The 216,297-nt window shown below is 72.3% G+C and carries 206 protein-coding genes, 1 tRNA gene, 5 pseudogenes and 1 riboswitch; of the genes and pseudogenes, 101 read left to right on the top strand and 111 right to left on the bottom strand.

Annotated features, from left to right (window positions below):
• Positions 1-10: 10 nt before the first annotated feature.
• The 11 genes from MXD57_RS03315 to MXD57_RS03260 all read right to left on the bottom strand — a co-directional run bounded on the left by MXD57_RS03315 (position 11) and on the right by MXD57_RS03260 (position 15,911).
• Positions 11-1,042: an isopenicillin N synthase family dioxygenase gene (locus MXD57_RS03315; protein WP_250399731.1), complete on the bottom strand. Its 1,032-nt coding sequence runs from the start codon at positions 1,040-1,042 to the stop codon at positions 11-13.
• Between the two features lie 533 nt (positions 1,043-1,575).
• The gene (locus tag MXD57_RS03310; RefSeq protein ID WP_250399730.1) at positions 1,576-2,181 is read right to left on the bottom strand and encodes a TetR/AcrR family transcriptional regulator; all 606 of its coding nucleotides are present in this window, start codon (positions 2,179-2,181) and stop codon (positions 1,576-1,578) included.
• Entirely contained in the window at positions 2,169-2,906 is a 738-nt protein-coding gene (locus MXD57_RS03305) for an enoyl-CoA hydratase family protein (RefSeq protein ID WP_250399729.1), read from the bottom strand. Before MXD57_RS03305 ends, MXD57_RS03310 begins: the two co-directional genes overlap by 13 nt.
• The gene (locus MXD57_RS03300; protein ID WP_250399728.1) at positions 2,903-4,471 is read right to left on the bottom strand and encodes a 4-coumarate--CoA ligase family protein; all 1,569 of its coding nucleotides are present in this window, start codon (positions 4,469-4,471) and stop codon (positions 2,903-2,905) included. Before MXD57_RS03300 ends, MXD57_RS03305 begins: the two co-directional genes overlap by 4 nt.
• Positions 4,472-4,499: 28 nt before the next feature.
• Positions 4,500-5,660 (bottom strand): acyl-CoA dehydrogenase family protein, encoded by a 1,161-nt coding sequence (locus MXD57_RS03295; protein WP_250399727.1) that lies wholly within the window; start codon positions 5,658-5,660, stop codon positions 4,500-4,502.
• Complete coding sequence (locus tag MXD57_RS03290) at positions 5,657-7,513, bottom strand: acetyl/propionyl/methylcrotonyl-CoA carboxylase subunit alpha (protein ID WP_250399726.1); 1,857 nt, start codon at positions 7,511-7,513, stop codon at positions 5,657-5,659. Before MXD57_RS03290 ends, MXD57_RS03295 begins: the two co-directional genes overlap by 4 nt.
• A gap of 5 nt (positions 7,514-7,518) precedes the next feature.
• Entirely contained in the window at positions 7,519-9,117 is a 1,599-nt protein-coding gene (locus tag MXD57_RS03285; protein ID WP_250399725.1) for an acyl-CoA carboxylase subunit beta, read from the bottom strand.
• Positions 9,114-10,790, bottom strand: a complete 1,677-nt coding sequence (locus MXD57_RS03280) for an acyclic terpene utilization AtuA family protein (RefSeq protein ID WP_250399724.1) — start codon at positions 10,788-10,790, stop codon at positions 9,114-9,116. The genes MXD57_RS03285 and MXD57_RS03280 overlap by 4 nt, the downstream gene beginning before the upstream one ends.
• Positions 10,787-11,581: a TIGR03084 family metal-binding protein gene (locus MXD57_RS03275; protein WP_250399723.1), complete on the bottom strand. Its 795-nt coding sequence runs from the start codon at positions 11,579-11,581 to the stop codon at positions 10,787-10,789. Before MXD57_RS03275 ends, MXD57_RS03280 begins: the two co-directional genes overlap by 4 nt.
• Positions 11,582-11,973: 392 nt before the next feature.
• On the bottom strand, positions 11,974-12,921 hold the full coding sequence (locus MXD57_RS03265) for an EamA family transporter (protein ID WP_250399722.1): 948 nt from the start codon (positions 12,919-12,921) through the stop codon (positions 11,974-11,976).
• 149 nt (positions 12,922-13,070) lie between these two features.
• On the bottom strand, positions 13,071-15,911 hold the full coding sequence (locus MXD57_RS03260) for an FAD-binding and (Fe-S)-binding domain-containing protein (protein WP_250399721.1): 2,841 nt from the start codon (positions 15,909-15,911) through the stop codon (positions 13,071-13,073).
• Between the two features lie 156 nt (positions 15,912-16,067).
• Between MXD57_RS03260 and serC the strand changes: the two genes are divergently transcribed.
• Positions 16,068-17,186: a phosphoserine transaminase gene (gene serC / locus MXD57_RS03255; protein ID WP_250399720.1), complete on the top strand. Its 1,119-nt coding sequence runs from the start codon at positions 16,068-16,070 to the stop codon at positions 17,184-17,186.
• Positions 17,187-17,363: 177 nt separating this feature from the next.
• Here serC and MXD57_RS03250 read toward each other — a convergent pair whose 3' ends face one another.
• Entirely contained in the window at positions 17,364-18,329 is a 966-nt protein-coding gene (locus MXD57_RS03250) for a WD40 repeat domain-containing protein (protein WP_250399719.1), read from the bottom strand.
• An 88-nt stretch (positions 18,330-18,417) separates the two neighbouring features.
• On the opposite strand from MXD57_RS03250, the gene MXD57_RS03245 reads away from it, so the two are divergent.
• From MXD57_RS03245 to MXD57_RS03235, 3 genes are all read left to right on the top strand, one after another.
• Positions 18,418-19,101 carry a GDSL-type esterase/lipase family protein gene (locus tag MXD57_RS03245; protein WP_250399718.1) on the top strand — a complete coding sequence of 228 codons (684 nt, stop codon included), beginning with the start codon at positions 18,418-18,420 and terminating at the stop codon, positions 19,099-19,101.
• An 88-nt stretch (positions 19,102-19,189) separates the two neighbouring features.
• Positions 19,190-19,780: a Uma2 family endonuclease gene (locus tag MXD57_RS03240; protein ID WP_250399717.1), complete on the top strand. Its 591-nt coding sequence runs from the start codon at positions 19,190-19,192 to the stop codon at positions 19,778-19,780.
• A 268-nt stretch (positions 19,781-20,048) separates the two neighbouring features.
• A complete protein-coding gene (locus tag MXD57_RS03235; protein WP_250399716.1) occupies positions 20,049-21,041 on the top strand; it encodes an aldo/keto reductase in 993 nt (330 codons plus the stop codon).
• 150 nt (positions 21,042-21,191) lie between these two features.
• Here MXD57_RS03235 and thpR read toward each other — a convergent pair whose 3' ends face one another.
• The 3 genes from thpR to MXD57_RS03220 all read right to left on the bottom strand — a co-directional run bounded on the left by thpR (position 21,192) and on the right by MXD57_RS03220 (position 23,922).
• Entirely contained in the window at positions 21,192-21,764 is a 573-nt protein-coding gene (thpR, locus tag MXD57_RS03230) for an RNA 2',3'-cyclic phosphodiesterase (protein WP_250399715.1), read from the bottom strand.
• Positions 21,765-22,119: 355 nt separating this feature from the next.
• Complete coding sequence (locus MXD57_RS03225; RefSeq protein ID WP_250399714.1) at positions 22,120-23,457, bottom strand: MFS transporter; 1,338 nt, start codon at positions 23,455-23,457, stop codon at positions 22,120-22,122.
• A 27-nt stretch (positions 23,458-23,484) separates the two neighbouring features.
• Positions 23,485-23,922 carry a MarR family winged helix-turn-helix transcriptional regulator gene (locus MXD57_RS03220; RefSeq protein ID WP_250399713.1) on the bottom strand — a complete coding sequence of 146 codons (438 nt, stop codon included), beginning with the start codon at positions 23,920-23,922 and terminating at the stop codon, positions 23,485-23,487.
• A gap of 156 nt (positions 23,923-24,078) precedes the next feature.
• Between MXD57_RS03220 and MXD57_RS03215 the strand changes: the two genes are divergently transcribed.
• On the top strand, positions 24,079-24,261 hold the full coding sequence (locus tag MXD57_RS03215; RefSeq protein WP_250399712.1) for a BrnA antitoxin family protein: 183 nt from the start codon (positions 24,079-24,081) through the stop codon (positions 24,259-24,261).
• Between the two features lie 10 nt (positions 24,262-24,271).
• Here the strand turns inward: MXD57_RS03215 and MXD57_RS03210 are convergent, their stop codons facing one another.
• Positions 24,272-25,723 (bottom strand): NCS2 family permease, encoded by a 1,452-nt coding sequence (locus tag MXD57_RS03210; RefSeq protein ID WP_250399711.1) that lies wholly within the window; start codon positions 25,721-25,723, stop codon positions 24,272-24,274.
• Between the two features lie 149 nt (positions 25,724-25,872).
• On the opposite strand from MXD57_RS03210, the gene MXD57_RS03205 reads away from it, so the two are divergent.
• Positions 25,873-26,142: a DUF2530 domain-containing protein gene (locus MXD57_RS03205; protein WP_199210977.1), complete on the top strand. Its 270-nt coding sequence runs from the start codon at positions 25,873-25,875 to the stop codon at positions 26,140-26,142.
• A gap of 101 nt (positions 26,143-26,243) precedes the next feature.
• Entirely contained in the window at positions 26,244-28,640 is a 2,397-nt protein-coding gene (locus MXD57_RS03200; protein ID WP_250399710.1) for an HAD-IC family P-type ATPase, read from the top strand.
• Positions 28,641-28,697: 57 nt separating this feature from the next.
• Here MXD57_RS03200 and MXD57_RS03195 read toward each other — a convergent pair.
• The 5 genes and pseudogenes from MXD57_RS03195 to MXD57_RS03175 all read right to left on the bottom strand — a co-directional run.
• A pseudogene (locus MXD57_RS03195) lies at positions 28,698-28,970 on the bottom strand (hypothetical protein); the annotation flags it as partial.
• A gap of 138 nt (positions 28,971-29,108) precedes the next feature.
• On the bottom strand, positions 29,109-29,978 hold the full coding sequence (locus MXD57_RS03190) for a hypothetical protein (RefSeq protein WP_250399709.1): 870 nt from the start codon (positions 29,976-29,978) through the stop codon (positions 29,109-29,111).
• A gap of 145 nt (positions 29,979-30,123) precedes the next feature.
• Positions 30,124-33,252, bottom strand: coding sequence for a sacsin N-terminal ATP-binding-like domain-containing protein (locus tag MXD57_RS03185; RefSeq protein ID WP_250399708.1), 3,129 nt, complete (start codon positions 33,250-33,252; stop codon positions 30,124-30,126).
• A gap of 69 nt (positions 33,253-33,321) precedes the next feature.
• Entirely contained in the window at positions 33,322-33,570 is a 249-nt protein-coding gene (locus MXD57_RS03180) for a DUF397 domain-containing protein (RefSeq protein ID WP_250399707.1), read from the bottom strand.
• Positions 33,567-34,412: a helix-turn-helix domain-containing protein gene (locus MXD57_RS03175; RefSeq protein WP_250399706.1), complete on the bottom strand. Its 846-nt coding sequence runs from the start codon at positions 34,410-34,412 to the stop codon at positions 33,567-33,569. Before MXD57_RS03175 ends, MXD57_RS03180 begins: the two co-directional genes overlap by 4 nt.
• 126 nt (positions 34,413-34,538) lie before the next feature.
• Between MXD57_RS03175 and MXD57_RS03170 the strand changes: the two genes are divergently transcribed.
• The gene (locus MXD57_RS03170) at positions 34,539-35,066 is read left to right on the top strand and encodes an ATP-binding protein (RefSeq protein ID WP_250399705.1); all 528 of its coding nucleotides are present in this window, start codon (positions 34,539-34,541) and stop codon (positions 35,064-35,066) included.
• 155 nt (positions 35,067-35,221) lie between these two features.
• Positions 35,222-36,121 (top strand): helix-turn-helix domain-containing protein, encoded by a 900-nt coding sequence (locus tag MXD57_RS03165; RefSeq protein WP_250399704.1) that lies wholly within the window; start codon positions 35,222-35,224, stop codon positions 36,119-36,121.
• A 25-nt stretch (positions 36,122-36,146) separates the two neighbouring features.
• Here the strand turns inward: MXD57_RS03165 and MXD57_RS03160 are convergent, their stop codons facing one another.
• Together MXD57_RS03160 and MXD57_RS03155 are read right to left on the bottom strand one after the other, a co-directional pair.
• Complete coding sequence (locus tag MXD57_RS03160) at positions 36,147-36,617, bottom strand: DUF3592 domain-containing protein (protein WP_250399703.1); 471 nt, start codon at positions 36,615-36,617, stop codon at positions 36,147-36,149.
• An 11-nt stretch (positions 36,618-36,628) separates the two neighbouring features.
• Positions 36,629-37,555: a DUF3027 domain-containing protein gene (locus MXD57_RS03155; protein WP_250399702.1), complete on the bottom strand. Its 927-nt coding sequence runs from the start codon at positions 37,553-37,555 to the stop codon at positions 36,629-36,631.
• Positions 37,556-37,960: 405 nt separating this feature from the next.
• Here MXD57_RS03155 and MXD57_RS03150 point away from each other — a divergent pair, with 405 nt between their 5' ends.
• The 4 genes from MXD57_RS03150 (at position 37,961) to MXD57_RS03135 (ending at position 41,511) form a co-directional block, all read left to right on the top strand.
• The gene (locus tag MXD57_RS03150) at positions 37,961-39,364 is read left to right on the top strand and encodes an MFS transporter (RefSeq protein ID WP_250399701.1); all 1,404 of its coding nucleotides are present in this window, start codon (positions 37,961-37,963) and stop codon (positions 39,362-39,364) included.
• A 62-nt stretch (positions 39,365-39,426) separates the two neighbouring features.
• Positions 39,427-39,927, top strand: a complete 501-nt coding sequence (locus MXD57_RS03145; protein ID WP_250399700.1) for a DUF2771 domain-containing protein — start codon at positions 39,427-39,429, stop codon at positions 39,925-39,927.
• Complete coding sequence (locus MXD57_RS03140; protein ID WP_250399699.1) at positions 39,897-40,646, top strand: futalosine hydrolase; 750 nt, start codon at positions 39,897-39,899, stop codon at positions 40,644-40,646. The genes MXD57_RS03145 and MXD57_RS03140 overlap by 31 nt, the downstream gene beginning before the upstream one ends.
• A complete protein-coding gene (locus tag MXD57_RS03135) occupies positions 40,636-41,511 on the top strand; it encodes a 1,4-dihydroxy-6-naphthoate synthase (RefSeq protein ID WP_250399698.1) in 876 nt (291 codons plus the stop codon). Before MXD57_RS03140 ends, MXD57_RS03135 begins: the two co-directional genes overlap by 11 nt.
• 59 nt (positions 41,512-41,570) lie before the next feature.
• Here MXD57_RS03135 and MXD57_RS31450 read toward each other — a convergent pair whose 3' ends face one another.
• Positions 41,571-41,954 (bottom strand): cold-shock protein, encoded by a 384-nt coding sequence (locus MXD57_RS31450; protein ID WP_284505005.1) that lies wholly within the window; start codon positions 41,952-41,954, stop codon positions 41,571-41,573.
• A 762-nt stretch (positions 41,955-42,716) separates the two neighbouring features.
• Between MXD57_RS31450 and MXD57_RS03125 the strand changes: the two genes are divergently transcribed.
• Positions 42,717-42,980, top strand: coding sequence for a hypothetical protein (locus tag MXD57_RS03125; RefSeq protein WP_250399697.1), 264 nt, complete (start codon positions 42,717-42,719; stop codon positions 42,978-42,980).
• Here the strand turns inward: MXD57_RS03125 and MXD57_RS03120 are convergent.
• Together MXD57_RS03120 and MXD57_RS03115 are read right to left on the bottom strand one after the other, a co-directional pair.
• A complete protein-coding gene (locus MXD57_RS03120) occupies positions 42,944-43,582 on the bottom strand; it encodes an HAD family hydrolase (protein ID WP_250399696.1) in 639 nt (212 codons plus the stop codon). The genes MXD57_RS03125 and MXD57_RS03120 overlap by 37 nt on opposite strands.
• 193 nt (positions 43,583-43,775) lie before the next feature.
• Positions 43,776-44,759: a hypothetical protein gene (locus tag MXD57_RS03115; protein ID WP_250399695.1), complete on the bottom strand. Its 984-nt coding sequence runs from the start codon at positions 44,757-44,759 to the stop codon at positions 43,776-43,778.
• Positions 44,760-44,882: 123 nt separating this feature from the next.
• On the opposite strand from MXD57_RS03115, the gene MXD57_RS03110 reads away from it, so the two are divergent.
• A complete protein-coding gene (locus MXD57_RS03110; RefSeq protein ID WP_250399694.1) occupies positions 44,883-47,414 on the top strand; it encodes a helicase C-terminal domain-containing protein in 2,532 nt (843 codons plus the stop codon).
• A 61-nt stretch (positions 47,415-47,475) separates the two neighbouring features.
• On the opposite strand, the gene MXD57_RS03105 is transcribed toward MXD57_RS03110, so the two are convergent.
• Positions 47,476-48,045 (bottom strand): hypothetical protein, encoded by a 570-nt coding sequence (locus tag MXD57_RS03105; RefSeq protein WP_250399693.1) that lies wholly within the window; start codon positions 48,043-48,045, stop codon positions 47,476-47,478.
• 149 nt (positions 48,046-48,194) lie between these two features.
• On the opposite strand from MXD57_RS03105, the gene MXD57_RS03100 reads away from it, so the two are divergent.
• Positions 48,195-49,844, top strand: a complete 1,650-nt coding sequence (locus tag MXD57_RS03100; RefSeq protein ID WP_250399692.1) for a DNA repair helicase XPB — start codon at positions 48,195-48,197, stop codon at positions 49,842-49,844.
• On the opposite strand, the gene MXD57_RS03095 is transcribed toward MXD57_RS03100, so the two are convergent.
• The gene (locus tag MXD57_RS03095; RefSeq protein ID WP_250399739.1) at positions 49,796-50,920 is read right to left on the bottom strand and encodes a glycosyltransferase 87 family protein; all 1,125 of its coding nucleotides are present in this window, start codon (positions 50,918-50,920) and stop codon (positions 49,796-49,798) included. The two genes, MXD57_RS03100 and MXD57_RS03095, sit on opposite strands and share 49 nt — an antisense overlap.
• 147 nt (positions 50,921-51,067) lie before the next feature.
• Complete coding sequence (locus tag MXD57_RS03090) at positions 51,068-51,250, bottom strand: hypothetical protein (protein ID WP_250399691.1); 183 nt, start codon at positions 51,248-51,250, stop codon at positions 51,068-51,070.
• Positions 51,251-51,556: 306 nt separating this feature from the next.
• Between MXD57_RS03090 and MXD57_RS03085 the strand changes: the two genes are divergently transcribed.
• A complete protein-coding gene (locus tag MXD57_RS03085; RefSeq protein ID WP_374114645.1) occupies positions 51,557-53,641 on the top strand; it encodes a HelD family protein in 2,085 nt (694 codons plus the stop codon).
• 236 nt (positions 53,642-53,877) lie between these two features.
• Here MXD57_RS03085 and MXD57_RS03080 read toward each other — a convergent pair whose 3' ends face one another.
• Complete coding sequence (locus tag MXD57_RS03080; RefSeq protein ID WP_250399690.1) at positions 53,878-54,588, bottom strand: copper homeostasis protein CutC; 711 nt, start codon at positions 54,586-54,588, stop codon at positions 53,878-53,880.
• Between the two features lie 91 nt (positions 54,589-54,679).
• Complete coding sequence (locus tag MXD57_RS03075; protein ID WP_250399689.1) at positions 54,680-55,357, bottom strand: maleylpyruvate isomerase family mycothiol-dependent enzyme; 678 nt, start codon at positions 55,355-55,357, stop codon at positions 54,680-54,682.
• A 253-nt stretch (positions 55,358-55,610) separates the two neighbouring features.
• Between MXD57_RS03075 and MXD57_RS03070 the strand changes: the two genes are divergently transcribed.
• Together MXD57_RS03070 and MXD57_RS03065 are read left to right on the top strand one after the other, a co-directional pair.
• Positions 55,611-56,255: an HD domain-containing protein gene (locus MXD57_RS03070; RefSeq protein WP_250399688.1), complete on the top strand. Its 645-nt coding sequence runs from the start codon at positions 55,611-55,613 to the stop codon at positions 56,253-56,255.
• A gap of 74 nt (positions 56,256-56,329) precedes the next feature.
• On the top strand, positions 56,330-57,406 hold the full coding sequence (locus MXD57_RS03065) for a GNAT family N-acetyltransferase (RefSeq protein ID WP_250399687.1): 1,077 nt from the start codon (positions 56,330-56,332) through the stop codon (positions 57,404-57,406).
• Here the strand turns inward: MXD57_RS03065 and MXD57_RS03060 are convergent.
• Both MXD57_RS03060 and MXD57_RS03055 read right to left on the bottom strand, forming a co-directional pair.
• Positions 57,388-57,666 carry a DUF4031 domain-containing protein gene (locus MXD57_RS03060; RefSeq protein ID WP_250399686.1) on the bottom strand — a complete coding sequence of 93 codons (279 nt, stop codon included), beginning with the start codon at positions 57,664-57,666 and terminating at the stop codon, positions 57,388-57,390. The two genes, MXD57_RS03065 and MXD57_RS03060, sit on opposite strands and share 19 nt — an antisense overlap.
• A gap of 7 nt (positions 57,667-57,673) precedes the next feature.
• Positions 57,674-58,057 (bottom strand): hypothetical protein, encoded by a 384-nt coding sequence (locus MXD57_RS03055; protein ID WP_250399685.1) that lies wholly within the window; start codon positions 58,055-58,057, stop codon positions 57,674-57,676.
• Positions 58,058-58,113: 56 nt separating this feature from the next.
• On the opposite strand from MXD57_RS03055, the gene MXD57_RS03050 reads away from it, so the two are divergent.
• From MXD57_RS03050 to MXD57_RS03040, 3 genes are all read left to right on the top strand, one after another.
• Positions 58,114-59,019: a MurR/RpiR family transcriptional regulator gene (locus MXD57_RS03050; RefSeq protein WP_250399684.1), complete on the top strand. Its 906-nt coding sequence runs from the start codon at positions 58,114-58,116 to the stop codon at positions 59,017-59,019.
• Positions 59,020-59,053: 34 nt separating this feature from the next.
• A complete protein-coding gene (gene murQ / locus MXD57_RS03045; protein WP_250399683.1) occupies positions 59,054-59,977 on the top strand; it encodes an N-acetylmuramic acid 6-phosphate etherase in 924 nt (307 codons plus the stop codon).
• A 112-nt stretch (positions 59,978-60,089) separates the two neighbouring features.
• Complete coding sequence (locus MXD57_RS03040) at positions 60,090-60,665, top strand: hypothetical protein (RefSeq protein ID WP_250399682.1); 576 nt, start codon at positions 60,090-60,092, stop codon at positions 60,663-60,665.
• Positions 60,666-60,888: 223 nt separating this feature from the next.
• On the opposite strand, the gene MXD57_RS03035 is transcribed toward MXD57_RS03040, so the two are convergent.
• From MXD57_RS03035 to thrC, 5 genes are all read right to left on the bottom strand, one after another.
• The gene (locus tag MXD57_RS03035) at positions 60,889-62,013 is read right to left on the bottom strand and encodes an NADH:flavin oxidoreductase (protein WP_250399681.1); all 1,125 of its coding nucleotides are present in this window, start codon (positions 62,011-62,013) and stop codon (positions 60,889-60,891) included.
• Between the two features lie 203 nt (positions 62,014-62,216).
• Positions 62,217-63,839 (bottom strand): chaperonin GroEL, encoded by a 1,623-nt coding sequence (gene groL, locus MXD57_RS03030; protein WP_250399680.1) that lies wholly within the window; start codon positions 63,837-63,839, stop codon positions 62,217-62,219.
• 346 nt (positions 63,840-64,185) lie between these two features.
• Positions 64,186-64,389 (bottom strand): cold-shock protein, encoded by a 204-nt coding sequence (locus tag MXD57_RS03025; protein ID WP_004929928.1) that lies wholly within the window; start codon positions 64,387-64,389, stop codon positions 64,186-64,188.
• A gap of 443 nt (positions 64,390-64,832) precedes the next feature.
• Positions 64,833-65,108, bottom strand: coding sequence for a MoaD/ThiS family protein (locus MXD57_RS03020; RefSeq protein WP_250399679.1), 276 nt, complete (start codon positions 65,106-65,108; stop codon positions 64,833-64,835).
• Positions 65,105-66,388 (bottom strand): threonine synthase, encoded by a 1,284-nt coding sequence (thrC, locus tag MXD57_RS03015; protein ID WP_250399678.1) that lies wholly within the window; start codon positions 66,386-66,388, stop codon positions 65,105-65,107. The genes MXD57_RS03020 and thrC overlap by 4 nt, the downstream gene beginning before the upstream one ends.
• 17 nt (positions 66,389-66,405) lie before the next feature.
• Positions 66,406-66,547: riboswitch (SAM riboswitch) on the bottom strand.
• Between the two features lie 160 nt (positions 66,548-66,707).
• Between thrC and MXD57_RS03010 the strand changes: the two genes are divergently transcribed.
• Positions 66,708-67,679, top strand: coding sequence for a glucosyl-3-phosphoglycerate synthase (locus MXD57_RS03010; protein ID WP_250399677.1), 972 nt, complete (start codon positions 66,708-66,710; stop codon positions 67,677-67,679).
• Between the two features lie 108 nt (positions 67,680-67,787).
• The gene (locus MXD57_RS03005) at positions 67,788-69,206 is read left to right on the top strand and encodes an alpha,alpha-trehalose-phosphate synthase (UDP-forming) (protein WP_250399676.1); all 1,419 of its coding nucleotides are present in this window, start codon (positions 67,788-67,790) and stop codon (positions 69,204-69,206) included.
• Between the two features lie 79 nt (positions 69,207-69,285).
• On the opposite strand, the gene otsB is transcribed toward MXD57_RS03005, so the two are convergent.
• The 3 genes from otsB to MXD57_RS02990 form a co-directional block, all read right to left on the bottom strand.
• Positions 69,286-70,128, bottom strand: coding sequence for a trehalose-phosphatase (otsB, locus tag MXD57_RS03000; RefSeq protein WP_250399675.1), 843 nt, complete (start codon positions 70,126-70,128; stop codon positions 69,286-69,288).
• Positions 70,129-70,216: 88 nt separating this feature from the next.
• Positions 70,217-70,444: a DUF3263 domain-containing protein gene (locus MXD57_RS02995; RefSeq protein WP_250399674.1), complete on the bottom strand. Its 228-nt coding sequence runs from the start codon at positions 70,442-70,444 to the stop codon at positions 70,217-70,219.
• A gap of 499 nt (positions 70,445-70,943) precedes the next feature.
• Entirely contained in the window at positions 70,944-72,248 is a 1,305-nt protein-coding gene (locus tag MXD57_RS02990; protein WP_441350700.1) for an extracellular solute-binding protein, read from the bottom strand.
• A 73-nt stretch (positions 72,249-72,321) separates the two neighbouring features.
• Between MXD57_RS02990 and MXD57_RS02985 the strand changes: the two genes are divergently transcribed.
• From MXD57_RS02985 to MXD57_RS02975, 3 genes are all read left to right on the top strand, one after another.
• On the top strand, positions 72,322-73,275 hold the full coding sequence (locus MXD57_RS02985; RefSeq protein WP_250399672.1) for an ROK family protein: 954 nt from the start codon (positions 72,322-72,324) through the stop codon (positions 73,273-73,275).
• Positions 73,275-74,444 (top strand): N-acetylglucosamine-6-phosphate deacetylase, encoded by a 1,170-nt coding sequence (gene nagA, locus MXD57_RS02980; protein ID WP_250399671.1) that lies wholly within the window; start codon positions 73,275-73,277, stop codon positions 74,442-74,444. Before MXD57_RS02985 ends, nagA begins: the two co-directional genes overlap by 1 nt.
• A gap of 119 nt (positions 74,445-74,563) precedes the next feature.
• Positions 74,564-75,493, top strand: coding sequence for a 1-phosphofructokinase family hexose kinase (locus tag MXD57_RS02975; RefSeq protein WP_250399670.1), 930 nt, complete (start codon positions 74,564-74,566; stop codon positions 75,491-75,493).
• 4 nt (positions 75,494-75,497) lie between these two features.
• Here the strand turns inward: MXD57_RS02975 and MXD57_RS02970 are convergent, their stop codons facing one another.
• Positions 75,498-76,415 carry a carbohydrate-binding protein gene (locus MXD57_RS02970; protein ID WP_250399669.1) on the bottom strand — a complete coding sequence of 306 codons (918 nt, stop codon included), beginning with the start codon at positions 76,413-76,415 and terminating at the stop codon, positions 75,498-75,500.
• Positions 76,416-76,533: 118 nt separating this feature from the next.
• Positions 76,534-78,192 carry a diguanylate cyclase CdgB gene (cdgB, locus tag MXD57_RS02965; RefSeq protein ID WP_250399668.1) on the bottom strand — a complete coding sequence of 553 codons (1,659 nt, stop codon included), beginning with the start codon at positions 78,190-78,192 and terminating at the stop codon, positions 76,534-76,536.
• A 397-nt stretch (positions 78,193-78,589) separates the two neighbouring features.
• Here cdgB and MXD57_RS02960 point away from each other — a divergent pair, with 397 nt between their 5' ends.
• Positions 78,590-79,108: a flavin reductase family protein gene (locus tag MXD57_RS02960; RefSeq protein ID WP_308290645.1), complete on the top strand. Its 519-nt coding sequence runs from the start codon at positions 78,590-78,592 to the stop codon at positions 79,106-79,108.
• Here MXD57_RS02960 and MXD57_RS31730 read toward each other — a convergent pair.
• A complete protein-coding gene (locus MXD57_RS31730; protein ID WP_308290644.1) occupies positions 79,020-79,370 on the bottom strand; it encodes a transposase in 351 nt (116 codons plus the stop codon). The two genes, MXD57_RS02960 and MXD57_RS31730, sit on opposite strands and share 89 nt — an antisense overlap.
• A gap of 147 nt (positions 79,371-79,517) precedes the next feature.
• Between MXD57_RS31730 and MXD57_RS02950 the strand changes: the two genes are divergently transcribed.
• A complete protein-coding gene (locus MXD57_RS02950) occupies positions 79,518-80,606 on the top strand; it encodes an RCC1 domain-containing protein (RefSeq protein ID WP_441350699.1) in 1,089 nt (362 codons plus the stop codon).
• Positions 80,607-80,908: 302 nt separating this feature from the next.
• Here MXD57_RS02950 and arfB read toward each other — a convergent pair whose 3' ends face one another.
• Entirely contained in the window at positions 80,909-81,346 is a 438-nt protein-coding gene (arfB, locus tag MXD57_RS02945) for an alternative ribosome rescue aminoacyl-tRNA hydrolase ArfB (RefSeq protein WP_250399664.1), read from the bottom strand.
• Between the two features lie 172 nt (positions 81,347-81,518).
• On the opposite strand from arfB, the gene MXD57_RS02940 reads away from it, so the two are divergent.
• The 3 genes from MXD57_RS02940 to MXD57_RS02930 all read left to right on the top strand — a co-directional run bounded on the left by MXD57_RS02940 (position 81,519) and on the right by MXD57_RS02930 (position 85,044).
• Positions 81,519-82,094, top strand: a complete 576-nt coding sequence (locus MXD57_RS02940) for a TerD family protein (RefSeq protein ID WP_250399663.1) — start codon at positions 81,519-81,521, stop codon at positions 82,092-82,094.
• Between the two features lie 115 nt (positions 82,095-82,209).
• The gene (locus MXD57_RS02935; protein WP_250399662.1) at positions 82,210-83,220 is read left to right on the top strand and encodes a GNAT family N-acetyltransferase; all 1,011 of its coding nucleotides are present in this window, start codon (positions 82,210-82,212) and stop codon (positions 83,218-83,220) included.
• Between the two features lie 234 nt (positions 83,221-83,454).
• Positions 83,455-85,044, top strand: coding sequence for a M4 family metallopeptidase (locus MXD57_RS02930; protein WP_250399737.1), 1,590 nt, complete (start codon positions 83,455-83,457; stop codon positions 85,042-85,044).
• A 33-nt stretch (positions 85,045-85,077) separates the two neighbouring features.
• Here MXD57_RS02930 and MXD57_RS02925 read toward each other — a convergent pair whose 3' ends face one another.
• Positions 85,078-86,463: a M1 family metallopeptidase gene (locus tag MXD57_RS02925; RefSeq protein WP_250399661.1), complete on the bottom strand. Its 1,386-nt coding sequence runs from the start codon at positions 86,461-86,463 to the stop codon at positions 85,078-85,080.
• A gap of 71 nt (positions 86,464-86,534) precedes the next feature.
• On the opposite strand from MXD57_RS02925, the gene MXD57_RS02920 reads away from it, so the two are divergent.
• A complete protein-coding gene (locus MXD57_RS02920; protein WP_250399660.1) occupies positions 86,535-87,035 on the top strand; it encodes a hypothetical protein in 501 nt (166 codons plus the stop codon).
• A 4-nt stretch (positions 87,036-87,039) separates the two neighbouring features.
• On the opposite strand, the gene MXD57_RS02915 is transcribed toward MXD57_RS02920, so the two are convergent.
• The gene (locus tag MXD57_RS02915; protein WP_250399659.1) at positions 87,040-87,723 is read right to left on the bottom strand and encodes a pentapeptide repeat-containing protein; all 684 of its coding nucleotides are present in this window, start codon (positions 87,721-87,723) and stop codon (positions 87,040-87,042) included.
• A 114-nt stretch (positions 87,724-87,837) separates the two neighbouring features.
• Here MXD57_RS02915 and MXD57_RS02910 point away from each other — a divergent pair, with 114 nt between their 5' ends.
• Positions 87,838-89,349: an MFS transporter gene (locus tag MXD57_RS02910; RefSeq protein ID WP_250399658.1), complete on the top strand. Its 1,512-nt coding sequence runs from the start codon at positions 87,838-87,840 to the stop codon at positions 89,347-89,349.
• A 67-nt stretch (positions 89,350-89,416) separates the two neighbouring features.
• On the opposite strand, the gene MXD57_RS02905 is transcribed toward MXD57_RS02910, so the two are convergent.
• Both MXD57_RS02905 and MXD57_RS02900 read right to left on the bottom strand, forming a co-directional pair.
• Positions 89,417-90,823: an NAD(P)/FAD-dependent oxidoreductase gene (locus MXD57_RS02905; protein WP_250399657.1), complete on the bottom strand. Its 1,407-nt coding sequence runs from the start codon at positions 90,821-90,823 to the stop codon at positions 89,417-89,419.
• 10 nt (positions 90,824-90,833) lie between these two features.
• Positions 90,834-91,487: a rhomboid-like protein gene (locus MXD57_RS02900; protein WP_250399656.1), complete on the bottom strand. Its 654-nt coding sequence runs from the start codon at positions 91,485-91,487 to the stop codon at positions 90,834-90,836.
• 289 nt (positions 91,488-91,776) lie between these two features.
• Between MXD57_RS02900 and MXD57_RS02895 the strand changes: the two genes are divergently transcribed.
• Together MXD57_RS02895 and MXD57_RS02890 are read left to right on the top strand one after the other, a co-directional pair.
• Positions 91,777-92,859: a right-handed parallel beta-helix repeat-containing protein gene (locus MXD57_RS02895; protein ID WP_250399655.1), complete on the top strand. Its 1,083-nt coding sequence runs from the start codon at positions 91,777-91,779 to the stop codon at positions 92,857-92,859.
• 59 nt (positions 92,860-92,918) lie between these two features.
• A complete protein-coding gene (locus MXD57_RS02890) occupies positions 92,919-93,947 on the top strand; it encodes a methyltransferase (protein WP_250399654.1) in 1,029 nt (342 codons plus the stop codon).
• An 88-nt stretch (positions 93,948-94,035) separates the two neighbouring features.
• On the opposite strand, the gene MXD57_RS02885 is transcribed toward MXD57_RS02890, so the two are convergent.
• The 7 genes from MXD57_RS02885 to MXD57_RS02855 form a co-directional block, all read right to left on the bottom strand.
• The gene (locus MXD57_RS02885) at positions 94,036-94,359 is read right to left on the bottom strand and encodes a TcmI family type II polyketide cyclase (protein WP_250399653.1); all 324 of its coding nucleotides are present in this window, start codon (positions 94,357-94,359) and stop codon (positions 94,036-94,038) included.
• A gap of 20 nt (positions 94,360-94,379) precedes the next feature.
• Entirely contained in the window at positions 94,380-94,859 is a 480-nt protein-coding gene (locus MXD57_RS02880) for an SRPBCC family protein (RefSeq protein WP_250399652.1), read from the bottom strand.
• 1 nt (position 94,860) lies between these two features.
• Entirely contained in the window at positions 94,861-95,115 is a 255-nt protein-coding gene (locus MXD57_RS02875) for an acyl carrier protein (RefSeq protein ID WP_250399651.1), read from the bottom strand.
• A 21-nt stretch (positions 95,116-95,136) separates the two neighbouring features.
• Positions 95,137-96,381 (bottom strand): ketosynthase chain-length factor, encoded by a 1,245-nt coding sequence (locus MXD57_RS02870; RefSeq protein WP_250399650.1) that lies wholly within the window; start codon positions 96,379-96,381, stop codon positions 95,137-95,139.
• 7 nt (positions 96,382-96,388) lie between these two features.
• Positions 96,389-97,648, bottom strand: a complete 1,260-nt coding sequence (locus MXD57_RS02865; protein ID WP_250399649.1) for a beta-ketoacyl-[acyl-carrier-protein] synthase family protein — start codon at positions 97,646-97,648, stop codon at positions 96,389-96,391.
• Positions 97,645-98,085 (bottom strand): cupin domain-containing protein, encoded by a 441-nt coding sequence (locus MXD57_RS02860; protein ID WP_250399736.1) that lies wholly within the window; start codon positions 98,083-98,085, stop codon positions 97,645-97,647. The genes MXD57_RS02865 and MXD57_RS02860 overlap by 4 nt, the downstream gene beginning before the upstream one ends.
• Positions 98,086-98,174: 89 nt before the next feature.
• Positions 98,175-99,257, bottom strand: a complete 1,083-nt coding sequence (locus tag MXD57_RS02855; protein ID WP_250399648.1) for a SchA/CurD-like domain-containing protein — start codon at positions 99,255-99,257, stop codon at positions 98,175-98,177.
• 200 nt (positions 99,258-99,457) lie between these two features.
• On the opposite strand from MXD57_RS02855, the gene MXD57_RS02850 reads away from it, so the two are divergent.
• Positions 99,458-101,098 (top strand): FAD-dependent oxidoreductase, encoded by a 1,641-nt coding sequence (locus MXD57_RS02850; RefSeq protein WP_250399647.1) that lies wholly within the window; start codon positions 99,458-99,460, stop codon positions 101,096-101,098.
• A gap of 216 nt (positions 101,099-101,314) precedes the next feature.
• On the opposite strand, the gene MXD57_RS02845 is transcribed toward MXD57_RS02850, so the two are convergent.
• Positions 101,315-102,187, bottom strand: coding sequence for an SDR family oxidoreductase (locus tag MXD57_RS02845; protein WP_250399646.1), 873 nt, complete (start codon positions 102,185-102,187; stop codon positions 101,315-101,317).
• A gap of 344 nt (positions 102,188-102,531) precedes the next feature.
• Here MXD57_RS02845 and MXD57_RS02840 point away from each other — a divergent pair, with 344 nt between their 5' ends.
• The 7 genes from MXD57_RS02840 to MXD57_RS02815 all read left to right on the top strand — a co-directional run bounded on the left by MXD57_RS02840 (position 102,532) and on the right by MXD57_RS02815 (position 116,502).
• Positions 102,532-103,083: an EF-hand domain-containing protein gene (locus tag MXD57_RS02840; protein WP_250399645.1), complete on the top strand. Its 552-nt coding sequence runs from the start codon at positions 102,532-102,534 to the stop codon at positions 103,081-103,083.
• A gap of 354 nt (positions 103,084-103,437) precedes the next feature.
• Positions 103,438-104,262, top strand: coding sequence for a methyltransferase domain-containing protein (locus MXD57_RS02835; protein ID WP_250399644.1), 825 nt, complete (start codon positions 103,438-103,440; stop codon positions 104,260-104,262).
• An 85-nt stretch (positions 104,263-104,347) separates the two neighbouring features.
• Positions 104,348-105,610, top strand: coding sequence for a cytochrome P450 family protein (locus tag MXD57_RS02830; protein WP_250399643.1), 1,263 nt, complete (start codon positions 104,348-104,350; stop codon positions 105,608-105,610).
• Positions 105,607-106,506, top strand: coding sequence for a condensation domain-containing protein (locus MXD57_RS31725; RefSeq protein WP_308290643.1), 900 nt, complete (start codon positions 105,607-105,609; stop codon positions 106,504-106,506). Before MXD57_RS02830 ends, MXD57_RS31725 begins: the two co-directional genes overlap by 4 nt.
• A gap of 2 nt (positions 106,507-106,508) precedes the next feature.
• Positions 106,509-112,862 (top strand): non-ribosomal peptide synthetase, encoded by a 6,354-nt coding sequence (locus MXD57_RS02825; RefSeq protein WP_308290642.1) that lies wholly within the window; start codon positions 106,509-106,511, stop codon positions 112,860-112,862.
• 22 nt (positions 112,863-112,884) lie between these two features.
• Positions 112,885-115,461 (top strand): FAD-dependent monooxygenase, encoded by a 2,577-nt coding sequence (locus MXD57_RS02820; RefSeq protein ID WP_250399642.1) that lies wholly within the window; start codon positions 112,885-112,887, stop codon positions 115,459-115,461.
• Between the two features lie 207 nt (positions 115,462-115,668).
• Complete coding sequence (locus MXD57_RS02815) at positions 115,669-116,502, top strand: methyltransferase (protein ID WP_250399641.1); 834 nt, start codon at positions 115,669-115,671, stop codon at positions 116,500-116,502.
• Between the two features lie 28 nt (positions 116,503-116,530).
• Here MXD57_RS02815 and MXD57_RS02810 read toward each other — a convergent pair whose 3' ends face one another.
• From MXD57_RS02810 to MXD57_RS02800, 3 genes are all read right to left on the bottom strand, one after another.
• Complete coding sequence (locus MXD57_RS02810; protein ID WP_250399640.1) at positions 116,531-116,773, bottom strand: acyl carrier protein; 243 nt, start codon at positions 116,771-116,773, stop codon at positions 116,531-116,533.
• A gap of 19 nt (positions 116,774-116,792) precedes the next feature.
• Positions 116,793-117,803 carry a beta-ketoacyl-ACP synthase 3 gene (locus MXD57_RS02805; protein ID WP_250399639.1) on the bottom strand — a complete coding sequence of 337 codons (1,011 nt, stop codon included), beginning with the start codon at positions 117,801-117,803 and terminating at the stop codon, positions 116,793-116,795.
• A gap of 755 nt (positions 117,804-118,558) precedes the next feature.
• Positions 118,559-118,804 carry a hypothetical protein gene (locus MXD57_RS02800; RefSeq protein ID WP_250399638.1) on the bottom strand — a complete coding sequence of 82 codons (246 nt, stop codon included), beginning with the start codon at positions 118,802-118,804 and terminating at the stop codon, positions 118,559-118,561.
• A gap of 477 nt (positions 118,805-119,281) precedes the next feature.
• Between MXD57_RS02800 and MXD57_RS02795 the strand changes: the two genes are divergently transcribed.
• Positions 119,282-120,613 carry an AAA family ATPase gene (locus MXD57_RS02795; RefSeq protein ID WP_250399637.1) on the top strand — a complete coding sequence of 444 codons (1,332 nt, stop codon included), beginning with the start codon at positions 119,282-119,284 and terminating at the stop codon, positions 120,611-120,613.
• Positions 120,610-121,233 (top strand): RloB family protein, encoded by a 624-nt coding sequence (locus MXD57_RS31960; RefSeq protein ID WP_374114643.1) that lies wholly within the window; start codon positions 120,610-120,612, stop codon positions 121,231-121,233. Before MXD57_RS02795 ends, MXD57_RS31960 begins: the two co-directional genes overlap by 4 nt.
• Positions 121,234-121,585: 352 nt before the next feature.
• On the opposite strand, the gene MXD57_RS02790 is transcribed toward MXD57_RS31960, so the two are convergent.
• The gene (locus tag MXD57_RS02790) at positions 121,586-122,053 is read right to left on the bottom strand and encodes an NUDIX hydrolase (protein ID WP_250399636.1); all 468 of its coding nucleotides are present in this window, start codon (positions 122,051-122,053) and stop codon (positions 121,586-121,588) included.
• A gap of 18 nt (positions 122,054-122,071) precedes the next feature.
• On the opposite strand from MXD57_RS02790, the gene MXD57_RS02785 reads away from it, so the two are divergent.
• The 13 genes and pseudogenes from MXD57_RS02785 (at position 122,072) to MXD57_RS02725 (ending at position 129,923) form a co-directional block, all read left to right on the top strand.
• Positions 122,072-122,851, top strand: a complete 780-nt coding sequence (locus tag MXD57_RS02785) for a GntR family transcriptional regulator (RefSeq protein ID WP_250399635.1) — start codon at positions 122,072-122,074, stop codon at positions 122,849-122,851.
• Positions 122,852-122,989: 138 nt separating this feature from the next.
• Entirely contained in the window at positions 122,990-123,346 is a 357-nt protein-coding gene (locus tag MXD57_RS02780) for an SCO3933 family regulatory protein (protein WP_250399634.1), read from the top strand.
• A 1-nt stretch (position 123,347) separates the two neighbouring features.
• A complete protein-coding gene (locus tag MXD57_RS02775) occupies positions 123,348-124,703 on the top strand; it encodes an FtsK/SpoIIIE domain-containing protein (RefSeq protein ID WP_250399633.1) in 1,356 nt (451 codons plus the stop codon).
• A gap of 55 nt (positions 124,704-124,758) precedes the next feature.
• The gene (locus MXD57_RS02770) at positions 124,759-124,950 is read left to right on the top strand and encodes a hypothetical protein (protein WP_250399632.1); all 192 of its coding nucleotides are present in this window, start codon (positions 124,759-124,761) and stop codon (positions 124,948-124,950) included.
• Positions 124,950-125,618: a DUF2637 domain-containing protein gene (locus MXD57_RS02765; protein ID WP_250399631.1), complete on the top strand. Its 669-nt coding sequence runs from the start codon at positions 124,950-124,952 to the stop codon at positions 125,616-125,618. The genes MXD57_RS02770 and MXD57_RS02765 overlap by 1 nt, the downstream gene beginning before the upstream one ends.
• A gap of 16 nt (positions 125,619-125,634) precedes the next feature.
• Complete coding sequence (locus tag MXD57_RS02760; RefSeq protein ID WP_250399630.1) at positions 125,635-125,826, top strand: mobile element transfer protein; 192 nt, start codon at positions 125,635-125,637, stop codon at positions 125,824-125,826.
• A gap of 10 nt (positions 125,827-125,836) precedes the next feature.
• Positions 125,837-125,992, top strand: coding sequence for a hypothetical protein (locus tag MXD57_RS02755; protein WP_250399629.1), 156 nt, complete (start codon positions 125,837-125,839; stop codon positions 125,990-125,992).
• A 23-nt stretch (positions 125,993-126,015) separates the two neighbouring features.
• Complete coding sequence (locus tag MXD57_RS02750; RefSeq protein ID WP_250399628.1) at positions 126,016-126,330, top strand: SpdD-like protein; 315 nt, start codon at positions 126,016-126,018, stop codon at positions 126,328-126,330.
• 80 nt (positions 126,331-126,410) lie between these two features.
• A pseudogene (locus tag MXD57_RS02745) lies at positions 126,411-126,961 on the top strand (GGDEF domain-containing protein).
• A gap of 85 nt (positions 126,962-127,046) precedes the next feature.
• A complete protein-coding gene (locus MXD57_RS02740) occupies positions 127,047-127,235 on the top strand; it encodes a hypothetical protein (protein ID WP_250399627.1) in 189 nt (62 codons plus the stop codon).
• Positions 127,228-128,607 carry a replication initiator protein RepSA gene (gene repSA, locus MXD57_RS02735; protein ID WP_250399626.1) on the top strand — a complete coding sequence of 460 codons (1,380 nt, stop codon included), beginning with the start codon at positions 127,228-127,230 and terminating at the stop codon, positions 128,605-128,607. Before MXD57_RS02740 ends, repSA begins: the two co-directional genes overlap by 8 nt.
• Complete coding sequence (locus tag MXD57_RS02730) at positions 128,604-128,792, top strand: helix-turn-helix domain-containing protein (RefSeq protein ID WP_250399625.1); 189 nt, start codon at positions 128,604-128,606, stop codon at positions 128,790-128,792. Before repSA ends, MXD57_RS02730 begins: the two co-directional genes overlap by 4 nt.
• Positions 128,792-129,923: pseudogene (locus MXD57_RS02725) on the top strand (tyrosine-type recombinase/integrase). The gene MXD57_RS02730 and the pseudogene MXD57_RS02725 overlap by 1 nt, the downstream one beginning before the upstream one ends.
• Before the next feature lie 81 nt (positions 129,924-130,004).
• Here MXD57_RS02725 and MXD57_RS02720 read toward each other — a convergent pair.
• A tRNA-Thr gene (locus MXD57_RS02720) sits at positions 130,005-130,078 on the bottom strand.
• A gap of 220 nt (positions 130,079-130,298) precedes the next feature.
• Between MXD57_RS02720 and msiK the strand changes: the two genes are divergently transcribed.
• The 3 genes from msiK (at position 130,299) to MXD57_RS02705 (ending at position 132,886) form a co-directional block, all read left to right on the top strand.
• On the top strand, positions 130,299-131,432 hold the full coding sequence (msiK, locus tag MXD57_RS02715) for a diacetylchitobiose ABC transporter ATP-binding protein MsiK (protein ID WP_250399624.1): 1,134 nt from the start codon (positions 130,299-130,301) through the stop codon (positions 131,430-131,432).
• A gap of 230 nt (positions 131,433-131,662) precedes the next feature.
• Entirely contained in the window at positions 131,663-132,124 is a 462-nt protein-coding gene (locus tag MXD57_RS02710) for a hypothetical protein (RefSeq protein ID WP_250399623.1), read from the top strand.
• Between the two features lie 30 nt (positions 132,125-132,154).
• Positions 132,155-132,886, top strand: a complete 732-nt coding sequence (locus MXD57_RS02705) for a nucleotidyltransferase family protein (protein WP_250399622.1) — start codon at positions 132,155-132,157, stop codon at positions 132,884-132,886.
• Positions 132,887-132,961: 75 nt separating this feature from the next.
• Here MXD57_RS02705 and MXD57_RS02700 read toward each other — a convergent pair whose 3' ends face one another.
• The 7 genes from MXD57_RS02700 to MXD57_RS02670 form a co-directional block, all read right to left on the bottom strand.
• Positions 132,962-134,650 carry a DoxX family protein gene (locus MXD57_RS02700; protein ID WP_250399621.1) on the bottom strand — a complete coding sequence of 563 codons (1,689 nt, stop codon included), beginning with the start codon at positions 134,648-134,650 and terminating at the stop codon, positions 132,962-132,964.
• A 153-nt stretch (positions 134,651-134,803) separates the two neighbouring features.
• Entirely contained in the window at positions 134,804-135,745 is a 942-nt protein-coding gene (rlmB, locus tag MXD57_RS02695; RefSeq protein ID WP_250399620.1) for a 23S rRNA (guanosine(2251)-2'-O)-methyltransferase RlmB, read from the bottom strand.
• Between the two features lie 96 nt (positions 135,746-135,841).
• Positions 135,842-137,242 carry a cysteine--tRNA ligase gene (gene cysS, locus MXD57_RS02690; protein ID WP_250399619.1) on the bottom strand — a complete coding sequence of 467 codons (1,401 nt, stop codon included), beginning with the start codon at positions 137,240-137,242 and terminating at the stop codon, positions 135,842-135,844.
• Between the two features lie 44 nt (positions 137,243-137,286).
• Positions 137,287-137,691 carry a PPOX class F420-dependent oxidoreductase gene (locus tag MXD57_RS02685; protein WP_250399618.1) on the bottom strand — a complete coding sequence of 135 codons (405 nt, stop codon included), beginning with the start codon at positions 137,689-137,691 and terminating at the stop codon, positions 137,287-137,289.
• A 55-nt stretch (positions 137,692-137,746) separates the two neighbouring features.
• The gene (gene ispF / locus MXD57_RS02680) at positions 137,747-138,241 is read right to left on the bottom strand and encodes a 2-C-methyl-D-erythritol 2,4-cyclodiphosphate synthase (protein WP_250399617.1); all 495 of its coding nucleotides are present in this window, start codon (positions 138,239-138,241) and stop codon (positions 137,747-137,749) included.
• Complete coding sequence (ispD, locus tag MXD57_RS02675) at positions 138,231-138,983, bottom strand: 2-C-methyl-D-erythritol 4-phosphate cytidylyltransferase (RefSeq protein ID WP_250399616.1); 753 nt, start codon at positions 138,981-138,983, stop codon at positions 138,231-138,233. The genes ispF and ispD overlap by 11 nt, the downstream gene beginning before the upstream one ends.
• Positions 138,984-139,285: 302 nt before the next feature.
• Positions 139,286-139,768, bottom strand: coding sequence for a CarD family transcriptional regulator (locus MXD57_RS02670; protein ID WP_003953493.1), 483 nt, complete (start codon positions 139,766-139,768; stop codon positions 139,286-139,288).
• A gap of 637 nt (positions 139,769-140,405) precedes the next feature.
• Between MXD57_RS02670 and MXD57_RS02665 the strand changes: the two genes are divergently transcribed.
• Positions 140,406-141,095, top strand: coding sequence for a DUF461 domain-containing protein (locus MXD57_RS02665; RefSeq protein WP_250399615.1), 690 nt, complete (start codon positions 140,406-140,408; stop codon positions 141,093-141,095).
• A 63-nt stretch (positions 141,096-141,158) separates the two neighbouring features.
• On the opposite strand, the gene MXD57_RS02660 is transcribed toward MXD57_RS02665, so the two are convergent.
• Entirely contained in the window at positions 141,159-141,839 is a 681-nt protein-coding gene (locus MXD57_RS02660) for a response regulator transcription factor (protein ID WP_010358452.1), read from the bottom strand.
• The gene (locus MXD57_RS02655) at positions 141,836-143,089 is read right to left on the bottom strand and encodes a sensor histidine kinase (protein ID WP_250399614.1); all 1,254 of its coding nucleotides are present in this window, start codon (positions 143,087-143,089) and stop codon (positions 141,836-141,838) included. The genes MXD57_RS02660 and MXD57_RS02655 overlap by 4 nt, the downstream gene beginning before the upstream one ends.
• Positions 143,090-143,323: 234 nt before the next feature.
• Between MXD57_RS02655 and phoU the strand changes: the two genes are divergently transcribed.
• Complete coding sequence (gene phoU / locus MXD57_RS02650) at positions 143,324-144,013, top strand: phosphate signaling complex protein PhoU (protein ID WP_250399613.1); 690 nt, start codon at positions 143,324-143,326, stop codon at positions 144,011-144,013.
• Between the two features lie 669 nt (positions 144,014-144,682).
• On the opposite strand, the gene MXD57_RS02645 is transcribed toward phoU, so the two are convergent.
• The 3 genes from MXD57_RS02645 to MXD57_RS02635 form a co-directional block, all read right to left on the bottom strand.
• Positions 144,683-145,279: a hypothetical protein gene (locus tag MXD57_RS02645; protein ID WP_250399612.1), complete on the bottom strand. Its 597-nt coding sequence runs from the start codon at positions 145,277-145,279 to the stop codon at positions 144,683-144,685.
• A gap of 537 nt (positions 145,280-145,816) precedes the next feature.
• Positions 145,817-145,999 (bottom strand): hypothetical protein, encoded by a 183-nt coding sequence (locus MXD57_RS02640; protein WP_250399611.1) that lies wholly within the window; start codon positions 145,997-145,999, stop codon positions 145,817-145,819.
• Positions 146,000-146,072: 73 nt separating this feature from the next.
• Complete coding sequence (locus tag MXD57_RS02635) at positions 146,073-146,294, bottom strand: CarD family transcriptional regulator (protein ID WP_250399610.1); 222 nt, start codon at positions 146,292-146,294, stop codon at positions 146,073-146,075.
• 814 nt (positions 146,295-147,108) lie between these two features.
• On the opposite strand from MXD57_RS02635, the gene MXD57_RS02630 reads away from it, so the two are divergent.
• Positions 147,109-148,056, top strand: a complete 948-nt coding sequence (locus MXD57_RS02630; RefSeq protein WP_250399609.1) for a hypothetical protein — start codon at positions 147,109-147,111, stop codon at positions 148,054-148,056.
• 520 nt (positions 148,057-148,576) lie between these two features.
• Entirely contained in the window at positions 148,577-149,350 is a 774-nt protein-coding gene (locus MXD57_RS02625) for a hypothetical protein (protein WP_250399608.1), read from the top strand.
• A gap of 62 nt (positions 149,351-149,412) precedes the next feature.
• Here MXD57_RS02625 and MXD57_RS31445 read toward each other — a convergent pair whose 3' ends face one another.
• Positions 149,413-150,597: a calcium-binding protein gene (locus tag MXD57_RS31445; RefSeq protein WP_308290641.1), complete on the bottom strand. Its 1,185-nt coding sequence runs from the start codon at positions 150,595-150,597 to the stop codon at positions 149,413-149,415.
• A 337-nt stretch (positions 150,598-150,934) separates the two neighbouring features.
• On the opposite strand from MXD57_RS31445, the pseudogene MXD57_RS02615 reads away from it, so the two are divergent.
• A pseudogene (locus MXD57_RS02615) lies at positions 150,935-151,168 on the top strand (site-specific integrase); the annotation flags it as partial.
• Positions 151,169-151,569: 401 nt separating this feature from the next.
• Complete coding sequence (locus MXD57_RS02610; protein WP_250399607.1) at positions 151,570-151,896, top strand: carboxymuconolactone decarboxylase family protein; 327 nt, start codon at positions 151,570-151,572, stop codon at positions 151,894-151,896.
• 786 nt (positions 151,897-152,682) lie between these two features.
• On the opposite strand, the gene MXD57_RS02605 is transcribed toward MXD57_RS02610, so the two are convergent.
• Positions 152,683-153,009 carry a hypothetical protein gene (locus tag MXD57_RS02605; protein WP_250399606.1) on the bottom strand — a complete coding sequence of 109 codons (327 nt, stop codon included), beginning with the start codon at positions 153,007-153,009 and terminating at the stop codon, positions 152,683-152,685.
• 271 nt (positions 153,010-153,280) lie between these two features.
• Here MXD57_RS02605 and MXD57_RS02600 point away from each other — a divergent pair, with 271 nt between their 5' ends.
• Both MXD57_RS02600 and MXD57_RS02595 read left to right on the top strand, forming a co-directional pair.
• Complete coding sequence (locus tag MXD57_RS02600; protein WP_250399605.1) at positions 153,281-153,538, top strand: helix-turn-helix domain-containing protein; 258 nt, start codon at positions 153,281-153,283, stop codon at positions 153,536-153,538.
• A 163-nt stretch (positions 153,539-153,701) separates the two neighbouring features.
• Positions 153,702-153,978 (top strand): annotated as a pseudogene (locus MXD57_RS02595) (ribosomal protein L7/L12).
• A gap of 92 nt (positions 153,979-154,070) precedes the next feature.
• On the opposite strand, the gene MXD57_RS02590 reads toward MXD57_RS02595, so the two are convergent.
• Positions 154,071-154,832 carry a phosphoglyceromutase gene (locus MXD57_RS02590; RefSeq protein ID WP_250399604.1) on the bottom strand — a complete coding sequence of 254 codons (762 nt, stop codon included), beginning with the start codon at positions 154,830-154,832 and terminating at the stop codon, positions 154,071-154,073.
• A 473-nt stretch (positions 154,833-155,305) separates the two neighbouring features.
• Between MXD57_RS02590 and MXD57_RS02585 the strand changes: the two genes are divergently transcribed.
• On the top strand, positions 155,306-156,583 hold the full coding sequence (locus MXD57_RS02585; protein ID WP_250399603.1) for an MDR family MFS transporter: 1,278 nt from the start codon (positions 155,306-155,308) through the stop codon (positions 156,581-156,583).
• 93 nt (positions 156,584-156,676) lie between these two features.
• Here the strand turns inward: MXD57_RS02585 and MXD57_RS02580 are convergent, their stop codons facing one another.
• Together MXD57_RS02580 and MXD57_RS02575 are read right to left on the bottom strand one after the other, a co-directional pair.
• Positions 156,677-156,907 carry a hypothetical protein gene (locus tag MXD57_RS02580; RefSeq protein WP_250399602.1) on the bottom strand — a complete coding sequence of 77 codons (231 nt, stop codon included), beginning with the start codon at positions 156,905-156,907 and terminating at the stop codon, positions 156,677-156,679.
• 359 nt (positions 156,908-157,266) lie between these two features.
• Positions 157,267-157,716, bottom strand: a complete 450-nt coding sequence (locus MXD57_RS02575; RefSeq protein ID WP_250399601.1) for a DUF2000 domain-containing protein — start codon at positions 157,714-157,716, stop codon at positions 157,267-157,269.
• On the opposite strand from MXD57_RS02575, the gene MXD57_RS02570 reads away from it, so the two are divergent.
• The gene (locus MXD57_RS02570) at positions 157,715-158,569 is read left to right on the top strand and encodes a helix-turn-helix transcriptional regulator (RefSeq protein ID WP_250399600.1); all 855 of its coding nucleotides are present in this window, start codon (positions 157,715-157,717) and stop codon (positions 158,567-158,569) included. The two genes, MXD57_RS02575 and MXD57_RS02570, sit on opposite strands and share 2 nt — an antisense overlap.
• A gap of 57 nt (positions 158,570-158,626) precedes the next feature.
• On the opposite strand, the gene MXD57_RS02565 is transcribed toward MXD57_RS02570, so the two are convergent.
• The 3 genes from MXD57_RS02565 to mshA all read right to left on the bottom strand — a co-directional run bounded on the left by MXD57_RS02565 (position 158,627) and on the right by mshA (position 161,372).
• A complete protein-coding gene (locus tag MXD57_RS02565) occupies positions 158,627-159,430 on the bottom strand; it encodes a hypothetical protein (RefSeq protein WP_250399599.1) in 804 nt (267 codons plus the stop codon).
• A 111-nt stretch (positions 159,431-159,541) separates the two neighbouring features.
• On the bottom strand, positions 159,542-160,042 hold the full coding sequence (locus MXD57_RS02560; protein ID WP_250399598.1) for a YbjN domain-containing protein: 501 nt from the start codon (positions 160,040-160,042) through the stop codon (positions 159,542-159,544).
• A complete protein-coding gene (mshA, locus tag MXD57_RS02555) occupies positions 160,035-161,372 on the bottom strand; it encodes a D-inositol-3-phosphate glycosyltransferase (protein ID WP_250399597.1) in 1,338 nt (445 codons plus the stop codon). The genes MXD57_RS02560 and mshA overlap by 8 nt, the downstream gene beginning before the upstream one ends.
• Positions 161,373-161,661: 289 nt before the next feature.
• Here mshA and MXD57_RS02550 point away from each other — a divergent pair, with 289 nt between their 5' ends.
• The 3 genes from MXD57_RS02550 (at position 161,662) to MXD57_RS02540 (ending at position 165,498) form a co-directional block, all read left to right on the top strand.
• Positions 161,662-162,513, top strand: coding sequence for a class I SAM-dependent methyltransferase (locus MXD57_RS02550; protein ID WP_374114640.1), 852 nt, complete (start codon positions 161,662-161,664; stop codon positions 162,511-162,513).
• 270 nt (positions 162,514-162,783) lie between these two features.
• The gene (locus MXD57_RS02545) at positions 162,784-163,875 is read left to right on the top strand and encodes a C40 family peptidase (RefSeq protein ID WP_250399596.1); all 1,092 of its coding nucleotides are present in this window, start codon (positions 162,784-162,786) and stop codon (positions 163,873-163,875) included.
• Between the two features lie 321 nt (positions 163,876-164,196).
• A complete protein-coding gene (locus tag MXD57_RS02540) occupies positions 164,197-165,498 on the top strand; it encodes a PP2C family protein-serine/threonine phosphatase (RefSeq protein ID WP_250399595.1) in 1,302 nt (433 codons plus the stop codon).
• A gap of 17 nt (positions 165,499-165,515) precedes the next feature.
• On the opposite strand, the gene MXD57_RS02535 is transcribed toward MXD57_RS02540, so the two are convergent.
• From MXD57_RS02535 to MXD57_RS02525, 3 genes are all read right to left on the bottom strand, one after another.
• On the bottom strand, positions 165,516-165,866 hold the full coding sequence (locus MXD57_RS02535) for a DUF2516 family protein (RefSeq protein ID WP_250399733.1): 351 nt from the start codon (positions 165,864-165,866) through the stop codon (positions 165,516-165,518).
• 106 nt (positions 165,867-165,972) lie between these two features.
• On the bottom strand, positions 165,973-166,635 hold the full coding sequence (locus MXD57_RS02530; RefSeq protein WP_250399594.1) for a hypothetical protein: 663 nt from the start codon (positions 166,633-166,635) through the stop codon (positions 165,973-165,975).
• A gap of 75 nt (positions 166,636-166,710) precedes the next feature.
• Positions 166,711-167,196: a helix-turn-helix domain-containing protein gene (locus tag MXD57_RS02525; RefSeq protein WP_250399593.1), complete on the bottom strand. Its 486-nt coding sequence runs from the start codon at positions 167,194-167,196 to the stop codon at positions 166,711-166,713.
• A 236-nt stretch (positions 167,197-167,432) separates the two neighbouring features.
• Here MXD57_RS02525 and MXD57_RS02520 point away from each other — a divergent pair, with 236 nt between their 5' ends.
• Positions 167,433-167,975 carry a GNAT family N-acetyltransferase gene (locus MXD57_RS02520; RefSeq protein ID WP_250399592.1) on the top strand — a complete coding sequence of 181 codons (543 nt, stop codon included), beginning with the start codon at positions 167,433-167,435 and terminating at the stop codon, positions 167,973-167,975.
• A 319-nt stretch (positions 167,976-168,294) separates the two neighbouring features.
• Here the strand turns inward: MXD57_RS02520 and MXD57_RS02515 are convergent, their stop codons facing one another.
• Positions 168,295-169,413: an FAD-dependent oxidoreductase gene (locus MXD57_RS02515; RefSeq protein WP_250399591.1), complete on the bottom strand. Its 1,119-nt coding sequence runs from the start codon at positions 169,411-169,413 to the stop codon at positions 168,295-168,297.
• A gap of 53 nt (positions 169,414-169,466) precedes the next feature.
• On the opposite strand from MXD57_RS02515, the gene MXD57_RS02510 reads away from it, so the two are divergent.
• Positions 169,467-170,159 carry a TetR/AcrR family transcriptional regulator gene (locus MXD57_RS02510; protein ID WP_250399590.1) on the top strand — a complete coding sequence of 231 codons (693 nt, stop codon included), beginning with the start codon at positions 169,467-169,469 and terminating at the stop codon, positions 170,157-170,159.
• A gap of 75 nt (positions 170,160-170,234) precedes the next feature.
• Positions 170,235-171,140 carry an aminoglycoside phosphotransferase family protein gene (locus tag MXD57_RS02505; RefSeq protein WP_250399589.1) on the top strand — a complete coding sequence of 302 codons (906 nt, stop codon included), beginning with the start codon at positions 170,235-170,237 and terminating at the stop codon, positions 171,138-171,140.
• Here the strand turns inward: MXD57_RS02505 and MXD57_RS02500 are convergent.
• The 5 genes from MXD57_RS02500 to MXD57_RS02480 all read right to left on the bottom strand — a co-directional run bounded on the left by MXD57_RS02500 (position 171,118) and on the right by MXD57_RS02480 (position 177,916).
• Positions 171,118-171,630 (bottom strand): HAD domain-containing protein, encoded by a 513-nt coding sequence (locus MXD57_RS02500; RefSeq protein ID WP_250399588.1) that lies wholly within the window; start codon positions 171,628-171,630, stop codon positions 171,118-171,120. The two genes, MXD57_RS02505 and MXD57_RS02500, sit on opposite strands and share 23 nt — an antisense overlap.
• A gap of 110 nt (positions 171,631-171,740) precedes the next feature.
• On the bottom strand, positions 171,741-173,771 hold the full coding sequence (locus MXD57_RS02495) for a HelD family protein (RefSeq protein WP_250399587.1): 2,031 nt from the start codon (positions 173,769-173,771) through the stop codon (positions 171,741-171,743).
• A gap of 40 nt (positions 173,772-173,811) precedes the next feature.
• Positions 173,812-174,432 (bottom strand): TetR/AcrR family transcriptional regulator, encoded by a 621-nt coding sequence (locus tag MXD57_RS02490; RefSeq protein ID WP_250399586.1) that lies wholly within the window; start codon positions 174,430-174,432, stop codon positions 173,812-173,814.
• Positions 174,433-174,629: 197 nt separating this feature from the next.
• Entirely contained in the window at positions 174,630-176,807 is a 2,178-nt protein-coding gene (locus tag MXD57_RS02485; RefSeq protein WP_250399585.1) for a phosphotransferase, read from the bottom strand.
• Positions 176,808-177,040: 233 nt separating this feature from the next.
• A complete protein-coding gene (locus MXD57_RS02480) occupies positions 177,041-177,916 on the bottom strand; it encodes a winged helix-turn-helix domain-containing protein (RefSeq protein WP_250399584.1) in 876 nt (291 codons plus the stop codon).
• Between the two features lie 173 nt (positions 177,917-178,089).
• Here MXD57_RS02480 and MXD57_RS02475 point away from each other — a divergent pair, with 173 nt between their 5' ends.
• A complete protein-coding gene (locus MXD57_RS02475) occupies positions 178,090-178,272 on the top strand; it encodes a hypothetical protein (RefSeq protein ID WP_250399583.1) in 183 nt (60 codons plus the stop codon).
• On the opposite strand, the gene MXD57_RS02470 is transcribed toward MXD57_RS02475, so the two are convergent.
• Both MXD57_RS02470 and MXD57_RS02465 read right to left on the bottom strand, forming a co-directional pair.
• Positions 178,263-179,012 (bottom strand): HAD family hydrolase, encoded by a 750-nt coding sequence (locus MXD57_RS02470; RefSeq protein ID WP_250399582.1) that lies wholly within the window; start codon positions 179,010-179,012, stop codon positions 178,263-178,265. The genes MXD57_RS02475 and MXD57_RS02470 overlap by 10 nt on opposite strands.
• Positions 179,012-179,890, bottom strand: a complete 879-nt coding sequence (locus tag MXD57_RS02465; protein ID WP_250399581.1) for a winged helix-turn-helix domain-containing protein — start codon at positions 179,888-179,890, stop codon at positions 179,012-179,014. Before MXD57_RS02465 ends, MXD57_RS02470 begins: the two co-directional genes overlap by 1 nt.
• 132 nt (positions 179,891-180,022) lie before the next feature.
• Here MXD57_RS02465 and MXD57_RS02460 point away from each other — a divergent pair, with 132 nt between their 5' ends.
• A complete protein-coding gene (locus MXD57_RS02460; RefSeq protein ID WP_250399580.1) occupies positions 180,023-180,211 on the top strand; it encodes a hypothetical protein in 189 nt (62 codons plus the stop codon).
• Here MXD57_RS02460 and MXD57_RS02455 read toward each other — a convergent pair.
• From MXD57_RS02455 to MXD57_RS02445, 3 genes are all read right to left on the bottom strand, one after another.
• A complete protein-coding gene (locus MXD57_RS02455; protein ID WP_250399579.1) occupies positions 180,156-181,139 on the bottom strand; it encodes a winged helix-turn-helix domain-containing protein in 984 nt (327 codons plus the stop codon). The genes MXD57_RS02460 and MXD57_RS02455 overlap by 56 nt on opposite strands.
• A 347-nt stretch (positions 181,140-181,486) precedes the next feature.
• The gene (locus MXD57_RS02450; RefSeq protein WP_250399578.1) at positions 181,487-182,728 is read right to left on the bottom strand and encodes a GNAT family N-acetyltransferase; all 1,242 of its coding nucleotides are present in this window, start codon (positions 182,726-182,728) and stop codon (positions 181,487-181,489) included.
• Between the two features lie 70 nt (positions 182,729-182,798).
• Positions 182,799-183,389, bottom strand: coding sequence for an RsiG family protein (locus MXD57_RS02445; protein ID WP_250399577.1), 591 nt, complete (start codon positions 183,387-183,389; stop codon positions 182,799-182,801).
• A gap of 158 nt (positions 183,390-183,547) precedes the next feature.
• Here MXD57_RS02445 and dtd point away from each other — a divergent pair, with 158 nt between their 5' ends.
• Entirely contained in the window at positions 183,548-183,973 is a 426-nt protein-coding gene (gene dtd, locus MXD57_RS02440; protein ID WP_250399576.1) for a D-aminoacyl-tRNA deacylase, read from the top strand.
• Between the two features lie 45 nt (positions 183,974-184,018).
• Here the strand turns inward: dtd and ygfZ are convergent, their stop codons facing one another.
• The 3 genes from ygfZ to MXD57_RS02425 all read right to left on the bottom strand — a co-directional run bounded on the left by ygfZ (position 184,019) and on the right by MXD57_RS02425 (position 186,108).
• Entirely contained in the window at positions 184,019-184,984 is a 966-nt protein-coding gene (ygfZ, locus tag MXD57_RS02435) for a CAF17-like 4Fe-4S cluster assembly/insertion protein YgfZ (RefSeq protein WP_250399575.1), read from the bottom strand.
• A 10-nt stretch (positions 184,985-184,994) separates the two neighbouring features.
• Positions 184,995-185,432 carry a Fur family transcriptional regulator gene (locus MXD57_RS02430; protein WP_250399574.1) on the bottom strand — a complete coding sequence of 146 codons (438 nt, stop codon included), beginning with the start codon at positions 185,430-185,432 and terminating at the stop codon, positions 184,995-184,997.
• Positions 185,433-185,532: 100 nt separating this feature from the next.
• Positions 185,533-186,108, bottom strand: a complete 576-nt coding sequence (locus MXD57_RS02425) for an FABP family protein (RefSeq protein WP_250399573.1) — start codon at positions 186,106-186,108, stop codon at positions 185,533-185,535.
• A 425-nt stretch (positions 186,109-186,533) separates the two neighbouring features.
• Here MXD57_RS02425 and MXD57_RS02420 point away from each other — a divergent pair, with 425 nt between their 5' ends.
• A complete protein-coding gene (locus tag MXD57_RS02420) occupies positions 186,534-186,896 on the top strand; it encodes a DsrE family protein (RefSeq protein ID WP_250399572.1) in 363 nt (120 codons plus the stop codon).
• Positions 186,897-186,916: 20 nt separating this feature from the next.
• Here MXD57_RS02420 and MXD57_RS02415 read toward each other — a convergent pair whose 3' ends face one another.
• Both MXD57_RS02415 and MXD57_RS02410 read right to left on the bottom strand, forming a co-directional pair.
• On the bottom strand, positions 186,917-187,297 hold the full coding sequence (locus tag MXD57_RS02415; RefSeq protein ID WP_250399571.1) for a VOC family protein: 381 nt from the start codon (positions 187,295-187,297) through the stop codon (positions 186,917-186,919).
• A gap of 23 nt (positions 187,298-187,320) precedes the next feature.
• Positions 187,321-187,581, bottom strand: a complete 261-nt coding sequence (locus tag MXD57_RS02410; RefSeq protein ID WP_250399570.1) for a DUF3099 domain-containing protein — start codon at positions 187,579-187,581, stop codon at positions 187,321-187,323.
• Positions 187,582-187,707: 126 nt separating this feature from the next.
• On the opposite strand from MXD57_RS02410, the gene MXD57_RS02405 reads away from it, so the two are divergent.
• The 4 genes from MXD57_RS02405 (at position 187,708) to MXD57_RS02395 (ending at position 190,031) form a co-directional block, all read left to right on the top strand.
• Positions 187,708-188,430, top strand: coding sequence for an LmeA family phospholipid-binding protein (locus MXD57_RS02405; protein ID WP_250399732.1), 723 nt, complete (start codon positions 187,708-187,710; stop codon positions 188,428-188,430).
• A 199-nt stretch (positions 188,431-188,629) separates the two neighbouring features.
• On the top strand, positions 188,630-188,710 hold the full coding sequence (locus tag MXD57_RS31955) for an Ms5788A family Cys-rich leader peptide (protein ID WP_351055874.1): 81 nt from the start codon (positions 188,630-188,632) through the stop codon (positions 188,708-188,710).
• Between the two features lie 133 nt (positions 188,711-188,843).
• Positions 188,844-189,689 (top strand): sulfurtransferase, encoded by an 846-nt coding sequence (locus tag MXD57_RS02400; protein ID WP_250399569.1) that lies wholly within the window; start codon positions 188,844-188,846, stop codon positions 189,687-189,689.
• Positions 189,690-189,743: 54 nt separating this feature from the next.
• Entirely contained in the window at positions 189,744-190,031 is a 288-nt protein-coding gene (locus MXD57_RS02395) for a DUF1416 domain-containing protein (protein WP_004986406.1), read from the top strand.
• Between the two features lie 188 nt (positions 190,032-190,219).
• Here the strand turns inward: MXD57_RS02395 and MXD57_RS02390 are convergent, their stop codons facing one another.
• From MXD57_RS02390 to MXD57_RS02380, 3 genes are all read right to left on the bottom strand, one after another.
• A complete protein-coding gene (locus MXD57_RS02390) occupies positions 190,220-191,467 on the bottom strand; it encodes a hypothetical protein (protein WP_250399568.1) in 1,248 nt (415 codons plus the stop codon).
• Between the two features lie 4 nt (positions 191,468-191,471).
• Complete coding sequence (locus tag MXD57_RS02385; protein ID WP_250399567.1) at positions 191,472-191,726, bottom strand: MoaD/ThiS family protein; 255 nt, start codon at positions 191,724-191,726, stop codon at positions 191,472-191,474.
• Between the two features lie 64 nt (positions 191,727-191,790).
• A complete protein-coding gene (locus tag MXD57_RS02380; protein WP_250399566.1) occupies positions 191,791-192,675 on the bottom strand; it encodes an alpha/beta hydrolase in 885 nt (294 codons plus the stop codon).
• A 171-nt stretch (positions 192,676-192,846) separates the two neighbouring features.
• On the opposite strand from MXD57_RS02380, the gene MXD57_RS02375 reads away from it, so the two are divergent.
• The 6 genes from MXD57_RS02375 to MXD57_RS02350 all read left to right on the top strand — a co-directional run bounded on the left by MXD57_RS02375 (position 192,847) and on the right by MXD57_RS02350 (position 198,611).
• Positions 192,847-193,626: a winged helix-turn-helix transcriptional regulator gene (locus MXD57_RS02375; RefSeq protein WP_250399565.1), complete on the top strand. Its 780-nt coding sequence runs from the start codon at positions 192,847-192,849 to the stop codon at positions 193,624-193,626.
• Positions 193,627-193,745: 119 nt separating this feature from the next.
• Positions 193,746-194,771 carry a LacI family DNA-binding transcriptional regulator gene (locus MXD57_RS02370; protein WP_250399564.1) on the top strand — a complete coding sequence of 342 codons (1,026 nt, stop codon included), beginning with the start codon at positions 193,746-193,748 and terminating at the stop codon, positions 194,769-194,771.
• Between the two features lie 177 nt (positions 194,772-194,948).
• Positions 194,949-196,007 carry a S1C family serine protease gene (locus MXD57_RS02365; RefSeq protein ID WP_250399563.1) on the top strand — a complete coding sequence of 353 codons (1,059 nt, stop codon included), beginning with the start codon at positions 194,949-194,951 and terminating at the stop codon, positions 196,005-196,007.
• A 31-nt stretch (positions 196,008-196,038) separates the two neighbouring features.
• Positions 196,039-196,293 carry a hypothetical protein gene (locus MXD57_RS02360; RefSeq protein ID WP_250399562.1) on the top strand — a complete coding sequence of 85 codons (255 nt, stop codon included), beginning with the start codon at positions 196,039-196,041 and terminating at the stop codon, positions 196,291-196,293.
• Positions 196,294-196,380: 87 nt separating this feature from the next.
• A complete protein-coding gene (locus tag MXD57_RS02355; protein WP_250399561.1) occupies positions 196,381-197,115 on the top strand; it encodes a response regulator transcription factor in 735 nt (244 codons plus the stop codon).
• Complete coding sequence (locus tag MXD57_RS02350; protein ID WP_250399560.1) at positions 197,112-198,611, top strand: sensor histidine kinase; 1,500 nt, start codon at positions 197,112-197,114, stop codon at positions 198,609-198,611. The genes MXD57_RS02355 and MXD57_RS02350 overlap by 4 nt, the downstream gene beginning before the upstream one ends.
• 249 nt (positions 198,612-198,860) lie before the next feature.
• On the opposite strand, the gene MXD57_RS02345 is transcribed toward MXD57_RS02350, so the two are convergent.
• Complete coding sequence (locus MXD57_RS02345; protein WP_250399559.1) at positions 198,861-200,660, bottom strand: bifunctional metallophosphatase/5'-nucleotidase; 1,800 nt, start codon at positions 200,658-200,660, stop codon at positions 198,861-198,863.
• 289 nt (positions 200,661-200,949) lie between these two features.
• Between MXD57_RS02345 and mshD the strand changes: the two genes are divergently transcribed.
• From mshD to MXD57_RS02325, 4 genes are all read left to right on the top strand, one after another.
• Positions 200,950-201,876, top strand: a complete 927-nt coding sequence (gene mshD / locus MXD57_RS02340) for a mycothiol synthase (protein ID WP_250399558.1) — start codon at positions 200,950-200,952, stop codon at positions 201,874-201,876.
• 723 nt (positions 201,877-202,599) lie between these two features.
• The gene (locus MXD57_RS02335) at positions 202,600-204,954 is read left to right on the top strand and encodes an RNA degradosome polyphosphate kinase (protein ID WP_374114639.1); all 2,355 of its coding nucleotides are present in this window, start codon (positions 202,600-202,602) and stop codon (positions 204,952-204,954) included.
• A complete protein-coding gene (locus MXD57_RS02330) occupies positions 204,935-206,077 on the top strand; it encodes a CHAD domain-containing protein (protein WP_250399556.1) in 1,143 nt (380 codons plus the stop codon). Before MXD57_RS02335 ends, MXD57_RS02330 begins: the two co-directional genes overlap by 20 nt.
• Positions 206,078-206,097: 20 nt before the next feature.
• A complete protein-coding gene (locus tag MXD57_RS02325; protein ID WP_250399555.1) occupies positions 206,098-206,511 on the top strand; it encodes an NUDIX hydrolase in 414 nt (137 codons plus the stop codon).
• Between the two features lie 18 nt (positions 206,512-206,529).
• Here the strand turns inward: MXD57_RS02325 and MXD57_RS02320 are convergent, their stop codons facing one another.
• Entirely contained in the window at positions 206,530-206,703 is a 174-nt protein-coding gene (locus MXD57_RS02320; RefSeq protein ID WP_250399554.1) for a hypothetical protein, read from the bottom strand.
• A gap of 100 nt (positions 206,704-206,803) precedes the next feature.
• Here MXD57_RS02320 and MXD57_RS02315 point away from each other — a divergent pair, with 100 nt between their 5' ends.
• Both MXD57_RS02315 and MXD57_RS02310 read left to right on the top strand, forming a co-directional pair.
• The gene (locus MXD57_RS02315) at positions 206,804-207,703 is read left to right on the top strand and encodes a hypothetical protein (protein ID WP_250399553.1); all 900 of its coding nucleotides are present in this window, start codon (positions 206,804-206,806) and stop codon (positions 207,701-207,703) included.
• Positions 207,704-207,788: 85 nt separating this feature from the next.
• A complete protein-coding gene (locus tag MXD57_RS02310; RefSeq protein WP_250399552.1) occupies positions 207,789-207,986 on the top strand; it encodes a hypothetical protein in 198 nt (65 codons plus the stop codon).
• Positions 207,987-208,005: 19 nt separating this feature from the next.
• Here MXD57_RS02310 and MXD57_RS02305 read toward each other — a convergent pair whose 3' ends face one another.
• Positions 208,006-208,311: a metal-sensitive transcriptional regulator gene (locus MXD57_RS02305; RefSeq protein ID WP_250399551.1), complete on the bottom strand. Its 306-nt coding sequence runs from the start codon at positions 208,309-208,311 to the stop codon at positions 208,006-208,008.
• A gap of 206 nt (positions 208,312-208,517) precedes the next feature.
• Between MXD57_RS02305 and MXD57_RS02300 the strand changes: the two genes are divergently transcribed.
• Complete coding sequence (locus MXD57_RS02300) at positions 208,518-209,138, top strand: DUF47 domain-containing protein (RefSeq protein ID WP_015493282.1); 621 nt, start codon at positions 208,518-208,520, stop codon at positions 209,136-209,138.
• A 7-nt stretch (positions 209,139-209,145) separates the two neighbouring features.
• Positions 209,146-210,144: an inorganic phosphate transporter gene (locus tag MXD57_RS02295; protein ID WP_250399550.1), complete on the top strand. Its 999-nt coding sequence runs from the start codon at positions 209,146-209,148 to the stop codon at positions 210,142-210,144.
• 167 nt (positions 210,145-210,311) lie between these two features.
• Here the strand turns inward: MXD57_RS02295 and pstB are convergent, their stop codons facing one another.
• The 4 genes from pstB to pstS all read right to left on the bottom strand — a co-directional run bounded on the left by pstB (position 210,312) and on the right by pstS (position 214,482).
• Positions 210,312-211,088 carry a phosphate ABC transporter ATP-binding protein PstB gene (pstB, locus tag MXD57_RS02290; protein WP_199213570.1) on the bottom strand — a complete coding sequence of 259 codons (777 nt, stop codon included), beginning with the start codon at positions 211,086-211,088 and terminating at the stop codon, positions 210,312-210,314.
• Positions 211,089-211,153: 65 nt separating this feature from the next.
• Positions 211,154-212,215: a phosphate ABC transporter permease PstA gene (pstA, locus tag MXD57_RS02285; protein ID WP_250399549.1), complete on the bottom strand. Its 1,062-nt coding sequence runs from the start codon at positions 212,213-212,215 to the stop codon at positions 211,154-211,156.
• Positions 212,212-213,219, bottom strand: coding sequence for a phosphate ABC transporter permease subunit PstC (gene pstC, locus MXD57_RS02280; protein WP_250399548.1), 1,008 nt, complete (start codon positions 213,217-213,219; stop codon positions 212,212-212,214). Before pstC ends, pstA begins: the two co-directional genes overlap by 4 nt.
• A 135-nt stretch (positions 213,220-213,354) precedes the next feature.
• A complete protein-coding gene (gene pstS / locus MXD57_RS02275) occupies positions 213,355-214,482 on the bottom strand; it encodes a phosphate ABC transporter substrate-binding protein PstS (RefSeq protein ID WP_250399547.1) in 1,128 nt (375 codons plus the stop codon).
• A gap of 323 nt (positions 214,483-214,805) precedes the next feature.
• Here pstS and MXD57_RS02270 point away from each other — a divergent pair.
• On the top strand, positions 214,806-216,297 hold a 1,492-nt coding region (locus MXD57_RS02270), incomplete at its 3' end, for an FAD-binding oxidoreductase (RefSeq protein ID WP_250399546.1).

The raw sequence follows: 216,297 nt of genomic DNA, 5'->3' as shown, positions 1-216,297 counted from the left end.
CGCGACGCGGTCACGCCGGGGTCAGCAGGTCCCCGTGGTGCCGCCGGGCCGCCAGCGGGTGGGCCCTGAGCTTGCCCTTGAGTTCGTTGTAGCCGTACTCGGCGTACAGGGGGTTGGCCGGGTCGGTGGTGATGCCGGGGGCCGCGGAGGCGTGCGGGAAGGGCAGCGGCTCGACCCGGGCGTCCAGGCGGGGGTTGTAGAAGAACGGGACGGAGAAGCGTTCCGTCGCTCCGGGCGGGCTGACCACGCGGTGGTTGGTGGCGCGCAGGTAGCCGTCGGTCGCGACTTCGAGGAGTTCGCCCAGGTTGACGACGAAGGCACCCTCGATCGGCGGCACGTCGTGGAAGCGGCCGTCCGCGCGCTCGACCTGGAGGCCGCCGACGGTGTCCTGCAGCAGCAGGGTGAGGAAGCCGTAGTCCTTGTGGGCGCCGACGCCCTGGCCGATGCCGTCGCCGGCGCTGCCGGGGTAGCGGACGAGCTTGAGGTGCGGGTGGGCGTGCTCGCCGAGGAGGGGGTCGTAGAAGTCGGCGGGTGCGCCGACGGCGGCCAGCAGTTCGCGCAGCAGGCGCTGGGCGACGGCGCTCAGCCGGTCGATCCAGGCGAGGGCGGCGGTGCGCAGTTCGGGGAGGGCGGCGGGCCACTGGTTGGGGCCCTGCAGCCACCAGTAGGGCGGTTCGCCGGGACCGGGGACGTGGGCGGGGCGTTCGGCGCCTATGTCGAGCTGGTCGCGCCAGTCGCGGGCACCGGCGGTGCGTTCGTCGCCGGTGCGGGTGTAGCCGCGGAAGTGCGGGGAGCCGGTGTTGTCGAGGGCGAGCCGGTCGGCCTCGGGGAGGTCGAAGAAGGCGCGCATGGTGGTGAGCAGCGCGCCGGTCTCGGCCGGGGTCACGCCGTGTCCGACGAGCTGGAAGAAGCCGACGTCGTGGGCGGCGCCGTGCAGCCGGGCGTGGAGCAGGGCCCGGTCCCGGGGGCCGCGCCGGGCGGCCGAGAGGTCGATGATGGGGAGCTGGGCGTACGACGGGTTCGTCGCGGTGTGCGTCGTCATGGGGTGCGTCCGCTGGGTGTACGGGGCACGGGCGGCCGCCGGGGGTGTGGCGGCCCCAGGGTGCCGGACGAGGAGGAAGCTCGGAGGGGCTGGATCAGGCGGAGAAGCGCCGACAGCCCGTGCTCGTGACGCGCACGTAGTCCACGTGGCGGCGTCGGACGAGCATCGGAAGCATGGGGCAAGGGTACTGCGGCCCGCGGGATGCGCCTGTGGCCCGCGTCACATGACCCGTGGCCTGGCGGACAGGGCCGGCGGCCCGCCGTCGACGGCGCGGCCGGAGGGTTCCCACGCCTCGTCGATCCGGTCCGACGCGTCGGTGCGGACCGACAGCCGCCGGAGGCGGGCGGTGGTGGGGCGGCGGGGGGGTGGCGGGGCCGTTCGGCGTCTCCGCGGCCGCCGGTGAGGGCGGTGCGTCCGGTGTGCACGGCCGTGCCGTCGCACGGCCCGTCGCACGGCTCACCGGTGCGCCCGCACGGTGCCGGTCGGGGCCGGGCGGCTGTCCCGGCACCGTGGCTTCGGCCTCCGACAGCGGGTCAGTCCAGGGCCGTGTCCACGAGTGCCGCCCACTGGGCGACCACGCGCTCGCGGCGGGCGGTGTCGTCGGTGAGGAGGTTGGCGAGGCCGAGGCCGCGGGCCATGTCGAGCAGGCCCTGGACGGTTTCCCGCACCCCGGGACGGGACTCGTCGGCGCCCAGGAGTTCGACGGCGATGCGGTGCGACTCGCGGCCCACCCGGGCCTCCAGTTCGGTCACGCGCGCGTGGAGCTGTTCCTCGTCGCCGGCGGCCACCCACAGGTGCAGCGCGGCACGGAAGAGGGGGCCGGTGTAGAGGCCGACGACGGCGGAGACGACGGCGCGCCGGTCGGCGGGGCCGTCCGGGAAGAGTTCGCGCAGGGCGGTGGAGCGCTGCTCGGCGACGTACTCGACGGCCGCCGTGAACAGGTCCTCGCGGGTGGGGAAGTGGTGCTGGGCGGCGCCCCGGGAGACGCCGGCGCGTTCGGCGACGACGGCGACCGTGGAGCCCGCCCAGCCGTGTTCGGCGAGGCAGGCCACGGCGGCCTCCAGGAGCCGCTGCCGGGTGGCCCGGCTGCGGTCCTGCTTGGGTACGCGGTCGCGTTCCGCCGTACTCACACCACCCATGCCGCATCCCGTCTTTCCAGGAAGGCCGTCATCCCCTCCCGGGCGTCGGGCGAGGAGAACAGCCGGGCCGAGAGCGCGGTCAGGGCGGCCGCGTCCCGGTCGAAGGTCTCCAGAACCCTAGCCGTGAGCAGTCGTTTCGTCTCGGCCAGGGCTCGGGGCGAGGAGCGGCGCAGGCCGTCCAGGACGGGGGTGAGGGCTTCGTCGACGTCGTCGGCGGCCACGGTGAGCAGGCCGAGGCGTACGGCTTCGGCGGGGTCGAAGCGTTCGCCGGTGAGGTAGTGGCGGGCCAGGGCGCGCGGGTCGGCGCGGGGCATCACGGGCAGGGAGATCACCGCCGGGGCGACGCCGATGCGGACCTCGGTGAAGGCGAAGGTGGCGGTGGTGGCGGCGGCGGTGATGTCGCAGGCGGCGAGCAGACCGAGGCCGCCGGCCCGGACGTGCCCGGTGACCCGGGCGACGACGGGTCTGGGCAGCTCCACGATCTGCCGCAGCAGGCCCACCAGGGCGTCGGGGTGCGGCGGGTCGCGCAGATCGGCGCCGGCGCTGAAGGTGGTGCCGGTGTGGGTGAGGACCACGGCGCGTACGTCGGGGTCCTCGGCGCACTCGGCGAGCGCGCCGGAGAGGGCGTCCACCAGGGCGGCGGAGAGCGCGTTGCGGGTGTCGGTGGCGTCGAGGCTGAGGGTTTCGACGGCACGCGCGCGTGTGCGTGAGACGAGGGTGCTCAAGGGTGCTCCCGGAGCTGTCGGCGGAGGATCTTCCCGGAGGCGGCGCGGGGCACGCTGTCGATGAAGGTGACGCGGCGGACGCGCTTGTAGGGCGCGACCCGTTCGGCGACGTGCAGCATGACCTCGTTCTCGCTCAGCTCCGCGGCGGCGGGCTGGCGGACGACGAAGGCCTGCGGGATCTCGTTGCCGTCGTCGTCGCGGGCACCGACGACGGCGGCGTCGGCGATGCCGGGATGGGTGAGCAGCAGGGCCTCCAGTTCGGCCGGGGCCACCTGGAAGCCCTTGTACTTGATGAGTTCCTTCACCCGGTCGACGACGAAGAGCCAGCCGTCGTCGTCGACGTGCCCGACGTCGCCGGTGTGCAGCCAGCCATCGGTGTCGATCATGGCGGCGGTGGCGTCGGGGCGGCCGAGGTAGCCCTTCATCACCTGCGGGCCGCGGATGAGGACCTCGCCGGGCTCGCCGGCGCCGAGGTCCTTGCCGGGGTCGTCGAGGGAGACGATGCGCATCTCGGTGCCGGCGATGAGCCGGCCGACGGTGCCGGCGGGGGCGTGCCGCAGGGCGTCGAGCGGGACGACGTGGGTGCCGGGCGACAGTTCGGTCATGCCGTAGGCCTGGCCGATCGGCGGCAGGCCGAGGCGTTCGGCGCAGGCGGCGGCGAGTCGCGCGTCGAGGGGGGCGGCGGCGCTGATGACGTACCGGAGGGAGGAGAGGTCGTAGCGGGCGACCGCCGGGTGCTTGGCGAGGGCGAGGACGATCGGCGGGGCGACGTACAGGCCGGTGATGCGGTGGGTCTCGATGGCGGCGAGGAAGGTCTCGAGGTCGAAGCGGGGCAGGACGACGACGGTGGCGCCCTTGCGCAGGGGGGCGTTCATCAAAGCGGTGAGGCCGTAGATGTGGAAGAACGGCAGCACGGCGAGGATGCGGTCGCCCGGTCCGGCCGGGACGGGGGCTTCGAGCTGGGCGAGGTTGGTGGCGATCTGCCGGTGGGTGAGCATCACGCCCTTGGGGACGCCGGTGGTGCCGGAGGAGTACGGCAGGGCGGCAACGTCCTCGGCCGGGTCGAAGCCGATCTCCGGTTCGGGAGCGGTGGTGGCGAGCAGGTCGGTGAGCGAGCGGTGCCCGGGCGCGCTGTCGCAGACGAGTATCTCCCGTACGCCGCCCGCGAGTTCGGCGGCGCGGCGGGCGGTCCCCAGCAGTGGGGAGATGGTGATGATCCAGCGGGCGGCGCAGTCGGCGAGCTGTTTGGCGAACTCCTCGGGGGTGGCGAGCGGGTGCACCGTGGTGACGGAGGCGCCCGCTCGCGTGGCCGCGTAGAAGGCGATCGGGAAGGCGACGGTGTTGGGGCTGTGCAGGGCGAGGACGTCGCCCTTGCGGAGGCCGGCCTCGGCGAGGGCTGCGGCGAGCCGCCGGTGGGACCGGTCCACCTGCTCGTACGTGAGGGTGGTGCCGTCCGTGCCGTCGACGAGGGCGGGATGGTCGCCGTAGCCGGCGGCCGGGCCCAGCACGACGTCGTGGATCGGGAGTTCTACGGGCGGGACGTCTGCGTACGCGCTGCGGAACACGGTTCCTCCAAGCGGCCGCCGCTGCGGCCTAGTACGACTTGGGCAGGCCCAGGCTCTGGTGGGAGACGTAGTTGAGAATCATCTCCCGGCTCACCGGTGCGATACGAGACACGCGCGAGGCCGTTATCAGCGAGGCGAGGCCGAACTCGCGTGTGAGGCCGTTGCCGCCGAGGGTGTGCACGGACTGGTCGACGGCCTTCACGCAGGCCTCGGCGGCCGCGTACTTGGCCATGTTGGCGGCCTCGCCCGCGCCGGTGTCGTCGCCGGCGTCGTAGAGGTGGGCCGCCTTCTGCATCATGAGCCGGGCCAGTTCCAGGTCGATGTGCGCCTGGGCGAGGGGGTGGGCGATGGCCTGGTGGGCGCCGATGGGGGCCTTCCAGACGGTGCGCTCGCGGGCGTACTCGACCGCCCTGGCGAGCGCGTACCGGCCCATGCCGATCGCGAACGCGGCCGTCATGATGCGCTCGGGGTTGAGCCCGGCGAAGAGCTGGAGCAGGCCGGCGTCCTCGTCGCCCACGAGCGCGTCGGCGGGCAGCCGTACGTCGTCCAGCACGAGTTCGAACTGCTTCTCCGCGGCGTTGAGTTCCATGTCGATGGGGTGCCGCTGGAAGCCCTCGGCGTCCCTGGGCACGATGAACAGGCAGGGCTTGAGGCGTCCGGTGCGGGCGTCCTCGGTGCGGCCGACGATCAGCACGGCGTCGGCCATGTCGACACCGGAGACGAAGACCTTGCGGCCGGTGAGGAGCCAGTCGGCGCCGTCCTTGCGGGCCGTGGTGGTGATGCGGTGCGAGTTGGAGCCGGCGTCGGGCTCGGTGATGCCGAAGGCCATGAGGCGGGTGCCGTCGGCGAGTCCGGGGAGCCAGGTCCGCTTCTGCTCCTGTGTGCCGAAGCGGGAGATCACCGTGCCGCAGATGGCCGGGGAGACGACGAGCATGAGGAGCGGGGAGCCGGCCGCGCCCAGTTCCTCCAGGACGATGGAGAGTTCGGTGATGCCGCCGCCTCCGCCCCCGTGCTCCTCGGGGAGGTTGACGCCGAGGTAGCCGAGCTTCCCGGCCTCCGACCAGAGTTCGGTGGGGTGGCGGCCCTCGGCGAGGGTCCGGGCGACGTAGTCGCGGCCGTAGCGTTTGCCGAGGGCGGCCACCGCGGCGCGCAGTGCCGTGTGCTCTTCGGACTCGATGAGAGTGCTCATGGTGTCTCCTGGAGTTCGTGTACGACCGCCAGCAGCGTTCCTGGTTCCACCTGCCGGCCCGTGGTGGCGTGCAGGGCGGTGAGCGTGCCCGTGACGGGCGCCGAGATCTGGTGCTGCATCTTCATCGCCTCCAGCCAGATCAGCGGCTGGCCGGCCCGCACCGTCGCGCCCTCGGTCAGCCCGTCGGCGACGCGGACGACCGTGCCGGGCATCGGCGCGAGCAGGGAGCCCGGGGCGATCTGGGCCGCCGGGTCAGGGAAGCGGGGCAGGGCGGTGAGCGCCGTGGAGTTCACGTACACCTGGTCCGTGCCGTACCGCGACACCTCGAACCGGCGCTGGACGCCGTCCACGTCGAGCACGACCAGACGCGCGTCGGCGTGCACCACCCGGACCCCGTCGGCGGTGGGGCCCCGCCGGGTGTGCCGGTAGTGGACCTCGTGCTCCTCGCCGGCCATCCCGTACCGCTTGGCCTGCGGCTGCGAGGACACGTTGCGCCAGCCGCCGAAGCGGGAGCGGCCGTGGGCGTCGGCCAGGGCCGCGGCGAGCGGGGCGTGCGGGTCGGGGGCCGGGGCGGTGAGGGCGGTGAGGTGGCGGTCGTAGAAGCCCGTGTCCATGCGGCCGGCGGTGAACTCGGGGTGGCGCAGGGAGTTCAGCAGCAGGTCCCGGTTGGTGACCGGGCCGTGCAGCGTGGCGCGGTCCAGGGCGCCCGCGAGCCTGCGGATCGCCTCCGCGCGGGTGGGGGCGTGGGCGACGACCTTGGCGAGCATCGGATCGTAGTGGACGCCGATGGTGTCGCCGTCGGTGTAGCCGGTGTCGAGGCGGACCCCGGCGGGTACGGCGAGGCGGTGCAGGGTGCCGGTCTGGGGGGCCCAGTCGCGGGCGGGGTCCTCGGCGTACAGGCGCACCTCGACGGCGTGGCCGCTCGCCGGTGGCGGCTCGCTCGCCAGCGGGCGGCCCTCGGCGACGCGGATCTGCTCCGCGACCAGGTCGACGCCGAACACCGCCTCGGTGACGGGGTGTTCGACCTGGAGGCGGGTGTTCATCTCCAGGAAGTGCGCGCGGCCGTCGGCGACCAGGAACTCCACGGTGCCGGCGCCGACGTAGGACACCGCGCGCGCGGCGCGTACGGCGAGCGTGCGCAGCTCGTCCTGGAGTCCCGCGGTCAGTCCGGGCGCCGGGGCCTCCTCGACCACCTTCTGGTGGCGGCGCTGGAGGGAGCAGTCGCGGGTGCCCAGCGTCCACACCGTGCCGTGGGTGTCGGCGAGGATCTGCACCTCGACGTGGCGGCCCCGTTCGAGGTAGGGCTCGGCGAAGACCTCGCCGTCGCCGAAGGCGCTCGCGGCCTCGGCGCGGGCGCCCTCCAGGGCGGCCGGCAGGTCCTCCAGGCGGCGCACGATCCGCATCCCGCGCCCGCCGCCGCCCGCGGCGGCCTTCACCAGCACCGGCAGGTCCGCCGCGGTGACCTCGCCGAGGGGTGCGATGCCCATCAGCTCCTTGGCGCGTGTCTTGGACGCCATCGCCTCGATCGCCTCAGCGGGCGGGCCGATCCAGACGAGTCCGGCGTCGAGGACGGCCCTGGCGAACGCGGGGTTCTCGGAGAGGAAGCCGTAGCCGGGGTGGACGGCGTCGGCTCCGGCCGCCAGGGCGGCCTTGACGATCAGGTCGCCGCGCAGATAGGTCTCGGCGGGCGTCGCGCCCGGCAGCCGTACGGCGGTGTCGGCCACGCGCGCGTGCAGCGCGTTCTCGTCCGCGTCGGAGTGCACCGCGACCGTGCGGATGCCCAGTTCGGCACAGGTGCGGAAGATCCGGCAGGCGATCTCGCCGCGGTTGGCGACCAGCAGGGTCGAAATCATGAGCCTCACATCCGGAAGACGCCGAAGCCGCCGCGCGCGCCTTCGAACGGGGCGGTGTGGATGGCGGACAGGCACAGGCCGAGAACGGTGCGGGTGTCGCGCGGGTCGATGACGCCGTCGTCGTAGAGCCGCCCGGAGAGGAACATCGGCAGCGACTCGGACTCGATCTGCTGCTCCACCATGGCGCGCAGGGCGGCGTCCGCGTCGTCGTCGTACGGCCGGCCCTTCGCCGCCGCCGACTGCCGGGCGACGATAGAGAGCACGCCCGCGAGCTGCTGGGGACCCATCACGGCCGACTTGGCGCTGGGCCAGGCGAACAGGAAGCGGGGGTCGTAGGCGCGGCCGCACATGCCGTAGTGCCCGGCGCCGTACGACGCGCCCATGAGGACGGACAGATGGGGCACGCGGCTGTTGCTGACCGCGTTGATCATCATGGCGCCGTGCTTGATGATGCCGCCCTGCTCGTACTCCCTGCCGACCATGTAGCCGGTGGTGTTGTGCAGGAAGAGCAGCGGGATGTCGCGCTGGTTGGCGAGCTGGATGAACTGGGCGGCCTTCTGCGACTCCGCGCTGAACAGCACGCCCTGGGCGTTGGCCAGGATGCCGACCGGGTAGCCGTGCAGCGCGGCCCAGCCGGTCGTCAGGCTCGTCCCGTACAGCGGCTTGAACTCGTCGAAGTCGGAGCCGTCGACGAGCCGGGCGATGACCTCGCGGGGGTCGAAGGGGATCTTCAGGTCCCCGGGAACGATGCCGAGGAGTTCCTCGTCGTCGTACGCGGGCGGTTGTGCGCGGGGAGGGTCCGGGTGGGCCTTGCGGTGGTTGAGGCGGGCGACGACCCGGCGGGCCTGCCGGAGCGCGTCCCGCTCGTCGACGGCGAAGTGGTCGGCGAGGCCCGACACGCGCGCGTGCATCTCGGCGCCGCCGAGGGACTCGTCGTCGCTCTCCTCGCCGGTAGCCATCTTCACCAGCGGGGGACCGCCGAGGAACACCTTGGCACGTTCCTTGACCATGATCACGTGGTCGGACATCCCGGGGACGTAGGCGCCGCCGGCGGTGGAGTTGCCGAAGACGACGGCGACGGTCGGGATGCCGGCCGCCGAGAGCCTGGTGAGATCGCGGAAGACGGCGCCCCCGGGGATGAAGATCTCCTTCTGGGACGGCAGGTCGGCTCCGCCGGACTCCACCAGGCTGACGCAGGGCAGCCGGTTGGCCAGCGCGATGTCGTTGGCGCGCAGCGCCTTCCTCAGACTCCAGGGATTGCTGGCGCCGCCGCGCACGGTCGGGTCGTTGGCGGTGATCACGCACTCCACGCCCTCGACGACGCCGATGCCGGTGACCAGCGAGGCACCCACCGCGTAGTCGCTGCCCCAGGCGGCGAGCGGGGACAGTTCGAGGAACGGGGTGTCCGGGTCGAGGAGCAGCTCGATGCGCTCGCGGGCGAGCAGTTTGCCGCGCTCGCGGTGCCGCTCGACGTATTTCGCTCCGCCGCCCGCGAGCGCCTTGGCGTGCTCGGTCTCCAGGTCGGCGAGTCTGGCGAGCATGGCCTCGCGGTTGGCGAGGTAGTCGGGGCCGCCGGTGTCGAGGGCGGAGGGCAGGACGGTCACAGCAGGGCCTCCGGGATGTCCAGGTGGCGGGAGCGCAGCCATTCGCCGAGGGCCTTGGCCTGCGGGTCGAAGCGGGCCTGCGCGGCGACACCGGCGCCGAGGATGCCGGTCACGACGAAGTTGAGGGCTCGCAGGTTGGGCAGCACGTGGCGGGTGACGGGCAGCGTCCGGCTCTCGGGGATCAGTTCCCGGAACCGGTCGGCGGTCAGCTCGTGGGCGAGCCACCGCCAGGCCTCGTCCGACCGCGCCCACACGCCCACGTTGGCGTTTCCGCCCTTGTCGCCGCTGCGGGCTCCGGCCACCAGGCCGAGGGGCGCCCGGCGGACCGGCCCGGACGGCGGGGGTTCGGGCAGCGGCGGCTCCGGTACGGGGTGCAGCGCGGCCGTGTCCGCGGCCGGTGCCACTGGTACACGGCTGCCGTCGTGGAGGACGGCCACATGGTCGACGGCGCCATGGGGCACGTACACGTCCTCGAAGACACCGTAGGGTGCGCCCTTCCCCGGTGGGGCGAGCACATGGAATCCGGGGTAGCTGGCCAGTGCCAGCTCCACGGCGGCCCCGCTCAGCGCCCGTCCCACGAGCCGCTGGTCCGGGTCACGGACGACCAGGCGCAGCAGGGCGCTCGCGGTCTCCTCGGTGTCGGCGTCGGCTCGGTCGGTGCGCACGAGGTCCCAGCGGATCTCCTGGGGCGGCGACGAGGCGAGCGCGGCCTCGAGCTGCTCGCGCACGAGGGCGGCCTTGGCCTCGATGTCGAGGCCGGTGAGGACGAAGACGACCTCGTTGCGGAAGCCGCCGAGCCGGTTGAGCCCGACCTTGAGCGTCGGCGGCGGAGCCTCCCCGCGCACCCCCTCGATCCGCACCCGGTCCGGCCCGTCCTGGCTCAGCCGTACGGTGTCCAGCCGGGCGGTGACGTCCGGCCCGGCGTACCGGCCGCCGGCCGTCTCGTAGAGCAGTTGGGCGGTGACCGTGCCGACGTCGACGAGACCGCCGGTGCCGGGGTGCTTGCCGATGACGCTGGTGCCGTCGGCGTGGATCTCGGCCAGCGGGAAGCCGGGACGGCGCACGTCCCCCTGCCCGAAGAACGCGTAGTTGCCGCCGGTGGCCTGGGTCCCGCACTCCAGGACATGACCGGCGACGACGGCGCCGGCGAGCCGGTCGTACTCCCCCGGCTGCCAGCCGAAGTGGGCGGCGGCGGGTCCGGTGACCAGCGCCGCATCCGTCACCCGTCCGGTCACCACGACGTCCGCGCCCGCCCGCAGGCACTCGGCGATCCCGAAACCGCCCAGGTAGGCGTGGGCGGCCAGGGTGCCGGGGTGGGCGGCGCCGAGGTCGTCGCCCGCCACCTGGGCGACCCGCACCGGTGTGCCGAGCCGTTCGCCCAACTCCCGTATCCGCTCGGCGAGTCCGGCCGGGTTCAGGCCGCCGGCGTTGGTGACGATCCGCACCCCGCGCTCCCGGGCGAGGCCGAGGCACTCCTCCAACTGGCGCAGGAAGGTGCGGGCGTACCCGGCGGAGGGGTCCTTCAGGCGGTCGCGGCCGAGGATGAGCATGGTGAGTTCGGCGAGGTAGTCACCGGTGAGGACGTCGACCTCGCCGCCGGTGAGCATCTCGCGCAGCGCGTCGAAGCGGTCGCCGTAGAAGCCGGAGAAGTTGCCGATGCGCAACGGGTTCACCGGGTGTCCTCCCGCGGCGGGCGGCCGGTGCCGGGCGGGCCCGCGAAGGCCTGGGCGATGCCGAGCCAGCGGTCGGCGTCCGGTCCTTCGGCGCGCAGCGCGAGATCGGCGCGGTGGGCGCGCTGGGTGACGAGCAGGCAGAAGTCCAGTGCGGGCCCGGTGACGCGCTGGGAGGCGTCCTCCGGCCCGTACACCCACAGGTCACCGGAGGGCGCCCGCAGCTCGACCCGGAACTCCTCGGCGGGCGGGGTGAGTCCGTGGGCCAGGTGGGCGAAGTCGCGGGTGCGCACGCCGAGTCGTGCCACATGCCTGAGCCGGTCGGTGGGCGGGCGGTCCACTCCGAGGGCGTCGGCGATGTCCAGCCCGTGCGCCCAGCTCTCCATGAGGCGGGCGGTGGCCATGGAGGCGGCCGACATGGGCGGCCCGTACCAGGGGAACCGGCTGCCGGCCGGTGCGGCGCGCAGGGCCCGCCGCAGGGCGTCCCGTCCGGCGCGCCAGCCGGCCAGCAGTTCGGCGGGCGGCAGGCGCGCGCCTTCCTCCGCGCCCTCGTCCACGAACGAGCCGGGGGCGGCCAGCGCCTTCTCGACCAGCGCCTGGAAGGCCCCGGTGTCGGTGACGGACAGCAGGGCCGAGCGGTCGGTCCAGGCGAGGTGGGCGATCTGGTGGGCGACGGTCCAGCCGGGCGCGGGAGTGGGCCGGGCCCACTGCTCGGGTCTCAAGTCCGCGACCAACAGGTCGAGTTCGTCGCTTTCGGCACGCAGGTCGTCGATGACGGGCGTCGGGTCGGCCATGAGGGGGAGCATGGCAGCGGGCCCAGAAACAATCAAGCATGCTTGCATGAATTTCTGCGGGACATGGCCGCGAAGGGGCCGCGCGGCGCCCGGCGGCCCGCCCCCACCGTCGGGGAGGAAGGGGGGCTGGACTCCGCCAGGTACGACGGGGCGACGCGGTCGCCCGGCGCGCGCCGGGCGCGGGTGGGAGGGGCGGCCGGGCGACGTGCCGCTCGATCCAGCTCCGTCACTCGCGGCCCGCGGAGCCGGACCCGATGGCCCGCCTCGCGGGGCCGCGGTCGCGCTCGCGGTGGGACGGCTGGACGCGGGAGCCCTTCACGAGCGGCAGCCGGCGGCACGTGACGGTGCGGGAGAGGCCGGCCGGACTCCGGGCCGCGGCGGGCGCGCGACGGTCAGGCCTCGGGGGCCGGGGCCGGTACCTTGCCGCGCCCGGACTGGGACCGCACCGCGCCGATGGTCGCCGCGATCACCAGGGCGATGGCGGCGGCCTCCGTCACGGACAGAGCCTGGCCGAGCACCAGGAAGCCCGCGGTGGCCGCGATGGCCGGCTCCAGACTCATGAGGATGGCGAAGGTGTGCGCGGGCAGGCGGCGCAGCGCCAGGAGTTCGAGGGTGTAGGGCAGCACCGAGGAGAGCACCGCCACCGCCGAGCCGAGGGCGACGGTGGTCGGGTTCAGCAGACGGCTGCCGGCCTCCGCGAGGCCGAGCGGGAGGAAGAGCAGGGCGGCCACCGCCATCGCCAGCGCCAGACCGTCCGCCTGCGGGAAGCGGCGGCCCGTGCGGGCACTGAAGACTATGTAGGTCGCCCACATGGCTCCGGCACCGAGGGCGAAGGCGACACCTGCGGGGTCCAGGCCGCTGAAGCCTCCGCCGCCCAGGAGGAAGACCCCCGCCAGGGCGAGCGCCGCCCACAGCGCGTTGATCGCCCGGCGGGACGCCAGCACGGACAGCGCCAGCGGGCCGAGCACCTCCAGGGTGACCGCGGGACCCAGCGGGATACGGGCCACGGCCTGGTAGAACAGGCCGTTCATCCCGCCCATGGCGACACCGAAGACGATCACGGTGCCCCAGTCGGTCCTCGAGTGGCCGCGCAGCCGGGGCCGGCAGAGCGCCAGCAGGACCACGGCCGCCGCGAGGAGCCGCAGGGTGACGACGCCCAGCGCGCCGGTCCGCGGCATCAGGGTCACCGCGAGCGCCGCGCCGAACTGCACCGAGATCCCGCCGGCCAGCACCAGACCGACCGGCCCGAGCGAGCCGAGCGGACCGGACCGGCGGGGCGCGCCCTTCGGGAGGACCGGCGTGTGCCGCGTCGCGGGGGCGGTGTGGCTGGAGGTGCTCACGGGCGGTCCTGGGGCTGGCTGGGAACAGGGGGTCGGAGTCGAGGATCAGATCATGTTCATCTCGATGTACTTCCAAGTCCAGGGTAATGGACTCCGTCAGGAGTGTGAACTCGATATGCAACTGTTCCGCATGCTGGGACGCCCGAGGTTCAGATACCGGAGTTCCGCCCGTCCACCGCCCCGGAGTCCAGCCCGTCCAGCGCGTCCGCCAGCACCTCCGCCAGATGCCGCCCGCGCACCCCGGCCAACTGCTCGAGCTGGGTGCGGCAGGAGAAGCCGTCCGCCAGGATCACCGCCTCCTCGGCCGCCGCCCGCACCGAGGGCAGCAGTTGTTCCTCCGCGCAGGCCCGGGAGATCTCGAAGTGCCCCTTCGTGAAGCCGAAGTCGCCCGCGAGGCCGCAGCAGCCGCCGCTCAGCTCGCCGGTCAGGCCCGCGGACTCGCGCAGCGCGCGGTCGGCGGCGTCACCGAGGACCGCGTGCTGATGGCAGTGGGTCTGACCGGCGACCGGGCGGCCGACGTCGGGCGGGGTCCAGCCGGGGGCGTGCCGCCGCAGCGCCTCGGCGAAGGTGAGGACCGCCGCCGACAGCCGGGCCGCGCGCGGGTCGTCCGGCAGGAGTTCCGGGAGGTCGGTGCGCAGGGCCGCGGCGCAGCTCGGTTCCAGGACGACGACGGGGGTGCCCCTGCGCAGCACCGGTTCCATCAGGTCCAGGGTGCGGCGCAGCACCGTGCGCGCCTGGTCGAGCCGGCCGGTGGAGACGTAGGTCAGGCCGCAGCAGACCCCGCCGCCGGCCGGCCGGGACGGCGGCAGCACCGCTCTGAGGCCGGCGGCCTCCAGCACCCGCACGGCCGCCTGTCCGACCGAGGGCGAGAGGTGCTCGGTGAAGGTGTCGGGCCACAGCACGACCAGGTCCCCCGTGCCGCGCCGCTCGCGCCGCCGCCACCAGCGGCTGAACGTCAGCGGCGCCAGCCGGGGCAGGTCGCGCTCCGGGGCGATCCCCGCCAGCCGCTTGCCGATCCGGGCCGGCAGCCGCAGCGAGGCGAGGCGGTTCAGCAGCCGCGCCGTGCCGGTCCGGGCCGCCCAGCGCAGCCACACCGGCAGCAGGCCCATGCTGTAGTGGGCGGCCGGTCGGCGCCGGCCCCGGTAGTGGTGGTGCAGGAACTCCGCCTTGTAGGTGGCCATGTCGACGCCGACCGGGCAGTCCGAGCGGCAGCCCTTGCAGGACAGGCACAGGTCCAGCGCGTCCCGGACCTCGGTGGAGCGCCAGCCGTCCGTGACCAGTTCGCCCGCGAGCATCTCGTGCAGCAGGCGGGCCCGCCCCCGGGTGGAGTGCTGCTCCTCGCCCGTCGCCCGGAACGAGGGACACATCACGGCGGGCCCGGACGCCGCGGTCGTACGGCACTTGGCGACGCCGACGCAGCGGCGGACGGCGGCCCGGAAGTCCCCGCCGTCGGCCGGGTAGCCGAAGGCGACGTCCACCGGGCGGCGGGGCAGCACGGAGAAGCGGAGGTTGGCGTCCAGCGGCGCCGGGCGGACCAGCATCCCGGGGTTGAGCAGGTCGTCGGGGTCCCAGACCCCCTTGGCCCGCTCGAAGAGCCGCACCGTCTCCGCGCCGTACATCCGCGGCAGCAGCTCCGCGCGTGCCTGACCGTCCCCGTGCTCCCCGGACAGGGAGCCGCCGTGGGCCACCACCAGGTCGGCGAGGTCGCCGGAGAAGCGCCGGAACCGCCCCACGCCGGCCTCGGTGAGCAGGTCGAAGTCGATGCGGACGTGGATGCAGCCGTCACCGAAGTGGCCGTAGGGAGTGCCGCGCAGGCCGTGCGAGGACAGCAGGGCGCGGAAGTCCCGGAGATAGGCGCCGAGCCGGTCCGGTGGCACCGCGCAGTCCTCCCAGCCGGGCCAGGCCTCCGTGCCGTCGGGCATCCGGGTCGCCGTGCCGCTCGCGTCCTCGCGGACGCGCCACAGGGCCCGCTGCGCCGCGGGGTCGGTGACCACGAGGGAGTCGACGACGTCGGCCGCGCGGACGATCGCCTCCGCACGCGCGCGTGCCTCGGCCGCGGTCCCACCGCCGGTCTCCACGAACAGCCAGGCGTCCCCCCTGGGCAGCACGGCCGGTGAGGGCACCAGGTCGGCCGCCATGCCCTCCACCGTGAGCGGCCCGAACGGGAGCAGCCCCGCGGCGGCCTCGGCGGCCGCGCTCTCGTCGCCGTACCCGAGCACCGCGAGCGCACGCGCGCGCGGGTCCTCCACCAGCCCCAGGACCGCCTCGGTGAGGATGCCGAGGGTGCCCTCGGAACCGCAGAAGGAGCGGGCGACATCGGCGCCCCGCTCGGGCAGCAGGGCGTCGAGCGCGTATCCGGAGATGCGGCGGGGCAGTTCGGGGAAGCCGGTGCGCAGCCGGGCGAGCTCGCCCGACACCAGCTCGCGCAGTCCCTCGGGCGCCCCGGACCAGTCCCGCCCGAGCCGCAGCCGCTGCCCGCGCCCGGTGACGACGGAGAGCCGGCGCACGCTGTCCGCGGTGGTGCCCCAGGCGACCGAGTGGGAGCCGCACGAGTTGTTCCCGATCATCCCACCGAGCGTGCACCGGCTGTGCGTGGAGGGATCGGGGCCGAACCGCAGGCCGTGCGGGGCGGCGGCCTGCTGGAGGCGGTCCAGGACGAGCCCGGGCTGGACCACGGCGGTCCGCGTGCCCGGGTCCAGCTCCAGCAGGGCGTTCATGTGCCGGGTGAAGTCCAGCACCACGCCCGTCCCCGTCGCCTGCCCCGCGATCGACGTGCCCCCGCCGCGCGCCACCACCGGCACCCCGCGCGCCCGGCACACCTCCAGCGCGGCCGCGACGTCGTCGGCGTCCCGGGGGGCGACCACCCCCGCCGGCACCCGCCGGTAGTTGGACGCGTCCATCGTCACCAGCGCCCGGGAGGTGGTGTCGAAGCCGACCTCGCCCCGGACGGCGCCGCGCAGTTCCGCCGCGAGACCCGTTAGATCCGTCATGCGTCCAGGATGCATCCGCTCACGCACAGTCACCGAAGGTTTTCCACAGCCGCCCCCATTTCGTCGTACAACCGCACAAGTTTATGACCCGGTGGACTCGTCTCATCGGACGGACACGGTTCCGTACCGTTTCGCGCAGCGGATACCCTCCGAAGCGTGGCCGACATCCAGATCCCCGCTGACATCAAGCCCGCCGACGGACGCTTCGGCGCTGGCCCCTCCAAGGTGCGGACCGAGGCGCTGGACGCCCTCGCCGCCACTGGCACGTCCCTCCTGGGTACCTCCCACCGCCAGGCGCCCGTGAAGAACCTGGTCGGCAAGGTCCGTGAGGGCATCTCCGAGCTGTTCTCGCTCCCCGAGGGCTACGAGGTGGTCCTCGGCAACGGCGGCTCCACCGCCTTCTGGGACATCGCCACCCACGGACTGATCGAGAACAGGTCCCAGCACCTCAACTTCGGCGAGTTCTCCTCGAAGTTCGCCAAGGCCGCCAAGCTCGCCCCCTGGCTGGCCGACCCCACCGTCGTCGCCGCCGACCCCGGCACCCACCCCGAGGCGCACGCCGAGGCGGGTGTCGACGTCTACGCGTTCACCCACAACGAGACCTCCACCGGTGTGGCCATGCCGATCAGGCGGGTGGCCGGCGCCGACGAGGGCGCGCTCGTCCTGGTCGACGCCACCTCCGGCGCGGGCGGCCTCCCGGTCGACATCGCCGAGACGGACGTCTACTACTTCGCCCCGCAGAAGTCCTTCGCCTCCGACGGCGGGCTGTGGATCGGCGTGTTCTCCCCGGCCGCGATCGAGCGCGCCGAGCGCGTCCACGCCTCCGGCCGGCACGTCCCGGAGTTCTTCAGCCTGCCGACGGCGATCGACAACTCCCGCAAGAACCAGACGTACAACACCCCGGCCCTCGCCACCCTCTTCCTGCTGAACGAGCAGCTCGAGTGGATCAACGGCCAGGGCGGCCTGGACTGGTCCACGGCCCGGACCAAGGACTCCTCGACCCGTCTGTACGGCTGGGCGGAGGAGTCCAAGTACGCCACCCCGTTCGTCACCGACCCGGCCAAGCGCTCGCAGGTCATCGGCACCATCGACTTCTCCGACGAGATCGACGCGGCCGCCGTCGCCAAGGTGCTGCGCGCCAACGGCATCGTGGACACCGAGCCGTACCGCAAGCTCGGCCGCAACCAGCTTCGTGTCGCGATGTTCCCGGCGATCGACCCGGCGGACGTCGAGGCGCTGACGAAGTGCGTGGACCACGTGATCGAGAAGCTCTGACCCCACGGGTACGAGCGCGAGGGCGCCCGGTGCGACAGGCACCGGGCGCCCTTTTCCCGTGCACCACGGGACGGCCGCGTTCCGGTGCCACCGCCCGGCGGCCGCGTTCCCGCGCCACCGCGGGACGGCGCCGGGATCCGCCGTGCCCGGCGGACCGACCCCGCCGAAGGCGGGCGCTCAGCCGCGCCGGCGCAGCAGCCGCAGTCCGAGCAGGACGACCGCGCCCACTGCGACGACGGCGGCCGTGACCTTGAGGCGCCCGCCGCCGCCATCGGTCCCACCGGACGCCGAACCGCCGTTCCCGGAAGGGGATTCGGCGGAGTGGTCACCCGGCGCGTCCTGCGCCTGCACCGAGCTTTTGGCGCCCTCGCTGCCGTACATCAGCCTGGTGCCGTCGGCGGAGTACGTCAGGGACTCCCCCTGCCCCTGCAGGGGGACGTCGAGCCGGCCCTCGCGCTTGATCCGCCCGCCGTTCCAGTCGTAGTAGATCCCGCCGAAGTACCCGCGCACCGCCAGTTGCCCGCCGTCCGGGGAGAAGGCGGCGTCGGTGGCCCACAGGTCGACCGGCGCGACGGGCCGGAAGACGTTCGTCCCTGAGGTGGAGAGCCTCGCGGGCCCCTCGAACAGGTGCCCGCCGTCCTCCTTCTTGTCGATGATGTACACGCGCCCGGTCTTCGGGTGGACGAGCAGCGACTCGGCGTCGCGCGGTCCGTCGGAGTACTTCACCACGTACTGCTCGGCCGTGACCGTCTGGTCCTTCAGCACCTTCGGCTCGGGCAGCCGGTAGATCCACACGTACGGCCATCGGCCGTCGAAGTTGTCCCCGATGTCGCCGACATAGATCTCGTTGTGCGGGCCGATGGAGATGGACTCCACGTCGCGCGGGGAGCCGATGCCGCGCAGGGTCACGGTCGCGACGGTGTTGCCGGTCGCGCTGTCCACGGCGTAGAGGTACGGCCCGTCGTCACTGTCGTTGTGCGTCCAGTAGATGCCGGGGTGCAGCCGGGAGGCGGCCAGGCCGCTGGACTCGGTGATCCTCGGGTCCTTGATGGTGAAACCCCGATCACCGTCTGCGGCATGGGCGGGCAGCGCACAGGCACCCGCGAGCAGGGCCCCGGCAAGCAGGGCGAACGGTCGACGCATGCCCCAAGCCTGCCATTCGGCCCACGGCTCCGGTGCACGTGTCGGGCCTCACATCCCAACGCCCCCGGTGATCGTCCATCATGAGCGGGTGCTCAGGTTCATGCCCGTGGGGGACTCGATGACGATCGGGAGCGCGGGCGAACACACGTGGCGCTACCGTCTGTGGCAGCACCTGCGCGACTCGTACGGCGGCCCGTTCACCCTCGTGGGCCCGCGCGAGGAGCTGTACGACAAGGCGGCCGAGGCACCGGTGTCCTCCGCGTACGCGGAGCCCGACTTCCCCCGGGCCCATCTGGCCGGCTGGGGAGAGGGCTGGCTGCACATGGCGCCGCTGATAGGCGGGGCGGTGCGCGAGCACCGGGCCGACGTGCTGCTGGTCTCCCTGGGCCTGATCGACCTCGGCTTCTACACCAACGCCGAGCAGACGGCGGAGAACGTGCGGGCGTTCGTCGCCGGGGCCCGCGAGGCCCGGCCGCGCGTCCGCATGGTGATGCTGCCGGTGATCCCGAACATCCGCGCCCACGCGGACGAGGCCTTCGCGACCCAGGTCGACCGGTTCAACGTGCTGCTCGCCAAGACGGTGGCCGACCTGGACGAGCCCCGCTCCCCCCTGCTGCTGGCCTCGCCGCCCGAGGCGTACGACGTCCACGCGGACACCTACGACGGCACCCATCCCAACCCGAGCGGCGAGCACCGGATCGCGGAGGCGTTCGCCGCCGCGATGTGGGAGGCCTGGGGCATCGGACAGGCGTACGCGACGGGCACGGGCTGACCTGATTCCGTCGTTTCCCCGTCACCGTGCGTATCGTTGAACCGCGCGGCCGCACTTGTCCACGGGGCGGCCGGGGAGGAGCGCCACGATGACCGTCCTCGAAGACAGGATCGCGATGGCCGACACCGACGCCTGCACCCAGCGTTTGGACGACTGGTTCGAGCGCCTCGAGCGGATGCCCGTCCCCGAAGGATTCAGGGTCGAGATCGTCGGGGGCAACGTCTTCATGACGCCGCAGCGGAACACTCATTGGCAGATCATCTTCCATATCGCGGGCGCGGTCGCGGAGAAGTACGGGATGGACAGGGTCTTCTCGGACGTACGCATCGACTTTCCCGGGCATGAGAACGGCTTCTGCCCGGACGTCGCCCTGCTCAAGAACTCGGCGAAGCCGGACGGCGGCGGCCACTGGCGCCACCAGGACGTCGAGTTCGTCGCCGAGGTCGTCTCAAGGGGCACCGCCGCCAACGACTACGGCCCCAAGAGGACCGCCTACGCCGTCGCCGAGGTTCCCGTCTACGTCATCGCCGATCCCTACCAGGGTCGCTGCCTCGTGTACACCGACCCCAAGGACGGCGACTACGCCGAGCCGGCGAAGGTGGACTTCGGCACCGACATCGATCTGACCGGCACGGTGGTCGACCTCGTCCTGAAGACGGGCGCGTTCCCCCGCGACTGAGGGTTGTCCCGTACTCCCCGGTGGATCAGCGCACGGCGTCGGACGCGGTGCGTCGCAGGGCGGAGGGTCGCCCTCAATACTCGGGCGCGTACGGGCGATCCGGCAGCGCGGCGAGGCGCCGCAGCCCTCGTCGAGTGCCCGCCGGGATGCACCCGGGCCCTCGACCGGTGCGGCGAGCGTGCCCGCCGGGCGCGGCGGCGGAGCGAACCCGGCCTGACGCGGCCGGCTCCCCTTGCTTCGAGCACACTTCAAGCCGTTGGCTGGCTCCATGAAGTACACGCAGCTAGGACGCACGGGACTCAAGGTCAGCCGACTCGTCCTCGGCACCATGAACTTCGGCCCGCAGACGGACGAGGCGGACAGCCACGCCATCATGGACGCGGCGCTGGACGCGGGCATCAACTTCTTCGACACGGCCAACGTCTACGGCTGGGGCGAGAACAAGGGCCGTACGGAATCGATCATCGGCGACTGGTTCGCCCGGGGCGGCGACCGGCGCGACAAGGTCGTCCTCGCCACCAAGGTGTACGCCAACATGGCCGCCGACGGCGAGCCGTGGCCCAACCACGACAAGCTCTCCGCCGTCAACATCCGGCGCGCGGTGGACGCCAGCCTGAAGCGCCTGCGGACCGACCACATCGACCTCTACCAGTTCCACCACGTCGACCGGAACACTCCCTTCGAGGAGATCTGGCAGGCGATCGACGTCCTGGTCCAGCAGGGCAAGATCCTCTACGCTGGCTCCTCCAACTTCCCCGGCTACAAGATCGCCCAGGCCAACGAGATCGCCGCCCGCCGCGGCGGCACCATCGGTCTCGTCAGCGAGCAGTGCCTGTACAACCTCGCCGAGCGCCGCGCCGAGATGGAGGTCGTCCCGGCCGCGCGGGAGTACGGCCTCGGGGTCATCCCCTGGTCGCCGCTGCACGGCGGTCTGCTGGGCGGGGTCATCAAGAAGGAGGTGCAGGGCGGGCGCCGTGCCTCCGGACGGGCCGCCGAGACCCTCGCCGACCCGGCCGCCCGCGCGCGGATCCAGTCCTACGAGGACCTGCTCGACAAGCACGGCCTCGAACCCGGCGAGGCCGCCCTGGCCTGGCTGCTGACCCGGCCCGGCGTCACCGGCCCGATCGTCGGCCCGCGCACCGCCGAGCAGCTCGGGTCGGCGCTGCGGGCCGTCGAACTGGAGCTGGGCGAGGACCTGCTCACCGGCCTCGACGAGATCTTCCCGGGCCCGGGCCCGTCACCGGAGGCCTTCGCCTGGTGAGCCGCGCCCGTCACTGATCGCCTCCGCGGCCGCGCCCGCGCGCCCGGGCCTCACCTGCCGAGCGCGGCCGCGAGGGCGACGACGGCGAACATCAGCACGAGCACAAAGGCCATGATCCGGTTACGGGTCTTCGGGTCCACGTATCCGAGGTTAACCGGCCGCGCCGAGTGCCCAGCGGGCGACCGGCTCGTAGCGGGGCTGCTCGCCGGGCATCCCGGACCTCGGCAGGTGGCTGCGGACGAGGACCAGCTCGTCCACGGTCCAGGTACGGCTGCGGAAGTCGTGCAGCGCCGTCACGTACGGCCGCACGTCCACCGCCGACCGGCTGCGGGCGATCGTCAGGTGCGCCTGGTAGCGGCGGTGCTCCCCCGTCTCGATGCCGCTCCTGCGGGCCGCCGCCTCCGCGCGCCCGGCCAGCAGCCCCAGGGCGCGCAGGTCGCCGTCGGCGCCCGTCCACAGCGCCTTCCCGCCCCCGAACCGGCCGCCGCCGCGCAGTGCCAGCCCGAAGGCCGGGGTGCGGCGCGCCGCGCGCTCCAGGCGGTCCCGCAGCTCCGGCAGCGGCTCCTCGTCGACCTCGCCGTAGAAGGCGAGCGTGAAGTGCCAGCCGGGACGCCCGGTCCAGCGCAGCCCCTCGGCACCGGGCAGCCCGCGCAGCGCGGCCACCTCCCGGGCGAGCGCGTCGGCGACGTCGTCCGGGAGCAGCAGGGCGGCGAAGAGTCTCATGCCGCAAGTCTCCCGCGCACACACCGGCGTGTGCGGATGACCGTGCGTATCGTTGTACCGCGCGGCCGCGTTCGCTCGTGAGGCGGCCGGGGAGGAGCGCCACGGTGACCGTCCTCGAAGACGGGAGACCACGGACCGAAGAAGACCGCCTACGCCGAGGACGGGGTTCCCGTCCACCTCGTCGCCGACCCCGACCGGGGTGAGTGCCGCGTCCTCACCCCTCCCGGGGACGGGCAGGTACGCCCTGGAGGTGAAGGCCGACCTCGGGGAGGAGCTGGACCTCACGGGCACCCCTTCGGTCTCGTCCTCAAGACCGACGAGCTCCCCCGCGGCCGAGTCCCGCTCCTCTCCCGGGTCAGGCCGCCGGGGCCAGTTGCTCCCGGGGGACGAGGCGGACCTGGGGATGACCGCGGTGCCAGCCGACCGAGAGGCGCAGGCCGCCGACGCGGGCGAGGACCAGGCCGATCACGGCGGCGGCCACGGCCGAGATCACTCCGCCGAAGGCGAAGCCGACCCGGGCGCCGTAGGTGTCCGTGATCCAGCCGACGACCGGCGCGCCCAGCGGCGTACCGCCCACGAAGACCATCATGAACAGGGCCATCACCCGCCCGCGCATGGCCGGGTCGGTGGCCATCTGGACCGCCGTGTTGGCGGTGACGTTGACCGTCAGGCCGAAGACCCCGATCGGGACCATGAGCAGCGCGAACAGCCGGTAGGACGGGGCCAGCGCGGCCACCGTCTCCAACGTGCCGAAGGCCAGCCCGGCGGCGATCAGCAGCCGCAGCCGGGCCGTGCCGCGGCGGGCGGCCAGCAGGGCGCCGCCGAGCGAGCCGACGGCCATCAGGGTGTTGAAGAGGCTGTAGGCACCGGCGCCCGCGTGGAAGACGTCGTCGGCGTAGGCCGACAGCCACACCGGGAAGTTGAATCCGAAGGTGCCGATGAACCCGACGAGGACGATCGGCCAGATGAGCTCGGGGCGCCCGGCGACGTAGCGCAGGCCCTCCCGTAGCTGGCCCCTGCCGCGCGGCGCGCGCTCCACGACGTGCAGTTCGCGCGAGCGCATCAGCAGCAGCCCGGCGATGGGCGCGGCGAAGGACAGGCCGTTGGCGAGGAACGCCCAGCCTGTGCCCACGCCGGTGATCATGAGTCCGGCGACGGCGGGGCCGACGAGCCGGGCGGACTGGAAGTTCGCGGAGTTCAGGCTGACCGCGTTCTGGAGCTGGCCGGGGCCGACCATCTCCGAGACGAAGGACTGCCGGGCCGGGTTGTCGACCACCGTGGCGAGTCCGACGGCGAAGGCGGCGACGTAGACGTGCCAGACCTGGACGTGACCGGAGAGGGTCAGGAAGGCGAGCGCGAGGCCGGTCACGGCCATGGCCGTCTGGGTGACCAGGAGGGTGGGCCGCTTGGGCAGCCGGTCGACCAGGACGCCGCCGTACAGGCCGAACAGCAGCATCGGCAGGAACTGCAGGGCCGTGGTGATGCCGACGGCGGCGGAGGAGCCGGTGAGGCTGAGCACCAGCCAGTCCTGGGCGATGCGCTGCATCCAGGTGCCCGTGTTGGAGACGACCTGGCCGGCGAAGAACAGCCGGTAGTTCCGGACCCTCAGCGAGCTGAACATCGAGGACCTGCGGGCGGTGGGGGTAGTAGGGGTCGGTGCGGGGGCGGAAGCTGCTCCGGATCCCGTACTCAAACGAGTTCGCCTCCTTGGGTGGCTTGCTTACAGGTGCGCGAGCTTCTCCAGCACCGGGGCGGCGGCGCGGAGGGTGGCCCACTCGTCCTCGTCGAGGGCGTCGACCAGGCCGGCCAGGAAGGCGTTGCGCTTGCGGCGGCTCTCCTCGAGCATCGCCTCGGCCTGCTCGGTCCGGGTGACGACCTTCTGGCGACGGTCCTCGGGGTGCGGTTCGAGCCGGACCAGTCCCTTGGCCTCCAGCAGCGCGACGATGCGGGTCATGGACGGTGGCTGCACGTGCTCCTTGCGGGCGAGTTCGCCCGGGGTGGCGGTGCCACAGCGGGAGAGGGTGCCCAGCACCGACATCTCGGTGGGGCTCAGCGACTCGTCGACCCGCTGGTGCTTGAGCCGACGGGACAGCCGCATCACGGCGGAGCGCAGGGAGTTCACGGCGGCGGCGTCGACGCCATGGTTGAGGTCCGGCATGTTCCTTAGCGTAACTCATTACCCTCCCTAAGGACCACCCGGAGAGGGGGACACGCGCCCGTGACGCCCGCCACTCGTCCTGTTCATCACCCGTTAGAGTGAGACAATTCCGGAAAGTGACGCACGGGGTGGCCGGATGTGGCCACCCTCGTACGCATGGGGACCACTGTGCTCAGCCTGCGGATAGACGGGGAGCTGCTCGAACGGCTCCGGCACCACGCGGCGAGAAGAGGAATGAGCGTGCAGGACTACGTGGTCCGCACGCTCACTCGGGACGACTTCGACGAACGGTTCCAGACCGCCGTCGAGGAGACGGAGAGGTTCTACGGCGTCACCTGACGCCCGCGCCTCAGGTGAGACCCAGGGCCGGCATCAGGTAGTAGAAGGCGAAGACCGCGGCGACGACGTACATCGCGACCGGGACGTCACGGAACCGCCCGGCCGCCAGGCGCAGCACCACGAACGTGATGAAGCCCATGCCGATGCCGTTGGTGATCGAGTAGGTGAACGGCATCATCATCATGGTCACGAAGGCCGGGACGGCGATGGTGTAGTCCGCCCAGTCGATCTCCTTGACGGAGTTCGAGAGGATCAGGAAGCCCACCGCGACCAGCGCCGGCGTGGCCGCCTGGGACGGGACCATGGTGGCGACCGGGGTGAGGAAGAGGGCCGCCGCGAACAGGGCGCCCGTGACAACGTTCGCGAAACCGGTGCGCGCGCCCTCCCCGACACCCGCCGTGGACTCCACGAACGCCGTGGTGGCCGAGGAGGAGCTGGCGCCGCCCGCCGCGACCGCGACGCCGTCGACGAAGAGGACCTTGTTGATGCCCGGCATGTAGCCCTGGGCATCGGTCAGCTTGGCCTCGTCGCCGACGCCCATGATCGTGCCCATCGCGTCGAAGAAGCACGACAGCAGGACCGTGAAGACGAAGAGGACGCCGGTCAGCACGCCGACCTTGGCGAAGCCACCGAAGAGGCTGAACTGGCCGATCAGCCCGAAGTCGGGGGTGTCCACCGGGTTGCCGGGCCACTCCGGGACCGTCAGGCCCCAGGTGGTCACGTGCGCGACCGAGTTGACGACCAGCGCGAGCACGGTCATCCCGACGATGGAGATCAGGATCGCGCCCGGCACCCTGCGGACGATCAGCGCGAAGGTGAGCAGCGCGCCCAGGATGAAGACCAGTACCGGCCAGCCGGTGAGGTGGCCGCCGACACCGAGCTGGAGCGGGACGGTGGTCTGCGCGGCGTCCGGCATACGGGTGACGAAGCCGGAGTCGACCAGACCGATCAGCATGATGAACAGGCCGATACCGATCGAGATCGCCTTGCGCAGCCCGAACGGCACGGCGTTCATCACCCGCTCGCGCAGCCCGGTGGCGACCAGCAGCATGACCACGAAGCCGGCCAGCACGACCATGCCCATGGCGTCCGGCCAGGACATCCGGGGGGCGAGCTGGAGCGCGACGACGGAGTTCACGCCGAGACCGGCGGCGAGCGCGATCGGCACGTTGCCGATGACGCCCATCAGCAGGGTGGTGAACGCGGCCGTCACCGCGGTCGCGGTCACCAACTGGCCGTTGTCCAGGTGGTGCCCGTACATGTCCTTCGCGCTGCCCAGGATGATCGGGTTCAGCACGATGATGTACGCCATCGCGAAGAAGGTGGCGAGACCGCCCCGGATCTCGCGGCCGAGCGTGCTGCCGCGCTCGGAGATCCGGAAGTAGCGGTCGAGAGCGCCGTAGGCGGGAGTGCCGCCCGGCTGCTCGGGGGCGGGAACCTTGGCAGGTGCCGAGGTGGGCATGAGGACCTCATCACCAGCGGGGTTCCCCCGAGCCCCGTTGGAGTTTCATACGAACAGAAGCGGCCAAAGACAAACGGTTTCAGTATGAACGTATGAACGATAAAACGCCATCTCCGCGCGTAGATCTGATCGCCTCGTAAGCTGTTCCCATGACGAAGTGGACCCCGAAGCACGAGGCGCCGGAGCCCCTGGAGGGGCCCGTGGTCGCCACCATCACCGGCGGCACGATCGTGTGGTTCGTCCTCTTCCTGGTCCAGCTCCCCTTCTACGGCTGGTTCGACGACCACGGCCACCTGTGGTGGCTGTGGACCTGCCTGGCCGGCGGCGGTCTCGGCCTGATCGGCGTCTGGTACGTCCGCAGGCGCGACGCGGCGATCAAGCGGGACGCGGCGCTGAAGGCTGCCACCGCGGGCCGGTAGCGGCAGGGCTCTGCAACCGGCGCAGGACGCCCCTCCTCCCCAGGTCGGATCTTCCGCCACTCGGCAGGTGAAGCCGCAGATCCGCACGTAACGTCGAATGCATGACGCACATCGACGCGGGGGCCGAACTCGACCCGGTGCACCCGGTGGCCCTGCCCGGGGGCCGGTCGGCGGGACTGACCCGGGCCGAGGTCGCCGAGCGCGTCGCGCGGGGCGAGGTCAACGACGTACCGGTGCGCAGCAGCCGCTCGATGGGCGAGATCGTCCGCGCGAACGTCTTCACCCGGTTCAACGCGATCATCGGCGTGCTGTGGCTGGTCATGCTGGTCGTCGCGCCGATCCAGGACAGCCTCTTCGGGTTCGTGATCCTCGCCAACACCGGTATCGGCATCGTGCAGGAGTGGCGGGCCAAGCAGACCCTGGACTCGCTCGCCGTGATCGGCGAGGCCCGGCCCACCGTCCGCCGCGACGGGGCCGCCGTCGAAGTGGCCACGAACGAGATCGTCCTGGACGACCTCGTGGAGACGGGCCCCGGCGACAAGATCGTCGTGGACGGGGTGTGCGCGGAGGCCGACGGCCTGGAGATCGACGAGTCACTGCTCACCGGTGAGGCCGACCCGGTACTCAAACGCCCCGGCGACCAGGTCATGTCGGGCAGCTTCGTCGTGGCCGGCGGCGGCGCGTTCCGGGCGACCAAGGTGGGCCGGGAGGCGTACGCGGCCCAGCTCGCCGAGGAGGCGTCCCGCTTCACGCTCGTCCACTCCGAGCTGCGCTCCGGTATCTCCACGATCCTCAAGTACGTGACCTGGATGATGGTCCCGGCCGCGATCGGCCTGGTCATCACCCAGTTGGTGGTCAAGAACAACAACCTCAACGACGCGGTCGCCCGCACGATCGGCGGCATCGTCCCGATGGTCCCGGAGGGGCTGGTGCTGCTCACCTCCGTGGCCTTCGCCATCGGGGTCATCCGGCTCGGGCGCCGGCAGTGCCTGGTGCAGGAACTGCCCGCGATCGAGGGTCTGGCCCGGGTGGACACCGTCTGCCTGGACAAGACCGGCACGCTGACCGAGGGCGGCATGGACGTGACCGGGCTGCGGGCGCTGAACGGGGCCGCCGAGCCGTATGTGCGCAAGGTGCTCGGTGCCCTCGGCGAGTCCGACCCGCACCCCAACGCCTCGCTCCAGGCGATCATCGACGCCTATCCGGACAGCGAGGAGTGGCGCTGCGTCGAGTCGCTGCCCTTCTCCTCCGCCCGCAAGTACAGCGGTGCCGCCTTCAGCGAGGGCGACGGCGAGGCCAGCACCTGGCTGCTGGGCGCCCCCGACGTACTGCTCCCCGCGGACGACCCCGCCCTGTCCGAGACCGAGCGGCTGAACGAACAGGGGCTGCGGGTCCTGCTGCTGGCCCGGGCCACCCGCGACCTGGACGACCCCGAGCCCGCCCGGGGCGCCCGCCCGACCGCGCTGGTCGTGCTGGAGCAGCGGCTGCGCCCCGACGCCGGCGACACCCTGCGCTACTTCGCCGACCAGCAGGTCCACGCCAAGGTCATCTCCGGTGACAACGCGGTGTCCGTCGGCGCGGTCGCGGCCAAACTGGGGCTGACCGGTACGGCGGTGGACGCGCGCCGGCTGCCGGCCGACCGGCGGGGCATGGCGGCGGCCCTGGACGAGGGGACCGTCTTCGGCCGGGTCACCCCGCAGCAGAAGCGGGACATGGTCGGCGCGCTCCAGTCGGGCGGGCACACGGTCGCGATGACCGGGGACGGCGTGAACGACGTGCTGGCCCTGAAGGACGCGGACATCGGCGTCTCCATGGGCTCGGGCTCGGAGGCGACCCGGGCGGTGGCGCAGATCGTGCTGCTGAACAACAGCTTCGCCACGCTGCCCTCGGTGGTCGCCGAGGGCCGCCGGGTGATCGGCAACATCACGCGCGTGGCGACGCTGTTCCTGGTCAAGACGGTGTACTCGGTGCTGCTTGCGCTGCTGGTGGTGTGCTGGCAGGTGGAGTACCCGTTCCTGCCGCGTCACCTGACCCTGCTGTCCACCCTCACCATCGGCGTCCCGGCCTTCTTCCTGGCCCTGGCCCCCAACAAGGAGCGGGCGCACCCGCACTTCGTCCGCAGGGTCATGCGGTACGCGGTGCCCGGCGGTGTGGTGGCGGGGGCGACGACCTTCGCGACGTACCTGCTGGCCCGGCACTACTACACCGGCCCGGGCTCCCTGGAGGCGGAGACCAGCGCGGCCACCCTGACGCTGTTCCTGATCGCCATGTGGGTCCTGGTGATCATCGCCCGCCCGTACACGTGGTGGCGGATCGCCCTGGTGGCCGCGATGGGCGCGGCCTTCCTGCTGGTCCTCGCCGTACCGGCCCTGCAGGACTTCTTCGCCCTCAAGCTGGTCGGCGTCACCATGCCGTGGACCGCGGTGGCCTTCTCGGCGGTGGCGGCGGCCGCCCTTGAGTTCCTGTGGAAATGGGTCGGCCGCCGCTTTCCGGCTTGAGGTTCAAGTAGCTCGGCAACGACGTCAGGTCGCGCGGCCGTTCGCTTTCGGGCCGGGCTACTTCACGTCGACGTAGTCACCCGTGGCGCTGACCGCCGGGGTGGTCGAGGTGCCCGCGAAGCTGAAGCGCCAGTATCCGTCGTAGAGGGCCGTCGTGGTGGTCTTCAGGTTGCCCGCCGAGTCGGAGTGGACCGTCTTGGCGGTGGTGTACGTGCTCGTGCCCGCCTTGCGGAACTGGAGCTTGACCGGCTGGCTGGTGTAGCCGTGGTACCGGTGGTCCTCCCAGTTGGCCCGGGAGAGTTTGCCGGTGACGGTGAGTGTCTTGCCCTTGTCGCGAGAATGCATTCGGGCCGGATTTTGGGCCCCGAATGCCGCCCCGTTACCCAGGTGGGATGATCCCTTGGCAAAAGTGAGAGAAAACGTTCCGGCCCCGGAAACGGCAGGTTTCCGGGGCCGGAGCGGTGCTGTCTACCTCACGTCGACGTAGTCACCCGCGGCGTTGACCGCCGGGGTGGTGGTGGTGCCCGCGAAGGAGTAGCGGTAGTAGCCGTCGGCCTTGGCCGTGGTGGTGGTCTTCAGGTTGCCCGTGGAGTTGGACGTGATGGTCTTCAGCGTGGTGTAGGTGCTGGAGCCCTTCTTGCGGTACTGCAGCTTCACCGACTGCTTGGTGTAGCCGTGGTACTTGTTGTCCTCCCAGTTGGCCCGGGAGAGCTTGCCGGTGACCGTGATGGTCTTGCCCTTGGTGACCGGCTCCGGGGAGGCGTTGACGGTGAGCTTGGAGTAGCGCTGGACCTTGGTGGTGCCCAGGCCGTCCGTCTCGGAGAAGTCGCCGGTGCTGTACTGCAGGGCCAGCGCGCCGGCCTTCCACGTACCGGCGTCGATGTTGAGCAGGTCGCCCTCGGCCGGGTAGATGTCGACGAGCCCCTTGCAGCTCGCGGTCGTCGCCGAGGTGGCGGAGCAGGTGGCCGCGTTCTCACCCATCAGGAAACCGCCCGTGGACGGCTTGTAGATGAACGGCCCGTTGTCGAAGTCGTCGGAGCCGACGACGTAGTTGTCGCCGTGGGTCATCGTGTAGGTGACCGTGGCGGTGACGTGGTTGCTGACACCGACCTTGACCGCGGAGGCGATCTTGAGGTTCGAGAAGGTGACGCCCAGGTCCGCGGGATCGTCGGCGGCGGCAGCGCTGAAGGCGTTCTTGCCGGACGTGGCGTGCGAGTGGGCCTTCTCGGCCGCGGCCCGGTACGACGGCGCGGAGTCGGCGGCCTGCGCGGCCGGCACGACAAGGGCGGAGAGGGCCAGGGCGCCGGTGACGGCGGCCACGGTGGCACGTATACGCATGCGTTCCCCTGTGTGGAGAGGGTGGGCACGAAATTGCCCAAATGATCGTGGAGTCAGTCGACTCGATGATCAGACCCACCACGCAGGGGAACGGTTGTAGGAATTCTGAAGATTTTGCGAGCGGCTTACGAATCAGCGCTGAACGTCAGTCGAACCAGCGGTCACGGGCCAGTTCCTCCGTCCTCGACGGGTCCTCCAGCAGGGCCGCCACCTCGAAGCGGCGGGGCCACTGGCCGGCCGCCCAGGCCAGGCCCGCCGCGACCCCCTCCAGGGTGGCCGCGTGCAACGTGCCGTCGTCGGTGAGGCGCCAGTCGATCTCGACGCCGTCCACGACCAGTTCCTCGTGCTCCACATAGGTGCCGGGCGTGCGCGGCCCGAGCAGCACCCGCACCGCGTCCGGTACGTCGTGCTCGGCGCCCTCGGAGTCGACCGATCCGGTGACGGACTCGCTCAGCCGCCGCACCTGGAACAGCTCGGCCAGATCGGCGGCCCGGGCCGGGCGGACCGGCAGCAGCGGGACGCCGGAGGTGAAGGGCAGCAGGTCCGGGGAGTCCACGACGACCGCGTCGGCCGCGTCCACCACCTCGGTCCGGCCGTCCACGACCGCCCGCAGCTCGTCCGGCAGGGTCACCTGGTCCGGGTCCAGCTCCGCCAGCGCGCCGTAGAGGCCGTGCAGTTGGACGGGGCTCACGGACCTCTCGGGGTCGGACAGGCGGTCCAGGAGTTCCGCGGCGCCGCCGGGTTCGTCGAGCAGGGCGGCGACGGAGGTCCGCACGCCCAGCGCGCGCAGCACCTGCTCGTCCTCGAAGCCGGTCGCGTCGGCCTCCTCGTACAGACCGTGCAGGAGCGGGTCGCCGCCGGCGGCGAGCAGGCCCGCCGGGCGGCGGCCGTCGAGCACCGGGTGCCCGCGCAGCCACCATGCGGTGTACGGGCGCACCAGCTCGTGCGTGCCGTCGGGCAGCAGGACGCGCACCGGCTGGGTGAGGGCGTCGCGCAGCGGAGGCTGGGCGAGCAGCGCCAGCGCCTGCGGCCACCGGCCGTCGTCCACCAGGTCGAGGTCACGGACGGCGACCAGCTCGGTGGCGACCGGTGGCACGGGTGTGTCCGGGAAGCGGTCGAGCACGTCCTCGCTCCACACGTCCACGGCGTCCAGCAGACCGGCGTCGTCCGGCTCGGCGAAGTCGCCCTCGCGGGGCTCCAGTTCGTCCGGGTCGAGGACGACGTCCGTGGCCCGGACGAGCGCGAAGTCCGCGAGCACGCCGCAGGCGGTGAGCGGCTGCTCGCCCCACTTCTCGGCCAGGTCGCGGTCGACGGCGGCCAGCTCGTCCTCGCGGATCACCCGGGCGAACGGGCTGCCGGACAGCACCAGTTCGCCCGCCGGGGCGAGTTCGCCGTCCTCGTCGGGCAGCGCGAGCGCGCCCAGCCAGGGCTCGTCACCGGGTTCGAGGGCGGCGTCGCGGACGAGCGCGAGGACCGTGTCGGCCAGTTCCTCCGCGTCCGGCGCGTCCTCCTCCCACATCGCCCCGCCCTCGTCGTCCAGCGAGGCCGCGACCGCGGCCCGGACCTGCGGGGTGGTCAGTACCGCGCGCGGGGTCGCGGGCAGCGCGCCCAGCTTCTCCAGCAGCGGGTGGGCGGCGTCCTGGTGCGCGACCTTAAGACCGAGCCGGCCGAGCACGTCCGGGTCGAGGACGGTGGCGTCGGGGCCGGGCAGCAGTACCTGCCGCGGGCCGAGCGTGGTGCGGCCGTCGGCGAGGGGCACCGGCAGCCCCGAGAGCCGGTCGGGGTCGACCCCGGCGAGGCTGTCGTAGAGCCGCCACCACCACGCGGGGTCCTTCTCCAGGCCGGCGAGCCGGTCGACGGCGTCGGCGAGGGGCAGCCGGGCGACCCCCAGGGTGCGCAGCTCCACGCGGCGCTCGAGCCCGGCGGGCAGCAGGGTGGGCAGCACCTCGGCGAGGACCCGCACGGTGTCCGCCCCGGCGCCCTCCACGATCTCGGCGTCCCTCGGCCGCAGCGCCTCGGGGAGGTCGTCGTCCTCCCTGTGGTCGGCGGCCGGGGGCAGGAAGGCGGTGCGCGGCAGCCGCTCCAGGATCGCCTGGCGCAGCGCACCGTCCAGCTCGCCCTTGCCCAGCGGTCCGGGCACCAGGTCGATGGCGCCCTCGGTCACCGGGCGCCACTGGGCGAGCAGTTCGGCGTACGCGTCCGCCGCCCGCCCCACCAGGAAGTCGGTCAGCGGGCCGGGCGCCGCGTGCCGGCGGGTGGTGTCCAGCGGGAAGGACGCGATGAGCAGTGCGGGGACGCCGAGGGGCTCGTCGCTGGGGGTGGGAGCGTGCACGACGGCGGCGGTGCGCGGCCGGACCGGGCGGCCCCGGTCGTCCGCCGGTACCGCCCAGGTCACCGACCAGTGCGGGCGCAGGCGCTCCTCCACCGGCCGGTCGGCGAGCAGTTCGGCGGTGAGCGGCCCGTGCGCGGCGACGGTGTGCCAGCGGGTGGCGCCGTCCCGCGAGTCCTCCACGACGGTGACGGCGTCCTCGGTACGGCGGCGCAGGGTGCGCGGTGCTCCGTCGCCGACCTCGATCACGACCTCGTCGAGGCCGGGCAGGGCGAGGAGCAGGGCGTCGTCCACGGCGTCGAGGAGGCGTTCGGCGAGGTCGGCCGCGGCCGTGTCGCGCAACGGCAGGATGACGGCGGTGTCGTAGGGGTCCGGGGCGGAGCCCTCGGCGGCGAACGGGAGCCGCAGCAGCGGCACGTGTCCGTCCCGGCGCCGGACCTCGTCCCCGAGTCCGGGGCTGTGCCGGGCGGTGTCGGCGGCCAGCGACCGGGCCTCGGCCAGCGACCAGCGGACCCCGCCGTGCCGGCCGACGATCGCCGGCTCGTCGGTGACGGACAGCACGGCGGCGAAGCCCACGCCGAACCGGCCGACGGCGCCGCGGGTGTCATCGGCGCCCCGCTTGGCGGACGCCCGCAGGGTGGACAGCGACTCGACACCGGCCGCGTCCAGGCCGGCGCCGGTGTTCGCGGCGACCAGGACACCGTCGCGCAGAGTGAGGCGCAGCCGCCCCGGCACCTTCGCCCGGGCGGCGGCGTCGGCGGCGTTCTGGGCCAGCTCGATGACGAGCCGGTCCCGGTAGCCGCCGAGGACCAGGTCCTCCTCGGCGTTGGCGTCCTCGCGGAACCGGGCGGGGCTGGTGGCCCAGGCGTCGAGGACACCGCGGCGAAGACGGGCGGTGCCGAAGGGGTCGGCGCCCTCGGTCGCCGGCCGCACGTACTTGCTCACGTTCACTCTCCTCGTCTGCGTGAGGACGAAGGTACAGCCCCGTGAGCGGGTGGCCGTCCGGCCCCGGGGTCAGTGGTGGGAGGCGTATGCGACGAAGGTCGCCCAGGTGGCGGGGGCGACGGTCAGCAGGGGGCCGTCGGTCTGCTTGGAGTCTCGTATGTGGATGGTGGCGGGGGTGGGGGCGACTTCGACGCAGGAGTCGGCTTCGCTGCTGCTGCTGTAGCTGCTCTTGAACCAGTCGAGGGCCACTTCGACGCAGGAGTCGCCCTCGGGGCCGTCACTGTGACTGCTCTTGAACCAGACCAACTCGCGGATCATGCCTCTCCCAGCAAGCGCTCGATGAAGGCTGCCGACTCCCGTGGGGAGAGAGCCTGAGCCCGAATGGTGCTGTACCGCAGCTCAAGAATGCGGAGATGTCTCGGGTCGGTGGTCGGACGGCCGTTGTACGCCCCTTCGGAGCGTCCCAGTGCCGTACCGTCTCCGAACTTCAGCACCTCGATCTTGCCGCTCAACCCCGGGTGAGCCCCTGAGTCGGTCGGCATCACCTGCAGTGTGACGTTACGGAGCTGGGCGACACCCAGTAGGTGTTCGAGCTGTTGGCGCCACACCATTGTGCCTCCCACCTTGCGGCGCAGCGTCACCTCCTCCTGGACGAAGCTGAGCGCCGGCGCCGGAGAGCGGTCGAAGATCGATTTCCGTGCCATGCGAGCGGATACCAGGCTCTCCGACTGATCCTCCGTATAGGCGGACTGCGACACCTCGAACAGCGCGCGAGCATGCTCCGGGATCTGCAACAAGCCATGGACGCTCAGCCCGACGTACGCCCCGTACTCGACTGCCTTCGCCTCCATGTCGGCCAGCTCCCGCACCCGCTTCGGGTACCGGACCTTGGCCACGTCCTCCTTCATCGCGGCCAGCAGCCCACCCGCGCTCAGCACCTCGTCCGCCTTGTCCAGGAACTCCGGGCGCGGGATCCGCTTGCCGCCCTCGACCTTGTGGACCAGGTCCTCGCCGTAGCCCACGACCCTGCCGAACTCGGCGGCGCGCATGCCCACCGCCTCGCGGCGCAGCCGGAGCTGGCGTCCCACGGTGGTGATGACGGCGACTCCCCAGTCGTCGTCCGGGTCGGCCTCCCAGCCCGGTTCCGCTTCCTCGCCCATGGCGCGCTCCCCTTCCCGTCCCCGCCGTCCCGACAGACCGGACACCACCGGACAGGCCCGGACAGTGACCCTACGTACCGGCATCGTCACTGTTCACGGTAGGCGCGCGCCGTCACGCTCAGTGGCGTGAACCAGCAAATCTCCACCCGCATCCCGAACTTCGGCGTGCGACTCTCCCCCACACCGCGCGGTGCCCGTCTGGCCCGGCTGCTCGCCTCGGAGCAACTCGGCTCCTGGGGGGCGCCGTTGGATCCGGCGGTGCTGATCGTGGCCGAGCTGGCGGCGAACGCGGCCACGCACGGGCGGGTGACGGGCCGGGACTTCCGGCTCACGCTCTACGTCGTCGCGGACGTCCTGCGGATCGAGGTGACGGACACCCGCGGCGACCGGCTCCCCCACGTCGGGGACGGGGACCCGGAGAGCACGTCCGGGCGCGGGTTACTGCTGGTCGACGCGCTGGCCGACCGCTGGGGCGTCACGCCGGGACCGGCGCCCCGCAAGACCGTGTGGGCGGAGGTCACCCTGCCACCGCGACCCGGGAACCCGTGCTCCGGTCCGAGTGGCGCTCTTTGTCCAAGGACCACGGGTGGGAAAGAACCCGACCAAGCCCCACCCCTCCCGCCCACGACGGCGCACGCTCACTCGCCAGGGTGAACATCGCCAACACGGCTGGCGTGGCGCCCGGTTGATCGCTCTACGCTCGGCGCAGCAAGCACGACGCATTTGGTGAACCGGCAAAAATAACGGCCCCCGGCCGGGACTAGCGATCCCGATCGAGGGCCTGACCACCAAGGAACAACACCTTCCCGATGGATACCGAGAACCGTAGCGCGCCCCTGCGCGCCCAGTCCCGAGTTGTCGCCAAGAACCACCCGAACCGGCGGTCGGCCGCCGGCGGGCTGATCCATGACAACACCCGCCACTCCACCCGCTTCACGGTGATCGGCAACCACCTGGCCCAGCATCCGCGGATGTCCGGTCTCGCCATCGGGCTCGGGGTGCACATCCAGTCGCTGCCGGCGGGCTCCCGCGTGGACATCCGGACCCTGACCGCCCGCTTCCCCGAGGGGGCGGTCCGGATCGCCGCCGCGCTGCGGGAGCTGGAGGCCCACGGATACCTGCGGCGCGAGCGCAAGCGCGGGTCCGACGGCCGTATCGTCACGCGCACGGTCTCCTGCAACCAGCCGGGTCTCACCGGGGACACCTCCTCGGCGCCACCGTCCCGGAAGGCGTCACCACCGAGGAAGAAGAAGGCCGTGCACAGGGCGCTGCCGCCCGTACCGGGCCCCGCCCGGCCCTCCCCCGCCCTCGTCCGGCAGGCCACGGACCTGCTCGCGGAACTCCGCCGGCACGACTTCCGCCTGCTGCTGTCGGCCCGGGACACCGCCCATCTGGCGCCGGGAGTCGCCGCCTGGCTGGAGCGCGAGGCGACACCCTCGGCCGTACGGCACGCGCTGACCACGAATCTGCCGGACGAGCCCCTGTGCCGCCCCGCGGCCCTGCTGGCCCACCGGCTGGCGGCCGGGTTGCCCGCACCGCCCCCGTTCCGCGCCCCGGCGCCCCCACCGGCGGTCCGGCACCCGCTCCAGAACTGCGAAGGGTGCGACCGCGCCTTCCGCTCCCCGGACCCGGGACTCTGCTCCGCCTGCCGCCCCACTCCTCCGCAGGCCGCCCAGCGTGAGCGCGACGACCCTCGTCGGAGGACCTGATCCGCGCCGGGCGCGCCGCGGCGGTTCAGCGGGAGCGGCGCCGGGTCACCAGGGCGACGGTCGTGCCGACCCCCGCGAAGACCAGCCCGATGCCGCCGAAGATCAGCGGCAGCAGCCACAGCGAGGCGAAGCCCTTGATCCGCGCGTCGCCGGGGGAGTCGGCGTCGTAGAGGACCTCGACGTGCTCGCCGGTCTCGTACGACGGCGGATCGGAGCCGAAGGAACCGCGGAACGTCCGGTGCTCGCCGTCCGCCGAGGTGAACGCGACCACCGGGTACGCCACCGGTCCGTCGTGCGCCCGCTTCCTGCGGGACCCGCCGCCGTGGTCCTCGCGCCACTCCAGCGCGACCACCGTGCCCGGGGCGTGCTTCGCGTCCGACAGGAACGAGACCGACACACCCGTGAGGATCAGCCCGACGAGCAGGAAGAGCGAGCCGAGCGCGATCGCCCCGAACGTGACCCACCGGGCGACGCGCCCGTGCACCCCCACCCGCACGACGCCCGCCCTCAGCTGTGGCCGAGTTCCGCGGTCTCCGCGTCGCCCGCCTCCGGCACCGAGCCCGAGTCGCGGGCCGGGCGGAGCGGGAAGACGTCGACCCGGGTCTCGTCCACGACCGGCGGGGGCGGCTGCGGTGCCTTCGGCATGACGGCCGCCTCGGAGTGGCCGCCGCAGCCGTAGGACAGGGAGACCACACGGCCGTCGGCCGGGGAGAACTCGTTCGCGCAGACACCGAAGGCCTGGCCGAGCGAACCGCCGATCGGGGTGAGGAAACCGCAGCTCAGGCAGGTCGCGGGGGCCGCCTGGGCCATCGGGGTCTGGGCGCCGAACGACTCCTCCCAGCGGTCCGCCGCGACATGCAGGCCGTAGCGGGAGAGGACCCGCGCCCGCCGCATGCCCAGCTCTTCCGCCACCGAGGCGATCGAGCCGCGGGCGGGCACCGTGGACTGGACGGCCGGGGCACCGGGAGAGACCTCCGCGTCCTCGGCCTCCGCCAGTTCCGCCATCTCCCCGGACACGACCGAGTTCGGCGCGGGCTCCTCCTCGCCCGTGAAACCGGGCTCCAGGCGCAGGTCCTCCTGGTCGGTGGGGAGCAGGTCGCCGGGGCCGAGGTCGCCCGGGCGCAGACGCTCGCTCCACGGCACCCACTCGGGGGCGAGGAGGGCGTCGGGGCCGGGGAGCAGGACCACCTCGTCCAAGGTCACGATCTTGGCACGGGAGGCGCGGGCGACCGTCGCGGCCCAGCGCCAGCCCCGGTAGCCCATCTCCTTGCACTCGAAGAGGTGTGTGACAACGCGGTCACCCTCCGACACCAGACCGACGTGCTCACCCACCACTCCGGGTGCGGCGGCCTCCTCGGCGGCGGCGCGGGCGAGGTCGACGGCCTCGGCACACAGACGGTCGGGGGTGCGGCTTCGCGTTGTCGCTGCGCTCACAGGTATCGCTTCTCTCCTACGCCGTCTGCAATGAGTGCGGCTGCCTCCGGCGGTTGGGGGGACGGAGCGGACCTGGGGGCCGCATCGACGTCCGCATCCGATCGCGCTCGGGCGCACCTCTGCCATCCATTCTGCGTTATGGCTGAGATACGCACGCTACCCGGTCGCCGGTGGTCGGGGACAGTCCGCCGCTGCCCGGCGATGTTTCCCGACCGGCCGTGCGCGCCGGTTGGCCGAGATCCGTCCCCGCCGAACGGCCCGGTTGACCGAAAAACGACCGGTCCGGGAGTTTCCGGGAGTCGGTGTCCGGCATGGGGTGATCGGGTGGCGAGCGGGGCCGGCACCGGGTGGCCGGCCGACTCGCTTGAATTCAAACCGCACTATCGGGCGGGGTCTCGGGGCACTATGAACGACGTGGCAGCCACGGACAGGAGCAGTGTTCGCGGTGGCGGTTCGGGCCGGGTCGGCGGTGCCGTCCGCGCGGTCGGCCGTGCCCTGCACCTCCCCGTGACCGGCACGGCGCGCGGCATCCGCAAGGTCACGCACGCGCACGGCGCCGGTGAGTCGGGGCTCGGCAAGCTGATCGAGCTGCACGCGGTGAACGGCGCCGGGGACGTCATGATCACGGTCGCGCTCGCGTCGACCGTGTTCTTCTCGGTGCCGACCGACGAGGCCCGCGGTCGTGTCGCGCTCTACCTGGCCATCACCATGGCCCCGTTCACCGTGCTGGCGCCCGTCGTCGGCCCCCTGCTGGACCGGCTGCCGCACGGGCGGCGGGCCGCGATGGCCGGGGCGATGCTGGCCCGGGCCCTGCTGGCGCTGATCATCTCGGGAGCCGTGGCGAGCGGAAGCCTGGAGCTGTATCCCGCGGCGCTGGGGGTGCTCGTCGCCTCCAAGGCCTACGGAGTGGTCCGCAGCGCGGTCGTGCCCCGGCTGCTGCCGCCCGCCTTCTCCCTGGTGAAGGCGAACTCCCGGGTCACCCTGGCCGGGCTGCTGGCCACCGGGGTGGCCGCGCCGATCGGGGCGGGCCTGCACGCCCTCGGTGACCCCTGGCCGCTGTACGGCGCGTTCGTGATCTTCATCGCGGGTACGTTCCTGTCCTTCTCCCTGCCCCCCAAGGTCGACTCCGCCAAGGGCGAGGGCGTGGCGCTGCTCGCGGCCGACGAACAGCATCTGCACGGGCCGCGACGCAAGCAGCAGGCCAAACGGCCGGGGCTGCGGACCGTCGGGCCCGCCGTCACACACGCCCTCGCCGCCAACGCGGCGCTGCGCTGCCTGTCCGGGTTCCTGATCTTCTTCCTCGCCTTCCTGCTGCGCGAGCACCCGCTGACCGGCGAGAGCGCGGCGGTCTCGCTGGGGATCGTCGGCGTCTCGGCCGGGGCGGGGAACGCGCTCGGCACCGCGGTGGGCTCCTGGCTGAAGTCGAGAGCGCCGGAGATCATCATCGTGACGGTCGTCGCGGTGGCGCTCGGCACGGCCGTCGTGGCCGCCGTGTTCTTCGGGGCGCTGCTCGTGGCCTGCCTCGCCGCCGTCGCCGGGTTCGCCCAGGCGCTGGCCAAGCTGTCGCTGGACGCGCTGATCCAGCGGGACGTGCCGGAGCAGGTGCGCACCTCGGCGTTCGCCCGGTCCGAGACGCTGCTGCAGATGGCGTGGGTGTTCGGCGGCGCGGTCGGCATCGTGATGCCGCTCAACGGCACCCTGGGCCTCGCGGTGGCCGCGGCGTTCGTGGCCACCGGCTGGCTGGGCACGTTGCGCGGGCTGCTCGCCTCGGCCCGGCACGGCGGCCGGGCCAGGGCGCGAGTGGCGTAACGAACCGGGCACGCCGTACCCCACGTGGGCGGACGGCCACAGGCGCCCGATAGCCTTCGGCCATGACCACGCTGCCCCGCGGCGAAGCCGCTGATGTAACACGTGCTGTGCGACGCCGCCGCGCCGTCGCCGCCGCCGGCGCCGTTACCGCCGGACTGCTCGTCCTGTCGGCCTGCGACAAGCCGACGCCCGTCGCGACCGTCACCGTTGGCCGGGACTCGGTCAACGCGGAGGCGCTCTGCTACAACGACGGCAAGGCGCTGGACGCCAAGTCGGTGGCGAAGTGCGCGAAGAACGCCAAGGACATCAAGTCCATCAAGGTGGGCCAGGACCAGGAGGTCCGCTTCGGCGTCGACCCGAAGATCGCGGACGCCGGCTGGACGATCCTGGTGAACGGCAACCCGTTCTCCGAGTCCAGCCACCTGACCACCCGTACGCTCCCGTACAACGCGTTCTTCAACCAGCAGTACGGCACCCAGGGCGACACCAACACCGTGTCCGTGCAGATGGGCGCCAACCCGCCCAAGGGACTGTGGTCCTTCAAGGTGAAGAAGGCGGGCTGACCACGCCTTCCGCACGCATCCTCGTCGCCACCGCCGTCCCGGCCGAACGGGACGCGGTGGCGGGCGCGTTCCCCGGCGAGGCGGTGGCGGTCCGGCTGCCGGGCGCCGGTCTCGTCCGGGTCCGCGGCGGCCACGACCTGCTGGCGGCCGGAGTCGGACCGGCGCTCGCCGCCGCCTCCACGGCCACCGCGCTCACCGCGGCCGCGCTCACCGGGAGGCCGTACGACCTCGTGATCTCCGCCGGGATCGGCGGCGGCTTCCCGCCCGAGGCGCCGCTCGGCTCACTCGTCGTCGCCGACGCGATCACGGTGGCCGATCTGGGCGCCCGGACCGCGGACGGCTTCCTCCCGGTCACCGAACTCGGTTTCGGAACCGTCACCCACCGGCCGCCGGAATCACTCGTACGAGGAATCTCGCGCGCCACCGGCGCGCACACCGGCACCATCCTCACCGTCTCCACCGTGACCGGCACCGCCGCCCGCGCCGCCGAGCTGCGCACCCGTCATCCGCACGCCCTCGCCGAGGGCATGGAGGGGTTCGGCGTGGCCGAGGCGGCCGCCGCGCACGGCGTTCCCGTGCTGGAGATCCGCGCGGTGTCCAACCCGGTCGGCCCGCGCGACCGCGCCGCCTGGCGCATCGGCGAGGCCCTCACCGCCCTCACCGAGGGCTTCGGGAAGCTCACGCCCGTACTGGAGAGTTGGAACCCTCATGACCGCTGAGCTGCAGATCGCCTACTCGCCCTGCCCGAACGACACCTTCGTCTTCGACGCCCTCGCGCACGGCCGCGTCCCCGGCGCACCCGCGCTGGACGTGACCTTCGCCGACATCGACATCACCAACGGCATGGCCGAACGCGGCGAGTTCGACGTGCTGAAGGTGTCGTACGCGGTGCTGCCGTACGTCCTCGACGAGTACGCGCTGCTGCCGTGCGGCGGCGCGCTGGGCCGGGGCTGCGGACCACTGGTGCTGACCCGCGAGGCGGATGCCGGGGACACCTCCCACGCCTTCGGCGGTGGGGACCTGTCGGGCCGCACGGTCGCGGTGCCCAGCGAGAGGTCCACCGCCTACCTGCTGTTCCGGCTGTGGGCCGCGGACACCCTGCCCGGCGGTGTGGGCGAGATCGTCGTCATGCCGTTCCACGAGATCATGCCGGCCGTGCGGGACGGCAAGGTCGACGCCGGACTCGTCATCCACGAGGCGCGCTTCACCTACCAGAACTACGGGCTGCGCAAGGTGGCCGACATGGGTGAGCACTGGGAGCGCACGACCGGGCTGCCGATCCCACTGGGCGCGATCATCGCCAAGCGCTCGCTGGGCGCGGAGACGCTGGGCAGGCTCGCCGAGTCCGTGCGCGCCTCCGTGCAGGCCGCCTGGGACGACCCGCAGGCGTCCCGGCCGTACGTGATGGAGCACGCCCAGGAGATGGACCCGGCCGTCGCGGACCAGCACATCGGGCTGTACGTGAACGAGTTCACCGCCGCCCTCGGCGAGGACGGCTACGCGGCGGTCCGCGGGCTGCTCACCCGGGCGGCGGCCGAGGGGCTCGTACCGCCCCTCGGTCCGGACGCGCTCAGCTTCCCCTGAGGGCCCTTCGGTTCGGATTCCGCCTGGCGTGATTCGAACGAAAGACCCCGAGGCCGGGGTCAGACGTCGAGCTGGTCGGCGACCGCGCGCAGCAGGCCGGCGATCTTCTTGCCGGAGGTCTTCTCCGGGTAGCGGCCCCGCTCCAGGCCCGGCGTGATGTTCTCGAGGAGGGTCGTCAGGTCCTGCACGATCGAGGCCAGCTCGTCGGGCTTCTTGCGCTGGGCCGCCGCGACCGAGGGCGCCGGGTCGAGCACGGTCACCGAAAGCGCCTGGTCGCCGCGCTGACCGGCGACGACACCGAACTCCACGCGCTGTCCCGGCTTGAGCACATCCACTCCGGCGGGAAGGACCGAGGAATGGACGAAGACGTCGCCGCCGTCGTCGCGGGAGAGAAAGCCGAAGCCCTTCTCACTGTTGAACCACTTGACCTTGCCAGTCGGCAAAGCACACACTCCCTCGATCCGTCCCGGACTGGCCGGACGCCCTTGAACTGCCGTCGCGACAGCCTACCGGGGGTCTCTCCACCCGGATACGCCTTAAAACGGCTATGAGCGCATGCCTGTGGCGACGGGGGCTCAAAGTGGCGGGAGAAGTGTGACGGCCGGCCGACGCGGACCCTCCGCCCCCAACCCTGGGCCATGTGCGGGACCTCCGTCGGGCCCGTGGCGAGACGGCCCACGATCCGCCGCAGCTCATCCGCCGTCAGCTTGGCTCGATCGCCGGCCGCGGGCCGCGGCAACTCCTCGCGGGCGGTCGCGATTTCGTTCCGCCGGCTTTCGGTCCTGCCGGCCGGTGGCGACAGCGGCGCGGGTGCGCCGTAAGTGATGGGTGCGCCGACTTCCGATCCGGCCCCGCTACGGCAGCAGCCGGACACGGCCGGGCCGACCCACCGCCATTTCTTTGCACCTCTTTCTTTCATGTCGCTTCGAATGCTTTCAGAATTGTCGATACTTCATCCGTGGCGCATTTCCTCGATTGGGGGCAGCCCCGGCACCCCGGCACGTTACGGCCTTTCCCCCCTTGAGCCTCCGCGGAGTCCCCGGTGAATGTCCAGAAACCTCCTCCTGCCACCGTCCACGGCCTTGACGCGGCAGCCGGTGGGCGGAGCACGGTCGGCCATCCCCCTGCAACCGGGGCGACGGTCTTCGGGCGGGTGCCGAGGCGCCCCGCGGCCGATCTCTCGCGCCGGGAACTACCCTGGTCCGGTGCGTGAGAGAACCCAACCGAATTCCGCCGGGCCCGGTGACCGACTGATCCGCGCCGGTGCCGTCGTGTTCTTCGTCGGAGCGCTGGCCACCCTCGTCACCGTGGCCCCGCTGCTCCTCGGCACCAAGCCCTTCCCGACGTTCATGTTCGGCCTGAGCATGCTCATGGCCGTCGGCTTCCTGATCGCCGGCGCGGGGATACTGCGCTCGGTGGCCGCCGGGCGGCGTCAGGCCAGGAAGGCGGCGCCGGGCGCCGCGCGATAGCCGGCCAGCCACGACGGGAACGCGGCGAGGTCGTCGAGCACGACGTCCGCCCCGGCGGCCCGCAGCTCGTCCCCGTCACAGGGCCCGGTGGCCACGGCCACGGACAGCGCGCCCGCCGTACGGGCGCCGCGGACGTCACCCACGTGGTCGCCGACGTACACGCGCGCGCCGTGCTCGCGCAGGGCCGACGCCTTCTGCTCCGCCCACAGGCCGCCGACCACCACGTCCGGTTCCAGGCCCAGGTGGTCGAGGTGCAGCCTGGCGTTCGGCTCGTACTTCGCCGTGACCACCACCGTCCGCCCGCCCGCCGCGCGCACCGCCTCCATCGCCTGCCGGGCCCCGGCCATCGCGGGGGTCGTGGTGATCGCGGTCGTCGGGTACATCTCCCGGTACAGGTCGGCCACCGCGGCGACCTGCTCCGCGGGGAACCAGTTGACCAGCTCCTCCGCGAGGGGCGGGCCCAGCCGGGTCACCGCGAGGTCGGCGTCGATGTACGTGCCCGTCCGCTCCGACAGCGCGAGGTAGCAGGCGCGGATGCCGGGGCGGGAGTCGATGAGGGTCATGTCCAGGTCGAAGCCGACGGTGAGGGTCATGGGCGTCATTGTGCCCGGGCGGGCGGGGCCCGTCGGAGGCGGGTACGTGTAGCGGGCAACCGGCCCCGGCCGGGTCCCGGGTCCCGGGGCACACCACCCGTGCGGGTCGCGTGGCCGGGCGCGGGTGGCGCCGCTGAACGCCTCCTCCGCCGCCGGCGGATGCGGGACCCGTCGCGGTGGACTCGGGTGCGCGGCCCCTGTCTCAGCGGGACCGCTGGGAGCGCCAGACCAGGTAGAGGGCGGAGGCCACCGCCGCGCCCCGGACCACCCAGGGCCAGGTCTCGGTGAGCGCGTCGTTCATGTGGCCCCGGGCGATGGGGTCGCCCCAGCGACCGGTGTTCCTGCCCCACAGCCAGACCAGGCCCGCCACCGCCGCCGAACCGGGCAGGACCAGCACCGCCCACTTGGACTCGGCCGGGGTCAGGCGCCGGGAGCCGTAGGCGATCAGCCAGCCCAGGAGCAGGGCGAACCAGTTGCCGAGCACGGCGCCCGCGACCAGCGCGGCGGCGGCCAGCAGCAGGAGCGGGTTGGTCCAGCCGGCGGCCGGGCGGGCGAGCGCGAGGAGGCGGCGGCGCGCGGGGGCCGGGGCCCCGTCGACCGCCTCCCGCGCCTCCTCCGGCTCGTCCGGGGCGGGCCGGTCCGTCTCCTCGGGGTCCTTCGGGGGGCGTTTGAGCAGGTCCGGGATCTCCACACCGCCCACGAAACCCGGCACCGCGTCACCCGCCGCGGTGCCGAACGGGCTGTCCTTGACCTGCCACCAGTCGAGCCGCGCCGCGCTGTCCCCGAGCTCGTGCGCGGCGGCCAGGTGCGGCGGTGAGGCGCCGGTGCGCGGCGCGGGCCGCTCCGGTTCGGCGGGGCGCGGGCGCGGTACGACCCGGCGCAGCCCCTTGGGCCGTTCCTCCGGCTCCGGCTCGCGCTGCTCGGGCACGGCGGTGACCGGCGGCTGCGGGGCCGCCGCGGTGCCGCCCGCGGCCTCGACCACCTCGTCCGGTGTGCCGAGCCGGTCCAGGATGCGGCGCACGGCGGCCGGGCTGTCCACCGCCGTCCTGGCGCGGTGCCGGTCGATCTCGTCGCGCAGTCGCGACACCAGCCGCATCCGGGTGGACGACGGCAACTGCCTCTGCTGAGCCACGTCCCCGACGCGGCTCAGATACTCGTAGACGACCTGATCGCTCTCGATCCCCACGGAACCCCTCCGGGGCGACGCCGATGAAACCCCTTGCCGATGAAACCCGTTGAGGAAGGTAGCGCAGACCGGCGTCGAACAGCCCGTCCGGCGTGCGGCACGGCACCCGCTAACGTGGGTCAGATGAGCCCCGAGGCCAACCCAGCCCCCCGTTCCCTCGCCGAATCGCTCCGCATGAGGGACGACGCCTCGCTGGCCGCGCTGCTGCGCAGCCGCCCCGATCTCATCACCCCCGTCCCCACCGACCTCACCCAGCTCGCGACCCGCGCCGGCACCCGCGCCTCGGTGCTGCGGGCGCTGGAACGCCTGGACCGGTTCGCCCTGCAGACGGCGGAGGCGCTGGCGGTGGCCCCGGACCCGGCGTCGTACGGGACGCTGCTCGGCCTGATGGCGGGGGACGCGGGCGACGCGGCCGTGGCCGCCGCGCTGCCCCGCGCCGTCGCCGTCCTGCGCGAACAGGCGCTGGTGTGGGGCGACGACGACCGGCTGCGGCTGGTGCGCACCGCTCAGGAACTGCTGGCGCCCTCCGCGCAGCACCCCTCCCCCACCGGACTCGGCCCGAGTGTGCAGGAGGCCACCTCGGGCATGTCGCCGGGGCGGATCCAGGAGATCGTCGCCCGCGCCGGACTGCCCTCCACACACGACTCGGTCTCCGCGGTGACCGCGCTGACCGCCCTGTTCACCGACCGCCGGAAGATGGCCAAGCTGCTCGCCCAGGCGCCGGACGCCTCCCTGGAGGTGCTGTCCAGGCTGGTGTGGGGGCCGCCGTACGGGCAGGTCACGCCGGACCCGGCGGCGCATCTGCGCTGGCTGCTGGACCGCGGTCTGCTGCTGCCGACCGCGCCCGGCACCGTGGTGCTGCCCCGCGAGGTGGCGCTGCACCTGCGCGAGGGCCGCGCCCACCGCGCGCCCGAGCCGCGGCCGCCCGCGCTGGAGCCCGTCGCCACGCACGGTGCGCAGGTGGTGGACGCCACCGCGGCCGGGCAGGCGTACACCGCTGTGGCCACCGTCGAGGAACTGCTGAAGGAGTGGGACGAGGGCGGGCCCGCCGTGCTGCGGGCGGGCGGCCTGAGCGTGCGGGACCTGAAGCGGACCGCCGTCGTCCTCGACGTGTCCGAACCGGTCGCCGCCTTCTGGATCGAGCTGGCCTACGCGGCCGGGCTGCTCGCCTCCGACGGCGAGGCCGACGAGCGGTACGCGGCCACGCCCGCCCACGACGACTGGCTGGAGCAGCCTCCCGCCGAACGCTGGGCCCGGCTGGCCCAGGCCTGGCTGAGGGCCACCCGGACGCCGGGTCTGATCGGCGGACGGGACGCCAAGGACCGTACGTTGTCGGCGCTGGGCCCGGGGCTCGACCGGTCCGCCGCGCCCGAGGTACGGCACCGGGTGCTGACCCTGCTGGCCGGGCTCCCGGCGGGCGCGGCGCCGGCGGCCGAGCCGGTCCTGGCCCGGCTGCGCTGGGAGCGGCCGCTGCGCGGTCCCCGGCCGGACGACGCGGAGGATCCGCGGTCCCGGCTCGCCCGCTGGACCCTGGCGGAGGCGGAACTCCTCGGGATCACCGGGCGTGGTGCGCTGTCCGGGCACGGCCGGGCGCTGCTGGGGGCGGGCGCGGCCGAGCAGACGGCGGCCGCGGCGGAGGACCGCGGTCCCGGTGACAAGCTGCCCGTCCACCACCGCGCGGCCGCCCCGGCCGAGCCGCTGACCGCCGCCGAGCAGGCCGTCGCCACCGGCGCCGCCGCCCGGCTCCTCGCGCCGCTGCTGCCCGAACCCCTGGACCACGTGCTGCTCCAGGCCGACCTGACGGCGGTGGCACCGGGCCCGCTGCGGCGGCCGCTCGCCGAGGCGCTCGGGGTCCTCGCGGACGTCGAGTCCAAGGGCGGGGCGACCGTCTACCGCTTCACCCCGGCCTCCGTCCGCCGCGCACTCGACGCCGGGCGGACCGCCACCGACCTGCACGCCTTCCTCGCCGCGCACTCCAGAACACCGGTGCCGCAGCCGCTGGCCTATCTCATCGACGACGTGGCCCGCAGGCACGGTCACCTCCGGGTGGGCGCGGCCTCCGCGTACGTGCGCTGCGACGACGACGCGCTGCTGAACGAGATCCTCGCCGACAAGCGGTCGGCCGCCCTGCGGCTGCGCCGGCTGGCGCCGACCGTCCTCGCCACCCAGGCGGACCCGGCCACGCTGCTGGAGGGGCTGCGCGCCATGGGGTACGCGCCGGCGGCGGAGTCCGCCGAGGGCGACGTGCTCATCGCCCGCGCCCACGCCCACCGCACCCCGCCGCGCGGCGCGCCCGAACCGGTGCCGGACGGTCCACCGCCGCCCGACGCCACGCTGCTCTCGGCGGCGATCCGGGCCATCCGGGCGGGTGACCTGGCGGCCACGGCGCCGCGCAAGGCCACCGGTGCCGCTCCGGCCCCGGGCGAACTGCCGCGCACCGGCTCCGCCGAGACCCTGGCCACCGTGCAGGCCGCGGTTCTGACCGGTGAGGCCCTGTGGATCGGCTACGTCAACGCCGAGGGCAGCGCCAGCCAGCGGGTGATCGCCCCGATCCGGGTCGAGGGCGGCTTCGTCACGGCGTACGACCACACGGCCGACGAGGTGAGGACCTATCCGCTGCACCGCATCACGGGGGTCGCCGAACTGGAGGAGTAGGCCCGGCGGGCGGCCGTTCCCCGCCCGCCGGGCGTCGCGCCGCGGAGCGCCCGCCGGCCGGTCAGCAGGCCCGGACGGGAGCGCCCGCGGGCAGGCCGAAGTGGTCGCGGGCGGTGGCTTCCAGGGCGGTGTCCTGCATCGGGTCACCGCCGTCGGCGGCGGCCCGGCGGGCGAAGTGGGCGTCCACCCACCGGCCGTACTCCGCGCCGTCGGGCGGGCGCTGCGTCGACACCACGCGGTAGCCGCCGGTCGCGCCCGCGTCCCGCCGCAGCCGCAGCACCCGGGGGCCCCGGGCGCCGCCGCACTCCAGCAGCGCTCCCGCCCGCACCCCGTACTCCAGGCACAGCGTGCTCACGCCCGCCCGTACCAGGCCGTCGTGTTCCTCGAGGTCCTGTGCCTGCGCCCGGCAGAACCACCGCGCCCTGAGCCCGGGCACCGCCTCCCCGTACCCGCCGCCCCGGGAATCGGCCACCAGCCGGGCCTCGATCACCGGCCGCACCCCGCTCCAGAGGTGTTCGTCGACGCCCGCCCGCCCGTGCTCGCCGTCGGCGCCGGGCCCCATCGCCCACATCCCGGTCGCCACCAGCACGCCCGTGGCCGCCAGACCGGTCCCCCACCTGCCCGCAGTCATCGTCCCGACCTCCTCACCGGGCCGCGCCGCCGCGCCGCACCCGCAGGTGAAGACCCACGGCGGGTACCGGGGGTTGCAGGCGGCCCCGCCAGGATCACCCGCCAGTAGGGCACACTGGACGTTTGGCCGTACGGAAGGGATGTGCGTAGGTGAACGGACCGCTTATCGTCCAGTCGGACAAAACCCTGCTCCTGGAAGTCGACCACGAGCGGGCCGACGAGTGCCGTCGGGCCATCGCGCCCTTCGCCGAGCTGGAGCGGGCCCCCGAGCACATCCACACCTACCGGCTCACCCCGCTCGGCCTGTGGAACGCGCGGGCCGCCGGGCACGACGCCGAGCAGGTCGTGGACGCGCTGGTGGAGTACAGCCGCTACCCGGTGCCGCACGCGCTGCTCGTGGACATCGCCGAGACGATGGACCGGTACGGCCGTCTCACCCTCACCAAGCACCCCGCGCACGGACTCGTGCTCACCACGACCGACCGCCCGGTGCTGGAGGAGGTGCTGAAGTCCAGGCGGATCACCCCGCTGGTCGGCGCGCGCATCGACCCGGACAGCGTGGTCGTGCACCCCTCCGAGCGCGGCCAGATCAAGCAGACCCTGCTGAAGCTGGGCTGGCCGGCCGAGGACCTCGCCGGATACGTGGACGGCGAGGCGCACCCGATCGAGCTGCGGCAGGACGGCTGGGCGCTGCGCCCGTACCAGAAGCAGGCGGTGGAGAACTTCTGGCACGGCGGCAGCGGTGTGGTCGTGCTGCCCTGCGGCGCCGGGAAGACCCTGGTCGGCGCCGGATCGATGGCGCAGGCCAAGTCCACCACCCTGATCCTGGTCACCAACACCGTCTCGGCCCGGCAGTGGAAGCACGAGCTGGTGAAGCGGACCTCGCTGACCGAGGACGAGATCGGCGAGTACAGCGGGACGAGGAAGGAGATCCGCCCGGTCACCATCGCCACCTACCAGGTGCTGACGACCCGGCGGAAGGGCGTCTACCCGCACCTGGAGCTCTTCGACTCCCGGGACTGGGGGCTCATCGTCTACGACGAGGTGCATCTGCTGCCCGCCCCGGTCTTCAAGTTCACCGCCGATCTCCAGGCGCGCCGGCGACTGGGGCTCACCGCGACCCTGGTGCGCGAGGACGGCCGCGAGTCGGACGTGTTCTCCCTCATCGGGCCCAAGCGGTTCGACGCCCCCTGGAAGGAGATCGAGGCGCAGGGCTACATCGCGCCGGCCGACTGCGTCGAGGTCCGCGTCAACCTGACCGACTCCGAGCGGCTGGCGTACGCGACCGCCGAGACGGAGGAGAAGTACCGCTTCTGCGCCACCACCGCGACCAAGCGGAGGGTCACGGAGGCGATCGTGCGCCGTTTCGCCGGGCAGCAGATCCTCGTGATCGGCCAGTACATCGACCAGCTCGACGAGCTGGGCGAGCACCTGGGCGCCCCGGTCATCAAGGGGGAGACCTCCAACGCCCAGCGCGAGAAGCTCTTCGACGCCTTCCGCGAGGGTGAGATCAGCGTGCTGGTCGTCTCCAAGGTCGCCAACTTCTCCATCGACCTGCCCGAGGCCACCGTCGCCGTCCAGGTGTCCGGCACCTTCGGCTCCCGCCAGGAGGAGGCCCAGCGCCTCGGCCGCGTCCTGCGTCCCAAGGCCGACGGCCACCAGGCCCACTTCTACTCGGTCGTCGCCCGCGACACCATCGACCAGGACTTCGCCGCCCACCGCCAGCGGTTCCTGGCGGAACAGGGCTACTCCTACCGGATCGTGGACGCCGACGAGATCCTGGCCGAGGGCACCGGCTGAGCGGCGGTGAGCGCCGCGCCCGCCAGTAGTGCGAGCCCCAGCAGCGGATAGGGCGAGGCCAGAGGCTGCTGCCACCAGGGCAGGCGCAGGTCGCCGTCGCCCTGGTGGGGGACCAGCCAGAGCGTGCGGGCGGTGAAGACGGCCGCCGTCGCGGCCGCGAGCCGCGGACGGCCGTCGGCCAGCAGCACCGCGAGCAGCGGCACGCACCACACCCAGTGGTGGGACCAACTGATCGGGGAGACCAGCAGGGCCGTGCACGCGGTCAGCAGGATGCCGTGGCGGTCCTGCCGGGCCCGGGCCGCCAGGCAGAGCCCGGCCGCGCCCGCGGCCGCCGCCGTGAGGACCCAGCAGGCCCCCGGCGCCGGGTCGTGCAGTGCGCGGGCGACCAGCCCCTGCAGGGACTGGTTGTCCACGATCCACGCCTTGCCCACCCGGCCGGTCTCGTACAGTCGCCGCGTCCAGAACTCGGCGCTCGCGGCGGGAAGCAGCAGGGCGCCGAGCAGGACGGTGGCGGTGAAGGCCGCCGCCGCCGTGGCCGCCTCCCGGGTGCGGCCCCTCAGCAGCAGGTAGGCGATGAAGATCGCCGGGGTGAGTTTGACGCCGGTCGCCAGGCCCAGGGCCAGGCCCTTCCCCCGGGCGCCCGGGGGGCGGGTCAGGTCCCACAGCACCAGGCAGGTGACGGCGAGATTGATCTGGCCGAACAGGAGGGTCTGGAAGACCGGTTCGAGCCAGAGGGCCAGGGCGGTGGCCGTGCAGAGACGGGCCGGGGGCAGGGGCCACCGGTGCACGGGGGCGGGCGTCCGCGTACGGGGCGGGGGCAGGGCGTCCGGCGCGGGCAGGGGGTGGGAGGCGAGGCGGGCGGAGAGGGAGACGAGGCCGGCGAGCAGGAGCACGTTGCCCGTGAGGAAGGCCGCCTTCAGAGCCGGTACCGCGATCCAGGTCGTCGGGACGAACAGCGCCGCCGCGAAGGGCGGATAGGTCGCCGGCAGCCGCCAGGGGGTGACCGTGAAGCCGTACAGGTCCCCGCCGTGGGAGGCGGCGGCACCCTCGGCCCGGTAGACCAGCAGATCGGCCATCGGAGCGCGTTGCAGCAGACACAGGGCGGCGAAGGAGCAGAGGGAGACCGCGAGGAGAAGCGGCGGGGCCAACGGCAGGAGACGAGGTGGCAGGGCAGGGAGGAGGGGCTTCACCGTCCGTTTCCGCACGGAGGTGACCCTATGCCGTCACTTACGGCGTACGCCCGCCTCCTCGCCGTACTCGCCGAGGATCACGACCCCGAACGCGGCCTCCACGAACACCTTGACGGCGCGCAGGGCGTTGCCGAGGAGGTGGCGATGGGGGCCGTCCATGGCCGTGGCGCCGGACGGGGGGCGGACAGGTGCTGGGGACACGGTCGCTGCGCTCATGTCTCCATGGTGGAACTTCGGGCGCGTGTCCGGAATCGGTCTCCGGGTCCGATTCCGCACACCGCGTCCAGTCCTCCGGGTGGAGCGCTCCCCTCCACCCGGCGGGTCTCACCCTCAGGGGTGCGGAACGCGCGGGGCGACGAAATCCATTGGCCCCCACCCCCGGCCCTCACCTAAAATCTCCGCTCTTGCCCGCCTCCCTCTCGGAGTGCCGCCGCCCGGCCGGAAACCGGACGGCAACGTCGCCGGCCCGAAACCGACGGCACTCGTCGTAGCCACGCAGCAGGCCCACCCGGAGGCACCCCCTTGTCCACGCCCGCCCACGAACAGCTCGACGGCCCGCCCGGCGACCCACTGGCCCGAGAGCGCTCCCACCTGGCGTCGTCCCGGTCGGCCCTGCGCGCCATGCGCGAGGACGTCGAGGCGCTGGACATCAGCGACGTCACCGCCAACTGGGTCAACGCAGCGGTGCTCGCCCGCCAGATCGACGAGCGCATCAAGGCACTGGCGGACCTCAGCGACACCCCGCTGTTCTTCGGCCGGCTCGACTACCTGCACGCCCCGGGGGCCTCGCGGGCCGAGGGTGCGGAGGGCGAGCAGTTCTACATCGGGCGGCGGCACGTGCACGACGCCGGCGGCGACCCCATGGTCATCGACTGGCGTGCCCCGGTGTCGCAGCCGTTCTACCGCGCGTCCAGGAAGAGCCCCATGGACGTCGCGCTGCGCCGCCGCTTCGGCTACACCGGCGGCGACCTCACCGCGTACGAGGACGAGCACCTGTCCGACCCGGCCGAGGCGGCCACCACCAGCAAACTGCTCCAGCAGGAGATCGAGCGGCCGCGTGTCGGCCCGATGCGGGACATCGTGGCCACCATCCAGCCCGAGCAGGACGAGATCGTCCGCAGCGGGCTCGGCGGGACCGTCTGTGTGCAGGGAGGCCCCGGCACCGGGAAGACGGCCGTCGGCCTGCACCGGGTCGCCTACCTCCTCTACGCCCACCGGGAGCGGCTCGCGCGCACCGGCACGCTGGTCATCGGACCGAACCGGTCGTTCCTGCACTACATCGAGCAGGTCCTGCCGGCACTCGGCGAGCTCTCCGTGCAGCAGGCGACCGTCGACGACCTGGTCGCGCAGGTGGAGGTGCGCGGCACGGACGACGCGGCCGCCGCCGTGGTCAAGGGCGACGCCCGGCTCGCCGAGGTGCTGCGCCGGGCCCTGTACTCCCATGTGAGCATGCCCGCCGAACCGGTCGTGGTGGTGCGCGGCTCGCGGCGCTGGCGGGTACCGGCGTACGAACTGGAGGAACTGGTCCGCGAGTTGCTGGACCGGGACATTCGCTACGGTGCCGCGCGCGCGGCCCTGCCGCAGCGGATCGCGCACGCGGTGCTGGTCCGGATGGAGCGGGCCGGGGAGGCGCCGGACGACCGGGTGCAGGACACGGTCGCCCGCAACGGCGCCGTCAAGGCGGCCGTGAAGGCGGTCTGGCCCGCCGTGGAACCGGCGAAGCTCGTCCTGCGGCTGCTGAGCGACGCCGACTTCCTCGCCGAGCACGCCGAGGGTCTCCTGGACGAGGACGAGCAGAAGGCGATCCTGTGGGCCAGGCCGGTGCGCGGCGTGAGGTCGGCGAGGTGGTCGGCGGCGGACGCGGTGCTGATCGACGAGGCGGCCGACCTGATCGAGCGCACGCACTCGCTGGGCCATGTCGTCCTGGACGAGGCGCAGGACCTGTCCCCCATGCAGTACCGGGCCGTCGGGCGCCGCTGCACCACGGGGAGCGCGACCGTCCTCGGCGACCTGGCGCAGGGCACCACGCCGTGGGCGACCCGGAGCTGGGAGGAGGCGCTGGCCCATCTCGGCAAGCGCGAGGGGGTCGTCGAGGAGCTGACGGCCGGTTTCCGCGTCCCCACCGACGTCATCGCCTACGCCTCCCGGCTGCTCCCGCACATCGCCCCGGGCCTCACGCCGGTCGCCTCGGTCCGGGAGAACCCGGGCTTCTTCGAGGTCCGCACGATCTCCGGACCGGCCGAAGTGGTCACCGCCTGCGAGGAGTCGCTGCGGCACGAGGGCTCGACGGGCCTGATCGCCGCGGACGCCCGTATCCCGGTTCTGGCCGGGGCGCTGGCCGCGGCCGGGATCGCCCATCTCTCCCCGGGCGAGGAGACCACCCGCGAGACCCGCCTCACCCTGGTGCCGGCCTCCCTCGCCAAGGGCCTGGAGTACGACTACGTCGTACTGGACGAGCCGCAGGCGGTGGTGGACGGCGAACCGGACGAGCGCACCGGGCTGCGCCGCCTGTACGTGGCCCTGACCCGAGCGGTGTCCGGCCTGACGGTGACGCACACCGCCCCGCTGCCCGGGCAGCTCGCCGGCCGGGTTCCGTCCGGCGGATGAGGCCGCGCGCGGCGGGCACCTTCACCGGCCGCCGCTCCTCGGGGGGCGAATCCCGGCCGCCGCGGCACCACGGGCCGTCCCGCGGTCCCCGGCGGGCGCACGCCGGCCGCCACGGCACCTCGCCGCGTCGGCGGATCGCCCGAATCCGCCCGGTCCGGCACGAGGACGCCCCGCCGTCTCGCGGCGCACCGCCTCCGGCGCCGTGCGCCGATTGACCGGTGACCACGGGACGGCCCTCAGGAACGGGCCAGGGCCACGTCCTCGTCGAGCACCGACCGCCACTGCTCGACCGCCGTCGCCGAGACGGGCCCGAGCCACCCGTCGGGGCGGGCCGCCCCGCCGATGTGGAACGCCTCGATCCCGGCGGCGCGCAGCCGCGGCACATGGTCGAGGCGCAGCCCGCCGCCCACCATGATCTGCGGCTCGTAGCCCGGCCTGCCGCCGAGCGCCGCCTCGGCGAGCAGCGTCGGCAGCCCCTCGTCCACGCCCCCGGCGGCTCCGGCCGTCAGATAGGTGTCCAGGCCGGGCAGACCGGCGACGCCGCGGCGCAGGGTGTCGCGGTCGGTGGTGCGGTCGATCGCCCGGTGGAAGGTCCAGCGGCAGCCGTCCAGCGCGTCCACCAGCCGCTCGACGGCGGCCAGGTCCACCCCGCCCGCCGGGTCGAGGAACCCGAGCACGAACTGGTCCGCGCCGGCCTCCCGCATCTCGTGCGCGACCCGGACCAGCCGGTCCACGTCGCCGGCCGCGAACCCGTCCGCGAGCCGCAGCATCACGCGCAGGTCGATGCCGACGGCGGCCCGGATCCCGGCGACGGTGGCGGCGGGCGGGGTGAGTCCGTCGGCCGCCATCTCGGTGACCAGCTCCAGGCGGTCCGCGCCTCCGGCCTGGGCCGCGACCGCGTCCTCGACGTCGAGGGCGATCACCTCCAGGACTGCACGCTTGCTCATGGCACCCCATTCATCGGCGTTGCGCGTCGGCGGTTCAGCGACGGCTACAGGTCTAGTCCAATCCAAGACTACGCCGATCCGGGTGCGCCCTTCAGCCGAAGATGTTCAGCTCCCCCTCCCGCGCCCCCGCCAGCTCGTACTCCGCCCCGGAGACCGGCCGCCCGGAGTACAGCCGTACGAGGGTGGGCGCGTCGCCGATGTACCGGGCCGGCGGGCCGTCCCCCGCCACGGCGCCCAGCCGCAGCGGCTCGTCCGTGTCGTCGAGGTCGGCGTGCAGCGGCAGGTGCCCCTTCTCACGCGTGACGTACGCCAGCAGCGCCAGCGCGTCCGGCAGCCCGGCACCCGCGTACGCCCCCGGCTCGCCCAGGACCTCCCGTACGTCCCCGGCGTGCACCCACTCCCCGAGCGCGATCACGTCCAGCACCCCGCCGGCCTCGGCGATCACGGGTCCCGCCTCGGTCATCCCGCGCTCCAGTTCGTCCACGATCCGGGCGTTCGTCCACCCGGCGCGCTCGGCGACGTCCCGGTCGTTCGACTCGGGCGAGAACACGCCCCGCTCGAACCGGCCCTCCACCACCCGCGTCAACGCGGCCGAGCAGTGCGCCAGCACGTCCCGCACCGTCCACCCCGGACACCCGGTGGTCGGCAGCGCGAAGTCCGCGTCCTCCCGTGCCCGCAACAGCGGTATCAACACGTCCCTCTCGGTGCTCAGCAGCCGGCCGGGCAGCTCGGGGTCCCGTACGTCGTGCACATCCGCAGGAGTCGTCATGGAGGTCACGCTAGGCCCTGTCGTCCACTCCCGTCCTCCGTCCGGTGGATGGGCCCCGCCGCGTCGGGTGCGTGCCCCGGCACCCCCCGCTCCTCGGCCAGGGGTGCCGGGCCCCGAGCCTCGTACCGGACGCGCGCGGGCCGGGGACCGGTGCGGCCCCCGTGCCTGCGGGGCGTCGCGAGACGGGCGGGACCGCGGCGACGGCGACGGGCCCGAGGGTTCCGGCCGGCACGCGTCGCGGAACAATGGGGGCATGGCCGACCTCGACACCCTGCGTGCCCGATTCGCCCGCGCCCTGGAGGGGGCCCGCGGCCCCGGCGGCGGTCCCGATCCCACCCCGTACGCCGACAACCTGCTGGGCCGCTGGCAGGAGCCGCAGCGCCGCTACCACACGCTGACCCACCTCACCGCGGTCCTGGACCACATCGACGTGCTGGAGAGGTACGCGGCCGACCCGGACGCGGTCCGGCTGGCCGCCTGGTTCCACGACGCGGTCTACCTGCCCGAGCGCTCCGAGAACGAGGAACGCTCCGCCTCCCTGGCCGAACGCGCGCTGCCCGAGGCGGGGGTGCCGGCGCCGAGGACGGCCGAGGTCGCCCGCCTGGTCCGCCTCACCGTCACCCACGACCCCGCGGACGACGACCCCGACGGCCAGGTCCTGTGCGACGCCGACCTGGCGATCCTGGCCGCACCCCCGTCGGCGTACGCCCACTACACGGCCGAGGTCCGCGAGGAGTACCACTTCGTCCCCAGCGATGTCTTCCGCGAGGGCCGAGCCGCCGTCCTGCGCCAACTCCTGGACCTGCCCCGCCTGTTCCACACCCCCCACGGCCGGGAGCACTGGGAGCGCACGGCTCGCCACAACCTCGGGGGCGAACTGGACCTGCTCTCGGGCTGAACGGCTCCGCCCCGCGGCCGGAAATCCGGAAATGCTGTCGCCCCCCGGCCCACCGCACCCCTACTGTTCGCCCCATGCGACCTGTGAGCGGGGACGACGTGACGAAGGCCGTCGAGGGGTGCCTGGCGGTGCTGGGGCCGGTGGCGGAACGGGACTGGGCAGGGGTGCGGGGTGCCGGGCTGGAGTGGAGCTGCCGGGCGACCGTGGAGCACATCGCGAGTGATCTGATCGCCTACGCGGGGCAGTTGGCCGGGCGGCCGCGGGACGCCTACGTCCCCTTCGACATCAGGCTCGACGAGGGCACCGGCAACGCCGCCCTGCTGGACGTCGTGCGGACGACCGGTGTGCTGCTCGCCGCCGCCGTCCACACCACCCCGCCGCACGTCCGCGCCTTCCACCCCTACCCCTTCCGCGCCGCGGACCGCGCGGGCTTCGCCGCGATGGGCGTCGCCGAGGTGGTGCTGCACACGCACGACGTCGCCCGGGCACTCGGCGTCGAGTACACGCCGCGGGAGGGTCTCGCCGAGGCCGTGCTCGGCTGGCTCTTCCCCCATGTGCAGCCCGGTCCGGCGGCCTGGCCGACCCTGCTCTGGGCGACCGGCCGGGGCGAGCTGCCGGGAAGGGCGCCGGTCACCGAGTGGCGCTGGCGCAACAACCTCGTCATCCCGGCCGAGCGGTTCGATCTGGTCGGCGTGCGTCCGGCCGTCGCACGGGATCTTCGGCTGGGCGGCGACGGAGGCCTGGACTGGCTCGGGGGCGAACCCTACGAGGGCACGCGGGAGGCCGCCGGCTTCCTGGTGAAGGCGTACGAAGGCGGGGTGCACCGACCGGAGTTCGGGGTCTTCGCCCTCGTACGCGAGGAGGACGGCCGCGCGATCGGCGGTATCGGCTTCCACAGCGCGCCGGACGAGGACGGCCGGGTGGAGATCGGCTACGACCTGGTGGAGGGTGCCCGCGGGCAGGGGTACGCCACGGAGGCCGTGCGCGCGCTGGCGGACTGGGCGCTGGCCCGGGACGACGTCGACGCCCTGTTCGCCACCGTCGAGCGGGAGAACACCGCCTCCCAGGCCGTGCTGGGCCGGGCCGGCTTCACGCGGGTGAGCGAGGAGGACGGCAGCGGCGCCGAGCTGGCCTACGAACTGCGGCGCTGAGCGGCCCGCTTGCGCCTGCGCAGCCCGGACGCACGCAGCAGCCGCACCACCTCACGGCTGCTGACCTGCACCGCCCCGGCGGCCACCGCGTCCGCGTACCGGTGCGACGGGAGGTCGTAGTGGTCGCGCTCGAAGGCCCGCCGGGGCATGCCCAACCCGGCTGCGAACAGGTGCAGTTCGTCGTAGGACACGTCGCTGACCAGGTGCGACCACATGCGGCCGTGGCCGGGCCAGGCCGGCGGGTCGACGTAGACGGTCACGGGCGCCTCACGAGGACTGCGCCTCGCCCAGGGCACGCCCCAGCGACCCCACCGAGGCGACCTGGACGCCCGCCTCGTGGCACACCCAGTACGGGTCGGGCCCCAGTTCCGGTTCCACGTCCAGGGCGTGCGGGTCGCCCGAGCCGCACACCGGGCACAACGGCCAGCGGCCGTACCGCTCCAGCAGCGCGTCCTGGACGTCCTGCGCCACCAGTCCGGGCAGGAAGGGCGCGCCGTCCGGCCACTGCTCGACCCACCAGCGCCGTTCGGCCACGGAGTTCTCCACCAGGGAGACCACGTCGGCCTCGGCGACCCGGCCCGCGACCAGATCGGCGAGTACCAGCGCGCGGGCCGCGTGCAGGGCCTGCTCGAGCGGGGTGAGTGACTCCATGGGTCCCATTGTGCGCACTCTTGACCGCGGGACCGAAACGAAAATATCTTTCATGGGTGACCCAGGACGTGAAGGAAATTTTCGGCGGTCCGGGCGGCTCCCTCGCCGCGAAGGTGCGCACCCTCGCCCCCTCCATGACCCGTTCCATGCAGCGCGTCGCCGAGGCCGTCGCGGGCGACCCGGCCGGCTGCGCCGCCCTCACGGTCACCGGCCTCGCCGAACTCACCGGCACCAGCGAGGCGACGGTCGTCCGCACCGCCCGCCTGCTCGGCTACCCCGGATACCGTGATCTGCGCCTCGCCCTCGCCGGCCTCGCCGCCCAGCAGCAGTCGGGCCGCGCACCCGCGATCACGACGGACATCGCGGTGGACGACCCCATCGCCGACGTCGTGGCCAAGCTCGCCTACGAGGAGCAGCAGACCCTCGCCGACACCGCCGCCGGACTCGACACCGCGCAGCTCGGCGCGGCCGTCACCGCACTCGCGGGCGCCCGCCGCACCGATGTGTACGGGATCGGCGCCTCCGGGCTCGTCGCCCAGGACCTCACCCAGAAGCTGCTGCGGATCGGGCTCATAGCCCACGCGCACAGCGATCCGCACCTCGCCGTGACCAACGCGGTGCAACTGCGCCCGGGTGATGTGGCGATCGCCATCACCCACTCGGGTTCCACCGGCGACGTCATCGAGCCGCTCCGGGTCGCGTTCGACCGCGGGGCGACCACCGTCGCCATCACCGGCAGGCCCGACTCGCCGGTGACGCAGTACGCCGACCACGTACTGACGACGTCCACGTCACGGGAGACGGAGCTGCGGCCCGCCGCGATGTCCTCCCGGACGAGTCAGCTCCTGGTGGTGGACTGCCTGTTCGTCGGGGTGGCACAGCGGACGTACGACAGTGCGGCGCCCGCGCTGGCCGCGTCCTACGAGGCGCTGGCGCACCGGCACCGCTCCACCCCCAGGTGAGTGCAAGCACGCGAATCGGAGAGAGCCACCCCCCATGACCTCCCATGACCTGCACAACGAGCTGGAGTCCCTCACCACCGAAGCCTTCCGGCCGGAACTCGCGGAGATCGACCGGCTGCCCACCCTCGACATCGCCCGCCTCATGAACGGCGAGGACACCGGTGTGCCCGCCGCCGTCGCCGCGCGCCTGCCGCAGATCGCCGCCGCCATCGACGCCCTGGCCGAGCGCATGGCGCACGGCGGGCGCCTGGTCTACGCGGGCGCCGGCACCGCCGGGCGGCTCGGCGTCCTCGACGCCTCCGAGTGCCCGCCCACCTTCAACACCGAGCCCGGCCAGGTGGCCGGCCTGATCGCGGGCGGCCCCGAGGCGATGGTCACCTCGGTCGAGGGCGCCGAGGACTCCGCGGAACTGGCCCAGGAGGACCTGGACGCGCTGAAGATCCGGCCCGAGGACACCGTGGTCGGCGTCTCCGCCTCCGGCCGCACCCCGTACGCCGTCGGCGCCGTCGAGCACGCCCGCTCGCTCGGCGCCCTGACCGTCGGCCTGTCCTGCAACGCCCACAGCCCGCTCGCGGCCGCCGCGGAGCATGGCATCGAGGTCGTCGTCGGGCCCGAACTGCTCACCGGATCCACCCGGTTGAAGGCCGGCACGGCACAGAAACTGGTGCTCAACATGCTGTCGACGATCACGATGATCCGGCTCGGCAAGACGTACGGGAACCTGATGGTCGACGTCCGCGCCTCCAACGCCAAGCTGCGGGCCCGCTCCCGGCGCATCGTGTCCCTGGCCACCGGGGCCTGCGACGAGGAGATCGAGCGGGCGCTCACCGAGGCCGGCGGCGAGGTGAAGACCGCGATCCTGATCGTCCTCGCCGGTGTCGACGGCCCCACGGCCGTCCGGCGCCTGGCGGACTCCGCCGGCCATCTGCGCGCGGCGCTGGGAGCCACGGCCACGTGACCGGCGCTCCGCGGGAGGCGTACCGATGCCGCCGGGGCGTTACCGTCGAACCGCCGGCCCCGGCCGGCACCACCCTGGCCCCGGAAGAAGCCGAAGGACTGCGCGGACCGACATGAACCACGCCCAGCTCACCGCCCTCGGACGCGCTCTCAGGCTGCTCGGGGAGCACGGGGAGAACCTCTCCGCCGACACCCCGGACGCCCGGCTGCACGAGGTCAAGGCCGATCTGCGGCGCGCCCTGGACCTGCTGGACGAGACCGTGGGGGCGGGGGCGCCCAGCACCCGCTGCCCCGAGCATCCGCACGGACCCGTCGACAGGAGCGCGCCCGACCTGTGCCTGCTCTGCGAGACCCGCAGGCGGGCCGCACGGCGCTCGGAGTACCAGAGCGGGGGCCGGGCGCCGGCCGGAGAGGCGCCCGCCGGCACGTCCTCGCGCTACGGAGTGCGCGCCGACCGCCCCCAGCCCCAGCAGCGGTGGCTGCCGGAGGCGTGGAACGGGCGGGAGTGGCAGCTCTGCGGGACACCCCGGCGGGACCGGCGGGAGGCGGAGGCGTATCTCGCCGCCCAGCGGCGCGGGTCCCGGCCGGCGATGGCGTACCGGCTGGTGCACGAGTTCACCGACTACGAGGTGCTGCGCGTGTGGGGGACGCCCGTCCAGGTAGACATCGAGCCGATGGGCAACCTCTAGTGCTGTGACCGGAGGGGTGGTCCGCCCGTCGGGGAGCGGCGTCCGCAGGGTGCTCCCGGCGTGCCGGCCGGAAGCCCCCGTACCGGACGTGCCGGGACCCTCGGCCGGCGCGCGGCGAGCGCAGTGCCCCGGTACCGGACCCCGCTCCCTGATCAGGCCCGATCAGGCCCGATCAGGGATCCGGCCTGATCCGGGCGGAAGGCCCCCGGGCCTCCCCTGGCCGTCAGCTCAGGGTCTGCAGGGCCGCCGCGTCGTACGGCTTCAGCTCGTCGAAGCGGTCGTCGAGCACCTTGGCCGCCCATTCGGGGTCCTGGAGCAGGGCGCGGCCGACGGCGACCATGTCGAACTCCTCGTCCTCCAGGCGGTCCAGCAGGTTGTCGATGCCCTTGACCTCGGAGCCCTGGCCCTGGAAGGCGGTGATGAAGTCGCCGTCGAGGCCGACCGAGCCGACGCTGATGACCGGCTTGCCGGTGAGCTTCTTCGTCCAGCCGGCGAGGTTCAGGTCGGAGCCCTCGAACTCGGGGACCCAGTAGCGGCGGGTGGAGGCGTGGAAGACGTCGACACCGGCGGCGACCAGCGGGGCGAGGATGGCCTCCAGCTCCTCGGGGGTCTCGGCGAGACGGGCGTCGTAGGCCTCCTGCTTCCACTGCGAGAAGCGGAAGATGACCGGGAAGTCCGGGGAGACGGCGGCGCGGACGGCCGCCACGATCTGCGCGGCGAAGGTGGTGCGGGCGACCGGGTCGCCGCCGTAGGCGTCGGTACGGCGGTTGGTGCCCTCCCACAGGAACTGGTCGAGCAGGTAGCCGTGGGCGCCGTGCAGCTCCACGCCGTCGAAGCCGATGCGCTCGGCGTCGGCCGCGGCCTGGGCGAAGGCGCCGACGACGGCGTCGATGTCGTCCTGGGTCATCGGCGTGGCGTCCTCGGCGCCGTCGACGCGCAGCCCGGAGGGGCCGTGCGAGGGGGCGTCCGGGTTGGGGTTCTGGCCCTGCTTGCGCACCGTGCCGATGTGCCAGAGCTGCGGCACGATGGTGCCGCCCGCCTCGTGCACCGCCTCGACGACCTTCGCCCAGCCGGCGAGCTGCTCCTCGCCGTGGAACCGGGGCACACGGCTGCTGCCGCCGGCCGACTCGTGGCCGACGTAGGTGCCCTCGGTGACGATCAGGCCGACGCCCGCCGCGGCACGCCGGGCGTAGTAGGACACCACGTCCTCGCCGGGAACGCCGCCCGGGGAGAACATCCGGGTCATCGGCGCCATCACGATGCGGTTGGGGACGGTGAGACCGCCCAGGGTGATCGGGCGGGAGAGGATCTGGGCCGCGCGGGACGCGGGAGGCGGCGTGACGGTCACGTGGGGGCTCCTCGGGGACGACTCGGTAAACCGACTGGTATGTGCGCACGCATTGTTGCAGCTCCTTAAGCAACCTCCCAGCGGCGGTCGCGCATTCCCGTCGGGGCCGGGGAGCGCTGTGATCCCGGACACGCCCGAGGGCGGCACCCCCTGCCGTGGCAGGGAGTGCCGCCCTCGGAAAGGACAGGCCGATCCGCGCGGGATCAGAAGTCCATGTCACCGCCCGGCATGCCGCCCGGAGCGGCCGCGGGGGCCTTCTCCGGCTTGTCGGCGATGACGGCCTCGGTGGTGAGGAACAGCGCGGCGATGGAAGCGGCGTTCTGCAGCGCGGAACGGGTCACCTTCGCCGGGTCGATGATGCCCTCGGCGACCAGGTCGACGTACTCGCCGGTCGCGGCGTTCAGGCCGTGGCCCGGGGTCAGGTTGCGCACCTTCTCCACCACGACACCGCCCTCGAGGCCGGCGTTGACGGCGATCTGCTTCAGCGGGGCCTCGAGCGCGAGCTTCACGGCCTGGGCGCCGGTCGCCTCGTCACCCTCGAGCTCCAGCTTCTCGAAGACCTGGGAGGCCTGCAGCAGGGCCACGCCACCACCGGCGACGATGCCCTCCTCGACGGCGGCCTTCGCGTTGCGGACGGCGTCCTCGATGCGGTGCTTGCGCTCCTTGAGCTCCACCTCGGTGGCGGCACCGGCCTTGATGACCGCGACACCGCCGGCGAGCTTCGCCAGGCGCTCCTGCAGCTTCTCGCGGTCGTAGTCCGAGTCGCTGTTCTCGATCTCGGCGCGGATCTGGTTCACACGGCCGTTGACCTGGTCCGAGGAGCCGGCACCGTCGACGATGGTGGTCTCGTCCTTGGTGATGACGACCTTGCGGGCGCGGCCCAGGAGGTCCAGGGTCGCGTTCTCCAGCTTGAGGCCGACCTCCTCGGAGATGACCTCGCCGCCCGTGAGGATGGCGATGTCGCCGAGCATGGCCTTGCGGCGGTCGCCGAAGCCCGGAGCCTTGACGGCGACGGACTTGAAGGTGCCGCGGATCTTGTTGACCACCAGGGTCGACAGGGCCTCGCCCTCGACGTCCTCGGCGATGATCAGCAGCGGCTTGCCCGACTGCATGACCTTCTCCAGCAGCGGGAGCAGGTCCTTGACGGAGCCGATCTTGGAGTTGGCGATGAGGATGTACGGGTCCTCGAGCGACGCCTCCATGCGCTCCATGTCGGTCGCGAAGTAGGCGGAGATGTAGCCCTTGTCGAAGCGCATGCCCTCGGTGAGCTCGAGCTCGAGACCGAAGGTCTGCGACTCCTCGACGGTGATGACGCCTTCCTTGCCGACCTTGTCCATGGCCTCGGCGATCAGCTCGCCGATCTGGGTGTCGGCGGCGGAGATGGACGCGGTGGAGGCGATCTGCTCCTTGGTCTCGACGTCCTTCGCCTGCTCCAGCAGGGCGGCGGAGACGGACTCGACGGCCTTCTCGATACCGCGCTTCAGGGCCATCGGGTTGGCGCCGGCGGCGACGTTGCGCAGGCCTTCCCGGACGAGGGCCTGGGCGAGCACGGTCGCGGTGGTCGTACCGTCACCGGCGACGTCGTCTGTCTTCTTGGCGACTTCCTTGACCAGCTCGGCGCCGATCTTCTCGTACGGGTCCTCGAGCTCGATCTCCTTGGCGATGGAGACACCATCGTTGGTGATCGTGGGGGCGCCCCACTTCTTCTCGAGGACGACGTTGCGGCCCTTGGGGCCGAGCGTCACCTTGACGGCGTCCGCGAGCTGGTTCATGCCGCGCTCGAGGCCGCGCCGCGCCTCCTCGTCGAACGCGATGATCTTGGCCATGTGAAGTGGTCCCTCCAGGACTGGGGGTGATTCCTTCGGACCGCGCCCGCGCCCGCGACGGACGGCTCGCCGGCCGCGTGGTTCCTTGCCCCACTTGGCCCGCGGGCCTCACCGACCCGGTCCTTCTGTCACTCTCACCTTCAGAGTGCTAACGCAATGATTAGCACTCGGCATGGTCGAGTGCAAGCGCCTCCCGGGGGTTGCGGACACACTCAGCCCCGGGCGAACAGGGGGGCGCGCCCCGGGGCCCCGCGGGCGCCGCCGGCCCCGCGGGCGAGGTCCCGCCGCGGGCACGGCGAAGGGCCCGCACCCTGTGCGAGGTGCGGGCCCTTCGTGCAAGCAGCGTTCAGGCGCTGAGGCGAACCATGTCGGCCTGCGGGCCCTTCTGGCCCTGCGAGATCTCGAACTCCACCCGCTGACCCTCTTCCAGGGTGCGGTAGCCGTCCATCTGAATGGCGCTGTAGTGGACGAATACGTCCGCACCACCGTCGACCGCGATGAAGCCGTACCCCTTCTCCGCGTTGAACCACTTGACGGTGCCCTGAGCCATGCCTAACTCCCCTATTACTGGCCCTTGCACAGATCCACACTTCGCGGACCCGGGTCAGACCTCACCCCCCATTGGTCGGGGGCGTGCGCCGGAACGCGTCGACCGCCGCTGAATGTATCTGCCCAACTGCCCTCTGCAACAGGTCAATCGGACGAGAAATATGGACGTCAACGGTCCGGAATGTAGCGTAAATTCGTCCGAATTCAGGGCAAGTCGGGCCCCATGAAATGCGCAAAAGCCGCATAAAACACCCACAGTTTGGCTACTTCTCGCCGGGTGCGCCGCGGTGAATCCAAGGCCCCCGTCCCACGGCCCGGGAGCGGGTTCCCCAACTCTACCGTGCTCAATCACATAGATTGGCCCCCTCCGCTTCTCTCGCGGAGGGGGCCATTCAATGAACAATCGGTAACCGGCGTTACCAAAGGTAATGATCGGTCATTCTGTCAGCCGCCGGCGACGGCCGGAATGATGGAGACACCGGCGCCGTCCGGGGTCGCCGTCTGCAGCCCCTGCTCGAAACGGACGTCGTCGTCGTTGACGTACACGTTGACGAAGCGGCGCAGCCTGCCCTGGTCGTCCAGCACCCGCGCGGCGATCCCGGTGTGGTTCTTCTCCAGGTTCTCGATGACCTCGGCGAGGTTCGCGCCCTCGGCGGCGACCTCGGCCTGCCCGCCGGTGTAGGTGCGCAGGATGGTGGGGATGCGAACGGTCACGCTCATGCGAGGCCAGCCTCTCGGAAGGAGTCCAGGTTCGGGCGGATGGTGGCGGTGAGGCCGGTGCCGGCCACCGCGTCGAGGGTCTTGAGGCCGTCGCCGGTGTTGAGGACGACGGTGGTCTTCGCCGGATCCAGCACACCCTCCTTGAGCAGCTTGCGGGTGACGCCGACGGTCACCCCGCCCGCCGTCTCCGCGAAGATGCCCTCGGTCCGGGCCAGCAGCTTGATGGCGTCCACGACCTCCTCGTCCGTCACGTCCTCCACCGCTCCGCCGGTGCGGCGGGCGATGTCCAGGACGTACGGCCCGTCGGCCGGGTTGCCGATGGCGAGGGACTTGGCGATGGTGTCGGGCTTCTGCGGCCGCACGACGTCGTGGCCCGCCTTGTACGCGGTCGACACCGGCGAGCAGCCCGCGGCCTGGGCGCCGAAGATCTTGTACGGCCTGTCCTCGACCAGGCCGAGCCCGATCAGCTCCTGCAGACCCTTGTCGATCTTGGTGAGCTGGGAGCCGGAGGCGATCGGGACCACGATCTGGTCCGGCAGCCGCCAGCCGAGCTGCTCGCAGATCTCGTACGCCAGCGTCTTGGAGCCCTCGGCGTAGTACGGCCGCAGGTTGACGTTGACGAAGCCCCAGCCCTCACCGGCGGGATCGCCGATCAGCTCGGAGCAGAAACGGTTCACGTCGTCGTAGTTGCCCTCGATGCCGACGAGTTCGCCGCCGTACACCGCGGCCATGACGACCTTGCCCTGCTCCAGGTCGTGCGGGATGAACACGCAGGAACGGAAGCCGGCCCGGGCGGCGGCGGCGCCGACGGCGCCGGCGAGGTTGCCGGTGGAGGAGCAGGACAGGGTGGTGAAGCCGAAGGCGCGCGCGGCCTCCAGGGCCTGGGCGACGACGCGGTCCTTGAAGGAGTGCGTCGGGTTGCCGGAGTCGTCCTTCACGTACAGCCCGCCGGTGACGCCCAGCTCGCGGGCCAGGTTGTCGGCCTTGACGAGCTCGGTCCAGCCGGGGTTGAGGTTCGGCTTCCCGGCCACGTCGGAGGGGACGGGCAGCAGGGGCGCGTAGCGCCAGATGTTCGCGGGGCCCGCCTCGATGCGCCGGCGCAGTTCCTCGCTGTCGTAGGCGGAGAAGTCGTAGGCGATCTCCAGCGGGCCGAAACACTCCTCGCACGCGAAGACCGGTCCGAGGGGTACCCGGTGGCCGCATTCGCGACAGCTCAGGGCAGCGGCGGGACCGAGGTCGACGGCGGGATTGCTGGTGCTTGCAACTGTCTGCACAGCCATGGAGGCGAGGCCCTTTCTCCTCATCTTCCTCACGACGCATCTCGCCGTGAGACGGATTTGGCACCTTCCCTGGCCGGGAGCCTCGCGCGAAACGAGTGCGGCTCAGGGGGGTTGCCGGGGCTTCATCGGGCCGTGTCCCTCTGCCCCTCTGGATGAGCGGTATTCGGTTGTGGACGCCGGTCGGACCACGACATGCGATGGTCACCGGCGTTGTTCAAGACTGTAACCGACGGCCGGGACAGTTGAGATAGTCGTCCGAACCGCGAGATGCATCACCCCCCGCAACAGGTGTGATCACGACAGTGAGGAGCCGCAGACCGTGCTGGAAGAAGTCGAGCGCTGGCTGGCCACCCGCTCCTGGTCCGTGGCCGACCGCCCGCTGCACGGCGTCCTGGCCGCCAAGCAGCGCACCGGGCAGTCCGTCTCCGTCGTCCTGCCCGCGCTCAACGAGGAGGAGACGGTCGGCGACATCGTCGCCGTCATCCGTCGCGACCTCGTGCGGCAGGCCCCCCTGGTCGACGAGGTCGTCGTCGTCGACTCCGGCTCCACCGACCGCACCGCGGAGGTCGCCGCCGCGGCCGGCGCCCGGGTGGTGCACCGCGACAGCGTCCTGCCGCGCATACCGGCCGTCCCCGGCAAGGGCGAGGTGCTGTGGCGCTCGCTGCTGGCGACGAGCGGGGACATCGTCTGCTTCGTCGACGCCGACCTGAGGGAGTTCTCCTCCGACTTCGTCCTGGGCATCGTCGGCCCACTGCTCACCGATCCGGACGTCGACCTGGTCAAGGCCATGTACGACCGTCCGCTGACCGTGCCCGCCGGGCCCGCCCCCGGCACGACCGCCGCCGGGCAGGGCGGCCGGGTCACCGAGCTGATGGCCCGCCCGCTGCTGAACATGCACTGGCCGCAGCTCGCCGGCTTCGTGCAGCCGCTGGGCGGGGAGTACGCGGCCCGCCGCGCGCTGCTGGAGCAGCTTCCGTTCCCGGTGGGCTACGGCGTGGAGCTGGGCATGCTGGTGGACGCGCTGCACCTGGTGGGCCTGGACGCGCTGGCCCAGGTGGACGTCGGGGTGCGCAGGCACCGGCACCAGGACGGGCAGGCGCTCGGCCGGATGGCGGCGGCGATCTACCGCACCGCCCAGCTCCGGCTGGCCCGCGGCCACCTCGTACGGCCCTCGCTCACCCAGTTCGAGCGGGGCGAGGACGGGTTCGAGCCGCGCACCCACCCGGTGGACACCGAGGAGCGGCCGCCGATGGTGGAGATCGCGGAGTACGCGCACCGCAAGGTGGCGTGAGCGACCCGGGTGAGCGGTGCGGTGAACGCGGAAGAACGGCTGTATACGGCCCCCTTCCGGGGCGGAGCGTACGTTTGAGCGTTTCCGGGCCGGGCTAGGTTGAGAATCATGGCTTCCACGCAGGGTGCTGAGGTGCTGGTCGCGTCCAACCGCGGTCCGGTTTCGTACGAGGTGCTCGAGGACGGCTCGCTGAGCGCCAGACGGGGCGGGGGCGGGCTGGTCTCGGGGCTGTCGGCCATCGGGCCGGACACCGACGCGGTGTGGGTCTGCGCCGCGCTCGGCGACGGCGACCGGGAGGCGGCGCGGCGGGCGGGCGGCGGTCCGCTGCCGGCCGAGGACACCGGCGGGCAGCGGGTGCGGATGCTCGACATCGACGCGAGCGTGTTCGCCGACGCCTACAACGGCATCGCCAACTCGGTGCTCTGGTTCGTCCACCACATGCTGTACCAGACCCCGCTGGAGCCGGTCCTCGACGCCGGATTCCGCCGCCAGTGGGCCTCGTACCAGGCGTACAACCGGGCGTTCGCCGAGGCGCTGGCGCAGGAGGCGGCCGAGGGGGCCGCGGTGCTCGTCCAGGACTACCACCTGGCCCTCGCGCCCCGGATGCTCCGGCAGCTCCGTCCCGACCTGCGCATCGGCCACTTCTCGCACACCCCCTGGGCCCCGCCGGACTACTTCCGGCTGCTGCCCGACGACATCGCCGCCGAGCTGCTGACCGGCATCCTCGGCGCGGACCGGGCGGCGTTCCTGACCAGGCGCTGGGCGGACGCGTTCACGGACTGCTGCCACGCGGTGCTCGGCCCCGGCATCCCGTCCGGGACCCGGATCGGGGTGCACGGGCTCGGCGCGGACGCGGACTTCCTGCGCGAGCGGGCGCACCGGCCGGACGTGGACGAGCGGATGGCGGCCCTGCGCGCGGAGATCGGCGAGGGGCGCCGGACCGTCGTCCGGGTGGACCGCACCGAGCTGTCCAAGAACATCGTGCGCGGCCTGCTGGCCTACCGGCAGCTCCTGGAGGACCGCCCCGAGTGGCGCGAGCGGGTGGTGCACCTGGCGTTCGCCTACCCCTCGCGGCAGGACCTCGCCGTCTACCGCGACTACACGGCCGAGGTGCGGCGGGTAGCCGAAGAGATCAACTCCCGTTTCGGGACGCCCGGCTGGACGCCCGTGGTGCTGCACGTCAAGGACGACTTCGCCCGCTCCCTGGCCGCCTACCGGCTCGCCGACGTGGCCCTGGTCAACCCGATCCGGGACGGCATGAACCTGGTCGCCAAGGAGGTGCCGGTCGTCTCCGACGAGGGGTGCGCGCTGGTGCTGTCACGGGAGGCCGGGGCGTACGAGGAGCTGGGCGAGGACGCGATCGTGGTCAACCCCTACGACGTGGTGGGGACGGCGGACGCGCTGCACACGGCGCTGAGCCTGCCCCTGGACGAGCGCGCGGAGCGCTCCAAGCGGCTGGCCGCCGCCGCCACCGCGCTGCCGCCGGCGCAGTGGTTCCTGGATCAGCTCGGCGCGCTGACCGGCTGAGGCCGCGGCGCGGCGGGGCCTCCCCCGGCGGACCGGGGCACGGCCCGGGGCCGTGCCCCGGCAGGGGCTGCGGGAGGGACTACGGGAGTGCCCCGAGCCGCGCCGCCAGCGCCCGCAGAAGCGCGACGACGCCCTCCGGGCCGTCGACCACCAGGTCCGCCCGTTCGGCCAGCGCCGTGACCTCGGTGCTGCCGCTGCAGACCAGCAGGCCGGGGACGCCCGCGGCGCGCAGTTCCCCGACGGCCGCGAAGGCGGGCAGGTCGCCCAGGTCGTCGCCCGCGTAGAGGACGGACCCGGCGGCGGTGCGGCGGGCGTGGTCGAGGAGGGCGACGCCCTTGTCCATGCCGGGCGGGCGCAGTTCCAGGACCAGGCGGCCGGGTTCGACGATCAGCCCGTGCCGGGCGGCGAGTTCCGTCAGGGGCCCGCGCAGGGCCTCGAAGGCGGCCAGGGGGTCGTCCGCGCGGCGGGTGTGCACGGCGACGGCCCGGCCCTTGTCCTCGGTCCAGGTGCCGTGCCCGGCACCGGCGCGCTCCAGCAGTCCGGGCAGTTCGGCGCGGACCGCGGCGACACCGGGATGCGGCGGGGGCGCCGTGACCTCGCCGGTCGCGGCGTCCCAGCGCTCGGCGCCGTAGTGGCCGAGGACGGTGAGGTGTTCCAGGCCGGGCACGTCCGCGAAGCCCCCGTACCGCACCGCGACCTCGGCGGGCCGGCCGGTGACCACGGCGACGGAGGCCACCTCGGGGGCGAGTCCGGCGAGCGCGGGAACGGCGTCGGGATGGGCGCGGGCCCGTTCGGGGTCGGCGACGATCGGGGCGAGGGTGCCGTCGAAGTCGAGCCCGATCACCGCCGCGCGGGGCTTGGCCAGCAGCGTGCGCAGTCCGTCGCGGCCGGCCTGGGTCGCCGGGGTCGGCAGGAGGTCCATACAGGGACAGTATCCGGCGCGGGCCAGGGTCACTCCTGGAGCGTTCCGCCCGGCCCGCGCCGGGCCTCGGCGCTCGGCGCGGCGCGCCTCAGCGCTCGGCTCGGCGGGCCTCCCGCACCCTGCGCAGGCGGTTGACCGTGACCGGGTCCGCGGCGAGCGCCCGGGCGTCGTCCAGGAGGGCGTTGAGGAGCTGGTAGTAGCGCACCGGGGCGAGGCCCAGTTCCTCTCGGATGGCCCGTTCCTTCGCGCCGGGGCCGGCGAAGCCCCGGCGCTCCAGCGCCAGGATGGCCCGTTCGCGGCTGCCCAGTTCCTCCATGGAGGCAACCGTAGCGCCGGGCACCGACAGCCGGCCCGGGGCCTGTCCGGCGGAGCACACCGCAGACGCGGGGCCCACCGGGGCCGGCGTGCCACCGGCCCCGGCGCCCGCCCGGTCCGCCGGACGGGCCCGAGCCTGCCGCTTCGCGCCGGCGCGGTCCGCGGCACCCGTGCCGCGTCAGCCAGGCTCTGCCCGCCGAGGAGCGGGGTCCGCCGGGTGCTCCCGACGTGCCGGCCGGAAGCCCTCGTACCGGGCGTACCCGGGCTCTCGGCCGGTGCGGCGGGAGTGCCCGCCGGGCATCGCGACGGGGCGGGCCCCGGCCGACGCGGCACTGGCTGGTGCTGCGACCGGAAGGGTCCACCGGCTCGCGGCGTCCGGCACGGCACCGCGCCGCGTCGTCGCATCACCCGAGTACATCCGGTACGCGGACGACGCTCCGCCTTGCGCTGCACCGCACCGGACGCCGCGAGCCTTCCGGCAGACCCTTCCGGTCACAGCACTAGTTCACGTCGGCGCTGTCCGCGGCCGACGCCATCGACTGCAGCCGGGCCAGCACGTCGGCGGGGCTGCCGCCGGAGGTGACGGCCTGGCCGATGTTCTTCTTCACGGACGCGCTGACGGAGGCCCACGAGGTCTTGCCGACCGGGTAGAGCTCGGAGAGCGGGAGCTCGTCGAGGAAGGGGCGCAGGGCCCGGTCGCCGGCCGCGTCCGAGTCGGACATGGCTCTGGACGCGGAGTCGGTGACCGGCAGCAGCCCGTACTCGCGGGAGAAGGCGAGGACGTTCTTCCGCTCGTAGACGAAGTCGAGGAAGTCGCCGATCTCCCGGGCGTGCCCGTTCTGCCGGAAGCCCATCATCCAGTCGGCGACGCCCATGGAGGCCTTGGCCCGGCCGGTGCGGCCCGGCATCGGGACCGTGCCGAACTTCACGCCCTTCCTGGCGGCCTGCTGGATCAGTGTGGGGTGGCCGTTGAGCATGCCCACCTGGCCGTCGGCGAAGGCCGCGAAGGCGTCCGCGCGGTTGAGCTTGCCGGGGGCGACCGGGCCGGTCAGGCCCTTGCCGACCAGGTCGTCGCGGAGCCAGGTGAAGGTCTCTATGTTCTTCGCGGAGTCGATGCTGTAGGTGCCGATGTCGTCGGTGTAGCCGTCGCCGCCGCCCAGGAGCCACTGCATGGTCTCGGCCTGCGCCTCCTCGGGGCCGAGCGGCAGCGCGTAGGGGTACTTCACGCCCTTGTCCTTGAGCGCGCCGGCGTCGGCCGCCAGCTCGTCCCAGGTGGTGGGCGGGGTGATGCCGGCCTGGCTGAACAGGGTCTTGTTGTAGAAGAGCACCCGGGTGGAGGCCGCGAACGGGATGCCGTACTGCACGTGCTTCCACTGGCCGGCGTCGGAGAGCGCGGCGAGGAAGTCGGCCTGGGTGCGGATGGAGAGCAGGTCGGAGGCCTGGTACAGCTTTCCGTCGGCCGCGTAGTCGGCGTAGGCGCCGATCTGGGCCAGGTCCGGGGCGTTCCCGGCGTCGACCATCTCCTTGACCTCGCGGTCGACGTCGTTCCAGGAGTAGACGCTGACCTCGACCTTCACCCCGTGCTGGGCCTCGTACTCCTGGGCCAGCTCGTCCCAGTACTTCTTGGAGCCGTTCGCCGCCGAGTCGCCGTAGTCGGCCGCGACGAGTCTGAGGGTCACGTCGGAGTCCGTGCTCCCGCAGCCGCCGAGAACCGCCGTCATGCCCAGTGCGGACACCACCGCGATCATTTCTGCCGTACGCCGACGCACCCTCAAAGCCCCAACCCTGCTGTCTGACCGTTCCATTTGCGGACGCATAAGGTCTACACCACGCGAGTGGACTAGACCTCTTGTGGGTCAGGGGGCCACACTGTCCCCCGTGAGACATGTCATCGCCCTGGACGTCGGCGGTACCGGGATGAAGGCCGCCCTCGTCGGAGACGACGGCGAGCTGCTGCACCGTGCCCGCCGGGCGACGGGACGTGAGCGCGGACCGGACGCGGTGGTCGAGACGCTCCTCGGCTTCGCCGCGGAACTGCGCGCGTACGGCGTCGCGGCCTGCGGCGAGCCGGCCTCGGCGGCCGGTGTCGCGGTCCCCGGCATCGTCGACGACGAGCGCGGCATCGCCGTGTACGCCGCCAACCTCGGCTGGCGCGACGTCCCGCTGCGCACCCTGCTCGCCGAGCGCCTGGGCGTCCCGGTGGCGCTCGGCCACGACGTGCGCACCGGCGGGCTCGCCGAGGGACGGATCGGCGCGGGCAGGGGTGCCGACCGGTTCCTCTTCGTACCGCTGGGCACCGGGATCGCGGGCGCCATCGGCGTGGACGGCCGGGTGGAGGCGGGCGCGCACGGCTTCGCCGGCGAGGTCGGGCACATCGTCGTGCGGCCCGGCGGCACCCCGTGCCCCTGCGGGCAGCACGGCTGCCTGGAGCGGTACGCCTCCGCGTCCGCCGTCAGCGAGGCATGGGCCGCGGCCTGCGGGGACCCGGAGGCGGACGCGGCCGACTGCGCCAAGGCCGTCGCGTCCGGTGACCCGAACGCCGCCCGGGTGTGGCAGGAGGCGGTGGACGCGCTCGCCGACGGGCTCGTCACCGCGCTCACCCTGCTGGACCCGCGCAGGCTGATCATCGGTGGCGGCCTGGCCGAGGCGGGGGAAGTGTTGTTCCAGCCGCTGCGGGACGCCGTCCGGCGCCGGGTCACCTTCCAGAAACTGCCGTCCATCGTCCCCGCCGCCCTCGGCGACACCGCCGGCTGCCTGGGCGCGGGACTTCTCGCCCGGGATCTCCTCGACTCCACCGGCCCCACGACCGACCCCTCGGAGGTAACCGCCTGATGGCTCCCAGCTTGGTTCTCACAGGTGCTCGGGTGGTGCTGCCCACCGGGGTGGTGGACGACGGGCGCGTGGTCGTGGAGGGCACGAGGATCACCGCGGCCGGTGCGCCGGACACCGGGGGCACCGCGGCCCCGGCCGGCGCCGAGGTGGTCGACGTCAGCGGCCACTGGCTGGTCCCGGGGTTCGTGGACATCCACAACCACGGCGGCGGCGGGGCGTCCTTCGCCGGCTCGGCCGAGGAGATCCTCACCGCCGTCCGCACCCACCGGCGGCACGGCACCACCACGCTGGTCGCCTCCACCGTCACCGACGAGATGGACCTGCTGGTCCGGCAGGCCGGGCTGCTGAGCGAGCTGGCGGAGCAGGGGGACATCGCGGGCATCCACTTCGAGGGGCCCTTCATCTCGCCCTGCCGCAAGGGCGCGCACTCCGAGGAACTGCTGCGCGACCCTGATCCGGCCGAGGTGCGCAAGCTGATCGACGCGGGGCGCGGCCGGGCGAGGATGGTCACGCTCGCGACGGAACTGCCGGGCGGCATCGACTCGGTGCGGCTGCTCGCCGAGCACGGGGTCATCGCGGCGGTCGGGCACACGGACGCCACCTACGAGCAGACCGTCGCGGCCGTCGACGCGGGCGCCACCGTCGCCACCCACCTCTTCAACGCCATGCCCGTGCTGGGCCACCGGTCCCCCGGCCCGGTCGCCGCCCTGCTGGAGGACGAGCGGGTCACCGTCGAGCTGATCAACGACGGCACCCATCTGCACCCCGCCGCGCTGGAGCTGGCGTTCCGTCACGCGGGCGCCGACCGGGTCGCGTTCATCACGGACGCGATGGACGCGGCCGGCAGCGGCGACGGCCGCTACCTGCTCGGGCCGCTGGAGGTCGAGGTCAGCGAGGGCGTGGCCCGGCTGGTGCACGGCGGTTCCATCGCCGGCTCCACCCTGACCCTGGACCGCGCGTTCAAGCGGGCGGTGACGGTCGACGGGCTGACGGTACGGGACGCCGTCACCGCGCTGTCCGTGAACCCGGCCCGGCTGCTGGGCCTGTCCGGCCGCATCGGCTCCCTGGAGCCCGGGAAGGACGCCGACCTGGTGCTGCTGGACGCGGACTTCGACCTCAAGGGCGTGCTGCGCCAGGGGGAATGGGTCGTCACGCCCCAACTGCCCTGATCCATTCCCGCACCGGGAGACGGTGACCGACCCGCGCCCTGGGCCGGCCGCCGTCTCTTTGGCATGATCGGGTCCCCGCAAACCGATGGCGCGACGGACTTCGAGGGAGGTCGGACCTGGTGATCCTCACGGTCACGTTGAACACCGCTCTCGACATCACCTACCGCGTACGGTCGCTGCGGCCGCACGCCTCGCACCGGGTCACCCAGGTCCTCGAACGGCCGGGCGGCAAGGGCGTGAACGTGGCCCGGGTCCTGGCCGCCCTCGGCCACGAGGCGACCGCCACCGGCTTCGCGGGCGGCACCACCGGCCGGGTGCTGCGCGACCACCTCGCGGACGTACCCGGGGTGACGGACGCGCTGGTGCCGATCGGCGGGGCCACCCGGCGCACGGTCGCCGTCGTGGACGAACGGACCGGCGACACCACCCAGTTCAACGAGCCGGGCCCGCAGATAGCCCCGGCCGAGTGGAGCGCCTTCCAGGACCGGTACGCGCAACTGCTCGGCGGCGCCTCGGCGGTGGCGCTGTCCGGCAGCCTCCCGCCGGGCGTGCCGGTGGGCGCGTACGCGGGGCTGATCCGCGCGGCCCGGGCCCACGGTGTCCCCGTGCTGCTGGACTCCGGTGGGGAGCCGCTGCGCCGGGGGGTGGCGGCCCGCCCCGACATCATCAAGCCGAACGCCGACGAACTGGCCGAACTCACCGGCTCCCACGAGCCGTCGCGCGCCACCCAGGACGCCCGCCGGCGCGGCGCCCACGCGGTGGTCGCGTCACTGGGCCCGGAGGGCCTGCTCGCGGCCACCCCCGAGGGCCGCTGGCACGCCGCCCCACCGGCGCGCGTCCACGGCAACCCGACCGGCGCCGGCGACTCTGCGGTGGCGGCCCTGCTCTCGGGCCTCGTGGAACGACTCCCCTGGCCGGCCCGTCTGGCACGCGCCGCGGCCCTGTCGGCGGCAACGGTCCGGGCACCGGGCGCCGGCGAGTTCGACCCCGGGACCTACGAGGAGCTGCTGACCCGGGTCGCGGTGACCGGGGTGGCCAGCGCGGCGTGAGCGGTCAGCTCTTGACCTGGCCCTTCTTGATCCAGAACTGGTCCAGCAGGGCGTCGCACTTGTCGCCGGGCTGGCAGGAGACGGAGACCGTGTTGTGGCCCTTGTCGAGGGTGGGCCACACGAAGGTCGTGGTCCAGCCCTTGGAGAAGTCGCCGTCGTTGGTGTGCGTGTAGTTCTTCAGCGGCAGCTTGCTGCCGAACGGCTTGCCGTTGACGGTGACCGTCATCGCCTGGTCGTCGACCACGCTGAAGTGCGCGAAGAGGGTGTAGGCCCCCTGCTCGGGAACGTTGTCGAACGTCCAGGTGACCGAGGACCCGACGCTGTTCAGACCACCCACATAGGTGCCGCCCGCCGCCTGGGCGCCCTTGACGTCCGAGGCCTTGGTGGCGTTGCCGGCGAGCTGGAGGGCGGCGGCGTCCGTCTTCGGCAGTTCACCGGCCGGCGCCGAGGCGCTGGTGGACGAGCTGGGCTTCTCGGCCTGGGACTGGGCCGGGGAGGCGTCCGCCTGGCTGCCGGACTTGTCGTCGTCCGTGTTGCCGTTGATCATCGCCACGCCGATGCCGATGACGACCGCGGCGACCACCGCGATCGCGCCGATCAGCAGGCCCTTGGTGTTCGGGCCGCGGCGTCCGCCGCCGCCGCCGGTGGGCGGCATGGGCTGCCGGCTCGCCGGAGCGCCGCCGGGCAGCGTCTCCGGGGCCTGGTAGTGGGCGTTCGACTGACCGTAGGCGCCCTGCTGCGGGACCGTGGCCTGCGGCTGCGCGTACTGGCGCTCGCCGACCGTGCGCACTCTGCTGACCGAGTTCGGGTAGCCGTAGCCGCCCGACGGCGGCTGGGCTCCTCGGGCCTGGCCGTCGGCGTACAGGTAGCCGAACGGGTCGTCGTCCTCGGGCGTGCTCGCGCCGCGGTCGCCGGGCGTCATCCCTTGGTACTCCTCAACAGGTGCGGGTGAATGCGATACGGATGTGGAATGGCGAGCCTACCCGCTTCGTCTGGGCCAAACGGGTGACTCGCATCGCATCAGCTCACTGACCTGCGATTCATCCGGCGCGTCGATGCTGTTTGGGACGAGATCGTTTCTCTACGTACATCCGTTCGTCGGCGGACTTCAACACTTCGTCCGCCGTCATGCCGCAGTGCGCCCAGCCGATGCCGAAGCTCGCGCCCACCCGGACGGCCCGGCCCTCGGCGCGGATGGGCTGGATGATCTCGTTGCGCAGACGAACGGCCAGGTCCTGGGCGTCGGCCTTGCCCAGGCCGTCGGCGAGGATCACGAACTCGTCGCCGCCGAGCCGGGCGACCGTGTCGCCGTCGCGCACCCCGCGGGTCAGCCGCCGGGCGACCTCGATGAGCACCGCGTCGCCCGCGTTGTGGCCGAACCTGTCGTTGATCGACTTGAAGCCGTCCAGGTCGCAGAAGAGGACCGCGAGCCCCTTGGTGCCGTCGTCGCGGCCGTCCTCGGGGGCGACGGTGTGGACGTGGTGGTCGTAGCCGTCGTACGCCTCCGCGCCCTGCGCGAAGTCGAAGCCGTGCCCGGGCGGGGCGTCGAAGGCGGGGTGGCCGTAGGCCGCGTCCAGGGACTCCAGGGCGCCGGCGTGGGCCGGGCGGTGGCACAGGCGCGCGGACAGCCGGGAACGCAGCTCGGCGGAGTTCGGCAGCCCGGTGAGGGAGTCGTGGGAGGCCCGGTGGGCGAGCTGCAGCTCGCGGCGCTTGCGCTCCTCGATGTCCTCGACGTGGGTCAGCAGGAAGCGGGGCCCGTCGGCGGCGTCGGCGACGACGCTGTTGCGCAGGCTCACCCAGACGTAGCTGCCGTCACGGCGGCCCAGGCGGAGCTCGGCCCGGCCGCCCTCGGCGGACGTCCGGAGCAGCGTGCCGATGTCCTCGGGGTGGACCAGGTCGGAGAAGGAGTAGCGGCGCATCGCGGAGGCGGGGCGGCCCAGCAGCCGGCACAGGGCGTCGTTGGTGCGCAGGATGCGGCCGTGCTGGTCGCCGCCCATCTCGGCGATCGCCATGCCGGAGGGCGCGTACTCGAAGGCCTGCCGGAAGCTCTCCTCGCTGGCCCTGAGCGCCTGCTGCTCGCGCTCCAGGCGGACCAGGGCGCGCTGCATGTTGGAACGCAGGCGCGCGTTGCTGATCGCGATGGCGGCCTGGAAGGCGTACATCTGCAGGGCCTCTCGGCCCCAGGCGCCGGGGTGACGGCCGTTGCGCGGCCGGTCGACGGATATGACGCCGAGCAGTTCCCCGGAGGAGCCGCCGCCCTGCGCCCCGGGCGTGTACATGGGGGCGAAGAGGCGGTCGGAAGGGTGCCACTCGTCCTCGAAGCGGGGGGCGGGACCGTCGGTGTACCACTGCGGGACGTCGTCGTCGTCCAGCACCCAGCCCTCGGTGTGGGGTATGAACACGAGGTCGCCCCACTGCTCGCCCATGGCGAGCCGCCGCTCCCAGGACTCGCGGGAGCCGACCCGGCCGGTGATCAGGGCCTCGGCGGCGGAGTTTCCGGAGAAGGCGGCGATGACGAGGTCCCCGTCGGGCCGTACGAGGTTGACGCACGCCAGCTCGTAGCCCAGAGCGCTGACCGCGCCGTCGGCGACCGTCTGCAGTGTGTCCGCCAGGCTGCGCGCCGTGTTCATGTCGGCCATGACCTGGTGCAGCTGCCGCAGGGACGCAAGGCGGACGTACGGCTCGGACTCGGTCTCCATGCTCGCCCTCCCCCCGAGACCTCGCAGCGAATCAAGGGCTGTCTTCGGCGCTTCCCTACAGTGCGTCCCGTCGTCTCTCAGTGGTCTTCAGCCACTGAATCACAGCGCGCTGCCCACTCGGTACACAGGGTCAACAATATCTGTCCCTTGTGACTCAAGTCACAGGGGAACGTGAACAATTGAGTGGAGTTTCTGCATTTTCCCTGCGCGTTTACCGAACGCAAGCTTTGTCGTCGTGCGCACATGATGCACGAACCGTCACTTCGTGGTCCCCCGGTCCTAGGTCCCGGCTGGTCCCGGGGCCCGATGCGGACCGCCCGGAGCGGAGATTAGCGTTCACGGCGTGCTGAACACCTCCTCCCCCACCGCCACAGCAGTCACCGGGCATGCTGAGGGGGTGAGCAACGACGAGTTCCGGGCCGCCATGTCCCGGCTGGGCGCGGGCGTGGTCCTGGTGACCGCGCAGGAGCCGCCGCTCGACCCCGACGACCCGGACGCGCCCGGCGGCGAGGACGTCGGCATGACCGCGACCGCCTTCATGTCCGTGTCGCTGGACCCTCCGCTGGTGATGGTCAGCCTGCGGGAGGGCTCGCGCATGGACGACCTGCTCGGCGAACAGCCGCTGTGGGCGGTCTCGGTGCTCACCGAGGGCCAGCGCCACATCGCCGGGCGCTTCGCCATGAAGGGCCGCATCAGCGACCGGCTGCTCTTCCAGGACCTGCCGCGTGAACGCGGGGAGCTCACCGGCGCCCCCCTGCTGGGCGGCGCGCTGGCCACCCTGGAGTGCCGCACCGAGCAGCGGGTGACGGCCGGCGACCACACCCTGGTCATCGGCCGGGTACTGACCGCGCGGGCACCGGACACGGAGGGCGGCCCACTGATGTACTACCGGGGCCGCTACCGGCAGTTGGGCTGACGGCCGACCCGGATCGCCGCACCCCGGGACGGCCCGCACCCGCCTCAACTCGGCCCCAGGACGGGCGAACCTCCATGTGCGGGAGGTAGGCCCACGGGCAGCCCGTCCGGCCCTGGTAGAGGATCGAGTCCACGATCTCCCGCATGGCGTAGGCGCCCTGGTGGCCGCTGACCGAGCGATGCCGCTCCTTCCACGCCGCGATCACCGGCTCGTTCGACGACCACTGCGCACACACCACCGTCCCCGAATCGAGAGATCGCACGCAGCCGTATGAAGAGGCTGTGCCGATCAGGTGAACCAAGCGGAGGCGGACCGGGGCGGCGTCGAAGAGCGGGAAGGCCTGGCGACCAGCGGCAGGAGCCCGTCGCGTTCCGAGTGCCGGGGACCCCAGGAGGAGAGAGGTAGTCACATGCCTGATCCGCGTCCGTTCCGCTGCCGCGGGGGCGCACTGCTTGGCGGAGTCCTGACCGCCGTTCTGGCCCTTGCCCCCGCCACGGCCCACGCTGGCCAGGGCGACCATCCCGAAGGCCCTGACGGACGCGTCCCCTCTGTCGAGTCCTGGGGCTTGAACGACGGCGGGCAACTCGGTGACGGCACCACTACCGAGAGGCACACTCCGGTCACGGTTTCCGGGATCACCGCTGTCACCGGCCTCGGCACCGGCTCACAGGCCCTCCACGGCCTGGCCGTCCTGCCCAACCACACCGTCAAAGCCTGGGGACACAACTTCAACGGGCAAGTCGGTGACGGCACGACCGTCGACCACTCGACCCCCGGCACCGTCACCGACATCACCACCGCCACCCAGGCCGCCGCCGGACTCTCCCACAGCCTGGCGCTGCTGAAGGACGGCACCGCCAAGGCCTGGGGGCGCAATGACTTCGGGCAGCTCGGCGACGGCACCACCACCGACCGCACCACTCCCGTGACCGTGTCCGGCCTCACCAACGCGGTCGCCATCGCCGCCGGCGGCTCCCACGGCCTGGCGCTGCTGAAGGACGGCACCGCCAAGGCCTGGGGGCGCAATGACTTCGGGCAGCTCGGCGACGGCACCACCACCGACCGCACCACTCCCGTGACCGTGTCCGGCCTCACCAACGCGGTCGCCATCGCCGCCGGCGGCTCCTACAACCTGGCGCTGCTGAAGGACGGCACCGTCAAGGCCTGGGGTTTCAACAACAGCGGGCAGCTCGGCGACGGCACCACCACCAACCGCACCACTCCCGTGACCGTGTCCGGCCTCACCAACGCGGTCGCCATCGCCGCCGGCGGCTCCCACAGCCTCGCAGCCACAGATGGCCGCCGGACCACGGGCCCGCATACCGGCAGCGGCCTCTACACCTGGGGCGACAACAATTTCGGGCAACTCGGTGACGGCACCACCACCAACCGCAGCACCCCGACTCTCATCGCCACCGGACTGACCGCCTACACCCACCTCGCCGCGGGCCTCGCCCGCAGCCTCGCCGCGGGAGACGGCCCCGACGGGACTGCCTGATCAACGGATCCGCGGATCAAGGGAGAGACGCCGAGTGAGCGGGACGATCGAGCACGAGTCCGTGGAGGACCGGCCGGTGATGCGATGCCGTCGGCCCCGTCGGACGAGCGGCTCGCCGCGATGCCGGTCGACCGAGCCCGGAGCGAGGGCCTGCAACTGATCGGTGAGGGCGAGCTGTTGCAGATGCCGACCAAGCGGGTGCCGGAGTCCGCAGTCCGCCCTGGAGCAGGAGGAACAGCGAGCGCCCCTGCCCGGATCGCCACCCTCCGCCCGGCGCACGCCGGCCGCATGGGTTCCCACCCTCAGCCCCAGTCCCGCCCGGAGCGGCCGCGTTTGCGCTGCGAGTGCTGCTTCTTCTCACGCAGCCGGCGCTCGTTGATGCCGCGGGGGACGCGGGTGGGGCGGCGCGGCTTGGGCGGGGGCGCGGTGGCCTCGGCCAGGAGGGCGGCGAGGCGTACGGCGGCGGTCTCGCGGTTGCGCCACTGGGAGCGGTGCTCGGAGGACCGTACGACGACCACGCCGTCCACCAGCCGCCCGGCCAGCCGGCTCAGCGCCCGCTCCTTCCACACCGGCGGCAGCGCCTCGGTGCGCGCCAGGTCGAAGCGCAGCTCGACCTGCGAGTCACTGGTGTTGACGTGCTGCCCGCCCGGCCCGGAGGACCTCGAGAAACGCCACATCAGCTCGGCCTCGGGCAGCGAGACCGAACCGCGGATGACATGGGGACCGGACATGCCTTCCATGTTCCCGGTCCGGCCCGGCCCACGTCACCCGGTTTTCGCCCCGCGGCGGCCACATGGGTAAAAAAGGTAAAGGGACCCGGAACCACCGGGACCCCCCTCGACGTTCTCCCCGGTGACGGTAGCTTCGTCGGCACAGACGCGCACGAACAACTAGGGAAGGGACTCCCGAATCATGGCTGTAAGCCTGTCCAAGGGTGGCAACGTCTCGCTCACCAAGGAGGCTCCGGGCCTGACCGCCGTCACCGTGGGGCTCGGCTGGGACGTCCGCACCACCACCGGCACGGACTTCGACCTGGACGCCTCCGCCATCGCGGTCAACACGCAGGGCAAGGTCTACTCGGACGGCCACTTCGTCTTCTTCAACAACAAGCAGACGCCGGACAACTCCATCGTCCACACCGGTGACAACCGCACCGGCGAGGGCGCGGGCGACGACGAGGCGATCAACGTCAACCTGGCCGCGCTCCCGGCCGACGTCGACAAGATCGTCTTCCCGGTCTCCATCTACGACGCCGAGAACCGCGGCCAGAACTTCGGCCAGGTCCGCAACGCCTACATCCGCATCGTCAACCAGGCCGGCGGCACCGAGATCGCCCGCTACGACCTCTCCGAGGACGCCGCCACCGAGACGGCCATGGTCTTCGGCGAGCTGTACCGCAACGGCGCGGAGTGGAAGTTCCGCGCGGTGGGCCAGGGCTACGCCTCGGGCCTGGTGGGCATCGCCCAGGACTTCGGCGTGAACGTCTGACGCACCGCGCGTTCGAGCGGATCCCCCCGGCCGCCGGGCCGGGGGCTCCCGCGCCTTCCGGCGGGCACCCGGACATCCGGCAGGGCGCCTGCGGCCCGCGCGATACGTTGCCCGCGTGATCCTTCAACCCCTCGCCCTCACCGCCGATCATGACCTCCCGGCCCCGCTGCTCACCGAGCTGACGGCGCTCTACGCCTCCAACCACGTCTTCCACGCGCTCAGCGGCGACTTCCCCGACCCGGACGGCGTCCGGAGCGAGCAGGTGGCGGCGGCGCTGGCGGACGAGCTGGTCCAGCCGGGCGCCGAGGTGCTGCTGGCCCGGTCCGAGGGGCGCCTGTTCGCGATCGCGATCACACTGGCCCACCACCCCGACCCGGCCGACCCCGATCCGTGGATCGGGCTGCTGATGGTGGACGCCGCCGAGCAGGGCAAGGGCCACGGCCGCCGGGTCGCCACAGCGGTCGAGGAGCGCTTCCGGGCCGCCGGCCGACGGGCCGTGCGCCTCGCCGTCCTGGACAACAACCCCGGGGCGCTGGCCTTCTGGACCGCCCTCGGCTACGAGGTCGTCGACCACCGCCCCGACCGGGCCCTCGGCCGCCCCTGCACCGTGCTGCGCAAGGTGCTGCGGACACCCCGGCGGGCGGCCCGGGTCGCCGTCGTGGACCCCGACGGCGCGGTGCTGCTCTTCCGGTACGACAACGTCGAGGTCGGCGTCCACTGGGCGCTGCCCGGTGGCGGGCTGGAGCCGGGCGAGACCCCGCGCGAGGGCGCCCTGCGGGAACTGACCGAGGAGACCGGCTGGAGCGACCTGCGGCCGGGACCGCTGCTGTGCACCTGGGAACACGACTTCACGCACACCGGCGTCCCCGTCCACCAGCACGAGCACGTCTACGTCACCCGCGGCCCGCGTCGCGAGCCGGCCGGCCCGGACCTCGCCGCCGCGCACGCCGCCGACGGCATCCTCACCTGGCGCTGGTGGGGCAGGCGGGAACTGGCCGAGGAGCAGGAGCCGGTCTGGCCGCCCGGGCTGGCCCGGCTGCTGGACGAGTGGGAGGGCGGAGGGCGCCGCGGGCCTGCCGGAGCCCCGGGTGTGACATCCGAGGGCCCAAGTGCGCTGGAAGAGTGAGGAGTTGAGGGCTTCTCGGTCGTCCGGATAACGGTCTGCGGGGCACGGCATTCGGATACGAACACGTAAAGTCTTGTCGGCGCTCTGTCAAACAGGGCCTTACAGGTGTCACTCTCTCCGCACCCGCCGCAGCTTGTACGTCCCCCGTGCCCCAACTGAGTCTCCGGCCCCACCGGAGGCCAGCCATAAGGAGATCGAGTGACACAGCACCCCCGCGCCTCCCGCAGGACCGCCATGCGCACCGTCGCACTGGCCGGCTCGGCGGCGATGGTCGTCCTCGCGCTGCAGAACGGTTCCGCCACCGCCGCCCCCACGCACACCCCCGGCGCCACGGCCGTCCCGCTCAGCGCCCCGGCCCGGGCCGCCGCCATCGAGACGGCCCAGCGGCACGCCGGTGCCGCGGCCCGCGAACTCGGACTGGGCGCCAAGGAGAAGCTGGTCGTCCGGGACGTGGTCAAGGACGCGAACGGCACCGTCCACACCCGCTACGAGCGGACGTACGCGGGCCTTCCCGTACTCGGCGGCGACCTGGTCACCCACGTCGCCGCGAACGGCTCGCTCAAGGGCGTCAGCAAGGCGGCCAAGGCCCGCATATCCGTGCCGACCACCACGGCCGCCGTCTCCGCCACGAGCGCCGGGAAGACCGCCCTGAAGGCCGCGGACACCGCGAAGGCCACCGCCGCCTCCTCCCGCAAGGTGGTGTGGGCGGCCGGCGCCAAGCCGGTCCTCGCCTACGAGTCCGTCGTCAAGGGCGTCCAGCACGACGGCACCCCGAGCGAGCTGCACGTCGTCACCGACGCGCGGACCGGCAAGAAGATCTACTCCTACGAGGCCATCGAGACCGGAACGGGCACCAGCCAGTACAGCGGCACGGTCCCCCTCGGCACCACCGCCTCCGCGTCCGGCGGCTACGACCTGATCGACGGCGGCCGCGGCGGTCACAAGACCTACGACCTCAACGGCGGCACCAGCGGCACCGGCACCCTCTTCCACGACGCCGACGACGTCTGGGGCAACGGGTCCGTCTCCAACCGCCAGACCGCGGCCGTGGACGCCGCCTACGGCGCCGCCGTCACCTGGGACTTCTACAAGTCCGCCTTCAACCGCAACGGCATCGCGGGCGACGGCAAGGCCGCCTACTCCCGCGTCCACTACGGCAACGCCTACGTCAACGCCTTCTGGGACGACAGCTGCTTCTGCATGACCTACGGCGACGGCTCCGGCAACGCCGACCCGTTGACCTCGCTCGACGTCGCCGGTCACGAGATGAGCCACGGTCTGACCGCGGCCACGGCGAAGCTCAACTACCGGGGCGAGTCCGGCGGCCTGAACGAGGCCACCAGCGACATCTTCGGCACCGCGGTGGAGTTCTTCGCGAACAACTCCTCCGACCCCGGTGACTACCTCATCGGCGAGAAGATCGACATCAACGGCGACGGCACCCCGCTGCGCTACATGGACAAGCCCAGCAAGGACGGCGGTTCCGCCGACTACTGGTCGAAGTCCCTCCGCCGGCTCGACGTGCACTACTCGTCCGGTGTCGCCAACCACTTCTTCTACCTGCTGTCCGAGGGCAGCGGCGCGAAGACGATCAACGGAGTGTCCTACAACTCCCCGACGTACGACGGCTCCACCGTCACCGGCATCGGCCGGGACAAGGCGATTCAGATCTGGTACAAGGCCCTGAGCACGTACTTCACCTCGACCACCGACTACGCGGGCGCCCGCACCGGCACCCTGCAGGCCGCGGCCGCCCTGTACGGCTCGGGCAGCGCGGAGTACAACGCGGTGGCGGCGGCGTGGAAGGCGGTCAACGTCAACTAGCCCCGCGAGCTGCGCGGCGAGCCGGGCCGTCCGTCACGGACGGCCCGGCCTGCCGTCCCCGTAGAGCCAGTCCCTCCAGATCCCGCCGAAGTCCTTGTCCGGGGCCTTCCGCTCCACGTACGCGGTGAACTGGGCGGTGTCGGCGGTTCCGTGGCGGTGCGCGGCCGCCCAGCCCTGGATGATGTCGTGGAAGGTGTCGTCACCGGTCTTCTGCCGGATCTTCTGCAGCACCATCGCGCCGCGTTCGTAGACCGGGCTGCCGGAGATGTGCGCGGCGCCGGACGGCCTGGCCGGCGGGAAGTCCCAGATGGCGTCGTCGTCGCCGTCGTACAGGTCGGTGAAGGTCTGCTGGGCGCTCCTGCCGCCGTGGTCCTCCTGGTACAGCCACTCGGCGTACGTCGCGAAGCCCTCGTTGAGCCACATGTCCCGCCAGCTTCTCGGGGTGACCGAGTCGCCGTACCACTGGTGGGCGAGTTCGTGGACGAGCGTGCCGGTGTCGGGGGCGCCGGGGAAGACGGGGCGGGTCTGGGTCTCCAGGGCGTACCGGACGTCTCCCGGGCGGTCGACGACCGCCCCGGCGGAGGAGAAGGGGTACGGCCCGAAGTTGGACTCCTCCCAGTCGAGGATCTCCGGGATCCTCGCCAGGACGTCCTCGCTCGCCTTCGCCTGCTCCGGATCGACGGCGGTGAGGAGGGGCAGGCCGTGCGGCCCGGTGCCGCGGCCGATGTCGTAGCGGCCGACGGCGACGGTGGCCACGTAGCTCGCCATCGGCTGGGCGGTGTGCCAGGTGTACGCCGTCCGGCCGCCCTTGCTGCTCCGGCCGGTCAGCTCCCCGTTGGAGACGGCCTGCAGTCCGTCCGGGACGGTGACCGTGATGTCGTACGTCGCCTTGTCCGAGGGATGGTGGTTGCCGGGGAACCACGCCATCGAGCCGACCGGCTCACCGAGGCCGAGCGCGCCGTCCGCGGTGGCCAGCCAGCCCTCCTCGGAACCGTCGGGGTCGGTGAGGGTCCGCGGGGTGCCGGAGTAGCGGACGGTGGTGGTGAAGGTCTCGCCGTCACGGAGGTCGTCGTGGGGGCGGACGGTGAGTTCCTGTCCGGCACGGTTCCAGCGCGCGTCCCGGCCCTCGACGGTGACCGAGCCGACGTCCAGCCCGTCGAGGTCGAGGTCGAAGGCGGTCAGGTCCTGGGTGGCGCGGGCGGTGATCACGGCCCGGCCGGTGAGCCGGCGGCCGGCCGGGGTGTAGTCCAGGGTCAGGGCGTAGTGGGTGACGTCGTAGCCGCCGTTGCCCGCTCGCGGGAAGTAGGGGTCGTGCACGCCCGGGCCGCCCGGGGTACCGCGGACCCCGCCGTCGCACGCGGTGCCGGTGAGCGCGAGGACGGCCGCGAGGGCCGGGACAAGGCGTACGGATCTGGACATGTCAGTGATCCTACGGCGGCGGCGCGCACCGGAGCGGGGGCGCCGGGTCGGGGCGTGACACCATCTCCTGCGTGCTCGACATCGGCTACGCCCTCTCCAACCGCTTCCCGGACCCGCCGCAGACCGACTACCGCCGCGCGGACGTCCGCGCGCTGCGGCACGACCTGTTCTGCGGGGACGTCTATCTCGCGGACACGAAGTCGGACCGCGAGCTGTCCACGGCCTGGGGATGGGTGCCGGTGCTGGACTTCGCCTGGGCGCTGTGCGACATCGTGGAGCGGCTGGACCGGGACCCGATGGGCTCGCGCGCCTCCCGGCCGCAGCACGCGGAACTGGACTTCACCGAGTCCACCGACCGGATGCTCTTCGAGCGCCGCTTCGGCTGGGTGGACATCGAGGCCGACTGGATGCCGGCCGAGGAGGCCCCGCTGTCCTTCTCCCACTCGGAACTGCGCCGGGAGTCGCGCGACTTCCTGCACGATCTGATCGCCGACCTGGGCGATCTGCACGAGGACCTGGCGGAGAACCCGGCGATCTGGACCCTCCAGGCCCGCTTCCCCCGCCTGGCCTGAGCGCTCAGTCCGCCACCCTGATCCCCAGCTCGCCCGCCAGCGCCGGAGCCAGGTCCAGGAGCTGCCCCGTGCTGATCACCGCCCCCGCCAGCCGGTCCAGACCCCGGACGATCTCCAGCGGGGCGGCCCCGCGAAGATCGACGTCGTTCAGGGTGGCGCCGCCGAAGTCCGCCTCCTTCAGGGCGCAGCCGGTGAACTCCACCCGCTCGAGCCGGGCCCCGGCGAAGTCCGGCTCGACCAGGACGCAGGAGTCGAAGACCACGTCGCGGAGCCGGGAGCGGCGGAGGTTGAGGAAGTCGATCTTGCCGCCGCGGATCACGACCCGCTCCAGCACGGCGCCGTGCAACTGCGTGCCGCCGAGCCGGGGGTCGAGCAGCTCCACGTCCCGGAACGTGGCCTCGGCGAGGTCCGTGCCGACGCCCCGCAGGCCGCGCAGGACCGAGTCCAGCACGCGGGCACGGCGCAGCACCGCCTCGTCCACCGCGCAGTCCGTCAGCGCGCAGTCCATGAAGCGGGCGCCGGCGCCGTCCTGCCCGGCCAGGTCCGCCGCCCGGAACTCGAGACCGTCGTAGTCGCCGTCCGGCTCCAGTCCGCCGTCGTTCCAGGGCTCCAGGGGCGGCAGCCGCACCTCCGGCCGCCGCGCGGCCTTCACCCGTGCACCGTCCGCGCCCGTCGCTCTCGTCGCCATGCCCCCATGCTGCACCGTGCCACTGACAACCGGGCCGGCCCGGGGGAAGGTCCCGTGCCGGGGATCCCGAAGCACGCGGGTGCAATATCCACCGATTCATGATGTTCTGACCAGATGGATATCGGCCGAAAGGGTGAGGCCCCGCCGGCCTCCCCCGGCACCGGGCGGGCCGATCCCCACCGCTGGTGGGGCCTGGTCGTCATCGCCCTCGCGCAGCTCATGGTGGTCCTGGACGCGACGATCGTGAACATCGCGCTGCCCTCCGCACAGCACGACCTGCACATGTCCGACGCCGCCCGGCAGTGGGTGATCACCGCCTACACACTGGCCTTCGGCGGACTCCTGCTGCTGGGCGGCCGGGTCGCCGACCTCGTGGGCCGCAAGCGCACCTTCGTCGTCGGGCTCATCGGCTTCGCGGCCGCCTCCGCGCTCGGCGGCGCGGCCACCAGTTCCGGCATGCTGTTCGGGGCCCGTGCCCTCCAGGGCGTCTTCGCCGCCCTGCTCGCGCCGTCCGCGCTGAGCCTGCTGACCACGACGTTCACCGACCCGCGCGAGCGCGGCAAGGCCTTCGGCATCTACGGCGCCCTGGCCGGCAGCGGTTCGGCCATCGGGTTCATCGTCGGCGGCCTGCTCACCGAGTACCTGAACTGGCGCTGGTGCCTGTACGTCAACGTGCCCATCGCCGTCGTCGCGGTGCTCGGCGCCTTCGCCCTGCTGCACGACCACCCGGGCCACCGCGAGGCCCGGCTCGACGTGCCCGGCGTGCTGCTCGGCTGCGGGGGGCTCGTCGCGATCGTCTACGGCTTCGCCGAGGCCGAGCCGCGCGGCTGGACCGACCCGCTGGTGATCGCCCTGTTCGCGTCCGGCGCGGTGCTGCTCGCGGCGTTCGTCCGGTGGCAGACCCGGGCACCGAGCCCGCTGCTCCCGCTGCACATCGTCCGGGACCGCAACCGCGCGGGCTGCTTCCTGACCATGATGCTCGCGGTGATCGGCATGTTCGGGCTGTTCCTGTTCATGACCTACTACCTGCAGGTCATCCTCGGCTGGTCGCCGGTCCGGGCGGGCCTGGCCTTCCTGCCACTGACCGCCGCGATCATCATCGGCTCCACCCAGATCTCGGCCCGGCTGCTGCAGCGGGTGGCCCCGCGCCTGCTCATGGTGCCCGGCATGCTGCTGGCCGCGACCGGACTGCTGCTCCTGACCCGGATGACCGTCGGCTCCTCCTACACCGGCGAGATCCTGCCCGCGCTGATCCTCCTGGGCCTCGGCATGGGCCTGACCTTCATGCCGGTGTTCGCCACCGCCACCGCCGGTGTGGCCCCGCGCGACGCCGGCGTCACCTCGGCCACCGTCAACACCTCCCAGCAGGTGGGCGGCTCGATCGGCACGGCCCTGCTCAACACCATCGCCACCACCAGCGGCGCCGCCTACGTCAGCGCCCACCTGCGCGGCCCGGCCTCCAGGGCCGTGGTCGTCCCGGCGGGCGTGGTGCACGGCTACACGGTCGCGATCTGGTGGGCGGCGGGCGTGATGCTGCTGGCCGGCCTGGTGGCGGGCCTGATGGTGACCGCCCGGGCCCCGGGCCGGGCACCGGCCGGGACACCGGTGCCGGAGTCGGTGGGGTGAACCGCCCGGCCCGGCCGGCCGGCCGCCGGTGGGCCGGGGCCGGACGCGTCCGGCCCGGGCCCACCGGTCAGTTCCGGCCCGCGACCCGGTCGGCCACCCTCGCCAGCCGGGAGGAACCGGTACCCGGGCGGAGCAGCTCGCGCCGGTCGGCGGCGCGGTAGGTGGCGTACATGCCGTGCACGCCGAGCCAGCGGAAGGGTTCCGGCTCCCATTTGCGGACCCTGTGGTTCACCCAGGGCAGCTCCGTCAGCCCGGTGCCGCCGGCCTGGCCGGAGTCCCGCTGCACGAGGTCGCGCAGGGTGCGGGCGGCCAGATTGGCGGTGGCGACGCCGGAACCGACGTAGCCGCCCGCCCAGCCGAGCCCGGTGGCCCGGTCGAGGGTGACCGTGGCGCACCAGTCGCGCGGGACGCCGAGCACACCGGACCAGGCGTGCTCGATCCGCACCCCCGCGAGGGCCGGGAAGAAGCGGGTCAGGACCTCCCGCAGGGCCTCGACCGTCTCGGCCCGGGTGCGGCCGTCGTTGTCGGTCCGCGAGCCGAAGCGGTACGGCGCTCCGCGCCCGCCCAGGGCGATCCGGCCGTCGGCGGTGCGCTGCGCGTACACGTAGGCGTGCGCCATGTCGCCCAGCGCCTCCCGGCCGTCCCAGCCGACCGCCGCCCACTGCTCGTCGGTGAGCGGTTCGGTGGCGATCATCGAGGAGTTCATCGGCAGCCAGGTCCGCCGCTGGCCGCCGAGCGAGGCGGTGAAGCCCTCCGTGCAGCGCAGCACGTAGGGCGCGCGGACCGTGCCGTACGGGGTCACGGCGTGCTGGGGCCGGATCTCGGTGACCGGGGTCGACTCGTGGATGACCACCCCCAGCGCCTCCGCGGCCGCCGCGAGCCCCTTGACCAGCTTCACCGGATGCAGCCGCGCGCCGTGCGGGGTCCAGCTCGAGCCCACCGCGCCGGCCACCCTGATCCGCTCGGCGGTCTGCCGCGCCCCGTACAGCTCGCGGTCCTTCTCGCCGAACGACAGCTCGTGCTCGTGGAAGGCCCGCAGCCGCGCCAACTGGGCCGGGGTGGTCGCCACTTCCAGTACCCCGCCCTTGTGCACACCGGCGTCGATGCCCTCCGCCTCGGTGACGGCGACCACCTCGGCCACGGTGTCGTTCATCGCCCGCTGCAGGCGTACGGCGGCCTCGTGACCGTGCAGCCTGGCGTACCGGTCGCGGCCCGCGATCCCGTTGTAGAGCCAGCCGCCGTTGCGGCCGGAGGCGCCGTATCCGCAGAACTTCTGCTCCAGGACGGTGATCCGCAGGAAGGGGGCGGCCTTCTTCAGGTAGTACGCGGTCCACAGACCCGTGTAGCCGCCGCCCACGACGACGACGTCCGCCGAGGCGTCCCCGGACAGCGGCTCCCGCACCGCGGGGAGGCCGTCGTCCGCGTACCAGAAGGAGATCCCACCATTGACGACACTGGTTGCCGAGCTGCTCATGGCCGGGACGTTAGCCCCTGGGAGTGGCCAGTGTCTCCTTCGGATTTCGTGCTTTTCCGCGGCTCCTGACCAGGGGACGGCAGGCGAGACCGACCAGAACGGACAGGAAGTGGCCGAAGTCGGTGAAGGCCCGGCTCGCCACCAGCGGCACGGCGTAGAAGGCGAGCAGGCCGGCGAGGTACAGGTATCGCCACGGCGCCGCGATCCGGTAGGTGAGCACCGCCATCACTCCGGCCAGCGAGTAACTCACGCCGATGTCCAGCGAGTTGACGGCGGACGGCGGGGCGTGGCCGTCGTGGATCGCCTGGAGCAGGGCCAGCTCGCTGACCAGCGTGGCGAGCACGTGCGCGGCGACGCACACCGCGAGCCAGCGCAGGGTGCCCAGCCAGCGCTCGGCCTGGGCGTGGAAGACGGTGAACAGCACGGCGTACGGCAGCCAGTGCCCGCTGTCGATCCACATCGCGCTGGTGATCAGCACCCGCACGGGGTTCTGCGACAGCTCGTGGATGTTCGTCGAGCGCTGGCGCAGGAAGTCCTGCTCGAACGCCGGTGACATGTGGTGCAGGGCGACGGTGGTGAAGAACAGGACCGTGAGCCAGACGTAGGTACCCGGGGCGCTGCGCACATAGGCCGCGGCCGCCCGGAGCCCTCGCCGCGCGCGCATGACCCGGTTCACAAGCGACAGTATGGTCGCCCGGGGTGGCGGGGCGCCTGGCGAGTCCGGCCGCCGGCACCGCGCCGGACCCGGCCGCCGCACGCCCCGCCGCCTGCCCGGACGCACCCTCGCCAGGCCGCCGCGCGGGTGGTGCCGGGCGGGGCCGAACGGGTCACCGCGGCCCCCTGGCCCCGTCCGGCGCCCCCCCGGTTCCGGTCCGCCGTCCGCGCCGCTCCGGACACGCCGCCGGATGGCCTATCCGGCCATACAACGATAAAACGGCCATACCGTACGCAATATGAAGAGATGCCACATCGCTTATCTCGCGTGCACCGCGGCCCTCCTCGGCACCGCACTGGGCGCGGCCCCCTCGGTGGCCGCCCACTCGACCCTGGTGGTCCGCCCCGGCGAGTCGATCCAGAAGGCGGTCGACGCCGCCAAGGCCGGTGACACCGTGCTCGTGCTCGCCGGCACCTACCACGGGAGCGTGACGATCCGCACCCCCCGCGTGACCCTGCGGGGCGTGGGTTCCAGGACGGTCATCGAGCCCGCCGCCAAGAAGGCCGTGAAGAAGTCCGCCAAGAAGGTCACGAAGAGCTGCGCCGAGGGCGGCAACGGCATCTGCGTGCTGGGCACCAAGACCAAGGACGTCAAGGGCGTCACCGTCGCCGACCTGAAGGTGACCGGGTTCAGCCGCACCGGTGTGTTCGGCATGGCGACCGACGGCCTGACCGTGCGCAGGGTGAACGCCGCGAACAACGGCGTGTGGGGCATCGCCGAGGAGCGGTCGGTGCGCAGCCTGCTGCGGGACAACTACGCGCACGGCAACGGTGACGCGGGGGTGTTCCTCGCCAACACCATCCAGGAGGAGGCCGGCGCCTACGACGCCAAGCAGACCCTGGTGTCGCACAACCGGCTGGAGGGCAACCGGATCGGCGTCACCGTGCGCCGGCTGCGGAACCTGACCGTCGCCCGGAACTACGTGTCCGGCAACTGCGCCGGGGTGTTCGTGGTCGGTGACGAGAACAGGCCCAAGGCCGGTCACCTGGACGTCACCGCCAACCAGGTCGTCGCGAACAACAGGTCCTGCCCGAAGACCGAGCGGCTGCCCGCCCTCAAGGGCTCCGGCATCGTCCTGACCGGTACCGAGCAGACCCGGGTGTCCCGCAACTGGGTCATCGGCAACTCCGGCAAGTCCCCGCTGTCCGGCGGCATCGTGCTGTTCAAGAGCTTCGTGGGCGTGGCCGGCACCGACAACCGGGTCGACCGCAACGTGCTCTCCGGGAACTCCCCCGCCGACCTGGTGAGCACCGAGACCGGCAGGACCAACTCCTTCGAGCGCAACTCCTGCCGGGCTTCGAAGCCCGCGGGCCTGTGCTGACCGCACGGGCGCTGCCACTGCTGGACCGACGCAGGCCAAGGAAAGAGAGAGGGCGGCAGATGACCTCCGCTGAAACAGCACCACCGCCTCCCATGCGGCTGCGCGAACTCGTGTTCGGCGCGGCCTGTGCCGCCGCCGTCCGGGCCGCCGCCCGACTGGGTGTCGCCGACGCCCTCGACGACACCCCGATGACCGCCGAGGACCTCGCCGTGGCGGTCAAGACCGAACCGAAGCCGCTGCGCCGGCTGCTGCGGGCGCTGTCCTGCTACGACGTGTTCACCGAACGGCCGGACGGCACCTTCGCGCACACCGGCATGTCCCGGCTGCTGCGCGAGGACGACCCCAACAGCCTGCGCGCCATCGCCCTGTGGTGCACCGAACCGTGGACCTGGGACGCCTGGCCCAGGCTGGACGAGGCCGTGCGCACCGGCGACAACGTCGTGGAGGGCCTGTACGGCAAGGAGTTCTTCACCTATCTCAACGAGGACGCCCCGGAGTCCGCGGACGTCTTCAACCGCGCCATGACCCGCTCCAGCGAGCAGTCCGCGCGCGAGGTCGCGGCCCTGCTCGACCTGTCGGGGGCCAAGTCGGTCGCGGACGTCGGCGGCGGCCAGGGGCACGTGGTGGCCTGCCTGCTCGACAAGTACCCGGCGATGCGCGGCACCCTGCTCGACCTGCCCCGGGTCGTGGGGAACGCCCTGCCGCGGCTGCGCGAGGGCGGCGACCTCGCCGACCGCGCGCGGATCGTGCCCGGTGACGTCCGGGACGCGATCCCGGTCCAGGCCGACGTCTACGTCATCAAGAACATCCTGGAGTGGGACGACGAGAGCACCTCGCGCACGCTGCGCAACGTCGTCGAGGCGGGCGGCCCGGGCACCCGGGTCGTCGTCATCGAGAACCTGGTGGACGACACCCCCTCGATGCGTTTCAGCACCGCCATGGACCTGCTGCTGCTCCTCAACGTCGGCGGGGCCAAGCACACCACGGACTCCATGGTGAGCCGGCTGACCTCGGCGGGCCTGAAGGTGGGCGACATCCGTCCGGTCAACCCGTACCTGCACGCGTTCGACTGCCACGTGCCGGCGTGACGCGGACGTGACGACACAGGCCACCGGCCGCCGGGCCCGCGACGCTGCGGGCCCGGCGGCCGGTGGCCGTCCGGGGGTGCCGTACGGCTCAGTCGCGCTCCCAGACGTAGAAGCGCTGCGCCATCGCGTCCTTGGGGGACCGCCAGGTCTCCGGGTCGTACGCGCTGACGTACGCCGTCAGGCGCTCGCTGATGTCACGGAACTCGGGATGGCCGGTCACCTTGGCGATGGCCGGTCCCGGGTCGCGCTCGGACTCGACGAGGTGCATGTACACGTCGCCGAACTGGAAGAGGCTGCGCCGCACCACTCCGACGAGGCGGGGCAGCTCTCCCCGGTCGGACTCCTCGAACACCTTGGCGATGTCCGGGGCGGAGCCGGGGGCCATGCGCGCGACGATCAGTGCCTGGTGCATGGGCTCGGTCCTTCCTCCGGCTAGTCGGCCAGGGCCGGCGAGGGACGCCGTCCGGCGGCCGCCTTCTCGATCTTCTCCCGGATGAGGGCCATCTGGACCTTGGAGTTCCTGTTGATGTTGTCGGTCATCCAGTCGTCGTCGACCGGGGCGTCCGGCTTCATCGCGAAGTCCTGCGTCCAGACCATCCGGGTGCCCGCCGGGACCTCCTCGTACTGCCAGAGGATGTCCATGTGGGCGAACGGGCCGGTCTCGACCCGGCGTGCCTTCACGGTGCGGGCCCTGCGGTCGGGCTCACGCTCGGACACCCAGCTCCAGACGGTGCCGTTCTCGTCCGGGTGCATGGTCAGCCGGAACGTCGTCCTCATCCCCTCCTGGGCGAGGATCTCGACGGACGCGTACTCGCTGAAGAGCTGCGGCCACTTCTCCAGGTCGTTGGTCATGTCCCAGACCAGGTCGAGCGGCGCGGCGATGGTGATCTCGTTCTGTGTGTGTCCTGCCATCTCAGGCTCCTGCCATCAGAGTGCTGTTGACGAGGTTGAGGAACTGCTGGGGCGTCTTGCAGCGCTCCGCGTCGACCGGCATCGGGGTGCCGTGGGTGTTCTCCAGCTCGCCGACGATGCCGAGCAGGCCGAGCGAGTCGACGCCGAGGACGTCGAAGCCGGTGTCCGGCGTGTCCTGGAGCTGCTGCGGGCTGACGGTGACCCCGGCAGCCTTCTTCATCAGCGCGGCGAGTTCTTCCACGGTGATCTGAGGCATTGCTCTCCTCCTTTGCTGTCCTCACTGTCCGGCGCTGTGCCGGAGCACGAGCGCCGAGTTCGACCCCATGAGTCCGCGGCTGAGCACCAGCGCCGTACGCAGCTCGGCGACGCGGGCGCGGCCGGTCACGAGATCGAGGTCGTGGCAGACGTCGGCGACGTTGGGGGTGGGCGGGATGAGGCCGTGCTCCATCGCGAGCACCGCCGCCGCGGTGTCCAGTACCGGAGCCGCGCAGTAGCCCCGGCCGATGCCGGTCTTCGGAGCGGTGACCGGTACCCGGGTGCCGTGCGCGCCGAGGGCGTCGGCGAGCGCGAGGGCCTCGGCCCGGTCCGCCTCCGGCACCCCGAGGGCGTCGGCGAAGACGACGTCGACCTCCTCGGGGGCGCAGCCCGCCTCGTCCAGCGCCTGCCCGATGGCCTGCGCCAGACCCTCCCGGGAGCGGTCCCACCGGGAGGCGCCGGTGAAGGTCGCCGCGTGGCCCGCCACGTACGCCCGCACGTCCGCCCCGCGCTCGCGGGCCGACGTCTCCGCCTCCACCACGAGCATGGCGCCGCCCTCCGCCGGCACGAAGCCGCAGGCCGTGTCGGTGAACGGGCGGTAGGCGCGGGACGGGTCGGTGCCGGTGCTCAGTTCCTCGTAACCGAGCTGGCAGACCACCGAGTACGGCGCGAGCGGCGCCTCGGTGGAGCCGGCCACGATCACGTCGGTGCCGCGCCGCACCGCGCGGGCGGCGTGTGCGAGGGCGTCCAGACCGCCCGCCTCGTCGGAGGCGACGACCGAGCAGGGCCCCTTGAACTTCCGGCGGATGGAGATCTGGCCGGTGCTCGCGGCGTAGAACCAGGCGATGGACTGGTACGGGCCGACGAACCGGCTGCCCTTGCCCCACAGCTGCTGAAGCTCGCGCTGGCCGAACTCACCACCGCCGGAACCGGCCGCGGTGACCACCCCGATGGAGTACGGCTCCCCGGAGGTGTCGGCCTGGCCCAGCCGGGCGTCCTCCAGCGCGAAGTCGGCGGCGGCCAGGGCGAAGTGGGTGAACCGGTCGGTCTGGACGAGGAACCGCTCGTCGATGGTCCCCGCCGGTTCGAAGCCGCGGACCTCGCCGGCCACCTTCAGCGGAAGGTGCTCACAGCCCTCGCGGGTGACCCGGTCGAGGACGCTGAGGCCCTCCTGGGTGGCCTTCCAGAACGTGTCGGTGCTGGTTCCGTTGGGCGCGACCACCCCGATGCCGGTGACGGCCGCGCGGCGTTCATGCGGAGCACTCATCGTGTCCTCACTCCCTGGAACGGGTCAGGACCACCGCGGACTGGAAGCCGCCGAACCCGCTGCCCACGGACAGGACGCTGCTCAGCTTCCGGTCTCGGGCGACACGCGGGACGTAGTCCAGGTCGCACTCGGGGTCGGGGATCTCGTAGTTCGCGGTCGGGGGTACGACCTGCCGGGCGAGTGCCAGCACGCACGCGACCACCTCGATCGCCCCGATCGCCCCGAGGGAGTGCCCCACCATCGACTTGATGGAGCTCATGGGGGTGTCGTAGGCGTGGTGGCCGAGCGCCCGCTTGACGGCCGCCGTCTCGTGGCGGTCGTTCTGCCGGGTCCCGGAGCCGTGGGCGTTGACGTAGTCGATCGCCGTGGGGTCCAGCCGGGCGTGGCCGAGGGCCATGTCGATCGCCCGGGCCATCTCCAGTCCCTCGCTGGTCAGGCCGGTCATGTGGTAGGCGTTGCCGAAGGTGGCGTAGCCGCCCAGCTCGCAGTAGACGTGCGCGCCGCGGGCCCGGGCGTGCTCCAGCTCCTCCAGGACGAGCACCGCGCCGCCTTCGCCCATGACGAACCCGTCACGGTTGTTGTCGAAGGGCCTGGAGGCGTGCGCGGGATCGTCGTTGTTAGGGGAGGTGGCCTTGATCGCGTCGAAGCAGGCCATGGTGATCGGGGAGATCGGCGAGTCCGACGCGCCGGCTATGCAGATGTCGGCCCGGCCCTCCTCGACCGTGTGGAAGGCGTATCCGACGGCGTCCAGCCCCGAGGTGCAGCCGGTGGAGACGGTCTGCACCGGTCCCTGGGCACCGAACCGTTCCGCCACCGCGGAGGCGACCGTGCTCGGCGAGAACGCCCGGTGCAGATGCGGCTCCGCCTCCCGGTGGTCGACGTCCCAGCGCTCACCGCGGTGGCTGACCAGGACGTAGTCGTGCTCCAGCCGGGTGGTGCCGCCGACCGCGGTGCCCACCGAGACACCGACGCGCCACGGGTTCTCCGCGGACAGGTCGAGACCCGAGTCCCGGACCGCCTCCTGCCCGGCGACCAGGGCGAACTGGATGTACCGGTCCCCCCGCGCGGCCTGCTCCTCGTCCAGGCCGTGCGCCACCGGGTCGAAGTCGCACTCGGCCGCTATGCGCGACCGCAGCCCCGAGGGGTCGAAGAAGGTGATGCCTCGCGTCGCGGTCCGGCCGTTGGCGAGCAGATCCCAGAAAGCCGGTACGCCGATGCCGCCCGGAGCCACGATGCCTATGCCAGTGACCGCCACGCGCCGGGTCATGACCGGACCTGACCTCGGTCGTGGGCGGCACCCGCGGCGGCCGGCTCCGTGACGACCGCCGCGGCCCCGATGATCTCCGTCTCCTCGGTGTCGACGTGCCCGAGCTGCGGACGCGGCGCGAGCGGACCCAGGTGGAAGACGATCCGCGCCTCGACGTTCCCGACGTTGCGGAACCGGTGCCGCATGTGTGCCGGGATCATCAGGCCCTGCTCGGGCCGCAGCGGGTGCGGCTCGTTGTCCAGGTCCACCTCGAGCTGGCCGCAGAGGACGTAGACGAACTCCTCGGAGTACGGGTGGTAGTGCTCACCGATGCGGTCACCGGGCTGCACGATGGCCACGCCCATGAAGCCGCTGGTGGAACCGACCGTGGCGGGGGTGAGCATGGCGCGCAGGTCGCCACCGCGCCGGACGTTGGGCTCGATCTCGCTGAGGTCCACGATTTTCGGACGGGGTTTGATGGACAACGTTTCCTCCGGTGTCTGTGCCGCGAACGGCGCTGGGTGCTGGAAGGAGCCGCCGCGCCGGATCAGGCTCCGGGCGAACGGCGGTCGGTGATCAGGTCCATGCGCGCGGCCTCGGCGTCCAGCAGCTCACGCACCTCGGCGGCCACCCGCGCCGGCAGCGGCATCGCCTCGGCACCCTGCTCGGGCTGCACGTCGACCAGCCGCACCACGACGTCGTCACGCTGGAACACCGTGCTGCGCAGCACCGGGCTCGCCGGGTCGTCCGCGGACTGCGAGTCGGCCTGCGCGAGCAGCTCCGCCAGCCGCATCCCCCGGCCCGGCCGGGCCGCGTAGTACAGGGCCTGGCGCACACCTTCCTGGTGGCCGCCCGCGCTCACGTGGTGCACGGCCGGCAGCGCCGCACGGGTGAAGAACATCCGGGCCGACTCCTGGTCGTCGAGATCCCGGTCCTGCTCCAGATACGGGTTGATCGCCTGCTCCACGGCCCGCACCTCGGGCTGCCGGGCCACGTGCCGCAGCGCCGCGAGCAGGTCGCCCCGCACCTCGATGGCCCGCACCACCCGGTTGCCGTGCATGAACAGCGAGGTCCGGCACAGCCGCGTGGTGTCGTCCACCCGGGCCTCGGGCGAGGCGTAGTCCGAGAGGATCTTCGCGACCTTCTCCTCGCTGCCGGGCTTCACGGTGAAGGTCAGCGCGTGCCGGATCACCCCGTCACCGATGCGCGGGTGCGCCTGCAGCCGGCGCTGTCCCGGCTCGGCCTGCGACGCGCCACCGGTCTCGCGCACCACGTGGAACCGCAGCGACCGGGTGTCACGCACGCAGCTGTGCAGCGGCTCCACCATCCGCACGTGTTCCTCGCTGTTCACCCAGGTGAGGAACGGCGGCGCACTCTCCCACTCGCTCGTGATGAGCCACTGGGACGGGTTCTCGATGGACTGGCAGAGCTGGTCGCTCACATGGCCCGGCACCGAGGCGACCTGGTTGCAGAGCTGCTCGTAGGCCTCCAGGAACTGCTGCTGCGCTCCGTCATTGACGTCGACCAGCAGCACCACCCGGAGCCGCGAGCCGTCGAAGACGGACTGCGAGACACGCTTCGACACCTCACGGGCCGGCGTTGCTGAAGGACGTTCAGACGTCGTGGTCATCCGTACACATCTCCTTCGCGGGGCAGAGTCGATGCCGCGCGACTGAAGCGGCGGCAGCGTTCCTTGATCCTGTGCCGGACCCCTCACGCCCGCGACTCGTATGAACCACGTGGGTGATTGGGCACGCGGAGCCACCGCCACCGGGCAAGAACACACACAGGCCCCTCCCACTCCCGCCCCCCTTGCCTCTGGAGGCTTCGATGCATCAGAAAGCCGACCACCGGGTCCCCGTCCTCATCGTGGGCGGCTCCCTGGTGGGCCTGTCCACGTCCGTCTTCCTGGGCCGCCTCGGTGTCCGGCACATGCTCGTCGAGCGTCACTCGGGCACCTCCATCCACCCGCGCGGACGGGGCAACAACGTCCGCACCATGGAGCTCCTGCGGGTGGCCGGCATCGAACCGGCCATCAAGGCGGCGGCCTCACTCCTCGCCGACAACCACGGCATCCTGCAGACGCCCACCCTCGTGGGTGACGCGGGCGAGTGGCTCTTCAAGCACATCGACCCGGGTGGCGGACTCGCCAGGTTCAGCCCCACCGGCTGGTGCCTGTGCAGCCAGAACGACCTCGAGCCCGTCCTCGTCGACAGCGCCCGCGAACTCGGCGGCGACCTGCGCTACTTCCACCAGATGGAGTCCTTCGAACAGGACGCCGACGGGGTGACGGCCGTGATCCTCGACCGCGGCACCGAGGAGCGCTACACCGTGCGGGCGGACTACCTCGTCGCGGCCGACGGACCCCGCAGCCCCGTCCGCGGCGCCCTCGGCATCGGCCAGAGCGGCCCCGGCGAGCTCTTCGCCAACGTCAGTGTCACCTTCCGCTCCACCCGGCTGGCCGACACCGTCGGCGACCGCCGCTTCATCTGCTGCTACCTCACCGACCCCGAGGCCGACGGCGCCCTGCTCCCCGTCGACAACAAGGAGAACTGGGTCTTCCACGCCCCCTGGCACCCCGAGCACGGCGAGACCCTCGAGGAGTTCACCGAGGAACGTCTGCAGGACCACATCCGCCGGGCGGTCGGCGTATCCGGCCTCGACGTCGAGATCACCGGAAAGGCGTCCTGGCGCGCCGCCGAACGAGTGGCCGACCGCTACTCCCGCGGCCGCGTCTTCCTCGCCGGCGACTCCGCCCACGAGATGTCACCCACCGGCGCCTTCGGCTCCAACACCGGCATCCAGGACGCCCACAACCTCGCCTGGAAACTCGCCGCCGTCCTCGACGGCTGGGCCGACCCCGCCCTGCTCGCCACCTACGACAGCGAGCGCCGCCCGGTCGCGATCTCCACCAGCGCCCGCGCCTCGGCCCGCTCCGTCGAGCACAGCCACCCGGGCTTCGCCCCCGCCCCCGGCGTCGGCGCCGGCAAGCGCGGCGGCGTCCTCAACGTCGTCCTCGGCTACCACTACCCCCACGGCGCCGTCCTCGGCGCCGATCCCGACCGGCCGATCGTCGCCGACGCCCTCGACCTCACCGGCCGGCCCGGCACCCGCGCCCCGCACCTCTGGCTGCGCCGCGCCGGCCGCCGGCTGTCCACCCTCGACCTCTACGAGCGCTCGTTCGTCCTCCTCAGCGACGCCCCGGACGACGCGGGCTGGCACACGGCGGCCCGCAGGATCGCCGAGACGGACGGCGTACGCCTGGACGCCTACCGCATCGGCCCCGGCGCGGACGCCGACCTGACCTACGAGGACGACGCCGCCGACTGGGCCGAGCTGCACGGCGTCACCGCCGACGGCGCGGTCCTCGTCCGCCCGGACGGCTTCGTGGCCTGGCGCGCGACGAGCGCCGTACCGGACCCGGAGGGCGTGCTGCGCGAGGTGCTCCGGGCGCTGCTGCGCACCGGCTGACCCGGGACGGCGGGCAGGGCCGCCCGCACGCGTGCGGGCGGCCCTGCCGGGTGGATTTCCCTGCCGGACGCGAACGGACGGCCTTCGCTCCGCGCGTGGTGTCGAAACCGTGCCGCCGGGCAGCGCCGCGTACCGCTTCGGGATACTGTCCGGCCCGGTCAGCCGGGTGCGGCGGTACGTCCGATCCCTGTCGTGGACCGGCGGTGGCGGGGCAGTTCAGTTCCTGAGGTTCTTCAGGGCCGAGGTTCCGCCGAAGACCCGGTCCAGGGCCCGGTCGGGCAGCAGCCTGGAGAGGACCCGGCTGCCGGCCGCGTCGCGGCCGACGGTGTACCGCGTCCTGGGCCGCTCGGCGACAAGCGCGCGGAAGACCACCCGGGCGACGTCGTCGACGGTCGTGCGGCTGCTGCGGGCCGAGGTCTCGTTGGCTTCCATGAAGCCGAGGAACGAACTGCGGTAGAGCTCCCGGACCGGCTCGGACGCCCCCTCCAGCGCCCGGTTGCCCGTGTCGGACATCTTGGACCAGAGAGGGGTCAGGACGGCACCCGGCTGAATCACCACGACGGGGACGCCCTGCGGGGCCAGCTCGCGGCGGAGCGCGTCGCTGAGGGCCTCCTTGGCGAACTGGGAGGCGGCGTAGGCGCCGAGGTAGGGGAGGGCGACGTTCCCGAGGCCCGAGGAGACGTTGACGATCCGGCCGGTGCCGGCCCGCAGCAGCGGCAGGAAGCCCTGGACCATCTGCACCTGGCCGATCACGTTGATGTCGAGCTGCCGGCGCATCTGCTCCATGGGTACGCACTCCAGCGGAGCCGTGACCGCGATGCCCGCGTTGTTGACCAGTCCCCACAGCCCGGTCCCGCCGAGGAGCCCGGTCACCTCGTCCACGGCCGCCCGGACCGACTTCTCGTCCGTCACGTCGACGATCACCGGGGTCAGCCGGCCGGCCGCCGCCGCGCGCAGCCGTTCCCCGTCCTCGGGACGGCGGACCCCGGCGAGGACGTGGAAGCCGACCCTGGACATGTGGAGCGCGCAGGATTCCCCCAGGCCCGAGGAGGCCCCGGTGATCAGTACGGCCCGGCCTGCGGGCGGCATCGGCCCCGACGATTTCGACACGTGTTCACTCCGGTTGAGGGCTTGGAGGCGGACAGGACGGCGCCCCGCGGATCGGCCGGCGGGGCGCTCGGCCCCCTCGCCGTCGTGGCATCGGTGGCGCGGTCGACGTCCTCGCGCCTCGGAGCCGACGGCGTCGGACGAACCTGCGCGGCGGTCCGCTTCCGTGGGCGGGACTTCAGTATGTGCGGCGGTGCGTACCGAACGCACTCCTACGGGTGGCCCCTCTGGACCGAAGGAGTGAAAGGCGAGGATGAGTACTTTTGTGCGGGATGTACCTCGCGCAAAGGTGCTCGTGTACCCCCCTTCGCCACCAAGGAGGACACGTGACCGCCGCAACGCAGGACCTGATCACCGCCAAGCTCGAGCGCACCTTCGACACCATGGACGCCAACAACGACGGCTACCTGGACTGGACGGACTACCAGAAGCTCGCCGACCGCTACATCCAGGCGTACGGCCTGGACAAGAGCGACCGCCGGGCCAGGGCGCTGCAGACCTTCTGCCAGATCTACTGGCTGGAGCTGCTGCGCCACGCGGGCGTGGACGGCGACCGGCTGACGAAGGACCAGTTCGTCATGGCCAACCGCCTCGCAGTCATCGACACCAGCCGCCTCAACGTCACCGAGGGCGGCGGCCACGCGATCTTCGACGTCATCGACGTCGACGGCGACAACGAGATCAGCAAGGACGAGTTCGCGCGCTTCCTGCGGGACGTGTGGAAGAGCGAAGCCCCCGACGCCATGGACATGTTCACGAAGCTGGACACCGACGGCGACGGCGCGATCTCGCGCCACGAGTTCATCCGCGCCATCCGCGAGCACTTCCTGTCGAACGACCCGGAGGCGCCGGGCAGCCTGTTCTTCGGGCGCGTCTGAGCGGATCCGGCCGGTCCGTACGGGCCGGCGGCGTGACCGCTCCCACCGCACCCGCTCCGCCGGGCACGGCCTCGCACCCACCCGTTCGGGGGGCGACGGGCGTGCCCGGCGGGAGCGTGCGCCGGTACCGCCGGCGCCCTCCTCCGACCTGAGGCGGCCCCCACGGCTCCGCCCGCCGCTGCGCCGGACAGGTGAGACCCGTGCCCCCGAAACGGTGAAAGCGCGGTCGTGCAACCCGTTCCGACCGGCGCGCTTGGCACCATCGACACGCTCCCCGGAGGACCGGTCGCACAGGCCGTCCGGGCCCCTCCCCAGCCACGGCGCGTGGCTCGACCCATGGTGAAAGGCCTCCTCATGCTGACGCAGAACCGTCATACGTCCGGCGACGTGGGGACCTTCTACGACCGCCACACGGACGTGTACGACCATGCCCTCGGCGGCAACATCCACGTCGGCTACTGGGAGGACGACGCGGACGACAGCTCCATGCGGGAGGCGACCGACCGGCTGACGGACCTCGTCACCGAACGCCTCGCTCCCGCCGAGGGCCAGCACCTGCTCGACGTGGGCTGCGGCCACGGCAGCACCGCGGCGCGCATCGTCGCCCACCACGCCGTGCAGATCACCGGCATCAGCGTCAGCGACTACCAGGTGGACCTGGCCAACAACCGTCCCCTGTCCCCGGCCCTTCCCGGACGGGCCACGTTCCGGCTGGCCGACGCCATGGAGAACCCCTTCGAGGACGGCACCTTCGACGGCGCGTACGCCATCGAGTCCCTGATGCACATGAAGGACAAGCAGGCGGCCCTCGGGCACGTCGCGCGGGTCCTGCGCCCCGGCGGACGGCTGGTCATCGCCGAGCACAGCCTCGCGGGCGAGCCGACCGGGCCGGACGCGGCCCGCATGGCCGACGCATACGCGTACTTCAAGTTCTCGCTCACCACCGACATGTACGGGAAGCTGCTGCGGGAGGCCGGTCTGGAGGTGGTGGACCACACCGACATCACCGAGAACGTCCGGCGCTGCTACGGCAGCATGATCAGCGGCTGGCGGGACGCCGCGGACAACTCCGGCGGCGAGACGTCGCGCGAGTGGTCGACGGCGGCCGACCTGGGCCACTGGTTCTTCTTCGAGGTCCCCCAGCTCCGCTACGGGCTCCTGACCGCCGTCCGCCGCTGAGCGCCGAGTACCGCCGGTCGTCACCGAGCACCCGCCACCACCGTCCGCCACCGAGCACCGACTACCGCCGCCGAGGTCCTCAGCCATGCCCTCCCCGCCCTCCCGCGACCGCTGCCCCTACCGCCTGGACGGCAGCGCCGCGGACATCCACGGCGAGGCCGGGGCGCTGCGCGCGCTGGGGCCGGCCGCCCGGGTCGAACTGCCCGGCGGTGTGCCGGCGTGGTCGGTGACCGACCCGGGCCTCGTCCGGCGACTGCTGGTCCACCCCAGGATCTCCAAGGACGCCCACCAGCACTGGCCCGCTTTCGTCGACGGCGGCCTCCCCGCCGACTGGCCCCTGCGGATCTGGGTCGACATCCGTACCGTCCAGACCGCCCACGGGCCCGACCACACCCGGCTGCGCCAGCCCCTGGTGCCCGCGTTCGGCGCCCGCCGCGTGCGGGTGCTCGCCCCGTGGATCGAGGAGACCACCGCCGGACTCCTGGACGACCTCGCGCGGGAGGCGGCCCTCGCCCCCGACGGGGTCGTGGACCTGCGCAGCCGGTTCGCCACCCGGCTGCCCTGGCGGACGGTCACCATGATGGTCGGGCTGCCGGAATCCATGCACGACGCCTTCCAGGCCGTCAACGACATGGTCTTCACCACCGACCTGAGCGCGGAGCAGGCGAGCGACACCGAGGCGGAGGCCGCGCGGCTCCTCGCGGACCTGATCGTGCTCAAGTCCGAGCGGCCCGGCGACGACATCGCCACCGCGCTGGTCGACGCGCACCGCGGGGGCCTGCTCGACGAGCGGGAGGTGGCCGACAACATCTGGATGGTCCTCGGCGCCGGTTACGGGACCACGGCGAACCTGCTCGACCACGCCGTGGTCAACCTGCTCACCCACCCGGAGCAGCGGGACCTGGCCGTGTCGGGCCGGGTCGGCTGGGACCGGGTCGTGGAGGAGACGCTGCGCCACCAGGCCCCGGTGGCCAACTTCATGATGCGCTTCCCCACCGAGGACCTCCACGACGAAGCGACGGGGCTGACGTTCGAGCGGGGCGACGCCCTCGTCATCAACTACGCCGCGATCGGCCGGGATCCCGGGGTGCACGGTCCGGGGGCCGACCTCTTCGACGTCACCCGGCCCACCGTCCGCGAGCACCTGGCCTTCAGCCACGGCCCCACCCACTGCCTGGGAGCCGAACTCGCCCGGCTGGAGGGCCGCATCGCGCTTTCCGCGCTCTTCTCCCGGTTCCCGGACCTCGGACTCGCCGTCGGTCCCGACCGCCTGTCCCCCCTGCCCTCCCTCATCTTCAACGGCCACCGGGAGATCCCGGTACGGCTCGAAGGAAACCCCCACAGTTGAGCACCCACCCCGCATCACCGCACCGGTTGACGTCGTACCAGCGGGACGTCTGGTCCATCGGAACCCGAACGCCGGAATCACCGCAGTTCAACTGCGTGCTCCACGAGCGCCTGCACGGCGGCGTCGACCACCGCAGGCTCGCCGCCTGCGCGGAGCGCGTGCTGCACCGCCACGAGACGTTCCGGCTGCGGTTCGCCGACAGCGCCGGCGTCCCCTTCCAGCGGGTGGCGCCCGAGGCGGTCCCGGTCGCCGTGGTCGACCTCTCGGACGCGCCCGACCCCGACACCGCTCGCGTCGAGTGGATGCGCGCGTCGCTGGCGGCCGCCCTGCCGCTGGACGGTGGTTCCCTGGTCGAGGCCACGGTCCTCCGGGAGAGCGCGGACGTCACGCACCTGCACGTCAAGGCGCACCACATCGTCGCCGACGGCTGGACCCTCGACCGGCTGGGCCACGAGATCCTGCGGGAGTACGCCCGCGCCCCGGAGGGCGACCGGCGGAAGACCGACGGGGAAGCCCCCTCCTACCTGGCGTTCGTCGAGGACGACACCGCCTACCTCGCGGGGCCCGAGGGCGACCGCGACCGCGCCTTCTACCGCGAGTACCTCGCGGGCGCGGCACCCGCGCTGTTCACCCGTGCGACGGGCGACGGGCCGCGCGAACGGGGGCGCCACTCCTTCGTCGTCGACGGCGCCCTCCTCGATCGCGTCCGCGCCGCGGGCCACTGGCCCTCCACCTACGTCGCGGCCATGCTCGGCGTGTATCTGACGCGACTGCACCGGAGCGGGGAAGCGGTGCTCGGCATCCCCTTCCTCAACCGTCCGACGAAGCGGCACAGGGACGTCCTCGGTCAGTTCGCCAACACCCTTCCGCTGCGGGTCGCCGCCCCGGGGAGCTGACGGTGCGGGACCTCCTCGCCGAGGTCCGGGACACGACCCGCCGGCTGCGGCGCCACGAGCGGCTCCCGCTCGGCGAGGTCCTGCGCGAGGCGTCCTCGGCGGCCGGGGGCCCACGGCAGCTCTTCGACGTGACGCTCTCCTGCGTGAACTGGTCCCGCCCGGACGTCCCGGGGGTCGCCCGGCGCAGCGCCCTGATGGCCCCCTCGCACGACCAGGCGGCACTGAGCGTCCTGGTCTCCGCCTTCGACGACACGTCCGACGTGCGCGTCGACCTGGACCACGCCCGTGACGTCTTCGACGGGGACCTCCCCGTCACCGCCGTGGCCGGCCACCTCAGGACGCTCCTGGAGCACGGGGCGGACCTGCTGGACCGGCCGCTGCGCGACGTCCCCATGCTGACGCCGGCCGAGCACCGGGACCTCACCGCCGGACGCGCGCACGGCCCCCGGGTGCCCTACGCGGACCGGGCCACCCTGCACGGGCTGTTCGAGGCCCGGGCCGCCGCCCACCCGGAACGGACCGCCGTCGTCACGGCGTCCGGCGGAACGCTGACCTACGCCGAGCTCGACGAGCGGGCCGACCGCGTCGCCCGCGCGCTGCGGGCTGAGGGGGTCGGCCCGGACGACCGCGTCGCGGTGATGATGGAGCGGGGGCCGGGGCTGCCGGTCGCGCTGCTCGGCATCCTGAAGGCGGGCGGCGCCTACGTGCCCGTGGACCCCGATCACCCGGCCGAGCGGGTGGACTTCCTGCTGCGCGACAGCCGCGCCAGGCTGGTGATCGTCGACGGCGAGCCCGCCGACCGCCCGTCGCGTGCCGACGGCGAGCCCGCCGGCCTCCCCCCGCACGTGCCGGCCCGGCCGATCGACGACCTGCTGACCGGCGGCGGAGCCCCGGTCCGGCCGGTCGCCACCTCCCGGAACCTCGCCTACGTCATCTACACCTCCGGCTCCACCGGACGGCCCAAGGGGGTCATGGTCGAGCACCACAGCGTGGTCAACCGCCTCGCGTGGATGCAGCGCCGGTACCCGCTCGGAGAAGGGGACGTGCTCCTGCAGAAGACGCCGGTCTCCTTCGACGTCTCCGTGTGGGAGCTGTTCTGGTGGGCCGTCGAGGGCGCGACCGCGGCCCTGCTGCCGCCCGGCGGCCAGCGCGACCCGCGCGAGGTGCTCCGGGCGATCCGCGAGCACCGGGTCACCGCGGTGCACTTCGTCCCCTCCATGCTCGGCCCGTTCCTCGACCTGCTGGAGGAGTCCGCGGCGGCCCGCCGGGGCATCGCGTCGCTGCGGTACGTCCACTGCAGCGGCGAGGCCCTGCCCGGGACGCAGGTCGAGCGGTTCAACCGCCTCGCCGACCGGTGCCGCCGCGAGAGCGGCGCCGAGCGGCCGGCGCGGCTCGTGAACCTGTACGGCCCGACCGAGGCGACGGTCGACGTCTCGTCCTACGACTGCCCGACCGACCCCGCCCTCGGCGTCACCCGGGTCCCCATCGGCCGGCCGATCGACAACACCGGGCTGTACGTGCTGGGCGCCGACGACCTGCCGCAACCCGTCGGCGTCGCCGGCGAGCTGTGCATCGGCGGAGTCGGCGTCGCCCGGGGGTACCTCGACCGCCCCGAGCTGACCGCCGAGAGGTTCGGCGACGACCCGTTCGTGCCGGGCGGTCGCCTCTACCGCAGCGGTGACCTGGCCCGGTGGCTCGCCGACGGCACCCTGGAGTACCTCGGACGGATCGACGACCAGGTCAAGATCCGGGGACAGCGCGTCGAGCCCGGCGAGGTGGCGGCCGCCCTGCGCGCGGTCCCCGGGGTGCGGGACGCCGTCGTGGTGGGACGTGCCACCGCCGACCGGGGAACCGTCCTGGCGGGCTACTACGTCGCCGAAGCCGCGATCGGCACGGCGCTGCTGCGCGAGCGGCTCGCGCAGGCGCTGCCGGCGTTCATGGTCCCGGCGTCCTTCACCCGGATCGACGCGATCCCGCTGTCCCCCAACGGCAAGGCCGACCGCCGCGCCCTCCCCCCGCCGGACGACACCGCCGGGGCCGTCCCCGGGCCCGCCGGGGGCGGGCAGCCGCGCAACCGCACCGAGGCGGCCCTCGCCGAGGTCTGGGCCCGCGTCCTGGGCCACGACGCGGTGGGGGTGCACGACGACTACTTCGCCCTCGGCGGCGACTCGATCACCATGCTCAGGGTGCGCGCCGAGGCGGAGGCCCGGGGCCTGCGCGTCTCGCTCACCGACATCCTGCGGAACCCGACGGTGGCGGGCCTCGCCCCGTACGCCGAGGAGTGCGACGCGTCCGGCGCCGACGCCGGCCCGGCTCCGTTCGCCCTCGTGGCCGACGTGGACCGGGCCCGGCTAAGGGACGCCGAGGACGCCCATCCGCTGACCCGGCTCCAGCTCAGCCTGCTCTACCACAGCCGCAGGCACGAGTCCTCGGCCCGGTACCGGGACGTCTTCCGGTACACCCTGGAGATGCCGTGGGACGAGGAGGGGTTCCGCCGCGCCTTCGACCGGCTGGTGGCACGGCACCCGGCGCTGCGGTCGGCCTTCGACCTGAAGGGCGCCGAACCCCTGCAGGTCGTCCTGCCCCGGGTGCGCGGCGGCCTGGAGATCGCCGACCTGCGTCCACTGGACGGAGCGGCGGCCGAGGCCGCGGTGGCCGTGCACGTCGAGGAACGCCGTCGTCACCCCTACGCGTTCGACCGGCCGCCGCTGTACCTGCTCCGCGCCCACGTGCGCCCCGCCGCGGTCGACCTGGTGCTCAGCTTCCACCACGCGCTCCTCGACGGCGGCAGCGTCGCCACCCTGCTCCAGGAACTGCTCCAGGACTACGCCCACGGCCTCGGCCTGGACACCGGTCCCGTGGACGGAGCGCCGCCCCCCTCACCGGCGGCCCACGTGCGGTGGGAGCGGGCCGCCCTGCGTTCGCCGGAGTCCCGGCGGTACTGGCGCGAGAAGCTGGCCGGCTGCGAGCCCCCGCCGGTCGAGTCGTTCTCGCCGCACCTGCCCGGCACCGGACACCACCCGGCCTCCCGGCGGGTCGACCTGCCCGCCGGTCTCGTCGAGCGGGTGCGCAGCCTCGCGGCCGAGCACGCCCTGCCCGTCAAGTCCGTGCTCTTCGCGGCGCACGCTCTGACGCTGGCGGCGCTCGCCGGCACCCGTGACGTCGTCACGGGTCTGATCACCCACGGCCGGCCCGGGACGGCCGGCGCGGAGCGAACCGCCGGACTCTTCCTGAACACCGTGCCCGTACGCCTGGACACCGCGCGGGGCTGCTGGCTGGACGTGGCGCGCGCGAGCTTCCGCCAGGAGCAGCAGGACCACCCCCACCGCCACTACCCGCTCAGCGCCGTCCAGGAGGACCACGGCGCCCCGGTGCTGGACACCGCCTTCAACTACGTGCACTTCCGCCAGCTCTCCCGCGTGCTCGACCTGCCCGGCCTGCGCCTCACCGGGTTCCGCACCTGGGAGGAGAACGACTTCCGCCTGCTGGTGAACGCGATCACCGAACCGGACGGCACCGGCACGTGGCTGCGGATCGACTGCGACGGAGAGACCTTCCCGGCCGAGCAGGGCGACCTCTACGCGGACGGATACCGACGCGTCCTGCACCGTCTGGTGGACGAGCCGGACGGACGGCCGGACTTCGGCTTCCTCGCCCCCCGCCCCGTCCTCGCCCCTCCGGCGGAGCACCCCACGGTCGTCTCCCGCTTCGCCGAGCAGGCGGCCCGCACCCCGGACGCGACCGCCGTGGTGGCGGGCGGGGAACGGTGGAGCTACGCCCGGCTGGCCGAGGCCGCGGAGAACGTGGCCGGACGGCTGTACGCGCTCGGCGCACCGGCGAACGCCCGGATCGGGGTCGCCATGAACCGGTCCCCGCTCACCATGGCGGTGCTCCTGGGCGTCATGCGCGCCGGATGCGCGGTCGTCCCCATGGACGTCGGCTACCCGCCCGCCCGGCTGGCCGCCATGGTGGAGCAGGCCCGGCCCTTCCGCGTCGTGGCCGAGGCCGCGTACGCCCACCTCGCCGGCGACCCTGCGCTGCTGCTGTCCGCCGAATCGGTGGCCGCGCCCGCACCCGTGCGTCCGGCGCGGGGCGGTGCGGACGGACCGGCGCGGGGCGGACCGGACGGCGGGGACACCGCGTACGTCCTGTTCACCTCGGGGTCCACCGGGACCCCCAAGGGCGTCGTCATGCCGCACCGCACCCTGGCCGCCCTGGTGGCCTGGCAGACGGCGGCGCCCAGCGCCGTCCCGGGCGGCGTCACGCTCCAGTTCGCGCCGCTGAGCTTCGACATCTCCTTCCAGGAGATCTTCTCCACCCTGTGCTCCGGCGGCGCCCTGTGCCTGGCCGGCGACGCGCAGCGGCGGGACATGCCCGCGCTGCTGCGCCTGCTGGACCGCGAGCGCGTCGAGCAGGTCTTCCTCCCCCCGGTGGCCCTGCAGCAGCTCGCGGAAACCGCCGGCATGTCGGGCGTCACACCGCCGGCCCTGCGGTCGGTGATCACCTGCGGCGAGCAGCTGCGCGTCACCCCGGAGATCCGCGCGTTCTGCGCCCGACTCCCGGGGGCCGTCCTGGAGAACCAGTACGGCCCCACCGAGACGCACGTGGTCACCGCGTTCACCATGACCGGGGACCCCGCGGCCTTCCCCGCGCTGCCGCCGATCGGCCGCGCGGTCGACGGGGCCGAGGTGCACGTCCTGGACAAGCGGATGCGCCCGGTGCCGATCGGGGCGCGGGGCGACATCCACCTCGGCGGCAACTTCCTGGCCGACGGCTACGAGGGCCGGCCGGACCTGACGAAGGAGCGCTTCCTCCCGCACCCCTTCGCGGACGCGGAGCACCGGCTCTACTACACGGGCGACGTCGGCATGGTGCTCCCGGGCGGCGACGTCGTCTTCCTCGGACGCGACGACGCGCAGGTGAAGGTGCGGGGCTTCCGCGTGGAGCCCGCCGAGGTGGAGCTGGCCGTCACCGGCCTGGAGCACGGCTGTCCCGGCCTGCGCGACGCCGCGGTCGTGGCCCGCGAACGGGCGGACGGCGAGACCTTCCTCGCCGCCTTCCTCCTCGGCGACGGCACGGACGAGGACCTGGCCGGCGTCCGCGAGCGGTTGCGCGCCGTCCTGCCCGCCCACATGGTCCCCTCGCACCTGCAATGGGTCCCCCGGTGGCCGCTGACGCCCAGTGGCAAACGCGACGACGCCGCACTGCGCCGCACCCCGCTGGCCGCCCCCGGCCGCGTTCCCGACACCGGTCCGCGCGACGCGTACGAGCGGACGCTCGCCGAGATGATGGCGGACGCCCTGGGGCTGGACACGGTGGGGACGCACGACAGCCTCTTCGACCTCGGCGGCACCTCCCTGACCGCGATGCGGCTGGTGGTCCGGATCGAACAGCTCTACCAAACGCAGCTCCCCCTGGCCGAGTTCGTCGCGTCCCCCACCCCCGCCGGGCTCGCGGCGCGGCTGCGCGACGGCGGGGCGAAGGCCTCGTTCGACCTCGTGGTGCCGCTCCGCCTCCAGGGCACCCGCCCGCCGCTGTTCATGGTCCACCCGATGGGCGGCACCGTGCTGTGCTACGTCGCGTTCGCCCGCCACTTCCCGGCCGGCCGGCCGCTGTACGCGTTCCAGGCCGCCGGGGCGGACCCCGGCACCGCCCCGCTGCGCACGGTGGAGGAGCTCGCGGAGAGCTACCTCGCCGCGCTGCGGACGGTGCGCCCGCACGGCCCGTACACCGTCGGCGGATGGTCCTTCGGCGGCTTCGTCGCCTTCGAGATCGCCCGCCGGCTGCGGGCGGCGGGCGAGCGGGTGACCCTGCTGGTGGTGGACACCACCGCCCTGGATCAGGGGCCGCGCTCCCCGCACGACGACGAGGCCATGCTGGAGTGGTTCTTCCACGAGCTGCTCTGGCCGCGCGACGGCGGCACGGCACCCGCCCCGGCCGTCCCGGGCGGGCCCGGCTCGCCGGAGGAGAGGTTCGCGTCCATGGCGCGGGTCGCGGGCGAGCGGGGCATCCTGCCGGCCGGCAGCTCCGGGGGCGTCGTCCGCCGCCTGTTCGACGTCTACCGGGCGAACTGGCAGGCGACGCTGGCCTACCGGCCCCCGCGCGAGGACCAGGACCTCACACTGATCCGGGCCGCCGAGCCACTGCCCGCCGTGCTGTCCGCCATGCACGGCGCCGCCCGCACCCGCCACCAGGACCCCTGCAACGGCTGGAGCGCCGTGACCGGCGGACGGATCCGGACGGTCCGGGTCCCCGGGGACCACCTGACGATGATGGAAGAGCCGCACGTGGCACATCTGGCCGGCACGCTCGCCGAGTTGATCGACGCATCCGACCGAGACCACGGGACGGTCTGACGCCATGCCATCGGGACGTCCCGTGAAAGCCCTCGTCGTCGGTGCCGGCATCGGCGGTCTGACGTGCGCGGTCGCGCTCAGGCGCGTCGGTGTCGACGTCGAGGTGTACGAGCGCGCCACCGAGCTGCGCGAAGCCGGCTCCGGCCTGTCGGTCATGAGTAACGCCGTCACCGCCCTCGCCGGCCTCGGCATCGACCTGGCCCTGGGCAAACGCGGCCGGGCCGTGGAGTCGTTCAGGATCATGGACCGGCGCGGCCGGCTCATCAGGGACCTGCCGTTCGCAGAGGCCTGCGAACGGGCGGGCGCGCGGAGCTTCTGCCTCAGCCGCGCGGACCTCCAGGAGGCCCTGCTGACGGAAGCCGGCGACTGCCCCGTCCACTTGGGGGCCGCGGCCACCGGATTCGACACCGCGGGCCCGGGGGTCACCGTCCGCTTCGGGGACGGCCGCTCGGCGAGCGGGGACGTCCTCGTCGGCGCCGACGGGTTCCACTCCGCCGTACGGCGCCACCTCGTCGGGCCCGAGCAGCCACGGGACTGCGACCACCTCTTCCGGCTCGGCATCGTCCCCTTCCGGCACCCGCGCCTCACCGAAGGGGCCGTACGCCACTACTGGGGGCGCGGGCAGCGCTTCGGCCTCATCGACATCGGCCACGGCCGGTGCTACTGGTGGGCGGCCATGAGCACCACCCGTGGCACGCCCGCCCCGGACCGCGTCAAGGACGACGTCCGGCACGCGTACGAGGGGTGGGCCGATGAGGTGCGGGCGGCCATCGAGGCCACCCCCGAGGCGGACATCCTCACCGTCCCCTCGCGCGACCGGGCCTTCCTGGAACGGTGGGGCGACGGACCCCTCACCCTCCTCGGCGACGCCGCCCACCCCATGCTGACCACGCTCGCCCAGGGGGCGGGCACGGCCATGGAGGACGCCGTCGTCCTGGCCCGCGCGCTGGCCGATCCGACGACGCGCGACGACCCGGTGCGGGCCCTGCGCGCGTACGAGGAACTGCGCCGCGACCGCGCGCGGGCGATGGTGGCCGGCTCCCGCAGCATGAACAGACTGACCCAGGGGGCCCGTCCGCACCGGCGTCTGGTCCGCGACACGTACTTCCGGCTGGTGCCCCGCCGCGTCCTCGTCCGGCAGACCGCGCGGGCCCTCACCTACCCGGGCGGGCGGGCCGCCGGGCCCGGTGGCGTCCGCCGGGATCTGAGTCCCCTGGAACGGCTGTACTGGATCGCCGACCTGACCTCGCCGCTCAATGTCATCGCCCGTGCCCGGGTCCACGGTGACCTGTCCCCGTCGCTGCACCGCCGCGCCCTGGACGTCCTCCAGTTGCGGCATCCCCTGCTGCGCGTCGCGATCACCGACGACGGCACCGGCGCACACCCCGCCTTCGTCCCCCTGGACGGACGGCAGATCCCGCTCCGGCACGTCCGGGTGCCGGCGGGCGGCCCCGGCGCCGACACCCGGTGGCAGCACGAGGTCGACGAGCGCGAGCTGGCGGAGGGCCTGGACTGGAGCGCGGGGCCGCTGCTGCGCGCGGTGGTGATCACATCGGGAGGGACGCGGAACGGGAACGAGGACGCGGACGGAGACAGGGACGGAGACCGGGACGGAGACGGGAAGGGCGGCCAGGGAGCCGTCCACGACCTGCTGCTGACGGTCTCGCACGTCATCGCCGACGGCCGGACGTGCCTGTCCCTGGTCCGCGAGTGGATCGAGATCGCCGCCCGACTGGAGTGCGGAGCAACGCCGCAGACCGTTTCCCGGCGGGTTCTTCCCGCGACGGACGACCTGCTCCCGCGCCGCCACCGGGGCGCGGCGGGCGCCGCCGGGTTCCGGGCCCTGATGCGCCGGGAGGAACGGGCCTCCCTGACCCGCCCCGCCCAGCGGATCGTCCCCGACGCGCACGTCCCGTTCGAGCAGCGGCGCACCCGGATGACGCATCGGTCCCTCACCGCCGACCAGGTGCGACGGCTGGTGCGGGCGGCCAGGCGGCACGGCACCACGGTCCACGGGGCCCTGGCCGCCGCGCTGGTGTCGGCGGTCGCCCTGGACGCGGGCACCCCGGCCGCCGCGCACTTCTCGATCGGTTCGCCGGTCGACTTCCGCGCCGGCCTCGAACCGCCCGTCCTCCCCGACGAGGTCGGCACGTACGTGGCCACGGTCCCCACCCGCGTCCGCTACGAGCCGGGCGGGTCGCTGTGGCCCATGGCCCGGACCGTCAGCCAGGACCTGGTGCGGCGCCGGAAGCGGCAGGACCACCTGGCCACGATCAGCCTGCCGCGCGTGGCGGGTCCCGGCTCGCTGGCGGACGGCGCGTCGTTCATGCGGTTCATGGACGAGGAGGGGCCGATCAACCTGTGCCTGTCCAACGTCGGCCGCTACGACTTCCCCGAACTGGCGGGCCCCTGGCGGATCGACGGCGCCCAGTTCCTCACCGGCGTCTCGGTGATGGGCGCCGTCGTGGCCGCGGTGACCACCGGGCCCGACCGGCTCGCGTGGAACTTCAGCTATGTCGAGGGGCTGGTGCCGGCGTCCCGCGCGCAGCGCATCGCCGACGACTCCGTACGCATCGTGCTGTCCGCCCTCGCCGAGTGACCGGCCGCGCCGGACGCGGCGGGCCCCGTGGATTCCGCCCCCCTGCCCCCGTCGGCCCGCCCCCTCCTCCTGACCTCCTGACCTCCTGACCTCCTGACCTCCTGACCTCCTGACCTCCTGACCTCCTGACCTCCTGACCTCCTGACCTCCTGACCTCCTGACCTCCTGACCTCCTGACCTCCTGACCTCCTGAAAGGTTCCGCTCCGATGACCAGTGCACCCGACCGCACGCCGACCCGGCGCCGTGTCCTGCCCGCCGGCGGGAACGGTTCGCTGTGGCAGGCCCGGCCCTCGTGCGGGATCTTCGCGTTCCGCGGCACGCGTCTGCGGATCGTGGTGGAGGACCCCTCGGAGGTCCTGTTCCCGACCGACTGCGGACTGAGCCTGCTCAGCGCGCTCGACGGCGACGGCGCTCCCGTACTGGAGGGCGTCAGCGCCCTGGACGTCGGAGCCGGTTCCGGTCTCTACAGCGTCGCCCTGCTCGCGGCCGGTGCCGAGCGGGTGACGGCTCTGGACATCAACCCCGCCTCCGTCGCCCAGACCGTGGCCAACGTGACCGCGAACGGGCTCGACGGCTCACGGCTCACGTGTGTCACGTCGGCGCTGGAGGAGTACACACCGGGCGAGCGGTTCGACCTGGTGATCACCAACCCGCCGCACCTTCCCTACGATCCGAGCTACGCCAGGGGGGACGGGTTGGAGACGGCCCTCGTCGCCCGGCGGGGCGGCCGCGCGGTGTACGACGCCGTCGTCGACCGCGTGGACCGGTTCCTGACGCCGGGCGGCTCTCTGCTGATGGCGCACTCCTCTCTCGCCGACATCCCCCGGACCGTCGCGGAACTCGGCTCGCGCGGCTACGAGACCGAGACGCTGGAGATCTTCGAGATGGACATCCCGCTGCTGGCGTACGCCGAGCACAGGGAGACCCTGCAGCTGCGTCTGAAGGAACTGCGAGCGGCAGGGCGGGCGGAGTTCGACGGGTCACGTTTCACGGTGCACGCCCTGCTGTTCCGGCGCCCCGGGGGCGCCGCCCGCCCCTGACGCCCCTCGCTGGTGCGGTCGGCGGGCCTCAGACCGACGCGTCCCGCCTCTCCCGCTCCTGCCGCATCAGCCGTGCGATCTCGGCCACGGTGTCGGCTTCCGCGAGTTCGTCGAAGCCGACCTTCAGCCCGGCCTCCTCCTCCAGCACGAAGGACAGCTCCACCACGAACAGGGAGTCCAGCCCGAGGGCCGGCGGCGTGGCCTCGGGGGTCACCAGCTCGGGCCGCACCTGGAACCTGCCGGTCAGGATGTTCACCAGGGTGTCGTACATGCCGTTCCTCCGGGACGAGTCAGTGCGAGCGTTCGAGGCACGGCCACACGAGGGTCGTGGCACCCCAGGTGAGGCCGCCGCCGAAGGCCGTGAGCAGGACCCGGTGGCCGGGTTCGAGGTCTCCTGCGCGGCCGGCGTGATCCAGCAGGATCGGAATCGAGGCGGCCGAGGTGTTGCCGACCCGCTCGATGTTGGACAGCGCACGGTCCGTCGGGACGCCCAACCGCCGCGCGAGCACGGGCAGGATCCGTGCGTTCGCCTGGTGCGCGACGATCCGGTCCGCCTCCTGCGGCTTCCACCGCGCGGCGTCCAGCGCGGCGCGTGAGGCGGACGTCATGTGCGCCACGGCTCGCCAGAACACCTCCCGCCCCTCCAGGCGCAGGTACGGGTCCGCCGGAGCGCCGCCGGCCTTCGAGCGCTCCTCGGATCCGCCACCGCGTGCGGTGATCAGATCGCGGCCACCGCCGTCGCTGCCCAGCACGCATGTCCCCAGGGCGCCGGGCTCCTCGTCGTGACCCGAACGCAGGACGACGGCGCCGGCACCGTCTCCGAAGAGCATGCTCGTGGGGTCGTCCGGGGCGACGTTCAGCGAGAGCGTGTCCGCGCCGACGACCAGGACGCTGTCGGCCGTGCCCGCGGCGATCAGGCCCTGCGCGACCCCCAGTCCGTAGACGAAGCCGGCGCACACGGCCTGGACGTCCAGCGCGGTCGCCCCGGTCATCCCCAGGCGCGAGGCGACGCCCGGGGCGGTGCCGGGGCACGGCCTGTCCGGAGTCGTGGTGGCGACGACCACGGCCGCGACCTCGTCGACACCCGACCGGCAGAGGGCCGCGCGGCCGGCCGCGACAGCCAGGTCCCCGCTGGTGGCACCTGGCTCCACGACGTGCCGGTACCGGATGCCGGAGCGCTGGAGGATCCACTCGGGCGAACGGCCCAGGCGCTCCGCCAGCTCCTCGTTGGCCACCCGGCGCGGTGGCACGTACGACCCGACCCCCGCCAGGACGGACGCCGGAACCGGTCGGCTCCTCACTTCCCCCGCCCTTTCGCCAGGAGACGGACCGGAAGCCCAGCCGGAACCGCCGCGCCACACCTTCGGCAGGGCTTTCGAAAGAAGCCCCATGTGGTTGCATGCCTACACAAATCCCCCACGGAGCACAGTCGTACCACGGTGAAGAGCCCGGCGATCCGAGCGACTCGCGGCCATGGGTGTCGCCGAGCGTCTTCACGGGCGGGCCGAGCCGCGCGGCGCGCCGGTCCTCGACGTCCCCCACCAGCCGCCTCCACCATGGCGCGGTGGCCCGCGACCGCGGCGGCGGGGTTATGGGAGCGGGGGCGGCGAGCGGGGCGGCCTCGGCGGCGAGCCGCCAGCCGACACGTGGCCGAGATGGACAGCGGTCGCGGGGAGGGCGGACGCGTCATCGCGGACGCGTCATCGCCGAAGTGCGGGGGACGCGCTTCTCGCGCAGCCCGGGCCTCGCCCCGCTGCCGGACGTCGGGGCGACCCGAGACCCCCGCCCCCTCGCGCGGCGCACACGCGAACGGCCCCGGACGGGACGTCCGGGGCCGATCAGGGCCCGACTCCGGGGACGACCCCCGGCTCGGAGCCCCGCATGCAGAGCCCCCTGTCGGATTCGAACCGACGACCTTCGCTTTACAAGTTCGCTCACCGAGCTCTGCGGCCTGCTCCGCGATCACGGCACTGGCAGTTCCCGGTGCCCTCACGATCGTTCCAGTCCGCCGCCGTCCAGGGGCGTTGATGTCATGCGTTGATGTCATCCGCTGATGTCACTTTGCGAGGCGCCGACGCGTCGTCAGTCGCCGCAGCCTACGGCGGCGCTGTCCCGCTGCGCGCTGCTGAGCCTTCACAATGGCGACCGTCTGTGGATCGCTGATCAGGTCGTAGTCGTACATCAGAAGCGCGTCGTCGTCGGCGGCGAGCAGACATCGCAACGTGTCGATGTGACGCTCAGGACTGGTGAGCAGCCGCTTCGACTCCAGCCAGGCTGCTAGACCCCCATCGCTGTTCAGCACGGGGCCACCGTAGTCAGCCGGCCCGGCTTCGTCATGCCAGTTCTCCGGGCTTGGGCATGGTGGTACCAGTGTCGCAGATCGACTCCGGGAGCCCAGGCCAGTGCGGGGTGGGGGTGGTCACCCGTGGGTGCCGACTGTCAGGGTTGGTCGGCCTCGGACGGCCCAGGGACGGCCCAGCGGTCGGTCGTGATCACTGCTCAAGCAGTTGGACCTAGCGCATGCGATGTAGGGCCGTCGACTGCTACAGCGGACGTAGCCGTGGAGGTCGGCGGATACGGCACCGCTGACCTCCGGAGCGGATACGAGTGAGCTGGCCGGCCATCTTGGCCTCGGCCCGCAGAAGGGCGCCGCAACCCAGGTACCTCTGACGGAGCAAGCGCCTGGCCCCCTGCCTGCCTACTGGGTACAGTTTCAGCACACCTGGGGATGGAAATCCTCTCTAGAGGGAACGAAACTGCACTCGAGGGTGATGTGACCATGCTGCTCAGGTTCCGCGTGACGAACCATCGATCGATTCGAGACTCCACCGAGCTAGTACTGACGAAGTCGAGCTTCGAGGGTGTACGGCCAGCCGACGGCGACTGGAGGGCTGCAACCAACCGGATCGTAGGCATTTTCGGATCCAACGCCTCCGGGAAGACGAATCTGCTGGACGCGATTCATTTCGCCCTTAGGGCAATTCGACAATCCGCAGAATGGACTAAAGAGAAGTCATTTCCGTACCGCCCATTCGCCTTGGACGCCCACTCCGCAACACAAACGTCCGCGTACGAGTTCGACTTCACACTAACCGGCACGAGGTACGTCTATGGCTTCGAAAGCGATGCCGAGGGAGTCAAGGCGGAATGGCTCTCAACATTCCCGGAAGGACGCCGCAGGGTTTTGTTCGATCGATCGGGGATCGGACCTGATAACTACACCTTCGGACGATTCCTGAAGGGCGAAAACGTACGCATTTCCCGAAAGACAGGCGCGAAGAATCTGTTCTTGACGGTTGCCGCGAGGGAGGGGCACGCCCAGATCAAGCGGGTGCATCGCCAACTCACTCGGCACATCCAATATGCAGCATATTCAGAAGAACAGCAAAAGGGTAGAATCAGGGCGATCAAGAAATGGATGGAAAGCGACTCGATTCGATGGAGGGCCGAGAACCTTCTCAAATTCGCAGACCTGGGAATTTCCCGCCTCACAGTGGAGGATGTAGAGCTAGCCCCAGACGTGCTCGACATGGCAGTCAAAGTCGCCGAAAGCGTGTTCGAAACGTTCGGGGATGATTCCCGCTTTAACAAAGAAGAATTCATGGAGTTCTTCCTTGCGGACCAGAAGCGGAAAATCAAGTTTTGGCATAAAGGGGGAGAGCGGGCGGAAGATTACATCCTCGACATCGAGAATGAAAGTAGCGGAACGGTAGCTTGGTTGTCACTTGCCATCCCGGCGCTTCGAGCTATCGATAACGGTCATGTATTTGTCGTGGATGAGATTGACGCAAGCCTGCATCCGCGCCTCACGGCCGCCTTTATCTCTCTATTCAGGGATGCGGAGATCAACTCTAAGGGCGCTCAGTTGATCTTCGCTTCGCATGACACGTCACTCATGGGGCACCTAGCCGGAGGAGCCTTGGAGAAGGAGGACGTCTGGTTCGCCGAGAAGGACGGGGCCGGGGCGTCAGAGTACTACCCCTTGACGGACTTTCCGGTCAAGGCAGATCATAACCTGGAACGCCGCTATCTAAGCGGGCGTTACGGAGCGGTGCCTGCCGTCTCCTGGGAGGATCTACGCGCTTCCTTGGTTGTAGGAGAACATGAGTGAGTCGCCGTCAGGTCAGGGGTTCGCAGAAGATTTCGAAATCTCGCGGCAGGAGATCGGAAAACAAGAAGGTTCTGATCGTCACGGAAGGAGTGAAGACAGAGCCGCAATATTTTGAGGGCCTCGCTTCACACCTCAACGCTCGCGCCGTTCACGTGATATCCGTCAGACCTATCGGAACTGGCCGAGACCCTCTAAGCGTCGTCCGTGAAGCCGATCAGCGTCGCAGGCGAGAAGAACAAGACGGCGATGCATTCGACTCTGTCTGGTGCGTAGTTGACGTAGATACCCACGCAACACTTCCTTCTGCATGCGAACTTGCATCCCGCAACAGCTTACACATTGCCGTAAGTAGTCCCTGTTTCGAAATCTGGCTACTTTGGCATTACGAGGAGCACAGGGCCTGGGTCACGGCGCAGGCCCTGGCTGGCAAATTGAAGAAGCATGGAGTTTCCGGAAAGAAATTGCCTTCCAATTTTCCTTACTCAAAGTACCCAGAGGCCAAGGTGAGGGCTGAAAAATGCGAGGCTATTCGCGTTAATCATAACCCCCCGAATCCTAGCTCCTCCGTGTCTGAACTGGTCGCGGAGCTGGAACATGCTTGCAAGGTGAAGGGGCGTTAACAGTCCTGAAAATGTAACGCGTTCACAAGCTAGTCGGCGGAGCGGCTTTGGGCTGGAGCTGCTTTGGGGCGAGTGATCATGGCCCCGTAAGCTTCCGGCGCGTCGGGCAGTCTGTGGACCTGCCCGTTAAAGCACGACGTTGGGGCCATGATCTTAGAGGCTCGCCCCAAAGTGGCTGCCTAAAGCCGTGGAGCCGACCGCCCCAGCCACAGAGGGTGTCTCCCACTTCATACCCGCAGCTCGCCAGCGCGCCGCCCGGCGCGGCCAGCCGGGGCGCAGACAGGAGGCAGGCCGCGCCGCAGAGGCGGCGCGCACCCGCGCCGTGCGCGGGCTTGATGAAGTAGAGAAAGTCTTATCCCGCTGGGATGAGTCGCCGTCCGTCGTGGCTCCTCACGTGAGGGCCGTTGTCGTCCAGGGCATCCAAGAGCCGGATCGCGAAGACCTCGGACATGCGCTCTGAGACCTCGTCGGGCGTGAGCCAGTCGACGGCCGTCGACTCGCTGGACGTGCGCTCGGTCCCGCCGGAGGGCTTGCACCTGAAGACCAGTGCGACGACGCCCCGGGTGGTGTTCTTGTAGACCCCGGTGAGTTCGTCCACCTCGACGTGGATGCCGGTCTCCTCCAGGACCTCGCGGGCGACGCCGGCCTCTGGGGTCTCCTTGAGTTCGAGGACGCCACCGGGGAGCTCCCAAGTGCCGTTGTCGGCACGGCGAATCGCCAGAAGCCTGCCGTCCTCACGCACCACCACCCCGGCCACAGACACGGAGTGCAGTGGCGTTGACTGGCCTTCCGGGGCGCTGTTACTCATGTACAGGAGCATAGGAGGAAGAGAAGGACTATGGGAACCGCGGTAGGAGGTGAGAGGTCCGTACCTCGGTACGTGCAGATCGCCGAAGAGATCGTGCAGCAGATTCGGGCGGGTGTCCTCAAGCCCGGCGAGATGGTGCCGAGTGAGTCCGAGCTGGTCGATCGCTACGGCGTTTCGGGCGGCACGATTCGCAAGGCCATGGTTGAGGTGCGTGCCAGCGGGCTCGTGGAGACGCGGCACGGCAAGGGTTCGACGGTGAAGGATCGACCGCCGGTGCGGCATCGTTCCTCCGATCGCTTCCGGCGGTCGCATCGCAGGGGTGGCAAGGCCGCGTATCTAGCCGAGTCGGCGCAGTCCGGCGCCACGGCCAAGGTGACCGTCCTGTACATCGGTCCGATGGAGGCCCCAGAGGATGCGGCCCGCCGACTGGACGTCCCCGCCGGCACCCAGGTGCTCGCGCGACGGCGTCTCTACTTCCGCAACGGCACTCCCGTCGAGACCGCGAGCTCGTACCTTCCGTGGGATGTCGTGAAGGACATCCCTGAGCTGTTCGCAGAGAATCCCGGCGGTGGTGGCATCTACGCCCGACTCGAGGACCACGGGCATGAGTTCGCCGAGTTCGTCGAAACCCTGCAGGCACGCCCGGCCTCGAAGGCAGAGGCTTCCGAGCTTGCTCTGAGCGCCGGTGCTCCTGTGGTTCACCTGGTGCGGGAGGCTCGTACGACTGAGGGGCGGGTTGTCGAGGTCTGCGACACGCTCATGGCCGCTGACCAGTTCGTTTTCGAGTACCGGATCCCGGCCGAGGACTGACGGGCGCTCAAGTCCTGCCAACCCGCCGCGAGTTTCCTTCGCGGCGGGTTGACTCATGTATAGGAGTGGTGCACTCTTCTTCATGTCACTCATGTACATGAGTGACGGAGTCCAGCCTCTGTATAGGAGTGATTCGCTGTGCGTCAGATCCCCGTCGACACCTCCGCCGCGACCGTGATGGTCGCTAAGACTCCGCAGCCCAAGGTCAAGGACCGCCGTACCGGTGAGATCGCCACCGACATCGAGACCGGCGCGAAGCTGATGACCGTGGACGTGATGTTCGCGGCGAACGACGAGGTGGAGATCCTGTCCATCACCGTCCCGGAGCCCGGCATCACGGGCGAGCTGGCCATGGGCACGCCGGTGGCACTCACCGGGTTGATCGCCCGGCCGTGGGAAAACGACTTCAACGGGCAGAAGCGGCACGGCATCGCGTTCCGTGCGGTCGCGGTCACCTCGCTCGCCGCCAACGCCGCGCAGCCGAAGGCGGCCTGACGTGACCGCCTTATCGGTCGCGCTCGTGTTGGTCGTCGCTGCTGCGGGCCTGCTGCGGTGGTGGCGTCCCGCCTGGTACTGGCTGAGTTTCGGGGTCGCCCTCGCGGCGCTGCGAGTCCTGGTCCGCTACGGCTCCGTCATGGACGCCTGCGGTCTTACCGCGCCGCCGTCCCGCTGGCGGCTGGCGTTAGCCCGGATGGCCAACCGGCTCGTGCCGGACTCCCGCCCGCCGCGCATCCTCCGGTTGCGGCCGACCAGGACCGGTCTGGTTCTGCGGCTGAAGCTGCGGCCCGGCCAGGACGCCTTCGACATCGCCGCCGCCTCGGACCGGATGCGGCACTCGTTCTCGATGTACGGCGTCACCTGCCGGGAACTGCGCTCCGGCGTCGTAGAGGTCCGGATGACCGGCTACGACGTGCTCAAGCGGGTGCAGATGCCCGCCAAGACAGACACCCGCCCGATGCTGGTTCCGGTCGCACTGCGCGCGGACGGCTCGGTCCACTACCGTGACTACCGGGCGATACCCCACGCCCTCACGCTTGGTGCCACTGAGTCGGGCAAGTCGGTCTACCAACGCAACCTGGTCGCCGGGCTCGCCCCGATGGACGTCGCCCTTGTCGGAATCGACTGCAAGCAGGGGGTGGAGTTGTTCCCCTTGGCTCGCCGGTTCTCGGCGCTCGCCGACAACCCCGACACTGCCGCCGAACTGCTCGATGCCCTCGTGGCCCGTATGCAGGATGTCTATCGGCTCATCCGCGACGAGCAGCGCATCGCCGCGGGTGTCCCGGATGCGGAGATCGCCGCTGACATCTGGGACCTGCCGGAACACCTCCGCCCGACCCCCGTCGTGGTCCTGGTCGACGAGGTCGCCGAACTCGCTCTCTTCGCCAGCAAGGAAGAAGAGAAACGGCGGGACCGCATCATCACGGCCCTGGTTCGCCTCGCCCAGCTCGGCCGCGCCGCCGGCATCTACCTGGAGATCTGCGGACAGCGCTTCGGCTCGGAACTCGGTAAGGGCATCACGATGCTCCGAGCCCAGCTCACCGGCCGCACCGCCCATCGCGTCAACGACGAGACCAGCGCCAACATGGCCTTCGGTGACATCTCCCCGGACGCCGTCCTGGCCGCGATCCAGATTCCCGCCGAGATGCGCGGGATCGCCATCGCCGGGGACTCCACGGGTGGCTGGCACCGCATCCGCGCTCCGCACACCTCGCTGCGGCAGGCCGTCAACATCTGCAACCGGCATGCCCATCGCACCCCGTACGTGCCCGAACTGGCCGCCTTCCAACCCGTGCTGACCAGCACCGCCCATGACTGGGTGCCGCTGCCCGAGACAGCTCCCGTCACGGCCTGAACACCCGCACCTCCGGTCGGCGCGACCGCCTTCGCGCCAGGTCCCTACCCCTGCCATGCCTGAAGAAGGGAGCTCCACCGCCATGTGCCCCGACTGCGAGGACTTCGCCCGCACCGTGCTCCTGCTCGGCCAACTCGCCCTCTACGCGGACACGGCCGGCGCCGACCTCGACTTCGTGGACGCCGTCAGCCCCTCCCTGGCCGCCTCGCTGCCCGAGCCGCCCGGCACGTCGGCCGAGGAGGCCTGATGGCCGCCCGGCTCCGCGTCGACGCGGTCCTGGTCCAGGCCGTCATCGCTGGAGCCCTGTCCTTCGCCCACCTCCACGACCTGGCCGCCGCTGCCGGTCAGGACGGCTGGAAGGCATGGGCCTACCCGGTCAGCGTCGACCTGCTCCTGGTCGCCGCCTGGCGACGCCTCCGCAGCGACGGCCCGTCCCGGCTGGCCTGGTGCTGGTTCCTGGTCGCTCTGTTCGCCTCGCTCGGCGCGAACATCGCCACCGCTGGCTTCCTCGACCTGGACGACCCACCCGGCCTGCTCCGCCTCGGCATCGCCGGATGGCCCGCTCTGGCCTTCCTCGGTGGAACCCTCCTCGCTCACTCCGCCCACCATGCCGAGCCAGTTCCGCCGGCACCCGCCTCGACCCCAGACGACGCAACCACCGAGCCCGAGCCGGTCGTAGAACCCGAGCCGAAGCCTGAGGCCGCACCGGCACTGGTTGCGGAAGACCCCGCTCCTGAGGCCCTTCTCACCACGACCCAGGAACCCGCGGTTCCCGCCGTCCTCATCGACCACGCCCGCAAGGTCGCCGACGAGTACCGCACCCGCACCGGCTCCTCGATCGACACCGACACACTGCGCGCCCGCCTCGGCGTCCCGCCCCACCTCGCCGATGCCATCGCCGCCCACCTCGCCTGACAGGAAGGACAACGCCATGCCCGCCCGCGACCACTTCCACTCGCTGCTGAGCATCGGCCCGGTGCAGATCGGCACCCACCGCGACCGCCACGGCCAGACCAAGCACGCGGCCGTGTGCACCGCCGACGGTTGCGGCTGGTCCGCCGACTACACCAGCGCCTCCGCCGCCCAGCTCGCCGCCCGTACCCACCGCTGCCGCATCCGCTAGGAGGCCCGTCGTGCAGGTCCCGCTCTGGCTCGCCCTCGCCGTGGTCGGCTACCTCGGCATCAAGCTCATCCGGCCGCCGGCCTGGCTCGTCGCCGTCCTGCTCCTTGGCGGCTTCCTCCTCGCCGACAGCGTCCTCGCACCCGCGATCAACGGCTTCATCAAGTAGCCCGCGCAGGAAGGAGAACAGCCATGCTCCGCCCGAAGCTCCCCACCATGCCGACTCCGACCGGGGTCAGCACGCCGCCCGCTGTCATCGAACCGACCACCGTGGCCCAGCACACCGCCCCCACGCCCGCCACCGTCGCGCAGGTGCCGTCCCGGCCCAGCGTCCAGCTCACCCCGGGCACTGCCCTTGCCCTCGTAGGCGGCGGCACAGCCGTGGTCCTGGTCGTCGGCGCCGTCCTGGTCTCGATGCTCCTTGCGGTCGCCATCACCGGCGCGTCCGTCGCCGTCTGCGCCCTCGTGGTCCGCTCGCTGATCAACAGCGGCACCAAGCACCGCTGACCCGCCGCCGGGGGCGCACAAGCCGCCAAGCATTCCGCCGCCTCCCACGCCGAACCAACCGCCATCGCCAAGGAGAAGCCATGGATCTGCAGCTCGCCGCGAGCGTCGCGCCGTTACTCGGCTGGGCCGTGCACGGCGGCATCCTCACCCGCCGCCTCGCCACAGCCCGCCGCGACCCGCTCACCGGCCTGCACACCCGCGCCGGATGGACAGCCCGCGCCGAACACCTCATCCGCCGGCACCCGACCGCCGCCGTCCTCCTGGTCGACCTCGACCACTTCAAAACCCTCAACGACACCCACGGCCACGCCGCCGGGGACGCCGCCCTCGCCGCCACCGCCGACCGCCTGCGCTCCTGGTGCGGACACAACGGCATCGCCGGGCGCCTCGGAGGGGATGAGTTCGTCGCCGTCGTCCGCGACCTGGCCGCCACTGATCTGGGCGCGCTCACCGCCGCGCTTCACGAGCCGCTGCCTTATGCGGGGCGTCGCTGCCGCTGGCCGCCTCGGTCGGGGCCTGCCTCGTCGCCGAGCTGCCCGCGCCGTCGCTGACCGATGCCCTCGCCGCTGCCGATGCGGCCATGTACGCGGCCAAGGGCCGTGGCCGCCGGGGCTCGCGCATCTCTCGCTGAAAGGCCGCCGGGTGGCGCACAAGCCGCCAAGCACGCCGCCACCCGGGGCCGTTCCTTCCAACCGCAATCGAAAGGAACCACCATCATGGCCCAGCACACACCGCCCCCGCCGAGGATCTGCCCGGTCTGCGACGGCTTCGCCTCCGTCGCCATCACCCTCGGCGACCGCGACGCCCGCGGCCACCTGCGCACCATCACCGCGCACTGCCCGACCTGCCACGGCACCGGAACCACTCCCACCCGCCGCCACGACCGGGAGGGCGCCCGTGCCTGAGACCCTGCTCGACCCGACCACCCTCGGCGACCTGCTGAGGGTGGCCTCGGCCCCCGACTACCACCGCTGGGAAGACCAGATCCGCCGCACCGGAGGCTGCGCCGACCCCATCCACCTGACCGGCTGGACCCTCACCAAGGACAAGACCACCGGCGAGACCCTGCACCACTACTCCACCGAGGGCGAACCCGGCGGACGACTGCGCCTGGCCTGCGGCAACCGCCGCGCCTCCCGCTGCCCCGCCTGCGCCTGGACGTACGCGGGCGACACCTACCACCTCATCCGCGCCGGCCTCGCCGGTGACGACCGCAGGGACATCGCCGCCACCGTCCGCGACCACCCCCGCGTCTTCACCACCCTCACCGCCCCGTCCTTCGGCCGCGTCCACAACCGGCCCGATCACAGCCTCTGCCACTGCGGCACCCGCCACCCGGCCGACGACCCGACCCTCGGCACCGCCCTCGACCCGGACACGTACGACTACACGGGCACAGTGCTCTTCAACAACCACGCCGGACAGCTCTGGCAGCGCTTCACCACCCGCCTCCGGCGCGAGATCGCCGCCCGCGCCGGCCTCTCCCGCCGTGAACTCGCCGACCACTGCCGCATCTCCTACGGCAAGGTCGCCGAGTTCCAGAAACGCGGTGCCCTGCACTTCCACGCCGTGATCCGCCTCGACGGACCCGACGGCCCGGACACCCCGCCGCCGTCCTGGGCCACCGTGCAGCTGCTCGCCGACGCGATCCGCGCCGCCGCCGCGCACTCCTACACGTCGGTCTCCGTCCCGGCCGCCGAGGACCAGCCCGCCCGGACCTTCCGCTGGGGCACCCAGCTCGACGTCCGCCCCGTGAAGGCCTTCGGGGACGGCTCCGACATCACCGAACAGGCCGTCGCCTCCTACGTCGCCAAGTACGCCACCAAAGCCGCCGAGAACACCGGCAGCCTCGACCGCCGCATCGGCGAACTCTCCGAACTCGACCGCCACCAGGTCCCCGACCACACCCGCCGCCTCATCACGGCCTGCAAGGAACTCGACCCGCTCTACCCCGACCGCCGCCTCTGGGCCTGGGCCCACATGCTCGGCTTCCGCGGCCACTTCTCCACCAAGTCCCGCCGCTACTCCACCACCCTCGGCGCCCTCCGCCAGGAACGCGCCGACTACCGCGCCGCCCAGGAACGCGAAGCCCTCGGACTCGACGACACCGAGCCGGACACCGTCCTCGTCCTCGCCGACTGGCAGTACGCCGGCCACGGCCACACCCCCGGCGAATCCGCCCTCGCCGCCACCATCGCCCGCGACCTCCAGCTCAACCGCGAGACCGCCCGTGAAGCCCTACGCGACCACCTGGCCCTGGAAGGAGCCGCCGCATGACGGCCACAACCGCCGAGCTGCTGACCGTGCCGGAAGTCATGGCCCGCCTGAAGGTAGGCCGCTCCAAGGTCTACGACCTGATCCGCTCTCGCCGCCTGACCTCCCTCAAGATCGATGGTGCTCGGCGCATCCCCGCTGACGCTGTCCAGAACTTCATCCTCGGCCAGCTCGAGGAGGCTGCCTGATGGCCACTGAGCGCAAGCGCAACCCGAACGGCGCCGGCACCATCACCAAGCGCAAGGACGGCCGCTACCAGTGCGCGGTGTACGTGCTCCAGCCGGACGGCACCCGTGCCCGCGTGGGCCGAGTGCGACGCCAAGCGCCGGGAACTGCTCGCCAAGGTGGACCAGGGCGTGCCCGTCCCCACCCGGTCGGCCAAACTCGCCGAGTGGCTGCCGTTCTGGTTGGAGTACTTCATCAAGCCCAACCGCAAGCGGACGACGTACAGCAAGTACGCCATGCACGTGCGCCTCTACCTCGTGCCGCTGCTCGGCTCCAAGACCCTGGAGGCACTGGGTCCTCGCCATGTGCGGACGTTCGTTGCCGAGGTGTCGCGCCGGGCCTCCCCGGCCACGGCCAAGGAGGCACACCGCGTCCTGAGGACCGCCCTCACCTCGGCCTGCCGCGAGGAGCTGGTGACGCGCAACGCCGCATCGCTCGTGGAGGCCCCGAAGGTGCCCCGCCGCGAGCTGACTCCGTGGACGCTCGACGAGACGCTGACGTTCCTGGAGCACGCGCGCCGTGATCCGCTGTACGCCGCCTTCGTCCTGGCGGTCGCCATGGGGCTGCGGCGCGGCGAGATCCTGGGGCTTCGCTGGTCGGACGTGGACCTCGAACATCGCGTGTTGCGGGTCAGCAAGCAGGTGCAGCGCGTCGGCGGGGAGCTCTACGAGGACACCACCAAGAGCGGCCGGGCGCGTCCCGTGCCCCTCCCGCTGATCTGCCTGGCCGCGCTTCGCTGGCACCGGATGCGGCAGACCGAGGCGGCGCGGCTCACGGGGGTCGAGCTCTCCCCGTCCGCGTACGTCTTCACCACCCGGACCGGCCGCCCGATCGACCCGCAGAACATCAACCGGTCGTTCTTCCGCATCGCCACCGCCGCCGGCCTTCGGCGCATCCGTCTGCACGACGCCCGGCACGGCTGCGCCACGCTCCTCACCGCGGCCGGTGTCGCGCCCCGCATCGTGATGGAGATCCTGGGCCACAGCCAGATCAGCATCACGATGGACGTCTACACGCACGTGACGTCCGATACCCAGCGCGAGGCCATCAGCCATATGGACCGCCTGCTCAGGCGTCGTATCGACCGTGAGTGACCGCCCCGGTTGATGTCACCCGTAGATGTCGAACGCCCCGGACCGATCATCGGCCGGGGCGTTCGCGCTGTTCAGCGTAAGAGCCCCCTGTCGGATTCGAACCGACGACCTTCGCTTTACAAGAGCGGCGCTCTGACCAGCTGAGCTAAGGAGGCAGGCACGCACGCGTGGCGCATACGTGCCTGTGCAGTGTACCCACGTCCGGGCCCGGCCCCGGAGAGAAATTCCGCGAAGTTCACAGAGCTCCGGGTACTGACAATCCGCCCGCGGGCCAGGTAGCGTCCTGAGCCGGTTCACTTCGGTGGACTACACCAACCACCTTCCTACAACGGATCGTCCGGCACGTTCCTGCCGGTAGAAGGGGGCCCATTCACCATGGCCACTGTCACGTTCGACAAGGCGACCCGGATCTACCCGGGTTCCAGCAAGCCCGCCGTCGACGGTCTCGACATCGCGATCGAGGACGGCGAGTTCCTCGTCCTGGTCGGCCCGTCGGGCTGCGGCAAGTCCACCTCCCTGCGCATGCTCGCGGGCCTGGAGGACGTCAACGGCGGTGCGATCCGCATCGGCGACCGCGACGTCACGCACCTGCCGCCCAAGGACCGGGACATCGCCATGGTGTTCCAGAACTACGCCCTCTACCCGCACATGACGGTCGCCGACAACATGGGCTTCGCGCTCAAGATCGCCGGCGTCAACAAGGCGGAGATCCGGCAGAAGGTCGAGGAGGCCGCGAAGATCCTCGACCTCACGGAGTACCTGGACCGCAAGCCGAAGGCGCTCTCCGGCGGTCAGCGCCAGCGTGTCGCCATGGGCCGCGCCATCGTGCGCGAGCCGCAGGTCTTCCTCATGGACGAGCCGCTGTCCAACCTGGACGCCAAGCTCCGCGTGTCCACCCGCACCCAGATCGCCTCGCTGCAGCGCCGCCTCGGCATCACCACCGTCTACGTCACCCACGACCAGGTCGAGGCCATGACGATGGGCGACCGGGTGGCGGTGCTCAAGGACGGTCTGCTCCAGCAGGTCGACTCGCCGCGCAACATGTACGACAAGCCCGCCAACCTCTTCGTCGCCGGCTTCATCGGCTCCCCGGCCATGAACCTGGTCGAGGTGCCGATCGCCGACGGCGGCGTGAAGTTCGGCAACAGCGTGGTGCCGGTGAACCGGGACGCGCTGAAGGCCGCCACCGACAAGGGCGACCGCACGGTCACCGTGGGCGTCCGGCCCGAGCACTTCGACGTGGTCGAGCTGGGCGGCGCCGCCGCCACGCTGTCCAAGGACTCCGATGACGCACCGGCCGGTCTCGCCGTCTCGGTGAACGTCGTCGAGGAGCTGGGCGCCGACGGCTACGTCTACGGCACCGCCGAGGTGGGCGGCGAGGTCAAGGACCTGGTGGTCCGGGTCAACGGCCGCCAGGTGCCGGAGAAGGGCGCCACGCTGCACGTCGTGCCGCGTCCGGGTGAGACCCATGTGTTCTCGACCTCCACGGGCGAGCGCCTCTCCGACTGAGCGGCGCCCGGGCCGCGCACCCCCGGGTGAATCCGGGACGAACCGGTCAGGTTGACGTCAGAGGCCCCGCGGACCGCCGCGGGGCCTCTTCCGCTGTGGAGATATACCCCGGCAGAGCAATCATTTCGGACGAGGCGCGTCAACCCCTTACCCAGAAAGTGACGGCAGTTCATCCCCTATAAGGGTGACTAAATGTCGCCAAATCATTACCGGGCGCTACCCTCTCACGCGTGAAGCACTCCACCATCCCTCAGACACGACGCGGCCACCGGGGCGGCCCCGCCCGCCGGATCGGCCGCACTCTCGCCCTCGTCCTGCCCGTCGTCCTGGTGCTCTCCGGAACCCTCGCGGTCACCCGGGTCAACTGGACGGGGAGCTCCTCCAGCTCGGTGCTCATGGCCTCGGACGTCTCCTCGGCGTCCGTCTCCTCCAAGGCCGCCCCCCGCGCCCCGCAGGACGTGCTCCGTGACCGGCTGATGACCGAGCTGCAGGACAAGAACCCGGGCGTGGTCCTCACCCACCTCCAGCAGGCGGTGAACGGGCACCCGTCACTGGCCCGGCACTGCGGCTCCATCGCCCGCGCCCTGGGCAGGGCCGCCGTGCGCATCTACGGCCCCTCGCGCGCGCAGTCGTACGCCCGCCCGGTCTGCGACACGTCCTTCGCCTCCGGCGTGCTGAACGCGCGCGGCTGAGCGGCCGGGGCGCCACGTACAGTTCGGGGCATGACCCATCCGAACGCGGCGTCGCGCCCCACCCAAGCCGTCGTCCTGGCCGGGGGCCAGGGCTCGCGGCTGCGCCCCTACACCGACGACCGGCCCAAGCCGATGGTCGAGATCCCGGGCACGGGTACTCCGATCATCGGCCACCAGCTCGCCTGGCTCGCCGAGGAGGGCGTGACGGACGTGGTGGTCTCCTGCGGCCACCTCGCCGAGGTCCTGCAGAAGTGGCTGGACTCGGCCGAACTGCCGGTGTCCGTCACCACCGTCGTCGAGACGGAGCCCCTCGGCCGCGGCGGCGGCCTGAAGTACGCCGCCGCGCACCTGCCCCACCCCGACCGGCCCTGGTACGCCACCAACGGCGACATCTGGACCCGCTTCTCCCTGCGGGACATGGCCGACTTCCACACCGAGCGGGACGCCGTCGCCACGCTGGCACTGGCCAGGCCGCGTATCCCCTGGGGCGCGGTTCGGACCGACGGCTTCGGGCACATCACCGACTTCATCGAGTCCCCGCCGTCGACGTTCGAGATCAACGCGGGTGTCTACGTGTTCTCGCCCGAGTTCGCCGGTCTGCTGCCCGAGCGGGGCGACCACGAGCGGACGACGTTCCCGCGGCTGGCCCGGGAGCGACGGCTGGCGGGCTTCCCCATCCCGCAGGGCGCCTACTGGCGGGCCATCGACACCGCGAAGGACCTGGCCGAGGCGGCCAAGGAACTGGCGGCTCCGGGGCGGTAGCCCACCCGCGTACCGACACGTCGAGGGGCCCGTACCACGGTGGTACGGGCCCCTCGGCGTGTCGGTACGGCCGGGCTACCCGAGCAGGCCGCCCACCAGGCCCGGCTGGCCGGAGGAGGTGCTGCCGCCCGAAGCGGTTTCGCCGGTCGAGCCGCCGCCGCCCGTCGTGCTGCCGCCGGTGCTGGTCGGGCCCGCCGTGGTGCTGGGGGCGCCGCCGGCCGGGGAGGCCGGGCGGGGCGGGACCCGGCCCGTGGTGCCCTGGGTCTGGCTGGGCGTCGTGGTGGTGGTGCCGGCGCTGGTGCGGCTCGCACCGGGCGTGGTCGCCGTACCGGACGGGCCGGTGGTGGCATTGCTGCTGGGCGCCCTGGAGGCGGGCGGGGACGTCCGCCGGCCCTGGGCGGGCTTCTCCGGGAGCGGGGAGCCGGGCACGTTGTTGCGCGGGGCCTCGCCGGGGCGGGGGACGACCACCCGGCCGGAGTCGCGCACCGCGCCGCCCAGCAGGGAGCCGACGAGCAGGGTGAGGCCTACGGTGACGGCGGTGACGAGGGCACCGCGGCGCAGGACGTAGCGGCGCAGCTCCCAGATGTCCGAACGGGGCCCGAGCCTGCGCCAGGCGCTGCCCGCGAGACGGCCGTCGACCGAGTAGACCGGGGCGCCCGCGATGATCAGCGGGGACCAGGCGGCCAGGTAGATGATGTCGGGCGCGTCGTAGGCCGGGACCGTCTTCCAGCTCACGGTGACGATCAGCGCGGCGGAGAGCAGGGCACCGACGACGGCCGCGACCCGCTGCCAGCAGCCGGCGATGGTCAGGACACCGACGACCACCTGCAGGAAGGCGATGACCAGCCCGGAGCCGATGGGGTGGTGCAGGGCGAACTGGCGCAGCGGCTCGGCGACTTCCCAGGGGTGCAGGGTGTTGAGCCAGGTGACCATGGAGCCGCGCTTGCCGCCGTCGAAGTAGACGGGGTCGCACAGCTTGCCCATGCCGGCGTAGATGGAGATGAAGCCGAGGAAGACGCGCAACGGGAGCAGGACGACGCCGAGGTTCATCCGGCGGCCCGGGTAGTAGGCGTGCCGGGCCGGGTCGTCACTGTGCCGCCGGCCGCGGCGGGAGCGGTCGCCGGCCGCCTCGGCGGGATCCTCGCGGTCGTCGAACTCGTCGTCGCCGTAGGCCGGTCGGTCGTAACCGGAGTCACCGTAGGCCGACTCGGCGTAGCCCGGCTCGTCGTACACGCTGCCGCCGCCGCGCAGGGGCGGCAGCAGCCGGGTGCCGTCGTCGGAGGAGGTGCGCTGGTGGCCGACGACGGGGGTCTCCACGGTTCCGTCGAGGCCGCCGTAGGCGTCGGGGTAGCCCCCGCCCACGCGCGGGATGACCTGCGTGGCGCCGGGCTCGAGGCCGGTCTCCTCGGCATGGCGGACGCTGCTGCCCCGCACGGCCTGGAGCAGCCGGTGGGCGCCGGTGTCGTCGGGGGCGGACCTGCCGCTCCACACGACGGGCCGCCGGCGGCGGGCCGCCCCGGCCCGGCCCGCCGCGCCCATGGACGGCATACGGGCGGTGTCCTGGGCGGCACTCAGGTGGCGGGCGATCCGCGGGGACTCGCTGCGCCTCGACGACGCGCCGAGCTGCACGCGGAAGCTGGCGTGGGTGACGATGACCTGCGCCGGATCGCTCGGCACCTTCACCATGCTCAGCGCGGGAGCGTCGTCGTACCCCGACGAGCGGTCCCCCGTGGGTGTGCGGGGTGTTCTGGTGTCCACACTCATCTAACCGAGTGATGTGGAGTTAGGACACTGCCCTGACCGGGCGGATGTGTCCGGACCCCGTCAAAGGTGTCGTGAACACCCCACGGACACCCGAATTCCCCCGTGCGGGTGAAGTTGCGGACGGGCGTTCAGGCCCGTCCGCGTGACGTCACGTCAGCTCCGGCGGCGGGCCGCCTCGTACAGCACGATGCCCGCCGCCACACCGGCGTTCAGCGACTCCGCGCCGCCCGGCATCGGGATGCGGACCCGGTGGTCGCAGGTCTCGCCGACCAGGCGGGACAGGCCCTTGCCCTCGGAACCGACCACGATGACCACCGGACCGCCCAGCGCCTCCAGGTCACCGAGCTCCACCTCGCCGTCGGCGGCGAGGCCGACGACGGTGATGCCGGCCTTCTTGCAGGCCTCCAGGGTGCGGGTGAGGTTGGTGGCGCGGGCGACCGGGGTGCGGGCGGCGGTACCGGCGGAGGTCTTCCAGGCGCCCGCGGTCATACCGGCCGAGCGACGCTCGGGGACGATCACGCCGTGCCCGCCGAAGGCGGAGACGGAACGGACGACGGCGCCGAGGTTGCGCGGGTCGGTGACGCCGTCGAGGGCGACGATCAGCGGGGCCTCGCCCCCGTCGTGGGCCGCCTCGGTGAGGTCCTCGGGGTGCGCGTACTCGTACGGCGGGACCTGCAGGACCAGACCCTGGTGGTTCAGGCCGTTGGTCATGCGGTCCAGCTCCGGGCGCGGGGCCTCCATGAGGTTGATCCCGCCGCGCTCGCCGGCGAGCTGCAGGGCCTCCCGGACGCGCTCGTCGTTGTCGATGAACTGCTGCACGTAGAGCGTGGACGCGGGCACGCCCTCGCGCAGCGCCTCGACGACCGGGTTGCGGCCGACGACCAGCTCGGAGGCGGACCTGCCGCCGCGGCCCCGGGCCACCGGGCGGCGCACGGCCTGCTTCGCCTTCGCGTTGGCGATGCGGTTCTTCTTGTGGCCCTTGCGCATCTCGGCGGGCGGGGTCGGGCCCCTGCCTTCCAGACCCTTGCGCCGCTGGCCGCCACTGCCGACCTGCGCGCCCTTCTTGCCGGACATGCGGCGGTTGTTCGCGGCCATGACCTACCTGTTCTCTGACGGAAGTGTTCGTACGTCTATGCAGTGTGCCGCCCGGAGGGCCGGACGGCACAATCGATCACCGGATCGCCCGCGGGTTCAGCGCGGGCCGAGGCTCCAGCGCGGGCCCTGCGGACCGTCCTCGATGACCAGTCCGGACTGGTTGAGCCGGTCGCGGACGGCGTCGGCGGTGGCCCAGTCCTTGCGGGCGCGGGCCGACTCGCGCTGTTCGAGGACGAGGCGCACGAGGCTGTCGACGACGCCGTGGAGGTCCTCGCCCCGGTCGCTCTCGCCGGCCCACTGCGGGTCGAGCGGGTCGAGACCGAGGACGCGGAGCATGGCCCGCACCTCGGCGAGCCGGGCGACGGCGGCCTCCTTGTCGTCGGCGGCCAGCGCGCTGTTGCCCTGCCGGACCGTGGTGTGCACCACCGCGAGGGCCTGCGGGACCCCCAGGTCGTCGTCCATGGCGTCGGCGAACGCGGGCGGGACCTCGGCGGCGGGCTCGACCACTCCCCCGGCCAGCTCGACCACGCGCTGCACGAAGCCCTCGATGCGCGCGAACGCCGACTCGGCCTCGCGCAGCGCCTCCTCGCTGTACTCGATCATCGACCGGTAGTGCGGGGTGCCGAGGTAGTAGCGCAGGACGACGGGACGCCACTGCCGGACCATCTCGGAGACCAGCACGCTGTTGCCGAGCGACTTGGACATCTTGTCGCCGGCCATGGTGACCCAGGCGTTGTGCACCCAGTACTGGGCGAAGTCGTCGCCGTAGGCCTTGGCCTGGGCGATCTCGTTCTCGTGGTGCGGGAAGATCAGGTCCAGGCCGCCGCCGTGGATGTCGAAGGCGGTGCCGAGGTACTTGTGGGCCATGGCGGAGCACTCGAGGTGCCAGCCGGGCCGGCCGGGGCCCCACGGGGTGGGCCAGCTGGGCTCGCCCGGCTTGGCCGCCTTCCACATGGCGAAGTCGCGCGGGTCCCGCTTGCCGGTCTCGCCCTCGGCGGAGGGCTGGAGCAGGTTGTCCAGCTCCTGCCGGGACAGCTCCAGGTAGCGCGGGAAGGACCGCACGTCGAAGTAGACGTTGCCGTCGGCCTCGTAGGCGTGCCCGCGCTCGATGAGACCCCGCATCATCTCGACCATCTCGGTGACGTGGCCGGTGGCGCGGGGCTCGTAGGTGGGCGGGAGGCAGCCGAGCGCGGTGTAGCCGTCGTCGAAGGCGCGCTCGTTCTCGTAGCCGATCGACCACCAGGGCCGGTTCTGCTCCTCGGCCTTGGCGATGATCTTGTCGTCGATGTCGGTGACGTTGCGGACGAACGTCACGTCGTAGCCGCGGTACTCGAACCAGCGGCGCATGATGTCGAAGTTCAGGCCCGAGCGGATGTGCCCGATGTGCGGGGCGGCCTGCACGGTGGCACCGCAGAGGTAGATCGAGACACAACCCGGCTTGAGCGGGGCGAAGTCACGGATCTGCCGGGCGTTGGTGTCGTACAGGCGAATAGTCACCTCTCCAGGGTAGTGGGCCCGGAGAGGTGCCTCGTGCCGGTTGGCTAGAACATGCCCACGACCTTCTCCGGGGTGATCCGCACGACCACCCGATCGGCGTCGTTCACCGAGGCCGGGTTGAACTCCGCGTACCTCTTGCCGGTGTACTTCACCGACAGCTCGTCGATGAGGTCGTCGGCGCCGTCGGTGGTGAACTCCGCGGTGCCCCGGATCTCCCCGTAGACGTACGGCATCTCCGGGTCCTGGACGACCACGCTCACCCGGGCGTCGCGGTCCATGTTCCTCTTCTTGCGCCGGTCGACGGTGGTGGAGAAAAGGATCTGGTCGCCGTCCCGCTTCACCCACACCGGGGAGAGCTGCGGGCTGCCGTCGGGCTGGATCGTGCCGACCACGATGAAGACGGGTCCGTCGAGCAGGGACTTGAGCCGGTCGGACAGGGCGGCGGGCATGGGTACCTCCACTACCTCGAGCCTGCGGTGACTCTGCAGGTACCCTCGCACGCCCTCAGTGCACCCGCACCACGAGCGCGGTGGCGACCGCCATCAGGCCCTCCTCGCGTCCGGGGAAGCCGAGCCCGTCCGTCGTGGCTCCGGACACCGACACCGGCGCCCCGGCCGCCTCGGAGAGGATCCCCTGCGCCTCGTCCCGCCGCTTGCCGATCTTCGGGCGGGGCCCGACGACCTGGACGGCCACGTTGCCGATGGTGAACCCCGCCTCGCGGACGATCCGGGCGGCCTCGGTGAGCAGAGTGACGCCCGAGGCGCCGGACCACTCCGGACGGCCGGTACCGAAGTGCTGTCCGAGGTCGCCGAGGCCGGCCGCGGAGAAGAGCGCGTTGCAGGCGGCGTGGGCGACCACGTCCGCGTCGGAGTGCCCGGCCAGGCCCGGGCCCTCGCCCTCCCACCTCAGGCCGGCGCACCACAGCTCGCGGCCGTCCTCGAAGGCGTGGATGTCGGTGCCGATGCCGACCCGGGGCAGCACGGGGGCGTCAGAAGCCATCGTTGAGCCTCCTGCGGGCCAGGACCGCCTCGGCGAGGACGAGGTCGAGGGGGCGGGTGACCTTGAAGGCCTCCTCGTGGCCGGGGACGGTGACGACCCGCGGGCCGAGCCGCTCGACCATGCTCGCGTCGTCCGTGACGTCCTCGGTGACCGCCTGGTGGGCGCGGACCAGGGTCTCCCGGTCGAAGCCCTGGGGCGTCTGCACCGCGCGCAGCCGGGAGCGCTCGGGTGTGGCGACGACCGGCTCGGGTCCGCCGGGGACGGCCGCGGGCCCGACCTCCTTGACGGTGTCGGCCAGCGGCAGCGCGGGAACCACGGCGGGCGCCCCGTCGCGCACGGCCTCGATGACCGCGTCCACGGTGTCGACCGGCACCAGCGGGCGGGCCGCGTCGTGGACGAGGACGACGCCGTACTCGGGCGGCAGGGCGTCGAGGCCGAGCCGGACCGACTCCTGGCGGCTGTCCCCGCCGGGCACGACGAGGAAGTCGGTGCGGTCGGGCAGGGCGTGCGCGTCGAGCAGCGACTTGACCTCGGCGGCGCCGTCGGGCGGTGCGACGACGATCACCAGGGAGACATGGCGGGACGCGGCGAGGGCGCGCACCGCGTGGATCAGCATGGGCGTGCCGTTCAGCGTGCGCAGCGCCTTGGGGGCGCCCGGGCCGAGGCGTACGCCGCGGCCGGCGGCGGGAATCACGGCGGCGACGGGGATCTGCGCGGGTGCGGGGCGCGAATCGTCAGACATCGGTTCCTGTCAGGTTTGTGTGCTCGACCTAGGTGGGTATGGCCTGGAGAGTGCCGGGCACGACCGCTCGACCGGACCCTTCCGTGACCCTGGTCGAGCCATCTGCCCGGGCCCGGCACACCAAGTATCGGGGGCCCTTCCCCGAGATGAACGGCAGGCGCCCGGGCCGGCCCGGCAGCGCGGCCGGTGCGTCCGGGTACGAACATGCCGCAGCGCCCGGCGACAGGTTCCGTGTCATCGGGCACCGCGGCGTTCTCACTGTGCTCAGCGTGCTGACGGCAGCGCGTGCCGTCCGTCGCGCGTCAGGAGGCGAGCACCTCGTCGAGCAGGGCCTCGGCCTTGTCCTCGTTGGTGTTCTCCGCGAGGGCGAGCTCGCTCACCAGAATCTGGCGGGCCTTGGCGAGCATGCGCTTCTCGCCGGCGGAGAGTCCGCGCTCGCGCTCGCGACGCCACAGGTCACGCACGACTTCCGCGACCTTGATGACATCGCCGGAGGCGAGCTTCTCCAGGTTTGCCTTGTAACGACGGGACCAGTTCGTGGGCTCCTCGGCGTACGGCGCGCGCAGTACCTCGAAGACCCGGTCCAGCCCGTCCTGACCGACCACATCACGCACGCCGACGAACTCCGCATTGTCCGCTGGCACACGCACCGTGAGGTCACCCTGGGCGACCTTCAGCACCAAGTAGGTCTTGTCCACGCCTTTGATCTGACGAGTTTCGATGGCCTCGATCAGCGCGGCCCCGTGATGGGGATAGACCACGGTGTCGCCAACCTTGAACGTCATGTGACAGGTACCCCTTCCGTGGCTATCCAGGGTAACACGGATACGGCGTGTTCTGAATGGCGTTTTCGCAGGTCAGGGCATATCTCGGGGCTTGACAACAGCAACAGGAACGTGCTGCGAGGGAGCCGGCCGAGCCGGAGGGCGGCGGGAATTCGCAGGTCGGAGGGGCTCTTCGGGCGAGGCGAAACACGTACGCCACACACGCGCCAAGCCGCCTCCAGAAGGTCGAACGTCCCGATATGTCCGCTCTCAAGCGTACGACTTCCGCTACTCCGTTCGGCGGTGGGTGTCGGGTCCGAGACGAATCCGGAATTGATCACAAGGCCCCGGAAGGGCGCTGGATGATCAATATCCGGTGTGGTCGCGCATTCCTTCACGGAAATTTCGCGCAGCGTGTTGCCGCCATGCGGACCGCGGTGTCGCGGACGCGTTATGCGAATGCGGACGACCGCGCCGGCAATGTGACCGGTGAGTCACCCGCGGCCCCCGGGGTACGCCCACAGGGAGGGAAGCGGCGTGCTTGGGGGAGGGTCGGGTGCGATCGCACGGGGACGGCTCGGTAACCTGAGGCCGCTGACAGCCACTTAGGGCGGCTTTATACGGGAGCCGCCCCTGCGTTCAAGGAGATGCCGCCGCCGTGAGCAGCAGCCTTCGACGCGGCGCCCTCGGCGCCGCCGCCATCGCCTTCTCGGTCGCCTCGCTCGCCGCGTGCGGCTCCGGCAACGACGCCCAGACCCTGCAGGTCAAGCCGGACAACGCGGCGACCAGCGTCGGGAGCATCAAGGTCCAGAACGCCACGGTCATCACCCAGCCCGACCTGACCTCGACCGGGCCGGCCGTCGTCTCCGCGACCATCTTCAACACCGGCAGGACCGCGCAGACCCTGCAGTCGATCGCCCTCCCGGGCACCGGCAAGACCGCCACGCTGCACCCCGCCAAGGGCCAGAGCCTGACCATCCCGCCGCAGGGCTCGCTGGTCCTCGGCGGCAAGGACAACGCCTCCGCGGTGCTGGACAGCAGCCGTGAGGCGGTCCGGGACGGCAACGCCCAGAAGGTCACCTTCACCTTCGACAAGACCGGCGACGTGAGCCTGCACGCCTTCGTGGTGCCGGCCACCAGCTACTTCAGCGGCTGGGGCCCGAGCGACGTCCCGTCCGCCTCGGCCTCCGCGGCTCCGGGCGCGACCGGCAAGGGCAAGAACGACAAGCCGAGCGCCTCGGCGACCGCCTCGGACGCCGCGACCGTCTCGGGCGGGGACGCCTCCGGCGGCGACGCGAACGACGCCACCCCGGGCGACGCCGCGTCGCAGTCGACCGCCGGCAACTGAGCGGCCGTACGCACGGAGGGCGGCACCCCGCGCGGGGTGCCGCCCTCCGTCGTGTCCGCCGGCCTACGGCTCGAACTTGTAGCCGAGGCCACGCACCGTCACCAGGTAACGCGGCGCACCGGGGTCGGGCTCGATCTTGGCGCGCAGGCGCTTGACGTGGACGTCGAGGGTCTTGGTGTCGCCCACGTAGTCGGCGCCCCAGACCCGGTCGATGAGCTGCATACGGGTCAGGACGCGCCCCGCGTTGCGCAGCAGCATCTCCAGCAGGTCGAACTCCTTGAGCGGGAGGTCGACCTTGGAGCCGGAGACCGTCACCACATGACGGTCGACGTCCATGCGGACCGGGCCCGCCTCCAGGGCGGCCGGGGTGACCTCCTCCGGCTCGCCGCGGCGGCGCAGCACCGCGCGGATGCGGGCGACCAGCTCACGGGAGGAGAAGGGCTTGGTGACGTAGTCGTCGGCTCCTATCTCGAGTCCCACGACCTTGTCGATCTCGCTGTCCTTCGCGGTCACCATGATCACGGGGACGTTGGAGCGGCCGCGTAGCTGGCGGCACACCTCCGTACCGGGCAGACCCGGCAGCATCAGGTCGAGGAGCACGAGGTCGGCGCCGTTGCGCTCGAACTCGTCGAGTCCGTCGGGGCCGGTGGCCGCCACGGCGACCTCGAAACCCTCCTTGCGGAGCATGTACGACAGGGCGTCGGAGAAGGACTCCTCGTCCTCGACGACGAGCACTCGGGTCACGGAAGGACCTCCGGGGCGGGAAGCGGTTCGTAAGGAGATGAGTCGGGGGCACCGCCGGCCTCGTCATCGAGGTCGGGGTGCTGCTGTGCGCGGTCGCGGGCCGCGCCCGCCTCCGGCAGCCTGAGAGTGAACGTGGAGCCCTGGTTCTCGGCGCTCCACACCGTGACCTCCCCGCCGTGCGAGGCGACCACGTGCTTGACGATCGCGAGACCCAGACCGGTGCCCCCGGTGGCCCGGGAGCGGGCCGGGTCGACGCGGTAGAAGCGCTCGAAGATGCGTTCCTTGTCCCGGTCGGAGATGCCGATGCCCTGGTCGGTGACGGCCAGCTCGATCAGGTCGCCGCCCGGGGCGCTGATCCTGCGGGCGGCGATGCCGACGCGGGTGCGGGCCGGCGAGTAGTTCACCGCGTTCTCGACCAGGTTGCCGAGGGCGGCCGCGAGCTGACCGCGGTTGCCCCGGACATGCAGGTCGGCGGTGCCTCCGGCGGCCATGGTGATCTGTTTGGCGCCCGCCTGGTGGCGGCAGCGGTCGACGGCCTCGGCGACCAGTTCGTCCACCCGGACCGGCTCGGCGTCCTCGAGGGGGTCGTCGTTCTGGACCCGGGACAGGTCGATGAGCTCCTGGACCAGGTTGGTCAGCCGGGTCGCCTCGATCTGCATGCGGCCGGCGAAACGCTGCACGGCCTCGGGATCGTCGGAGGCGTCCATGACGGCCTCGGAGAGCAGGGAGAGCGCGCCGACGGGCGTCTTCAGCTCGTGGCTCACGTTCGCCACGAAGTCGCGCCGCACGGCCTCGATCCGGCGGGCCTCGGTGAGGTCCTCGACCAGCAGCAGGACCAGCCGGGACCCGAGCGGGGCCACCCGCGCGGAGACGGCGAGCGCCTCGCCCCGTCCGGTGCCGCGCCGGGGCAGGTCCAGTTCGACCTGGCGTATCTCGCCGTCGCGTCTGGTGTCCCGGGCCATCTGCAGCATCGGCTCGACCGAGAGCTTGCCGCCGCGGACCAGCCCGAGGGCGTAGGCGGCGGAGCTGGCCTTGACGACCGCGTCGCCCTCGTCGAGGACGACGGCGGAGGAGCGGAGCACGGACAGCACGGTGTCCACGCCGGGCGGGAGTACGGCATCGGTGTGCAAGGAAGTCCTGGTGGGTCGCTTCTGGTCGCGTTCGCTCCAGCGGAACGCCAGCATGGCGATGACACCGGTGAGCACCCCGGCGATCGCTGCCGCTGCGGCGACCGCCGCGTTCACGTCCATGCCACAAGGTTAGGCACGGCGTGCGACATGGCCACAGCCGTCGAGGTGCGACCTCGAACACTCGTCGCCCAGAGTTCACCTTGGAGCCAGTACCGGTTCATTCGGGGTGGCGGAAACGGACGCGTACGGGGCAGAACGTGGGAGCGTGGGGTTCACACCGCCGGTCACGCCACAGGGCGCCTGTGGTCACGGCCCCGGACCCCCGAAGGAAGAACGTACGAGAGGGAATCTCTGATGCGGGACGCGTACCACGAGGAACTTGACTCGATCGGCGACAGCCTGGTGGAGATGGCCCGGCTGGTCGGGTCGGCGATCGGGCGCGCCACGACCGCCATCCTCGACACCGACCTGAAGCTGGCCGAGAACGTGATCGAGGCCGACAAGAAGGTGGACGAGCTCCAGCACGACCTGGAGGCCCGGGCGATAGCCCTGCTCGCCCGCCAGCAGCCGGTGGCGACCGACCTGCGGATCGTCGTCACCTCGCTGCGCATGTCGGCCGACCTGGAGCGCTCCGGCGACCTCGCCCAGCACGTCGCGAAGCTGGCCCGGCTGCGCTTTCCCGAGCGCGCGGTCCCGCACGACCTGCACGCCACGATCCTGGAGATGGGCCAGCTCGCCCAGCGCCTGATGGCGAAGGCGGCCGAGGTGCTCGTCACCAAGGACGTCGACCTCGCGATGCAGCTCGAGCAGGACGACGACGAGATGGACCTGCTGCACCGCACCCTCTTCCAGCACCTCATCGACGACCGCTGGAAGCACGGCATCGAGACCGCCGTCGACGTCACCCTGCTGGGCCGGTACTACGAGCGGTACGCCGACCACGCGGTGGCGGTCGCCAAGCGGGTCGTCTACCTGGTGACGGGCGAGCACGCGGACGACCTGCAGCAGGACATCCAGCCGGTGACCAAGGTCGAGGGGGCGTAGGGCCGCGGCGGCCCGTGCCCGGCTCGCGAGGGGGGCGGGCGGGACGGGCGGACGCCTCGATGCGCCGTTGATGCGCCGGGCGGAACGGGCATGGAATGGGCGAAGGCATTTGCCGAGCCTCTGAGGAGGGGACCATGGCCGAATCCCCCGGCACCACGCCCGATCCCACGCAAGCGCGCGAGTCGGACCAGCCCACCGAGAGCAGGCACCTCCCGCTCGTCGCCGCGTGCGGCTGCGGGTCGGGCTGCGGCTGCGGATGCCAGTCGGGTGCTCCCTGCCAGTGCGGCTGACCCGGAACGAACCCCGAGGGCCGGTGTGAACCCGTTTCGCACCGGCCCCCCGGCGCTCGGGCGGCCCGCCCGGCCACAGCGGTGGGCGGGCACCCGCCCGGCGGGGCCGGCGCCACGGCCGGTCCCGCCGCGACACGCACGGCGATGCCCGGCGGCGCTCCCGTCCCGGGCAGCCGGCTGACGAGCCGCAGCACCTGTTCGTCCGCCCGGTACACCTGCGGGCGCAGTCCGCCGCCCTCCGGCCGCGCCTTCTCCGGGCCGTAGTCGAAGACCTCCCGCGCCGGCAGCACGTCGCACGGCGACACCCCGCGCATCGCCGTCCGCAGGTCGTCGACGTCCTGCTCGCCGCCGTTGCCGCTCAGCCGGTTCGCGCCCGCCCTCACCCTCCTCCGCCGCTCCGCCGCCGGGCCGGACCATGGTCTCCCGGAGCAGTTCCGCGCGGCTGCGCGGGATGGCCCGGCCCTCGACGGACCGGGTGCCGAGCAGCCAGTCGGTCAGCAGCGACAGCATGAACGGGTTGGACGCCACGCCCAGCATGCCGCCCGACCTGATCTCGTCCAGCGTCTGGGTCCAGCACCGTGAAGTCGTGCGATCCCGCCGGCAACTGCCAGACGAAGCTCCACTTGGCGATGTCCTTGCACTCGCGCTCCACCTCGTTCAGGGCGTCGACCAGGAAGACCACGCGGTGCTCCTTGATGTGCGCCTTCCACACCTTCTCGTCGAGGCCGGCCGGACGGAACCGCCAGGCGAACTCCTGGACACTCAGGCCGTTCACGTCCGAGTGCCCGATCACGCGGCCGTCGACGACGGCGCAGGGGGACTGCCGGTCCAGGAGCGCGATCGCGTACTGCCGGACGGCGGTGCTCCTGCCGCTGCCCGCACCGCCGGTGACGAGCCACGTCCTGGGGAGCGGCTCGCACTTGGGCAGATACGAGGGGAGTTGGCCGAGGAGTGAGTCGAACCGAAGGTGTTCCACGGCGGATTCGTCCGTGGAGTCGCGGATCCGGAAGGTGGGTGTCAGGTAGGTGCCGGACGGTTCTGCTCGCCAGCCCGGCGCGCATCGCGCTGTACGGCGAACCACTCATCCGCCCCTCGCGCCCGCTCCACGCCACCCGACAAACGCTTCAAGTCACCACGCGGGGCGCCTGGTTGATCGTGAACGGAGACGTCGGGCGCGCAAGGCTCCGAGCCGGGGATCGTCCCCGGAGCCGGACCCTCATCGGCCCCGGACGTCACGTCCGGCGCCGGTGCCCCGGCCCGCCGCCCGCCGCGGGGCCGGGCGATCACCGCAAGCGTGGAGGGCGTCGCGCGACCGGCCGGCGATTCCACCGGCCGGTGTCACGGGGGCCGGGAGCCAAGGGCTGTCCCGTAATCCCCGATGGATCAGCGCACGGCGTCGGATGCGGTGCATCGCAACGCGGAGAGTCGTCCTCATACTGGACGTGTTCGGGCTGTCCGACAACGCGGCGAGGTGCCGTAGCCGTCGTCGTGCGCCCGCCGGGGATTACGGCCCTCAGGCCGCCCTGCGCCGCGCCGCGCGTACGACCGGGGCCGTGGCCGGCTCCTGGGCGTCGTCGGGCGGCAGGGTTTCTTCGTCCCCGAAGTCGGGGGCCTGGAAGGGGTTGATCGCCGGAGGCGGCGATGCCGCGGCGGAGCGACTGGGTTGCCCTTCCAGGGCGGAGAACAGCGACGTCATGTCGATCAGAGGACTTTCTCTAGGTGCAGGCCCCTACGGGAACCTGGTTGTGCCGTGACCGGGCACAGCGGTACTACAGCTTGGTCATCTTGGCGTACGGGCTCAGGATCCGCCTCTGCGCCGAGCCGAAATCCACGAGGACCGCTACTCCGTCCTCGACACCGACCACTCGGCCGAGGCCGTACATGTCGTGCGTGACCTGGTCGCCTACGGCGAAGTACTTGGGATCCGGTGCGACCGGGGCCTTGAACGGGCTCGTGGGCAGATGGCGCTTCGGCGCGGCAGGCTTCGTCATGGCTCAGTATGCGCCCTCGTTCCACCGGTTCGCTGTGGCCGTCGGCACAGATCCACATGAGAACGCCTGCTTCCGCGCGCTGACCTGCGCTTTCTCAAGCTGGACCAGCGAAACCGGACCGGAGTCGAATTCTCCGCCCCGGCTGACGCCCGCGAGGTCTCTGGCCCTGACCGACGCCGGCGGCGGCCCCGGCGGGCACCTGGTGTGCCATGCCGGTCTGCGCGCCGACGGGAGTGGTCGTCGACCGAGCGGCATCCGGTGCGGAGGCCGCATCCGGACAGGTCCGACTGCCGGTATGGATCGCGACGTGCGGACGTGCATGCGTGTCCCCCGAGGCAGTGCGAGTGAGGGCACTGACGGTAGTCGTGCCGGGTGGTTCCCTGCGAGGGACTTTCCCTCAGCGGAGCCCTCCCGTCGGGCGGCCTGCCGCGTCGGACGAGTCCCCAGCTTGGGAGGTACGGGCCCGTATGCGAGATGTTGCCGAGCCGACCTGCGACGGAACAGCTCTGAGGGGGCTCGGCACGCGCTTCGGGAGTTCGATCGCCTTGGCTTCATCGGGGGCCGCCCGGCCGCGCCTGCCGTGCCGGACCGCCTGGGATTTCTGCTGAGACCGGCTTTTCGTTGCGGGAAAACACCTTCGGCTCCGGTCGCATCGCCCTAGGCTGAGAAGATGGGGAAGTCCAGGACGCGGGACCGAACAGCGAGATGTCCCGTTGCCGTGACTCTGGTGCACGGAACTTTCGCGCGTGACGCCGCTTGGACAAAATCGGACAGCGCGATGAGTCGCAGACTCTCGGGGGTCGGATGCCAGGTCATGCCCTTCACGTGGTCCGGTCGAAATTCGCATCAGGCGCGTGCCCGCGCAGCACAGGAACTTGCCGAGCACCTGGAAAAGGTAGCGCGGGAGAACGAGGGGGCTCGGCAGTGGATTGTCGCGCACAGTCACGGCGGAAACGTGGCGCTCCATGCTCTGGAGCTGTTTCGCAACTCCGGTCGACGCACTCGCGTATCAGTGGTGACGCTAGCCACGCCGTTCATTCACGCCCGAGCATGGACCCGTACGAGCTTTTTCGCCTTCCATATAATATGGTCCGGGGTGCTGCTGTTCACAGCAGCCACATGGACGGCAGCGACTGGAAATGACTCCTACGTCGCCCGCGGGATGGAATTATTCGGGATCATATTCGCCATCGAGGTCCTGTGGTGCATTGTCGGCGCGGTGAATTTCAGGCACTATCTCGGCAGGGGATTCGGCAAGCGATTGGTGGCCAGCATCCAGGTGCCCGAGATCCCCTCTCGGGATCTCACCGTCATCCGGGCGCCGGGAGACGAGGCGTCTTTCAGTCTCGCGTCCGGACAGTTCGTCGGATGGCTGGGTTCACTGATAGCCCGTCCTCTGGGGAACCGAAAAGTGTGGTGGCACACCCTCATGATCGTGAGCCTGCCGGGCACCCTTGCCATATCACTGGGGCGATACGTCCACACTGGCACCATCATCAGCGGTTACCTTTTCGTGAGCGTCTGGCTCTTCTGCCTGGGCGGCGTCATGGTGCTGCTGGCGGGTTCACTGGGATTCGGCCTCGAAGACGGCCCGTTCGTATCCATTTTCGCGTCGGTGTCGGTCGAGGACACGCCGCCCGGAAGAATCGCGGTGCAGCTATTGCGGCACTCCACATCGAGCAAGAAATTGGGATTGTCCCACTCTCGACTCTATGACGATCCGGAGGCCATCGAGATAATTTCGAAAGCGATCCGTCGATAGTGGATCGGACCTACCGTCCGGTCGGCGCCACGACCTCTGACTCGGCCGTGTGGGGCTTGCGCGGTCCCGCCGGATGGTTGGGGAGGGGCAGGGCTTTGAGCGCTGAAGCCCGCTACGGGACGGAAGACGATGCGCTTGCGCGCCTGTCGGACGCTCTCGGTGATACGGCCGTGGTCGCCTCTCACGACGAGGACAGAACGTCTGCTGCACTGCGCTTGGACCTGCTCTGCGCCGTGGGGTCCTCTCCACCGGACTGCCGAGGCGCTGAAGTACTGCGGAGGTCCGCGGCGTTCGGCAAGGGAGGGCTCCGGAAGCTGCTGTGCAAGGAGTTCACCGGCGACATCCGGCGCCGGTCCGAGCACGAACGCGCCGTGCCCCTCTCGCTGTTCGTCGACGAGGTCGCCGAACTCCGCCTCGCGCCACGGAGAGGGGCGAGTACTGCCTTCGGCTCGTCCGGGCGACGTAGGAGCGTACGTGTGTCGGACCTCGCCGGTGGCGGACGGTCCGTAAGACTCGTCGCATGAGTGAGGAGAGGGCTTCCGGGGACTACCGGGAGAGGGCCGGGCACATGATGCTGCTGGCGGTGGTGCTCGCGGTCCCGGCGCTCAAGCTGGCCTGGACACTCGGCGGTGGGGACGCGGCCAGGGACGCGCTGATCGCCATGGGGCCTGGCAACTGGGCCGACATCCTCATCGGCATGTTCCTGAACGACGCCCTGCTGGCCACCGTGCTGGCCGTGACCGTCTCGCGCGCCACCTACGCCGGCCTCGCGGCCAGGGGCGGCGCCCTCAGACACCGGGACACCCCCATGGTGACGACCGCGGTCTCTGCCGCCGTGGTTCCGGCCGCCCTGGGGGTGGTGGTGGGTGCGTTCAACGGCCTGGGTTGGGGCCTGGCCACCGGCCTGGCCTCCTACCTGCTGAGGGTGGGGGTGATGGTCGACTACAAGACCGGCCGACGGGATCACACCACGGGCCGCCGCACCGGCAACCGGGCCGAGACCGCCCCGCAGCGTGCCGCCGACGCCCTGTGGATCGCCGGACTGCTGCTCGGCGTCGTCGTACTGCCCGCCGTGGCGGTCGTCGCCGCTCTGGACGGACACTCCTGGACCAGTGTCGAGACGTGCGACGTGAACACCGGCAGCGGAACCCACCGCGCCCGCCTGGTGGAACTGGCCCGGCAGGGCAACGGCATCGTGGGCTGGGACCTGGCCGACTCAGAGGTCGTCCAGGGCGTCAACTGCGCCGCCGACGAGAACGAGACCATCCGACCCCCGTGGTGGCGCGACGCCTGACAGCAACCCGTCGGTGGCGGCCGACAAGCAGGCTGCCAGGCGCCGGAGCCACCCCAAGCGGGTCAGAAGCAGCCGGGGCCGCTGGTGGGGTTGACGCAGCTGTTGTGGCCGGATCCGCCGTCGTTGGTGTCGGTACCGGGACCGCCGTCGAGAGCGTCGTTGCCGGGGCCGCCGAAGAGGGCGTCGTCGCCGGCGCCGCCGGACAGGACGTCGTTGCCGTCGCCGCCCTCGACGCGGTCGTCGCCGTTGCCCCCGGCGAGGACGTCGTTGCCGTCGCCGCCGCAGATCAGGTCGTCGCCACCGCGGCCGTCGACCACGTCGTTCCCGGCCAGAGCGAAGATCACATCGTCGCCCGGGGTACCGGTCAGGATGTCGTCGCGGTTGGTACCGGTGATGGTGGGCGTGGCGGTCGCGCAGGTGAGGGGCACCGGGGTGTAGGTGATGGTCACCATGGCCGGCCCCGCGGCGGTGCCGGAGCCACCACCCGTGGGGACGCGATTCGACCCACCACCGCCGCCACCGGGACCGTAAGAGGGAGGGTCGCTGACGATATAGCGGCAGCCTCCGCCGCCGCCTCCACCGAACCAGCCGCCTCCGCCGCCGCCCGCCCCGAAGCCGCCTCCGCCGGTGCCGCCGGCACCGGCCGCGCCCGGAGTGCCCGGAGTGCTGGGTTCACCGTCGTCGAGGGAGCATGCGGCTCCGGCCGCGCCGCCGGCTGTCTGGGTCCCGCCGCCACCGCCCTGGCCGCCGTCCGGTCTGCTGCCGCCGTCCCCCCCGGTGTCTCCGGCGTCTCCGCCGGTGGCCTTCGAATTGAGGTTATCCGAGGCGCCATTGCCGCCGCCTCCGCCGCCGCCCGCGACGATGAGGCGGGGGTCGGTGGCGGGGACGCCGGTCAGGGTGCAGCCGAGGTCGGATGAGCTGCAGGTGCGGACATCGCTGGAACCGCCGCCGGCACCACCTGGGTCCGGCCCTCCGCCGGGGCCCCCACCCGTGCCGACGTTGACGAAGAGGGTGGTCGTGCCCGACGGCACCGTGACCGTGCCGGTGACGGTGGCGCCCTCGCCGCCCGCACCGCCCAAGGACCCGCTCTGACCCGCGGCGCCCGTCGCGGTGACGTCCAGTTCGGTGACGCCGGGCGGAACGGTGAAGGGCTGGTCGGCACCCGCCGTGTCGAAGGTGACCGTCACGGGCTCCGCCGCGGCGGCGGGCGCGGCCGTGGGCACCACCAGCGCCGCCGGCAGTGCCACCGCGGCGCACAGGACGGCAGCACGCCCGGCCCGGGTCGGACGCCACAACTCACCCGCCGCTCCCGCACTACGGCGACGGAACACGGCACGTTGCAGGATCGGTCTCACAAGACTCCTCTACAAAGAGCGCGGCACCCAGAACGCGCCACGGACGTCGGCCGGTGAAGAGGCCCCTGCCGGGACCGCCCGACGATCAAGCCACACACACCCCGCGCGGTCATACAGACACACCGTCACACCGCCCACGATCCACCCACCAGACCCCGCCGACCCCGAACCCGGACCTGTGATCCGTCGCTAACCGAACCAACGCCCTGCCAGGTCACCCAACCCGGTCGGCGTCATCTCCAAAGTCAGGAGCCGCGAGCACACCGCCGCTCGCGAGCACGGCATGCACGCGCTGAGGCACTTCTACGCGTCCTTTGTCCTGGACGCGGGGGAGAGCATCAGGGCCTTCGGCGAATACCTCGGGCACTTCGATCCGGGCCTGACGCTGAAGGTATAGGCGCACCTCGTGCCGAGCAGCCGAGACCACGCCCGGAAGGCTCCCGGGCAGGCGCTCCGGCCGTAGGGCTCGGGGGAATGAGGGCCCGCAGTGGGCCCAGGCCATGAAAATGTCCCCGATCCGCGCCATAAGCACGGGTCGGGGGCGTGATCACAAAACCTACTTCTTCTTGCCCTGGGTCTTGCCGGGGATCTTGGTGACCTGGATTTTCGCAGGTCCGAGCAGTGCTCCTGGGTTCCTGAGCGGTTGTCATTGGCCGTCACTGACCGCTGCCGAGCAGCCTCGGACGGCCCAGACGACGGAGCCCTCCCGGCGGCGTGATCTTACGGCCCCCTCCTCGGACTGTTCCTCGATGGGCGATCCGCCGGAAACGGGCTTACGGTCGAACGAAGGGCTGCCCCACAAGGGAGCTCATGCGCGTCGGCCCCCGTGGACCCCTCTCACGACACCAACAGGAGACGACTGCCATGGCCACAGCATCTGAAACCCCTGTACTGGACACCATCGCCGCGATGACGGTCGACTCGGTTGAGCGGTGCGGACTGGCTCCGGACACGCTCCTGCTCACCCGCATCGCGGCCCTCGCGGCTTCGGACGCCCCGCCGATCTCATACATTGCCCACATCGACCCCGCCATCCAAGCCGGCCTGACCGCCGAGCAGGTGCAGGATGTCCTTGTCGCCATCGCTCCTGTCGTGGGTACAGCCCGCGTCATGACGGCAGCCGGCAACATCGCCAAAGCCCTCGGCATCACGATCGCGGTCGCCGACGCCGAGGCCCAGGGCAGCGTGTAGAGACCTCGCCCAAAGTCTGCAGCTGACGGCCGTGCCCACCATTGACGCCTGGGCGCGGCCGACGGCTGAGCAGTACCGGCAAAACAGGGCGGACGACGCGATGCTCGTCTGGCTGGACTGACGGGCCCTCGACTGCGGTGGGACCTCAGCCTGGGAAGCTTGGGTCTTCTGGCGGAAGTTGCCGCGTTGATCTGCGGCGGGGTGGTGTTGGGCCCTAATCGCGCCCGAGTCGTTTCGCGTTGTTCCCCGCAGGAACTGGCACGCGAATGGCACGACCTGTTTCGTTCCGGAGAACCCGAGACAGAAGCTCGGTCTTGGATCCTGTGCCCCAGCCAGCGAAAGTCAGCCACGACGGCGAGTCTGCTCACCGACCATGCGCGCGTGCGCCCCCTGCACCACCGACGGCCTAAGCCATGTTTCGAGGTGTCGTCCAGAGTAACTTTCGACGGTCGGCCGTTGACCTTCGAGGCGGGAGCCCCCCCCATCTGGGTGATCTGGCGGTTGTAGACCCACTGAGCTGCGGTGAACGACTGCAGGACCATGGTCGGCTGTCTACCGGGTTCCCCGTGTTTTCCACGGTCCCCGCAGCGTGGGCGGTCCACGGGCGCCGGCCATAGACCCGAGGGCTCTTGGCCCGTCCGGGCCTGTAGGTGCGGCTGGGGCTCGTCACTTGACGCTTCAACCGCTGTGGGCGTCCCGCGGCACGGACACCGGCCGGGCTGGAGCGGGACGGAGGCAGGAGGTTGGGGATAGCGCTGGTGGAGGTGTCGGTTGCCGAGGCCGACCTCACGGCCCTTCACCCTGGCGCTGCATGGGAGGCCGATCAAGTACTTCGACGTACATGATCCGGCCATCCACGACGTCTAGGCACAGCATGCCTCGCGAGGGCAAGAGCGGCACGCACCTATGGCCGGCGCCGTATGGCTGTCCCTGCGGATGAACTGCGGTCTGGAAGCTCTGGCAAAAGTCATCGCCGCAGCGGCACGCGTCAACCATACGTAGATCCCACGCACAGATGGCCAGCTCACGTTCTCCTTCGCTCTCCAGGAGAGTGATCAGCTCTGCGACAAGATCCGGGAAGACGTCGCGGACAAGGGGGCAGTCCTGCTCCATGACCGGAGGGTAGCTGGAGGCGGCACAACCCCTAGACCCACCGTCGAACATCACCTGAGACCAGAACGTCAAGCGTCAGTTGGGATCCGGCATCTGGGCCGTTGCTGATCACCGCGGCTCGCACACTCGATCCGGCCTCGGCTGCTCCGTGGTGTAGAACCCTCGGTATGGGGAGTGAGCGACGGGAGCGGATGAAGGCGCTTGGGACGCGTCGTCGGGGGCTGCGTGCTGAAGTTGGCCTGACTGGCGCCGTGTTGGCGCAACGGCCGGCGTGGGACAGCCGACCGTCTCCAAGGTGGAGAACGGGCGCATGGTCCCGAGCTTCGATGTCCTTGACCGGCTGTCCAGTGCTCTCGGCCTTGATGACTCGTCGGCTCGTGAGGTGCGTGGCCTCCTGGTCGCCGTCGAGGCTGCCGCTGGCGCCGGGCTGGCATCCGATGATGACGGCATCGCCGGGGCGGTTCTCGACGACGCCGCCTACCGCGCGGACGCCATCATGGTCAACGCCCCGGCCGCGGTGCAGGGCTGACCGCCGGACCCGGGCCTGACGCTCCGCGTGTACGCGCACCTCATGCCGTCCAGCCAGGAGCGCACCCGCAAGGCCGTGGCCGCTGTCTTCGACGCCACCAAAACGATGCGACATGACGTCTGAGGGCTCGTACGCTCCCGACCGGGGAAGGGCAGGGAGAGCAATGGCCGACGAGTACTTCTTGCTGGTGTGCGACGACGTGCCTCATGACGTGGTGCTCACCGATCCTGGTGTCCGCGTGATGGACGTCGTCCAGGTCGTGCGTCGGCTGACGGGGCTGAGCCTTTGGCGTAGCAAGGTTCTGGCGACGCAGGTTCCCGCCGTCATTCTCGCTGGCTGCCTGAGGAAGAGACGCGGCGGCAGCCGTCTCGGCCCTCCGCGAACTGGGAGCCCGGGCAGAGGCGAAAGAACAGCCAGAGCCAACCTTCCAGGAGCACTGAGCACGGCCCGATCAGCCTGCTGACGGCCCAGGGCAAGGGAAAAGCCCCCTACCAGCGGAGAAAACGCAGGTAGGGGGCCTTTTCGTGGGCGCTTACTTCTTCTTGCCCTGGTTCTTGACCGCCTCGATGGCCGCTGCCGCGGCCTCCGGGTCGAGGTACTTGCCGCCCGGGGTGACCGGGCGGAAGTCGGCGTCCAGCTCGTAGTAGAGGGGGATGCCCGTCGGGATGTTGAGGCCCGCGATGTCGGCGTCCGAGATGCCGTCCAGGTGCTTGACCAGGGCGCGCAGGGAGTTGCCGTGGGCGGCGACGAGGACCGTGCGGCCGGTCAGGAGGTCGGGGACGATGCCGTCGTACCAGTACGGGAGCATGCGGGACACGACGTCCTTGAGGCACTCCGTGCGCGGGCGCAGCTCCGGCGGGATGGTGGCGTAGCGGGCGTCGTTCGCCTGGGAGAACTCGGAGTCGTCCGGGAGCGGGGGCGGCGGGGTGTCGTAGGAGCGGCGCCAGAGCATGAACTGCTCCTCGCCGAACTCGGCCAGCGTCGCCGCCTTGTCCTTGCCCTGCAGGGCGCCGTAGTGGCGCTCGTTCAGGCGCCAGCTCCGGTGGACCGGGATCCAGTGGCGGTCCGCTGCCTCGAGGGCGAGCTGGGCCGTGCGGATCGCGCGCTTCTGGAGGGACGTGTGGACCACGTCGGGCAGGAGGTCGGCGTCCTTCAGGAGCTCGCCACCGCGGACCGCCTCCTTCTCGCCCTTCTCGTTCAGGTTGACGTCCACCCAGCCGGTGAACAGGTTCTTCGCGTTCCACTCGCTCTCGCCGTGGCGGAGGAGGATCAGCTTGTACGGTGCGTCGGCCATGCCTCAGAGCGTAATCCACGTGTTCGGGCCGTCGCCCCGTCCGCCCGGTGGGCGGACGGGCCGCCCACCGCTCGGGCCGGTGCGGGCCGGCACGGTCGTCCATCGCGTGGGTCGGGCACCGGGCCGGCCGCCCACCGGTCGCGTCGCCGATCGGGCGGTCCGTCCCGTCACACGGTCCGTCGCGTCGCATGGTCCGTCCCGTCACACCGTCCGTCCCGTCGCACGGTCCGTCCCGTCGCACGGTCCGTCCCGTCGCACGGTCCGTCCCGTCGCACGGTCCGTCGCGTCGCGCGGGCCCGCTCGGGGCCTTCGGCACCAGGCGTCCGGTACCGCTCGGGAGCTGCTTCCCCGGGCCCCGGTGCGGCCCGGGGACGGCCTCCCGTTAATCGAGTGGCCGTCGGCCGCGCCGCGGATGTAATTTGCGCTTGCCTAGTGAGCCGCTTACATCTCCGTACCCGTGGGGGGTCCCGTCCATGTCTGTCGCGTCCGTCGCGTCCGTCGCCCGTCTCAGACGTGCCGCCCGGGAGACCGTCTCCGGACTGCCCCGCGAGTTCTGGTGGCTGTGGACGAGCACCCTGGTGAACCGGCTCGGGGCGTTCGTCGCCACGTTCATGGCGCTGTACCTCACGCTCGATCGGGGCTACTCGGCCTCGTACGCCGGTCTCGTCGCCTCGCTGCACGGGCTCGGCGGGGTCGTCTCCTCGCTCGGGGGCGGGGTGATGGCCGACCGGCTCGGCAGGCGGCCCACCCTGCTGATCGCCCAGACCGCCACGGCCGTGTCCGTCGCGGTGCTCGGGTTCATGCAGGACCCGGTCACCATCGCCGGCGTCGCCTTCCTCGTCGGCATGGCCTCCAACGCCTCCCGGCCCGCCGTGCAGGCGATGATGGCCGACATCGTCCGGCCGGAGGACCGGGTGCGGGCGTTCTCGCTGAACTACTGGGCGATCAACCTCGGCTTCGCGGTCTCCTCCATGGCGGCCGGGTTCATCGCCGAGTTCAGCTATCTCGCCGGGTTCCTGATCGAGGCCGGGATGACCCTGGCGTGCGCGGTGGTCGTCTTCCTGAAGCTGCCCGAGTCGCGGCCCGTGGCCACGGCGCGGCGGACGGACGGTGACGTCGGCCTCGGCACGGTGCTGCGCGACGGGCGGTACATGGCCGTCGTCGGGCTGTCCTTCCTCGTCGCCCTCGTCTTCCAGCAGGGGTCCGTCGGACTGCCGGTGGCCATGGGCCGGGCCGGGTTCACGGCCGCCGACTACGGCTTCGCGATCGCCGTCAACGGTGTCCTCATCGTCGCGCTGCAGATCCCCGTCACCCGCTTCATCGAGCACCGCGACCCGCGCACGCTCCTCGTCGCCTCCTCACTGCTCGCCGGGTACGGCTTCGGGCTCACCGCGTTCGCCGGGTCGGTCGGCGTCTTCGCGCTCACCGTGTGCGTGTGGACGCTCGCCGAGATCGTCAACGCCCCGACCCAGACCGGTCTCGTGGTGCGGCTGTCGCCGGTGCACGGGCGCGGGCGCTACCAGGGGATGTACACGCTGTCGTGGTCCGTGGCCGCGCTGGTGGCGCCGCTGATGTCCGGCGCGGTCATCGACCGGTTCGGCGCGCGGTGGCTGTGGGCCATGTGCGCCGGCGTCGGCACCGTGGCCGGGATCGGGTACGCGGTGCTGATGCGCAGGCCGGCCGCCGAGCGGCGGTCGCCCGGGACCTCCCCCGCGGACGCGGACCCGGCGGCCGAACTCAGCTCGGCCTGAGCGGGACGTGACAGGGGCGAGCCCCCCGCACGCGGTGTTCCGCGGGCAGGGGGCTCGTCCGTCGCCGGGGGGCCGGGGGCGACGCCCGGCCGATCAGAGGGAGGCGTAGACGCCGACCCGGTTGAACTGGGCGGCGGCGCCCTGGAGCTGCCCGGCGGCGCCCTGGACCGTGTCCGTGACGGTGCCGAGCTGGGCCATCAGGTCCGTGCTGTCGAGCGCGGCGGGACCGGCGACGACGCCGGCCTGCGGGTTCAGGCCGCCGGAGACGCCGTCCAGCTCGGCGTCGGAGATCTCGGCGGTCTGGACCTGGGGAGCGGAGGTCATGTCGAAACTGCCCTTCGTCGGAGGTTCCACAAGGGGAGCGGCCCCGTCGGGGACGGACGGGTCGGCCGCGACCGCGGGCTGGGGACATCCGTTTCCGGACGACCTGGCGTGAACCCGGCGGCGCGATGGATCAAATCACGGAGGGTGTCCGGCATCCAGTCGACCGGCTTGCGCCACAGGCCGGTTGGGGACGCCGGCTTCGCATCCGTGACCACCTGGTCATGGGTTGCGGGCAGCTTCTCCACATGCGGTCCGGCGCGGCGGGGGCCGCGGCTCTTGCCAGGGCGGACCCGATCCGGACAACTCGGCACCGACCGCCCTCACGGGCCCGGGCTTGCGCACACGCTGTGCAGATTCGGTCATCGATGCATCCGGGCACCCTTCAGCACCTTGTCCACCCCGTTCCGCGGGCCGTACACCGCGAGCCCGACGAGATCCAGGCCGGCGGTCCGCACCGCCCGCACCGCCGCCCGGTTGTCGCGGTCGTTGCCGGTGGCGAACAGCTCTGAGGTGAACACCGACCGGGGCAGGGCGCGAGCCAGAGCCCGGGCGTGGGCCGCCGTGAGCGTCTCCCCGGTGCCCTCGAAGACCAGCACCGGCTGGCGGAACATCGGCAGGTAGGAAACGCCGTCGGCGTCCTGGTACGGCTCCCCGATCACCTCGGGGACCTGGCTGCCCAGGCCGCTGACCAGGAACGCCGTCACGTTCAGGCGCTGCCAGGGCGCCAGGTCCGCACGGAGCAGTACGGCGATCTTGGTGTCGAAGCGGACGGGGGCGGCGGCCGGATCGGCGTGCGGTTCGGTGTTCATGGACCGAGACTGCCGACCGCGGCGCGCTGCGGTCTTGTACGTTCTTTGCGTGGCCGCCGACCATCCCGACGTCTCCGCCTGGCGCCCGCGCGTCCCGGGTGTCGTGGAGGTCTTCCACGCGCACTTCACCGAGTACGCGTACCCGATGCACGTGCACGACGCCTGGACGCTGCTGATCGTCGACGACGGCGCCGTGCGCTACGACCTGGACCGGCACGAGCACGGCACCCCGCACGACTCCGTGTCGCTGCTGCCTCCGCACGTGCCGCACAACGGCTCACCCGCCACCCCGCGCGGCTTCCGAAAGCGGGTGCTCTACCTCGACGGCAGCCACCTGGCCGACGAGCTGATCGGCCCGGCCGTGGACGCCCCCGATCTGCGGGACCCGGTGCTGCGGCTGCGGGTCGGGCAACTGCACTGCGCCCTGGCCCGGCCCGGCGACGAGCTGGAGGCGGAGAGCCGGCTGGCACTGGTCGGCGAGCGGCTGCGGGGGCATCTGCGGCGCCGGGACGGCGGTGCCCGCCGTCCCGGCCGCGGCCCCGGCCTCGCCCGGTCCCTGCGCGAGCTGCTCGACGAGCACGTCACCGAGGGGCTGGTGCTCGCCGACGCGGCGCGGCTGCTGCACGCCCATCCGGCCCACCTGGTGCGGGCGTTCAGCGGTGCCTACGGCATCCCGCCGCACCAGTACCTGATGTCCCGGCGGGTCGGCCGGGCCCGGCGGCTGCTGCTGGACGGGCTGCCGCCGGGTGAGGTGGCGGCGGCGACCGGGTTCTGCGACCAGGCCCATCTCACCCGGCACTTCAAGAAGCTGGTGGGCGTGCCGCCGGGGCGCTACCGGCTCAGTGCCCGGTGAGGGCGAGCCCGGTCGGAGTGGACCCGGTCGGAGTGGGCCCGGTCAGGGCGCGTCCCGTCACCTGACGTCGACGTAGTCGCCGGCGGCCTTGGCGCCGCCGGTCGTGGACGTCTCGCTGTAGATCCAGCGCCAGTAGCCGTCCGTGGCCGCGGTGGTCGTGGTCCTGAGGTAGCCCGCGGAGTCGGCCCGCACGATCTTGACGGTGGAGTAGGTGCTGGTGCCCGCCTTGCGGAACTGCAGCTTGGCCGCCTTGCCGCCGAATCCGGTGTAGGTGTGCTTCACCCAGTCGGCGCGGGTGAGCCGGCCGGTCACGGTGAGCTTCCCGCCCTTGGCGACGGGCTCGGGCGAGGCGTTGACGGTGGCCTTCCCGGCGCGCTTGACCGGCACGGAGCTGAAGCCGGTCAGGTACTCCTCGCCCTTGAGCTGGTCGTTCGAGTTCCAGACGCGAACCCAGACGGCCGCCTTCCAGGTCGTCGCGTCGTTGTTGGAGTCGAGCTGCCAGCGGGGCTCGATGTACAGCTCACCCGTGCACTCGGCGGCGCGCGTGCCGGCCGCGTCGCAGGAGGTGAAGCCCGTGTAGATACCGCCGGAGTCGGCGCCCTTGGCGGCCGTGGTGTCGTGGTACAGGTACGGGAACGGGGTCACGTCGTCGGCCCGGACGCCGGACGGCAGGGCCATGTGGAAGGTGAAGCCGGGCTTCACCTCCGCGGTGGTGCCCACGATGACGGACTTGCCCTCGTTCACGACCAGGTCGGACACCGTGACACCGGTGTCCGCCGCCGCCGCGGACGGTGCGGCGTACGCCCCCAGGGCGAGCGCTCCCGCGAGCGCGACCGCGAAGCCGGATCTGCCTGCGCGCATGCACAACCTCTTGCTGGTGAGAGACCGGTAAGGGACCGGTAAGAGTTCGGTTCGCCGCAGGCTAACAGCACGCGCGCGGAGGGCGGTTGGAGCCCCCTCGATCCGGTCCCGTCAGTCGGCCGGGCGCTCGATCAGGTGGCTGAACGCGTCCAGGTTCCGGGTCGACTCGCCGCGGGACACCCGCCAGGCGTGCTCCTTGCGGATCGCGGAGGCGAAGCCCAGTTCCAGCAGCGTGTTGAAGGCGCCGTCGGCGGCCTCCAGTACCTGCCCGAGCAGCCGGTCGGTCTCCTCGGGGGTGACGGCGGCCAGCGGCAGACGGGCGGCGACGTAGATGTCGCCGAGCCGGTCCACGGCGTAACCCACGCCGAACAGCTTGAGGTTGCGCTCCAGCAGCCAGCGGTGGACGCCCGCCTCGTTCTCGTCGGGTCGCCGGATGACGAAGGCGTTGAGGGAGAGGGTGTGGCGGCCGACGATGAGGCTGACCGTGGTGGAGAGCTTGCGGGTGCCGGGGAGCTTGACGACGTACGTCCCGGCTCCGGGGCTCTCCCACTCCAGCTCCGCGTCCTTCAGGACGTCCTCGACGACCCGCGTGGCCTGTTCGACATCACCCATGCTGGGAGCGTACGCGACGACGGTGGGACTGGGTCGCGGCCGTGTAGACGTCTGCGGTCGCGGCCGCTGCGGTGTCCCAGCCGAAGCCCAGCGCGTGCCGGGCGGCGGCCGCGCCCATGCGGTCCGTCAGCGAGGGGTGGTCGGCGAAGCGGGCCAGTACGCGCGCGTACTCGGCGGGCCGGTGGCCCCGCACGAGGAAGCCGGTGGCGCCGTCGCGCACGGCCACCGGCAGACCGCCGACCGAGGCGGCGAGCACCGGGGTCCCGGCCGCCTGCGCCTCTATGGCGACCAGCCCGAAGGACTCGCTGTAGGACGGCATGACCAGGACCGAGGCCGCGCGGAACCAGTCCGCGAGCTGCTCCTGGCCGACCGGCGGGCGGAACTGCACGACGTCGGCGATGCCAAGGCGCGCGGCGAGCTTCTGCAGGCCCTCGGGCCTGGCGAGCCCGCTGCCGCTGGGGCCGCCGACGACCGGGACGACGGTGCGGGAGCGCAGCTCGGGGCGCTCCTCCAGCAGGGCGGCGACCGCCCGGAGCAGCACGTCCGGCGCCTTCAGGGGCTGTATGCGGCCGGCGAAGAGGGGGATCAGCGCGTCCTGCGGGAGGCCGAGGCGGGCCCGGGCGGCGGCGCGGCCGTCGGCGGGGCGGAACCGGTCGAGGTTCACGCCGGGGTGGACGACGGCGACCTTCGCGGGGTCGGCGGCGTAGTGCCGCACGAGTTCGCCGGCCTCCTCCTCGGTGTTGGCGATGAGACGGTCGGCGGCGGCGACGATCTGGGTCTCGCCGATGACGCGGGCGGCCGGCTCGGGGGTGTCGCCGTCGGCCAGGTTGGCGTTCTTGACCTTGGCCATGGTGTGCATGGCGTGCACCAGCGGCACGCCCCAGCGCTGGGCGGCGAGCCAGCCGACGTGGCCGGACAGCCAGTAGTGGGAGTGGACGAGGTCGTAGTGGCCCGGGCGGTGGCCGGCCCACGCCTGCATCACGCCGTGCGTGAAGGCGCAGAGCTGGGCGGGCAGGTCCTCCTTGGCCAGCCCCTCGTAGGGACCGGCGTCGACGTGCCGGACGAGGACGCCGGGGGCGAGGTCGACGCGGGGCGGGAGGCCGCCCTCGGTGGCCCGGGTGAAGATCTCGACCTCGATGTTGATCGCGGCCAGCCGCTGGGCCAGCTCCACGATGTAGACGTTCATGCCGCCGGCGTCACCGGTTCCGGGCTGGTGCAGCGGCGAGGTGTGCACGGAGAGCATGGCGACCCGGCGGGGCCTGCGGTGCAGCCTGAGCCGCGGGTGCGCCGCCGGGGAGCGACGCCCGAGCCTGCCGGCGTACTGGCTCACGGTGGCGTTCCTCCTCGGTGCGGGCATGCAGGTCGGAGGACCGATCGCGCCCTCCAGGGGGTGCAACAGCCGAGGAGTGCCCCGCCATTTCCCGATCACGCGCCTTTACCGAATCATGACCTGATCTCGCTCAACCGTTCGATGGACGTCCGCGTGCACCTCGGGGCGGGCGCACCACCCGGCGACCAGGGCACGGGCCGCACGGGGGCCGAGGCGAGGACCGCACGGGGGCCGAGGCGAGGACCGCACGGGGGCCGGCCGCCGCGGGGCCCCGCTTACCCTCGTACGCATGACTGCCCGCGTCACGCCCCTCCCCCACCCCCGGCTCCGCCCGAGCAGGGGGAGCGCCGCCGTGGGGAACGTGACGCGCGGGACCACCAATCCCAACCGGCTGCGCCGCATGGACCGCTGGATCGCCGCCACCCACGGTGCCGTGCTGCGCCGCGCGGCCGATCCGGTGGCGATCGACCTCGGATACGGGGCCGCGCCCTGGACCGCCGTGGAACTGCTCGGCCGGCTGCGCAGCGTCGCGCCCCGCGCGCGCGTGGTCGGTGTCGAGATCGAACCGGATCGGGTCGCCGCCGCCCGGCCCTTCGAGCGGGACGGACTGGCCTTCCGGCACGGCGGCTTCGAGATCCCCGTACCGGGGCGCCCGGTGCTGGTGCGGGCCGCCAACGTGCTGCGGCAGTACGACGAGGACGAGGTCGCCGACGTGTGGCGGCGGCTGTGCGCACGGCTCGCGCCGGCGGACGGCGACTCGCCCGGCGGGCTGCTGGTGGAGGGCACCTGCGACGAGATCGGCCGGCGGCACGTCTGGGTGGCGCTGGGCCCGCTGGGCCCGCGGACGGTGACCTTCGCGACGCGGCTGGGCTCGCTGGAGCGGCCCTCGGACCTCGCCGAGCGGCTGCCGAAGGCGCTGATCCACCGGAACGTCCCCGGCGAGCCGGTGCACGCCTTCCTGCGCGACTTCGACCGCGCCTGGGCCGCCGCCGCTCCCTACGCCTCGTACGGCGCCCGCCAGCGCTGGATCCGCGCGGTGCGGGACCTCGGCACGGACTGGCCCGTGACGGACACGGCCGGCCGCTGGCGGCAGGGGGAAGTGACCGTCGCCTGGAGCGCGTTGGCGCCGCGCGCCCACTGAAGCCGCGGGAATCCACCCGAACCGGCCACCCGGAACGATCTCGGTGCCTCGTTCGTCACATCGACGAGGAGATCGTCGTGGCCGACACCGGCACGGGGCAGGCGGCCGGAGGGACGGTGGGTGGCCGAGGCGTGCGCGGGGGGCACGGGGGTGGCACGGACGACGCGCGGAGAGCCGACTTCCGCTGACCTCTGTCGTTTTGCACGCCGCCGTGGCACGATCCATCGGACCACCACAAGTTACTGACGGTTAACCAGCTTGGGGGACTGTATGGGAACGGGCAAGCGCGGCCTGCTCATGGCCGCCGTGACCGTGGTCTGCGCGGTGACCGTGCTGGCGGCGCCCGGCACCGCCTTCGCCGCTCCGACGCCCACACCGAGCGCGAGCGCGACACCGGACGCGTCCCCGAGCCCGACTCCCCCGCCGAGCAAGGACCTGGAGAAGGTCCGCGCCAGACTCGACCGGCTCTACCACGACGCGGCGGTGGCGACCGACGCCTACAACGCGGCCGAGGAGAAGACGAAGAAGCAGTCCGCCCGGATCGCCGCGCTGACCAAGAAGATCACCGAGGGTCAGGAGAGGCTGGAGCGGCTCAGGAACCAGGCCGGCGCGTCGGCCCGGGCCCAGTACCGCACCGGCGGACTGCCCCCCACCGCCCAGTTCCTGCTCAGCGACGACCCGCAGCGCTTCGCCGACGGCGCCGGGACGGTGCTGAACGGCCAGCGCGCCACCCACAAGCTGATCGACGAAATGACCCGCACCCAGCGGAACTTGCGGGACTACGCCGACGACGCCTCCGCCCAGTGGAAGAAGCTGGAGGTCAACCGCAAGGCCAAGGCCGCCGCCAAGAAGCGGATCAAGCGGCAGATCTCTCAGGCCGAGCGGCTCGAGGACCGGCTGGAGGAGAAGGAGAAGGAGCGGCTCGCCGAGTTGGAGGCGGAGGCCGCCGACAAGGCGCAGACGAAGTGGCTGGACACCGGCGTCCTGGACGAGGTCAGGACCAAGGCCTCCAAGCAGGGCCGCGAAGCGGTGGAGTTCGCCACCGCCCAACTGGGAAAGCCGTACGTGTGGGGTGCCGAGGGCCCCGACTCCTACGACTGCTCCGGCCTGACCTCACAGGCCTGGGCCGACGCCGGCCGCCCCATCCCGCGCACCTCGCAGGAGCAGTGGAAACAGCTCAAGCACGTCGACATCGAGGACATGCGCCCGGGCGACCTCATCATCTACTTCGGCGACGCAAGCCACGTCGCGATGTACGCCGGGGACGGCCGGATCATCCACGCCCCGCGGCCGGGGCGGACGGTGACCGTCGCGGGCGCGGGCACCATGCCGATCCTGGGCGTCGTACGGCCGGACGCGTGACCCGGCTCATGTGACGGCCCGCACGCCGGGCCCCGCGCGCCCGTCCGCACTCCCCCGCGCCCCCCTCGCACCCCCGGCCGTGTGACCCACCGCACGGCCAACCCCGGCGCAAACCCGGGCGATACGTGAGCTTCGTCATCCCCGCCGCCCGGGCGGCCTGTCCAACTGCGTTACGAATCGCGGCATATGACGGCGGCCTGCACGCGAGCGACGCGGCTCACACCATTCCATCGGGGCGGGCAGTACCGCTATGGTCACCCGTCGGTGGGTCGAGGTCCCTCGCCCCGCCTGCCCTCGGGGGGAGGGAAGGAAAACAGGACGATGCCCGTACCCGTACCGCGGCAGAGAGCGATCCCGGCCGTGGAGAGTGGTCAGGCGCAGGCCGTCATCCACGGCGGCCCCCTCAAGGAAGAGGCTCACCGCAACGCCACGGCCGGCGCCAACAGCGCCACTCTCACCCTGCTGCTGATCGAGGACGATCCGGCAGGCCTGCCGATCGTGCCCGACATGCTGGACTCCTCCGGCAAGCCGGTCCGTGTCCGCACCGCCCGCAACCTCACCGAGGCCGAGCGGCTGCTCACCGACGACGTCCACTGCATCCTGCTGGACCTCGCGCTCCCGGCGCCCGGCCGCCCGCACGACGAGGACGCCGACGAACTGGCCGTGCTCCGGCACGTGCTCCAGCTCGCGCCCCGGCACGCCGTGCTCGCGCTGACCGCCTCCGGCGACGCCGAGCGCGGCGCCGAGGCCGTGCGCGTCGGCGCCCAGGACTACCTGTTCCGCGACGAGCTGGACGGCCGGCTGCTCAGCCGTGCCATCCGCTACGCGGTGGAGCGCAAGCGCTCCGACAGCGCCGAGCGGCGGCTCGCCGAGGGCAGGCTGCGCGCCCAGGAGAACCGCCGGCTGGAGCGGGGCCTGCTGCCCACGCCCCTGCTGGAGGGCTCCTCGCTGCGCTTCGCCGCCCGCTACCGGCCGGGCCGCTCCCGCGCCCTGCTCGGCGGCGACTTCTACGACGCCGTACGCACGCCCGACGGCACCGTGCACGCCATGATCGGCGACGTCTGCGGCCACGGCCCGGACGAGGCCGCGCTCGGCGTGGAGCTGCGCATCGCCTGGCGCGCGCTGACGCTGGCCGGGCTGTGCGGGGACGAGCTGCTGGGCACGCTCCAGGAGGTGCTGGAGCACGAGCGCGCGGACGAGGAGATCTTCGCGACGCTGTGCACGGTGGACATCGCGCCCGACGGCCGCCGGGCGGGCCTGTGCCTGGCCGGTCACCCGTCGCCGCTGATCGCCCGCCCCGGCCGGACCCCGAAGCTGCTGCCGTACGAGAACAACGGCCCCGCCCTGGGCCTGCTGCCCGGTGCCCGCTGGCCCCGGATGCAGGTGGAGCTGGGCGCCGAGTGGAGCCTGATGCTCTACACCGACGGCCTGATCGAGGGCCGCGTCGGCACCGATGGGGAGCGGCTCGGCCAGGACGGCATGGTGGACATGATCCGCCGCCAACTGGACGAGGGCCTGCGCGGTGAGAACCTGCTGCGGGCCGCCGTGAGCGAGGTGCGCGACCTCAACGGCGGCGAGCTGACCGACGACGTGGCCGTGGTCCTGCTGGACCGCACGCCCTGACCACCGGCGGTCCCGCCTCAGCGGCCGCCGTTGTACGGACCGTAGGGGCCGTCGCTGCTGCTTCCGCCGCGGCGGCGGCCCCAGCCGCCGCCACCGCCGGAGACCTGCTTGAGCGCGGGACGGACGTCGACGATGTAGACGATGCTCGCGATCACACCGGCGATCGGCAGGATGGACAGGAGCGAGAACAGGTAGCTGACCACCAGCGCGATGCCGAGGATGATCAGCCAGAAGACCTTGTTCTGCTTGTCGGCCGCGCGGAAGGCGTCCTCGCGCCGGAAGGCGGCGTCGAAGAGCCCGAACGCGGCGAGGGCCATCATGACGATCTTCAGGATCCCCATGAACCCCGCGAAGCCCAACATCAGCATGCTGTCCACCGCCCGTTGTCTCCCGATCCGTACGCGGCCACCGTACCCGTAGAACGGGCCGGGCACCCCAAGGGTGCCCGGCCCGTTCAGGTCCTGCCGGACGCGCTCACTTGGCCGGCGGGGTCGTCTTCTTGGCGGTCGGCGTGACCTTGCGCGGCGCCGGCGTCTTCTTCGCGGCGGCCTCCCTGGCCGCGGGCTCCTTGACGGCGGGCTCCTTGACGGCGGGCTCCTTGACGGCGGGCTCCTTGACGGCGGGCTCCTTCGCCACGGGCTTCTTCGCCGTGGCGGGCTCCGTCCGGATCTCGCCCGGCTCCGGCCTGCCCTCGACGGCGATGGCCAGGTCCTCGATCTCCTCGGCGGCCTCGCCGCGCCAGTTCCGCACGGTCTGCTCACCGTGCTCGGCGACCTTCTCGTACGCCTCGCGCGCCTTGACGGCGTACTCGGCGGCGACGCCGACGCCGCGAAGGGCGAGGTCCTGGGCGTTCTCGCCGAACTTCTTCAGGTCGACGTCGAGGGTGCCGATGAACTCGTTGACCTTGGTCTGCAAGGTCGTCTGGGCCTCCTTGGCCCGGCTCGCGGCCTTCTCCTGCACGGCCTTCGGGTCGGTGTTGCGCACCGCGTCGATACGGGCCGGCGCCTCGGCGCGCAACTGCTCGACCAGGGCGGGCACCTTCTTGGCCTGCTGGAGTGCGAGGTCGGCGGTGCCGGCGGCGAAGTAGAGCGGCTTGGGGTCGCTGAGGGTCTTGCGCAGGTCGTCGGTGATGGCCATGGTGATGGTCCTCCCGGATTCGCGTTCGGCTGAGGTTGGTGTGTCCGCGGTCTGGGCGGCCGGGCCCTGGTCCGGCTATCCGGCCGTCCGCCGCGGACCGGCATCACTGCCGCCGGCCGTGCGGGTGCCGCGTACGGCGGTGTCGCTCGGGACATCGGTGTCGCCGGTCCGATCCGCCGCCTCCCCGTCCTCCGCCGCCGGTTCGCCGACCCCGAACCCGTTCTCCTTGCGGAAGGACTCGTAGATCTGGAGCAGCACCTGCTTCTGCCGCTCGTTCAGCGAGGGATCGGCGAGGATGACGGCGCGCGTCTCCACCTCGTCCCGGTCCCGTTCGGCGTCGAGGATGCCGGCGCGGACGTACAGCGTCTCGGCGGAGATGCGCAGCGCCTTGGCGACCTGCTGCAGCACCTCCGCGCTGGGCTTGCGCAGCCCGCGCTCGATCTGGCTCAGGTACGGATTGGACACCCCGGCGGCGTCGGCGAGCTGCCGCAGCGAGAGCTGCGCGTTTCGCCGCTGCTCGCGAAGGTACTCACCGAGATTGCCGACGTTGAGCGATGCCATGCTTCCACCATGCAGCACTTCCGCTAACAATTGCAAGCACCTGCTTGCAAGAGTGTGTCGCGTCACCCGAGGACGCCACCGTGGCCGTCACCGACGTCCGTGCCCGGGTTCGGATTGGCGGCCGCCCCAGACACGACCGACGACCCCCTGCCGCGCCACCTCGCCCTCGCTTCGCCGCCGGAGCACGCCGTCCGTCTCGTCGGCACGGGGGCGGACACCCGTGCGAAGATCACCCCGTGGACGATCTACGCTTCCGCCCGGCCCGCGACGCCGATCTTGCCGCTGTGGTGCGTCTGCGCGACGGCGCCGCCCGCTGGATGCTGACCCTGGGCGTCACTGGTCAGTGGCGGCCCGGCGAGCTGGGCGGGGATCACTTCCGCCGGGTCGCGCAGCACGGGGAGCTGTGGCTCGCGGAGGCAGCCGAGCGGGTGGTCGGGGCCTGGGAGCTGTGGTGGGAGGACGAGGACGCCTGGGGGCCGCAGCCACCGACGGCCGGCTATGTGCACCGGCTGATGGTCGACCACGGCAGTGTCCCGCCCGGGACGGGGCGGGAGCTTCTGCGGGTCGCCGAGCGCCGCGTGGCCGAGGCGGGCAGACCGCTGGTGCGTCTGGACTGCCTGGCCGGCAACGCACGCCTGAACGCGTACTACCTCGACGCCGGCTACCGGGTTGTCGGACGCAAGGAAGGCAAGCCGCAGCCCGGCGGTACGCCGAAGTCGTTCACGCTCTTCGAGAAGTCCGTACGGGCTCTCCCGGCAGGTCCGACGACTCCGCGGTGACGGTTGGCTCTCAGCGCCGCGACTTCACCGCGAACCCGCGGGTGAAACCCCTCAGGGTGCTCCGCTCGCCCCCAGCGGGACGGCTCGGCCGGCGATTGCCCCAGCGGAGCCGATCCGTTTCCGGTCAGCCCGTTCCCGGCGATCCCCTCCGCCGGGAACGGAGGACCGCTGCCCCCCGTCCGTCCGCGCCTCCCCGTCGAGTCCGCGGCGCGCCGTGAGCGGGTCCCGGGCGCCCCGCGCCCCCGCGCCGCACCGGGAGGCCGTGCCACACGAGGAGGCCGCGGCGAGCCGCCGGCGCCGGCACGCTCGCGCCTCGCGGTCAGGACGGATGAACCCCGTCGAACAGGGCGAGGGCCTGGGCGGGGTGCGGGCTCACGAGGCGTTCCAGGCCGGCCGTCGTGATCCGCGCCCACCTGCCGGCCCGTTCCCACATCCGTTCCTCGAAGGCGCGCACGGCCTCGTCCAGGTCTCGTGGCCCGGCGGCGACGGCCTCGGCGAGTTCGGCTCCTTCCAGCATCGCGAGGTTCGCGCCCGCCCCCAGCGGGGGCATCAGATGGGCGGCGTCGCCCAGTAGCGTCACCCCGGCCACGTGGGTCCAGGTGTGGGACACGGGCAGGGCGTGGAGGGGACGGCGGACGAAGGCGGTGCCGTGGCGGAGGAGGTCGAGGACGGGAGCGGCCCAGCCGTCGAACAGCGCCAGCAGACCTGATGGCGAGGCCCCGGCGTCGGCCGGGTCCAGGTCCGGGTGCCGGTCCAGCGGCGCGCGGAACTGGGCGTACACCTTGACGTGTCCGCCGCTGCTGCGCTGGGCGACGACAGCCCGGTTCACGCCGTACACGGCCACCGAACCGTCGCCGATCAGCCGGGCGAGGTCGGGGTGGCGGGTGTCGACGTCGTCCAGGGAGGTCTCGATCAGGGTGACGCCGGTGTAGTGCGGCGTCACCGGCGAGACGGCCGCGCGGGTCCGGGACCACGCGCCGTCCGCGCCGACCACGAGGTCGAACGCCTCCTGCCGCCCGTCCGCGAAGTGGACCAGCACGCCGTCCCGGGTTCCCGGCACCACCCGGGTCACGTCCCGCCCCCACCGGACGTCGAGAGGGCCGAGCAGCAGGTCACGGAGCTGCCCTCGGTCGATCTCGGGATTGGCCCGGTCATCCGGACGGGGCCGCCAGTCGCGCAGGACTCTCCCGTCCGTGTCCAGGATGCGCATGGCCTGCCCCTCCGGACGGGACAGCGCCTCGAACTCCGCCAGCACCCCCGCCTTGTCCAGTGCGAGCCGGCCCATCCCTTCGTGCAGGTCCAGCGTGCCGCCCGGGGGGCGGGCGTCGGCGGAGGGATCGCGTTCGAGGACGGTGACGGGGTGATCGTGACGATGCAGGACACGGGCGAAGGCAAGACCGGCAGGACCGCCCCCGACCACTGCGATGCGATGTCTCATGTCGATACACTGTATTTTTTCAATACGATGTATGGCAAGGGTACGGTGTGACCATGACTGTGTGGGACCGGCCCGAGCCGCCGACTCGCCCCGTGCCGCTCGACCGGCAGCGGATCGTCGCCGCCGCCGTCGCGCTGGCCGACGAGGGCGGGCTGGAGGCGGTGTCGCTGCGGAAGGTCGGCGCCCGGTTGAACGCCGGCCCGATGCGGCTCTACGGATACATCTCCACCAAGGAGGAGCTGTTCGACCTCATGGTGGACGAGGTGCAGGCCGAGATCGTCCCCGAGGAGCCGCCGGCCGACTGGCGGGAGGCGCTGCGCCTGCTCGCCCACCGCACCAGGCAGGCCGCCCTTCGTCACGAGTGGCTGGCCGACCTGCTCGGCGGCCGCCCGGCCCTCGGCCCGAACGGCCTCGCCGTGACCGAGGCCACGCTGGCCACCCTCGACGGCCTCGCCGACGTCGACACCGTCATGCGCGCCGTGGAGACCGTCAGCGCCTACTTCACCGGCGCGATCAGACGGGAGATCGCGAACCTGCGCGCCGAGCGCGCCACGGGTCTGTCCAAGCGCGACTGGCAGCGCGCCGCCGGCCCGCACGTGACCAGGATGCTGGCCACGGGCCGCTTCCCGGCGCTGGCCAAGGTCGTCCACGACGGCACGGACGTGGACGCCGGGACGTCCTTCGCGACCGGCCTGGAGTGGGTTCTCGACGCCGTGGCCGCCCGGCTCACCCCACCGCCGGCGTGAGGCTCCGCCCCCGGCGGCGGTGAGCCCGCGGAAATCCACTGGCATCCCGCTCCCTGCAGCCGTGAGACTGCCGTGGTGGCACTGCACGAGGACGAGATCCCGGTCGACGAGACACTCATCCGGTCACTGCTGCGGGCCCAGCGCCCGGAGTGGGCCGGCCTGCCGCTGGCGCCCGTGGGCGCCGGCTCGGACAACACCATGTACCGGCTGGGCGAGGACCTGCTCGTACGGCTGCCACGGACCGCCGCCGCGGGGTCCGCGCGCAAGGAGCAGGAATGGCTCCCCCGCCTGGCACCGCTCCTGCCCTGCCCGGTCCCCGAGCCCGTGCACGCCGGGACGCCGACCGACGCGTTCCCGGTCGCCTGGTCGGTGCACCGCTGGATCGACGGCGACGAGGCCGGGCCGGACACCGTCCGGGACTGGGCGGCCTTCGGCGCCGACCTGGCGGCGGTGGTGCGGGCGCTGCACGGCGCCGACCTCATGGGGGCGACGCGCGCCGGGGACCTGAGCTGGTACCGCGGCGGCCTGCTCGGCCCCTGCGACGCATGGGTCGGCGCGGCCTTCGAGGGCTGCCGGGCCACCGTGGGCCCCGGACTCGACGTCGACGCCCTGGAACGGCTGTGGCGGGCGGCGCTCACCCTGCCCGAACCCCGCGGACCCCATGTGTGGCTCCACGGCGACCTCAGGCCGACCAACCTGCTGGTCCGGGACGGCGCGCTGCACGCCGTCATCGACTTCGGAGCGCTCTCGGTCGGCTTCCCCGACGCCGAGCACGCGCCCGTGTGGGACCTGCCTGCGCGGGCGCGCCGGGCCTACCGGGACGTTCTGGACCTCGACGACGCGACCTGGGAGCGTGCCCGCGCCTGGGCGATCGCGGTCGGCGTCAGCGGGATCTCCTACTACTGGCACACCTGGCCGGCCTTCGTCGCCGAGTGCCGGGCCCGGCTCCGGGCGATCCTCACCGACGCCGCGGCCGGCTGAGCGGTGCGGCCGACAGCCGCAGCCACTCCGTCACGGTGGTGAAGTCGGCGTCGGTCAGGCCGTACCGGTGGTCGACCCGGTGCAGGAGGGCGGGCGCGGGATGGTGGACCGCGACCCAGGCGCGGTCGGCCTCGGTCAGCTCGTCGTCGAGCCAGACGAAGGACCGGCCGGCCGCCCAGTCGACCAGCGGGCGGGTCTTCCAGTGCGGCAGGCCGGGCGGTTCGTCCTCGTCCGGCCACCGCACGACCGGCAGCGCCGGCAGCCCGAGCCAGGGCGCCAGGCACGCGTTGGCGTCGTCCATCCAGGTCGTCGCCCACACCAGTTCGCAGCCGAGCCCGTCCAGCCGCGCGCCGAGCGCCGGGTCGACGCGGTGCAGCAGCGGATGGCCGCCCGCGGCCGGCGGCCCGGCGGGGCCGCGGTCGTACACCGGATAGGCCCGGTCCGCCCCGAACGGGATGAGCGGTCCGTCGACGTCGAGGAAGAGCAGCATCACCGTTCAGGATGCCCCTGGTCGGGCACCGGCCGAAAGCCGCGGCACCCGGGCCTGTCGCGAGAGTCCCGCCGCCCGTCCGGCGGCGGGCGGAACCTTCGCGAAAGACCCTAGAAGGGCAGTGGCCGGGTGTGTACGACGTCCAGCCGGGAGACCGCCCGGGTCAGCACCACGTACAGCCGGTTCGCGCCCCGCGCCTCCGCCTCCGCGACGGCGGCCGGCTCCACGGCGACGACGTGGTCGTACTCCAGTCCCTTGACCAGGTTCGCGGGCACCACGGCGACCCGGGCGCCGAGTTCCCCCGGGCCGGCCGTCCCGATGCCCGCATCGGTCAGCGCGTCCCGGACGCGGGCCAGGTCCGCGTCCGCCGCGACGACCGCGACCGAGCCCTCCCGGGCGAGCGCCGCGCGCACGGCGGTCACGGTGGTGCCGGGCACGTCGTCGGTGGGCCGTACGGTCAGCTCTCCGTCCGTCCGCAGGGAGGTCGCGGCCGGTACCGGCACGTCCAGCCGGGCCAGCAGCCGGTTGGCCAGCTCGACCACCGCCGCGGGCACCCGGAACCCGGTGGTCAGGGGCACCACGGCCGCGTCCGGTTTGCCCAGGTGGCGCAGTTGTACGCGCCAGTCGCGGGCCGCCCACGGGGTGGTGCCCTGGGCCAGGTCGCCGAGTACCGTGAGCGACCCGTACTCGGCCCGCCGGGCGACGGCCCGGCACTCCATCGGCGAGAGATCCTGCGCCTCGTCGACGACGATGTGCCCGTACCCCCCGGGGTGCTCGATCAGCCCCGCGATCTCGTCGAGCAGGACGAGATCGGCGGCCGACCAGCGGGCGGACCGGTGCGAGCGGGGCGGGCGGGCCCACAGCAGCGCCTCCTGCTCATCCGGGGCGAGGAGCCCCTCGGCGGCCCGGGCCAGCACCGCGCGGTCGGTGAGCAGCGCGGCGAGGACCTCCTCGGGCCGCGCCTTCGGCCATACGGTGTCCAGCCGGGCGGTGATCGCCCGCGCCCGCTCGATGCGGCGCACCCAGGCACGGGGAGGCGGCCCGGAGCGCCGTTCGGCCTGCTCCAGCAAGCGGCGCACCACCCGGGCCCGTACCCGCTCGCGGCCGACCGCGTACGGCTGCCGCTCGGCGCGCACCTCCTCGACGATGCCGGCCAGCCGCGCGGCGGACACCCGCCACCGGTAGGAGCCGTCCGGTACGGCCAGGTCGGCGACACCGTCGGTGGACACGCGCGCGTACAGGGCGCGGCGCAGCACCTCGGCCATGCGGGCGTCGTGTTTGAGGGCGGCCGCGCGGGCGGGGTCGGCGCCGGTCACGGGGTGGCGGGCGATCTCGTCGAGCAGCGTGGCCTGGCGCACGCCGCTCTCCCCGAGGGCGGGCAGCACCTCGGCGATGTAGGAGAGGAAGGTGCGGTTGGGGCCGAGGATCAGCATTCCGGCCTGCTGGACGCGCCTGGGATGGGTGTAGAGCAGATAGGCGGCGCGGTGCAGTCCGACGGCCGTCTTGCCGGTGCCGGGGGCGCCCTGGACGCAGACGGAGTCGGTGAGGTCGCCGCGTACCAGATCGTCCTGCTCGGGCTGGATGGTGGCGGCGATGTCCCGCATGGGGCCCACCCGGGGGCGCTCGATCTCGGCGGCGACGATGTCGCTGATCCGGGACTCGCCCCGGCCGAGGTGCTCGTCCTCGAAGCCGGTGAGGTCGGCGCTGTCGCCCCGGCCGCCCGCCGCCCAGCCGAACCGGCGGCGGACCTCGACGCCCTGCGGCTCGCCGGCACTCGCCTGGTAGAAGGCGCGGGAGACGGGGGCCCGCCAGTCCACGACGAGGGGCGGGGCGGCCGGGTCCTCGGTGATCCGGAGGCGGCCGACGTGGTAGTTCTGCCCGCCGTGCCCGGGATCGTCGGCGGCGAAGTCGAGCCTGCCGAAGAACAGCGGGCCCTCGGGCAGTTCGCGCAGCGCCTTGGCCCGGCTGCGCAGCCGGTACCCGAGCACCTCGGCGTCGGCACCGGAGGCGGAGACGTCCTCACCGGTGACGACCTGTGCGGCGGCACCGTCGACCATGGCGGCGAGGGCGGCGCGGCAGGTGTCGTGGTGGGCGCGCTCGGTGTGCAGGGTGTCGTCGAGGGTGCGCCGGGATGACCTCATGGCCCCACCGTACCCGAAAAACGTAACCGAGTTACATTTATTACCGAGTCTCATCACTATGGAGGTCGGGAAGTCCCGCGGCCAGCCGGTCGAAGGCCCGCTCGGCGGCCCGCACCGCGTCCGGCCGGACCTGCTCCACGCCCTCCCCCGCCGCGATCCGCCGCCAGTTCTCCAGGGCGAGGATCCGGCGCACCGCGGTGATCTGGCCCGCGGCGAGCCGCGCGTCCAGCCCGCCGCCGAGCGCCTCGGCGAGCGCGGCCTCCGACCGCTCCAGATAGCCGTACACCCGCGCCGCCAGGGCGGGAGTGCCGTACAGCAGCCGGTGGAAGGCGAGCACCGCGGGGTGGTCGTTGAGACCGGTGACCGGATCGCACCGCTCCAGCCCGTCGAGGAAGTCTCGGCGCAGCGCCTCCAGCGGCTCCGCGGCTCCCGCCACCACCCGCGCGGCCTCCGTCTCGTGGTCCGCGATCCGGTGCAGGACCAGGTCCTCCTTGGCCGGGAAGTACCGGAAGAGGGTGGGCTTGGAGATCCCGGCCGCGGCGGCCACCTCCGCGACGGACACGGCGTCGAAACCCCGCTCCAGGAACAGCCGCACGGCGGTGTCCGACACGTCCTGGTACATCTGCCGCTTCTTGCGCTCGCGCAGGCCCATCTCTGCCATGGGAGGGAGCCTAAGGGCTCTCCCCGGGAAGGTCTGCCGGAAAGCTCGCGGCGTCCGGTGCGGTGCGTCGCACGGCGGAGCTTCGCCCGCGTACGGGACCCACTCGGGCGATGCGACGGCGCGGCGCCGCGCCGCGCCGGACGCCGCGGGCCGGCGAACCCCGGCCGCCGCGGCACCGGGTCCCGGCCCCCGCGGGCTCACACCAGAGCACGGGCGAGATGGGGGTTCGCGGACAGACGGCGCGTGGGCAGGCCGAGCGAGGCGGTCGCGGCGGCCAGGGTCATGGCGTACGAGTCCACGGCCCGCCGGACGTTGGGGGCGTCCAGGCTGGCGCCGGTCACCAGGCGGTCGAGGTCCACGTAGGCCGACCGCACGATCTCGATCCAGCGGTAGACCCGCCAGTCCTGTTGCCAGTCGACGGTGTGACCGGGGGCGAGCAGCTTCTGCCAGCGCCGGAACATGCGGTCCCGGATCTCCGGACGGGTCGGAGTGAGGTGCATGTGCCTGACCAGGTCGTAGAGCGGGTCGCCCACCACCGCCATCTCCCAGTCGATGATGGTCAGCGCGTGCCGGTCGCCGCGACGCACCAGGTTCCAGGGGTTCAGGTCGCCGTGCAGCAGGGCCGGCTCCCGGCGGCTGACGACGTGCCGGGACAGGATCTGGCGGAGCCGGGCGGCGTCGGGCAGCCCGAACAGCCGCGCCAGTTGCTGGGACTCCTTCGGCAGCTCCTCCACCAGCAGGACGAGCTGCTCGCTCAGCCAGCCGTAGAAGTCCCCCTCGCCGGCCGCCGGGTCGAGCTCCTTGTAGCCCACGCGGGTCAGGGCGTGGAGCTGGTCCACCAGCCGGTCCGCCTCGTGCGGGAGCAGACCGTGCACGGGGTGGTCGGGTGGGTCTTCTCCGTCCGCCGGCCCCTCGTAGGTGTGGACGGCGAACTGCTCGCCCTGGTAACCGGTCCCCAGGGCCAGCAGCTTCGGGGCCGCCACGCCCACGCGCGAGAGCTCGATGGCCCTGAGCACGGCGTGCTCGCTCAGGAAGCCGCGTTCCCTGCGGCAGACGTTGGCCACCTTGCGCCGGACCACGACGGGGAAGCCGATGCCGGGGATCCGCACCACCGAATTGAGGTGCCCGGTCCCCTTGAAGACACGGCTGGCGGGTGTGGCGCCCTCCGCGGACAGGGCCTGGCGCACCGCGGAGTGGGGGAAGTCGGGGTGTTCCGGGACCCGCTGGTCCTGGTGCCAGTCCCTGATCCTGGCGGACGGGCCGAGGCCGTCGTCCCTGGCGCCGCGCCAGCGGAAGAGGATCCGCTCGATCTCGCCCTCGTCCGGCAGGCTGCGGAGCCCGAGCGGGCCGGCGGCCGCTTCCAGGGCGCGCCGCACCGCCGCGGTCGCGCCGTCCAGGCTCTTCTGGTCGGGCGGCGCGTGCAGGGAGTCGGCCGCCCGCATCACATCCGGGTAGACGGACTGGGCCCGCTCGAAGGCGATGTAGTGCCGCAGGTCCTTGGCGAGCCCGTTGACGGCAGCGGGGCGGATGAGCCGCATGGCGTCCGCCCAGGCATCGATCACCTCGCTCCACTGGTGCGACGGATACCGCATGCGGACCAGGTGGGTCGCCAGGTCGTGCAGGGGGTCGCCGTAGGTCGCCAGCTCGAAGTCGACGCAGATCAGGGGCGGGCCACCGCCGTAGGACATGATCAGGTTGTCGCGGTGCAGATCGGCGTGGAGCAGGCTGTAGGGCCGCCGGGCCATGACCGGGACCTTCTCGGCGAACCGCGTCAGGGCGTCCTCCGGGATGCCGAGCGCCGCGAACAGCCCGCCGAACCGGGACCAGTTGGCCCACCTGACCTGCCGGTCCGCCAGATGGGCGAGCGTCCGCAGGAACCCCTGGCTGTCCTTGTCGTTGCGCGGCCAGACGGCGGGCAGGGGCGGCAGCGCCTCCCTGCGCACCTGGGCCATCTGGGCGAGCAGCCCGGCAAGCGCCTTGACGAGAAGGGCGTCGACCGGTCTGCCGTTCTCGCACACGCTGGACAGCGGCACACCCTCGACGTAGCTGTGGATCGCGTAGCCGTCGCCCTTGGCCAGGCACTCCGGAACGTGCGTCAGAACGCCCTTGATGGCGTCCAGGATCGCCGACTCGTCCTCCCAGGTCCTGATCACCACGGGCAGCGCGTCGCCTCGGCGGACCCGCACGGTCACCGACGTGCCCGGGTCGCGCCCCAGCAGGTGCCGCACGTCCTCGGTGACGGGCAGCACGTAGTTCCGGTTGTGGTGGCCGCCGCTCGCCACGCCCCGTTCGGCGGCGCCGCGCACGAACGCGCTGATGGCGCCCGGCCAGGCGCGTTCCCCGGGGTGCCGACGGGGAAGAGAGGGTGCGCCCACTGGCCGCTCCGGGTGATTCGTGCGAGAGGGGAAGATAAGCCGAACATTAGGTGCAGGTGATTCCAGGCACGACCGGAGTCGGCCTCGAAGTAATCACATCGGGTGGTCTGCCGGGCTTCGAGGCCGATCGCCGGGCATGCCGGTCCACCGACTTCATACGCGGGGAACGGGCCGACCGGCTCAGCGGTGCGGGAATGCTAGCGCACCGCGACCGCCGTCCGGCGCGCCACGCGCTATTCGCCCAGACGATTCCAGACCGAGTCGAACCACGTCTGCATGCTGTCGACGAAGACCGATCCCGGCGAGTCCGGGTTTCCGTCCTTCACGTGGTGGGTCAGGGTCGCGCCCAGCCCGAGCACGTCGAGGGCGGTGATCACCTCCCCGTTGTCCAGTTCCATCGAGCGGTCGGTCACCTCGTACATGCCGTGCAGGGCCTCGACGCCGTTGAGCAGGTACAGCTTGAAGGCGGGAACCAGCGGAGCGCGACGGATCAGGAGGTCGACATGCCCGACCAGTTCCTCCGTCACCAGTTCCCTCAGCTTGTTCCGCAGGGACTGCGTGTGGTGCCGGCTGATGGCCCAGAGGCGCTCGCGGGGGCGGTCGTCCGTCCGGTCGTCCATGTTCCGCGGATAGGGCATGACCAGCGACTCGGAGGGCAGCAGCACGCGCAGCTCGATGCGCTCGGGCCGGATGCTTCCCGCACGGATGCGCTCCACCTGGAGGCGGATGTGGGCGTCGAGCGACTCGGACGTCAACGTGTAGACGTCGAGGGTCACTTCGGGGCGCTCGAAGGCCTCACTGATGAGCGGGCCCAGGGTCGCACCCCGGCCGGACCGGGTGGCCCCGGGCGTCGCGGACTGGATGCGCTGCGTCTTCACCACGCGCCAGCCGCTGCCCTGGCGGGACGCGATCCAGCCTTCGTCGGCCAGCTCGCGCAGGGCCCGCTGGACCGTGTCCCGGGAGACCGCGAGCTCCTCCGCGAGATCGCGCTCCGACGGCAGGAAGGAGCGCAGCCGGTACGTACCGTCGGTCATCCGGGAACGCAGTTCCCCGGCGACACGCTGGAACTTCCTGCCCCGGCCGCCGTCACTGGTCTGGTGCCCGTCCACGACAGGAACGTACCGCTTTCCGTCCACTGGCAAACCGCCCCGCGATCAACTGGCCTTGTATTTCTGTTGGTTGGTTACGCGATCAGCCGGATCGGGCAGACCAGTGTCAGTCCAGCAGGCCAATTGGACCGACGACTGGGCGGACACCGGAAGCGGACGGAAGGTGGGGGGCCATGCTCCTGCTGCAGATCGTCAGAGCGGTTCTGGAACTCTTTCTCGGTGCGCAGGCGCAGACCAGGCTCGGCGTCATCGGTGTGCTGCTGCTGACCGCCGTGGCGGTGGGCGTACGGGCGCGCCGGGCGGGCCTGGCGGTCGGGGCCGCGGTGGTCTTCACCCTGCTCATGGCTCAGGCCTGAGCCCGCACCGTCCTCAGCACCGACCGCAGCGACCGCACCGTGTGCGTGGCGCCGGCCTCGCGCAGCAGCTTCTCCTTGCGCTCGTTGCGGGCGTAGCCGAGGAAGGGGACCCCCGCGCTGTTCGCGGCGAGCAGGTCCGAGGGCGTGTCGCCGATCATCAGGGCGGCCCCGGGGGCCGCGCCGGTCGCGCTCAGGGCCCGGTTGAGGCAGTGCGGATCCGGTTTGAGGTGGTGGAGGTCCTGGCTGCGCCCGTAGATGTGCGGGGTGAAGCAGCCCACCAGGCCACGTCCCGCCAGGTATGCGCGCACCACGCGCGGTGAGTTGTTGGTGGTGATGGCGAGCCGCGAACCGACCGCCGTCCAGGTGCGGATCAGCGGATCGGCGTAAGCGGTGGGCATCGCGGACCCGGTGGCCCGCAGCTCCTCCTGGGTGAGCCGCTCCTCCAGCTCACCCACCAGGTCGCTGCCCGGGTGCCGGCGGTCCACGGCACGCAGGACGACGTGCGGGTCCAGGGACTCCCGCTCCTCCTGCGTGAGCAGGCCGTGCAGACCCCGGCTCTCCAGCCACCGGGCCAGGTCGGCCGCCACGCGCTCCGCCGAGTGCCCGGCGAAGAGCCGGCAGATCGGCCCGTCGAAGTCCCACAGCACGACACGTGCGCGTCTGATCAGATTGCGCAGCTCCTCGGTCTCGCCCTCGGTCTCTTCCGTCCCCGGTTCGGTCCGCGTCGCATCAGAAGTCACTAGGAGAGTGTCAGGTCCGTCGTGATGGTTTCCCAGAGGGCGTCGAACCACTTCTGCGATTGCTCCACGAATGCCGCGTCCCGCTGACCGGCCCGCTTCTCGAAGGAGAAGAGCAGGGACTCGGATCCGAGCGTGTCGTACATCTCCAGCGTGCCGGCGTCGGTGGGCTCCTCGCGGCGGGCGACCATGTAGTGCGCGAAGAGCGCCTCCACGCCGTTGAGCAGGTACAGCTTGACCGGCGGGGTGAAGGGGAGGGCCCGGAAGGTGACCTGGACGTCGATGTCGTGCGTGGAGCGCAGGGCCCGCAGGTTGTACCGCAGGACCTGGCCCTGGGCGTTGCGCATCTCCAGCCAGCGCCGGTGCACGGGGTCGTCGTCGCCGTGGGCGTCGACCGAGACCGGGAAGGCCAGATTGATGTCCCGGGACGGCAGCAGGACGCGCACGTCGATCCGGCCGGGCCGGATACGGCCCTCGTGGATCAGCCGGAGCGGCTCCCCGAGGGCCGGGATCAGGCTCTGCGCGGTCAGGCACACGGCGTCGATGCGGACGTGCGCCGCCGCGAACGCCTCGGTGAGCCGGGGGGCGAGGCCCACCATGGTCGGCTGGGGCTCGTCCTGGGCGGGGGCCGGCTGGGCGACGCGCGGGGGGCTGCCCTTGCTCACACCGCTGAGCAGTCCGTCGTCCGCCAGCGCCCGCAGGGCCTGCCGTACGGCGCCGCGCTCCACGCCGAACTCCAGGGCCAGCTCGGCCTGGGTGGGCAGGCGCTCCCCCGCCTTCAGGGCGCCGGTGCGGATGCGTTCCCGCAGAGTGTCGGCGATCTCCCGGGAGGTGAGCCGTCCGCTGCCGTTCACTGCCACGTTCTCCTGAGCCACAACCAAACGCTACAACTCTGATCCATCTGACGGGAGTTGTCGCCAAGCTGTTTGTGAATAGTAGCCAAGTGGGGACAACCTATTCAGAGTTGGCTGCCAACTTGGTCGAGTTGGCAGATCGAAAAGGGGGGAACGTCCATGCCTGTCCTCGCGCTCCTCTGCGCCGTCTTCGTCGTCGGCTTCGAACAGCTCGTCGAATGGAAGTACGGCACCACCGGGCTGGTCGGCCTGCTGCTGCTCTCCGTGGGCATCAAGGCCAAGAGCCCCGCGGTCAGCTCCGCGGGGGCCCTGCTGCTCGCCCTGCTCCTCGCCGGCCCGGCCCTGTGACCTGAGCGGGCGCCTGCCGGGGCGTGAGCACCAGATCGGAGCTGATGGTCTCCCACAGTGCGTCGAACCACAGGTGGGACTGTTCCACGAACGCGGTGTCGCGCAGGTCCGCACCCTGCGCGAAGGGAAACAGCATCGACCGCGTGCCCTCGGCGTCGTAGAGCTGCAGGTGCTCGTGGTCGATCTCCCGCTCACGGCGGATGAGCGTGTAGTAGGCGAACAGCGCCTCGCTCCCGTTGAGCAGGTACAGCTTGACCGGCGGGGTGAACGGCAGGGCACGGAAGGAGACGCGCACGTCGATGCCGTGCGTGGTGCGCAGCGCCAGCAGGTTGTCGCGCAGCACCTGGCCCTGGGCGTTGCGCATCTCCAGCCAGCGCCGGCGCACGGGGTCGTCGTCGCCGTGCGCGTCGACCGAGACCGGGAAGGCCAGCTCGATGTCCCGGGACGGCAGCAGGATCCGCACGTCGATCTTGGCCGGTTCCAGCCGCCCGGCGTGGATCTGCCGGAGCGGCTCACCGATCGCCAGCGTGAGCGAGACGGACGTCAGGCACAGGGCGTCGATCTCGACATGCGGGGCGGCGAAGGCCGCCGCGATCCGCGGGGCGAGGCCGACCATGGTGGGCTGCGGCCCGGCCGCGGCACCGGCCACCGGCCTGACCTGCCGGTCGAGGGCGGCCACGATGGCGGGGGCGCCCTTCGCGACACCGGTGAGCAGGTGCTCCGACTGCAGGATGCGCAGGGCCCGGCGCACGGCACCGCGCTCCACGCCGAACTCGTCGGCCAGCTTGGCCTGGGTGGGCATGCGCTGACCCGGCCGCAGTTCTCCGGACCTGATCCGGGCGCGCAGTGCGTCGGCCACCTCGCGGTGTGACGTGCGTGACCGCTGTGGCCTCTTCCGCCCATTGACGGAGGCGTGTTCCGGGTCCACGAAAGAACACTACAACTTCACGCCATCTTGCGGCAGTTCGCCGGAAGGTGGTTATGAGACGCATCCAAGCGGAGATAACCAAAGTGAAGTTGGTCGCCAACTTGAGCGACATGGTCGAGCTTCTCAGTGGTTGGCCGACCGGGCTCCCTTCCGGAGGGGAGCCGGGAGCCCGGGCAGGGGGCGGCCACCGGAGCGCACAGCCACAACCGAACGGCCCGTACGGCCCGCACAGCCACAACTGAACACGCCATCGCACAGCCACAACCGAACACCGTGACAACCGAACACCGTGACAACCGAACAGCTCGCTACGGATGAACAGCACGTGTCGCCGGCAGAAGGGACGGTCAGAAGACGTCCGGGCACCACGGTCGCCCGGGCGTGCGCAGCAGGGCGTCGGCCTTCCGGGCGGCGCCCTCTCGCTCTTCCTGGACCCGTCCGAGGGCCGCGAGGCGCACCGGGGACTCGTCCCCGAGCCACATCGTGCCCAACTCCGAGACAGGGAGGGTGAGATCGGCGCTCGCCCCGCCGGCCGGGACGCAGGAAGCGCCGTGCGGCGAGGCCTCCAGCCGGAACCGTCCCCCGGCCAGGCCGTCCGCGTCCACGATCTCCAGCACCAGTGAGCCCGCCCCCTCGTACGTGCGCGCCTCCAGGGCCCGTACGACGTCCAGGATCCGCACCCACAACCAGTCCGCGTGCGTCGTCACCCGGGCCGCACGCGGGTCGGGCAGGAAGAACGGCAGCAGGTCGTCCGGGCCGCGCCAGCCGCTCCTGACCCTCGTGATCCAGTCGATCGAGCACAGGAACCGCCACAGCGCCCGCTCGGCCGCCGGGGTGGCGGCCAGCAGCCAGTTGACGTCGGCGGTGTTGTGCGGCTGCTTGTCGTGCCAGTGGTCGTCGGACCCGTACGACACCAGGCCCTCGATCTCGCCGGAGGCGGCGCGGTGGACGGCGTAGAAGGGCTCGGTCCAGTCTCCGCCAAAGCGCACGGCACCGGTGTTCGTCCGCCACCACAACTCGTCCCTGCTGACCGCCCCGGCCTGGGTGCGGCGGACCCGCTCGTGCAGCTCGGGGCCGAGCTCGCGGACGTCCTCGCCGGCCACGAGATCGATCCGGCCGCCGTCCTCCGGGCCCGACCAGCGCGGGTCGAGGCCGCTGCGGGGCACCTCGACGGTCCACTCGGTCGTCCAGGTCGCGGGTCCGAAGCCGTAGCGGCCGTAGATCGGGTACTCGGCGGCGATCAGCGTGGCGACGACGTCACCGCGCTCCTTCGCCGCCGCCAGGTCCCGCGCCATCATGCGGCCCAGCAGGCCGCGCCGGCGGTGGGTGGGGCTGACGGTGACGTTGGTGACGGCGTCCGCCGGTACGGCGGCGCCGCCCACCGCGGTGATCTCCTGGGCGAAGGAGCGGAAGGTCGCCACGCAGCGCCCGTTGTCGAAGGCGCCGAGCGACCGGCCCGCGGCGCACTGCAGGCGGCGCGACTCGACCACCTCGGGGGACGACACCGGCTCCCTCAGGAACCCGGTGTTCAGGGCCCGGAGCCAGTCCTCGAACTCGTCGTCGTCGACCGTGCGGACGTCGTTCGTCATGGGGTCACGGTAGGGGGCCGCGCGGCCCCTGTCGTGCGGATTTCCGTGGCCCGCGCGGGCCCTCCCGGGGTCAGGTCAGCAGGTCGTCGACCTGTGCCTCGCCCACCCGGTAGCGGCGGGCGATCTCCCCGCTGCAGTCGTCCGCGACGCGCTGCAGACGCTGGCGGCGCCGGGAGACCTCCTGCTCGTAGCCGACCAGGCGGCCCATGGCGCAGGTCAGCTCCCGGTCGGTACGGGCGCCGAGGTCCGACAGCTCGACCTCGCCGAGCATCTCGGCGGCCAGCAGCCGGTACTCCTCGTTGAGCGGGGTGCCGAGCGTGACGTGGCGGGCCGAGGAGCGCTGGCGGGCCGGGGCGTCGGTGAGGATCTCGGGGAGCCGCTCCACCACGGAGGCGTCCGCGGGCGCCGGTACCGACGCCCGGCCGCGGCGGGCGAGTTCGGCGCGCAGGATGTCGATCCGGCCCTGCAGCAGTCTGCGCACGTAGCTGAGGTCCGCCTCGTCGCGCTGTGCGTCGCGGCGCAGGGTGCGCAGCTCGGGCAGGCTCGGCCGGGTCAGGTCGTACGCGGCGGGCTCCGCGGGCAATGACGGACCGGTCCGCTCCTCGGCGCGCTGCGCCGGCGGCCGGTGCGTCTCCAGCCACCCGGTACTAGGTGTGCTCATGTGGTGTGACCGTCCCCTCGACCGGCGTGTGGAAGCATCGTGCCACCCCGAGTCGCCGCCATGTGACCGAGTGCCCCCGAACGGCCCCACATGGGGGCGTAAGGATCAATAATGGGCCGCCCGTGTCCGGGGCCCGCTCACCCGGCATGATGGTCGGCATGCGTGCGGTGGTGCAGAGGGTGGACGGCGCGAGCGTCGTCGTGGACGGCGAGACGGTGGGCGCGATCGAGGGCGAGGGCCTGTGCGTCCTGGTCGGCGTCACCCACGACGACACCGAGGAGAAGGCGGCTCAGCTCGCCCGCAAGCTCTGGTCGATCCGGATGCTGCAGGACGAGCGGTCGTGCAGCGACGTCGACGCCCCGCTGCTCGTCGTCAGCCAGTTCACCCTCTACGGCGACGCCCGCAAGGGGCGCCGCCCCACCTGGAACGCGGCCGCGCCCGGTGATGTCGCCGAGCCGCTGGTGGACGAGGTGGTCGCCCGGCTACGAGCGCTGGGCGCGACGGTGGCCACGGGGCGGTTCGGGGCGCGGATGCGGGTGTCCCTCACCAACGACGGGCCGTTCACGGTGCTGCTCGAGATGTAGGGCACGGCACCGGCCCCCGGCCGGCGCGGAACGCCCCGGCGCCCCCTACGGCTCGACGACCACTTCCTGGGCGGCGGCCGTCTCCCCGGCCACCAGCCGGGCGTCGACCGGTACGTTGCGCTTGACCAGGGCGAGGGCCACCGGGCCCAGTTCGTGGTGGCGCGCGGACGTGGTCACGAAGCCGACCTTGCGGCCGTCGGGGCCGTCGTCCGCCAGGCGGATCCCGGTGCCGTGGGCGGGCAGGTGCACCTCGCTGCCGTCGAGGTGCAGGAAGACCAGCCGCCGGGGCGGCTTGCCCAGGTTCTGCACCCGGGCCACCGTCTCCTGCCCGCGGTAGCAGCCCTTCTGGAGGTGGACGGCGGTGCCGATCCAGCCCAGCTCGTGCGGGATGGTCCGGTGGTCGGTCTCGAAGCCGAGCCGGGGGCGGTGGTGCTCCACGCGCAGCGCCTCGTGGGCGAGCAGACCGGCGGCGGGGCCGGACCTGGCGGCGAACGACTCCAGCTCGGCGCGCGGCAGGAACAGGTCGCGGCCGTAGGCCGTCTCGCGTACGGCGGCCCCCTCGGGCACCTCCGCGATGGATCCGGCCGGCAGGTGCACCACCGCCACGTCGGCGGTGCGGTCGGCGACCTCGACCCGGTAGAAGAACTTCATCGACTCCAGGTAGGCGATCAGCGCCCCTTCGGTGCCGGGCTCCACGTGGGCCCAGACCGTGGCGCCGTCGTCCACCAGGTACAGCGCGTGCTCGATGTGGCCGTGGGCGGACAGGATCAGGGCCTCGGTGGCCTCGCCCGCCGGCAGCTCGCTGACGTGCTGGGTGAGCAGCAGGTGCAGCCAGCTCAGCCGGTCCTCACCGGTGACGGTGATCACCCCGCGGTGGGACAGGTCGACGAAACCGGTGCCGTCGGCGAGGGCGCGCTGCTCGCGGAACAGCTCGCCGTAGTGGGCTGCGACGCCTTCGTCCGGGCCCTCGCCGGGGACGGCGCCGGGCAGGGACAGCAGAGGGCTCTTCATACGGGCAAGCCTACGTCGTGGTACTTGAACCCTTCGGGGCGCAGTCCCCGCAGCGGCCGAAGATCGCGAAGTGCTTCATGTCGGTGTCGAAACCGAACTGCTCGCGGAGCTTGGCCGTGAAGTCCGCGGCCACGTCCACGTCGGCCTCGATGACGTTCTCGCAGTCCCGGCACACCAGGTGCAGGTGGTGGTGGCGGTCGGCGAGGTGGTAGGTGGGCGCACCGTGACCGAGGTGGGCGTGGCTGACCAGGCCGAGCTCCTCGAGGAGTTCCAGCGTGCGGTAGACGGTGGAGATGTTGACCCCCGAAGCGGTCTTGCGCACCTCGCCGAGGATGGCGTCGGGGGTCGCGTGCTCCAGGGCGTCCACGGCTTCGAGCACGAGCTGCCGCTGCGGCGTGAGCCGGTAGCCGCGCTGCCTGAGGTCGCTCTTCCAGTCGGTGCTCACCACACCGGAAAGTCTAGGGCCACCGGCCCCCGGCGTTCGCTCGTCGGCCGGCCCGTCCCTCGGGACGGGCCGGCCGACGGGCGCCGGGGCGTGGCGTGCGGGCCTACTTGAAGAACGCGATGCCGTCGTCCGGCATGTCGTCGGGCAGGGCCTTGGCCCAGCGCTCGACGTCCTCCGGGGTGACGACCTTCTTCAGGTGGGCCGACATGTAGGGGCGCAGCCCGACCTCGGGGGTCTGCTTCTCGCCGACCCACATCAGGTCGCTCTTGACGTAGCCGTACAGCCGCTTGCCGCCGCTGTAGGGCGGGGCGCCCGGGGTGCGGGCGACGGTGTCGGAGACGAGGTCGATCTGCGGCTTCTTGTCGGCCATCTCGCCGTACCAGATCTCGATGACGCCGTCGTCGCGGGTCATCGTCACCTCGACGCGGCGCTCGGCGTCGATCCGCCAGAAGCCGGACTCCGACTCCAGCGGGCGGACCTTGTTGCCGTCGTTGTCCAGGACCCAGGTACGGGAGTGGTATTCCAGGAAGTCGCGGCCGTCGTGGCCGAAGGTGACCTCCTGACCGAAGTTGCACTTCTCCGAGCCGGGGAAGTCGTGCACGCCCGCGCCGGCCCAGTTGCCGAGCAGGAAGGCGAGCGGGACGAGGTCCTTGTGCAGGTCGGACGGGATCTCGATCATGATCGGCAGTGTTCCTGGGTGGAGGTGGTCAGCGCTGGCCCTGGTACAGCTTCTTCACGGTCAGACCGGCGAAGGCGAGAACGCCGACGCAGACCAGGACCAGCAGGGTTTCGAAGAAGATCTCCACGGGTGCTCCTTGAGCGAGGGTGGGCGTACGACAGAGCCGGGCCCCAGCTTACGCGGCCGGGGCCCGGCCCTCCTTCCGAGGTGGTCCCTCGGGGTCCTCCACGGGTCAGCCGAGGAGCTGGCTCTGCAGCACCACCGTCTGCTGGAAGGGGATCGCGGGGGCGGAGCCCTTCCGGGACCGGAGGATCACGGCCCACGCGACGCTCGCGGCCCCGGACACCGCGGCCGCGTCGGGCGAGCGCTCGCCGTGGACGGCGTCTCCGGCGCCCCGCGCCCGGGGCGTTGACTACGATTCGGCCATGGCGAAGAAGCTCGTGATCAAGGTGACCGCCGGGGCCGACGCACCCGAGCGCTGCTCACAGGCGTTCACGGTGGCGGCGGTCGCCGTCGCCAGCGGGGTCGAGGTCTCTCTGTGGCTGACCGGGGAGTCGTCCTGGTTCGCGCTGCCGGGGCGGGCCGCCGAGTTCGAACTGCCGCACGCGGCGCCGCTGCCCGACCTGATCGACTCGGTCCTCGCCGCCGGCCGCGTCACCCTGTGCACCCAGTGCGCGGCCCGGCGCGAGATCACCGAGAAGGACGTCGTCGAGGGCGTGCGGATCGCGGGCGCGCAGGTCTTCGTGCAGGAGGCGCTGGCCGACGGGACCCAGGCGCTCGTCTACTGAGTCCGGCCCCTGCGGGCGGTTCACTCCGCCCGCTGCGTCCACAGGCAGAAGGGGTGCCCCGCGGGATCCAGCAGCACCCGGACATCGGACTGCGGCTGGTGCGCGGCGAGCGTCGCGCCCTCGGCGAGCGCGCGTGCGGTCTCGCTCTCCAGGTCGTCGACCTCGATGTCGAGGTGCAGCATCATCTGCTGGTCGCCGGGGCCCCGGCGGGGCCAGACGGGCGGGACGTACCCGGGCTCCGTCTGGAACGACAGCGCGGTGCCGCCGCCCGGCGGCCCGATGAGCACCCAGCCGGGTTCCTCGGCGCGGGTGACGTAGCCGAGCAGGCGCAGGTAGAACCCGGCCAGCGCGTGCGCGTCCCGCGCGTCGAGCACCACCGTGGACAGCCGTGCGGATGACATACGGGCCCCTCCTGCGGCCGGACCTACGGCCGGCGTCCCCGGCCGTCCAGTTCGTCCCACCACTCGTCGGACTTCGGGTCGCCGGACGGGTCGTCCCACCAGCGGTCGTCCGGGCCCCTGCGGTTCGCGATCACCGCGGCGACCGGCGGGATGACCATGGCCGTCACGCACATGCCGACGGCCGCCGGGACCGACCACAGGCGCACCACTCCCCACGCCAGGACGAAGAGACCGATGCAGGTCCCCATCATGGCGAAGTAGACGTGCCGTCGGCGGGCGAGCATGGTTCAAGCGTAGGTCGCGCGGCCCGGTCCCGCCGCTGTCACAACTGATCGACAAACGTCCGCGTGCCGCGCCCCGCACGGTTACCGTGGCGTATCCACATGACCGCCGACCCAGGGGAACACCTCATGCGTGCCGTGCGAATACTGCTGATCCTCCTCGTGGTCCTCGGGCTGCTGTTCGTGGTCGTGGACCGGGTGGCGGTGCACTTCGCCGAGGGTGAGGTGGCCGACAGGCTGAAGAGCAGCGAGAACCTGTCGAGCACCCCCGACGTGTCCATCAAGGGCTTCCCGTTCCTCACGCAACTGGCGGGCGGAGAGCTGGACGACGTCGAGGTCGGCGTCAAGGACTACGAGGCGGCCACCGGCAACGACTCGCGGACGCTCCGCATCGACGACCTCAGGGCCGACATGCGGGACGTGACCTTCTCCGGCGACTACAGCTCGGCCACCGCCGCCGATGCCACCGGCACCGCGACCATCGCCTACGACGAGCTGCTGAAGGCGGCGAAGCCGGAGCCCACCCCGCTCGGCCTGGGGCTCACGGCGCAGGTGGTCGGCCTGTCGGACGGCGGGAACGGCAAGATCAAGATGGCCGTGAAGGTCTCCGGTCTGGGAACGGTCCACCTGCTGAGCTCGGTCGCCGTCCGGAACAACAAGCTGCAGGTGAAGGCCGACGGCGTGCCCAGGTTCGGCGGGCTCGCCCTCGGGGAGAACCTGATCCGCTCCGTGACCGACTTCCAGCAGGCCGTCGACCGGCTGCCCGGCGGTATCCGGCTGGACAAGGTGGAGGCCGCGGCGAACGGCGTGGAGATCACCGTGAAGGGTTCGGACGTCAGGCTGGCGGGATAGGGCGAGGGCCTGCGGAGGCGACAGGTGTCCGGCAGTCGAGACACCGCCGTCCGTACCGCAGATGCAGGAGCGTGGAGGAGCGTCCGGGGGCCGCGGAACGGCGGCCGGGGCGGTCCACCTTTCCATCATGCGGACGATCGTGTCTCACAATGCGACATGCCGGTGACACGTCCACCCTGACGTCCCTACGATCGAGCCCATGAGGCGACAGGCGGATCTCACGAAGCGGCGGGCAGTGGACCTGTGCCGCGTTGCCGCCATGCTCTGTCGCCCTTTCTGAAGCGGTAGCGGCCCCCGGCCCTCCGCGTTCCCCACCGCCCTGTCCCGGAGGGCACCCGTGCGCCGCTCGCGACCGAGCGCCCGCACCCACGCACCCGCACGCCCCGCCGTAACTGCCCCGGAGGAGAAAGAGCATGAGCCGCAGCGACGTCCTCGTAGACGCGGACTGGGTCCAGGAGCACCTGGACGACCCGAACGTCGCCGTCGTCGAGGTGGACGAGGACACGTCCGCCTACGAGAAGAACCACATCAAGAACGCGATCCGGATCGACTGGACCAAGGACCTGCAGGACCCGGTCCGTCGCGACTTCGTCGACCAGGAGGGCTTCGAGAAGCTCCTGTCGAAGAAGGGCATCGCCAACGACACCCTGGTGATCCTCTACGGCGGCAACAACAACTGGTTCGCGTCATACGCCTACTGGTACTTCAAGCTGTACGGCCACGAGAACGTCAAGCTCCTCGACGGCGGCCGCAAGAAGTGGGAGCTGGACGCCCGCGAGCTGGTGGCCGGCGACGACGTGCCCGAGCGCGCCGCCACCGAGTACCGGGCCAAGCCGCAGGACGCCTCGATCCGCGCCTTCCGCGACGACGTCGTGGCCGCGATCGGCACCCAGAACCTGGTCGACGTCCGCTCCCCGGACGAGTTCTCCGGCAAGCTGCTCGCCCCGGCCCACCTGCCGCAGGAGCAGTCGCAGCGCCCGGGCCACGTGCCGACCGCCGCGAACATCCCGTGGTCGAAGAACGCCAACGACGACGGCACCTTCAAGTCGGACGACGAGCTGCGCGAGCTCTACGCCCAGCAGGACGTGGACCTCGCCAAGGACACCATCGCCTACTGCCGCATCGGTGAGCGTTCGGCCCTGACCTGGTTCGTGCTGCACGAGCTGCTCGGTGTGCAGAACGTCAAGAACTACGACGGCTCCTGGACCGAGTACGGCTCCCTGGTCGGCGTGCCGATCGAGCTCGGCTCCGGCAAGTGACCGCAACCAACCCTTCTTGACCGACCTTCTGGTCAGACCCCTCTGGAGAGACACATGTGTGGAGCGAAGGCCGGCGGCCCGGACGCCTCGACGATCAAGCCCGGTGAGACCACGATCCAGGGTCAGGTGACCCGCGACGGCGAGCCGGTGACGGGTTACGTCCGGCTGCTGGACTCGACCGGCGAGTTCACCGCGGAGGTGCCCACCTCCGCCACGGGCCAGTTCCGCTTCTACGCGGCGGAAGGCACCTGGACCGTCCGCGCGCTGGTGCCCGGCGGCACGGCGGACCGCACGGTCGTCGCCCAGCAGGGCGGGCTGGCCGAGGTCGCCATCGCGGTCTGAGCGGGCCGAACGGGCTCGGTGACGGCGAAGGGCCGCATCCCTGGGTTGGACGCCAGGGGGATGCGGCCCTTCGGCATGTCCGCGTGCCCGGGGTGACAGGGGAGCGGCGCCCGGCCAGGGGGTGGATCCTGCGGCGGGGATGAGGGCTCGCGGCGGGCCCGTGCGGTGCACGGGCCCGGCGGCGCTCCCTAACCGAGAGCCCGTCCCAGCACCCACACCACCGGCGCCGCCGCCGACAGGGGCAGCGCCACGCCCGCCGTGAAGTGCACGAAGCGGGACGGGTAGTCGTAGGCGGCGACGCGGTGGCCGATCAGCGCGCAGACACCGGCCGCCGCGCCCAGGGCGGATCCCTTCGCACCGAACCCGGTCATGCCGCCCACCGCGATGCCCGCGCCGGCCGCCGCCAGCACGGCGACCACGACCGAGGCCGCGGTCGGCAGCGGCAGGGCCCTGGCCACCACGGCCACCGCGACCGCCGCGGCGCCCACGGACACCGCGTGCGGGGCGGCTCCCAGGTAGCCGGTGGCCAGCACCGACAGGGCCGTCGAGGCGACCGTCGCCATCAGGCCGTACATCCGCTCGTCGGGCGAGGCGTGCGAGCGGAGCTGGAGGACCAGGGACAGCAGGACCCAGACGCCGAGCGGGCCGAGGATCGCGGCGGGCGCGTGGTCGCGGCCCGCGGCCAGCACCGCCACGTCCGCGGTGAGCGCTCCCGCGAAGGCCAGCGCGATGCCCTGCCGGGCGGGCCACATGCCGTTCAGCCGGAACCAGCCCGCGGCCGTCACCGCCTGGAGCAGCACCAGCGGCACGACGAGCGCGTACGAGGCGATGGGCGCCGTCACCGCCAGCAGCAGGCCGAGCAGCGCGGTGAGCAGCGCGGGCTGCATGCCGGGGTCGATGATCGGTGAGCGGCCCTCGAGACGGGCCCGCTGGGCGTCGGTGACGCGGCTGTTGCCGGCGAGGGTGGCGGGGCCGTAACCCGGTTCCGCTCCGGGGCCCGCGGTGACCCCGGCCGCCGGTGCCTCCGCGTGCGAGCCCGCGTGCGCCTCCGGCCCGGGCTGCGGTGCCAGGTGCTGCGGCTGGGCCTGCGGCGCGTACGCTTCGGCGGCCTGCGGCTGGTGGTGGGCCGCGTGCCGCGGCTGCTGGTACGCCTGCTGCTCCGGCGGCAGCGGGTACGCCGCCCCGCCCGGCTGGACCGGCGCGTGGGTCTGCGTCTCCCACGTCTGCCCCTGCCACTGCTGGGTGAGCTGCGGGTCGTGGGCGGGCTGGGCGTGGTCGTCGTGACCGGACCACGCCTGCCGCGGCTGCTGGTGCTCCTGCGGCGGCTGCTGCTGGTGGTGGTGGTGGTGGCGCGGCTGCTGGTGCTGCGGGTGGGGCTGCTGCCGGTACGGGTCGTACCCCTCGTACGGCCCGCCCTGATACGGCTGGTCGCTCATCGCCTCATCCTCCTGCGAACGGCGGGAGCACCTCGACCGTGCCGCCCTCGGCCAGCCGTACCGTCTCATGCGCGCGGGTACCGACGGGGTCACCGTCGACGAGGAAGGAGCAGCGCCGCAGGACGCGCGAGAGTTCACCGGGGTGCCGCTCACGCACCGTGGCGAGCGCCTCGGCGAGCGTGGCCGCGTCGTACGGCTCCTCGCCGACCCCGGCCGCGGCCTTGGCGGCGGCCCAGTAGCGGACCGTGACCTTGGGCATCTGGTTCCTCAATCGACGACAGGAAGAGAACAAAGGAAGAGAACAAAGACCGTCAGGTGTCAGGCTAGCCCGCCGCGGCCGCGGCCCATCGACCGATCCGGTCCAGCAGGGCGTCGCCGGCCGCGTTCTCCGCGTGGCCCATGCCCGGCTCCACCCAGAGCTCGCCGTGCTCACCGGCCGCCTCGGCCAGCATCCGGGGATGGTCGAGGGGGAAGTACCCGTCACGGTCGCCGTGCACGATCAGCAGCGGGACCGGCGCGATCCGGGGCACCGCCGCCACCGGGGACAGCGGCACCGGGTCCCTCCCCCACCGCGGGGAAGGCGTGGAGGGCGCCCACATCCGGTGGTGGATGCGGGTGCGCAGACCGTAGCGGCCGACCAGGCGGCCCGTGCGGCGGGTGACCAGCCAGTGCAGACGGCGCATCGGAGCCGTGCCCCGGTAGTACCAGCGGGCGGGCGAGCTCACCGACACCACCGCGTCGACCGTGCCGGGCCGCAGGGCCGCGTGCCGCAGGACCACCGAGCCGCCCATGGAGAACCCGACGGTCACCACCCGCGTGTGCCCGAAGCCGCGCGCCCACTCCACCGCCGCGGCCAGGTCCAGCACCTCCTTGTCGCCGACCGTGGACCGGCCCCCCGAGGCGCCGTGGCCGCGGAAGGAGAAGGTGACGACGGCGCCGTACCGGGCGAGCACACCCGCCGCCCTGCGCACGTGCGGGCGGTCCACGTGCCCGGTGAAGCCGTGGGCGATCACGAACACCGGGGCGCCGGAGGGCGGTGCGGCGGCGTTCGGAGACGCTTCGTATACGACCGGGCCGGGATCGTATACGGAATCGACCGCGATGGCGTCCGACGTGCGCAGGAACGTCCTGATAGGTGCCCGTCCGACCGTCTCGTGATTCGGACGATCGGTGGAACGCGCCACATGACCTGACGGACGGTTGCTCATGTGGGCTATTCTGCTTGGCAGAGGACTCGGGCAGCGCAGCCCCCGGGTCCTTTTGTGCTTTCGGAAGCGTTGTATACGAAGCGGGAGACCGCCGGTGTACGGGGCCTTCGGGATCGCAGAGCTGTTCCGTACCGCCCATGTCCTCGCAGGGACCGAGGAGGAACCAGACGTATGAGTTCTCTGCTGCTCCTGACCAACGCCCTCCAGCCGTCGACCGAGGTGCTCCCCGCGCTGGGTCTGCTGCTGCACAACGTGCGCGTGGCCCCGGCCGAGGGCCCCGCCCTCGTCGACACCCCGGGCGCCGACGTCATCCTCATCGACGGGCGCCGCGACCTGCCGCAGGTGCGCAGCCTGTGCCAGCTCCTGCGCTCCACCGGTCCCGGCTGCCCCCTCCTCCTGGTCGTCACCGAGGGCGGTCTCGCCGCCGTCACCGCCGACTGGGGCATCGACGACGTGCTGCTGGACACCTCCGGCCCGGCCGAGGTGGAGGCCCGCCTCCGGCTCGCCATGGGCCGGCAGCAGATCGTCAACGACGACTCCCCCATGGAGATCCGCAACGGCGACCTCTCCGTGGACGAGGCGACCTACTCCGCGAAGCTCAAGGGCCGGGTCCTGGACCTGACCTTCAAGGAGTTCGAGCTGCTCAAGTACCTCGCGCAGCACCCCGGCCGGGTGTTCACCCGCGCCCAGCTCCTGCAGGAGGTGTGGGGCTACGACTACTTCGGCGGCACCCGCACCGTCGACGTGCACGTACGGCGGCTGCGCGCCAAGCTCGGCCCGGAGCACGAGTCGCTGATCGGCACCGTCCGCAACGTCGGCTACCGCTTCGTCACCCCCGAGAAGGGCGACCGCACGGCCGACGAGAAGAAGGCCAAGGCGGACCGGGCGAAGACGGACGACGCGGACACCTCGGCCGCGCTGGACGCCGCCGAGATCCACGCGGACGCCTGAGGGCCGTCCCCCGGGGCCTGCCGCTCGGATCGGGCCGGATCCGGGCCGTGCGCCGGTGGCGCACGGCCGGGATGTGATACGCCCTGCCCAGAGCGGGTCAATCCGCGTAGACTCCGCGCGTGGCGAAGGTGACTCGGGATGACGTGGCACGGCTGGCTGGAACCTCCACCGCCGTCGTCAGTTATGTCATCAACAACGGACCCCGGCCGGTCGCCCCGGCCACGCGCGAGCGCGTCCTCGCGGCGATCAAGGAGCTCGGGTACCGGCCCGACCGGGTAGCCCAGGCCATGGCCTCGCGCCGGACGGACCTGATAGGCCTGATCATCCCGGACGCCCGCCAGCCCTTCTTCGGGGAGATGGCGCACGCGGTCGAGCAGGCGGCCTCCGAGCGCGGGAAGATGGTCCTCGTCGGCAACACCGACTACATCGCCGAGCGCGAGGTCCACTACCTGCGGGCGTTCCTCGGCATGCGGGTCTCCGGCCTCATCCTCGTCTCGCACGCACTGAACGACCTGGCGGCCGCCGAGATCGACGCCTGGGACGCCCGGGTGGTGCTGCTGCACGAGCGCCCGGAGGCGATCGACGACGTCGCCGTCGTCACCGACGACCTGGGCGGCGCCCAGCTCGCCGTGCGGCACCTGCTGGAGCACGGCTACGAGTACGTGGCCTGTATGGGCGGCACGGCACAGACGCCGGCCGTCGGCGACCCGGTCTCCGACCACGTCGAGGGCTGGAAGCGGGCGATGGCCGAGGCGGGCATCCCCACCGAGGGCCGCCTCTACGAGGCCCCGTACAACCGCTACGACGCCTACCGGGTGGCCCTGGACGTGCTGTCCGGCCCGGACCGTCCGCCCGCCTTCTTCTGCTCCACCGACGACCAGGCGATCGGTCTGCTGCGGGCCGCGCGCGAACTGCGCATCGACGTGCCCGGCGAGCTGGCGGTGGCCGCGTTCGACGACATCAAGGAGGCGGCGCTCGCCGACCCGCCGCTGACCACGGTGGCCTCGGACCGCTCGGCGATGGCCCGGGCGGCGGTGGACCTGGTCCTGGACGACGGGCTTCGGGTGGCCGGGTCCCGGCGCGAGCGGCTGAAGACGTTCCCGTCACGGCTCCTGGTGCGCACGTCCTGCGGCTGCTCAAACTGAGCGCCGCCGCTCCCGCTCCCGCGGCTGCTCGGACCGGGCGCGGCCCGTTCATGAGGGGCGGGTGAGAGCCCGCCGCCGAGCGCCGGCAATCGCCTTCACACCGGGCGAACGAGGTTCTGCCGGGCTTCTCAGGGAGCACTCAGGCGGCTCTCATGGTCGCGGGACATCCTCAGTGTCATGACCGAGAGCATGCGCCGCAGCGGCGAGTACGCGTACGAGGGTCCCGACGGCACGTACGCCCGGCAGCACGTCCACTCCGCTCCCGCGAACCCCGAGTGGCCGCCCCCGCCGCCCCACGAGCCCGCGGCGGCCACGGTCAGGGCACCGGGCACCGCGCCGGCCCACGGACCGGCACGGCGGCGCGGCCGAGGACCGGTGGGTCTGCTCGCCGCCGTGGCGATCGTCGCGGCCGCGGTCGGCGGCGGCACCGCCTACGCCTTCCAGGAACTGACCGGCAAGGACACGGTCGCGTCGGCCGGCGCCACGACCACCGTGGTCCCTTCGAGCAAGAGGGGCGACGTCGCCGCGATCGCCTCGGCGGTGAGCCCCAGCGTCGTCGAGGTCCGGGCGACGCTCAGCAACGGCTCGTCCACCGGCTCCGGTGTGATCATCACCTCCGGCGGCGAGATCGTCACCAACAACCACGTCGTCTCCGGCGCCTCCTCGATCAAGGTGCGCACCAGCAACGGCACCAGCTACACCGCCGACGTCGTCGGCACCGACAGCTCCAAGGACCTCGCGCTGATCAAACTGCGGGGTGCCTCCGGGCTGACGGCCGCCGCGCTGGGCGACTCCTCCGCCGTCCAGGTCGGCGACCCGGTCGTCGCGATCGGCTCACCGGAGGGCCTGACCGGCACCGTCACCAGCGGCATCGTCTCCGCGCTCGACCGGGACGTGACCGTCTCCACCGACGAGAACCAGGGCCAGAACCAGGGCCAGGGCGGCGACGGCAGGTGGCCGTTCCAGTTCGGCGGCCGCGAGTTCAACGGCGACACCGGCTCGTCCACGACGACCTACAAGGCGCTCCAGACGGACGCCTCGCTGAACCCCGGCAACTCCGGCGGCGCGCTGATCGACGCGAGCGGCCGTGTCATCGGCATCAACTCCGCCATGTACTCGTCGAGTTCGCAGGCCTCCTCGTCCTCGGACGCGGGCAGCGTCGGGCTCGGCTTCGCGATCCCCGTCGACACCGTCAAGTCCGACCTCGCCAAGCTGCGGGCCGGCTCGACCGGCTGAACGACCCACCCGGCACAGCAGGGAGCACGTCATGATCACTCAGGTCTCGCACAGTGACGTCCCGGGCACCGGCCCGGCCGCCCTCACCCTCCCCCTGGCGGTGGCGCGCGAGCTGCACGCCCCCGCCGCCGGCCACCGCGTCCCGGAGGTCGCCGTGCCGGCCCCGGAACTGATGGGCCTGCGCACCTCCGCCGACCGTCCGCACCGCCGCAAGGTGCCACTGCGCCGGCTGAGCGCGGTGCACCAGCTCGGCACGGCACGCGGACTGAGCACGCTGGGCTCCTGAGCCCGGCATGCGTGCCCCACGGCCCCCGGGCGTGCGAGGCTGAGAGGCACCCCGTCCACCCCACCGCACCCCGAGGAACCGCGAGCGATGAGCCCCGCCGAAGGCGACCGTGACCCCCAGCGCATCCTGATCGTCGACGACGAGCCCGCCGTGCGCGAGGCCCTGCAGCGCAGCCTCGCCTTCGAGGGATACGGCACCGAGGTCGCGGTCGACGGCGCGGACGCCCTGGAGAAGGCGGCGGCCTACCGGCCGGACCTGGTGGTGCTGGACATCCAGATGCCGCGCATGGACGGCCTGACCGCGGCCCGCAGGATCCGGGGCACCGGGGACACCACCCCGATCCTCATGCTCACGGCCCGCGACACGGTGGGCGACCGGGTGACGGGGCTGGACGCCGGGGCCGACGACTACCTGGTCAAGCCCTTCGAGCTGGACGAGCTGTTCGCCCGTATCCGGGCGCTGCTGCGGCGCAGCTCGTACGCGGCCGACGTGTCGGCCGAGGCCCGGGCGGACGAGGCGCTGACCTTCGGCGACCTGCGCATGGACCTCGCCACCCGCGAGGTCACCCGGGGCGGCCGGCAGGTGGAGCTGACCCGCACGGAGTTCACGCTCCTGGAGATGTTCATGGCCCACCCGCGCCAGGTCCTCACCCGCGAGCAGATCCTGAAGGCCGTCTGGGGCTTCGACTTCGAGCCCTCCTCCAACTCGCTCGACGTCTACGTCATGTACCTGCGCCGCAAGACCGAGGCGGGCGGCGAGCCACGGCTGGTGCACACCGTCCGCGGCGTGGGGTACGTCCTGCGGCAGGGCGGCGCGGAGTGAGGCGGCTGGCTCGGCGCTACCGGGCGCTGCCGATCCGGGCCCGGCTGGCGATGCTGGTCGCGGCGGCGGTGGCGTTCGCGGTGGCGGCGGTCTCGGTGACGTGCTGGTTCATCGTGGAGCGCAAGCTGTACGACCAGGTCGACGCCGATCTGCAGAAGGTCTCGGAGCCGCAGCGGCTGGTGAACATCGTCTCGACGCTGGAGTCGTGCCCGCAGACACCCGGCGACGCCGGACTCGGCGACTTCCACGCCCACGGCAACTACTACTACATCCAGCTCATGAAGCAGAACGGCACCGCCTGCGTGTCCTCCAACTCCGCGGGCCGGGTGAGGACCACCTCCGCCGACACCGGCGTCATCGCCCGGGCGGACGACCACGACGGGCTGCTGCACAACGGCATCCTGCGCGACGGCACCGACTCCGAGGGCAACGCGGTGCGGGTGCTGACCCAGCCGCTGACCTTCAGCCCGGGGCCCGGGACGCAGCCCCAGATGTACCCGAACACGGCCCTGATGGTCGCCATACCGCTGAAGAACACCCGGGACACGCTGAAGGACCTCGCCCTGATCCTGCTCCTCGTCTCCGGTGTCGGGGTGGTCGGGGCCGGTGCGGCGGGACTCGCGGTGGCGCGGGCCGGACTGCGCCCGGTCGACAAGCTCACCGAGGCCGTCGAGCACGTGGCCCGGACCGAGGACCTGGGCATCCGCATCCCCGTCGACGACGACAGCGAGGACGAGGTGGCGCGGCTCTCGCGCTCCTTCAACTCGATGACCACCGCGCTGGCCGGCTCCCGCGACCTGCAGCAGCAGCTCATCGCCGACGCCGGCCACGAGCTGCGCACCCCGCTCACCTCGCTGCGCACCAACATCGAGCTGCTCACCCGCAGCGAGGAGACGGGCCGCCCGCTGCCCCCCGAGGACCGCAAGGCGCTGCTCGCCTCGGTGAAGGCGCAGATGACGGAACTGGCCGCGCTGATCGGCGATCTGCAGGAGCTGTCGCGCTCGGAGGGCCAGCGGGGCGAGCGCGTCCAGGTGGTGTCCTTCCAGGACACCGTCGAGGCGGCCCTGCGCCGGGCCCGGTTGCGCGGCCCCGAACTGACCATCACGGCGGACCTGGAGCCCTGGTACGTCCGGGCGGAGCCCTCCGCGCTGGAGCGGGCGGTCGTCAACGTCCTCGACAACGCGGTGAAGTTCAGCCCGGAGGGCGGCACCGTCGAGGTGCGGCTCGCGGAGGGCGTCCTGACGGTCCGCGACCACGGACCCGGAATCCCCGCGGACGAACTCCCGCACGTCTTCGACCGCTTCTGGCGCTCCCCGAGCGCCCGCGCCCTGCCGGGCTCCGGCCTCGGCCTGTCCATCGTGGCCCGCACGGTCCAGCAGGCGGGCGGCGAGGTCTCCCTGGCCCGGGCGGACAGCGGCGGCACGACCGCCACGATCCGCCTCCCGGGCGCGGCCACGGCTCCACCGGATCCCCCGGCCGACGGGGATCAGGCCTGAGGGCCGTCCCGCTCCGGGCCGGCGGCGGTGTCCCGCACGACACCGTCCCGGGGACCTCCCGCGGGACCTCCCGCAGCGGACCTCCCCCGGCCCGGGGCCGGGGGAGGTCCGAGAGCGCGCCGTGCTCCTCGCAGGGGCGGGAAGGCGGATGCGGGGCCATGGGACGGGGCGTGCGCATGAATCGTCCGATCATGCGCACCGCCCCCGCCCGCACCCTCTGCCCGAGGTGCGCGATCCGCCTCGCGGCGGCTACTGCGTGATCGTGACCCGGTCCGCCTTCGGCGGGGCGATCGGGTCGGTGGCCGAGGAGTTGGCCGTCAGGTACGTCGCGAGCGCGGCCAGGTCGTCGCTGCCGACCAGGTCGTTCGTGCCCTGCCCCAGGGTCGGGAAGCCGTCGCCGCCGCCCGCCAGGAAGCTGTTGGTGGCGACGCGGTAGGTGGCCGCCGGGTCGATGGCGGCGCCGTTGAGCCGGATGGAGTCGGTGACCACGCGGTCCGCCCCGGACCTGGTCAGGTCGAGCGTGTAGGTGAGTCCGGCGGACGGCTGGAGGATCTTCGGGACCGCCGCGTTGGGCCCGCTCACCTGCTCCTTGAGCACCTGGACGAGCTGGGCACCCGTGAAGTCCTGGAGGTTCACGGTGTTGGAGAAGGGCTGGACCGTGAAGCCCTCGGCGTAGGTGACGACCCCGTCGCCCTCGTCGCCCTTGGCCGCGTAGGTCAGGCCCGCGCGCACGCCGCCCGGGTTCATCAGGGCGAGGCTGGTGTTCGGGTCCAGCTCCTTGCCGTGGGCGAGTTGCGCGTCGGCGATCAGGTCACCCATGGGGGACTCGGTGCCGGTGTTGTTGACGTCGCCGGAGATGTAGCCGATGGGCCGGTTGCCGATCGGGGCGGCCAGGGTGTTCCACCTCGAGATCAGCCCGGTCATGTCCGCCGCCTTGGGGACGTCCCGGGAGACCACGTGGTTCGCGGACTTCACGGCCGTGCGCACGATGTCGCCGGTGCGGTGGTCGTAGGTGAGCGTGGTGTCCGTGTACAGGCGGCCGAAGGAGGCCGCGGAGGTGACCATGCGCGGCCGGCCCGACGGGTCGGGGACGGTGCAGACGTAGGCGTTGTGGGTGTGGCCGGTGACGAGCGCGTCGACGGCCGGCGTGACGTGCTTCGCGATGTCCACGATCGGGCCGGAGATGCCGGAGCCCGCGCCCGCGGAGTCGCAGTCGTAGTTGTAGGAGCCGGAGGCCGGGTAGCCGCCCTCGTGGATCAGGGCCACGATCGACTGCACGCCCCGGCGCTGCAGCACCTTGGCGTACTTGTTGATCGTCTCGGTCTCGTCCTTGAACTTCAGGCCCTTGACGCCGTCGGCGGAGACGATGTCGGGGGTGCCCTCCAGAGTGACGCCGATGAAGCCGATCTTGACGTCCTTCTTCTTCCACACCCAGTAGGGCTTGAGGAGCGGTCGGTCCGTCCTGTCGTCGATGACGTTGGCGGTGAGGTAGGGGAAGTCGGCGCCCTTGAACTTCGTGTCGCCGTAGCAGCCCTCCGTGGGGTGGCAGCCGCCGTTCTGCAGGCGGGCCAGCTCCCTCGCGCCCTCGTCGAACTCGTGGTTGCCGACCGAGGTGACGTCCAGCTTCAGCTTGTTGAGCGCCTCGATCGTGGGCTCGTCGTGGAAGAGCCCGGACAGCAGCGGGGAGGCGCCGACCATGTCGCCGGCGGCCGCCGTGATGGAGTACGGGTGGCCCTGGCGGGCCTGGCGCAGATGGGTGGCGAGGTACTCGGCGCCACCCGCGTCGATCGTCTTCGTCGTGCCGTCCGGCTGGAGTTCGGTGACCCGGCCGGAGGAGCCGGACGGGGGCTCCAGGTTGCCGTGCAGGTCGTTGAAGGACAGGAGCTGGACGTCCTGGTAGCGGCCGGAACGGCCGTGCCCGTGACCGTCCTTGCCGGTGTGCGCCTGCGCGGGCAGGGCGGCGGCCAGGCCGGCGGCCGTGGCGAGAGCGGCGGTGGTGGCGAGGACGCCGTAGGCCCTGCGTCTGGTGCGCCGGGGTGCGGCTGACATGGAACCCCCCTGTGGGTCGGCTGGGGCGCGTGGCCCCCGTTCGCCGCGCAGCCTAAGGTCAACGCGCGTAGCGCGACAGGGGGTTCGTGGTTACGTCCTGGTTTCCCTTTGCCGTCCTTTTCCCCTCGGTCCACCAGGAGCCCGGCCCTCCACCCCACCGGGACCTCCGCCCCGCGCCGACCCGGGCTTCCGCCTCAGCCGTACCAGGACTCACGCCGTGGGCCGCGGCAGGACTTCTCCGCTCCGCGGTACCGGGACTTCGCTCCGGCGGCCCCGTACCCTCGTACGCATGAGCAGCGACGACACCGGACGGCCGGCCCCCTCCCGTTCCCTCGAGACCCGCTCGGCGCTCGACCCGGACCAGGCCGAGGCCGTGCTCGGACTGCTCGCCGAGGCCGCCCGCGTCGACGGGCAGCAGCCGGTGTCCGAGCAGGGCCGGCTGCAGCTTCACGGCGGCCCGCGCGAGGGCGTCTCGCATCTGCTGCTGACCGCCGGAGGCGAGCTGGTCGGCTACGGCCAACTGGAGGACACCGACCCGGTGGAGGCGCCGGCCGCCGAACTGGTCGTCCACCCGGCGCACCGCGGGCACGGGCACGGCCGGGCGCTGGGCTCGGCACTGCTCGCCGCCTCGGGCAAGCGGCTGCGGGTGTGGGCGCACGGCGGGCACTCCGCCGCCCGCCACCTCGCCCAGGTGCTCGGCCTGACCCTGTTCCGTGAACTGCGCCAGATGCGACGGCCGTTGACCGACCCGGAGCCGGCCGAGCCGGTGCTGCCGGACGGTGTGACCGTACGCTCCTTCGTGCCGGGCAAGGACGACGCGGCCTGGCTCGCGGTCAACGCGGCCGCGTTCGCGCACCACCCCGAGCAGGGCTCGCTCACCCAGCGCGACCTGGACGACCGCAAGGCACTGCCGTGGTTCGACCCGGCCGGGTTCTTCCTGGCGGAGCGGCGCGGGGAGCTGGTCGGCTTCCACTGGACCAAGGTGCACGCCGAGGAGGGGCTCGGCGAGGTGTACGTGCTCGGGGTCCGGCCGGGCGAGCAGGGCGGCGGGCTCGGCAGGGCCCTGACCCTGATCGGCCTGCGTCACCTGGCGGCGCAGGGGCTGCCGACGGCCATGCTGTACGTCGACGCCGACAACAAGGCGGCGGTCGCCGTGTACGAGCGGCTGGGCTTCACGACGTACGAGACCGACCTGATGTACCGCACCGAGACCTGATCCGGCGGGGCGCGCGGGCGCCCCGGCGCGGACCCCGGGGTGGCCGGCCCGACGGCCACCCCTCTTCCGGAGAATCCTTTCACCGTTCAATGGGCGACAGGGGCCGGCTGACGGTGCTCGGCACCACCCCCGCGGCGCCCTGTGTCCAGGTGGGCCGCGCGGCCCGGGACAAGCCGCCGTACCCGCAGGTCACGGTCACCGAGACGCTGCGCGCGGACGCCGGCCTCGGCCCCGCACACGCCGGGACGCGGGGAGCGCCGCGCGGATCGTGGCCACTGGCACGCTCGATCCCGGAGCCCGCTCAGGGGCGCGGCCCGGTGGCCGGCGCACCCGGGGCGCCCTCGCCCTCGCCCCGGCCCTGGCCCTGGCCCTCGGCGAGCGCCCCCGTGGCCGGCGGCGACCCGCACCTCGCCGTGATCCGTTCGCCCTGCCCGGGAGCGCCCGGGCCCGGCCGGGCGGCACCGGACGGAACGCCGACAGCTGTTTCGCCGTCTACCACCCCGCGTCCCGCTTCTGGCCCCCCGCACCTGGCGGAGACGGGCGTCGTGCCGGCCCTGACCACGCCGGTGACGACGGCCGCTTGCTGGTGCCGCGCCGCCGGACCGCATGAGGGGTGTGCGTCCCTTCCACGGGGGGAGGGACGCACCCCGGGGCCGCCCCTCGATTTCCGGGACGTCATGTCTCCGTAACCATCGATTCAGACTGGCTTGCGACGCTCGGCCAATGAAGCCCGTCGTGCCAGAGCCTTCGCCTCCCCCCGAGGGGCCCGCGGGGAACGGGGCCGTGACGCTCCCGCCCGCACGTTCCGACGCGCCTGTCTCGCGCGTGGCGCGGAAGAATGGTGTCATGAGTCAGCAAGACACCCAGGCAGAGGCCCAGCACACGCAGCCCTCCGTGGGCTCCATCGCCGCGCACCGGTCCCACGCGGTCGCCGCGACCGTTTCCGACCTGGAACCCGACCTCGACGCCGACCTCGACGCCTACGAGGAGGCGCAGAGCGGCGGGGCGCCGCTGCCCCAGGGCCGCTTCCTCGACCGGGAGCGAAGCTGGCTCGCCTTCAACGAGCGGGTCCTGGAGCTGGCCGAGGACCCGAACACGCCCCTGCTGGAGCGCGCCAACTTCCTGGCGATCTTCGCCAGCAACCTGGACGAGTTCTTCATGGTCCGGGTGGCCGGCCTGAAGCGCCGCATCGCCACCGGCGTCGCCACCCGCTCCGCGTCCGGCCTCCAGCCGCGCGAGGTGCTGGAGATGATCTGGGCCCGCTCGCGCGAGCTGATGGCCCGGCACGCCGCCTGCTACCACGAGGACGTGGCCCCCGCACTCGCCGACGAGGGCATCCACCTGGTCCGCTGGAACGAGCTGACCGAGAAGGAGCAGGCGCGCCTCTTCACGCTCTTCCGGCACCAGATCTTCCCCGTGCTGACCCCGCTGGCCGTCGACCCCGCGCACCCGTTCCCGTACATCTCCGGCCTGTCCCTGAACCTGGCCGTCGTCGTGCGCAACCCGGTCAGCGGCCACAAGCACTTCGCGCGCGTGAAGGTGCCGCCGCTGCTGTCCCGCTTCCTGGAGGCGGCGCCGGGCCGCTACGTCCCGCTCGAGGACGTCATCGCCGCGCACCTGGAGGAGCTGTTCCCGGGCATGGAGGTGCTGGAGCACCACGCCTTCCGGCTCACCCGCAACGAGGACCTCGAGGTCGAGGAGGACGACGCCGAGAACCTGCTCCAGGCCCTGGAGAAGGAACTCATGCGACGCCGCTTCGGACCGCCGGTGCGCCTGGAGGTCGAGGAGTCCATCGACCGCGAGGTGCTGGACCTGCTGGTCCGCGAGCTGAAGATCTCCGAGGCCGAGGTCTACCCGCTGCCCGGTCCCCTGGACCTCACCGGCCTCTTCCGCATCCACAGCCTCGACCGGCCGGAGCTGAAGTACCCGAAGTTCGTCGCGGGCACCCACCGTGACCTGGCCGAGGTGGAGTCGGCGTCGGCGCCCGACATCTTCGCCGCCCTGCGCGCCCGTGACGTGCTGCTGCACCACCCGTACGACTCCTTCTCCACCTCCGTGCAGGCCTTCCTGGAGCAGGCGGCCGCCGACCCGGACGTACTGGCGATCAAGCAGACCCTGTACCGCACCTCCGGCGACTCCCCGATAGTCGACGCGCTCATCGACGCAGCCGAGTCCGGCAAGCAGGTCCTCGTCCTGGTCGAGATCAAGGCCCGCTTCGACGAGCACGCCAACATCAAGTGGGCGCGCAAGCTGGAGGAGGCGGGCTGCCACGTGGTGTACGGCCTGGTCGGCCTGAAGACGCACTGCAAGCTGTCCCTGGTGGTCCGCCAGGAGGGCGAGACCCTCCGCCGCTACAGCCACGTCGGCACCGGCAACTACCACCCGAAGACGGCCCGGCTGTACGAGGACCTCGGGCTGCTCACCGCCGACCCGCAGGTCGGCGCGGACCTCTCCGACCTGTTCAACCGGCTGTCCGGCTACTCCCGCCGGGAGACCTACCGCCGCCTCCTCGTCGCCCCCAAGTCGCTGCGCGACGGCCTGATAGCGCGCATCGACAAGGAGGTCCAGCACCACCGGGCGGGACGCCCCGCCTTCGTGCGCATCAAGGTCAACTCGATGGTCGACGAGGCGATCATCGACGCGCTGTACCGCGCCTCCCAGGCCGGCGTGCCGGTCGACGTGTGGGTGCGCGGCATCTGCGCGGTCCGGCCCGGCGTCGCGGGCCTGTCGGAGAACATCCGGGTCCGCTCCATCCTCGGCCGCTTCCTCGAGCACTCCCGGGTGTTCGCCTTCGGCAACGGCGGCGAACCCGAGGTGTGGATCGGCAGCGCCGACATGATGCACCGCAACCTCGACCGCCGGATCGAGGCCCTGGTCCGGGTGACCGACCCCGGCCACCGGGCGGCCCTGAACCGGCTGCTCGACACCGGCATGTCCGACACCACCGCCTCCTGGCACCTCGGTCCCGACGGCGAGTGGACCCGGCACGCGACCGACGCTGACGGACAGCCCCTGCGCAACGTCCAGGAGATGCTCATAGACGCCCGGAGGCGCCGGCGTGGCACAGCGACACCTTGACCCGACGGACCCCTCGGCCCAGGCGGTGACCGGGGAAGCCCTCGCGGGCTACCTCCGCGCCCGGGCCACGGAGTTCCTCCGCGCGCTGCGCACGCACCGGGAGACCGGCGGCGTCCCGGCGGGCGGCGCGGAGGAGTCCGTCGACCCGGCGCTGCTGCTGCGCCGCTCGGCCCGCCGCATCAGCGCCAGCCTGCACACCTTCCGCCCGCTGCTCGATGCGGACTGGTCGGAGGAGATGCGCCCGGAACTGGCCTGGCTGTCGGGCACCCTGAAGCTGGAGCACGCCTACGAGGCCCGCCTGGAACGGCTGCTGCAGGCCCTCAACCGGCTCTCGGGCACCGCGGCGCTGCCGGCCCAGCCGGTGGCCGCGATGGCCGTCGGCACCCCGTCCGAAGGGGCCGGGCCGGCCGCGGGCGGTCCCGGCGCCGGGACGGCACCCGTCCCGGTGAGCACGGCGCCGCCCGGCACCGCCCGTCCGGCGGTGCCGGCCCCGGAGCGCGGCAGCCTGACGGTCGGCGCGGCCCGGGCGGGGGCCCTGCTGGAGCGCCAGCTCACCCTGGCCCGGACCCGGGCCCACTCCACGGCCCTGCAGGCCCTCGGCTCCTCCCGCTTCCACGCGGTCGCGGACAAGGTGGCCTTACTGGCGAGCGAGGTCCCGCTCACCCCCCACGCGCCCGGCACCGCGCTGCACCCCCTCGCCGCCGCGGCCGAGGAACGCCTCACCCAGGCCGTCACCGCCCTGCCGCTGCTCACCGCGGGCCACCCCTACAACGCGGAGGCCCTGGTCCACGGCCTGTCCCCGGACCCGTCCCCGCACCCCCAGGACGGGCCCTGGCACCAGGTCCGCCTGCTGCTGCGCCTGCACCGCTACGCCCGCGAGGTGCTGCACGGCACCAACTCCCCGGCCGACGTACGGCTGCTGACGGCCGGCCAGTCGCTGAACCGGCACCGGGACGCCTCGGAGGCGGCGGCAGCGGCGGCCCAGGCGGCCCGTACCCCCCGCATCGCCCCCGCGACGGCGTACGCGCTGGGCGTGCTCCACGCCGACCAGCGGCACGAGGTGGAGGCGGCCAGGTTCGCCTTCCAGCAGGCCTGGCAGAAGCAGGCGGTCGGCGCTTCCTGAAACCCCCGCGAGGAGGCGGTGTGAACGACACCACGGTCGAGGCGGCGGGCTGCGTCCTGTGGCGCCGCTCGCCGGCGGCCGGCGGTCTGGAGCTCTGCCTGGTCCACCGGCCCAAGTACGACGACTGGTCCCACCCGAAGGGCAAGCTGAAGCGGGGCGAGGACGCGCTCGCGGGCGCCCTGCGCGAGGTCGCCGAGGAGACCGGTTACGCGGCCGAGCCCGGCCCCGAGCTGCCGACCCTGAGCTATCCGGCCAACGGCCGGCCCAAACGGGTGCGCTACTGGGCGGCCGAGGCCACCGCCGGAGCCTTCGCCCCGAACGCCGAGGTGGACCGGATCCTGTGGCTCTGTCCCGCCGAGGCCCGCCACCGGCTGACCCATCCCCGCGACCGCGATCTCGTCGACGCCCTCACCCGGCACTTCGAGCGCCGCTGACCGGCCGCCCGGGACGCCTCACCCCGGCTCCGCGTGCGCCTGCGCGTCCGCTCTGGCGAGACTGCGGGCCCGGCGGGCCGGGCCGCGCCAGCCGCAGGTGCAGCGGGCCACGCAGAAGCGGCCCTGCTCGGTCGTCGTCGTGAGGTGTTCCTGCCCCTGCCGGGCTCGCCCCGGCCCGTCCTGCTGCACCACGGTGACAACGGTACGGCAGCGCGTGACGGTGCTCCCTACCGGTCGTTAACCAGGCAGACAGGGGGCCCGTGACGGACCTACCGGCTGGGGGTTTCACGCGATGGATCGGCGGCAGTACAGGCGCGCGGGAAGGACCGCCCTCGCGGTGGGAGTCGTGCTCGGGCTGGGGGCGGCCGCCACCGGGTGCACCGGTGACCGGGCCGCCGCCGAGGGCGCGCACGGCGTCGGCGGCGACCCGGCGACCGTGCTGCGGCGGGCCGCGGACACCCTGCGGGAGGCGGGCAGCTCCAAGACGACCACGTCCATGGAGATGGCGACCGGCGGCACCCGGGTCACCATCCGCGGCCGGGGCGGCTACGACTTCCGGCACCGGCTCGGGGAGCTGACCGTCGTACTCCCGGACGACCCCGCGGGCACCCCCGAGCACCGGCCCATCACCGAGCTCCTCGCCCCCGGCGCCCTGTACATGAAGAACCGGGGCGCGGGCGTACCCGCCGACAAGTGGGTGCGGGTGGAGACCGCGGCCCTGTCCGACGGCAACCTCGTCACCGGCGGCGCCACCGACCCGTACGCGGCGGCGGAGGTGCTGCGCGGCACGCGCACGGCGACGTACGTCGGACGGACCGAGGTCGGCGGGACCCCGGTGCGGCACTACCGGGGTACGGCGGACCTGGCCGGCGCCTCGGCGAACGCCTCGGCGGACAACCGGGCGGCGCTGGCCGCGGCGGCGAAGGGGTTCGCCACGGCGGAGGTGCCGTTCGACGTCTACCTGGACGACCAGGGCCGCATCCGCAAGCTGCGCCAGCGCTTCAGCTTCGTCAACGGCCGCGAGAAGACGCCGGTCGCGGTCGCCTCGACCACACTGCTGTTCGAGTTCGGCACCCCCGTCGACGTGCGGCTGCCGAGCCCGGGGGACATCTACGCGGGCCGCATCGCCGAGAGCGGGGCCGGCGAGGCGCCCGCGCCGGGGGCGAGATCCAGTCAGGGCACTAGTCAGTGACGCACCTGTCGAACTAGCCCGTCCGTGCCATGCGCGGTGCGTGGGGCGCTGCCTACTCTAGGAAGTCGGTGACGGCAGAGACGAGGTGACGCACGTGGCTCCGCTCGGCGGTACGGCAGTTCAGGACCATGTGGCCCTCGCCGAGATCGAGCTGTGCGGAGAGCTGATCATCGCCGCCTCGGCCGCCGAGGACCGGCTGAGCATGGAGAGCATCGACGAGGTGCTGCGGGTGGCCGAGGAGCGGAAATCCGCCGATCGCCCCCCGGGCCGGGACGCGCTCTGAGACCCACGGGACACCCGGCTCAGGTGCGCAGCAGCCGGCCGATCGCCTTCGTCGCCTCGTCCACCTTGGTCTCGATCTCCTCGCCGCCCTTGAGGGCCGCGTCCGCCACGCAGTGCCGCAGGTGCTCCTCCAGCAGTTGCAGCGCGAAGGACTGCAGGGCCTTGGTGGAGGCGGACACCTGGGTGAGTATGTCGATGCAGTACGTGTCCTCGTCGACCATGCGCTGCAGACCGCGGATCTGGCCCTCGATACGGCGCAGCCGCTTGAGGTGCTCGTCCTTCTGCTTGTGGTAGCCGTGCGTGGCGCCGGCCTCGGTCGTCGTCATCACGGGCCTCCATGTCGGGACGGGCTGTGGATACATACCCCTAGTGGGTATATGGTAGCGAATTTCGTGGGGTAGAGGGCCCTTGGTACGCCCCCGTGCCGATCGCCCGGAACGATGGGCGACACTGGGAGACGGCCCGATAGCCGTGGCCGGATGTTGCGCCTAGCATCAGCCTGACCGAAACCGAAGCACCTAGAGGACCCCACGTGCGCTTTCGTCTGACCCCCAGGGAGACGAGCTTCTACGACATGTTCGCCGCGTCCGCGGACAACATCGTCACCGGCTCGAAGCTCCTGATGGAACTGCTCGGGGCGGACTCTTCCGCCCGGGCCGAGATCGCAGAGCGTATGCGGGCCGCGGAACACGCAGGTGACGACGCCACGCACGCGATCTTCCACCAGCTGAACTCCTCCTTCATCACGCCCTTCGACCGTGAGGACATCTACGCCCTCGCCGGGTCCCTGGACGACATCATGGACTTCATGGAGGAGGCCGTCGACCTGGTCGTCCTCTACAACGTCGAGGAGCTGCCCAAGGGCGTCGAGCAGCAGATCGAGGTGCTGGCCAGGGCGGCCGAGCTGACCGCGGAGGCGATGCCGAACCTGCGCACGATGGACAACCTCACCGAGTACTGGATCGAGGTCAACCGGCTCGAGAACCAGGCCGACCAGATCCACCGCAAGCTGCTGGCGCACCTCTTCAACGGCAAGTACGACGCCATCGAGGTGCTGAAGCTGAAGCAGATCGTGGATGTGCTCGAGGAGGCGGCGGACGCGTTCGAGCACGTGGCGAACACGGTGGAGACCATCGCCGTCAAGGAGTCCTGAGGCGTCGATGGACACCTTCGCCCTGATCGTGACCGTCGCGGTCGCGCTCTTCTTCACGTACACGAACGGCTTCCACGACTCGGCCAACGCGATCGCGACCTCGGTGTCGACGCGGGCGCTGACCCCGCGGGCGGCGCTCGCCATGGCCGCGGTGATGAACCTCGCCGGTGCCTTCCTCGGCTCCGGGGTCGCCAAGACCGTCAGCGAGGGCCTGATCGAGACACCGCAGGGTTCCAAGGGGATGGCCATCCTCTTCGCCGCACTGATCGGCGCGATCGTCTGGAACCTGCTGACCTGGTACTTCGGCCTGCCCTCGTCGTCCTCGCACGCCCTCTTCGGCGGCATGGTCGGCGCGGCGCTCGCGGGCGGCACCGACGTGCTCTGGAACGGCGTCCTGGACAAGGTCGTCATCCCGATGTTCCTGTCGCCGGTGGTCGGCCTGATCGTCGGCTACCTGGTGATGACGGCCATCCTGTGGCTGTTCCGCCGGTCCAACCCGCACAAGGCCAAGCGCGGCTTCCGGATAGCGCAGACGGTGTCGGCGGCCGCGATGGCACTCGGGCACGGCCTGCAGGACGCCCAGAAGACCATGGGTGTCGTGGTGCTGGCCCTGGTCATCTCGGGTCACGAGACCTTCGGCGACCCCATCCCGGTCTGGGTCAAGATCATCTGTGCCGTGATGCTGTCCCTGGGCACGTACGCCGGCGGCTGGCGGATCATGCGCACGCTGGGCCGGAAGATCATCGAGCTCGACCCGCCGCAGGGGTTCGCGGCCGAGGCCACGGGCGCGTCGATCATGTTCACCACGGCGTTCATCTTCAAGGCGCCGATCTCCACCACCCATGTCATCACCTCGGCGATCATGGGCGTCGGCGCGACGAAGCGGCTGAACGCGGTGCGCTGGGGCGTGGCCAAGAACATCGTCATGGGCTGGTTCATCACGATGCCGGCGGCGGCCCTGGTCGCCGCGGCGGCCTTCGGGATCGTGAACCTGGCCGTCCTCTAGTACCGCCTCGCGGCACCGGCTGGTACCGCCTCGCGGCACCGGCTGGTACCGCCTCGCGGCACCGGCGCCGCTACGAACGCGACCGGGCCCGCCCCCGAGAACCGGGGGCGGGCCCTTTTGCGTCCTCGCGGTGGCACCGCCATGCAGCACCGCGAGGGGATCTGGGGCTACCCGAAGCGCCCGGAGATGTAGTCCTCCGTGGCCTGCACCGACGGGTTGGAGAAGATCCGCTCGGTGTCGTCGATCTCGATCAGCCGACCGGGCTGGCCGACCGCCGCCAGGTTGAAGAACGCCGTACGGTCCGACACCCGGGCCGCCTGCTGCATGTTGTGCGTCACGATGACGATCGTGAAGCGCTCCTTCAGCTCACCGATCAGGTCCTCGATGGCGAGCGTGGAGATCGGGTCCAGGGCCGAGCACGGCTCGTCCATCAGCAGCACCTTCGGCTCCACGGCGATCGCCCGGGCGATGCAGAGCCGCTGCTGCTGGCCGCCGGACAGGCCCGAGCCGGGCTTGTTCAGCCGGTCCTTGACCTCGTTCCAGAGGTTCGCGCCCTTCAGCGACTTCTCCACGATGTCGCTGAGCTCGGACTTCCGGTAGCTGCCGTTCAGCCGCAGCCCCGCCGCCACGTTGTCGAAGATCGACATCGTGGGGAAGGGGTTCGGCCGCTGGAACACCATGCCGACCTCGCGCCGTACCGACACCGGGTCGATCCCGGCGCCGTACAGGTCCTCGTCGTCCAGCAGCACCTTGCCCTCGACACGGCCGCCGGAGGTCACCTCGTGCATCCGGTTCAGCGTGCGCAGGAACGTCGACTTGCCGCAGCCGGACGGCCCGATGAACGCCGTCACCGAGCGCGGCTCGACCGTCATCGAGATGTCCTCGATCGCCTTGTGGGAGCCGTAGTAAGCGGTGAGTCCGCTCACGTCGATTCGCTTGGCCATAACTACTTCACTTCCAGTCAGTCGCTGAGGGGGTCGCCACGCGGCCTGAGCCGCCATTCGATGCCTTAGCGACCGGTCTTCGGGGCCTTCCAGCGGGCGATGCCCCGGGCCACCATGTTGAGGATCATCACGAAGGCGATCAGCGTGAGCGAGGCCGCCCACGCACGGTCGTACGCCGCGTTGGCACCAGCGCTCTGCGAGTACTGCTGGTAGATGTACAGCGGCAGCGACGCCTGCGCGCCCTCGAAGGGGTTGTTGTTGATGAACGGGTTGCCGAACACCAGCAGCAGCACCGGCGCGGTCTCGCCCGCGATACGGGCGACGGCGAGCATGACGCCGGTGGTGATGCCGCCGATCGAGGTCGGCAGGACCACCTTGAGGATGGTGCGCCACTTGGGCACGCCCAGCGCCAGCGACGCCTCGCGCAGCTCGTTCGGCACGAGCTTGAGCATCTCCTCGGTGGAGCGGACCACGACGGGCATCATCAGGATGGCCAGCGCGAGCGAACCGGCGAAGCCGAAGGGCTGCATCTTGAAGATCAGCATCAGGCTCAGGATGAACAGGCCCGCGACGATGGACGGGATGCCGGTCATCACGTCGACGAAGAAGGTGACGGCCTTGGCGAGCCTGCCGCGCCCGTACTCCACCAGGTAGATCGCGGTGAGGATGCCGACCGGCGCGCCGATCAGGGTGGCGAGGCCGACCTGCTCCAGGCTGCCGATGATGGCGGCGTAGATGCCGCCGCCCGGCTCGGAGTCGGCGACGACCCCCATGGAGTGGGTCAGGAAGTAGACGTCCAGGACCTTCACACCGCGCGCCACGGTCACCCAGATCAGGGAGACCAGCGGGACGACGGCGAGCAGGAAGGCGACCCAGACGAGCGAGGTCGCGACGCGGTCCTTGGCCTGTCGGCGGCCCTCCACGCGGGCGGCGACACCGAACGTGCCGAGGACGAACAGGATCGCGGCGATCAGGCCCCACTGGACCTTGCTGTCCAGGCCGGCGGCGAGGCCGATGCCCACCGCGACCACGAGGGATCCGGCGGCGATGGCCCAGGGGGACCACTTCGGCAGGCTCGCGCCGCGCAGCGAACCGGCGCGCTTGTCGGCGAGGCTGGCGGTGCTCATGCGTTGGCCCCCGAGTACTCCTTGCGGCGGGCGATGATCGCGCGGGCCGCACCGTTGACCAGCAGGGTGATGACGAACAGGACGAGACCGGAGGCGATCAGCGCGTCACGGCCGTCCTGCGTCGCCTCGCTGAACTTGCTGGCGATGTTCTGGGCGAAGGTGCCGCCGCCCGGGTTGAGCAGGCTGGCCTGGATGTCGAAGGTCGGGGAGAGCACGGTGGCGACGGCCATCGTCTCGCCGAGGGCCCGGCCGAGGCCGAGCATCGAGGCGGAGATCACGCCGGAGCGGCCGAAGGGCAGCACCGCCATGCGGATGACCTCCCAGCGCGTGGCGCCGAGGGCCAGCGCGGCCTCCTCGTGCATCTGCGGGACCTGCCGGAAGACCTCGCGGCTCACATTGGTGATGATCGGCAGGATCATGATCGCGAGGAGGATGCCGACGGTGAGCATCGAGCGCGGGGCGCCGCCCTCCCAGTCGAAGACGCCGGTCCAGCCCAGGTACCGGTCCAGCCATCCGTAGAGGCCGGTCATGTGCGGTACGAGGACCAGCGCGCCCCACAGGCCGTACACGATGGACGGCACGGCGGCGAGCAGGTCGATCACGTAGGCGACCGGGCCGGCCAGTCTGCGCGGCGCGTAGTGCGTGATGAACAGCGCGATGGCGACCGAGATCGGGACCGCGATGGCCATGGCGACGACCGAGGAGACGATCGTGCCGAAGGCCAGCACCGCGATACCGAAGACCGGCGGGTTGAGGTTGGTGTTCCACTCGAAGGTGGTCAGGAAGTTGCCGTGGTCCCTGCTGATCGCGAGCGAGGCGCGGTAGGTGAGGAAGACCGCGATCGCGGCCATGATCACCAGCAGCAGGATGCCCGAGCCCCGGGACAGGCCGAGGAAGACGCGGTCACCGGGGCGGGTCGCGCCGCGGGCGCCGCGGGCCTGCCCGCTCAGGGTCGGCTCGGGACTGGGGGGAGGTGCGTCAGTGGTCTGCGTCGATATGTCCATCGGGTTCTCCGGTCTGCGGAGCCGCTTCGACGAGCGGCTCGGTGGAGCCGTGCGCCCGTCGTGGGGCGGTACGGCTCCGGGCGGCGGTGCACCGGACGGTGCGGCCCGGCCCGCGGGGGCCGGACCGCACTCAGGTCAGTTCAGGCCCTCGATGGTGCTGCGGACCTTGGCGATGATCTCGTCGGGGACGGGCGCGTAGTCGATGCCCGAGAGGATCTTCTGGCCGTCCTCGCTGGCGATGTAGCGCAGGAAGGCCTTGGTGGCGGGCAGGCTGTCCGCCTTGTTGCCCTTGTCGCAGACGATCTCGTACGTGACCAGGGTGATCGGGTACGCGCCCTCGGCCTTGGTCTTGTAGTCGAGCTGCAGCGCCAGGTCCTTGCCGGTGCCGACGACCTTGGCGGCCGCGATGTCGGCGGTGGCGCTCTCGGTGCTGGGCGTGACCGGCTTGCTGGCACCCGTGTCGATGGCGACGGGCTTGATGCCGTCCGAGACGTAGGACAGCTCGAAGTAGCCGATGGCGCCGGCCGTCTGCTTCACCTGCTGGGCCACGCCCGCGGACTGCGGAGCGGACTGGCCGCCCTTGGCCTGCCAGGCCTTGCCGCCGGAGTACTTCCAGTTGTCCGGGGTGGTGGCGATCAGGTACTTGGTGAAGTTGTCCGTGGTGCCGGACTCGTCCGAGCGGTGGAACGCCTGGATCTTGAGGTCGGGAAGCTTCGCCGACGGGTTCAGCTTCTTGATCGCCGGGTCGTTCCAGTTGCTGATCTTGCTGTCGAAGATCTTGGCGAGGGTCGGCGCGTCCAGGACCAGGTCGTCCACACCCGGGACGTTGACGCCGACGGCGATCGGGCCGCCGACCATCGGCAGGTCGATGCCCTGGCCGCCGGAGCAGACCTTCTTGGAGGCGGTGACCTCTTCGGGCTTCAGCGCGGAGTCGGAGCCGGCGAAGGCGACCTGGCCCTGCGTGAACGCGGTGACACCGGCACCCGAGCCGCCGCCCTTGTAGTTGATCTGCACGCCGCAGGCCTGCGAGAAGTTCTTCACCCAGGCGTCGATCGCGTTCTTCTGCGCGGAGGAGCCGTCGGCGAGGAGCTGCCCCTTGGCATCGTCGCACTTGATGGAGCCGGCGCTGGAGGACGACGAAGAGTTGTCCGTCGTCTTCTTGCCCGTGTCGTCGGAGCCGCACGCCGTGAGGGCCAGGGCGCCGGAGACGGCGACAGCACCGAGCGAGAGGGCGCGCAGCCGGTTCTTGCGCTGAAGCTTCACTTTCGGGAGTTCCTTCCAGGAGCCGCCGCAGTCGGCGGCGTGCGAAGACATCGAAGGTGCATGGGAGCGTTCATCGCCGCCCTGAGCACCGCGTAAGGCCGAAATTAGGCAGAACAGGTGAAGCCGCCGATGGCCGGAAGTGAACGAGGGGTGAACCCCTGCCGTCGGCCCGGTGAGGTCACGGAATGCTTACGGGGAGGGCACGTGGAGGTTCCGACATCCCTGTCGCGCGGACACGCCCTCGTTGTTCTTCCTAGTGCGACGGGAACCCGTGTGCGCATGGCGTCGTCTCGTTCCAGGAGAGCCGAGGAAGGGCGACGGACATGGAACGGCGTACGTTCATCACGGGCGGCACGGCCGCGCTGGCCACCACCGCGCTGACGGGCTGCAGCTCCGGCACGGGCGCCTCCGCGCGGTCCTCGGCGCGGTCCCTCTCATCCTCGGGTACGGCGCTGAAGACCACCAGCCGGACCGCCGCCGCCGACTGGGCGGCCCTCGCCCGCGACCTCGACGGCTCCCTGGTGCGTCCCGGCGACGCGAACTGGACGACGGCCCACCAGCTCTACAACACCCGCTTCGACGGCCTGAAGCCCGCCGCGGTGGCCTACGTCGCGCACACCGCCGACATCCGGACCACGCTGGCGTACGCCAGGGCCCACGGCGTACGCGTGTCGATACGCAACGGCGGCCACTCCTACGCGGGCTACTCCTCCGGCGACGACCGGCTCGTGCTCGACGTCTCCCGGCTGAACCGGATCCGGGTGAGCGGCGGACAGGCGGTGGTCGGCGCCGGCTCCAAACTGATCGACGTCTACCGCGGGCTCGCCGCCAAGGGCGTGACCATACCCGCCGGCTCCTGCCCCACCGTCGGCGTCTCCGGACTGGTCCTCGGCGGCGGCCACGGTGTCGCCTCCCGCGCCTACGGCCTGACCTGCGACAGCCTCACCCGGGCGACGCTCGTCACCGCCGACGGCACCCAGGTGACGGCCGACGCGCACCACCACTCCGACCTGTTCTGGGCGCTGCGCGGCGCCGGCAACGGCAATTTCGGCGTCGTCACGGAACTGCACTTCAGGACCCACCCGGCGCCGCAGGCCGTGACGGCCTACCTGACATGGCCCTGGTCCAAGGCAGCCGCGGTCGTCAGGGCCTGGCAGGAGTGGGGCCCGTCCCAGCCGGACGAGATCTGGTCCTCCCTGCACCTGTCCTGCGCACCGGGCCGGACCCCGAGCGTGTCGGTGGCCTGTTTCTCCCTGGGCACCTACGGCGAGCTGCAGAACGCCGTGGACCGTCTGGCCCACCGGGCCGGCGCGAACGCCTCCTCCGTGTCACTGCGCCGCCGGGGGTACGAGGAGGCCATGGAGATCTACGCCGGCTGCTCCTCCTTCTCCTCCGACGCCCAGTGCCACCTGCCCGGCTCCACCCCGGGCCGTTCCGCCCAGGGCAGGCTGGGCCGGGAGACGTACGCGGCCCGCTCCGACTTCTTCGACCGCTCGCTGTCCACCGCGGGCGTCCAGACGCTGCTCAGCCGGATCGGCTCCGTGCGCGGCGGCGCGGGCAGCATCGCGCTCACCGCGCTCGGCGGCGCGGTCAACCGGGTCTCCCCCACGGCGACGGCCTTCGTCCACCGCCGCTCCCGGATGCTGGCCCAGTACATCGCCTCCTGGGGCGCGGGCGCCTCCGGCGGTACGGCGCAGTCGTGGCTGGCCTCGACCCACCAGGCCATGGCGCCCTACGCCTCCGGCGCGGCCTACCAGAACTACACGGACCCGACCCTGAGGAACTGGCGCAAGGCCTACTTCGGAGACGCCGCCG

The sequence above is a fragment of the Streptomyces cellostaticus genome, from assembly GCF_023630175.1.
Classification (GTDB): Bacteria; Actinomycetota; Actinomycetes; order Streptomycetales; family Streptomycetaceae; genus Streptomyces; species Streptomyces cellostaticus_A.
This window is presented reverse-complemented; position numbering and strand designations above follow the sequence as displayed.

What these genes read in the sequence shown, in the direction of transcription:
- MXD57_RS03315 (WP_250399731.1), bottom strand. Translation starts at nt 1,042, where the DNA reads ATGACGACGCACACCGCGACGAACCCGTCGTACGCCCAGCTCCCCATC.
- MXD57_RS03310 (WP_250399730.1), bottom strand. Translation starts at nt 2,181, where the DNA reads ATGGGTGGTGTGAGTACGGCGGAACGCGACCGCGTACCCAAGCAGGAC.
- MXD57_RS03295 (WP_250399727.1), bottom strand. Translation starts at nt 5,660, where the DNA reads ATGAGCACTCTCATCGAGTCCGAAGAGCACACGGCACTGCGCGCCGCG.
- MXD57_RS03290 (WP_250399726.1), bottom strand. Translation starts at nt 7,513, where the DNA reads ATGATTTCGACCCTGCTGGTCGCCAACCGCGGCGAGATCGCCTGCCGG.
- MXD57_RS03275 (WP_250399723.1), bottom strand. Translation starts at nt 11,581, where the DNA reads ATGGCCGACCCGACGCCCGTCATCGACGACCTGCGTGCCGAAAGCGAC.
- MXD57_RS03260 (WP_250399721.1), bottom strand. Translation starts at nt 15,911, where the DNA reads ATGACGGATCTAACGGGTCTCGCGGCGGAACTGCGCGGCGCCGTCCGG.
- MXD57_RS03250 (WP_250399719.1), bottom strand. Translation starts at nt 18,329, where the DNA reads ATGCGTCGACCGTTCGCCCTGCTTGCCGGGGCCCTGCTCGCGGGTGCC.
- MXD57_RS03240 (WP_250399717.1), top strand. Translation starts at nt 19,190, where the DNA reads ATGACCGTCCTCGAAGACAGGATCGCGATGGCCGACACCGACGCCTGC.
- MXD57_RS03235 (WP_250399716.1), top strand. Translation starts at nt 20,049, where the DNA reads ATGAAGTACACGCAGCTAGGACGCACGGGACTCAAGGTCAGCCGACTC.
- thpR (WP_250399715.1), bottom strand. Translation starts at nt 21,764, where the DNA reads ATGAGACTCTTCGCCGCCCTGCTGCTCCCGGACGACGTCGCCGACGCG.
- MXD57_RS03220 (WP_250399713.1), bottom strand. Translation starts at nt 23,922, where the DNA reads ATGCCGGACCTCAACCATGGCGTCGACGCCGCCGCCGTGAACTCCCTG.
- MXD57_RS03215 (WP_250399712.1), top strand. Translation starts at nt 24,079, where the DNA reads ATGGGGACCACTGTGCTCAGCCTGCGGATAGACGGGGAGCTGCTCGAA.
- MXD57_RS03210 (WP_250399711.1), bottom strand. Translation starts at nt 25,723, where the DNA reads ATGCCCACCTCGGCACCTGCCAAGGTTCCCGCCCCCGAGCAGCCGGGC.
- MXD57_RS03205 (WP_199210977.1), top strand. Translation starts at nt 25,873, where the DNA reads ATGACGAAGTGGACCCCGAAGCACGAGGCGCCGGAGCCCCTGGAGGGG.
- MXD57_RS03200 (WP_250399710.1), top strand. Translation starts at nt 26,244, where the DNA reads ATGACGCACATCGACGCGGGGGCCGAACTCGACCCGGTGCACCCGGTG.
- MXD57_RS03190 (WP_250399709.1), bottom strand. Translation starts at nt 29,978, where the DNA reads ATGCGTATACGTGCCACCGTGGCCGCCGTCACCGGCGCCCTGGCCCTC.
- MXD57_RS03180 (WP_250399707.1), bottom strand. Translation starts at nt 33,570, where the DNA reads ATGATCCGCGAGTTGGTCTGGTTCAAGAGCAGTCACAGTGACGGCCCC.
- MXD57_RS03175 (WP_250399706.1), bottom strand. Translation starts at nt 34,412, where the DNA reads ATGGGCGAGGAAGCGGAACCGGGCTGGGAGGCCGACCCGGACGACGAC.
- MXD57_RS03165 (WP_250399704.1), top strand. Translation starts at nt 35,222, where the DNA reads ATGGATACCGAGAACCGTAGCGCGCCCCTGCGCGCCCAGTCCCGAGTT.
- MXD57_RS03150 (WP_250399701.1), top strand. Translation starts at nt 37,961, where the DNA reads ATGAACGACGTGGCAGCCACGGACAGGAGCAGTGTTCGCGGTGGCGGT.
- MXD57_RS03145 (WP_250399700.1), top strand. Translation starts at nt 39,427, where the DNA reads ATGACCACGCTGCCCCGCGGCGAAGCCGCTGATGTAACACGTGCTGTG.
- MXD57_RS03135 (WP_250399698.1), top strand. Translation starts at nt 40,636, where the DNA reads ATGACCGCTGAGCTGCAGATCGCCTACTCGCCCTGCCCGAACGACACC.
- MXD57_RS03120 (WP_250399696.1), bottom strand. Translation starts at nt 43,582, where the DNA reads ATGACGCCCATGACCCTCACCGTCGGCTTCGACCTGGACATGACCCTC.
- MXD57_RS03110 (WP_250399694.1), top strand. Translation starts at nt 44,883, where the DNA reads ATGAGCCCCGAGGCCAACCCAGCCCCCCGTTCCCTCGCCGAATCGCTC.
- MXD57_RS03105 (WP_250399693.1), bottom strand. Translation starts at nt 48,045, where the DNA reads ATGACTGCGGGCAGGTGGGGGACCGGTCTGGCGGCCACGGGCGTGCTG.
- MXD57_RS03095 (WP_250399739.1), bottom strand. Translation starts at nt 50,920, where the DNA reads ATGGCCGATCTGCTGGTCTACCGGGCCGAGGGTGCCGCCGCCTCCCAC.
- MXD57_RS03090 (WP_250399691.1), bottom strand. Translation starts at nt 51,250, where the DNA reads ATGAGCGCAGCGACCGTGTCCCCAGCACCTGTCCGCCCCCCGTCCGGC.
- MXD57_RS03080 (WP_250399690.1), bottom strand. Translation starts at nt 54,588, where the DNA reads ATGAGCAAGCGTGCAGTCCTGGAGGTGATCGCCCTCGACGTCGAGGAC.
- MXD57_RS03075 (WP_250399689.1), bottom strand. Translation starts at nt 55,357, where the DNA reads ATGACGACTCCTGCGGATGTGCACGACGTACGGGACCCCGAGCTGCCC.
- MXD57_RS03070 (WP_250399688.1), top strand. Translation starts at nt 55,611, where the DNA reads ATGGCCGACCTCGACACCCTGCGTGCCCGATTCGCCCGCGCCCTGGAG.
- MXD57_RS03065 (WP_250399687.1), top strand. Translation starts at nt 56,330, where the DNA reads ATGCGACCTGTGAGCGGGGACGACGTGACGAAGGCCGTCGAGGGGTGC.
- MXD57_RS03055 (WP_250399685.1), bottom strand. Translation starts at nt 58,057, where the DNA reads ATGGAGTCACTCACCCCGCTCGAGCAGGCCCTGCACGCGGCCCGCGCG.
- murQ (WP_250399683.1), top strand. Translation starts at nt 59,054, where the DNA reads ATGACCTCCCATGACCTGCACAACGAGCTGGAGTCCCTCACCACCGAA.
- MXD57_RS03040 (WP_250399682.1), top strand. Translation starts at nt 60,090, where the DNA reads ATGAACCACGCCCAGCTCACCGCCCTCGGACGCGCTCTCAGGCTGCTC.
- groL (WP_250399680.1), bottom strand. Translation starts at nt 63,839, where the DNA reads ATGGCCAAGATCATCGCGTTCGACGAGGAGGCGCGGCGCGGCCTCGAG.
- MXD57_RS03025 (WP_004929928.1), bottom strand. Translation starts at nt 64,389, where the DNA reads ATGGCTCAGGGCACCGTCAAGTGGTTCAACGCGGAGAAGGGGTACGGC.
- MXD57_RS03020 (WP_250399679.1), bottom strand. Translation starts at nt 65,108, where the DNA reads ATGAGCGTGACCGTTCGCATCCCCACCATCCTGCGCACCTACACCGGC.
- thrC (WP_250399678.1), bottom strand. Translation starts at nt 66,388, where the DNA reads ATGGCTGTGCAGACAGTTGCAAGCACCAGCAATCCCGCCGTCGACCTC.
- MXD57_RS03005 (WP_250399676.1), top strand. Translation starts at nt 67,788, where the DNA reads ATGGCTTCCACGCAGGGTGCTGAGGTGCTGGTCGCGTCCAACCGCGGT.
- otsB (WP_250399675.1), bottom strand. Translation starts at nt 70,128, where the DNA reads ATGGACCTCCTGCCGACCCCGGCGACCCAGGCCGGCCGCGACGGACTG.
- MXD57_RS02995 (WP_250399674.1), bottom strand. Translation starts at nt 70,444, where the DNA reads ATGGAGGAACTGGGCAGCCGCGAACGGGCCATCCTGGCGCTGGAGCGC.
- MXD57_RS02990 (WP_441350700.1), bottom strand. Translation starts at nt 72,248, where the DNA reads ATGGAACGGTCAGACAGCAGGGTTGGGGCTTTGAGGGTGCGTCGGCGT.
- nagA (WP_250399671.1), top strand. Translation starts at nt 73,275, where the DNA reads ATGGCTCCCAGCTTGGTTCTCACAGGTGCTCGGGTGGTGCTGCCCACC.
- MXD57_RS02970 (WP_250399669.1), bottom strand. Translation starts at nt 76,415, where the DNA reads ATGACGCCCGGCGACCGCGGCGCGAGCACGCCCGAGGACGACGACCCG.
- cdgB (WP_250399668.1), bottom strand. Translation starts at nt 78,192, where the DNA reads ATGGAGACCGAGTCCGAGCCGTACGTCCGCCTTGCGTCCCTGCGGCAG.
- MXD57_RS02950 (WP_441350699.1), top strand. Translation starts at nt 79,518, where the DNA reads ATGCCTGATCCGCGTCCGTTCCGCTGCCGCGGGGGCGCACTGCTTGGC.
- arfB (WP_250399664.1), bottom strand. Translation starts at nt 81,346, where the DNA reads ATGGAAGGCATGTCCGGTCCCCATGTCATCCGCGGTTCGGTCTCGCTG.
- MXD57_RS02940 (WP_250399663.1), top strand. Translation starts at nt 81,519, where the DNA reads ATGGCTGTAAGCCTGTCCAAGGGTGGCAACGTCTCGCTCACCAAGGAG.
- MXD57_RS02930 (WP_250399737.1), top strand. Translation starts at nt 83,455, where the DNA reads ATGCGCACCGTCGCACTGGCCGGCTCGGCGGCGATGGTCGTCCTCGCG.
- MXD57_RS02925 (WP_250399661.1), bottom strand. Translation starts at nt 86,463, where the DNA reads ATGTCCAGATCCGTACGCCTTGTCCCGGCCCTCGCGGCCGTCCTCGCG.
- MXD57_RS02915 (WP_250399659.1), bottom strand. Translation starts at nt 87,723, where the DNA reads ATGGCGACGAGAGCGACGGGCGCGGACGGTGCACGGGTGAAGGCCGCG.
- MXD57_RS02910 (WP_250399658.1), top strand. Translation starts at nt 87,838, where the DNA reads ATGGATATCGGCCGAAAGGGTGAGGCCCCGCCGGCCTCCCCCGGCACC.
- MXD57_RS02905 (WP_250399657.1), bottom strand. Translation starts at nt 90,823, where the DNA reads ATGAGCAGCTCGGCAACCAGTGTCGTCAATGGTGGGATCTCCTTCTGG.
- MXD57_RS02900 (WP_250399656.1), bottom strand. Translation starts at nt 91,487, where the DNA reads ATGCGCGCGCGGCGAGGGCTCCGGGCGGCCGCGGCCTATGTGCGCAGC.
- MXD57_RS02895 (WP_250399655.1), top strand. Translation starts at nt 91,777, where the DNA reads ATGAAGAGATGCCACATCGCTTATCTCGCGTGCACCGCGGCCCTCCTC.
- MXD57_RS02890 (WP_250399654.1), top strand. Translation starts at nt 92,919, where the DNA reads ATGACCTCCGCTGAAACAGCACCACCGCCTCCCATGCGGCTGCGCGAA.
- MXD57_RS02885 (WP_250399653.1), bottom strand. Translation starts at nt 94,359, where the DNA reads ATGCACCAGGCACTGATCGTCGCGCGCATGGCCCCCGGCTCCGCCCCG.
- MXD57_RS02880 (WP_250399652.1), bottom strand. Translation starts at nt 94,859, where the DNA reads ATGGCAGGACACACACAGAACGAGATCACCATCGCCGCGCCGCTCGAC.
- MXD57_RS02875 (WP_250399651.1), bottom strand. Translation starts at nt 95,115, where the DNA reads ATGCCTCAGATCACCGTGGAAGAACTCGCCGCGCTGATGAAGAAGGCT.
- MXD57_RS02870 (WP_250399650.1), bottom strand. Translation starts at nt 96,381, where the DNA reads ATGAGTGCTCCGCATGAACGCCGCGCGGCCGTCACCGGCATCGGGGTG.
- MXD57_RS02865 (WP_250399649.1), bottom strand. Translation starts at nt 97,648, where the DNA reads ATGACCCGGCGCGTGGCGGTCACTGGCATAGGCATCGTGGCTCCGGGC.
- MXD57_RS02855 (WP_250399648.1), bottom strand. Translation starts at nt 99,257, where the DNA reads ATGACCACGACGTCTGAACGTCCTTCAGCAACGCCGGCCCGTGAGGTG.
- MXD57_RS02850 (WP_250399647.1), top strand. Translation starts at nt 99,458, where the DNA reads ATGCATCAGAAAGCCGACCACCGGGTCCCCGTCCTCATCGTGGGCGGC.
- MXD57_RS02845 (WP_250399646.1), bottom strand. Translation starts at nt 102,187, where the DNA reads ATGCCGCCCGCAGGCCGGGCCGTACTGATCACCGGGGCCTCCTCGGGC.
- MXD57_RS02835 (WP_250399644.1), top strand. Translation starts at nt 103,438, where the DNA reads ATGCTGACGCAGAACCGTCATACGTCCGGCGACGTGGGGACCTTCTAC.
- MXD57_RS02830 (WP_250399643.1), top strand. Translation starts at nt 104,348, where the DNA reads ATGCCCTCCCCGCCCTCCCGCGACCGCTGCCCCTACCGCCTGGACGGC.
- MXD57_RS02815 (WP_250399641.1), top strand. Translation starts at nt 115,669, where the DNA reads ATGACCAGTGCACCCGACCGCACGCCGACCCGGCGCCGTGTCCTGCCC.
- MXD57_RS02810 (WP_250399640.1), bottom strand. Translation starts at nt 116,773, where the DNA reads ATGTACGACACCCTGGTGAACATCCTGACCGGCAGGTTCCAGGTGCGG.
- MXD57_RS02795 (WP_250399637.1), top strand. Translation starts at nt 119,282, where the DNA reads ATGCTGCTCAGGTTCCGCGTGACGAACCATCGATCGATTCGAGACTCC.
- MXD57_RS02790 (WP_250399636.1), bottom strand. Translation starts at nt 122,053, where the DNA reads ATGCTCCTGTACATGAGTAACAGCGCCCCGGAAGGCCAGTCAACGCCA.
- MXD57_RS02785 (WP_250399635.1), top strand. Translation starts at nt 122,072, where the DNA reads ATGGGAACCGCGGTAGGAGGTGAGAGGTCCGTACCTCGGTACGTGCAG.
- MXD57_RS02770 (WP_250399632.1), top strand. Translation starts at nt 124,759, where the DNA reads ATGCCTGAAGAAGGGAGCTCCACCGCCATGTGCCCCGACTGCGAGGAC.
- MXD57_RS02765 (WP_250399631.1), top strand. Translation starts at nt 124,950, where the DNA reads ATGGCCGCCCGGCTCCGCGTCGACGCGGTCCTGGTCCAGGCCGTCATC.
- MXD57_RS02760 (WP_250399630.1), top strand. Translation starts at nt 125,635, where the DNA reads ATGCCCGCCCGCGACCACTTCCACTCGCTGCTGAGCATCGGCCCGGTG.
- MXD57_RS02750 (WP_250399628.1), top strand. Translation starts at nt 126,016, where the DNA reads ATGCTCCGCCCGAAGCTCCCCACCATGCCGACTCCGACCGGGGTCAGC.
- MXD57_RS02740 (WP_250399627.1), top strand. Translation starts at nt 127,047, where the DNA reads ATGGCCCAGCACACACCGCCCCCGCCGAGGATCTGCCCGGTCTGCGAC.
- MXD57_RS02730 (WP_250399625.1), top strand. Translation starts at nt 128,604, where the DNA reads ATGACGGCCACAACCGCCGAGCTGCTGACCGTGCCGGAAGTCATGGCC.
- msiK (WP_250399624.1), top strand. Translation starts at nt 130,299, where the DNA reads ATGGCCACTGTCACGTTCGACAAGGCGACCCGGATCTACCCGGGTTCC.
- MXD57_RS02705 (WP_250399622.1), top strand. Translation starts at nt 132,155, where the DNA reads ATGACCCATCCGAACGCGGCGTCGCGCCCCACCCAAGCCGTCGTCCTG.
- MXD57_RS02700 (WP_250399621.1), bottom strand. Translation starts at nt 134,650, where the DNA reads ATGAGTGTGGACACCAGAACACCCCGCACACCCACGGGGGACCGCTCG.
- rlmB (WP_250399620.1), bottom strand. Translation starts at nt 135,745, where the DNA reads ATGGCCGCGAACAACCGCCGCATGTCCGGCAAGAAGGGCGCGCAGGTC.
- MXD57_RS02685 (WP_250399618.1), bottom strand. Translation starts at nt 137,691, where the DNA reads ATGCCCGCCGCCCTGTCCGACCGGCTCAAGTCCCTGCTCGACGGACCC.
- ispF (WP_250399617.1), bottom strand. Translation starts at nt 138,241, where the DNA reads ATGGCTTCTGACGCCCCCGTGCTGCCCCGGGTCGGCATCGGCACCGAC.
- ispD (WP_250399616.1), bottom strand. Translation starts at nt 138,983, where the DNA reads ATGTCTGACGATTCGCGCCCCGCACCCGCGCAGATCCCCGTCGCCGCC.
- MXD57_RS02670 (WP_003953493.1), bottom strand. Translation starts at nt 139,768, where the DNA reads ATGACGTTCAAGGTTGGCGACACCGTGGTCTATCCCCATCACGGGGCC.
- MXD57_RS02655 (WP_250399614.1), bottom strand. Translation starts at nt 143,089, where the DNA reads ATGGACGTGAACGCGGCGGTCGCCGCAGCGGCAGCGATCGCCGGGGTG.
- phoU (WP_250399613.1), top strand. Translation starts at nt 143,324, where the DNA reads ATGCGGGACGCGTACCACGAGGAACTTGACTCGATCGGCGACAGCCTG.
- MXD57_RS02640 (WP_250399611.1), bottom strand. Translation starts at nt 145,999, where the DNA reads ATGACGTCGCTGTTCTCCGCCCTGGAAGGGCAACCCAGTCGCTCCGCC.
- MXD57_RS02635 (WP_250399610.1), bottom strand. Translation starts at nt 146,294, where the DNA reads ATGACGAAGCCTGCCGCGCCGAAGCGCCATCTGCCCACGAGCCCGTTC.
- MXD57_RS02630 (WP_250399609.1), top strand. Translation starts at nt 147,109, where the DNA reads ATGCCCTTCACGTGGTCCGGTCGAAATTCGCATCAGGCGCGTGCCCGC.
- MXD57_RS02625 (WP_250399608.1), top strand. Translation starts at nt 148,577, where the DNA reads ATGAGTGAGGAGAGGGCTTCCGGGGACTACCGGGAGAGGGCCGGGCAC.
- MXD57_RS02610 (WP_250399607.1), top strand. Translation starts at nt 151,570, where the DNA reads ATGGCCACAGCATCTGAAACCCCTGTACTGGACACCATCGCCGCGATG.
- MXD57_RS02605 (WP_250399606.1), bottom strand. Translation starts at nt 153,009, where the DNA reads ATGGAGCAGGACTGCCCCCTTGTCCGCGACGTCTTCCCGGATCTTGTC.
- MXD57_RS02590 (WP_250399604.1), bottom strand. Translation starts at nt 154,832, where the DNA reads ATGGCCGACGCACCGTACAAGCTGATCCTCCTCCGCCACGGCGAGAGC.
- MXD57_RS02585 (WP_250399603.1), top strand. Translation starts at nt 155,306, where the DNA reads ATGTCTGTCGCGTCCGTCGCGTCCGTCGCCCGTCTCAGACGTGCCGCC.
- MXD57_RS02580 (WP_250399602.1), bottom strand. Translation starts at nt 156,907, where the DNA reads ATGACCTCCGCTCCCCAGGTCCAGACCGCCGAGATCTCCGACGCCGAG.
- MXD57_RS02570 (WP_250399600.1), top strand. Translation starts at nt 157,715, where the DNA reads ATGGACCGAGACTGCCGACCGCGGCGCGCTGCGGTCTTGTACGTTCTT.
- MXD57_RS02575 (WP_250399601.1), bottom strand. Translation starts at nt 157,716, where the DNA reads ATGAACACCGAACCGCACGCCGATCCGGCCGCCGCCCCCGTCCGCTTC.
- MXD57_RS02565 (WP_250399599.1), bottom strand. Translation starts at nt 159,430, where the DNA reads ATGCGCGCAGGCAGATCCGGCTTCGCGGTCGCGCTCGCGGGAGCGCTC.
- MXD57_RS02560 (WP_250399598.1), bottom strand. Translation starts at nt 160,042, where the DNA reads ATGGGTGATGTCGAACAGGCCACGCGGGTCGTCGAGGACGTCCTGAAG.
- MXD57_RS02550 (WP_374114640.1), top strand. Translation starts at nt 161,662, where the DNA reads ATGACTGCCCGCGTCACGCCCCTCCCCCACCCCCGGCTCCGCCCGAGC.
- MXD57_RS02545 (WP_250399596.1), top strand. Translation starts at nt 162,784, where the DNA reads ATGGGAACGGGCAAGCGCGGCCTGCTCATGGCCGCCGTGACCGTGGTC.
- MXD57_RS02540 (WP_250399595.1), top strand. Translation starts at nt 164,197, where the DNA reads ATGCCCGTACCCGTACCGCGGCAGAGAGCGATCCCGGCCGTGGAGAGT.
- MXD57_RS02535 (WP_250399733.1), bottom strand. Translation starts at nt 165,866, where the DNA reads ATGCTGATGTTGGGCTTCGCGGGGTTCATGGGGATCCTGAAGATCGTC.
- MXD57_RS02530 (WP_250399594.1), bottom strand. Translation starts at nt 166,635, where the DNA reads ATGGCCATCACCGACGACCTGCGCAAGACCCTCAGCGACCCCAAGCCG.
- MXD57_RS02525 (WP_250399593.1), bottom strand. Translation starts at nt 167,196, where the DNA reads ATGGCATCGCTCAACGTCGGCAATCTCGGTGAGTACCTTCGCGAGCAG.
- MXD57_RS02515 (WP_250399591.1), bottom strand. Translation starts at nt 169,413, where the DNA reads ATGAGACATCGCATCGCAGTGGTCGGGGGCGGTCCTGCCGGTCTTGCC.
- MXD57_RS02510 (WP_250399590.1), top strand. Translation starts at nt 169,467, where the DNA reads ATGACTGTGTGGGACCGGCCCGAGCCGCCGACTCGCCCCGTGCCGCTC.
- MXD57_RS02500 (WP_250399588.1), bottom strand. Translation starts at nt 171,630, where the DNA reads ATGCTGCTCTTCCTCGACGTCGACGGACCGCTCATCCCGTTCGGGGCG.
- MXD57_RS02495 (WP_250399587.1), bottom strand. Translation starts at nt 173,771, where the DNA reads ATGAGGTCATCCCGGCGCACCCTCGACGACACCCTGCACACCGAGCGC.
- MXD57_RS02490 (WP_250399586.1), bottom strand. Translation starts at nt 174,432, where the DNA reads ATGGCAGAGATGGGCCTGCGCGAGCGCAAGAAGCGGCAGATGTACCAG.
- MXD57_RS02475 (WP_250399583.1), top strand. Translation starts at nt 178,090, where the DNA reads ATGCTCCTGCTGCAGATCGTCAGAGCGGTTCTGGAACTCTTTCTCGGT.
- MXD57_RS02460 (WP_250399580.1), top strand. Translation starts at nt 180,023, where the DNA reads ATGCCTGTCCTCGCGCTCCTCTGCGCCGTCTTCGTCGTCGGCTTCGAA.
- MXD57_RS02450 (WP_250399578.1), bottom strand. Translation starts at nt 182,728, where the DNA reads ATGACGAACGACGTCCGCACGGTCGACGACGACGAGTTCGAGGACTGG.
- MXD57_RS02445 (WP_250399577.1), bottom strand. Translation starts at nt 183,389, where the DNA reads ATGAGCACACCTAGTACCGGGTGGCTGGAGACGCACCGGCCGCCGGCG.
- dtd (WP_250399576.1), top strand. Translation starts at nt 183,548, where the DNA reads ATGCGTGCGGTGGTGCAGAGGGTGGACGGCGCGAGCGTCGTCGTGGAC.
- ygfZ (WP_250399575.1), bottom strand. Translation starts at nt 184,984, where the DNA reads ATGAAGAGCCCTCTGCTGTCCCTGCCCGGCGCCGTCCCCGGCGAGGGC.
- MXD57_RS02425 (WP_250399573.1), bottom strand. Translation starts at nt 186,108, where the DNA reads ATGATCGAGATCCCGTCCGACCTGCACAAGGACCTCGTCCCGCTCGCC.
- MXD57_RS02420 (WP_250399572.1), top strand. Translation starts at nt 186,534, where the DNA reads ATGGCGAAGAAGCTCGTGATCAAGGTGACCGCCGGGGCCGACGCACCC.
- MXD57_RS02415 (WP_250399571.1), bottom strand. Translation starts at nt 187,297, where the DNA reads ATGTCATCCGCACGGCTGTCCACGGTGGTGCTCGACGCGCGGGACGCG.
- MXD57_RS02410 (WP_250399570.1), bottom strand. Translation starts at nt 187,581, where the DNA reads ATGCTCGCCCGCCGACGGCACGTCTACTTCGCCATGATGGGGACCTGC.
- MXD57_RS02405 (WP_250399732.1), top strand. Translation starts at nt 187,708, where the DNA reads ATGCGTGCCGTGCGAATACTGCTGATCCTCCTCGTGGTCCTCGGGCTG.
- MXD57_RS31955 (WP_351055874.1), top strand. Translation starts at nt 188,630, where the DNA reads ATGAGGCGACAGGCGGATCTCACGAAGCGGCGGGCAGTGGACCTGTGC.
- MXD57_RS02400 (WP_250399569.1), top strand. Translation starts at nt 188,844, where the DNA reads ATGAGCCGCAGCGACGTCCTCGTAGACGCGGACTGGGTCCAGGAGCAC.
- MXD57_RS02395 (WP_004986406.1), top strand. Translation starts at nt 189,744, where the DNA reads ATGTGTGGAGCGAAGGCCGGCGGCCCGGACGCCTCGACGATCAAGCCC.
- MXD57_RS02390 (WP_250399568.1), bottom strand. Translation starts at nt 191,467, where the DNA reads ATGAGCGACCAGCCGTATCAGGGCGGGCCGTACGAGGGGTACGACCCG.
- MXD57_RS02385 (WP_250399567.1), bottom strand. Translation starts at nt 191,726, where the DNA reads ATGCCCAAGGTCACGGTCCGCTACTGGGCCGCCGCCAAGGCCGCGGCC.
- MXD57_RS02380 (WP_250399566.1), bottom strand. Translation starts at nt 192,675, where the DNA reads ATGAGCAACCGTCCGTCAGGTCATGTGGCGCGTTCCACCGATCGTCCG.
- MXD57_RS02375 (WP_250399565.1), top strand. Translation starts at nt 192,847, where the DNA reads ATGAGTTCTCTGCTGCTCCTGACCAACGCCCTCCAGCCGTCGACCGAG.
- MXD57_RS02365 (WP_250399563.1), top strand. Translation starts at nt 194,949, where the DNA reads ATGACCGAGAGCATGCGCCGCAGCGGCGAGTACGCGTACGAGGGTCCC.
- MXD57_RS02360 (WP_250399562.1), top strand. Translation starts at nt 196,039, where the DNA reads ATGATCACTCAGGTCTCGCACAGTGACGTCCCGGGCACCGGCCCGGCC.
- MXD57_RS02355 (WP_250399561.1), top strand. Translation starts at nt 196,381, where the DNA reads ATGAGCCCCGCCGAAGGCGACCGTGACCCCCAGCGCATCCTGATCGTC.
- MXD57_RS02345 (WP_250399559.1), bottom strand. Translation starts at nt 200,660, where the DNA reads ATGTCAGCCGCACCCCGGCGCACCAGACGCAGGGCCTACGGCGTCCTC.
- mshD (WP_250399558.1), top strand. Translation starts at nt 200,950, where the DNA reads ATGAGCAGCGACGACACCGGACGGCCGGCCCCCTCCCGTTCCCTCGAG.
- MXD57_RS02335 (WP_374114639.1), top strand. Translation starts at nt 202,600, where the DNA reads ATGAAGCCCGTCGTGCCAGAGCCTTCGCCTCCCCCCGAGGGGCCCGCG.
- MXD57_RS02315 (WP_250399553.1), top strand. Translation starts at nt 206,804, where the DNA reads ATGGATCGGCGGCAGTACAGGCGCGCGGGAAGGACCGCCCTCGCGGTG.
- MXD57_RS02305 (WP_250399551.1), bottom strand. Translation starts at nt 208,311, where the DNA reads ATGACGACGACCGAGGCCGGCGCCACGCACGGCTACCACAAGCAGAAG.
- MXD57_RS02295 (WP_250399550.1), top strand. Translation starts at nt 209,146, where the DNA reads ATGGACACCTTCGCCCTGATCGTGACCGTCGCGGTCGCGCTCTTCTTC.
- pstB (WP_199213570.1), bottom strand. Translation starts at nt 211,088, where the DNA reads ATGGCCAAGCGAATCGACGTGAGCGGACTCACCGCTTACTACGGCTCC.
- pstA (WP_250399549.1), bottom strand. Translation starts at nt 212,215, where the DNA reads ATGAGCACCGCCAGCCTCGCCGACAAGCGCGCCGGTTCGCTGCGCGGC.
- pstC (WP_250399548.1), bottom strand. Translation starts at nt 213,219, where the DNA reads ATGGACATATCGACGCAGACCACTGACGCACCTCCCCCCAGTCCCGAG.